Consider the following 230,122-nt stretch of genomic DNA (forward strand, 5'->3'; position numbering starts at 1 on the left):
GACCCTCCTCCTTGAGTGGTTAACCACTCACACTTGACGCCTAAGAAAGAGCGGGGCTGTGTGCCCCGCCGACAAGTCCAGCCGTCCGGCTGTGCCGGGCGTCAGTAGTGCGTGATGCCCGCGGACAGCGTTCGGATCCAGGGCGCGTCCACCTCGTCGGCCCGCATGGAGACGATGAGGTGGCACAGCATGCCGAGCGCGAAGAACTGCTGGACCTGCTCCTCGGTGCCGCCGGAGGCGCCGCGGACGTACTCCACCAGTCGGGCGTAGCCCTGCTGGACCGCCTCACGTACAGCCGGCTCGGAGACGGCGGCAGCCTGGGCGTGCAGCTGGATCAGCATCAGGTCGTTGTCGCTGATCAGTAGCGCGTACGAGTCACCCATGGCGGCCAGCACCACCTCGGCGGAACTGCCCTTGGCCTCGGCCGCCGCCCGCTCCAGACTGGCCCGAACCAGTACGAAGCAGTGCTCGACCACCGCGGTGAACAGCAGCTCCTTGCTCGGGAACAAGCGGTAGACGTACGCCTGCGAGATGCCGGCCGCCTTCGCCACCTCGGTCGTGGTGGTGCCCCAGTAGCCGCGCGCCGCGAAGGCGCCGATGGCGGTGCGCAGCACCGTCTCGCGGCGCTCCTCGGCGGTGGACAGCTTGCGGGGTCGTTCGCTCTTCATGTGAGTACTCAACCACTCACACTTTTGGGAGTCAAGCCTTGCGTCGGTAATCTGCTGTCGACGGCGTGGGCGGCGGAAGAACCGCGGGCGGTCGAGCGCACGTGATCAGTCGCGGCGGATCAGTTCAGGCGCCCAACAGACCGCCCCGAATTGCCGAAACGAAGCAGGACCAGCCGCCGGCCGGGAAGACGAGCACGGGGCCGTGCGGAACCTTGCTGTCCCGTACCGGAACGACGGTGGCGAAGTCGTCGGAGACCTCGAGGCACGCCCCACCGTCCTGGTTGCTGTAGCTGCTCTTGCGCCAGGAAGCGGCAGTCAGGTCGATGGATCGCACGTTGCTTCCTCCAACATCCGCAGGATGAACTTGCGCGACTCAGACGGGGTGAGTGCCAGGTCACGCACCGCATCGTACGTCTTCTGCAAACGCACAACCGGGCCTGATTCCTCGATGAGTTCGCCCCGGTATCCGTTCTCGGTATACGCGACGGTCCTGCCCTCCGGAAGGAGCAGGTACCACATGTCGGCGCTCATGAGACCGTGCAACCCTGCGCTCTGCAGAAGCACATGGACCGTCACATTGGGGCGCTCCGCTGCTTCGCCCAGGTGCTCCAACTGCCCCCGCCACTCCCTCGCATCCCGCAACGGAGTCCGCAGTGCCGCCTCCGACAGGATCGTCCGGAACGGCGGCGCATCCTCCCCCGCCAACAACTCCCGCCGCCCCATCCGCGCCTCGACCTGCTGCTCAAGTTCCTTCCCCTTGAGCCCGCCCGCAGCCAGCACCTCCCGCGCATACCCCGGCGTCTGCAACAACCCCGGCAGGACGCTCACCGCAAAGTGCCACAGGCTCACCGCCTCCGCCTCCAGCGCCATGTACCGCCGGTACCGCTCGCGGAACTGCGTATGGTCTCCGGCGGCCAGCTCCCACAGCGCCAGCAACAGCCCCGGCGTCCCGTAGTGCTGGTCGAGGGCCTGGACGACCTCCGGGCTGCCGAGCGTCTCGCCCTTCTCCATCTTGCCGAACAACGACCAGTCCCAGCCCAGCCGTTCACCGAGCGCCCGCAGGCTCGTGCCGCTCCCGGCGCGTAGCATCCGCAACTCCTCGGCGAAACGCTGGCGTGGCTCCTGACTGCGGCCGGTGACCACACGTCGCTGCGGCATTCGGCCGTCTCCCCTCCGAGCGGCTGGCCCGTGGTCGATGCGAAAGGCGTGGGGCCGGCTCCGTATGACGGGGAAGCGCAGCTCACCCACAGCCCGGTCGGTCGGCCACCCTTGGCCGCATTCTCGTAACACTCGGACTTAGCAGCGTAATTCACCCTGCGTAGCCGGGGTGTGAAATCGGGCAGGTCCACACGGACAGGCACTCCGATGCCTCCCACCGCGCGAGCGGGCACGCTGTCCGTGCTCGTCGAGAGACCGCACGCCGGGCTGCAGAACCAGGACCGGCAGGGATCGGTCAGACGCACGGCCGTGCACTGGCGCGAGCTCTGTCCGGAGGCCGAGAGCGGGCTGGTCATGCTGCCGTACGACATCGCCGCCCTCTGCCCCGCCTCCGACGGCTCGCCGACGGTGTGGAAGGTGTGGAACGACCTCCGTGCCACGGGGAAGCACAGGCCCATCCACGGCGTGGCCGTCCGCATCCGGGCGCATTCTCGTAACGCCCGGACTACGCAGCGCAATTCGTCCAGTGCAGCCGGGTGACGGATTCCGCAGGACCGAACCGACGAGGATGCCGATGCCCCCCACGCCCCGACACCCGGACCACGTGACGACGCCCCACCCCGCCACCGCCCGGCATCACCCGCCGACCACCGCCCCGAAGATCCAGGAAGCCCTCGATGCCCGCGATGCCCTCGCCAACGCCCTTTCCCAGGCCGGCATCCAGCTTCCCGCGATGGACATCCGCACCCCCTGGGCGGACGACCGCAAAGCCGAAGCCCGGTACGCGCTCGTCCATCTCGGCGTGTGCTCGGCCCCTGTCGCGCTCATGCTCGCGGACGTGATCACGAAGGGGATCGCCGGGTGACGGAGGACGCCTACCGAATCCCCTCCGTCGGTGCGACCGTCCACGACACCGCCCGCGACCGTGTCGGACGGGTCATGGGCCACATCGGCCCGTACGTCCGACTCCGCCCGCTCGTCGGTGGCGTCGAATGGGACGCCGACCCTAACCACCTCCGCCCTCTCGCCCCGTCCGAGGTGCTGAGCGCCCTGGTCGCCGAAGCGAACGCCCGCAGCAGACAGCAGAGATGACCGGACGGTGACACGGCAAGTGACGGTGCCTCAGCCGTCCGAGCCCGACCCCCGGCACCGGATGTCCGCACAGATCGGCCGGATGGGGGGCACGGCGGGAGTCCTCGCGGTACCTACGGGGCAGTTCTCCGACCCCGGCTCGTTGTCAGTGGTGACCGCTACTTTGGAATCACTGGAGATCGGCCGTGTCGGCTGACCCGGGCCTTTGGGGAGGGGTGTGCTGTGTCCGCTGCGCAGGCACGACAGGCGGGGATCACGACGTATCTGGAGCTGTCTCAGGAGAGCGGCGGTGCGCACAAGTTCTACGAGGTGACCGTCGAGGAGCTGACCGTCGCCGTACGGTACGGGCGCATCGGTGTGGACGGGCAGCGCCAGATCTCCACCTTCGCGACCGCCGAGAAGGCGAAGGCAGCGGCAGCGAAGAAGATAGCCGAGAAGGTGCGCAAGGGGTACGCGCCCGCCGTCCAAGGGCAGCGCGCGGCACGCCCTGTGACGCGCCGTCAGGTGACATCGGCTCCGTCCACGGCGCGGGCGACGGCCCCGGTGCTGTGGCGGTTCCGTACCGGAGCCTCGGCGTTCGGCATCCATGTGGACGAGGACCGCTGCTGGGTCGGCAACCAGCACGGCAACGTCTACAACCTGAGCCACTCCGGCGAGGTGCTGGCCCACTACTCGCTGCCCGACGGTGTGAAGTGCCTGGTGGCGGACGACTTCTGGATCTACGCGGGCTGTGACGACGGCCGCGTGTACGACCTCTCCTCGAAGGTGCCGTTCGCGGCCTACGAGATAGCGGCCGACGTGGACATCTTCTGGCTGGACATCCACGCGGGCGTGCTGAACGTCTCCGACCGCAACGGCGGACTGACGGTCATCGACCACGAGGACGAACTCCAGTGGTCGCGCAACTCGTCCGGGGACAACGCCTGGATGGTCCGGGCCGACGACGATGCCGGCTACCACGGGCACAGTCGGGGAGTGACGGCGTACGCGGCGGACGGCACCGGCCAGCTCTGGCACACCGCCACCAGTGGCAATGTGCTCTTCGGATGGCAGGAGGCGGACGCGGTCTACGCGGGGACGGGGCGGCGGGTGGTCCAGCGGCTCGACAAGTCCACCGGGCGGATCGAAGCCACCTATCAGTGCGACGCCGCCGTGTACTCGTGCGCCACGTCCCCCGGCGGCCGGTATGTCTTCGCGGGCGACTCCTCTTCCTCCGTCTACTGCTTCACGGCCGACGGCACCCGGTTGTGGAAGCTCGGCACCGGTGGCGGCTCGGCGCTCTCGATGCAGTACCACGACGAGCGGCTGTACATCGTCTCCACGGACGGCTCGCTGGCGTGCATCGACGCGACCGAGGCCGCGATCAACGCCGCCCAGTCAGGAAGAGTCCCCGTCGCCGCGGACGTGAAGCTGGCGGCTGCCCTGCCGACGTACGCCCCGTTGACCGCGGCCGCCTCCGTCGCCACGGTCAGCGCCGTTCCGGCGGCGGGGAGCGGTGTGGTCGTCGAGTGCATCCAGGAAGGAGGTCGCGTGCGGGTCCATGTGGTTTCCGACGGCTATGAGCCGAGCTGGAACGTCCAGTTCCCGCGAGCGATACGCCAGCCCGGCACCCGCTATGTGGTGGACGCGCTGCATTCCTCGTCGGGCGGCTTCTACCGGGTGCTCGGGGAGATCAAGCGTCTGGTGTGACGGGTGGAGTAGTCGAACGGCGCTGCCGTGGTGCGGTGGTGCGTGGTGCGGTGCGCGGTGGTGGCACTGGGCTTCTCGTGGCGGCCCGCCGTGCCGCGAGCTGCTGGGTCCTTTTCTGAGACCCTCGTATGCTGGGCGGGTGAGGCGGACTTCTTTTGCGAACTGGCCCTGTTCCATCGCGCGCACGATGGATCTGCTCGGCGACTGGTGGACGCCGCTGGTGCTGCGGGAGGCGTTCTACGGGATCAAGCGGTTCGACGCGTTCCAGCAGGAGCTGGGCATCGCGCGCAACACGCTGACCGACCGGCTCCGTCGGCTGGTCGACGAGGGGCTCATGGAGAAGCGGGCCTATCAGACGGACCCGGTGCGGTACGACTACGTGCTCACGGAGATGGGCCGTGACTTCTTCGGGGTCCTGGCCGCCATGAACAGCTGGGGCAACCGCTGGCTCAGCGGTGAGCAGGGGCCGCCGGTCGTCTTCCAACACGACCGCTGCGGGCGCGAGAGCGACGCCGCGGTGGTGTGCGCCGACTGCGGCGAGCCGATGACCGCCGAGGACACCCATCCACGGCTCGGCCCCGGCTACCCGCCCCACCTTGCCGAGCGCCCGGACATCCGGAAGCGCTTCACCGCCTGAGCGCGGGCGCGACTGCGGCTTCCGCATCCGCTTCGGGTTCGGCTGCGGATCCCGCTGCCGCTTCCGCTTCCGCTTCGGCTTTCGCTTCGGCTTTCGCTTCGGCTTTCGCTTCGGCTTTCGCTCCCGGCCTGTGTGCCGGGAGCGTTTTCCTTGACAGGTCAGTCTATCTACGCAACTCTCAAGGTCAGAGCCCTATGACGGGTGCGTTCCCTGGCAGACGAGAGGAAGGCCGGCGACTCATGGAGTGGACGGGCGCGCGGTACGCGGACCAGCCGACGGTCGATGTGCGGGTACGGGTCGACGCTCCACCCCGGCGGGTGTGGGAGCTGGTCTCCGACATCCAGCTGATGCCGGAGCTGAGCGCGGAGCTCCAGTCGGTCGAGTGGCTCGACGGCGCGACACGGCCGGCGGTCGGTGCCCGGTTCGTGGGCCGCAGCAGGCACGAGTCGCTGGGGGAGTGGGAGACCACCTCGTACGTGGTGGAGTGCGAGCCGTGCCGGGCGTTCGCCTGGGCGGTGGCGGACCCCGAACTCCCCAGCGCCGTCTGGCGGTTCGGCCTGGAGGAGGCGGGCGGCGGCACCGAACTGACGCAGTGGATGCGGATGGGGCCCGGCCGTTCGGGGCTCTCCTTCGCGATCGACCGGATGCCGGAGAAGGAGCAGAAGATCGTGTTCGTACGGCTGAGGGAGTTCGAGCGGAGCATGACGGACACCGTCGCGGCGATCAGGAAGCTGGCCGAGAGCGCGGAAGGGGCGGGTGCGTGATGCGTACCTCCACGACGATCGAGGCGTCGGCGGGCGACTGGCGGGAGACCGTCGACTTCGTGGTCGAGGCCGAGAAGCTGGGGATGGACATCTGCTGGGTGGCGGAGGCCTGGGGCTCCGAAGCCCCCTCGCCGCTGGGCTACTTGGCGGCGCGGACCGAGCGGATGCTGCTCGGCTCCGGGATCATCCAGCTCGGGACCCGCACCCCGGCGGCCATCGCCCGGGCCGCGATCACGCTCTCCAACATCTCCGGCGGCCGCTTTCTCCTCGGCCTCGGTCCGTCCGGCCCCCAGGTGATCGAGGGACTGCACGGCGTGCCGTTCGCGCGCCCGTTGTCCCGGATGCGGGAGACCGTGGAGATCGTCCGCGAGGCGGTCGCGGGGGAGAAACTCTCGTACGAGGGAAGGGAGTTCACGATTCCGCTGCCGGGCGGCGAGGCACGGCCCATGCGGATGTCCATGCGCGCCGAGCACGACCTGCCCGTCTACCTCGCCACGCTCTCGCCGAAGATGCTGCGGCTGACGGGGGAGGTCGCGGACGGCTGGCTGGGTACCAGTTTCGTGCCCGAGGGTGCCAAGGAGGCGTACTTCGACCACCTGGACGCGGGTCTCGCGGCGGCGGGCCGAAGCCGCGCCGACCTCGACGTCTGTCAAGGTGCCGAAGTGGCCTTCGCCGAGGACGAGGACGCGCTGCGCGCCATGGTCGCGGGCCGGAAGAAGGAACTCGCCTTCAGTCTGGGCGGGATGGGCTCCGCCACCACCAACTTCTACAACGCCGCGTACAGCAGGCAGGGCTGGGCGGAGATCGCCGCCGAGATCCATGAGCGCTGGCAGGCCGGCGACCGGGACGGCGCCGCGGGACTCGTGACCGACGAGATGGTCCTCGGCACCACCCTGATCGGCACCGAGGACATGGTCCGCGAACGGCTCCGCGTCTGGCGCGCGGCCGGCGTCGACACGGTTCGCCTCTACCCCGCGGGCGAGACCCTCGACGAGCGGCTCACGACACTGGGTCGGGCGCTGGAGCTCGTGTCCGACCAGAAGTCCGTGACCGCGGCGGAGTCGGTCACCGCGGCGGAGCCGGTTCCGGCGACCGGTGATGCGGTGGCGTCGACCGGGGGCCACTGAGCCGCGGTGCCGGCTCGGCCGACGGCGTGAGACCCGGGCATGTTGCCCATCAGGCCCGCGGGCGTGTGTCCGCGGGCCTTCGCCTGTCCGGGGCTCGAGGCGTGGGCAGGCTCGGGGACCCGGCTGCCGACCCGTGTGGCCGATCGGCCGGGCGGCAGTCGACCGCCACTCGATCGGCCGAGCTCCCGTGGCGGGAGAGGGGGCGGTGGGCGGACGCTCGAACTCCCCGATGCTTTCCGCACCGGGACGGCCAGCGGCCGACAGCACATCGAGGTGGTCGAGCATGAGCCAGGACTCATCGAAGCCTCCGAGCCCCCCGCCCGGCGGTGGCACGGGAGCCCAGCCGAGCGGTGGTGACATGCCGCTGTGGGGAGACCAGTGGTCCGGAGCCGCGCCCGCCGCCGGAGGTCTCGGGCCGCCGCCCGCGGGCAACAGTGGCTGGACGTCCGGTGGTGTCACCTTCGCGGGCGTCCTCATGCTGGTGAACGGCGCCCTCAACATCCTCCAGGGCATCTCCGCGATAGCCAAGGACGATGTGTACGCGCGCGTGAACGACTACGTCTACCGCATCAACCTCACCGGCTGGGGCTGGATCCTGCTGATCATCGGCGCGGTCACTGCCGTCGTCGGCTGGGGAATCCTCAAGGACCTCGGGTGGGCCCGTGTCACCGGCATCGTGCTGGCCTCGCTGAGCATGCTGTTCCAGTTCATGTTCCTGCCGTACGCGCCGATCTGGTCGGTCATCATGATCGCCATCGACGTCTTCGTGATCTGGGCGCTCGCCTCGTACCGGCCCGATGCCCGGCAGCCGCGCTGACGCACCCCTCCCATTCCGTCGCCGAGCGAGCGCCGCCGAGAAGAGGGCTGTCGTATGTCGTCGAACCCCACGCACTGCACCGAACGGAACGAGACGCGCCATGGATGACGTGATCGACCGGACCCGGGCCGGTCAGCGGTACCGCGGGCCCGCGGTCCCTCCGGCCTGCGGCAGCGCGGGCACGATCAGTGCTCCGGAGACGTCGTGAACGGCGGCGCGGTGAGCGGTGGCGGCGACGCACAGGAGATCGCCGAGCTGCGGGCACGGGTCGCCGAACTGGAGCAGGAGCGGCCCAAGGTCGAGCATCACCGCGTCCGCTCGTTCTTCGCGGTCGTGCTGATCCTCCTCGCGGCCTTGCTCACCCCGCTGAGCGCCGTGTCGGCCTGGACGAGCGATCTGGTCGGGGACACCGATCGGTACGTGGCCACCATGAAGCCGCTCGCCTCCGACCCGGACGTCCAGGACGCCGTCGCGAACCGGGTGACCAAAGCGGTGATGCAACACGTCGATGTCCAGACACTGCTCGAGTCGGTGGCCCCCGCCGACCGGCCCCGGCTGACCAAGGCCCTGGGGCCGCTGAGCGGTCCGATCACCAGCGGCCTCACCGACTTCGTGCACAGCGTGGCGCTGAAGTTCGTCAGCAGCGACGCGTTCGCCACCCTGTGGGTCGACCTGAACAGGAAGGCCCACGCCGCCGTCGACAAGGCGTTGACCGGAAAGGGCGGCGGAGCGGTGAAGCTCACCAATGACGCCGTGGTCATCGACCTCGCCCCCGTCATCGACCAGGTCAAGCAGTCGCTCGTCGACAGGGGACTCGCTGTCGCCGCGAAGATCCCCGAGGTGCACACCAACTTCACGGTGATGACCTCCAAGTCCATCGGCAAGGCCAAGAAGCTCTACCGGCTGCTCGAGATCGTCGGGTTCTGGCTGCCGGTGCTGACCCTCCTGCTGGCGGCCGGCGGTGTGCTGCTCGCCGTACGCAGGCGCCGTGCCCTCGTCACGGCGGCGCTGGCCGTGGCAGTCGGGGCCGCCGTCCTCGGTATCGCGCTCTGGATCTTCCGGGAGATCTATCTCGACGGTCTGCCGTCGGACGTCTCCCAGCCTGCCGCCGAGTCGGTCTTCGACACCCTGGTGCGGTACCTGCGGACGACGGTACGCATGGTGATCACCCTCGGGATCATCGTGGCACTCGCGGCCTGGCTGACCGGCAGCGGGCGGGCGGCCTCGCGAGTCCTGGCCGCCTGGACCGGCGGCATCGGCGCCGTGCGCACGGCGACGGGGTTCGACCTGGGAGCGGTCGGAGCGTGGGTGCACCGGGTCAAGAAGTGGCTGAACTGGACCGTGGTCGTGGTCGCCGCCGTCATCCTGCTGGTCTGGAACTACCCCACGGCCGCCGTCACCATCTGGATCGCCGTACTGGCCCTGCTGGCCCTGGCCGTGGTCGAGTTCCTCGACGACGACGGCACCCCGCACCTGACCGGCTCGATCGACGGACCGGAGGCCGGACCTACCGCCAAGAGTCCGGCCTGACGGACTAGTTACCGCGGCCCACTGCTGCCCCGCTGTTGCCCCCGCTGCTGCCCCCGCTGTTGCAGTCACCCCCTCGGCCCCCCGGCTGACCGGGGTCGGCGCGACGGCGGGGGCGTCGGCCTCACCCGGCCCGACCGGTACGCGATGACCACGAGTTGGGCGCGGTCGCGGGCGTCGAATGCCACGTTCGTCGGCGGACGCCGGATCGATGCGCGACCGGGAGGCACCTGACAGATCGCCAACCTCGGGTTATGCTCCCCGCGATGATGACTCCCGCTGAAAACAGAATGGGGGACCCGTCCGCGCAAGGTGAGTGCTGATGCTCACTACAACCGCGTACGAGGATTCCCTTCTCTCCTTCTGGCCGCGCGTGCGTGACTTCGCCGTGCCGCCCACCATGATCGAGACTGCGACCGCCCGCCGCCGTTCCGGGGACTGGGCGGGGGCCTGCACCGCCGCAGGCATCGACATCGACCTCGATCTGCGTTCTCTGGCCCGCACGCACGGTCGTGATGTCGCGGCCCAAGTGCGTGCCGATCTACGCCATTTGGCTCCCGACCTGCTGCGCTGGCACATGCCAAGGGTCGCTCCCGACGGGCTGCTGCGCGCCGGCCTCACCATCACGCTGGCTCGGTACGACCGTGCCGGGCGGGACGGCGTACACCCGGTGCACCTCGTGGTCCGCACCCCGCCGGCCTGGGCGGACGGTGGCCAGCGGATCAGCCTCGCTCTGTGGGACGGCTCCAACGGCCCGGACGACGGCGGACGCGGGTCCGCCTTCGACGCCTGCGCCCGCCGCCATCCGCACCCCCGTCCCAGCCGTCGGCACCGCCTCGACCTGCACCGCCACTTGTGGGACGCGCGCAGGACCGATGAGCTGCGCGTCCGCTCCGGCGCCGACCGGCCGCCGGGCGACGCCCGTTCGGTGCACCCGGATTCCCTGGGGCCGGTGCCTCAGGGCCTGGGCTGCGCCGTCGACCGGTGGGCGGCCGAGGCGGCGATTCTGCTCCATGACGAGGTACGGACGACCGGCATCGGCACCGTCACCGTGCGGCTCGGGTCCCGGCAACGGCTGCTCCTGGACATGGTGGCCGACCCGGCAGGCGTCGGGCCGCCCACCCTGCGGATCGCCCCGGCACCCGCCGAAGGCGGCGTCTGCGGGCTGCCGGTCCTGCCCGACGCCGCGACCTGGGTGCTGCCCGACCTGGCCCTGATCCGCGCCGGCGCGATCGAGACCGGACGGCTGCATCCACTGGTCGCCTCGGCGCTGGTACCGGAACACACCCCAGCGGTGGCCACCGGGACCGCGGACCCGGCGGGAGAGCCGCGCCTCGTGGAGTGCCGGGGAGCCCGGCACCGGATCGGCCTGGTCGACGGCGTCCTGGCACCACTGGATCACGACCCGGCCGAGATCCGCCGGGAGGAGCTACTGGTCGCATTGACCGGTACGCCGCTTCCCTGCCTGCGGGCCATCGACGAGGCGCACCGGCAACCGCACTGCCTCTCCGGCGTCCGGGAACGCCTGCACCACGGCGACACCGCCGGTGCGCTGGCCGTCGTCGAAGGGCTGCTCGGCCCCGACGCGGTGCTGCGCAGCGGCGCCCTGCAGGACGAACTCCAGGCGGCCGCTCTGCGACGCCTCACGTACGGACTGTTCAGGGCAGGCCTGGCCGGTCCCGCACCAGGCCGCATCCTTCCCGGGCTCGACCGCCCCCGGAACCACCGCTCCCGCCCGCGTCATACGACCGGCCGCTGACCGCTCACTGACAGACAGGTGACCGCCCCGGCGGTCCCGTACCCCTGCGCCCACGCGGCCCACCCACGAACCCAAAGGTGATCAAACATGCCCACATGCACCCAGCTTGCCGAGACCGAGACCGAGACCGAGACCGAGACCGAGACCGAGGCCGGGAAGACCGAGAGCGAGGCCCTCGTCGACCCGGCCCACGCCACCCAACTAGGCATCGCCGACGCGCTGTTGACCCTTCTCCGCGACACCGGCACCGAACCGCGTCCGGACAGTCAACTGGAGGCCCTGACCCTCGCCGTCGCCGCCGACCTGCCCGTACTTCTGTGGGGTGAGCCGGGCATCGGGAAGACCGCGGCTCTGACCCAGCTCGCCGAGACCCTGGATCTGCCGCTGACCACGGTGATCGCCAGCGTCCACGAGCCGTCCGACTTCTCGGGGTTGCCCATCCTCGGTGACGATCCCGCCGAACAGGGCGTTCCCATGGCCCCTCCGGACTGGGCGGTGCGGCTCGTACGCGCCGGCCGGGGGCTGCTGTTCCTGGACGAACTGTCCACCGCACCCCCGGCAGTTCAGGCCGCCCTGCTGCGTCTGGTCCTCGAAAGGCGGATCGGCACCCTCCAACTGCCGCCCGGGGTACGGATCGTGGCCGCCGCGAACCCGCGTTCCTCCGCGGCCGACGGCTGGGAACTGAGCCCGCCGCTCGCCAACCGGTTCGTCCATCTTCAGTGGGTCCACGATCACGAGGTCGTCGTGCGCGGCCTCGGCGGCACCTGGCCGCGGGCGACCCTGCCGCGGCTCGACCCGCGGAAACTGCCGGAGGCCGTCGACTTCGCCCGCCGCGCGGTGTGCGGACTCCTCGCCGCCCGCCCCGGACTCGTCCACCGGCTGCCCAGCAGCGAGACCCGCCGGGGCGGTGCCTGGCCCTCACCCCGGAGCTGGGAGATGACCCTGAACCTGATCGCCTTCGCGACCGCCGCCGGCTCCTCCCGTGAGGTGCTCTCCCTGCTGGTCAGAGGCGCGGTGGGGGACGGTCCGGGACTGGAACTGCTGGCGAGCCTGGACCGGATGGACCTGCCCGACCCCGAGACACTGCTCGCCGACCCGGCGGGCGCCGACCTGCCCGAGCGGGGGGATCTGCGCCAGGCCGTCCTCGACGGCGTGGTGGCCGCAGTCCGCAAGCGTCCCGAGAAGGCACGCTGGGACGCGGCCTGGGCGCTGCTGGTCCGGGCGCTGGACACCGGAGCCCCGGACCTGGTGGTCGTTCCCGCGACCACCCTCGCGACGCTGCGCCAGGAGGACTGGGACGTCCCGGCGTCCATCGAGCGGCTGGCCGGAGCGGTGACCCTGTCCCGGCGGGCGGACGACGCGGCGGCCCGCGCCGCTGTCGCCACGAAGGCGGGCCGATGACGGCGGAAGCGCCGGGGGCCCTGGACCTCGAAAAGCTCTTCGCCGCCCGCCTGCACGCCGCGCGGGTCCGGCCCTACCTGGCGACGGCGCTGTTCGCACTGCACAGCGTCGAGTCGCGGTGGGTGCCCACGATGGCCGTCGACCGGCACTGGCGGTGCTACGTCTCGCCGGGGTTCGTGGACCGGACGCCTGTCGAGGACCTGGCCGGCGTCTGGGTGCACGAGGTGTCGCACCTGCTGCGCGACCACCACGGCCGCAGCGAGCGGGTCGCCCGCGAGCGCGGACTCACGGGCCCGGGCGAACGGCTGCGGATGAACATCGCCGCGGACTGCGAGATCAACGACGACGCGTTCGGCGAAGGGCTCGTCCGGCCCGAGGGCGCCGTCACACCGGAACTCCTGCACCTGCCCAGCGGGGAGCTCATGGAGGACTATCTCCGCCAGTTCCGGCTCGGGCCGCGCACACAGAGCCTGGCGTGGCTGGACTGCGGCAGTGGGGCCGACGGACGCGAGCGGGAATGGGACCTCGGGCCGGACGGCGCGCACGGCCTCAGCGCGCAGGAACGCGACGCGGTCCGGTTCCGGGTCGCGCAGGGCATCAAGGCCCGCCCCGGCAAGAGTCCGCGGGGATGGCAGAGGTGGGCGGAGGAGGCCTTCCATCAGCCGCAGCCCTGGCGGGAGTTGCTGGGGGCCGCGGTCCGTTCCGCGGCCTCGGGGACAGGCGTGGGCGAGGACTACACCTACGGCCGGCCGTCGCGGCGCGCGGCCGGCGTGCCCGGAGTCGTCCTGCCCAGCCTGCGCCGCCGACCGCCGCGGGTCACGGTGGTCATCGACACCTCCGGGTCGGTCAGCGACGCGGAACTGGGCAGCGCGCTCCTGGAGGTCTCCGCCATCTCCCGTGCCGTGGGCGGCCGTCGCGACCTGATCACCGTGGTGTCGTGCGACGCGGCGGCCCGGGTGGCGCACCCGCTGTGCCGTGCCGAGGGCATTCCGCTGATGGGCGGCGGTGGTACGGACCTGCGCTCGGGATTCGCCGCCGCGCTGCGGGCACGGCCGCGCCCCGACGTCGTCGTGGTCCTGACCGACGGGCAGACCCCGTGGCCGGAATCGCGACCGCCGTGCCGGACGGTCGTGGGTCTCTTCTCCCGCCAGGAGTCGGACGACTCATGGGACGAGGACGATCCCGACTACGTGCCGGACACACCCCCCGCCTGGGCGCGCGTCGTCGAGATCGGGTCGGCTCCGGCGGTCCGGTGAACTCCTCGGGCGGGGTGGTGCGGACAGGCCCGGACGGTACGGTGGCACGGCGAACCCGGCCGATACGGCAGGTCGGTCGGGGGAGTCCTAGACGCTGTACCCCCCGTCAACCCCCAGCGCCTGCCCGGTGATGAAGCCCGCGCGGTCCGAGGCCAGGAACGCGACGGCCTCGGCGATGTCCGTCGCGGTGCCGAAGCGGCGCAGCGGGATGTTGCGGCGGGTGATCTCCAGGGCGGCGTCGTCGAGTTCGCCGGAGCTGATCAGACGGGCGGCGATGCCGTCGGTCAGCATGCCGGGACCGACGCAGTTGACGCGGACGCCGTAGCGCCCCTCTTCTGCGGCCAGGGCGCGGGCGACCGCCTCGACCGCCCCCTTGGTGCCCGAGGAGAGCCCGTCGCGGACGGGGAACCGGCGGGTGGCCACGGTGGTGACCGCGACGACACTGCCCCGGCTCTCCCGCAGCAGGGGCAGCGCGGGGTGCACCAGATTGAAGAACGCCCCGGCGTCCGCGTCGAGTTGGGCCCGGTACCGGCTCGGTGTGACCTTGCTCAGATGCATCATCGGCACATGCGGGCCCGCCGCGTACACGAGGGTGTGCAGGCCGCCGAGTGCCGCGGCGGCCTCGGAGACGGCGGCGGCGACGGCCCGCTCGTCGGTCAAGTCCAGGCGAAGGGCCATGACATGGCGGTCGTCCTGGTCCGTCAACTCCTCCGCGACCTCCCCGGCGAGCGAGTCGGCGGCTGCCCGGCTGGAGCGATACGTGAACGCCACGTCGCTGCCCCGCGCGGCGAGCATCCGTACGATCGCCGCGCCGATACCCCCGGTGCCGCCCGCGACGAACGCGACCCCCTTCCGATGCGAGAAGTCCGCTCGATGCGAGAAGTCCGACGTCTTCGACATCACAGTCCCAGGGATGTGGCGATGATGACCTTCATGACCTCACCAGCTCGGCGTAGAGTCCCACCGCCCAACAGCCCGAGCGAACCGAGCTGTTCGAGGAGTCAGCGGGGAATCCCTCCAGGGCGAACGGTAAGGGGCAGTCCGTCGGACGGGAAGGGGCAGTCGGTTGGACGGTAAGGGGCAGCCGGGCGGACGGGAAGGGAAACGCGGGCCGGAGTGCTCAGGGACGGGCTACCGCCAAGTGGACGTCCGTGCTCGACAGCGTCATCGGTGACGCCGAGACGGCTCGCAGACGCATGCGCACGCCGGACCACGGAAGGAGGAACCGCCCGTCGGGGGGCCGGAGTTCGAACCGGGCGAAGGCATGGCCGGCCAGCGTGGCCGGACCGGACGCCACCGACCAATAGCGGCTCATGCCCTGGCCCGTGGTCAGGGTGAAGTGCGGACTAAGGGCCGTGGCACCGAGGTTGGTGACGCCGACCGTCAGTCCGGTCACCGCGTGAGCGGCGCGGCGCGCGTCGACGACCCGCATGCGCAGCGGTGGCGACCCGGTGGCCGCCACGCTCACCGCCACCGCCGTCGGGGCCAGCAGCAGCGCGACCGCGGCCACCCGGGCCCCACGGCCGCGCGGACCGCGCAGGAAGGCGGGGCGAGGCTGCCACGCGGTGGTGAACGACTGCCAGGGAGCGGTGATCGCGGCGGCCACCCACAACGGCGTCATCATCAGGTAGTAGCCGTCCTGAGAACGGGTCGCCACATAGAAGGCGCACCAGGGCAGCACGGTCGCCGCCGGCCCCAACCGCCGTACGAACAGCACGAACAGCGCCAGCAGCCCGGCCAGCAGGAGCAGGCTCGCGTGCGCGTACCAGGCGAGTCGGTCGCTGCCGTCGGTGAGGTACAGCGAGATGCCGACCAGACCCTGTCCGTGGATGTCCGCGTCCTGGGTGAGGGGCAGCGCGATCCCGGAGAGCCAGGCGCGCGGCTCGCTGACGACGAAGTACGCGTTGATCAGCAGCCACGTCGTGGCCGCCACGGCGAGGATCCGCCCCACGGCGACCGCCGCCGCCCGTCCGCCCGACTCCCCGCGGCGCAGCGCGTAGACCCCGGCCAGCAGGAACGGCGCAAGGAACCAAGGGAGTTGCTGCGCCGCGCAGGCCGCGCCCAGGCAGACCGCCCGGACCACGTCGCCCCGGCCGCCGCCGCCCGTCCGAGGCCGGCCCATGACCACCGGGACGAGCAGGGCGCAGGCGAGGATCGCCGGATAGCCGAGCCGCGCGTACGTCGGCAGCAGACCGAAGCCGAGACAGACCAGCGTCGCGGCGGAACGCCACGGCACCGGCAGCATCCGCCACATGACGACCGTGCCCGCGATCAGGGCGCCGGTGGCGACCATCGTCGCGGCGGCCGAACCGTGTCCGATCCACAGCAGCGGCGCGGTGAGCATCGGCGCGAGCGGCGGATAGCCGTACGTGTAGTCGTAACCGCCGTTCATCGTCGGGGTGAGGGCGACGCCGTGGCCGAAGAGCAGGGGCCACGGCCGGCCGTAGACCTGATGACCGGCGAGGAACTCGTGGGCGGCCCGGGTGGTGAGGACCGACTCGTCACTGCCGTGGTGGTTCATGGCCAGCCCGCACACGACGAGGGTCACCGCGGTCACGAGGACGCACAGGTCGAGCCGCGCCAGCGAGCGGCCCCGGCGCACCACCAGGGCCAGGACGCCCGTCCCCAGGATCGAGGCGTAGCAGAGCGAGACGACGGTGGCGACGACGAGCCGGTGGCTCGCCGCCTGCGTCCACACCGGGCGCGTACCGATGAAGAGGCCGATGTCGGCGAGCAGGGTGAGAACGCGGTGCCACTGCTCGGGCGTGCCGTCCGGGTTCCACCGCGCGGCCGGTCCGTCCGGGTTCCACCGCGCGGCCGGCCCGTCGGGCGTGGCCTTGGAAGCGGTCCGCCGACGGGTGGGCGACGGCTCGATTTCTGCCGAGTACACGGCCCAGGACGCTAATTCCCGCCGGTGAGCGGCGTGCGACGGGACGTGAAGAGTCGGGTGTGAGGCGAGTAAGAGCACGTCCGCCGCCCGTCCGGCGCGTCAGGCGTTGGACAGCGCCACCTCGGTGGACTTGATGAGCGCCACGACCGGGCTGCCCGCCGAGAGGCCGAGTTCCTTGACTGCGTCCTTGGTGATCGCGGAGGTCAGCTCGCCGCCCGCGATGCGCATCTTGACGCGGGCCATGGCGCCGCCGGAGGCGACCTCGGTGACGGTGCCCGGCAGCTGGTTGCGGATGCTCACCCCGTCGACCGGAGCGGTCGCCAGGGACACCTCCGTCGACTTGATCAGGGCTCGTACGGTGGAGCCGGACGACAGGGCGAGCTCGTGTACGGCCTCCAGGGTGACGGCCGCGGTGATCTCCTGTCCGGCGTCGAGCCGGACCTTCACGGTCGCCATCACCTCACCCGGGGTGACGGATGTGACGGTGCCGGGGAGCTGATTGCGGATGCTCAGGCTCATGGGGAGGCCTCGATTTGCTGTGCGGCGTGATGGATATGGACGGTTACGCGTAGCTTGCCGCACGCGTCGTCTTCCCGTCCGTGTCGCGGACCGTGTCGCTGTTGGGCCGAACGGGTGACCATGCGTAAGAATTGCCCGGTGCAGACAACGATTGCGAGCCAGGACGGGGTGGATCGATGAACGGCCACGACGTCACCGATGAACAGTGGGAAGGGCTCGCCCAGGTCGTTCCGTTGCGCGGCCGGGACGCCTGGCCCTCGGCGGTCCGCCACCGGTCGATACCCGAGGCCGAGACCGAGACGCGGCGCCGCTTCGTGGTCCTGCGGGTCAATGTGTTCGCGGACGCCCGCGACGTCGCCGAGACGCTGATGTCCGGCATCCCCGTCCTCCTCGACCTGACCGGCGCGGAGACCGAGGTCGCCAAGCGGGTCCTGGACTTCAGTACGGGCGTGGTCTTCGGCCTCGCGAGCGGCATGCACCGGGTGGACCGGAACGTGTTCCTGCTGACGCCGCCGGGGACCGAGGTGCGTGGGCTGATGGAGGGAGTGGGCGTTCCCGGACTCTGACCCCCGCGCCCCCGCGCCCCCGCGCCTCCGCGACGAGAGGGTGCCGTGCAGGCCGTCCGGCGGCGTCCACGGCCGCGGGATCGGACGGTCCCGTCCCCCGATCGTAGGAAGGTCGCCCGGGTGTAACGGTTCGCCGCGTGGTGGAGGCCTACCGTCCGCATATGACCCTGTCCTCGCCGGAAGCTCCCACGGCGGCGGAGGTGCGACCCGGCCGTCCGGGCGTCACCGAGCTGCGGCTCGCCGCCTTCGCCACCCACCGCCGCGTCCGGGTCCCGCTCGGACCGCTCACCCTCGTCACCGGCCCCAGCGGCAGCGGCAAGACGGCGGCCCTGCGGGCCTACGAGGCGCTGGCGCGGCTCGGTGCCGGTGCGGGGATTCGGGAGGTGTTCCCGGACCCGGTCACCTGCGTGCCCGAGCGATCCCGGCCCGACGCCCAGCGCCGCCGCGGCTTCCGTATCGGCTGCACGGTGGACGGCCCCGAAGGCCCGGTCCGCCTCGATGTCGCCGTCCAGGCGGAACCCGAACTGCGCATCGTGGGCGAGCGGTTGTCGGCGGGCGGGCGGACCCTGCTGGAGACGGCACTGCGCGACCCGGGCCGCCCGTCCGTCCAGGCGGCCTGGCACACCGGGGGCTCCACCGCCGTGACCCGGGTACCGCTCCCCGACGACCTCCTCGGCACCGCGCTGCTGCCCCTGCGCGTCGCGGGCCGCACCGCCGGCGAGCGCCAAGTCCTCGCCGCCGCCGAGCAGATGGTGCTCGCGCTGCGCTCCGTCTACGTCTGCGACCCGAGCCCGGACTCCATGCGGACCCCCGCCCCGCTCGGCTCCGGGCGGCTCCTGCGGGACTGCGGCAACCTCGCCGAAGTGCTGTGGCGCACGCGGTCGGAGTGCGGCCACCGCCACGCCCACCTGGTCACCGCGGCCCGTGCCGGCTGCGCGGGCCCGGTCACCGACGTGCTGGCCGAAGTGCTCGGTGGCGGCACCGTCCGCGCGCTCCTCGACCGCGGCGACGGCGTCCGTACGCCGCTGGAGCTGCTCGGGGACGGCGAGTTGAGGTATCTGGCGCTGGCCCTGGTCCTGCTCACCGGGCCGGGCGTCCTGGAGGTCGATCCGGCGGGAGAGGTCCCGGCCGCGTTCCAGTCGCTGACGGTCCTTGCCGACGGCCTCGACCGAGGGCTGGACGCCCGGCAGACCGGGGAACTGGTGCGGCTGGCGGCGCGGATGTGCGAGCGGGGGCACATCCGGCTGGTGGGCACGGTGAGCGACGGGGCTCACGAGGCCGGGGCGGCCGGGGCCACGGTGGTAGACCTGACGCCGTGAGTGAACTGGACGTAGAGACGCTGCAGCGCAGACTGGCCGACTTCGCGGCCGCGCGGAACTGGCAGCCGTACCACACCCCCAAGAACCTGGTCGCCGCGCTGAGCGTGGAGGCGTCCGAACTCGTGGAGATCTTCCAGTGGTTGACACCGGAGGAGTCGGCCCGCGTCATGGACGACACGGACACGGCGCACCGTGTCACCGACGAGGTCGCGGACGTCCTCGCGTATCTGCTCCAGTTCTGCGAGGTGCTGGGCATCGACCCGCTCGCGGCCCTCGCCGCGAAGATCGACCGGAACGAGCGGAGGTTCCCCGCCCCGGAGAGTCCCTGACGTGGCTTGCCGGCCCCGGAGAGTCCCTGACGTGGCTTCCCCGCGCCGGAGCACCCCCGACGCGGCTCGCCGGCACCGGAGCACCCCGACGGGCCCCCCGGTAGCCGAGAACCCTCTCGCGGGGCGACCGTCACGAGGCACGAGAAGAGGAATCTGCCACTCTCCGTAGCTATCGCCTGTTTCCGATGCGATTCCGTGTCCACAGATTTCGGGCTTCCTCTGGCTTTTCGTCTCAAGGGACTTCACTCTGGGTAGTGAACAAGGGAGTTCGGGCGGACGTGCGAGAGCGCGTCGGACAGACGGGGGCAGCGCATGGAAGCGGTGCGGCTCATCGTGGCGAACAGACGTGCCCTGGCGGAGAGCGGCGACACCCCGGAGGTGATGGCGGAAGCGTGGCAGGCGCATTCCCTCGCACAGGCGATCGGCAGTCGCCTCGCCGTGTCCGGACCCCCTGAACTGCGTGGTGAGGCCCTCGGTCTGACCGAACTGGCGGGCCGCGGCTGCGGAGTGCTCGGCAACCACGCCCTCGGAGTCGGTGCCTTACGCGCCGCCCAGCTCACCGAGTTGGGCGACGCGCGCGAGGCGCTGCTCTGCCTCGGCGGCCTCCTGGGCGAGGTCGGCATCGCCCTGGTCGGCATCGCCTGTGCGGCGGACGACGAGGGGACGTACTGGCAGTGCATGGAGGCGATCGACGCGGCGGACGAGTCCCGGGACCGCGTCCTGGAGATGCTGAGACGACTCGCGGTGCGGGACGAGAAGGGTGTGGTGGAGCGGGATTCGGCTGCGGGATAGGAGAGCGGGCCCTGCTGTCGAACCTGCGGCGTCACCACCGTCCGACCGGGCTCGGCCCCGGTGAGCGAGCCGGCCGGAACCTGTCCCCGGCGCCCGGCTGTTCAGCCGAGCTGCGGTGCCACCTCGGAGGCGATCAGCTCCAGTTGGTCCAGGTCGTCGAGGTCGAGCATCTGGAGGTACATCCGCTGCGAACCGACCGCCTGATACTGGGCGATCCGCTCGACGACCTCCGCGGGAGAGCCCGCGAGCCCGTTCGCCTTCAGCTCGTCGACATCGCGCCCGATGGCGTCCGCCCGGCGCTTCACCTCGCTGTCGGTCCGGCCGACGCAGGCCACCAGGGCATTGGAGTAGACGAGTTCGTCCGTCTCGCGCCCGGTCTGCCGCAGAGCCGCCCGCACCCGGCCGAACTGCTGCTCCGTGTCCGCGACTCCGGCAAAAGGGATATTGAACTCGTCGGCGTAGCGCGCCGCGAGCGCCGGGGTCCGCCTGGCCCCGTGGCCGCCGATCAGGACCGGCACCTTCGCCTGCGTCGGCTTGGGCAGCGCGGGTGAGTCCTTGAGCTGGTAAAACGTTCCGTCGAATGTGAACCGCTCGCCGACCGGCGTGCCCCACAGTCCGGTGACGACGGCGAGTTGCTCCTCCAGCCGGCCGAACTTCTCTTTCGGGAACGGAATGCCGTACGCCGTGTGCTCGGCCTCGTACCATCCGGCCCCCAGGCCGAGTTCCACACGGCCGCCCGACATCTGGTCGACCTGCGCGACCTGAATGGCGAGGACGCCGGGGAGGCGAAAGGTTCCGGCAGTCATCAGGGTGCCCAGGCGGATACGGCTCGTCTCGCGGGCGAGGCCGGCCAGGGTGATCCAGGCGTCGGTGGGACCGGGGAGTCCGTCGACGGACCCCATGTGCACATAGTGATCAGAGCGGAAGAAGGCTCCGTAATGGAGGTCTTCGGCGGCCTTGGCGACGCGGAGCAGCGTCTCGTAGGTCGCGCCTTGCTGCGGTTCTGTGAACACTCGAAGATCCATGTATCCATCATGCAGCGGTCACAACACACGCCCCGTGACGAACCGCTGTCACGCCTTTCCCGATCGGGAAGCGGCTCCGCCGACGCGACCCGCGGCGGGCTGCCGCTACCCGGCGAGCTGCGGGTACAGGGCGCTCAGCTCGCCCGAGAGACCGGCCTTGACCTGGCGGGTGATCGCGTCGGCGAGGACTTCGTGGGCGTCCGTCTCGATGCCGTCGAGGGCCTGCTCGGCGACGCTCTGCGCGGAGACCTTGGAGACGTCGAGGCCCGCGGTCAGCTCGGTGTCGACGTAGCCGACGTGCAGCCCGGTGACCTTGATGCCGCGCGGCTGGAGCTCCAGTCGCAGGGCGTTGCTCTGGGACCACAGGGCGGCCTTGGCGGCGCTGTACCCGTCCGTCCCGGGCACCGTGACCCACGACAGCACCGAGTGGACGGTCAGGATGTGCCCGTCGCCGTTGCGCTCCAGGGTCGGGACGAACGCCCGGGTGGTGAGCAGCGGCCCGAAGAAGTTGACGTCGAACTCGCGCCGTATGTCCTCGACGGGGGAGTCGAGGAACGACGTGGAGGCCGTCGCGCCCGCGTTGTTGATCAGCAGCGTGACGTCCTGGGCCTGTGCGGCGGCCGCCGCGACCGATGCCGGGTCGGTGACCTCCATCGCCAGCGGCACCGCGTCGGGGTGGGAGACGGTCCGCGGGTCGCGGGCCGTCGCGTAGACCTTCTTGGCGCCCCGCTCGTAGAGGGCGTCCACGAAGGCCTTGCCGATGCCGCGGCTGCCGCCCGTCACGAGCGCCACCGAACCTTCGATGCTGGTCATGAGCTTCTCCTCTTGAGGACCGCCTGGAAACCGATCGGTTTCCTTTGCTGTCCGCACTGTAAACCGATCGGTTTCCATGATGCAAGCGGAGACCGTAGGCTGGGCTCATGACACAGGCGATATCGACCGCGACCGCCGGCTCCCCGACCCGCGACCGACTGCTCGACGCCGCGGCCGAGCTCTTCTACCGCGAGGGCGTCGGCGTCGGCGTCGAGGCGCTGTGCCGGGTGGCCGGGGTGTCCAAGCGCTCGATGTACCAGCTCTTCGACAGCAAGGACGCGGTGCTCGCGGCGAGCCTGGAACGCGGCGCACCCGCCTACCAGGCGTTCCTGCTGCCCTCCGCGGACGATGACCGGCCGCCGCGTGCACGCGTCCTGCACGTCTTCGAGCGACTTGAGGAGCTCGCCGCCGGCCCCGACTTCTACGGCTGCCCCTTCGTGGCCGTGACCGCGGAGCTGAAGGCGCCGGATCACCCCGCGAGCCTCGTGGCCCGCCGCTGCAAGGACGCGCTCACCGCGTTCTTCCGGGAGGAGGCGGAGCACGGCGGAGCCGGGGACCCCACGCTGCTCGCCCGCCAGCTGACCGTCGCCTTCGACGGTTCGAGCGTCCGGGCCGTCATGGAGGGCCAGGGCCTCGACGGCCTCGCCGTCGCGACCGCCGCCGGCCTGCTCGACAGCGCGGGCCTGACCACGGACGGCGATGCCCCGCACCGGGGGCCGGAACCCACCGGCTGACCCGGCCGCCCGCCCTCCGCGGACGGCGAAAAACCCAGGGCCCACCTGGGGTGTTCGCTGTACGTTGTGAGGGCGCGCCGCGGACAGGCGTCGCCCCTGCGGTCGACCGCGGCGCGGCGTGGCCACGGCTGCGAAGGCCGGGGCGGAGCCGGGAGCGGCGACGGCCGAGGCACGCTCGCCCACGCTGTGGCTCATCGGCGTCCGGCCAGTGCGCATCCCTGTGCGCCGGCCGGGCAACCCGGTGGGCTCCGCAGCTCAGAAGACGTTTCGAGGCAGACCCACTGTGTTCCTGACGATCAGTACCACCGGCACCCCAGAGCGCCCCGCGACCGATCTCGGCTATCTGCTGCACAAGCATCCCGACAAAGCGCAGACGTTCTCGACGTCGTACGGCACTGCGCACGTGCTGTACCCCGAGGCGACCGCCGAGCGGTGCACGGCCGCGCTGCTGCTCGAAGTCGACGCGGTGGCGCTGGTCCGGCGGGGCAAGGGCAAGGGCCGCGGCGGCGCCCCCGACGCGGCCCTCGCACAGTACGTCAACGACCGCCCGTACGCCGCCTCCTCGCTGCTCGCCGTGGCGCTGAGCGCCGTCTTCTCGAGCGCGATGAAGGGCCAGTGCACCGCCCGACCCGAGCTGCCCGCCGAGACCAGGCCGCTGCGCGTCGAGGTGCCCGCGCTGCCCGCGCGCGGCGGCGCCGACCTCGTCCGCGGTCTCTTCGAGCCGCTGGGCTGGACGGTGGCGGCCGACGCCGTGCCGCTGGACGAGCGGTTCCCCGAGTGGGGCGACTCCCGTTACGTACGCCTGGAACTGGCGGCGGAGGGCCTGACGCTCGCCGAGGCCCTGCGCCACCTCTACGTCCTGCTTCCGGTGCTCGACGACGCCAAGCACTACTGGGTGGCGCCCGACGAGGTCGACAAGCTGCTGCGAGCCGGCGAGGGCTGGCTGCCGGGCCACCCCGAGCACAAGCTGATCACCAGCCGCTATCTCTCCCGGCGTTGGTCGCTGACCCGGGAGGCCATGGAGCGGCTCGAACTCGTCCGGCTCGCCGAGGCCGACGACACCGAGGTCGAGGAGATCGACAACGCCGTCGACGAGGAGACCGACACCGAGGAGAAGCCGGTGCCGCTCGCCGTGCTGCGCCGGGAGGCGATCCTCGCCGCGCTGCACGCGTCCGGCGCGAGCCGCGTCCTCGACCTCGGCTGCGGACAGGGCCAGTTGGTGCAGGCGCTGCTCAAGGACACCCGGTTCACCGAGATCGTCGGTGTCGACGTGTCGATGCGGGCGCTCACCATCGCCTCGCGCCGGCTCAAGCTGGACCGCATGGGCGAGCGGCAGGCCGCGCGCGTCCAGCTCGTCCAGGGCTCGCTCGCCTATACCGACCGCCGGCTCAAGGGGTACGACGCCGCCGTGCTCAGCGAGGTCATCGAGCACCTCGACCTGCCCCGGCTGCCCGCCCTGGAGTACGCGGTGTTCGGCTCCGCCCGCCCGCGGACCGTCCTCGTGACCACCCCGAACGTCGAGTACAACGTGCGCTGGGAGACCTTGCCCGCCGGGCACTCCCGGCACGGCGACCACCGCTTCGAGTGGACCCGCGAGGAGTTCCGTACGTGGGCCCGCGAGGTGGCCGGACGACACGGCTACGACGTGGAGTTCACCCCGGTCGGCCTCGACGACCCCGAGGTCGGCCCACCGACCCAGATGGCCGTCTTCACCCTGGCCACAGCAGACACGACCGCGAAGGAGGAGAAGGCGGCATGAGCGACGAGACCTACAAGGGGCGCATACTGCCCGTCACCGACCTCTCCCTCGTGGTGCTGATCGGCGCGTCGGGTTCCGGCAAGTCGACCTTCGCCCACCGGCACTTCAAGCCGACGGAGATCATCTCCAGCGACTTCTGCCGGGGCCTGGTCGCCGACGACGAGAACGACCAGAGCGCCAGCGGCGACGCCTTCGACGTGCTGCACTACATCGCGGGCAAGCGGCTCGCGGCCGGCCGCCGGACCGTCGTCGACGCGACCAACGTCCAGGAGGAGAGCCGCCGCGGGCTGATCGAACTCGCCAGGAAGTACGACGTGCTGCCCATCGCCGTCGTGCTCGACGTGCCCGAGGAGGTCTGCGCCGAACGCAACGCGGCGCGCACCGACCGCGCCGACATGCCGCGCCGCGTCATCCAGCGCCACACCCGCGAACTGCGGCGCTCGCTGCGCCGCTTGGAGCGCGAGGGGTTCCGCAAGGTGCACGTCCTGCGCGGTGTGGAGGACATCGAGAACGCGTCGGTGGTGACCGAGAAGCGGTTCAACGACCTGACCCACCTCACCGGCCCGTTCGACATCGTCGGCGACATCCACGGCTGCGCCTCGGAGCTCGAGACCCTGCTCGGCAAGCTCGGCTACGTCGACGGCGTGCACCCCGAGGGCCGCACGGCCGTCTTCGTCGGCGACCTCGTCGACCGCGGCCCGGACTCGCCCGGCGTGCTGCGCCGGGTGATGTCGATGGTCGGCTCGGGCAACGCCCTGTGCGTGCCCGGCAACCACGAGAACAAGCTCGGCCGCTACCTCAAGGGCCGCAACGTCCAGCACAGCCACGGACTCGCCGAGACCATCGAGCAGTTGGACCGGGAGAGCGACGAATTCCGGGCCACGGTACGGGAGTTCGTCGACGGACTGGTCAGCCACTACGTCCTCGACGGCGGGCGGCTCGTCGTCTGCCACGCCGGCCTGCCCGAGAAGTACCACGGCCGCACCTCGGGCCGGGTGCGCTCGCACGCGCTGTACGGCGACACGACGGGCGAGACCGACGAGTTCGGGCTGCCCGTGCGCTACCCGTGGGCGGAGGACTACCGGGGCCGCGCGGCGGTGGTGTACGGGCACACCCCGGTGCCCACGGCCACCTGGCTCAACAACACCATCTGCCTGGACACCGGTGCCGTGTTCGGCGGCAAGCTCAGCGCCCTGCGCTGGCCGGAGCGCGAGCTCGTCGACGTACCCGCCGAGCGGGTCTGGTACGAGCCGACCAAGCCGCTGGCCACCGAGGCGCCGGGCGGTCACGAGGGCCGTCCGCTGGACCTGGCGGACGTGCACGGCCGCCGGGTCGTCGAGACCCGGCACGCCGGCCGGGTGGCCGTCCGCGAGGAGAACGCGGCGGCGGCCCTGGAGGTCATGAGCCGCTTCGCGGTGGACCCCCGGCTGCTCCCGTACCTCCCGCCGACCATGGCACCGACCGCGACCTCGCACGTCGAGGGCTATCTGGAGCACCCCGCCGAGGCCTTCGCCCAGTACCGGGAGGACGGGGTCGAGCGGGTCGTGTGCGAGGAGAAGCACATGGGATCGCGGGCGGTCGCCCTGGTCTGCCGGGACGCGGGCGCGGCGCGCGAGCGGTTCGGCGTCGACGGTCCCACGGGGTCGCTGTACACGCGTACCGGCCGCCCCTTCTTCGACGACGCCACTGTCACCGAGGAGATCCTCCAGCGGCTGCGGGAGGCCATGACCGCCGCGGGACTCTGGGAGGAGCTCGACACCGACTGGGTGCTGCTCGACGCCGAGTTGATGCCGTGGTCGCTGAAGGCGTCCGGGCTGCTGCGCAGTCAGTACGCCGCTGTCGGCGCCGCGTCCGGGGCGGTGTTCCCGGGAGTGCTGGCTGCGCTCGAAGGGGCGGCGGCGCGCGGAGTCGATGTGGCGGACCTGCTGACGCGTCAGCGTGAACGGGCCGCGGACGCCGGGGCGTTCACGGAGGCCTATCGCCGCTACTGCTGGACGACGGACGGCCTCGACGGTGCCCGCCTCGCACCGTTCCAGATCCTGGCCGTCCAGGGCCGGAGCCTCGCCGCGCTGCCGCACGACGAGCAACTCGCCCTGATCGACCGGCTCGTGGAGCACGACGGGACCGGGCTGCTGCACACCACCCGGCGGCTCTTCGTCGACACCGGTGACCCGGAGTCGGTGCGGGCCGGTGTCGACTGGTGGCTGGAGATGACCGGCCGCGGCGGCGAGGGCATGGTCGTGAAGCCGGTCGGCGCGGTGGTGCGCGGCGGTCACGGGCGACTCGTGCAGCCCGGCATCAAGTGCCGGGGGCGCGAGTACCTGCGGATCATCTACGGCCCGGAGTACACCCGCCCGGAGAACCTCACCCGGCTCCGCGGCCGCTTCCTCAACCACAAGCGGTCCCTCGCCATCCGCGAGTACGCCCTGGGCCTCGAAGCCCTGGACCGCCTCGCCGAGGGCGAGCCCCTGTGGCGCGTCCACGAGGCGGTGTTCGGAACCCTCTCCCTGGAATCCGAACCGGTCGACCCCCGCCTGTAGCGGGGAAGCCCCCACAAGGGGCACGGCAAACGCCGCGCCCGACCCCCACCGGGCCGGGGTGAAGGGGAAACCCTTGGGCGCCGTGTGGCCCGGGCCGAGCCGGGACGCCCCGTAAGGGGCGCGGGGAACGGCGCGATCAGCCCCCACCGGGCCGCGGTGAAGGGGAGACCCTTGGGTTGTGCCCAGGCGGGGGCGCCGTGTGGCCCGGGCCCAGCCGGGACGCCCCGTAAGGGGTGCGGGGAACTGCGCGATCAGCCCCCACCGGCCCCGCAGCCGAACAACCCCCGGCAGGGGGCGGCGACGGTCCCGCCCGGGCCAGCGGGACCCCGGTCGGCTCAGCGGGACCCCGGTCGGGCCAGCGGGACCCCGGCCGGGACCGGCGACGCCCGGTCCGGGGCCACGGGGCCCGGCGGGGGCCGGCGACGGCTGGGGCTGGGGGCCGCCAGGCCCCTCAGCCCACCAGCCGGAGCCGAACCCCAGCCACCCCCACCCGCACGGTCTGCCCCCACATCAACTCCACAGCGTCCCCCTCCATCCCGTCCCCGAACACGATGAGCCGGTCCGACTCCACGGTGAGGGACAGCCGGCCGGACGCGGTGAGCTCGCCGGCCACGAGCGACGTGCCCGTGGCCGGCGAGGGCCAGGCCTCGCGGACGAACCAGAGCAGGCGTTCGTCCGTGGGCCCCGGCAGCGGCAGCCCCCCGCCCCGCTCCTGCCACACCGAGCGGAGCCAGCCGCTGGCCCCCGTCCCGGTCCCCACCAGCACCCCGGAGGACGCCTGGGGCTCGACGGCACCCCCGTACTCGTCGAGCCCCAGCCGATAGCGGGCCGTCTGATGACCCGCGGCTCCCAGGTAGATCTCGTTGAGGGCGACCAGCCGCTGGGTGTCGTCCGCGACCGCCTCGACCATGGTCAGCTCGTCGGCGGAGCCTCCGTGCGCCGAGGCGAGCAGCGCACCCGCGTCCCCGGGCCGGTGCCGCACCAGCACACCGGGATTGCGCCCGGGGTCGGCGTCGATCCCCACCACCGGCTGGCCCGCGAGGTACTTGGCGACGTTCGCGACCAGCCCGTCCTGTCCGACGACGACCACGACGTCCTCCGGCGCGAACAGGAAGCGGTCCAAGTCGGCCCGTTCCACCCGTGCCTGACGCCAGGTCAGTGGAACGGTCGCCACCACCTCGGCGAGGGCCGCGCGGGCCCGCCGGTGCCGCTCGGCCACCTCCGCGATGTCCCGGCCGCGCGAGGACAGGAAGAACGCCGCCTGCCCGTGCGTGCCGTGCCGGGCCACCAACTCCTCGTACTCGGTGGTCCGATGGACGAGGACGACCCGGGGCGCGAGGCTCACGCCGGTTCCCCGCCGTTGCCCAGCTTGGCGAGCAGTCCGGTCAGGACGTCGGGCGAGACAGTGAGGTTCTCGATCCGCGGCAGGTTCTCCGCGAGCCGGGTCCCGGTCAGCGCGTGCAGCGTGGCGACATCGACGTCGCCGTGGACCCGCAGCCACGCGGCCTGCGCCTCGGCCCGCGCCGCACCGACCTCGCGCTCCGCCTGCGCCTCGGCCCCGGCGAGCCGCACCTTACGGGTGGCCTCCGCCTCCGCGAGCCGCAGCGACCGCGTGGCCTCCGCCTCGGCCAGCCGGACCGTGCGGGCCGCCTCCGCGCCGGCGCGCACCGCGTCCGCCGCCGCGAGCTCCTCGGCCTCGCGGCGCGCGTTCGTACCGCGCTGGTCGACCAACTGCTCCTCGCGCCGGGCGAGTTCGATCTGACTGGCGAGTTCGTTCTCGGCGATGGCGCGCTCTCGCTCGACGGCGACCGCCCGGCGTTCGTACGTCGCCTTGTCCGCGTCCTGCTGGATCTGCTCGCGGGCGGGGGTGCGGAGCGCCCGCTCCACCTCGGGCTCCGGGCGCAGCGCGACGACCCGCGCCGCGACGACCTCGATGCCGGTCGCGGGCAGCCGGGGTTCGGCGTCGAGGCCGCCCGCGATCCGCTCCCGTACCGCCGCGTCGACCAGGGCGGACGCCAGTGACGTACGGGCCAGGACGTCGAGCGCGTGCTGCTGGGCCGTCTCGGTCAGCAGCGATCCGAGCTGCTCCAGCGGGGTGCCGCGCCAGGAGCCCGTGTCGGGGTCGATGGAGAAGTCCAGGCGGGAGGCCGCGAGCGCGGGGTCGCTGATGCGGTAGGTGACGGTCGCCTGCACCGCGACGTCCTGGAAGTCGGACGTACGGGCATGGAAGGTCATCGCCAGCTCGCGGTCGTCGACCGGAACCTCGGAGAGGGCCGCGGTCAGTGAGCGGTACCAGAAGCTGAGTCCGGGACCGTCGTGCATCAGGCGTCCCGACCGGTGGTGCCGGACATGGGCGGTGGGCGCCCCGCGCAGATGGCGCCAGCCAAGACGTCGTGTGATGTCGGCCATGAGTACCCCCTCGGCGCCGGGCGATCCCGGCGGCTCCTCGTCACTTACTGCCCCGCGTTGTCGTCAGTGGGACGATAACGGCTGGGCGCAGTTATCGTCAAGAGGACGAAATGAATGCGGTGCGGCTCGGGCGATCCGCGGGTGAACACGCGTCCGGATGGTCAGGATGGAGACATGGGATTCCATGTCGACTCCGAGGCCGGCCGGCTGCGCCGCGTCATCCTGCACCGGCCCGATCTCGAGCTCAAAAGGCTCACCCCCAGCAACAAGGACGCTCTGCTCTTCGACGACGTGCTGTGGGTGCGCCGGGCGCGCGCGGAACACGACGGGTTCGCCGATGTGCTGCGCGACCGTGGGGTCACCGTCCATCTCTTCGGGGACCTGCTCGCCGAGACCGTGGCGATCCCGGCGGCCAGGTCGCTCGTCCTGGACCGGGTCTTCGACGAGAAGGAGTACGGGCCGCTCGCCACCGACCACCTCCGGGCCGCCTTCGAGACCCTGCCCGCGCAGGAGCTGGCGTCCGTGCTCGTCGGGGGCATGACCAAGCGCGAGTTCCTGGACGCGCACGCGGAACCCACCTCCGTGCGCTTCCATGTCATGGACCTCGACGACTTCCTCCTGCGGCCGCTGCCCAACCATCTCTTCACCCGTGACACCTCCGCCTGGATCTACGACGGGGTCTCCATCAACGCCATGCGCTGGCCGGCCCGGCAGCGCGAGACCGTGCACTTCGAGGCCATCTACCGGCACCATCCGCTGTTCCGTGAGGAGGGCTTCAACGTCTGGTCGGAGGGGCAGGCGGACTATCCGTCCACCATCGAGGGCGGCGACGTGCTCGTCATCGGCAACGGCGCCGTGCTCATCGGCATGAGCGAGCGGACGACACCCCAGGCCGTCGAGATGCTCGCGCACAAGCTGTTCGCGGCGGGCTCGGCGAGCACCATCGTGGCGCTCGACATGCCCAAGCGGCGGGCGCTCATGCACCTCGACACCGTGATGACGATGGTCGACGGCGACATCTTCACGCAGTACGCCGGGCTCGGCATGCTTCGCTCGTACACTATCGAGCCGGGCGCGGGGGACAAGGAGCTGAAGGTCACCGACCATCCCCCGGAGCACATGCACCGCGCCATCGCCGCGGCGCTCGGCCTCAGTGAGATCCGTGTCCTGACCGCCACGCAGGACGTGCACGCGGCCGAGCGGGAGCAGTGGGACGACGGCTGCAACGTGCTCGCCGTCGAGCCGGGCGTCGTCATCGCCTACGAGCGGAACTCCACCACCAACACGCATCTGCGCAAGCAGGGAATCGAGGTCATCGAGATCCCGGGCAGTGAGCTCGGGCGGGGAAGGGGCGGCCCGCGCTGCATGAGCTGCCCCGTCGAAAGGGACCCGGTATAGCGGGAGTCGAACGAAGGACCGCATATTAATGTCGGACGTCGTATAGAATTCCAGACGTCCGTCCCGTCCTCGTCCCCCGTCATCCCTGGAGCGCCCCCATGGCGACAGTCCCGACCGCCCTCGCCGGCCGCCACTTCCTCAAGGAGCTGGACTTCACCGAGGAAGAGTTCCGCGGTCTGGTCGAGCTGGCCGCCGGGCTCAAGGCGGCCAAGAGGGCCGGGGCGGAGACCCGTCACCTGGTGGGCAGGAGCATCGCGCTGATCTTCGAGAAGACCTCGACGCGCACGCGCTGCGCCTTCGAGGTGGCGGCGGCGGACCAGGGTGCCTCGACCACCTATCTGGACCCGTCCGGCTCGCAGATCGGCCACAAGGAGTCCGTGAAGGACACCGCCCGGGTCCTCGGCCGGATGTTCGACGCCATCGAGTACCGCGGAGACAGCCAGGCCGCGGTGGAGGAACTGGCCGCCTACGCCGGAGTGCCGGTCTACAACGGACTCACCGACGACTGGCACCCCACCCAGATGCTGGCCGACGTCCTCACGATGACCGAGCACTGCGCCAAGCCGATCGGCGAGATCGTCTTCGCCTATATGGGCGACGCCCGTTTCAACATGGGCAACTCGTACCTGGTCACCGGCGCGCTGCTCGGCATGGACGTGCGGATAGTCGCCCCGCAGGCCTACTGGCCCGCCGACGAGATCGTCGCCCAGGCCCGCGAACTCGCCGAGAAGAACGGCGGCCGCATCACCCTCACCGAGCACATCGCCGACGGGGTGCGGGGCGCCGACTTCGTCGCCACCGACGTCTGGGTCTCCATGGGAGAGCCCAAAGGGGTGTGGGCCGAGCGCATCGGCGCCCTCTCCCCGTACGCCGTGACCATGGACGTGCTGCGCGCGACCGGCAACCCGGACGTCAAGTTCCTGCACTGCCTGCCGGCCTTCCACGATCTCGGGACCAAGGTCGGCCGGGAGATCCACGCGACCTACGGCCTCGACTCGCTGGAGGTCACCGACGAGGTCTTCGAATCGGCGCACTCCGTCGTCTTCGACCAGGCCGAGAACCGGCTGCACACGATCAAGGCGATCCTGGTCGCCACGCTGGCCTGACTTCTCCGTACGATGTCCGGCGGCCCCGGAGCCATCCCTTCCGGGGTCGCCGCGCGACCTTCCCCCGAACTCTCGGCCTCGGTACTGCGCCGTCGCCCTGGCCGCGATCGGCGCCATCGGCGGGGACAAGGTCGGTGGCAGGCCCGCCGCGCTGTCCTATGTCGTCAACGAGGTCACCGGTTCCACCGTGGGCGGCGGAGTGATCGCCTTCGGCGCGGTCGTCGCCATCGCCTCGGTCGTTCTCGCGGTGATGTACGGCCAGACCCGCATCCTGATGTCGATGTCCCGCGACGGCCTGGTCCCGCGCGTCTTCGAGAAGGTCTCGCCGAGGACCTCGACGCCGGTCGCCGGCACGCTGATCGTCGCGATCGTCTTCGCGCTCCCCGCTGCCTTCGCGTCCCTGGACTCCGTGGTCAACCTGTGCACCATCGGCACACTCGCCGTGATGGCGGCGGTCAACATCGCGGTGATCGCGCTGCGCCGCCGCGAGCCCGGCCTCTCCCGCACCTTCCGGGTGCCGCTCTACCCCGTGGTGCCGCTGCTCGGCGTGGGCTTCTGCCTCTATCTGATGTACGAGACCGGCTGGACGACCTGGCTCCAGTTCGCCGCCTTCCTCGTGGCCGGATCCCTGGTGTACGTCCTCTACGGGCGCCGCCACTCCCGGCTGGCCCGGACCGGTGACCGCGCCGGAGCCGACGCGGAGGCCGCTACAGCACCGGACGCCGCTGAGCGGGAACCACAGGCAGTCTGAACCAGACCGCCTTGCCGGAGTCGGTCGGGCGGTGCCCGCAGGACGAGCTGAGGGCGCGGAGCAGCAGCAGGCCGCGCCCGTGCTCCTGCCAGGGGTCGGGCTCGCCCGGCGGATGCGGGAGCGTGAGATCGACGGGCGGCACCGGGTCGGGGTCGTGGACCTCGACCCGGCAGCCGGTCGGCATCAGCTCCACGACCAGCTCTATGGGCCCGTCGCCCGCAGTGTGCTCGACGGCGTTGGCGACCAGCTCCGCCGTGAGCAGCTCGGCGGTGTCGCTGTCGGCCGCGTGTTCCCGCTCGGCGAGTGCCGTGCGGACCAGAGCGCGGGCGACGGGCACGGCCGCGACGGTGTGCGGCAGCGCGATGCGCCAGGAGGCGGGTGCTGGGGTGTCGTGCAAGTCGGGTCCGTTCGTGGAGCAGGCGATCCTGCTTTCAACCTTAGGAATGGTACGGCGACACCGGGCGAACGCGCTCGGCGGGCTTTCTCGGGACATCATCCGGTCTGTCCCCATGGCGTCGGCGGCTCCTTTCGGGACGTTCGGTCCGATACGGGGCTGTGTACCCAGGCGAACGGGCCGCGTCCCCCGTGTGCTCCCGCCGTTACACGGCTATCGATGATCCGTGACGCGGTGACGGACCGGGGTCGCTCCGCGGGGTGTGACCGTTGTCTCGCGTCGCGGCTGTCACGGCACCTTGCGACACTCGCTGCGCGTCACCGCACACCGTCGTTCCGTGGTCGCCACGACCGCCCTATCGCGCACTCATGACGACGGTCACAGATGAGTGATAACTTCGTTGAACAGCCACAGAGCGTCGCCCCCGCCCGAGGAGGCCGCACGTCATGAGTCCCTTCACCGGCTCCGCCACCCGCACCCCCGACTGGCAGCATCTGAGGTACGAGCTCACCGACGGCGTCGCCACGGTCACCCTGGCCCGCCCCGAGAAACTCAACGCGCTCACCTTCGGCGCCTACGCCGACCTGCGCGACCTGCTCGCCGAGCTGTCCCGCGAGCGGTCCGTCCGCGCCCTGGTGCTCGCCGGAGAGGGCCGCGGATTCTGTTCCGGCGGCGACGTCGACGAGATCATCGGCGCGACCCTCGCCATGGACACCGCCCAGCTCCTCGACTTCAACCGGATGACCGGGCAGGTCGTCCGGGCCGTACGCGAATGCCCGTTCCCGGTGATCGCGGCGGTGCACGGGGTGGCGGCGGGCGCCGGCGCCGTGCTGGCGCTGGCCGCCGACTTCCGGGTGGCCGACCCGAGCGCCCGCTTCGCCTTCCTCTTCACCCGCGTCGGGCTGTCCGGCGGGGACATGGGCGCGGCCTATCTGCTGCCCCGCGTGGTCGGACTCGGTCACGCGACCCGGCTGCTGATGCTCGGCGAACCGGTGCGGGCGCCCGAGGCCGAGCGCATCGGCCTGATCAGCGAGCTCACCGAAGAGGGGCACGCCGACGAGGGCGCGCAGGCACTGGCCCGCCGTCTCGCCGAGGGCCCGGCCCTGGCGTACGCCCAGACCAAGGCGCTGCTCACCGCCGAACTGGACATGCCGCTCGCCGCCTCCGTCGAACTGGACGCCGCGACCCAGGCCCTGCTGATGAACGGCGAGGACTACGCGGAGTTCCACGCGGCCTTCACGGAGAAGCGGGCCCCGAAGTGGCGGGGGAGGTGAGCACGGGATGCGCGTGGACACAGGCGGCGAGGACCGCGAAGGCCGTGCCGGGGCCGGGAGTGATGGCCGTGCGGGAGCAGGGACTGACGGGCGTGCGGGAGCAGGGACTGACGAGCATGCGGGAGCAGGGGCTGACGGGCGTGCCGGCGCAGGGAGTGACGGGCGTACGCGGGCCGGGCGTGCGGGTGGCGGTGCGATGCGCGTCGCGGTGATCGGCGGCGGGCCCGGCGGACTCTATGCCGCCGCCCTCCTCAAACGCCTCGACCCGGCCCGCGAGATCACCGTCTGGGAACGCAACGCGCCCGACGACACCTTCGGTTTCGGCGTCGTCCTGTCCGACGAGACCCTCGGCGGCATCGAGCACGCCGACCCCGTCGTGTACGCGGCGCTCCAGGCCGAGTTCGTCCGCTGGGACGACATCGACATCGTGCACCGCGGGGTGCGCCACACCTCCGGCGGCCACGGCTTCGCCGCGCTCGGCAGGCGCCGACTCCTGGAGATCCTGCACGAACGCTGCCGATCGCTGGGCGTCGACCTGCGCTTCACGGCCGAGGCCCCGCCCGTCGACACTCTGATGACGGCGTACGACCTCGTCGTCGCCGCCGACGGCGTGCACAGCCTCACCCGCGCGGCGTACGCGGAGGTGTTCCGGCCGTCCGTGGAGGAACACCGCTGCCGCTACATCTGGCTCGCCGCCGACTTCGCCTTCGACGCCTTCCGCTTCGAGATCGCCGAGACCGAACACGGCGTCATGCAACTGCACGCGTACCCGTACGCGGCCGACGCCTCCACCGTCATCGTCGAGATGCGCGAAGAGGTCTGGCGGGCCGCGGGGTTCGCGGACCTCGACGAACAGGAGTCCGTCGAGCGGTGCGGCAAGATCTTCGCGGCCACGCTCGGCGGACGCCCGCTGCGCGCCAACAGGTCGGCGTGGACGAGATTCCGGACGATCGTCAACGACCGCTGGTCGCACGGCAATCTGGTGCTCCTCGGCGACGCCGCCCACACCGCCCACTTCTCCATCGGGTCCGGCACCAAACTCGCCGTCGAGGACGCCCTCGCGCTGGCCGCCTGTCTGGAGGAGCGGCCGTCGCCGGCGGAGGCGCTGGCGGCCTACGAGGAGGAGCGGCGCTCCGTCGTCGCCTCCACCCAGCGGGCCGCCCGCGCCAGCCTGGAGTGGTTCGAGAACCTCGACCGCTATCTCGGCCAGCCCACCCGGCAGTTCGCGTTCAACCTCCTCACCCGCAGCCGCCGTGTCACCCACGACAACCTGCGGCTGCGCGACCCGCACTTCGTGGCCGCGGTCGAGCGGGAGTTCCGCTGCCCGCCCGGCACCCCGCCGATGTTCACCCCGTTCCGGCTGCGCGGCCTGACCCTGCGCAACCGTGTCGTCGTCTCGCCGATGGACATGTACTCGGCCGTGGACGGCGTCCCCGGCGACTTCCATCTCGTCCATCTGGGCGCGCGGGCTCTCGGCGGCGCCGGACTGGTGATGACCGAGATGGTGTGCGTCAGCGCGGAGGGCCGCATCACGCCCGGCTGCGCGGGCCTCTACACCGCCCGACAGGCCGAATCCTGGCGGCGGATCGTCGACTTCACGCACGGGCAGGCGCCGGGCACCGCGATCGGCCTCCAACTCGGCCACGCCGGCCGGAAGGGCTCGACCCGGCTGATGTGGGAGGGCATCGACGAGCCCCTGCCGGACGGCAACTGGCCGCTCGTGGCCGCCTCCCCCCTCCCGTACAAGCCGGACAGCCAGACACCCCGCGAGCTGTCGCGCGCCCAGCTCACCGATCTGCGCGAGCAGTTCACCGCGGCCGCCTGCCGTGCCGCCCGCTGCGGCTTCGACCTCCTCGAACTGCACTGCGCCCACGGCTACTTGCTCTCCGGGTTCCTGTCGCCACTGACCAACCGGCGCACCGACGCGTACGGCGGATCACTGGAGAAGCGGCTGCGCTTCCCGCTCGAAGTGTTCGACGCGGTACGGGCCGTGTGGCCGCTCGAGCGGCCGATGACGGTGCGCATCTCCGCCACCGACTGGGCCGAGGGCGGCACCACCGGGGACGAGGCGGTGGCGATCGCGCGGGCCTTCGCGGCGCACGGCGCCGACGCGGTGGACGTGTCGACCGGCCAGGTGGTGGCGGACGAGCACCCCGAGTACGGCCGCTCGTACCAGACGCCGTACGCCGACCGGATCCGCCACGAGACCGGGCTCCCGGTGATCGCGGTCGGCGCGATCTCCTCCTGGGACGACGTCAACTCCCTGATCCTGGCGGGGCGGACCGACCTGTGCGCGCTCGCGCGTCCGCACCTGTACGACCCGCACTGGACACTGCACGCGGCGGCCGAACAGGGCTACGAGGGGCCGGGTGTCGGCTGGCCGATGCCCTACCGCGCGGGCAGCCGACGCCCGCAGACCGGCCGCACCGACGCCCCCAAGCCCCGCCTCACACTGGGCACTTGAGGACAGCCAGGTCAGTCAGGACCGAGGTCATCCGCCGTCGGGGTACCCGGACCAGGGGGGTACCCCGGCGAACTCCGCTCCCGCGTCCCGCAGTCGCTCGTGCAGGGCCCGGAAGACGGTGACCGAGCGGGCGCCCGGCCAGTCCCCGGGGAGCAGCGCGGCGGGCAGCCCCGGGTCGGTGTACGGGAGATGGCGCCAGGAGTCGAGGGCGAGCAGATAGTCGCGGTAGGCCGCCTCGGGCGAGGTGTCCGCGCGTCCCTCCCAGGTGTGCAGCACACGCGCGTGCCGGCCGAGGAACGCCTCGTGCTCCTTGGCGATCCCGGCCAGGTCCCACCAGCGCGCCACCGCGTCGGCCGTCGCGGCGAACCCCAGATGCTCGCCGCGGAACAGCTCCACGTACGGATCGAGGCGCAGCCGCTCCAGGGTGTGCCGGGTCTCCTCGTACAGCCGCGCGGGGGCGAGCCACACTCCGGGCGCGGCCGTGCCGAAGCCGAGACCGGCGAGCCGCGAGCGCAGGAGATGCCGCTTCTGCCGCTCGGACTCGGGTACGGAGAAGACGGCGAGCACCCAGCCGTCGTCTTCGGGAGGCGCCGACGCGTAAATCCGTCGGTCGCCGTCGTCGAGCAGCTGGCGCGCGTCCGGCGACAGCGCGTATCCCGCGGCGCCCGCCGCGGTGCGCGCGGGCTCCAGGAGCCCGCGGCGCTTGAGCCGGGAGACCGACGACCGCACCGAGGGCGCGTCCACGCCGACCGCGGCGAGGAGCCGGATCAACTCGGCCACCGGCACCGGGCCGGGCATGAAACGGCCGTACGCGCCGTAGAAGGTGACGATGAGGGACCGGGGGGCGTGCTGCTCTGACACGTTGATCACTCTAGTGCGCGAAGATCACTTGGGGCTGCCGCCTGTGGACAAGTCGTCCTCGGGCGCGGGCAAGTCGTCGTCGGGCGTGGACAGGACGTTCTCGGGCGCGGGCAAGCAGCTCTCGGGCGCGGCTGGTGACGGGATGTCGGCACCGGCCTCCTCACGCAGTCTGAACCGCTGGAGTTTGCCCGTGGCGGTGCGTGGCAGCGCGTCCAGGAAGACGATCTCGCGGGGGCATTTGTACGGCGCCAGCTCGGACTTGAGGAAGGCGCGCAGCGCCTCGGCGTCCCGGTGGGCGCCCTCCTTGAGCACCGCGTAGGCCACCACGACCTGCCCCCGTGCCTCGTCGGCCCGTCCGACGACCGCCGTCTCGACCACGTCCGGGTGCCGCAGCAGAGCGTCCTCGACCTCGGGCCCCGCGATGTTGTACCCCGCCGAGATGATCATGTCGTCGGCGCGGGCCACATAGCGGAAGTAGCCGTCCTGGTCGCGCACATAGGTGTCGCCGGTGATGTTCCAGCCGCCGCGTACGTACTCGCGCTGGCGCGGGTCGGCGAGATAGCGGCAGCCGACCGGGCCGCGCACGGCGAGCAGACCGGGTTCGCCGTCCGGCACGGGCGTTCCGTCGGTGTCGACCACGCGCGCGTGCCACCCCGGCACCGGCAGGCCCGTCGTGCCGGGGCGGATGTGCCCGTCGGCGGCGGAGATGAAGATGTGCAGCAGCTCGGTGGCGCCGATGCCGTTGATGATGCGCAGCCCGGTGCGCCCGTGCCAGTCCCGCCAGGTCGCCGCGGGCAGGTTCTCGCCCGCGGACACACAGCGCCGCAGTGACCCGATGTCGTGGTCGTCCAGCTCCGCCAGCATCGCCCGGTAGGCGGTCGGCGCCGTGAACAGCACGGAGACGCGGTGCTGGGTGATCGCGGGCAGCAGTTGCTTGGGTCCCGCCTGTTCGAGCAGCAGGGAGCAGGCGCCGGCGCGCAGGGGGAAGACGACGAGACCGCCGAGCCCGAAGGTGAATCCCAAGGGAGGACTGCCCGCGAAGACATCGTCCTCATGTGGCTGCAACACATGCTTCGAGAACGTGTCCGCTATCGCCAACACATCGCGGTGGAAGTGCATACAGCCCTTGGGCCGTCCGGTCGTGCCCGAGGTGAACGCGATCAGCGCCACGTCGTCGGCGGCGGTGTCCACCGCTTCGAAGGGCTCGTCCGGCGCGCCGGTGATCCGCAGCAGCAGATCGTCGGACGCGTCACCGCCGTACGTCGTGACCCGCAGCCCGGGGATCTCCGCCTTGACCAGGTCGTCGACCGCGCGGATGTCGCACAGGGCGTGCGTCACCCGCGCGATGTCGCACATCGTGCTCAGTTCGTGCGACCGCTGCTGCGCGAGCACCGTGACGGCGACCGCGCCCGCCTTCAGCACCGCCAGCCAGCAGGCGGCCAGCCACGGTGTGGTGGGGCCGCGCAGCAGTACCCGGTTGCCCGGGACGACGCCCAGCTCGCCGATGAGCACATGGGCGATGCGGTCGACACGGGCGCGCAGCTGTCCGTACGTCCACGGGTCACCGGACGGCGTACGGAACACCGGGCGCTCGGGGTCGGTGTCTGCGAGGAGTTCGGCGGCGCAGTTCAGCCGAACGGGGTAGCGGAGGCCGGGCAGGTCGAAATGGAGTTCGGGCCACTGCTCCGGGGGCGGGAGATGGTCGCGCGGAAAAGTGTCGACGTGGGCCGAGAGTGCCGGCCTCAAGGTGTCCGCGGGATCCGCTTGATCCACGGGATCCACAGGGTCCATGGAGGGTTCGCCCCCTTGCCTTGGTGGGCGTCGTGGTGGGCTCGCACAAGGAGCGTATCGTGTTGGTGACGACAGTCAACAGTTCGCGATAACGTGGGTGGCGTCCGATGGGGAGAGGGGACGGGCAATGACCGCATTCTCGCTCGATCCGGGGCAGACCGCCTGGTGTGCCGAGCTGCGCACGCTGGCCGCGGACCGACTGCGCCCACTGGCAGACAAGGGCGAGCCCGGTCATGTCAACCGACCGCTCGTTGCCGAACTCGGCCGACTCGGCCTGCTCTCCCGCCTGTTCACCTCCGGCGCTCTGGACCTCTGCCTGATGCGCGAGTCCCTGGCACAGGTCTGCACCGAGGCCGAGACGGCGCTGGCCCTTCAGGGGCTCGGCGCCCATCCGGTCCACGCGTACGGCACCGCGGCCCAGCGCGAGTACTGGCTGCCGCGGGTCGCGGACGGCGGCGCCGTGGCCGCCTTCGCGCTGAGCGAGCCCGGCGCGGGCTCGGACGCGGCCGCGCTGGCGCTCCGGGCGGACGCAGACGGCTCCGGCGGCTGGCGGCTCACCGGCGAGAAGTGCTGGATCTCCAACGCCCCCGAGGCCGACTTCTACACCGTCTTCGCGCGGACCGCGCCCGACGCCGGAGCCCGCGGCGTCACCGCCTTCCTCGTCCCCGCCGACCGGCCCGGACTCACCGGCACCCCGCTCGACATGCTCTCCCCGCACCCCATCGGCGCCCTCGCCTTCGACGCCGTACCCGTCACGGCGGACGACGTCCTCGGCGAACCCGACCACGGGTTCCGCGTCGCCATGCACACCCTCAACCTCTTCCGGCCGAGCGTGGGCGCGTTCGCGGTCGGCATGGCACAGGCCGCGCTGGACGCGACCCTCGCCCACACGACGCGGCGCGTGGCGTTCGGCGGCCCGCTGAAGGACCTGCAGACCGTGGCCCACCAGGTCGCCGACATGGCACTGCGCACCGAGGCGGCCCGCCTGATGGTGTACGCGGCCGCGGCGGCGTACGACGAGGGGGCCACGGACGTACCCCGGAGGGCGGCGATGGCGAAACTGCTCGCGACCGAGACGGCCCAGCACGTCGTCGACGCGGCCGTCCAGCTGCACGGCGCCCGTGCCCTGCAGCGCGGCCACCTCCTCGAACACCTCTACCGCGAGGTGCGTGCGCCGCGTATCTACGAGGGGGCCAGCGAGGTCCAACGGGCGGTCATCGCCAAGGAGTTGTACCGGATGGCCGAACAGCAGACACAGGAAACGGGGTCCGCATGACCGCCGAACAGACACAGGAAACGGGGTCCGCATGACCGCCGAGCGCGTCAACCCGCCCGAGCTCTCCCCGCCGACCGGCTTCTCGCACGCCGTCGTCGCCACCGGCTCCCGTGTCGTCTTCCTGGCCGGACAGACCGCGCTCGACGTGGACGGCAAGGTGGTGGGGGAGACCCTGCCCCTGCAGTTCGAGCGGGCACTGACCAATCTGCTCACCGCGCTGGGCGCGGCGGGCGGCGAGCCGGCCGACCTCGCCCGGGTCACGGTCTACGCCACGGACGTCGCCGACTACCGCGCTCACGCTCCCGAACTCGGGCGCATCTGGCGCCGGTTGGCGGGCCGCGACTACCCGGCGATGGCCGTCATCGGCGCCGCCCGCCTCTGGGACGAGCAGGCGCTGGTCGAACTCGACGGCTTCGCCGTGCTGGCGTAGGGCCGCGGGGCGAGGCGGCGAGCGGGGATCAGGCCGCGACGGCCAGTTGGCCGGCGAACACCCGGTGCGGAGCGATCACGCTGCCGTCGGGAAGCAGTTCGCCACTGTCGTCGAAGACGATCGCGCCGTTGCACAGGAGGTTCCAGCCCTGCTCGGGATGGGCCGAAACGATGTGCGGGGCGGCGATGTCCGCGGACGGGCACGAAGACCGGTGTGAGCACATGGCGCACCTCCACGTCGGATGCGAAGAGTGTCGGCGGCGTTGTCGTCGCCCTCGCATGAATAGACCATGCGCTCGCGGCGAACTCATCGGAACAGCCGGTCGTGAAGCGTGACAACACGAGGACAACTCTCGGACGTCCCCAAGACGGACGGTGCCAACTCGCCACCAAAGGGGTGATGATCACCGGCCTCGGGGCCTCGGACCGGTACCTGTTGAGCGCCCTTTCCCGGCCCCGTTCCAGGAGGTACCCCATGTTCGTCCGCCAGGCCATCGGCGCGGCCGCCGCTGCCGCCCTGCTCCTGCTTCTCGCCCCGTCCGCCGTCGCCCGGTCCGCCCCGTACGACGAGGTGACCGTCGACCCCACCGCCACGGTCGCCGCCGACGGCACCATCACCCTCTCCGGCACCTACCGCTGCACGGGCGCCGTCGGGTCCGTGTTCGTGTCCTCCTCGGTGTCCCAGGGCGATCCCCGGGTCCGCCACGGCATCGGCGGCTCCTCGGCGCTCTGCGACGGCGCGGAGCACCGCTGGGCCAACTCGGAGAAGCGCGCACCCGGCACCCTCGTTCCGGGCGCGGCGCACGTCGAGGCCACGGTCATTGAGCTGAGCGGCAGCGGCCTCCCGCTGCCCACGTTCCACGCGAGCAAGGAGCAGGACATCACCGTCGCGCTGAGCTGAAAAGAGCGAAGGGCCGCCGACTGAGCGGGTCGGCGGCCCCTGGGCCGGGCAGAGACCGGCGGTCGCCGGCCGGTGCCCGGCATGGTCCGGAGATGATGCGACGACGTTTCCTCGAAGGTCGCTCAGATGTCCCGGATCAGATGGATCTGGAGATGGGCCGGCACCTCCTTGTCGATCCTGACCAGGAATTTCTTGAACTCCGCCGCCCGGTGCCTGCGGTGCAGTGCGCTGATCACCTCGCCGGTGGCGATATCGAACGCGGCGAACAAAGTGGTCAGACCGTTGCGCACATAGTCATGGGTCCGGCGCTCGGGCATGCCGGGCATCATCGGCAGCACCGGCTGCGAGCGATCCAGGGCCTGGATCTGGGACTTCTCGTCCACCGACAACACCACCGCACCTTCGGGCGGGTTGAAATACAGCCCCACCACGTCGTAGACCTTCTCCACGAACAGCGGGTCCGTCGACAACTTGAACGTGTCGCTCAGGTGTGGCTTGAGCTGGAACCTGCGCCAGATCCGGCCCACGGCCGACTTCGACAGGCCACTGCGGTCGGCCATGGACGCACGAGACCAGTGAGTGGCGTTCTTCGGAATCTCCTCCAGCGTGCTGACCACCACCGCCTCCACCTGATCAACACTGATGGTGGGCGGCCGGCCCGGCCTCGGTTCGTCCACCAGCCCGTCCAGCCGGGCGGCCAGAAACCGGCGACGCCACTTGCGGACCGTGTCCGCCGCGATGCCCAATTCCCGCGCCACCACGACAATCGGTGGCCTATCAACACCGTCACATGCCAACACGATGCGGGCGCGCAAGGCCACTGCCTGCGCAGATGACGCCCTGCGGGCCCAACGCTCCAACACCACACGCTCATCAGGAGACAACAACAACGGTTCCAACTTCGGACCGCGACGTGGCACCGGAACATCCGCAGAAGCACTCATAGACGAATTAACGACGAATCCCTGGCGCGGGACAGCCCTTAGCACGAGAGAAACGCCCATAGGGGCCTGACTGCGCGCTCCGGGACTCAACCGACGCTGAATACCGCATCACGCTCGGCACACTGAGCGTCGCCGAAGACATAGGCCAATTCGCGCGCGATGCCAGGCTGTTCGTCCGCGAGTGTCCACTAGTGAGGCAATCGGGCCAGCCCTGCCAAGGCTGCCGCGTCCCGAGGCCGCAACGGCACCTGCGACGCCGTGGTGCACGACTTCATGTACCAGGGACGAAACAAACATCCCGGCGCTGGCCCGAGCCCGGACCAGGGGGCGCGCCTCGAGTCGCCTGCTGCCTGATCGCCCACCGACCACTCGGCTTATTGTGTCGGCCTTGTTAGGGTGCGTTCCGCAGAACCGAAGTGCAGGTACCGGTCACAGGCGTCAACGCTCGGCTGCGGGCTTGGATTTGAAGCCGCGGTCGATGGTCCGGACAGAGGGCACGCGAACTGTCGTCCAACCGCTCACGGTGCGCAGTTGGACAAGCGGCGGAGGACGGCATGAGCCTCTCGGATAGTGGTCGGGCACTGTGGAGCCTGGTGTATCCGGCGCGTCGGCGCATTGTTGGACGCGGTGGGGTGCGACTACAGTCCGAAGCGCTTGCCGGGACCATTGTGCAGCATTGATCTTTCGTTTCTGAGCCGCCACTTCATCACTTTTCGTGAACGCTTCCGGAGAGTGCTTCTGGATTTCGTGCCGGAGGAGATCCAGTTCCGGGTGCCAGGGTCTAAACTCGCCTGCCGAGGTGGGGTGACCTTCGCGTGCAATACGATTGTGCGGCCATTTCATTCACCCCTCCTCGCAGACCGCGAGAAAACATGGGCTCCGTGCTGCAAATTTCATTTTCTCGGTATATTCAGCAGATATCGCCGATGCTCTATTTACGGCTGAATATCCTTACGTGGACTCAGATTTAGGCTGTCCTGTGACCGGCTTGGACACCCTTGCCTGCATTCATGGGACCGTGTCAGTGTTCTTGCGCAAGGTAAATATTCACCGAACGAATGGAGGGGCTATGTCTCCCACCGTTGCGGTCCTTGAAGAGAAACTCGACATATCGGTCGAGGACCTCATGGAGGCGCTGAGCGACGAGGCCAAGGCCGAGGAACTCATTGCCGCTCAGGGCTGGACTCGGGAAGACCTGCTTGAGCGGGCCGAGGCCCTTACGCGGTCACTCTCTGCGGACATCTCGACGCTCAACATGGTCTGAAGGGGCATCTAGGTCCTTCTGCGGACTGTGATGCACCTGGCCTTCGCGGAGGCACGTTTCGTGTTTCCGCGAAGGCGGCCTCAAGGGCACCCGCATCAGACTGTGCGGTACGGGCACAGGCCCGTCTCAAGCCCCGATGGATCTGCGCTGAAGAGGAGAACTGACGCTCATGTCACTCTTGAAAACCGAACCGGCGGTTGGGCTGCCGAGGGTCCGAGAAGCCTTTCACCGGTACATCGGATCCGTTCTCGGATTCACATTGAGCGGCGTGACACTCCAGAACAGCCGGGGCGAGACGCTGCAACCGTCCGCCTACCGCTTGCGGTGCCGCGACCCGCATTCTGCGCCTGCCTACGGACTCGGGGAGAGCGTGCCCCTTACCGGGCTGCATCGCGTGCCCGAGGATCTGATCGGCGAATCGTTGACGGCACTGCTGGACCTGACCATCCCCGAGAATGCCAAGGTGCCTCTCTTCGCGGCCGAGTGGGTCACTGTCGACGGTGCCACTGGCGGATCCTGGGACCACGCCCCGGATCTCTCCGGCGACTTCGCCTTTTCGTACCCCTTGCCGCCGGCGGAGGAAAAGGACGGTCAGCGCAGTTATCTTGTCTCGCTTCTGGAGATCGTCCTGGACGAGGTCGATCTCCTGGTGGACGGTGAATTCGTCAACCCGTCGGCGCTATTGACCGGATCTGGCTATTTCCCCCTCAGGGTGCGGCCCCTGGCGCAGCCTCACCCGCTGGCTGAGCGTACCGAGAACGCCAAGACTGCCATCAGGAGGCAGCCGCTCTTCTCCGTGTCACAGACCGAGCCCACCATTCCGATCCTGGCCAGACATTGGTCGCTTCTCGCGCCGCTGCTGCGTATCTCCAAGAACGGCGAGCACACGGAGCCGGAGGGCTTCCGCCTGCGCCGCACCGGGGACTGGGTCGTGCCGTCCCATGGGCATCCGTCAGAGGTCTACGAGCACCTGGCCCGCGTATGCAACGTGGCGTGTTCCTTCTGCTACCTCTTCGGCAATCCGGACACGCTGGCCATCGCACGGGCTAAGAAGAGCATCGCCCGCGACGAACTCGACACGCGTATCGCCTACTACAGGCCGCAGGAACGTCGGGCCCTGTTCTCCGCCCAGTGGGAACTGAACGAGTTCCTCGTCGACCCTCGGCTGCCGGAGGTGATGAAGACCCTTCGGGAGACGACGGATCGTCCCTTCTTTTTCACCACGAACGGAAATCCGCTGACGCCACGCATCGTGGAGCAGTTGGCGGAGGTCAAGCCGGTCCACTTCGTGGTGTCGACAAACACGGTCGACGAGCCATTGCGACAGGAGGTGATGAAGGAGCGGCCCAACCGCACCTGGACGGCGCTGCATTGTCTGCAAGAACTGCGCAAGCATGAGATCCCCTTCGGCGTGAGCTTGGTCGCGACGCCCGATTTTCCGTTGGAGGACCTGACCCGGACGATCGAGACCGTCTCGGAGCTCGACCCCAATTTCATCCGGGTCAACGAGCCGGGCTTCACCCGCGACCACCCTTCCCCAATGGATTTCGATACGGACATCCTTTGGGGCAGCGTCATCGAATGGGCACAGTCCATGCGGGAGAAGACCCACGTGCCGATCATCGCGATTCCCAGCGCCTACGAGGAGAACTTCTTCTACGACGACCCGCTGGCGGCCCGCGTCATCGGCACCATCCCCGGCTCGCCCGCAGCCGCATGTGGGCTGCGGCCCGGAGATGTCATCGTCGGCGTCGGCTACCTGCGCCCCACCACGAGGTCGGAGGTGGTGAGCTCCCTGATGCTGGTCAAAGGGTTGGTCAAGCTGCGTATTCGGCGGGCCGGCCAGTCACTGGACCTGATGCTGGACACCGAGCTCCCGCCGACGTATCCCTACACGGGTCCCTACATCGGAAAGTACCTCGTGCCGCACGGCGTGGTGACGGCTCCCTCGATCAGCAGCGGCGACGCTCGCGGGATCGCCCAGCAGATCGAGGATGTCGGGTCGCGGTACAGCTGGCTCGTGACCTCATCGCTCATGCTCCCCGCCGCTCGGGCCTTCATCGAGCGCTCTGTCGCCGACCATGCCGACTGCATCGACTTCGTCGTCGCCACCAACGACTATCTCGGAGGCAACATCAGGGTCATGGACATGTGCACGGTGGGTGACATCCATGCGGCACTCGTCCGGCACCAGGAGAAAACGGGGCGTACACCTGACCTCATTCTCGTGCCCGCTACCGGATTCAACGCACACGGCCGGGATCTCGTCGGCAGGCACTGGGGCGACCTCGAACGCGCGTGGAATATCCCGGTGCGCCTGCTCGGCCACACGACCCAGTTCGTCTTCTGATGGGGGCCTCCATGGGCAAGACCGTTCTCGTGAGGCCGCCGGTCGACGTCCTGCACAAGTTCAGCAAGCCGGTTGAGTGTCTGGGTATCGCCTACTGCGCGGGTGCGCTGCGACACCACGGCGTCGACGTCACGATGCTCGACGGCATGCTCTACGACTGGAGCGAGGAGGAGACCGTACGCCGCATTCTGGACGAGCAGCCAGACGTCGTCGGCTTCACGGTCATCCTCAACCATTTCCCCGAGCGGACCGCGCGCGTGTGTCTGATGCTGCGCGAAGCCGGATACGGGGGCCACATCGTCGTCGGTGGGCACGCCGCGTCCTTCATCCCGCGCCGCGTCCTGGACGCCAACCCCGCCGTCGACGCAGTGGTGGCGGGTGAGGGAGAGGGGCCCATCGTCGGTTACGCGCAGGCGGTCCGGAACGGCGACGACCCCCGTACGGTTCCTGGTGTGTACGCCCGGTGGGACGACGGCGTCCGGTGGAAGCCCGCGCCGCGGGTACACAACCTCGATACTCTCGCACCGCCGGCTCGCGACCTCACGCAGGAGATCATCGACCTCGACGGGCTCGTCTGTGTCTCCACCAGCAGGGGCTGCTACGCGCGCTGCACTTTCTGCAGCATTCCGCGTTTCTACGGCCTCGAACGCGACCGGCCGCTGGCCAACGGAGGATGGCTGGCGCGGTCGGTCGCACACACAGTGGCGGAGATCGCCGCCCTCCACGAACGCTTCGGGCTGATCGAACTCCTCGTCGTCGACGACGAGTTCTTCGGCGGTACAGAAGCCGGACACGAACGTGCCCTCATGATCGGACAAGAACTGGAGGAGCTGAAGCTGCCTGTCGGCTTCGCCATGTCCTGCCGAGCCGAGAATGTGGACGAACGGGTACTGACCGCACTGGCCCGCGGCGGTCTCAAGCACGTCTTCGTCGGTCTGGAGACAGGCGACGACGAGACGCTGCGCCTGTACGGCAAGGGCCAATCAGTACGCCAGAACCTTGAAGCGGTACGCGTCATCAAATCCCTCGGACTGTCATTCCAGCCGGGTTTCATGATGTTCAACCACCGGACCACCCTGACCGAGGTGGGAGCGAACCTGGACTTCCTCCGGAGCATCGACGAACTGAAACCGGTCACCGTGAACAGTGCCGTCGATCCGCACTTCGGGACACCGCTCAACCGGGTCATCGAACACGACGGCGCGCTGCGCGACCACGGAGCCACACTGTCGTCCGAGTACCTGGATCCCCGGACGGCCATCGCCAAGCGAGTCACCGAGCTGACGGCAGCTCGCTTCGCACCGTTCATGGAGGTCATCGCCGGACTGCAGTCATCAGTCACCTATGAGTGGCGCCGCACGGTGCCGGGCCGCAGGCCCGAAGTGAAGCGGTCGATCGACCGCTTCGAAGAGCTGTGCAACGAGACGTTCGTCCGCGTCGTCGAGCAGGCCGTCGAGGACCTGTCCGGGGCCGACGCGCCGACGGCGGCGGAGGCCATCGCGGATACCAACCGCAGACTGGACGAGGTCCAGTCCCGGATGACGCTGGCCAGGGCGCTGCTGCTCGCCGGCGTGGCCAAGGCTGAGGGGTCGGTCCGCTACTACACGCAGAACGACCTCATCACGATGGGTCAGGAACGGCACCAGAAGGCGACGGTATGAACGCGATCGCAACTCTCCTCGACCGCGTCGACGCAGGCAGGCCGCTGCTGCCGCAGATGGAGGCGGCCCTGGGGGCGGACATCGACTGGCGTGCCGCGACAGCCGAGCACACGGCGTCTCTCGGCGTCGAGGATCTGGTCCGTCTGGCCCGGCACGACGCTGAGACGCCGGACGTCGATCCCCGCGTTCTGACCGTGGCCGAACGCGACGGCGTGGGGCTCGTCCGGATCAACCTGTTCAGCCGGGAGCGGTTCGACAGACTCTGGCGCGGCGGCACTCTCAGCCCGCACTACCACCGGCGCTCCTTCGCCACACGCATCATCAAGGGCTCGTACCACCATCTACGGTTCGACAACGCCGGATCCCAGGACACACCCCGGCTCACCTGCACCTCAAGGGAAGTGCTGAGAGAGGGATCGGGTTACGGGATCGAATGGCGGGACTACCACTTCGTGATGTTCCCCTCCGACGGCACGGTGACGATCAACGCGCATCTCCCGCCTGCGGTACCCGCGAAGGTGACTGGGCTACCGCTGTCCGTCCGGACGCTGACCCAGTTGCGCGATGACCTTCTGGGCGCGCTCGCCGCCGAGCCGACGGTGCCGGCCTGATGCCCGCGCGGACGGCGTCCGACAGCCTCGTCCTCGGCACCTGGGGCCTCTCGGGCCGGGGACGTCTCCCCATCGACCGTTCCTATGGTGAAGTCGCCGACGACGTGGCCTACGAGACGATGGACCGGGCGTGGGAAGCGGGCCTGAGGATCATCGACACGGCCCCGGGCTACGGCGCCGGCGAGGGTCTGCGGAGGGTGGGCCAGTGGCAGCGCACCCGTGGGCGGTGGTGGCGCAACGTCGCCAAACCCGGTCGGCCACTCACCGGGCGGGGGCCGGTGAGCGACCTGAGCCTTCCGGGGCTGGTCGCCGAGATCGAGTACGGTGCGGCGTTCGCGGGACGTCCGGGCTACATCCTGGTGAAGGACCCCGACATCCGCTCCATCAGCGACGGTTCCCTGGCTGAGACGCTCCGCTCGCTGGAGAACCGGTTCCCTGCTGCCACGGTGGGGGTGGCCAGCCATTTCCCGGAGGCCCTGGCCGAGTTCGCGGAGCGCTGCCATCCGCCCGGCGCACGGATCGCCCAGATCGAACTCAACGCGGTGAACCACCGCGTCGCCTGCCCGGCGGCCGGACGCCTGGACGCGCGGGGCTGGGAGGTGTGGGCGATGCAGCCGCTGGCCTATGGCTTCCTGGCTCACCCCGACTTCGTGCCGATACCAGGAACGGACTGGAGATCCCACCTCCCGGCCGAAACCCAGGCTGTCATGCGGGCCGCCGCGCACGGCTTCGCGCGCGCCGTGCACTCGGTGCGGGAGCCGGGGTCCCCGCCCACAGCGAGGACGACTGCGCCGGCGGCCTGGGCGATCGCGTTCTGTCTCAGCGTTCCGTCCGTCACGCGCATCGTCATCGGTCCTAAGAACGCCGCTCAGTTGGAGGCGGCACTTCATGCCTTGGACCTGGTCTCGAAACCAGACCTGGCGGAACGCCTTCGTACCTGGGCGACGGGTGCGCCGAATGGCAGCGCCGGTTCGGAGAGCTGATCCAGATCGACAAGGAGCGTCATCCATTGCATGCGTACCAGCGGAGTTGGGAGAAGGACGGGTTCTTCCTGATTCCCGAGCTCTTGGGGAAAGAAGAACTGGTAGATGTTCTGGCAGAGTTGGGTGGTATATACCCTTCGGGTGCCGAGTATGCGGCAACACGGAAGGAGTCCCGCCCGCGCACCCCGTCAAGAGCGCCGCATGAATCTCAAGGGCGTCGCAAACTATTCACGCAAAATCCGGAGCAGTTCGCGGGACAGATCGACTTCCCTTGGGCCGGGCAGACACTCAACCGGCTGACCGTCCATCCTCGGATAACGGAAGTCGCCGCCACTCTGCTCGGTTCTCGCGACCTGCGTCTCTACCAAGCCCAGTTGTGGGCGAAATACACAGGTGCGACGGATTACGAACAACCCCATCATCTCGACTACTCTTCGCATACGTTGCTGGTGCCCAAGAAGAAGTCTCGCCCTCGACAAGTCGAGATGTTCCTGTACTTGACGGATGTGACGGAGGGGTGTGCGCCAACACGTCTCGTACCGAGGGGCCTCACCCGGGAAATGCCCCCCGTGCCCTATCGCGTGTGGCGAGGTACTCATCCGGAGCTGTACAAGGCGGAGGTCTCCTTTCCCGGCCGAGCGGGCAGCCTCCTCGTCTATGCGCCGGATATCTGGCATCGAGCGGTGAATATGACAGAGCCCGAGGGTGAACGGATCTGGATGAACCTCTCCTACAAGGTGGCTGGTACCGACTGGCTCGGGCTGCAGAGTTTCCAACGCATCGCCATGGTGCCGTCCTGGCAGCGCTTCGTCGCTGGCTCCACACCGCCTGAGCTCGAACTCTTCGGTTTCCCGCCGCCCGGCCATGAAGCCTACGACGAGGACGTCATTGAGGGTTTGAGCCGTCGATACCCGGGACTGGACATCAGCCCATGGCATGCCGCGTTGAACGCCTGAGAGCCACGAGGTCCGGCGTCTGGACACGGTCTCCCTTGATTGGATAGGACGCCTTCTCTAAGCTTCAAGCATGCCTGCAATCGAAGCAGTTGACCTATGTCGGACTTACATTTCCAGGAATGGTCTACTGCGGCCCCGTCGACATTCCGTCGATGCCGTTCGAGGAGTCTCCCTGGAGGTTGCGAACGGCGAGCTTTTCGGGTTGCTCGGTCCAAACGGTGCTGGCAAGACGACCACGATCAAAATGCTCAACACCCTGCTTCTGCCCACTTCCGGAACGGCTCGTGTACTCGGATACGATGTCACCCGGGATCCTGTCGCGGTACGACGCAGGATCGGCTACGTATTCGGCGGTGACAGAGGTCTTTACGACCGACTTTCCGCCCTGGACAACCTGCGCTACTTCGCCGAGATCTACCATGTTGACCCGCGTGAACAACGCAGCCGTATCGCCGAGCTCCTGGAAGTCGTCGGCCTCACCGGTCGAGAGAACGAGCGTGTCGAAGGGTTCTCGCGAGGGATGCGCCAACGCCTTCACATCGCCCGGGGCCTGCTTCACCGGCCCGATGTTCTGTTTCTGGACGAGCCCTCTATCGGCGTGGACCCGGTTGCCGCGCGCGATCTGCGGCGCACCATTCTGGCGCTCAAGGAAAGCGGGACCACTGTGTTGCTGACGACGCATTACATGGCCGAGGCCGACGAACTCTGCGACCGGATGGCAGTGATTGCCGCAGGCACCATCCAAGCGGTCGGCACGCCGGCGGAACTCAAGGCGGGAGTGACGGACCGGAACATACTGGAAGTCGAGGCGTACGGTGCGGGCGAGAACCACGTGACGAGGATCCGCCGATTGCCCGGCGTACGGGCGGTACAGGTGGAGGATCGCGGCACGGCCCAGACCATCGTGGTGCAGAGCCGTCAGGGCACCGATCAGCACGGCGCCGTGCTGGCGGCGCTCGACGGACTTCGGATCGGCCGCGTCACTGACCGGGAACCGAGCCTAGAGGACGCGTACGTGGCCATCGTGGAGGGCGTCGCGGACTCCGCCGGCACGACGGAGGAGCGCGTGGCCGTGCCGAGCGGCCGCCAAGCAGGACACGGGAGTTGACGTGAGCGTCCCGGCACGACGGATACCCCGCTTGCTCGCTGTCGGGGTACGGACACACGTCACCTACATGTCGCGCTCGGCGCTCGAAGTGGCCTTCGCCGTCCTGTTGCCGATCGTCTACGCCACCCTCGCCACCTACCTCTTCCGGGCCAGTGGCCACCCCGAGCGTCTCCTGGAAGCCGCTGTGGGAGCAGGACTGATGGGCATCTGGACCTCGGTACTCTTCGGGTCCGGCGCCGCAGTGCAGAATCAGCGCTGGTTGGGCACCCTGGAAATGCTTGTGGCCGCACCCACGCCGCTGGCCTTGATCCTTCTGCCGGTCACCGTGGCAACCGCGATCATCGGTACTTATGCCATGGCGGCGACAGTGCTGTGGGGGGTGCTGCTGTTTTCGGTTCCGCTGGATTTCGCCCATCCCGTTCTGCTCCTTGTGGCACTGCCGGGATGCGTGTTGTCGATGGGCATGATGGGACTTCTGCTGGCAAGCACCTTCGTGCTGCTCCGCCACGCGCACGCGTTGACGAACGCCCTTGAGGCGCCGGTCTGGCTGCTATCGGGGGTTCTGACCCCCATGAGCGTGCTTCCGGGGTGGACGGCTCCGATTTCGATGATCCTTCCGACCACTTGGGGAGCCAGGGCGTTGAGGGCCGCGACGTCAGGGGGAGATGTGCTCGGTCCGCTCACCGCTGGTCTCGGACTCGGGGTGCTGTACACCGCGGTGGCCGTCGCTGTGCTCGGCCTGGTCGAGCGGCGGGCGCGTCAGGCCGCCACGCTGGCACTCAGCTGAAGGAGCTCCCACGTTGCGTGCGTTCATCAATTCCGTCCGTCTGCTGGTAATCGGCGGGGCCATCTCCTACCGGGCGTTGTTCGTAGGCGCGACGCCGTCGATGTTCGTCGGCACACTGCTGGCCGGTCCGCTGCTGCAGCTGCTCTTCTTCGTCTACCTGGGGCGCCAGCTGGGAGTGGCCGACGACACTTTCTACCTTCTGGGCAACGCTGTACTCGCTGTCTCCAACGCCTGTGTCCTCGGAGGCACCATGGCGGTGGCGAACGAGCGACGCTACGGAACTCTGGGAGTCGTGCTGCTGAGCCCGCGCAGCCGAGTCCTCCTCTGGATCGGGCGTGCCCTGCCCTACGCCGCCAACGGTCTGTTCGTCACCGTCTTCGTACTCACCGGCGGAGCGCTGCTGCTGGGACTGAGTATCCCGCTGGGCGCCGTTCCCGGCCTCTTGCTCGCATTGACGTCCGCCGCCCTGTCGGGCTCGGCATTCGGCCTGGTCCTGGGGGCCCTCGGGCTTCGCTTCCGAGACGTGTTCATTGTGTCGAACGTCGCTGCTGCGGTGCTCTTGTTGGTCACGGGCGCCAACATTCCTCGCGATGTCCTGCCGGCCTGGATGGTCATCGTGGGCGATGTGCTTCCTCTCACGCACGCGGCCGCCGCGGCACGCGCCTTCGTCACCGACACAGGCTTGGGGAAGGCCGAGGGCCTGCGGGAGGTCGCTGCGGAGTGCGCGGTCGCGCTCGGCCATCTTCTGATCGCGGTATTGCTACTGCGCTACTTCGAACGCGAGAGCCGTGCTCGCGCCACGCTGGACACGATGTAGAAATCCCTGGAAAAGAAAGAAGAAATAAGGTGATCCCATGATTATCGGTGACCTGACTTCTGGGCGTGTCGGTATTTCCGCCCTGACGGTGGATTGCGAGAGTCAAGACCTTGTCCAAGAGGTCACGAAAAGGGTCATGGAATTCGGCGTGGCCGTGGTGCCGGGCTGGCTGGCCGGGGATGAGCTGAGCGACCTCCAGGACGAATTCGAGGGTGCCTTCGCCGCCGCCAAGGGTACTGAGCTGGAGACCCTGACACCCGAGGGCAAGGACATATCCCAGCGCTACGGCCAGAGCCGCACCGGGCTGCACCTCAAGTACAACCACGGGGACGAACTCAAGCAGGCCCTACCCCGGACCCACGAGATATTCACCCAGGAGTGGATGGCCTCCGTGGCGTCCTCTTATCTGGGCCTGCCGTGCACTCTCAACCGGCACCTCATCCTGACGGACGATTTCAAGCCGGACAAGGAGATCACGTGGTACCACTTCGACGAGATCGGCGCGCTCAAATTCTTGGTGTACCTGGATGACGTGGATCGCGACAACGGTCCCTTCCAGGCGATCCCCGGCACTACTTCGGCGACCAGTCGCCTCCGGGAGAGCGAGTGGTTGACGTTCGACGACTTCAGGAAGATCCGGATCGACGTCTTCAACCAGCACTCCGAGGAGCTCTTCCACACGCTCTACGGACAGTACAAGTCCTTCCTCCTTTCCCGTGCCCTCACCTTCCAGGCGCCCGCCGGTTCGCTGCTCGTCTTCGACACCGACACCATCCATCGGGCCGGCCCTCTAGCCGAGGGCCGACGGCGCCGGGTCGTCCGCGGCAGCTCCTACCGGGGGTACTGGCCGTGATCCGTAGGGTTCACAAGAGGGCCGGGTGACGAGACGATGCGCACCTCCTCCTCGATCGCCGATCTGTCACCCCTGTGGTCGGCTGCCACGCAGCGGGCGGCCTCGTTGTTCTGTACGCCACAGTGGTTGGAATGCAATGAACCGACGGACACCAGCGGCCTGCACTACGCCGTCACCTCCGACAATGACGGTGCGTTGGCAGTGCGGCGTCTGGAACGCGGCGGGTTCCCGGCAAACGACCCGCTTGCCTTCCTCGGCGCCGAACCTCCCGCCGATTCCGTCGACCGGCAACGGGTATCGACGCTCCTTGGCGCTGTACGACCCCTTCTGGCCGACCTGGCGCCCACGGCTGCGGCGATCCTTCCCGGCGCCTATGCGCCTGGGATCGTCGCCTCAGACACTGCACCGGTCGTCTCGTCCCTGATCGATGAACTGGAGAGGACGGCGGAGCGCTGGGGCTGTCCGACGAGTGCCGTCATGCATGTCCCAGCATCCGCCTGCCGGCTGCGCGAGACGCTTGAGGGGCGGGGCTACGTCGGCGTCACTTCGCTGGCCCAGTCAGTGCTGCCCGTACAAGGAGACTCGTTCGACGACTTCCTCACCCGGCTTCCCAGAAAGCGCCGGACGAACGTGCGCCGGGAGCGGCGCACGTTCGCCGAGAGCGACATGGCGGTGAGACGAGCCGACATCGGGGAGTTCTCGACGGAGCATGCGGCGCTGCACGCCCGGCAGTTGCGTCGCTACGGCCATGACATGAACGCCGATCAGCTGGTCGAGCTGATTCGGCGCAGTGCCCGGTTCTTCGGGGACTGGGCGGTGTTCCTGGTCGCAGAACGCGGACAGCGTGTCGAGGCATTCAGCCTCAGCTATGCGTTCGGAGGCCAGCTGCACCCCAAGATGTCCGGATTCTCGGAGTACGCGGACAAGTACTTCGCCTACTTCAATCTGAACTACTACGAGCTCATCGAGGTCGCGCAGGCGGCGGGATTCCGGGAACTGGTGCTCGGCCCGGGCACGTACGAGGCCAAGTTGTACCGAGGCTGCGTTGTCGAACCACGCACGACATACGTACGGGTGACACATCCCGGCGCTGGACAGATCGTCTCCGAACTGGCCGGCATCGCCGACCGGACCGGCAGAGCCGCCCTGGACCGGATCATCTCAACGGCCGCTTGCTGAGGCCGGGCCGTCCATTCCACCCCCTGCAGAAGGTGAAGAACTCCATGCCCACTACACGGCGCACTGTGGTCTTCGTCGGGTTCTCCGGCGACTGGACCCGCTTCCTCGGTCGGATGGACCCGGACGAGCTCATCATCTTCATCGAGGAACCCGACGTTGTCCGCAAGCGCAAGGTACGCGACCAGCTCGCCTCCCTCGACTGCACCTGGCAGCTGATTGAGTGGGAGCACCAGCGCCCCGGGAGCGCGGATGCGTTCCTCGCGGAGTTCGGCGACCTGCGTGCCGTGGCGGTGGTACCGGCGCTGGAGTACGCCGTGCCGTTCGCTGCCCGGCTCGCCGAACGCTACGGATTGCCGGGAGCGGGGCTGGGAGCGGCGCTTGTCCTTCGGGACAAGAGCGCACTCCGAAGGGTGTCGGCGGCGGCCGGCGTTGCCAACCCGGTGTCATGGGAGGTTCGCACCCTCGACGAGGTGCGGAGCTTCGTCACGGAACACGGTCTGCCGGCCATCCTCAAGCCCGCCGACCTCCAGGCATCCATAGGCACCTACGTTCTGACCTCCGAGTCCGAAATACCCGCCGCATGGGAGCAGGTCCAGGACCATTCGGACGGCAGTGACTTCCTGCCCGATCGGCCGACTCCGTCACGCATGCTGATGGAGACTTTCGTCAGCGGAACCGAGTTCAGCGTGGAGCTGTTGGTGAGCGACGGGGAGTGCCTGTTCGGCAATGTTACGGGGAAGCAGCTCTTTCCCGGCCCGTATCCTGTGGAATCCGGGCATACCGTCCCCGCGGACATTCCCGGCGACACCTGCGCCCGGCTCCTTCTCGACACTCAACGGCTGGTCGACGCGCTGGGTTTCCGCACGGGGTTCATCCACGCAGAGTGGATCGTGTCGGACGGTGTCCCCCACCTCGTGGAGGCCGCGGGTCGGCTGGCGGGCGACATGATCATGCCGTTGATCAACCACGCGTACGAGACGGACATGATCGCCGCCTTCCTCGACGTGATGCGAGGTGCTCCGGTCTCGGTTCCGCTGCCGAACCAGCCCCGGTTGCGCACTGCGGTTCAGTTCGTCGCCGTGGACGCGGGGGTCATCGAGGAAGTCGCCGGTGTCGAGGAGGCCCGTGCGGTCGACGGTGTGATGGAAGCGTTCATTTTCGCCGCGCAGGGGGATGAGGTGCGCGAGCTGCGCAACTCCTTCAACCGCGTGGCCTTCGCCTCAGCGGCCGCGGCCACTACCGGCGAGGCAGTGGACGCCGTACAGGCAGCGACGGATCGCATGGTCATCAAGACCGTGCCTGTGAAAACAGTGTGAGACGCGAGGTCGGACTACGGGGGAGGAGATTTCGTCGCGCGCCTCGCGGGCGCTTCTCGTTCGTGTCCAACAGTACGGCGCCGCAAGGCTGTTCGGCGGAGTGGGGGAGGAACGGTACGACTAGGCTTGTCCGTCATGAAGTCCAATGGATCCGAGCCTGCCGGGGCGAAGGCGTTCTACGTCACCACCCCCATTTATTACGTCAACGACGCTCCTCACCTGGGTCACGCCTATACAACCGTCGCAGGTGACGTGCTGGCCCGCTGGCACCGTCAGCGCGGCGAGCAGGTGTGGTATCTCACTGGCACGGACGAGCACGGTCAGAAGATCATGCGCACCGCGAACGCGAACGGGGTCTCCCCGCAGGAATGGTGCGACAGACTCGTGGAGGGGGCTTGGAAGCCGCTCTGGGAGCACCTCGAGATCGCGAACGACGACTTCATCCGCACGACGCAGAAGCGGCACACGGACCGCGTCCAGGAGTTCGTCCAGGATCTCTACGACAAGGGGGAGATCTACCAGGGCGGCTACGAAGGCCCGTACTGCGTGGGTTGCGAGGAGTACAAGCTTCCCGGTGACCTGATCGACGGCCAGGGCGAGTACGGGGGGCAGAAGGTCTGCCCGATCCACAAGAAGCCGGTAGAGATCCTCAAGGAGGAGAACTACTTCTTCAAGCTGAGCGAGTACGGGGACAAGCTGCTCGCCCACTACGAGGCCAATCCCGGCTTCATCCAGCCCGAGTCCGCGCGCAACGAGGTGGTGAACTTCGTCCGCCAGGGCCTGCAGGACCTGTCGATCTCCCGGTCGACCTTCGACTGGGGCATCCCGATTCCCTGGGACGACAAGCACGTCATCTACGTCTGGGTCGACGCGCTGCTCAACTACGCCACGGCGGTCGGCTACAACGAGAACCCGGAGAAGTTCGAGTCGACGTTCCCGGCTGACGTCCACCTGGTCGGCAAGGACATCCTCCGCTTCCACGCAATCATCTGGCCTGCGATGCTGATGGCCAACGGTTTGCCGCTGCCCGGCAAGATCGCCGCGAACGGCTGGTTGATGGTCGGCGGCGAGAAGATGAGCAAATCGAACTTGACGGGCATCAAGCCCCAGGATCTGACCTCACACTTCGGCGTCGATGCGTACCGCTGGTACTTCCTGCGCGCCATCGCCTTCGGCCAGGATGGCTCCTTCTCCTGGGAGGACTTCACGGCCCGCTACACGAGCGAGCTGGCGAACGACTACGGCAACCTTGCGTCCCGCGTGGCTGCCATGGTCGGCAAGTACTTCGAAGGCTCCCTGCCGGAAGCATCGACGGCGGGCGAGGCCGAGAAGGCGGTTCAGAACGGTCTGGCCACGACGGTCGCCGAGGCCGACCGGAGGATCGGCGAGGAGCTGGACTTCCAGGGCGGCATCCTGACGATCTTCGACTTCATCAAGCAGGTCAACGGCTACATCACGGAGCAGGAGCCGTGGAAAGTCGCCAAGGACACCTCCAAGGAGGGTCAGGCACGCCTGGCGACGATCCTGTACACCGCTGCGGAGTCGCTCCGGGCGGTCGCGGTGCTCCTGCACCCGATCATGCCGGACACCTCCGAGAAGCTCTGGGACTCCCTGGGGGCCGAGACGTCCCTGGGTGCCCTCGCCGATCAGACAGTCCAGGAGACTGGAACTTGGGGCAGGCTGCCCGCCGGCTCCACGGTCACGAAGGGCGCGGTCCTCTTCCCCCGCCTGGAGGAGCCGGCAAAGGCGTGAGACCGGTTGGGTGTCCGCCGTCGTTCAACGGCGGACACCCGCGTACGAAGACACCCCGTGTGCAGGTACTGCATGCCCCGTTTACACGCCACCGCTGAGGTCGCGTAGCTCCTCTGCCAGGAGTTGCCAGCTACGCGAGTAGCCTTGCGCAAGTTTTGCCATGGCAGTCATGCAATGCGGGGGCAAGCTGGCAGCGATGCTCTCCCTGTTCCTGGCAAATGCGGCGCTGGCATCGAGCAGGCGGAGCATGGACCGTCCGACATCGTTCAGACGCAGGGAAGGGTCTCGTCGCAGCATCTCCAGAACGGTCCCGAGTTCGGCGACAGGAACGCTGCCTGACGGGGAAGGAGACGCCGCCGGCCGGCGCGCTGGGCGCCGCTGCTCGGACGGGCGCCGCAGGGGGAGACCTTCGTGCAAGGTCGGGCTCTCTCCGCGCGCCAGACGGTCTCGCACGTCGGCGACGGTGGTGGGGGAGATTCCGACTTCCTTTGCTATCTGCCGCAGTGAGCTCGTTGGGTTCTGCATGAGGAACTCGGCTGCCAGCATGCGTCCCTGTGAGGCGTCCAGCGGGCGCGTGCGACCGTCACGACCCACTCGTTTGCCTCCCATCGCGTCGCTGAAGAGGTCGCGACGGATGTCCGCGGCCTTCTTCGGTGACAGGCCGGCTATTGATGCGACTGACCTGTCGGACCAGTCCGGATGACGCGTGAGAATGCGCAACGCTGCCGTCGTACGCTCTTCGAGTGAAAGCGGCAGACCGTGGGCGACGTTCAGGGCCACGGCCAGCAACTGGCTGTCTTCTGCACTGCCTTCGAAGTAGCGAACGTCAATGTGCGTCCGCCCCCGCATCTGTGCGGCTAGAAGACGGTGGATTCCATCAATCACCGTCATCGAGTCGTGGTGCACGAGGATGGGTGGCAAAGGCCCGTCGAACTCGGCGAGTGTGCGCGTGTAGTCAGGGCTTTCGATGGTGCTGCGCGGTGACCCGGCGATCGTGAGCTCCTGCAGCGCTACGGTCTCGACCGGGGCCATCTGCAGCTTGTCGCGGAGCCTGAGCAGGTAGTCGGAGTCGTACTGTGTGGATGACGCTGTCATGGCAGACCCTCGAAGTCGGCTCGGATCCGGCTTCCTACTGCCATCCCGAGTCGCTGTTCGGGGAAGCCGAGGGGCCGACGGTCTGCCATCCCGAGTCCGCCTCGATCGATCGCGGGGGCATCGGTGCGGAGACGCTGAGCAGGCTCGCCCCGCTGACGCCGAGCACCCCTGCGACGGCCACCGCTGCTCCCAGAAGCTTGATGCGACGCATCTCTGTCTCTCCCCAAGGCATTTGATTTCACTGACGGGGCCGGCCGGTGACTGAAGTCTTGCGGTCCGTCAGCGGAGGAGAGAAGAGGATCCCGGGCGAGCAAAGCGGCCATGGCCGCCTGAGGACAGACCTGGTGCCGGTGATCTCGTTCGCCGGTATGCCGCCTATCCGTCGAAAACCATGATGAGAGGTACCTCGGCGCAGACCAAATCCCAGTTATCAAGCCATGGTTCAGAGACCACGGCATGCCGCCAAACCTGCCGCGCGGACGTCTCTGCCTGATCCAACGTGGCCTCCCGAATGTAGAGACCGATGACGGGGTGGGGCCGAGCCAAAGGATGGACGACCACGTGCACGACCCCAGGGTGCGTCGTGCTGCCGGCGATCGCTGCCGCGCTGAGCGTGGGCAGGAGCATGTCGGGGTCACGGGGTGCGAGGTGAATATGGACTAGATAGGTCATTTTGGCCATCAGGGATATGGGAGGCGACTGGCAGAAATTTGGCAGATTCGTGAAAATTTGCACGTCTGGTGAGCTCTAAATAGCTCCTAAAATAATTTCTGCTAGGAGTGGACAATTCTCTCTTTGTGGAGCAGATCGCCCAAAGTCGCTTGGATATGCTCGCCGTAGCAGCTGATGGCGAGTGGAGCGAAGCGTCCGGGGGAGTCATGCTCAATCGACTAGGAATTAATTCAGCCGCAGAAGCGGTGTATCGAGTCATGCTGGCTCACCCGCAGGAGGATGCCGTTGATTGGGCAGCCCGCCTGGACATGCCTGAGTCGGCTCTACGTGACGCGCTTGACCAACTGAGCAAGCGCGCGCTCGTTCGCCCTTCGGTAGAGGGCCAGAGCCGGGTGCGCGCAGTCAATCCCCTGCTCGGACTGGAGGCATTGCTGGCGCGACAACAAGCCGAACTGGCGGCGCAACAGCAAAGGGTCGAGGCGAGTAGAGCCACCATTGCGGAGGCGATCGCCAGGTACGGGCAGGAATATGCCGTCGGCTCTGGCGGCGGTATGCAGTACATCGAAGGCGTCGATGCCATCAGGGAGCATCTTGAATTACTCAACAGAAAAGTCCGGGATGAGTTCTTGACGTTCGCGCCTGGGGGAGCCCAGACCGCCGCCAACATGGTTGCATCCCGCCCGCTCAATCGTCGACTGCTCGAACGGGGGGTCAGGATGAGAACGGTCTACCTCGACAGTATCCGACGTGATCCGCCGACCCTGGCGCACGCGGAGTGGCTCGAAAGCCTAGGTGCGCAGATCCGTACGGCTCCCACGTTGCCCAATCGCGTCATCATCATCGATCGGCGGACTGCCCTGGTCGCAGCGGATAGCGGGAACACGGGAACCGGAGCCGTTGCCATCGAGAATTCCGGGACGGTTACCCTTATGTGCGCGCTCTTCGAAAGCGTATGGCAGTCGGCGGAACCGTTGGGCGTTCGCCCGAGGCCGGGTCCCGACGGGCTCACGAAACAGCAGGGCGAGGTTTTGCGCTTGATGGCGCGAGGGAGCACCGACGAGGCGATAGCGAAAAGCCTCGGCATTTCGGCACGCACGGTGCGCAGGATCGCTGCCGGACTCCTCGATCACCTCGAGGCGCGGAGTCGCTTCCAGGCCGGTGCCCATGCTGTTCAACGTGGGTATCTCCCCGCCGTGCCGGAGTGACGGGGTTTCCGTCGTTCAACTGCTCATGGTGTGCGGTTGGACGGTAGTCAGCCGTCGATCAGGGCTGGTTCAGAACTCTCCCATTCACTTGCTGGAAGCATGGTTGTCTGTCAGCATCAGCCCTGGGGGACTGGAAACCTCTTTCCGGATTCTTCATTCAATTTCTCATTTGAAATATCTGAGAAAGCTTGCCTCGCTGCAGCGAGGGAATGGCGTCTTCACTGAGGCGAGGATATGATCATCGGAGAACGCTCTTCTGGGCGCGTCGGTATCTCGGACCTGACAATCGGTGGTGCGAGTGACGACTTGGCAGAGGAAATCGTCGGAATGGTAAACAGTTTCGGTGTAGCCTTTGTGCCGGGATGGCTTACGGGTGGTGCGCTGGCCTCGCTGCAGGAAGAGTTCGACAAAGCCTTTGCCGCTGTAGCAGGTCATGAAATCGAGCCGCTCACATCCACCGGAAAGGATATATCCAAACGCTACGGTCAAACACGTACTGGCCTGCATCTTAAATATCATCACGGAGAAGACCTGGGGAAGGTGCTTCCCCGGGCGTGCGAGATCTTCACGCAGGAGTGGATGGCATGCGTCACGGCTCTCTATCTCGGCAAGCCCTGCACATTGAACCGACATCTCGTTCTCTGCGATGACTTCAAACCGAATGATGAGATTATGCCATATCATTACGATGAGATGGGCACGCTCAAATTTCTCGTCTATTTGGACGACGTCGACAGAGAGAACGGCGCATTTCACGCGATTCCCGGAACCACGCAGAGCACCCGCCGACTGAGGGAGAGTGACTGGCTGAGGTTGGACGATGTCGAGAAGATTCGGGTCGATGTCTTCGACTCGCTTTCCCAGGATACTTTCTATGCGGTCTACGGGCAGCGCAAGTCATTCCTTCTTTCCCGTGCCATTGCATTTGAGGCACCCGCAGGATCTCTGCTCGTCTTTGACACCGACACCGTTCATCGAGCTGGCACCCTCGTTGAAGGAAGGAGACGCAGAGTCGTCCGGAGCAGTTCTTACCGGGGCTACTGGCCGTGACCCATCGCAACGAGTTCGCGCGCCATCCTCGCCACCGAGCCCCTGGCCGAGGCGGAACAGCGGCCGCGGGGTCTGCGGTCTGAAGAACCGGCCTGCTGACGACGTCAGGCGGGTGCCCACCCCGCCTCACCTCGTCGCCGAGCTCCGCGAACACCTGGCCACCTTCGGCGCGGCGGACGACGGGCGACTCGTCTTCGACAAGAAGGGTTCGGTTCAGGGGCATTGCGTGATTGGGATTGGTCCGGTTCGCCCGTCTCGCGGGTGACGTGGCGTCATGTCCGTTGTGCGGCAAAGGAGCCCCGGAGAGCAGAGCAGGCACGGTGCTGGTGATCATGTGGTTGTCGAGACCCATGAGAACCGAGCGAGACCGTGCCTGCCCGAACATCATCGCCCATCCCTTCCGCGCTGGAGCAACTGGGCTCCCAGACTGATTCCCTCACCTCAAGCGATGTCGCTGACCTGCGGCGTTTCCTGATCCTGGTCACCGATCCCCGCGATGCGCGGGGACTGCGGTATCCGGCGGTCGCGTTGCTGTGCGCGGCCGTCTCGGCCGTGCTGACCGGGGCCCGCTCGCTCATCGCGATCAGCGAATGGATCACGGATGCCCCGCAGTATGCGCTGGGTGTCCTTGGCTTCGCGGCCGATCCACTCACCGGTCCGACGTCGTAGGGGGCCCGGTGTTTGTTCTTGGCGCCGGGTGGCCGTCCGGGGCCGGTTCCTCGGGGTTTGGGAACACGGGTCGGGCAGGCGAGGTGAACGCGGATGTTCCGAAACCCTCGGCGGACCCGGGCCGGGGTGAGCCGGTCGGAGGTGGCGGGTTTCTCCCAGGGCCGGCGGAGGTCTGCAGCGAGGGGCCGCGCAAGTCGGAGCTGAGTGTGGGCGACGATCAGGATCCAGGTCCAACAATCCGCGGTGTCGGGAGTGCGGAGTTTCGGGGTGGTCCAGCCCAGGGTCTGTTTCGCGAAGCGGAAGGTGTACTCCAGGTCGAAGCGGCGGAGAAATGCCTGCCAGAAACGGTCCACGTCGTCAGGGGTGGCGCTGGTTCTGGAGGACCATAACCACACCGGCGGGGCACCCCGGTCCGTCGACAGGTGCTGGACCTTCAGCCGAATCAACGCGCCCTCGACCAGGGGCAGTTCGCCGTCGTGGTCGGGCCAGGAGGAGCGGTGGGTGAGCCTGGGGTGCACCCGGTCCCACGCGTGGGTTTCGGCCTTGCCGTAGTTGCTGGTGTCAGTGATCGCGGGCTCGGGCCAGGTCTCCGGCTTGGTGAAACGGAATTCCGGGCCGTGCTTGGGCGGCCGGCCGTTGACGCCGTGCATCCTCGGCGGCTTCGGCAGGCGCATGACGCGGTCGGAGCGGACCCTGCCGACCATCTCGACCGGCAGGTCGCGCAAAACCCAGGCCAGACGGGTGACGTCGTAGCCGGCGTCGCTGACGATCACGATGGCCGGGTCCCCGGCTTGCCACTGGCCTGCGGCGACGAACCGTTCAACCACTCCTCGGAGCTGGGCGGCGGTGACCGCGGTCGCATCGTCCGCCGGGCCGAGCCGAACCGTGTCCAAGAATCGCGGTCCAAGAGATGGCACCCGGCTCCACCACGGCCACGAAGGAGTAGGGCCAGCCCGGAATGAACTGCGATGCTGTCTTCGCGCGGCCGTAGACGTGGCAAAACAGCCGCTCTGCTGAACATGGCGCATCCGAGCGGAGCCATGGTGACACGTCGACCGCCAGGACCAGGCGCCCGCCCTCGAAACGCGGCAGCGGCAGCCCGGCCAGCACCGTCTGGAACGTCGCCCCGCCAATGAAGGCTTGGCGCAACCTGTCGCGGCCGATGAGCTTGATGCGGGTGTGCCTGCTGGCGAAGTCGATGGCTGGCTGCGTGAAGCCACCGTTCGTGACAACGTAGGCGGAATCTGCGCCGTGCTCTTCGAAGGCCGTGCCGTTGACCTCGTAGGGCGTCGGCGCCCCCACGTTCCTCCCGACCGTGGTGTGTTTGCACTGCACCGCGATTCGATGGCGATTCTCCTGACCGTCCTCCTCCCATAGTTCGTCGTAGATCAGGTCCACCGCCGCATCGCCTGGGCCTCCGCCTTTCCGGATCTCGTCGTGTACGTCGCGGTACAGCAGATACGCGGTGAAGGTCTCAAAGCTCCACCGGCCCACGGGTGGTAGCTGGTCGACGATCTCGAACTTCGTACCGTAAGTCCGGTAGACCGCCTCCCACTTCTCCGGGGTCTTGCAATCCTCGGGGAGCGCGATTCCCCGCTCCCAGTACCGCTGGCGCATCTCCGACTACGTCCCCGACCACTGCTTCCCCTCATGCTCGCTGCACTTCAGGGGGAGCGTACCGATGGGGTCTGACAGGACATCTGCTGCTTCCGGGGCCAGCGGAGCAGGAGCGAGCCACATGCAGATCGGTGCCCGGGGATACGGAGGCTCTGTCTCGTAATGCGTAGGTCTCGCTACCTGGCGTGTACCCACTGCACTCGTACCCAGGCGGCCTCAAGATCGCCGGGTCGGTCCTGAAGTCGGCCCGTACCCAACCGCAATCGGCGAAGTGCCTCGGGGGACATCCCGGGGACTTTTCGCGGACTTTCAAGCCTGTCCCAGGGACGTTCCGGGGACTTTCCCCCGCGTAAGCAGGGAAGGCCCTGACAGCGCTGAAAGACACAAACGCGCTGGTCAGAGCCTGTTACCTCAACACTCGATGATGTTCACCGCGAGCCCGCCCCGGGCCGTCTCCTTGTACTTGACGGACATGTCCGCGCAGGTGTCCTTCATGGTCTTGATGACCTTGCTGGCCTCGACGTACGCGTCCGCTCTCCCATTCCGTTGGCAGGCCCGACGACGGCAGCACGCGTTTCACTGCTCGTCTCGTCGCGCTCCCGGGCAGGGGTGTCGCGGATGCTGTCGGCGGGCGCCTCGGTCAGCAGGTCGCCGACCCGGACGTGGGGGGCAGCCGGATGATCGAAGGAGCGCCGGTGCGCGTGGAGGTCCGGGCTGGAACTGGCCGTAGCGGTGTAGTGCGATTGATGCGCGTGCGCGGCGAGGACTGAACTCCGGATCTCAGAAACGCCAGTGGCGCCGTCGGTGCGGACATTGCGAGGCCCTTTGGCGAGCACTCTCCGTGAAGACTGACGGATACTCAGATATCTCTGAAGCATCGTCACCAATTTAAGATCATCTTGCACGCGCGTTGCCCAAGGTGATGAAAAACAGCGATGATCAATGGAGGATCCCGCACGTGTGTAACAGCAGGTCAGCAGGCATTTAGGAGTGTTGTGCCCCTCATCTCCTAGGGGCACGACACTCCGTCGATCAGATGTCCCGGAAGATCTCGATCTGCGCGCCGATCGAGTTCAGACGCTCGGCGAGGTCCTCGTAGCCGCGGTTGATGACGTACACGTTCCGCAGCACCGAGGTGCCGTCGGCCGCCATCATCGCGAGCAGGACGACCACGGCGGGCCGCAGCGCGGGCGGGCACATCATCTCGGCGGCGCGCCAGCGGGTCGGGCCCTCGACGAGGACCCGGTGCGGGTCGAGGAGCTGGAGCCGGCCGCCGAGGCGGTTGAGGTCCGTCAGGTAGATCGCCCGGTTGTCGTAGACCCAGTCGTGGATCAGCGTCTTGCCCTGCGCGGAGGCCGCGATGGCAGCGAAGAACGGGACGTTGTCGATGTTCAGGCCAGGGAACGGCATCGGGTGGATCTTGTCGATGGGCGCCTCCAGCTTGGAGGGCCGGACGGTCAGGTCCACCAGCCGCGTACGGCCGTTGTCCGCGAAGTACTCGGGCGTGCGGTCGTGGTCGAGGCCCATCTCCTCCAGAACCGCGAGCTCGATCTCCAGGAACTCGATCGGCACCCGGCGGACCGTCAGCTCCGACTCGGTGACCACGGCGGCGGCGAGCAGGCTCATCGCCTCGACCGGGTCCTCGGAGGGCGAGTAGTCCACGTCGACGTCGATGTTCGGCACGCCGTGCACGGTGAGCGTGGTCGTGCCGATGCCCTCGACCCGTACGCCCAGGGCCTCCAGGAAGAAGCACAGGTCCTGGACCATGTAGTTGGAGGACGCGTTGCGGATGACCGTGACGCCGTCGTGGCGGGCGGCGGCGAGCAGCGCGTTCTCGGTGACCGTGTCCCCGCGCTCGGTCAGCACGATCGGCCGTCCGGGCGTGACCGACCTGTCGACCCGGGCGTGGTAGAGCCCCTCGGTCGCGGCGATGTCGAGGCCGAACCGGCGCAGCGCGATCATGTGCGGCTCGATGGTCCGGGTGCCCAGGTCGCAACCGCCCGCGTACGGCAGCTTGAAGGCGTCCAGGCGGTGCAGCAGCGGGCCGAGGAACATGATGATGGACCGCGTGCGGATGGCGGCCTCGGCGTCGATCGACGCCATGTCCAGCTCACTCGGCGGCACGATCTCCAGGTCGACCCCGTCGTTGATCCACCGGGTGCGGACACCGATCGAACCGAGGACCTCCAGAAGGCGGTACACCTCTTCGATCCGGGCCACCCGGCGCAGCACGGTGCGCCCCTTGTTCAGGAGCGTCGCGCACAGCAGTGCGACACAGGCGTTCTTGCTGGTCTTGACGTCGATCGAGCCGGACAGACGACGCCCGCCGACGACGCGTAGATGCATCGGACCCGCATAGCCGAGAGAGACGATCTCGCTGTCCAGGGCCTCACCGATTCGGGCGATCATCTCAAGGCTGATGTTTTGGTTGCCGCGCTCGATGCGATTGACGGCGCTCTGACTGGTGCCGAGCGCCTCGGCAAGCTGCGACTGTGTCCAGCCCCGGTGTTGCCGGGCGTCACGGATGAGCTTGCCGATACGTACGAGGTAGTCGTCTGCCATGGCGCGACCGTATATCGGATGTGAGATAAAGAAAAATGGAGCGCGGCCTTCCGAGTGGCCGGGTCCACCGGGCAGCGTTCGAGGGGGAGTTCGGGTGCCCCGGGCCGGCACGGCGGCGACGCTCGCGGCGTGCCGAGGGGGCCGCCGGTCGGCGTCGCCGCCGATGAGTGCCGTGAAGAAGTGCTTCCGTGACGGTTCGTCGGGTATGGTCCTTTTGTTGCTCTTGGGTCATTTTGCCTTGCGGGTCGTCTTGCGCCAGCCGAACGGCCCCGGCAGGTCCATCGACGTCGTCCTGCGTCCGGTGCTGCTGTGCGTGCGCTTCGGCCCGTTCTTTCCGCCCGAGGTGATGGACCATGACTTGCGGTTGATGTTGAGCCGCAGTCCCGGAAGGATGCGGAAGCTCTTGCGGAAGGTGAGCGGCATGAGTGCCCCCCTTGCGTCGGTTGCGCCGGGGCGTTCCCGGCCAACACCGGGTACCCCGTAACGGCTCCGATGTGCCTGTCCTCGGCTTCGGGCGCCAACTTTCGCCCTGAGGGGACGAGTTGGCGCTCCGGGGCGGCGTCGGATTCCGTCCTTGGGGGCTTGGGGGCTTGGGGGCTTGGGGGCTTGGGGGCTTGGGGCCCAGGCGGGGCCAGGAGAGCGTGAGACGAGCATCGAACCGTCCGGGTTGTCCTGCGTCCGTACAGCGCACCGCGGACCGTCGAAGGGCCGAAGCCGCAGGTCGCGTCAGCTCCCCCGAAGAGCCGCGCCCTTCAGAAGAGCCGCGCTCTTCAGTGTCCGGCGATCCGGGCGGCGGACGCGACGGTGTTGCCGGTCACGGCGCCGGTCGCACCGTCGAGGGTCACCAGGTGTCGGACGCCGTCGGTGCCCAGCACCTCGACCTCCCAGCCGCTTCCACCGCCCTGCTGCACCACCACGCGCAGCGCGTCCGGCTTGCCACCGGGGACCGCCTTGCCGGCCGCCTCGATCGCCTTGGCAGCCGACACCGCCGGTACCGGCGCGGGTGCGAGACCGCTGTCACCGTTCTCGCTGTCCTGACCGTCCTCGGTGTTCTGACGCGTCCTGGACTCGTCGTTCTTGAAGCCGCTCTCGCCTCGGCCCTCTCCGCGGGTGCGACGCTCGCCGCCGTCGCCGCCCTTCCAGCCGGGCACTGCCTCGATGTGCATGTGGTCGCCGTTTTCGCCGCGGTCGTGGTCGGCGACCACGGCGGCGCCGGCCACGGCTCCGCCCAGCAGGACGGCCCCGACGCCGAGTGCCAGCCAGCGGCTCCGCCCCAGCTGAGGCAGGCGCGGGAGGCGCTTCCCGGACGACTTGGTCGGCGTGGACTCGGACTGCTCCGGCGGGACGGGCTGGGACATGCTGGGGCTCCTGATCGCCTCGGCCGGCCCGATGCCGGCTCCTGCGGTCAGCTTGTAGCACCGTTGCTGAAGCCAGGCTGAAGGCAGCTGAAGGCGTCTTCAGCCACCGCCCGGGCGGCATGCGAGGCTGTACTCCGTGCGCGTACTGGTGGTCGAGGACGAGAGGCGGCTCGCCGCCGCCCTGCAGCGAGGCCTCACGGCCGAGGGATTCACCGTCGATGTCGCCCACGACGGGAACCAGGGGCTGTGGCTCGCCCTGGAGCAGAGCTATGACGTGATCGTGCTCGACATCATGCTGCCCGGCCTCAACGGCTACCGGGTCTGCGCCAGGCTGCGCGCGGTCGGGAGCGAGACGCCGATCCTGATGCTCACCGCCAAGGACGGCGAGTACGACGAGGCCGAGGCGCTGGACACCGGTGCCGACGACTTCCTGTCCAAGCCGTTCTCCTACGTCGTCCTGGTCGCCCGGCTCCGCGCACTCCACCGCCGCACCGGCCGTCGGCTCCCTCCGACCCTGGAGCTCGGCGACCTGGTGATCGACCCGGCCCGCCGAACGTGCAGCCGCGGCGGCAACGAGATACGGCTCACCACGCGGGAGTTCGCCATCCTGGAGTACCTCGCGAGGCGCGCGGGCGAAGTGGTGACGAAGCGCGAGATCCTCCAACACGTCTGGGACTCCGCCTTCGAGGCGGACCTCAATCTCGTCGAGGTCCACGTCAGCGCCGTCCGCCGCAAGATCGACGCCCCGTTCGGCCGGTCCGCCCTGGAGACCGTCCGAGGTGCCGGATACCGGCTGGCGGTCAACGGTGGCTAGGCGATTCTTCCCCCGTCCCGACGAGATCCTGGGCTTGACCAGGCGCCTGCGCCCCACCGTGGTGAGGCTCGCGCGACGCCTGTGGCCGGGATCGGTGCGAGCCCGGGCGACGCTCGGGGCGACCGCGGTCGTCGCCCTCGCCCTGACCGCGGCCTCCTTCGCGCTCCTGGGCACCCTGCACGCCAACCTCCAGCGCAGCGCCAAGGAGGCCGCCACCGAGCAGGCGGACACGGTGGGGCGGCTGGCCGCCCAGGGCAGGCTCCCGGACCTGCTGCCCGTCGCCCCGGGTGCCGACTTCATCCAGGTCGTGGACGCAGACGGCCGCGTCGTGGCCGCCAGCCAGAACCTCACCGGCCGTCCGCCCATCGGCCATCTCCGCCCGGACGAGGGCGCGTTGCGCGCCACCTGGTCCGGCGAGCCGTTCCACGACGAACACCGCCAGCGGATCGTCGCCGTCACCGCCACAACCCCCGGCAGCAGCACGGTCACCGTGTACGCGGGCACCTCACTGCGGGACGCGGACCAGGCGGACGAGATCACCTCCGTCGCTCTGGGCATCGGCGCCCCGCTGTTGCTGGCCACAGTCGCCCTGGTCACCTGGTGGGTGACCGGCCGGGCGCTGCGTCCGGTGGAAGCCATCCGGTCCGAGGTCGCCGAGATCACCGGGCACGCTCTGCACCGCCGAGTCCCGGTCCCGGACTCTCGGGACGAAGTCGCCCGCCTCGCCCGCACCATGAACGTCACCCTCGACCGCCTGGAGGACGCGGTCGTCCGCCAGCGCCGTTTCATCGCCGACGCCTCGCACGAACTGCGCAGCCCCATCACCGTCCTGCGGACCCAGCTGGAGGTCGCCCTCGCCCACCCGGACCCGGAGCTGTGGCCGGACCTGGTCAGCGAGGTCCTGGAGGACACCATTCGGCTCCAGGACCTTGCGGCCGACCTGCTGTTCCTGGCCCGGCTGGACGCGGCCGAGCCCGTCGAGAGCGGTCCGCTGGACCTGGCCGATCTGTGCCGGACGACCCTCGCCGCACGCCACGGCGACCGGATCCGGATCGACGCCAGGCTGGAAGAAGGCGTCACCATCGAGGGCAACCGCAGCCGGCTCACCAGACTCCTCACCAACCTGCTCGACAACGCCCAGCGCCATGCCGGCCAGCACATCGAGCTGGCCGTGCACACCGACCGGGCCGCTCACACGGCCGTGCTGGAGGTGAGCGACGACGGACCCGGCATTCCGGATGCCGACCGCGACCGCATCTTCGAGCGCTTCACGCGCCTCGACGACGCCCGCAGCCGTGACCTCGGCGGTGCGGGCCTCGGCCTGGCCATCGCCCGTGACATCGCGGGCCACCACCACGGCACCCTCACCGCCGAGCCCCACCCGCACGGCGCCCGTATCGTCACCCGTCTCCCGCTCTCACCCCAGGCCCCTGAAGTGCCGTAGCACCGCCGCGGTGTGCGGGAACGGCGAGCGCTTCTTGACGGCCGGCGCGGTATCGGTGGACCGCTTCGGTCCACCCGGGTGCCGCACCACCACGCCCGCCAGGTCGGCCGTGATCGGCAGGTTCCCGGGACCGCGCGGGGTTGTGGCCGACGCGGGGGCATCGTGCCGCGACCGGACAGCAACCCCGATCGGACAAGTGGCGCCGATGGGGCAAGTAACTCCGATCGGACAAGCGACACCGGCCGGACATGAGGGCGCCCGGACATGACCTGCCCGCCCCCATGCATTAGAGTTATCTCGACATCGAGATATCTGCCGAGGCGTACCGCAGTCGCACTGCGTCGTCCATCTGATGGTAAGGGCTACCTAACTTAGCCTTACCTTAGCGGATCGGCCATGACGTCGTGGCGGCAGGATGCGGTGGGAACGCGCACATCAATGAAGGAGACTGTCGTGTCGGCGAACAGCTTCGACGCCCGCAGCACGCTGCAGGTGGGCGACGAGTCGTACGAGATCTTCCGGCTGGACAAGGTGGAAGGCTCGGCTCGCCTTCCGTACAGCCTGAAGGTGCTGCTGGAGAACCTGCTCCGGACCGAGGACGGCGCGAACATCACCGCCGACCACATCCGGTCCATCGGCAACTGGGACTCCCAGGCGCAGCCGAGCCAGGAGATCCAGTTCACGCCCGCCCGCGTGATCATGCAGGACTTCACCGGCGTGCCTTGCGTCGTCGACCTCGCCACCATGCGTGAGGCCGTCAAGGAGCTCGGCGGCGACCCGGCCAAGGTCAACCCGCTCTCCCCGGCCGAGCTGGTCATCGACCACTCCGTCATCGCCGACAAGTTCGGCACCAGCGACGCGTTCGCGCAGAACGTCGAGCTGGAGTACGGCCGCAACAAGGAGCGCTACCAGTTCCTGCGCTGGGGCCAGACCGCGTTCGACGACTTCAAGGTCGTCCCGCCGGGCACCGGCATCGTCCACCAGGTGAACATCGAGCACCTGGCGCGCACGGTCATGGTTCGCAACGGCCAGGCGTACCCCGACACCCTGGTCGGCACCGACTCGCACACCACGATGGTCAACGGCCTGGGCGTCCTCGGCTGGGGCGTCGGCGGCATCGAGGCCGAGGCCGCGATGCTCGGCCAGCCGGTCTCCATGCTCATCCCGCGTGTCGTCGGCTTCAAACTGACCGGTGAGCTCACCCCGGGCACGACCGCCACCGACCTGGTGCTCACGATCACCGAGATGCTGCGCAAGCACGGCGTCGTCGGCAAGTTCGTCGAGTTCTACGGCGAGGGCGTCGCCGCCACCTCGCTGGCCAACCGCGCCACCATCGGCAACATGTCGCCGGAGTTCGGCTCCACCGCCGCGATCTTCCCGATCGACGGCGAGACCATCAAGTACCTCAAGCTCACCGGCCGCTCCGAGCAGCAGCTCGCGCTCGTCGAGGCGTACGCCAAGGAGCAGGGCCTCTGGCTCGACCCGGCCGCCGAGCCCGACTTCTCCGAGAAGCTGGAGCTCGACCTCTCCACGGTCGTCCCCTCGATCGCCGGCCCGAAGCGCCCGCAGGACCGCATCGTCCTCGCGAACGCCGCCGTGCAGTTCACGAGCGACGTGCGCAACTACGTCGCCGACGACGACGAGGCGGGCAAGGAGTCCTTCCCGGCCTCCGACTCCCCGGCCTCCGCCAACGGCGTGCCGACCAACCCGGTCACGGTCACGGCCCCCGACGGCTCGACCTACGAGATCGACCACGGTGCGGTGACGGTCGCGGCCATCACCTCCTGCACCAACACCTCGAACCCGTACGTCATGGTCGCCGCCGCGCTCGTCGCGAAGAAGGCCGTGGAGAAGGGCCTGACCCGCAAGCCGTGGGTCAAGACCACCCTCGCCCCGGGCTCCAAGGTCGTCACCGACTACTTCGACAAGGCGGGGCTCACCCCCTACCTCGACAAGGTCGGCTTCAACCTCGTCGGCTACGGCTGCACCACCTGCATCGGCAACTCCGGCCCGCTGCCGGAGGAGGTCTCCAAGGCCGTCAACGACCACGACCTCGCCGTCACCTCGGTCCTCTCCGGCAACCGGAACTTCGAGGGCCGCATCAACCCCGACGTCAAGATGAACTACCTGGCCTCCCCGCCGCTGGTCGTCGCCTACGCCCTCGCGGGCTCCATGAAGGTGGACATCACCCGCGACGCGCTCGGCACCGACACCGAGGGCAAGCCGGTCTTCCTGGCCGACATCTGGCCCTCCGAGGCCGAGGTCAACGACGTCGTGGCGAACGCCATCGGCGAGGACATGTTCAACAAGTCCTACCAGGACGTCTTCGCGGGCGACGCCCAGTGGCAGGCGCTGCCGATCCCCGAGGGCAACACCTTCGAGTGGGACCCGCAGTCGACGTACGTCCGCAAGCCCCCTTACTTCGAGGGCATGACGATGGAGACCACCCCGGTCTCGGACATCGCCGGCGCACGCGTCCTCGCCAAGCTCGGCGACTCGGTCACCACCGACCACATCTCCCCGGCCGGTGCCATCAAGGCCGACACCCCCGGAGGCAAGTACCTCACGGAGCACGGTGTCGAGCGTCGTGACTTCAACAGCTACGGCTCGCGCCGCGGCAACCACGAGGTCATGATCCGCGGTACGTTCGCCAACATCCGCCTGCGCAACCAGATCGCGCCGGGCACCGAGGGCGGCTACACCCGCGACTTCACGAAGGAAGGCGCCCCCGTCTCCTTCATCTACGACGCCTCGCGCAACTACATCGAGCAGGGCATCCCGCTGGTCATCCTGGCGGGCAAGGAGTACGGCTCCGGCTCGTCCCGCGACTGGGCCGCCAAGGGCACCGCGCTCCTCGGCGTCAAGGCCGTCATCGCCGAGTCGTACGAGCGCATCCACCGCTCGAACCTCATCGGCATGGGTGTCCTGCCGCTCCAGTTCCCGGAGGGCGCCACGGCCGAGTCCCTCGGTCTGACCGGCGAGGAGACCTTCTCCTTCACCGGCGTCGAGGAGCTCAACAACGGCACCACCCCGCGCACGGTGAAGGTCACCACCGACACCGGCGTCGAGTTCGACGCGGTCGTCCGCATCGACACCCCCGGCGAGGCGGACTACTACCGCAACGGCGGCATCATGCAGTACGTGCTGCGCAACCTGATCCGCAACTAAGCGGTCCGGTAACGCAGTTGTAGGGCAGATGTAAGACAGCTCGCAGGCAGTCGAGGGCCGCATCCCCGGTGACGGGGGTGCGGCCCTTCGCCGTCGCCCCCCGAAGTCGCTTTCAGGACATCGGCGGTGCTCAGGCTTGCTCCAACTCCACTCCAACTCGTGAACGCGAACGGCTCACGGGCCCGTCCGCGGAACCGGGGCGCGACCTCCAACGGGTGCCCGCGATGCGCGAGGCGTTTACAGGGGTTCCCGTGCGCGCTACGTTCCGAATGAGGTGGGAGCGCTCCCATAGGGCGGACCGGAACCCGCCCCCGGAGCCGCTCCCGCCTCACCCTGATCCCGCACGGTCCCGTGAAGGAGTGGATTGTCATGCACTTAACAAGACCCCATTTAGCGGGCCCGCGATCAGCGAGCCCGCGACGGCCGCTCTCCCGAACCCGGCTCTCCGGCCGCTACCGCCCAGCCCCCTTCCTCGTCCTACTCGCCCTGCTCGCCGCGCTTCCGGCCCTCGCCCTGATCGTCGTGACCGGCGGCCGGGCGGAGGCGCACGGCACCCCCATGAAGCCCGGCAGCCGCACGTTCCTGTGCTGGCAGGACGGACTGACCGACACCGGTGAGATCAAACCCGTGAACCCGGCCTGCAGGGCGGCCCAACAGGTCAGCGGGACCACGCCGTTCTACAACTGGTTCTCGGTGCTGCGCTCGGACGGCGCGGGGCGCACCCGCGGCTTCGTCCCGGACGGTCAGCTGTGCAGCGGCGGCAACCCCAACTTCACGGGCTTCGATCTGCCGCGCTCCGACTGGCCGTTGACCCATCTGACCTCGGGCGCGACCGTCGACTTCGCGTACAACGCCTGGGCTGCTCACCCCGGTTGGTTCTACGTCTACATCACCAAGGACGGCTTCGACCCGACCCGGACGCTCACCTGGGACGCCATGGAGAACCAGCCGTTCCTCACCGTCGACCACCCACCGCTCAACGGCACCCCGGGTACGGTCCAGGCCAACTACTCCTGGAGCGGCCGGCTGCCGGCGGGCAAGTCCGGCCGTCACATCGTCTACATGGTCTGGCAACGCTCGGACAGCGCGGAGACCTTCTACTCCTGCTCCGACGTCGTCTTCGACGGCGGCAACGGCGAGGTCACCGGTATCCATGATCCCGGCAACCCGACCGAGCCCCCGCCCGGCGCGTGCTCCGCGACCCGGCGCACCACCAACAGCTGGTCCGGCGGCTACCAGGCCGAGGTGACCGTCACCAACACCGGCGACGTCCCGATGCTCGGCTGGATGGTCGACTGGACGCTGCCGGGCGGTCAGTCGGTCGCCAGCCTGTGGAACGGCAACGCGACCTACAGCGCACAGGACGTGATGGTGCACAACGCCGACTGGAACGGCTCGCTGAGTCCGGGCGGCAGTACGACGTTCGGATACGTCGTCGCAGGCTCGGGCGGCGATCCGTCAACAGCCCTGCCCTGTCAGGTCGGTTGAACAAGCGACGCTCGGGGCGGACCGGGTGGGTGGGTTCGGACCCGCCCGGTCCGCGAGCCCGGGCGGGTCGGGGGAGGCCCTGCCCGGGATGGTGCGGCTTGTGGCGACCGTGGTGTGCGACAACGTTGTCGAACGGTCTGTGCACGACTCTATCGCCTCAACGGACAACGATGTCAAGCCAGTTGACGCGGTGACCCGGCGCGGGCCGCGCCATCGGCCGGGGTGCAGGGGGTGCAGGGGGTGCAGGGGGTGCAGGGGGTGCCGGGGTGTCAAGGTGCCGGCCGTGTCCCCCGTGGTGCCATTGGAGTGGGTGGCGGGCGCGTCCCGGCGGCGCAGGCGGTCTTCCGTGGTACCCGTGGCGCACGTTACTGTCCCTGCGGCTTGTGCGACCTGTGGTGCGCGACCCGTCCGAAGGAGGAGGGGCCGCGTCATGCGTTTCCGTCCGTCATCCGTCCTGTTGGCCGTCGCCCTGACGGTCGCCGGCGCCACTCCGGCGCTCGCTGCACCCCCGTCCGGCCCGCCGGAACTCGTCCAGGACCCCACCACGTACGTCGACCCGCTCATCGGCACCAAGAACGGCGGCAATGTCTTCCCGGGCGCCGTCGCCCCCTTCGGGATGCTCTCGTGGAGCCCGGAGAACACCCGCGGGGACGCCACCCGCACGGCCGCGCCCGGTGGCTACCAGTACGACGCCACGCGCGTCCGGGGCTTCAGCCTCACCCACATGTCCGGAACGGGATGCGCGGGCGGCAGCGGCGACATTCCCTTCTTCCCGTACGCCGGTGAGGTCACCTCGTCCCCGGCGAGCGACACCAAGGACGCCGTCTACGCGGCCGACTTCGCCCACTCCGACGAGAAGGCCGAGCCCGGCCACTACCAGGTCGGACTCGCCTCCGGAGTCACCGCCGACCTCACCGCGACCGCGCGCACCGGCTCGGGCCGCTTCACCTTCCCGGCCGACAAGCCCGCCTCGCTGCTGATCCGCACCGCCAACTCCGAGATCGGGTCGACCGACTCGACCGTGCGGATCGACCCCGGTACCCGCACGGTCTCCGGCTCGGTCACCTCCGGGAACTTCTGCGGCTACCTCGACCCCGAGGGCCAACGCGCCTACTACACGCTGTACTTCACCGCCCGCTTCGACCGCGACTTCAAGGCCACCGGCACCTGGCGGGACGACAAGCTGAGCCCGGGAGCCACCGACGCGAGCGGCGGCACCGGAGGCTTCGAGCAGGGCGGCCGACCCGTCGCGGGCAAGGGGGCGGGCGGCTATGTGGAGTTCGAACCCGGCACCGACCCGGTGAACGTCAAGGTCGGTATCTCGTACGTCAGTCAGGACGGCGCCGCCGCCAACCTCGACGCCGAGAACCCGCCGTCCCGCTCCTTCGACTCGGTGCGCCGCGCCGCCCACCGTGCCTGGCGCGAGCGGCTCGGCGCGATCGGCGTCGGCGGCGGCACCGACACCGACCGCACCACCTTCTACACCGCGCTCTACCACGCCCTCCTGCACCCGAACGTCATCAGTGACGCCGACCGCAGATACCGGGGCCCCGACGACAAGGTGCACACCGTGAGCCGGGGCCACGCGGCGCAGTACGGCACCTTCTCCGGCTGGGACGTCTACCGCTCCCAGGTCCAGCTGCTGACCCTGCTCAACCCGGACACCGGCTCCGACATCGCGCAGTCACTGCTCGAACTCGCCCGGCAGAACGGGGGAGTCTGGGACCGCTGGCTGCACGGCGCGAGCGGGACGCACGTCATGAACGGCGACCCGTCACCGGCGGCTCTCGCGGGCATCCGCGCCTTCGGCGGCACGGACTTCGACATGCGCGGCGCGCTCGCCTCCCTGGTGAAGGCGGCGACCGTACCGACCGAGCAGGACCTCTCCGCGGCGGGCAAGCCCGTACTCTCGGTCGGTCAGCGGCCCTCGCTCGACAAGTACCTCGAACACCACTACATGCCGTCCGTGTCCAACGCCTGGGGCGGCGCGGCCGAGACCCTGGAGATGTCCGGCGCGGACTTCGCGATCTCCCAACTGGCCTCGGCGGCTGGGGAGAAGAAGACCGCCATCGACTTCGCGGAGCGCTCCCAGTGGTGGCAGAACAACTTCAACATCGCGGCCGACCCCGGCGGCGGCTACATCGCCAACCGCAAGGCCGACGGGAGCTGGGTCACCGGCTTCACCCCGGCGACCGGCAACGGCTTCGTGGAGGGCACGGCAGCCCAGTACACCTGGATGGTGCAGCACGACCCGGCGGGCCTCTTCGCCGCCATGGGCGGGCGCGCCAAGGCCCTCGACCGCCTCGACACCTTCTTCCACAACGCCGACGGCAGCTGGGCGTTCACCGGCAGCGGCGGCGACAAGTCCGAGCTGGACAACGAGCCCTCGGTCAACGTGCCCTACCTGTACGACTACGCGGGCGCGCCCTACAAGGCGCAGGAGACCGTCCGTGCGGCGATGGGCAAGCTGTGGTCGACGCAGCCGGGCGGCATCCCCGGCAACGACGACCTCGGTGAGATGTCGTCCTGGTACGTCTTCTCCGCGCTCGGCATGTACCCGCAAGTGCCCTCCCGCGGCGAACTCACCCTGTCCTCACCGCTGTTCCCGAGGATCGAGATCGAGCGTCCGGGCGGCGACGACATCGAGATCCGGGCCCGGGGCGCGGCCGCGGACGCCCCGTACGTCCAGTCGCTGCGCGTCGACGGCCGTGCGAGCGAACGGCCGTGGCTCCCGGCCTCCTTCGTCCGCGACGGCGGCACGCTCGACTACACGCTGTCCGGCACGCCCGACAAGAGCTGGGGCAGTGCCGAGACGGCCGCGCCGCCGTCCTTCCGCAAGGGTGAGCAGCCGTATCAGATCGGTGTGGGCCCGACCGCGGCGACGCTCGCGCCCGGCGGCAGCACCGCGCTCGACATCCGAGCCCTCGCCCTCGGCGGCGGCGCCGGCCCCGAGGTCCGCTTCCACGTGGACGTGCCCGACGGGGTGACGGCGACGCCCGCCGAGGGCACGGTGACCGACGGCGCCCAGCGGATCACCCTGACCGCCGCTGACGACGCCAGACAGGGGTTCTACGACGTCAAGGTCGCCGTCACATCGGCCGACACGTCGTACGCGCAGCCGGTGGCCCTGACGGTCGCGGCCCCGGGGTCCCTCCTCGCCGCCTACAACAACACCGGTGTCTCCGACGACAGCGGTGACCACGACGAGGCCGACTACGACGGCGGCGGCTGGAGCTACTCCCGCCAGGCCCTCGCCGCCGTGGGCCTGACCCCGGGCAGCCAGGGCACGGTGGACGGTCTCACCTACACCTGGCCCGACTCGCCGTCCGGCCGCCCCGACAACGCCTCGGCGACCGCGCAGAGCATCGAACTGACCGAGCCCGCAGGCCGGTTGTCCTTCATCGGCAGCGCGGTGAACGGCAACCAGCAGACCAGGGCGACCGTCACCTACACCGACGGCGGCACCGATTCCGTCGACCTGTCCTTCACCGACTGGACCGTCGGCGGCGGGGGCGGCACCGTCCAGTACGGCAACGAGACCGTCGCCAAGGCCGCCTACCGCAACGTCGCCGGCGCCGACAAGGACCTGGTCGCCACCTACGTCTTCGCCACCAAGCCCTTCCAGGCCCCGGCCGGCAAGACCGTCAAGAGCGTCAAGCTCCCGGACAACGCGGACCTGCACGTCTTCACCCTGGCGGTCAGCCCGTGAGCCCGTGCGGGTAAGTCCACGGGGCCGGTGGGCCCGTGAGCCGATCCACCCATGAACGCGGGGCGGGCCCGGAGTCTCCTCCGGGCCCGCCCCTTTCCCTTCAGGTGTGGCTCAGGCCAGCAGTTCCACCTCCGCGAGGGTCGACTCGCCGTCGAGGACGAGGCGGTAGCGGGTGTACGAGCCCGGGTCCGCGACCGTGAACGCCCGGGTCTGCCTGTCCCAGGGGAAGGACTCACCGGAGCGCTTGTCGAGGTCCTTCCACGTCGTTCCGTCCGAGGAACCCTGGAGGGTCCAGCCGGCCGGAGCCTTCGCGTGGTCCGAGGAGGTCAGCGTGTACTGGACTCCCTCGGTGGCGGCGCCGACCGGCAGGTCCACCGAAGTGACCGCGGTGTCCGTCGCCGAGGTGTTGTCGAACAGCGCGCCGTCCCCCTTCAGGGTGTCCGCGCGCGGAGACGGCACCTTGTCGTCCTCGGTGACCGACACCGGCGCCGCGTTCTTGCCGGTGCCCCACGAGGACGGCTTGGCGCCCATGTCGAACTCCAGCACCCCGCCGCGGGAGATGAGCGAGTGGGGGAGCGAAGTCGACTTCCACTGCTTGCCGTTGAACCGCACGCCCTGCACGTACACGTTCTTCGCGCTGTTCCGCGGTGCCTTGATCACCAGATCGTGGCCGTTCTCCAGGTGGACCGTGGCCTTGGTGAACAGCGGTGAGCCGATGGCGTATTCGCCGCTTCCCATCACCAGCGGGTAGAAGCCGAGCGAGGAGAAGAGGTACCAGGCCGACTGCTCGCCGTTGTCCTCGTCACCGTGGTAGCCCTGCCCGATCTCGCTGCCGGCGTAGAGACGGGAGAGGACCTCGCGGACGTTCTTCTGGGTCTTCCAGGGCTGTCCGGCCGCGTCGTACATGTAGTTCACGTGGTGGGCCACCTGGTTGGAGTGCCCGTACATGCCCATCCGTACGTCCCGGGCCTCGGTCATCTCATGGATGACCCCGCCGTAGGAGCCCACGATGTCCGGCGAGGCCGTCTCGGGGGTCCCGAAGTACGTGTCGAGCTTCTCCGCGAGCGCGCCCCGGCCGCCGTACAGGTTCGCCAGTCCCCGCGAGTCCTGCGGCGCGGTGAACGCGTACCCCCAGCCGTTGGTCTCCGTGTAGTCGTAGCCCCACACACGCGGGTCGTACTTCGCGGAGTCGACCCGCCAGTCGCCCTTCGCGTCCCGGCCCTGGAAGAAGCCGGCCTTGGAGTCGAAGAGGTTCACATAGTCCTGGGCGCGGTTGAGGAAGTAGTCCGACTCCTCCTTGTAGTGCTTCTTGCCCGTCTTCTTGTAGAGCGCCCGGCCCATCTCGGCGATGCCGTAGTCGTTGACGTAGCCCTCCATGGCCCACGAGAGGCCCTCGCCCGTGGAGGTGCTCGTGTAGCCGAGGAAGGGAGAGGTGGTCATGCCCTTGCGGCCGACACCGGAGGTCGGCGGGACGACCGTCGCGTTCTTCAGCGCCGCGTCGTACGCCGACTCGGCGTCGAAGCCGACGCCCTTGACGTACGCGTCCGCGAACGCCACGTCCGACGAGGTGCCGGTCATCAGGTCCGCGTACCCGGGCGAGGACCAGCGCGAGGTCCAGCCGCCGTCCTTGTACTGCTGCACGAACCCGTCGACCATCTCACCTGCCTGACCGGGTGTCAGGAAGGAGTACGCCGGCCAGGTCGTCCGGTAGGTGTCCCAGAAGCCGTTGTTGACGTACACCTTGCCGTCGACGATCTTCGCGCCGGTGTGAGTGGGAGTGTCCGGACCCGGCATCGGGGAGAACGGAGAGGCGTACTGGTACTTCGACCCCACCTTCTCGAAACCGGAGTTGGGGTACAGGTACAGCCGGTACATGCTGGAGTAGAGCGTCGTCAGCTGGTCCGGCGTCGCGCCCTGCACCTCGACCTTGCCGAGCAGCCGGTCCCACTGCCGCTGCGCTCCGGCCTTGACCTCCCCGAACGACGTGCCGTCCGGGATCTCCTGGCGCAGGTTGTCCTTGGCCTGGTCGAGGCTGATGAGCGAGGTGGCCAGGCGCAGCGTGACGGTGTGGTCGGAGCCGGGCTTGAACTTCAGATAGCCCTTGACGCCGCTGGAGCTGCCATCGGTCACCGGCGCGTCGAACACCCCGTAGACGAAGAGCCGCGTGGCGCCGGTCGACAGGCCGGACTTCACGTCCGAGTAGCCGGTGACCACACCCGCCGAGGTGTCCAGCGTCAGCCCCGCCTGCTCGGTCACGTTGTCGAAGATCACGCTCGCGTCGTCACCGGGATAGGTGAAGCGCAGGGCCGCCGCGTGATCCGTCGGCGCCATCTCCGCCTTGAGGCCGTTCTCGAAGGTCACGCCGTAGTAGTACGGCCGCGCGGTTTCGTTCTCGTGCCGGAAGGCCAGTTCGCGGGCCGCCCGGCCGGTCTCCGGGGTGCCGGACGCGGCCGACGGCATCACCTGGAAGGTCTGCCGGTCACCCATCCAGGGGCTCGGCTCATGGCTCGCGCTGAACGCCTCGATGGTGGGCAGGTTTTCGGCGTTGTTTGCACGAGCGTAGTCGTACAGCCAGCTCAGGGAGCCCGCGTTGGTCACCGGTGTCCAGAAGTTGAAGCCGTGCGGGACGGCCGTCGCCGGGAAGTTGTTGCCGCGGGAGAAGCCGCCGCTGGAGTTGGTGCCGCGGGTGGTGAGCGCGTAGTCGGACAGATGCGCCTTGGGCTTCTGCGGAGCGGCCGTCTTCAGCGAGACGTCGTCCAGCCAGCCGCGGAACTTCGCGGGGCCCTTCGGCGAGTCGTAGGCGACCAGGATCCGGTCGACGGTCTTCCCGGCCGCGACGGAACCGATCCGCGAGCTCACGTTGTTCCACTGGTTGACGTAGAGCACCTTGGAATCGCCCTGACCCTGCGGAGTCAGCGCGAATCCGTGCTGGTCCGTGGCGTTCAGCCCGCTCAGTGAGGTGCCGTCCGTGAAGACCAGGTCCACGGACACGTTCGTGGCGTCGTAGTCCCGGTCGCCGTCCGCCATCGAGGGGAAGATCCGGTACGAGAGTTCGGTGTCGCGCCCGACGGCGACGTCGACGTCGAAGACCTTGTTGTACGAGTACGCCCGGCCGTCGCCCTTGTGGGTACCGGCGTAGCGCAGGGCCCGCTTGCCGGTGAAGCCCGCGCCGGCCTTCGCGGTCGGTGAGCCGCTCGGCCCCCGGTCCACCAGCGAGAGCATGTCCTTGGGCGTCGGGTCGTCGCTCTTGCCCGTCGAGAACTGGACATCGGCGAGCTGGAGGATGTCGCCGCCGTTGTTCTTGGTCACATCGAGCCGGAAGTGCTGGTACTCGACAGGGCCTTCGATGTCGTACGACTTCGTCTGGAACCGCTCGCCGAAGGACTCGCCGGAACGGGTGTCGAGGGTCTTCCAGTCCTTGCCGTCGGTGGAGCCCTGGAGGGTCCAGTCCGCGGGGTCGCGCTCGTCGTGGTCGTTTGCGGAAGTGAGCGCGTACGTGACCACCTTGACCGGCGCGTCCAGGTCGAACTCCGCCCAGCCGGTGGGCTCGAACGTCAGCCACTTGCTGCTCGACTCGCCGTCGACGAGGTTCTCCTTGACCTCGCCCGCGCCGGTGTTCTCGCCGCTGGCGCGCACGTCGGTGACATGGTCGGTCACATTGCCGGGGATGCCGGTGCTGTAGCCGCCGTCGACACCGGAGGACCTTTTCGTCCCGTCGGAAGCCGTATCCACCGTGTTGAGCCAGTCCGGAGCCGGATCGCCCGATTCGAACGAGGAGCTGAAATCCCGGTCGGCGGCCGCCGCTTGGGCGGGCAGGGCGACCGCCACGCCCTGCGAGGCCGCCACCAGGGACAGTGCCGCCACTCCCAGTGCCGTCGGGGAAAGCCATCCGGTCCGACTCGTCGAACTCCGTCTGTACCGAGCTCTGTGCTGCATGCGCGAGCACCCTCCCTGCACCTGGACAACGTTGTCAAATTCGATGCGCAAGGACCATTTGGGATCCAAGTTGTCAGTGCTGTCAAGGGTGTTGGGTGTGGCATCCGGGGTGAATGCCGTGTGACGAACCGTGCATTGCGTTCATTGCGGGAGGTTGGCCCTGTGTGGATCTTCGCCGGGGTGATCCGGGGCTGCCCCATATTTCCGGGAGGTCTCAACTCGGAAAAGACCGACGGGCAAACCTGCATTCGATCTTGCTCCGCTGGCGGGAAGTGGACTATACCTGTCGCGTCTGGCCTGTCGATCGACTGGCGCTGGACAGGCAGGACCCAGGGGGGAATTTCGCGGGACGGCAGACCATGGTCCATACACCTACTGCCGATTCGTCCCACTGAATCCCCCACGCACGACCCCAGCTTGACCTAACCGCGGTGCCGGGGAGGATCCGGTTCACCGCCTGAGTCCTGGAGAAGGCGAGGACTTGAGCATGGGATCCACTTCCGCCGAGAACAGCAGCCCCGAGGGTGTCGGCCGCCGTGACCTCATCAAGAGGTCGGCCGCACTCGGTCTGATCACCGTCCCGACGATGAGCTTCCTGTCCGCCTGTGCGAGCGGCGGCGGCGATGAGGACAAGTCCGGCGACAAGGGCACCGGCAAGACCAGCAAGGACAACCCCTTCGGCGTGAAGAAGGGCGGCGGCAAGCTCGACGTCGTCGTCTTCAAGGGCGGCTACGGCGACGACTACGCCAAGGCGTGGGAAGCGGCCTTCGACAAGAAGTGGGGCAGCAAGAGCGCCCACACCGGCACGCAGGAGATCACCGGCAAGCTCCAGCCGCGCTTCAACGGCGGCAACCCGCCGGACATCGTCGACGACTCGGGCGCCCAGCAGATCAAGCTGGACGTGCTCTACAAGAGCGGCCAACTCCTCGACCTGGCCGCGGTCCTGGACGCGCCGTCCATCGACGACCCGAGCAAGAAGGTCCGCGACACCCTGATCCCGGGCACGCTCGACCCGGGCCTGCAGGGCGGCAAGGTCGTCTCGCTGAACTACATCTACACGGTGTGGGGTCTGTGGTACTCCGGCAAGCTCTTCAAGGAGAAGGGCTGGGAGGTCCCGAAGACCTGGGACGACTTCCTCGCCATCTGCAAGGACGCCAAGTCGCAGGGCATCGGTGGCCTCGCCCACCAGGGCAAGTACCCGTACTACATCAACGTCGCCATCATGGACCTGATCGCCAAGAAGGGCGGTCTGGACGCCATGAAGGCGATCGACAACCTCGACCCCAAGGCGTTCGTCGGGTCCGACGCCGCCCAGGCGGCCGTCGAGGCGATCTACGAGATCGTGGAAAAGGGCTACTTGATGCCCGGCACCAACGGCCTCACCCACACCGAGTCGCAGACCCGCTGGAACCAGTACAAGGCCGCCTTCATCACCTGCGGCTCGTGGCTGGAGAACGAGCAGCTCAAGCAGACCCCGGCCGACTTCGACATGAAGTTCATGCCGATGCCCAACCTGCCTGGCAGCGCGCTGCCGTTCGAGGCGATCCGGGCCGGCTCGGGCGAGCCGTTCATCATCCCGGCGAAGGCCGCGAACCTGCCCGAGGCCAAGGAGTTCATGCGCTCCATGCTCTCCAAGGAGTGGTCGACGCTCTTCGCGCAGAAGGCCAACTCGCTCACCATCCTCAAGGACGGTGTGTCCGACGGCGTGGAGCTGCGTCCCGGTACGCAGTCCACCGTCGACGCGTCGAAGGCGGCGGGCGACAATACCTTCAACTACCTGTACCCCAACTGGTACAGCGAGATGGGCACCGCCATCGAGACGGCGTCCAACGAGCTGATGTCCAAGCGCATCCAGCCGAAGGAATGGCTGAAGCGGGCCCAGGCGGCGGTCGACAAGGCGGCAAAGGACCCGGAGTCCAAGAAGAACCACCGCGACTGATCACGCAAACCCGGAACACCAGGGTCACGCACACCCGGCACACCAGGGGCAGGATGCCATGCGAAAAGGGCAGTACCGGTTCGTCGCGGGGTTTCTCCTCGCACCTTTGGCGCTGTATCTGATCTTCGTGATCTGGCCTTACCTACAGACCATCGGTTACTCCTTCACCGACTGGAAGGGTCAGTCGCAGACGTTCAGTTTCGTCGGCCTGGACAATTACAAGGCGTTGTTCCAGGACGACGTATTCCTCGGAGCGATCTGGCACAACATCCTGTTCCTGGTGTTCATCCCGGTGATCACCATCCTGCTCGCCCTCTTCTTCGCCTTCATGGTGAACGCGGGCGGGCGGGGTGGCGCCGGTGGCGTACAGGGCGTCGCCGGCTCCGGCTTCTACAAGATCGTGTACTTCTTCCCGCAGGTGCTGTCGCTCGCGATCGTGGCGGTGCTCTTCGGGGCCCTCTACCGCAGTGACAGCGGCGGTCTGCTCAACGGCCTGCTGATCAAGGTCGGCCTGGTCGACGCGAACAGTCCCGTCGAGTGGATGAACGAGCCCAACCTGGTGCTCTGGTGCCTGATGGCGGTCGTCGTCTGGCACGGCGTCGGCTTCTACCTGGTGCTGTTCTCCGCCGCCATGCAGTCCATCCCGCGGGACATCTACGAGGCCGCGCTGCTGGACGGCGCGAGCCGCACCCACACCTTCTTCCGGGTCACCCTGCCCCTGCTGTGGGACACGGTGCAGACCGCCTGGGTCTATCTCGGCATCATCGCGATGGACATGTTCGTGCTCGTCTCGACCACGACCCAGGGCACCGGCTACGGCGGCGGGCCCGACCACCACAGCGAGGTCATGGCGAACGTCATGATGCGCAACTTCCTCTACTACGGAAAGAGCGGCTACGCCTGTGCCATGGGCGTCATCATGCTCCTTCTCACCCTGATCCTGTCCGTGGTCACGCTGCGCGCCACCCGCCGCGAGCGCATCGAGTTCTGAGCGGGAGACACGACTATGAGCGCACCCATCACGGAGCCGGCGAAGGTCGACGGCGCCGGAGTACCCCCGCAGCGAACCGCCAGGAAGGCCCCGCCACGGCCGGGTGACAAGCGCACCGAGGGCCTGGCCCTCAACGTCTTCTCGCACGGCTTCCTGGCCCTGTGGGCGGTCCTGATCATCCTGCCGCTGCTGTGGCTGGTCCTGAGCTCCTTCAAGACCGACGCGCAGATCGGCGGCTCGGCCCTCGGCTGGCCCTCGCACTGGCAGCTCGACGTCTTCAGCCGGGCCTGGAACAAGGGCATCGGCGACTACTTCACCAACACCCTGATCGTGCTGGTGTTCTCCGTCCCGCTGACCATGCTCCTGGGCTCGATGGCGGCGTACGTACTGGCCCGCTACGAGTTCCCGGGCAACAGGGTCGTGTACTTCTTCTTCGTCGGCGGGGCCATGTTCCCCGTCTTCCTCGCCCTGGTGCCGCTGTTCTTCATGGTCAAGCGGCTGGACATGCTGAACACGTACCAAGGTCTGATCCTGGTGTACGTCGCCTACTCGCTGCCGTTCACCGTGTTCTTCATGCACGCCTTCTTCCGGACACTGCCCACGGCGGTCTTCGAGGCGGCCGTGCTCGACGGGGCCTCGCACACCCGGGCGTTCTTCCAGGTCATGCTGCCGATGGCCAAGCCCGGACTGCTCAGCGTCGGCATCTTCAACGTCCTGGGCCAGTGGAACCAGTACATCCTGCCCTCGGTGCTGATGCAGCCGCAGAGCAGTTCCGACCCGGAACGATACGTTCTGACCCAGGGCCTCATCCAGCTTCAACAACAGCAGGGGTACGCCACCGATCTTCCCGTCCTCTTCGCGGGCGTGACGATCGCGATGATCCCCATGCTCATCGTCTACCTGTCCTTCCAGCGGCAGGTCCAGGCGGGCCTCACCTCGGCGACTCTCAAGTAGCGCTTCGTCCCGTTCCTCACCTGCGCCACCCCCGCCCCGGGGGTGGCGTACGTGTGTCCGGGTGATGGCGAAAATCGAACGTGAATGGGCGGACCCGATTTTCGTCAAGGACTTGACGGCGGTAACCCGTTCAGCGGAGCTTGGAGTTCACAACTTGTAAGTGACCGGGGTCCCGTTGACGTGACCCAGATCACACGGGCGGCATCGGGGCCGCCCGGCTGAGGGCAGGAGTGGATGAGTCGATGGAGACTCCGGGGTCGCAGTCGTCGCTGCACCGAGCCAATCTGGAGCGCGTCGTGAGAGCGGTGCGCCTCGCCGGATCGCTCACGCAGGCGGAGATCGCGAGGACGACGGGCCTATCGGCCGCGACCGTTTCCAATATCGTCCGTGAACTCAAGGACGGCGGAACGGTCGAGGTCACGCCCACTTCGGCCGGCGGCCGCAGGGCACGCAGCGTGTCCTTGAGCGGCGACGCCGGCATCGTCATCGGCGTCGACTTCGGGCATACGCATTTGCGCGTCGCGGTCGGGAATCTGGCCCATCAGGTGCTGGCGGAGGAGTCCGAGCCGCTGGACGTGGACGCCTCCGCCGCGCAGGGCTTCGACCGGGCCGAAGAGCTGGTCGGTCGCCTGATCGCGGCAACGGGGGTCGACCCATCCAAGATCGCGGGTGTGGGCCTCGGCGTGCCGGGCCCGATCGACGTGGAGTCGGGGACCCTGGGGTCCACCTCGATCCTGCCGGGCTGGACCGGCGCGAGGCCCGCCGAGGAGCTGCGGGGGCGGCTCGGCGTGCCCGTCTACGTGGACAACGACGCCAATCTGGGCGCCCTCGGCGAGATGGTCTGGGGGAGCGGGCGCGGGGTCCGGGATCTCGCGTACATCAAGGTCGCCAGCGGTGTCGGCGCGGGCCTGGTGATAGAAGGCAAGATCTACCGCGGTCCGGGTGGCACAGCGGGAGAAATCGGGCATATTACACTTGATGAATCCGGCCCCGTCTGCCGTTGCGGCAACCGCGGCTGTCTGGAGACCTTTGCGGCGGCGCGCTATGTGCTGCCGCTCCTCCAGTCCAGTCACGGTACCGATCTGACCATGGAGGGCGTGGTCAGGCTGGCGCGGGACGGAGATCCGGGCTGCCGTCGGGTGATCGCCGACGTCGGCCGCCATATCGGCAGTGGAGTCGCGAACCTCTGCAATTTGCTGAACCCGAGCCGGGTGGTCCTCGGCGGCGATCTCGCCGAGGCCGGCGAGCTCGTTCTCGGGCCCATCAGGGAGTCTGTCGGCCGCTACGCGATCCCCAGCGCCGCACGTCAACTCTCGGTGTTGCCAGGGGCCCTCGGCGGCCGTGCGGAGGTGCTCGGAGCGCTCGCTCTCGCGCTCAGCGAGATGGGTGATTCGACCCTTTTGGACGGTTCGTTGGCCGCCGTTACCCCTGCCTTCACTTAGAGAACGCATGGCACCGTTGCCATCTCGTTAAGTATTTACTTCTTGACGTCGCACGGGTGGCCGAGTTGACTCCAAACCACCTCGGCCGCAACGACGCGGCCTCGTCAGGGAGGTTTCAAAGTGAACACGCAGATGCGTCGTGCCGCCGTTGCTGTTGCCGCTGGTGCAATGGCCGTTTCTCTCGCCGCTTGTGGCAGCGCCAAGGAGTCGGGTGGCAGCAGCGACAGCTCCGCCTCCGCCAAGAAGGGCGACGCGATCAAGGTCGGTCTGCTCCTTCCGGAGAACCAGACGGCTCGCTACGAGAAGTTCGACAAGCCGCTGATCGAGAAGAAGGTCAAGGAGCTCACGAACGGCAAGGGCGAGGTCGTCTACGCCAACGCCAAGCAGGACGCGAGCACGCAGAACCAGCAGGTCGACACGATGATCACCAACAAGGTGGACGTGCTGATCGTTGACGCTGTGGACGCCGCCGCGATCAAGAGCTCGGTCCAGAAGGCCAAGGACGCCGGCATCCCGGTCGTGGCCTACGACCGCCTCGCGCAGGGCCCGATCTCGGGCTACACCTCGTTCGACAACAAGACTGTCGGCAAGACGCAGGGTGAGGCGCTCCTCACCGCCCTTGGCTCCAAGGCCAAGGACGGCAAGATCGTCATGATGAACGGTTCGGTCACCGACCCGAACGCCGCTCAGTTCAAGGCCGGCGCCCACGAGGTGCTCGACGGCAAGGTGAACGTCGGCAAGGAGTACGACACCAAGGAGTGGAAGCCGGAGAACGCCAACGCCAACATGGAGGCGGCGATCTCGGCTCTCGGCAAGAAGAACATCATCGGTGTCTACTCCGCGAACGACGGCATGGCCGGCGGTATCATCACCGCGCTGAAGGCCGCCGGCATCAAGGTCCCGGTCACGGGCCAGGACGCCGAGCTCGCCGGTGTGCAGCGCATCCTCGCGGGTGAGCAGTTCATGAGCGTCTACAAGCCGTACGCCCCGGAGGCCGACGCCGCCGCGGAGCTGGCCGTCGCGCTCGCCCAGGGCAAGTCGCTCGACTCGGTCGCCAAGGACAAGGTCGACAGCCCGACCGACAAGCAGATCCCGTCCCTCCTGGTCCCCGTCACCTCGCTGACCAAGGACAACATCAAGGACACTGTCGTCAAGGACGGCCTGTACACCGTCAACGACATCTGCACCCCGGCGTACGCCGCCGCCTGCAAGAAGGCCGGCCTGCAGTAGCCAAACCGCGAGTCGTCGACGCGTACGGGAATTCGATCCTGGATTCCCGTACGTGACTCGTGTGATCCAAAGCTCCTCCGGTGCCCCGCATCCAACAGCCCCGCAAGCTAAGCGGGGCACCGGACGGAACATCCTCCACACTTCTGCACAACCTCCCGCCGGGTCAGGCGGCGAAGGAGATGGTTAACGTGTCCGCTACGCCTGTTCTGGCGTTGCGCGGGGTCTCCAAGCGATTCGGTGCCGTCCAGGCGCTCACCGATGTAGAGCTTGAAGTCCACGCCGGTGAAGTGGTCGCCCTGGTGGGCGACAACGGCGCCGGAAAGTCCACGCTGGTCAAGACGATTGCCGGCGTGCACCCCATCGATGAGGGCGTCATCGAGTGGGACGGCAATTCCGTCCAGATCAACCGCCCGCACGATGCCCAGAACCTGGGCATCGCGACGGTCTACCAGGACCTCGCGCTCTGCGACAACATCGATGTCGTCGGGAACCTCTACCTGGGTCGCGAGCTCAAGAAGCGCGGTGTCCTGGACGAGGTCGAGATGGAGCGCCGCTCCCGCGAGCTGCTGGACACGCTGTCGATCCGCATCCCCAGCGTCCGCATCCCGATCGCCTCGCTCTCCGGCGGTCAGCGCCAGACCGTGGCGATCGCCCGTTCGATGCTCGGTGAGCCCAAGCTCGTCATCCTCGACGAGCCCACCGCGGCCCTCGGCGTCGAACAGACCGCCCAGGTTCTCGACCTGGTCGAGCGGCTGCGCGAGCGGGGTCACGCCGTGATCCTCATCAGCCACAACATGGCTGACGTGAAGGCTGTGGCCGACAAGGTCGCCGTTCTGCGTCTCGGACGCAACAACGGCATCTTCGAGGTCAAGTCGACCTCCCAGGAAGAGATCATTTCCGCCATTACGGGTGCCACGGAGAACGCCGTGACCCGTCGTGCGGCGCGCAGCGGGGAGGCTCAGAAGTGAGCATCGACAAGACTTCTGAGACCGGGGACCACATCGTGGAGAACCCCGAGGCGGCCGCCCACGCGGTCACCGCCGTCGACCCGCGCCTGCTCGTCCGCGAGCAGGGCTTCGGCGGTTACGTCAGCGAGTTCAAGCGCAAGATGAAGTCCGGCGACCTGGGTTCCATCCCGGTCGTCATCGGCCTGATCATCATCTGGGCGATCTTCGCGAGCCTGAACTCGAACTTCCTCACCGCGGGCAACCTCTCCGACATCTCCGTCGCCATGGTCGGCACGGGCATGATCGCGGTCGGCATCGTCTTCGTGCTGCTGCTCGGTGAGATCGACCTGTCGGTCGGTTCGCTCTCCGGTCTGGCCGGCGCCACGTTCGCCGTGCTCAGCGTCACCCACGGCATGAACGAGTGGCTGGCGTTCATCCTGGCCATCCTCACCGGCACGGTCGCCGGTGCGGTCCAGGGCTTCGTCTTCGCGCGTATCGGTGTGCCGGCCTTCGCCGTCACCCTGGCGGGTCTGCTGTTCTGGAACGGCTTGATGCTCCAGATCCTCGGCAGCAACGGCACCATCAACCTGGACAGCGAGGGCCTCGTCGCCAAGCTGACCAGCTACTACTTCACCGATGTGGCCGCCGCCTACGTGCTCGCGATCGTCGTGACCGCCGGGTTCTTCTTCAGCTCCTACCTCGGCAACAAGCGCCGCGAGGCGGCCGGCGTGCCGTCGCGCCCGCTGAGCGAGACCATCGCGCGCACGGTGCTGCTGGGCATCCTCAGCTTCGCGGTGGGGATCATGTACAACCAGTACAAGGGCCTGCCGCTCGCCGTGGTGATCTTCCTCGCGGTCCTGATGGTCACGGACTTCGTGCTGCGCCGCACCACCTTCGGCCGGAAGATCTTCGCGCTCGGTGGCAGCGTCGAGGCCTCCCGTCGTGCCGGTATCAACGTCGAGCTGATCCGGATCTCGGTCTTCTCGATCTCCGGTACCTTCGCCGCGGTCGGCGGCCTGTTCCTCGCCTCGAAGATCGCCTCCGCCAACCAGGGCGCGGGCGCCGGTGACCTGCTGATGAACGCCATCGCGGCGGCCGTCATCGGTGGCACCAGCCTCTTCGGTGGCCGTGGCCGCACCTGGAACGCCCTCCTCGGTGTGCTGGTGATCGTCTCGATCCAGTACGGCCTGGCCCTGCAGGGCATCGCCTCGCCGGTCCAGTACATGATCACCGGTGGTGTGCTTCTCGCCACGGTCGTCATCGACGCCGTCACCCGCAGGACCCAGAAGTCCGCGGGTCGCGCGTAGGGTTCCCACCCTCACAGGCACTGTGCCCGGCGCCAATGGCGGCGCCGGGCACAGTCACGTCCGGACATAGAACGCGCGTTCCCGTCCGGTTGGGCCGATCGTGTGGCGTACAACGCCAGGCCCGGCCCGCGCCCGAAAAGGCGGAACATTAGACTCGACCAAGCCCGGCAACAGCTCTACTGCAAGGAGGCACGGGTGCCGCTGCTGACCCGCATCAGGGGACCGCGCGATCTGGACCGGCTCAGCCTGGAGCAGCTGGACCAGCTGGCCGGCGAGATCAGGACCTTCCTCGTCGACGCGGTCTCCAAGACCGGCGGCCACCTCGGCCCCAACCTCGGTGTCGTGGAACTGACCATCGCCCTGCACCGCGTCTTCGAGTCGCCGAAGGACAGGGTGCTGTGGGACACGGGCCACCAGTCCTACGTCCACAAGCTGCTCACCGGCCGCCAGGACTTCTCCCGGCTGAAGATGAAGGGCGGCCTGTCCGGCTACCCCTCGCAGGCCGAGTCCGAGCACGACATCATCGAGAACTCGCACGCCTCCACGGTCCTCGGCTGGGCCGACGGTCTGTCGAAGGCCAACGAGGTCCTCGGCAGGAACGACCACGTGGTCGCCGTCATCGGTGACGGCGCTCTCACCGGCGGTATGGCCTGGGAGGCGCTGAACAACATCGCCGACGCCAAGGACCGTCCGCTGATCATCGTCGTCAACGACAACGAGCGTTCGTACGCGCCGACCATCGGCGGCCTCGCGAACCATCTGGCGACCCTGCGCACCACCGACGGCTACGAGCGCTTCCTGGCCCGCGGCAAGGACCTCCTGGAGCGCACCCCGGTCGTCGGCAAGCCTCTCTACGAGACCCTGCACGGCGCGAAGAAGGGCCTGAAGGACTTCATCGCCCCGCAGGGCATGTTCGAGGACCTCGGCCTGAAGTACGTCGGCCCGATCGACGGCCACGACATCGAGGCCCTGGAGTCGGCCCTCGCCCGCGCGAAGCGCTTCGGCGGCCCGGTCATCGTGCACTGCCTCACCGAGAAGGGCCGCGGCTACCAGCCCGCCCTCCAGGACGAGGCGGACCGCTTCCACGCCGTCGGCAAGATCCACCCGGACACGGGCCTGCCGATCGCCTCCTCCGGCGCCGACTGGACCTCCGTCTTCGGCGAGGAGATGGTCGAGCTCGGCAAGGAGCGCGAGGACATCGTCGCGATCACCGCCGCGATGCTCCAGCCGGTCGGCCTCGACCGGTTCGCCAAGGCCTTCCCCAAACGGGTGTACGACGTCGGAATCGCCGAGCAGCACGCCGCCGTCTCGGCAGCGGGCCTCGCCACCGGCGGACTGCACCCCGTCTTCGCCGTCTACGCGACCTTCCTCAACCGCGCCTTCGACCAGGTCCTGATGGACGTGGCCCTGCACAAGTGCGGCGTCACCTTCGTCCTGGACCGCGCGGGCGTCACCGGCACCGACGGCGCCTCGCACAACGGCATGTGGGACATGTCCATCCTCCAGGTCGTCCCGGGCCTCAGGCTCGCCGCGCCGCGCGACGCCGACCAGGTCCGCGCCCAGCTGCGCGAGGCCGTCGACGTGAAGGACGCGCCCACCGTGGTGCGCTTCTCCAAGGGCGCGGTCGGCCCGGCCGTCCCCGCCGTCGGCCGGATCGGCGGCATGGACGTCCTGCGCGAGCCCGGCACCGACGCGCCCGACGTACTGCTGGTCTCCGTCGGAGCGCTCGCCCCGATGTGCCTGGAGATCGCCTCTCTCCTCGACCGGCAGGGCATCTCCACCACCGTCGTCGACCCGCGCTGGGTCAAGCCGGTCGACGAGGCCATGGCCCCGCTCGCCGAGCAGCACCGCGTGGTCGTCACCGTCGAGGACAACTCCCGTGTCGGCGGTGTCGGGTCGGCGATCGCGCAGGCCCTGCGCGACGCGGGCGTCGACGTCCCGCTGCGCGACTTCGGCATCCCGCCGCGCTTCCTCGACCACGCCTCCCGCGCCGAGGTCATGGCGGAGATCGGCCTGACCGCGCCGGACATCGCCCGGCAGGTCACCGGCCTCGTCGCCAAGCTCGACGGCCGCTACGAGCACACTTCCGTGCAGTCCGTGGACGCGGTGGAGCCCGCACGCGACTGACGCGGCCACGCTGGGCCGATGGGCCGGTTTCAGCACCCTGTACGGGTGGTGAAACCGGCCCATCTGCGTGAACCGGGCCGCGTCGGGGGATACGTGCTACCTGCCCTCTCGATCATGTCGAGGACGACAAGCGTGGGAGGTACATCCGTGAGCAACACCCTCTTCAGGACGAAGAAGGTCGAACAATCGATCTTGGACACTGAGGAGCCGGAGCACGCACTCAAGAAGTCGCTGTCCGCTCTGGACCTCACTGTCTTCGGTGTCGGTGTCATCATCGGCACCGGCATCTTCGTCCTCACCGGCAAAGTGGCCAAGGAGAACGCGGGGCCGGGGGTCTCGCTGGCCTTCGTCGCCGCGGGTGTCGCCTGCGCGCTGGCGGCCCTGTGCTACGCGGAGTTCGCCTCCACGGTCCCGGTCGCGGGATCCGCGTACACGTTCTCCTACGCCTCTCTGGGCGAGCTGCCCGCCTGGATCATCGGCTGGGACCTGGTCCTGGAGTTCGCGCTCGGCACGGCGGTGGTGGCCGTCGGCTGGTCGGGCTATGTGCGCTCGCTGATGGACAACGCGGGCTGGCACATGCCCGAGTCGCTCAGCGGGCGCGAGGGGGCCACCGGGTTCGGTTTCGACATCCTCGCCTCAGCACTGGTGCTGGTGCTCACCGCCATCCTCGTCATCGGCGTGAAGCTCTCCGCCCGGATCACCACACTGGTCGTCGCGATCAAGGTCACCGTCGTCCTGATCGTGATCATCGCGGGCGCCTTCTTCATCGAGGGCGACAACTACGATCCGTTCATCCCCAAGGCGCAGGCCGTGGAGGCGGGCAGCGGCATCAAGACCCCGCTGATCCAGCTGATGTTCGGCTGGGCGCCGACCAACTTCGGCGTGATGGGCATCTTCACCGCGGCCTCCGTCGTGTTCTTCGCCTTCATCGGCTTCGACGTGGTCGCCACGGCCGCCGAGGAGACGAAGAACCCGCAGCGGGACATGCCGCGCGGCATCCTCGGCTCGCTGATCATCTGCACCACGCTCTACGTCCTCGTCTCGATCGTGGTCACGGGCATGCAGAAGTACACCGAGCTGTCCGTCGACGCCCCGCTCGCCGACGCGTTCAAGGCCACCGGGCACCCCTGGTACGCGGGCGTCATCAGCTTCGGCGCCGCCGTCGGACTGACCACGGTCTGCATGATTCTGCTGCTCGGCCAGACCCGTGTCTTCTTCGCGATGAGCCGCGACGGACTGCTTCCGCGGTTCTTCTCCCGCGTACACCCGAAGTTCCGCACCCCGCACCGCCCGACCATCCTGCTCGGTGTCATCATCGCGATCCTCGCGGGCTTCACCAGCCTCAGCGAGCTGGCCGAACTGGTCAACATCGGCACGCTCTTCGCCTTCATCGTGGTCGCCGTCGGAGTCGTCGTCCTCCGCCACACCCGCCCCGACCTGCCCCGCGCCTTCCGCACCCCGCTGGTGCCGTGGGTGCCGATCCTGTCGGTGCTCGCGACGCTGTGGCTGATGCTGAACCTGCCCGCGGAGACCTGGCTGCGGTTCGCGATCTGGATGGTGATCGGCATCGTCGTCTACTTCCTGTACGGGCGCTCGCACAGCCGCCTCGGCCGGCACGAGGAGACGACGTTGAGCGAGGTCCAGCACCCGCCCGGTGGCACCGCCGAGTAGTCGACCCGCTCTGTCCTCGGGCCCCGTACGTCCTCCCTCCGGTGGGGACTGCGGGGTCTTGCGGTGTGCTCGTACGCCCGTTGCACGGCCGCGGCGACATGGCGCGAGGACCGGTGCCACGGGAGAGTCAGCCCCGGACCGGGACCGGATCCCGTCACGGCGCCGCGTGCCGGCCGCCGGGTGCACGGGGGCGAGGACGGTGGACGCGTGCGCGGGGGCAGGACCGTGGTCGGGCGGTGCGGGGGCGGGGAGCGTGGTCGGGCGGTGCGGTACGTGCGGACCGGAGGTCAGGGCCGAGGGCGTACGGTGCGCGGCCCCGTGACCTCCGCGCCCAGTTCGACGACCCGGCGGCGCAGTTCGCGGTCGGCCGTGACGACCAGGAGGGGCCGCCCCCGCGCCTCGGCCACCAGCGCCACCACGCGGTCGTCACCGCTGCCCGGCGCCTCGTCGACACGGACCCCGGGGACGGAGTCCACCCCGCGCGCCGCGCCCTCCACCACCAGGACGATCTCCAGCGGGCCGGGATGTCCGGGCAGGCCCCGCTCGGCGAAGTCCGCCAACCGGTCCCTGAGCCGCTCGGCCGCGCCACGGCGGTCACGCCACCAGCCGTCGGGCACGGACCCCACCACGTTGGCGCCGTCCACGATGAGCAGGGTCGTCATGTCCTCACCCTGCCAGAGCGCCCTCGGCCCAGAGGCGCGTGACGACGGAGACGGCCTCGGCCACCCGGGCAGCCTTCCGGACGTCCGACCGCGGCCCCGGGGCGAACTCCACATGGAGGAACGGAACCCCCTTCTCGGCGGCCCAGCGCCCCTGCACGTTGTCCCGCCCGGCGAGCGGGCAGGAGCGGGCCCAGGCCCGGCACACGGCGAAGTCCTTCGTGCCGAGCGCGTCGGCGAGCCGGCGGCCCGCGGGGCGGCCCGCCGTTCCGGCACCCGCCGAGGCGATCACGTCGTAGCGCGGGGCGGACTCCTGGGCGAAGCCGTGCAGTTGGACGCCGGCCACACGGCGCCGGACGAGTTCGGCGCAGACCGCGTGGAAGACCGTGTCGCGGCGGTGCGCAACGTCCGCGGCATCCCCCTCGCCCGATTTGCGATGTGCTCCAGCAACGACCAGGAGACCGCCGGGTGCGCCTCTCAGGACGCGTACGCCCAGCAGTTCCGTGTGCTGGTCCGCGACCGGATGGGGCACCTGTACCGACCATCGGACGGGGTGGCCGAGGTCGATGAAGACGCGGCCCCAGCCGCGCGGCGCGGGCCCCTGGTCGACGCGGTCGTACACCTCTGCGAATCGTCGGCCGGTCGCGCTGTCGACCAGAGTGCGCACGGCGAAGTCGACCTCCGCGAGCCGCTGTTCGGCCTGTTCCCGATGGTTGTCGAGGAGGAGGCCCACGCCGTCGGCGACGGTCTGCCGCTCGGTGCGGGAGGGGGGCCGGAAGGCGCCGTCGGGTGCGAACCGGTCGGTGTACGCCGTGACGGAGCGGGCCAGGTCGACGGACGGCGGACCGTCCCCGGGGTGCCCGGAGGCCGACTCCCCGCCGGTGTCGTGGATGCCGCGCACGACCACCGTTCCCCAGCAGGCGAGAGTGGTGATGAGCAAGAGAAGTGTTGCGATCGTTATCGTTCTGGAGCGGTTTGCCCTCATGGTTGTATCAAGATATCTCGGTGACCAGTCGCCGTAACCGCCGCACCTTGCCCACCCTCCTGGCCCCGCTCGCCCTCGTCGCCGCCCTGTCGGGGTGCGGCCTCGTCGGAGGAGGCGGGGACTCCGACTCCACGTCGAAGGGGGGAGGACGCTCCTTCACCGTAGCCGCGGCCGGCGACATTCTGATCCATCCTCAGCTCATCGAGCAGGCGACGGCGGACGCCAAGGAGACCGGCCGGGGGGTCGACGGCCTGGACTTCAGTCCGCTCATGGCCGGGATCAAGCCGGTGATCAAAAAGGCGGACCTGGGGATCTGCCACATGGAACCGGTGATGGGCAAGCCGAAGGGCCCCTTCGAGACCTACCCCAACTTCCTCATACCGCCGCAGATAGCCGGGACCATCAAGGACATCGGCTACGACACCTGCTCGACCGCCTCCAACCACTCGATCGACCACGGCTACGACGGCGTGAAGCGCACCCTGGACACCCTGGACTCCGCGGGCCTCAAGCACACGGGTTCCTTCCGTACCGAGAAGGACGCGCTCACCCCGCTGATCATGGACGTCAAGGGTGTGAAGGTCGCGCAGATCTCCTTCGCCTTCGGCTTCAACGCCCACGAGCTGCCCAAGGACAAGCCGTGGCTGGTCAACCAGAACGACCTGGGCCGGATCAGGACGGCCGAGAAGCGGGCCCGCTCGGCCGGCGCCGAGGTCGTGATCCTCTCCATCCACTGGGGCCGTGAGCACCACCCCAACCCGTCGACCCCGCAGCTCAAGTTCGCCCGGCAGCTCGCACGGGAGACCGGCATCGACCTGGTCATCGGGCACCACGCGCACGTCGTGCAGCCGATGGAGAAGGTCGACGGCACCTGGATCGCGTACGGCCTCGGCAACCAGGTCGCGCGCCACGACGTGCCGACGGGACTCACCGAGGAGGGCGTGATCGGCTGGTTCACCTTCACCGAGCGCGGCGGCAAATGGGACGTCGAGGCCCGCTACGAGCCGACCCTGGTGGAGATTCCGCCGGACCCCGAGGCGACCGCGGACGGCACCCCGGCCGAGCCGGCGAAGGGCGGCGTCGAGAACTACCGGCTGGTGGACGTCGCGGCGGAGCTCAAGCGCGACGACCTGAGCGACCAGGAGCGGTCCCGTCTCCGGCTGGCCTTCGAGCGGACCGAGGGCACCATGCTCAATCGCGGCGCGGCGAAGGACGGCCTCAAGCCCCTCACGGAACTGCCGGGCTGAGTCCTTCCCCGGCGCGAGGATGCGTGCCCGGCCCGCCTCGGGCCGGGCGCTGCCCGTGCCGCGGGCCGCGAGCCGACGCTCGGGTCCGCCCGTGCCGACGGCGGCAGCCCCGGGGGACCTGGTCCGGGTCCCGAGTCCGCGCCGCCGGAGCGGTGGGGAAATCGATCCGAACCGGAACCGATCAGTCCTGCCCGAACATGTCCACCCGAAACGTGATGTTGCTCAGATCACTTTGAATCCGTGCAACTTCCCGTCGCCTTCGCCGGTCTGACACGCGCAGAGACTCAGTTTTCCCTTCTGTGCCTCTGCGCCTTTGTGTCACGCCCGCACCCGCAAGCAGGCCGCTTCCGTGCTCGTCTGCCCGTACAACCGCTTGAGAGGACCAGTCCGTTGGCGCCATCGCCCCCGGCGCGGCAGCACCGTGCTCGCCGCAGAGCTGATATGTCGCTGCTCGGCGGCATACGGCCGCCCATAGCGGTCCTGTCAGCGCTCCTCCTCTCGCTCGCGGCCGTCACGGCGCTGGTGCTCGGTCCGGCCGGTGACAGCAGCCTGCCGAAGGCCGTCCAGACGTCGCAGCAGCACTTCGCGGAGGACGGCGCGATCGCCATGCGCGCCTCCATCGACGAGTCGGTGACCGACCTCGACCGCTCCGCCGCGTTGTTCAGCGCGGGCGCGCCGGTCTCCGGCGACACCGTGCTCGACAAACTGGGCAACACGTACCAGAAGTGGATGGGTACGGCGGTCATCGAGATCCGGTCGGGCAAGCTCGTCGCGACCCGCGGCGAGACCGTCCCGCTGACCTCCCTCGACCGGTCCACGCTCAGCGACGAGGGCGGGCTCGCGCCCCGCATGGTGCGCCTGGAGAACGGCGAGGTCCGGCTGCTGTCCTTCGCGCTGCTGTCCTGGCCGGGCAAGCCCCAGCTGCTTCTCGTCGCCTCCAACAGCCTCAAGTTCCCCGGCATCAGCCTCGGCCAGTTCCGCTCCATCGCGGTCGTGGACCGTACCGGGGCGATCCTCAGCAGCGACGGCATCCCCGAGCCCGAGCAGGTCCTCACCGACCTCCAGCGCGAAGAGGTCGCCGCGTCGAACAAGCAGCTCAAGTCCTTCGCGAAGAAGGCGGCGAGCAAGGCCGGGGAGCACCCGCTCAGCACCAAGGAGCCCGGTGCCGGCGGTTACCTGGGCGTGAGCGGCAGCCTGCTCGGCGGCACCTTCCTCAGCGACCGGTCCGTCGCAGGGTACGCCACGCTCTCCGCGCCGCAGCCCGGCGAGACCACCACCGCGACCGCCCTCGGCCTCACCGTGGTCGCCATGGTGAAGGTCGCCGAGGACCCCACCCGGTCCACCTCACCCGTCTTCGGCCTGATAGCGGGCGGCGCCCTCCTGATCATCGGCGGCATCGCCGTCGCCGTGCTGCTCGGCACGGTGCAGCGGCCGCTCATCCGGCTCTTCCTGGAGTCGCGCCGCCTCACCCGCGGCGACCTGGCGCGCCCGGTGAGCGTCCCCGGCTACGGCGAGGCCCGCCGGATCGGCACGGCCCTGGAACGACTGCGCGGCCAGCTGCTCGGCGAAGACGCGGAGCGGAACGAGGCCGCGCCCCGCCCGCGCGGCCCGCGCCGCATCGGAACCCGCGCCCTGCTCGCCGTCTGCGCTGTCCTGCTGCTCGCCTGGTCGGCCCCGCTGCTGCTCATCCTCAACCGTGCCGACGGCACCGTCGTCGTACCGCAGCAGCTCGTGAACGACCAGCGCGAGCGCACCGACACCCTCACCGACCGGGTGCGCCGGGCGCTCAACGAGGGCGAGGCCGACCTCCAGTCCGTGGCCACGCTGATCGGCGACCGCACCACCCCGGACGACATGACCAAGGTGCTGGACCGCACGCTCAACCAGCACCTGCGCTACCAGTCGCTCTACGTCGTCGACGCCTCCGGCGACGTGGTCGCCCAGGTCGGCGACAAGCCCCGCGAGGCGCGGCCCAAGCCCGCCACCGCCGACCCCATCCAGCTGCTCGGCCAGGGAGGCAAGAAGCCGCTCGTGGTCGGCACCGCCGAGATCCCCGGCCGCGACGGGTCCGCGCTGGTCGGTGAGTTCCGGCTCGACTTCCTCAACTCGGTGCTCAAGAGGCCGGGCCTCGGCGTCGTACGCCTCGTCGACGACCAGGGCAAGGTCATCGCGGGCAACACCGGCTACCTCGCCTTCCAGTCGCTGCCCAACCAGCGCCTGAAGGACCTGGTCTTCGCGTCCGGGCAGAAGGTCGGCAAGTCGGCGCACGCCGCCGGTGTCCTCTACCGCGAGGGCGGCGTGCAGATCGCCGCCGCGGCTCCCTTCGTGGGAGGCGGCCCGGCCAAGCAGCTCGGCTGGACCGTCGTCAGCTGGCAGCCCGCGGACCGGCTCGCCATCCCCGAGTACGACGTGCAGCACCGCACGGTGCTCGCCGGACTGCTGGGCGCCGCCGCCGCGGCCGCCTGCCTCGGCTGGATGCACATCGTGGTGGCCCGGCCGTTGCGCGCGCTGGCCGGCCAGGCCGAGGCGCTGGCCGACGGCGACCGCAAGACCGTCCTCTTCCCGCGCAACCACGACGAGGTCGGCGCGGTCACCCGCTCCCTGGAACTCGTCCGCCAGCAGCTACAGGAACAGCGCAAACAGCAGCCGTCCCCGCGCCGGAGCGCACCCGGCACCGCGCACCAGCAGCACGTAAGGAACTGATCAGCCGTGCTCTTCCTCTTCACCGTCCTGGTGGTGTGCTGCGCGATCCTGCTGGTGGCGGGCATCGTCGAACAGCGACGGCACTTCACCAACCTGGACAACATTCCCACCCGGGTGCTGGTCAACGGCATCCGCGGCAAGTCGTCCATCACCCGGCTGTGCGCGGGCGCGCTGCGCGGCGGCGGGCTGACCACGGTCGCCAAGACCACCGGTACGGCGGCCCGGTTCATCCACCCCGACGCCACCGAGGAGCCGGTCTACCGCAAGTTCGGCATCGCCAACGTCGTCGAGCAGATCGGCATCGTCCGGCGCGCGGCCGCGTACAACCCGGACGCCCTGGTCATCGAGTGCATGGCCGTCATGCCGGCCCTCCAGGAGATCAACCAGTCCAAGCTGATCCGCTCCACGATCGGCGTTCTGTGCAACGTCCGTGAGGACCACCTCGCCGAAATGGGCCCCACCCTCGACGACGTGGCCCGCTCGCTCTCCCGGTCCATGCCGGAGGGCGGCATCTGTGTCACCGCCGAGCAGGAGCGCTTCGCGATCCTCCAGGAGGAGGCCGACTCCCGCGACTGCAAGCTGATCTACGCCGACCCGGAAACGGTCACGGACGAGGAGCTGCGCGGCTTCAGCTGGTTCACCTTCAAGGAGAACGTGGCGATCGCGCTCACCGTCGCCGAACTCCTCGGCGTGGAGCGGGAGACGGCGCTCCAGGGCATGTACGACGCGCCCCCGGACCCCGGTGTCCTCTCCGTCGAGCGGTATGTCACCGAGGACGGCAAGAAGCTCCGCTTCGCCAATGTCTTCGCGGCCAACGACCCCGAGTCGACGCTGATGAACATCAACCAGCTGCTCGATCTCGGCGCCATTCACCGTCCGCTCAACGTGGTCATCAACTGCCGTCCCGACCGCGTCGAGCGCAACGGGCAGATGGGCGAGATCATCCCCGAGCTGGACCCCGAGAGGGTGTTCGTGATCGGCCACCCGGCCAAGAGCGCCATCGACGCGATGCCCGCGGAGTACCGCTCCCGCGCGGTCGACCTCGGCGGCGACCGCCGCGACCCCGAGGAGTTCATGCGGCAGCTGCTCGGCGAGCTCGGCGCGGAGAGCTCGCTGGTGGCCATCGGCAACATCCACGGCCAGGGCGAGCACCTGCTGGAGCACCTCGCCGAACTCCCCGCGGACGACAGCGCGGACGACGGCGCGGACGAGAACGCCGCAGGTGACGCCGAGCGCGCCGGCCTGCCCGGCGACACGGCCGACCAGCCGCGTGTGCCGACGGCCGTGCGCGAGCACGTCGAGACCGTGCAGCTGTACGCGCCGCGGATCGACCCGTACCAGCCGTACTCGGAGGCGTACGAGACGCGGTACGCAGCCCACACCAACGTCCCCGCACAGCGCACCGCGGACCACCCGTACCCCCAGCAGGGCCGGCCGCAGCCGACGCCCGAGCAGCAGGGCCGTCCGCGCGGGGGCCGCTCCCAGCAGGGCCGGCCGCAGGCCGGGCATCAGCAGCAGGTTCAGCCTCAGCAGGGTCACCCGCAGGCGACGCACGACCAACAAGGTGGGTCTCACCAAAGCCGGCCGCAGGTGGCGCACCCGCAGATGGACCCGCTGGGTGCGTCCGCGCCGGAGGGTCGGTCGCGGCGGGCGCGCCCCGAATACCCGCAGCAACCACAGCAGCACCAAGTGGAACAGCCGCACCAGCCGGAGTACCCGCACCAGCAGCATCAGGCGGAGCACCCGCACCAGAGCCACCAGCCGGAGCAGGCGTATCGGCCCGAGCAGGCCCGTGAGCCATGGCCGGACGTGTCGCAGGGACCCGCCGACACGCGGCCCCAGCCGCCCGGGTTCGGTGAACAGCCCGGATCCCGTGGCCTGTTCGAACCCCGCGTACCTCCCACAGACCCCGACGCCGACCCCCAGCGGTGGCGCAGCCCAGGAGAGCCCCGTTGATCCCCTCCGTCCTCACCCCCGAGATCGCCGCGATCGGCATCGGCCTGGGCCTGATGTTCTCGCTGATCTGCTACCTCACCACCAACCTCTCGCCCGGCGGCATGATCACCCCGGGCTGGCTGGCGCTCACCCTCATCGAGGACCTGCAGCGCGCAGCGCTCGTCCTCGGCGTGACGGTTCTGACGTACGTCACCACCCTGCTGCTCCAGCGCTTCGTGATCCTCTACGGCAAGCGGCTGTTCGCGGCGGTCGTGCTGACCGGCGTACTGATCCAGGCGTCCGTGATCATCGTGCTCCAGATGGAGTTCCCGCTGCTGTACGCCAATCAGACCCTGGGTTTCATCGTCCCCGGTCTCGTCGGCTACCAGCTGGTGCGCCAGCCCAAGGGGGCCACGCTGCTGTCCACCGGCTCGGTCACGCTCGCCACCTATGTCGTGCTGACCGCCGGAATCCTTCTCGGCGCCATGCCGTCCGCCTGAGCCCGCCTCTCTCTTCGGAACCTCTGGAGCCGTCACCATGCCGAAGCGCAAAGGCCGTCCCGTCCTCCACGCGGCCACGGTCCTCGCGCTGCTCGCGGGCAGCGCCTACTTCACCTTCGAACTCCGCAAGGACGAGGAGGCGAAGGTCCCGGCCGTGCAGGCCGTCACCGACAAGCCAGACCTGGAGAACTCGGGCAAGGCCACCGGTAAGCAGACCTGGGAGCGCCTGAACAATCCGACCCGCTCCGTGCTGCGCGGCGAGAACGGCGACATCCTCGCCACCTTCACGGACGGCGCCCGCACCGCGACCCTCCGGGGCCCCTCCCGCACCTTCACCGAGCCGGCCAACACCCAGTCCCGTGTGGTGACGCAGGACTGGGTGCGCCTGATGCCGGAGGCCTGGCGCAAGGGTGCCGAGAAGGAGAAGTGGTTCAAGGACTGGTTCAAGGAGTTCTACGGCAGCGAGGCCGACGACATCTTCGCGATCGCCTTCCAGTACGTCGACGGCGCACCGGTGAAGAAGGACGACGAGGGCGTCCCGTACGCGGGCGACGCGGTCTTCGGCCCCTTCAAGGAGGGCGGCGTCGACCGCCTCGAACAGAACGACTTCTACGACTACCTCGGCATCAACTACACCTTCCGCGACGGCACCTCGATGGTGGCGCGCAAGGAGCGTTACCGCGCCCTGGACTGCTCCGGGTTCATGCGCATGATCTGGGGCTACCGGGCCCGCTATCCGCTGATGGCGACGAATCTCTCCGGCGACGGACTGCCGCGCAGCGCCGACGGCATGGCCCGATCGAAGATCGGCGTCGACATCCTGAAGCTCTCCGGGCCGTCCCCTTGGTACACGCGCCCCAAGAACATCGACGTGGTCCAGCCCGGTGACCTCCTCTTCTTCAAGATGGACCACCGCACCGGCAACCACCTGGACCACGTCGCCCTGTACCTGGGCGTGGACACCGACGGCCACCGCGTCTTCGTCTCCAGTCGCAAGGAGGTCAACGGACCGACCATGGGTGACAAGGGCGGTGCCTCCCGGATCGACGGCAACGGCTTCTACGCCGGGCTGCTGCGCAGCGCCAAGCGACTGTGAGCGATTGACCGGTGCGGGGGCGGGCCTCGGCGAGCGGCGCGCCCCCGATTAAGGTGAACCGGTGAACGTCGACTGGCTCATACGTGGCCGCGACGGCAGGCTCAGTGCGTACCTGCTGTCGGAGGCCGCCGTCCGCTGCCGGGCGGAGCGCGGACCCGGTGGCCCTTGGGACCCTCCGCGCACCATGGGCGGTGCCCAACGCCTGCACTCCGTTCTGGCCCTGGGCCAGGGCCCCGACCGCTATACGCACCTGGTCTCCTGGCGTCCGACGGTCCGCGACCAGTCGGGTCTCGTCCACTCGACCCACTACCGGCCGGATCTCGCCGCCCTCGACTGGCACCCGATAGGTCACCCCGACCGCACCGGGGACCGGACCGGCAACCCCGCCGTCGCGGTCGACGCGGAGGGGCGCGCCCATGTCTTCGTACGCAACAAGGGCGGCGGAGTGAGCATGGTCGGCCAGAAGCAGAAGGGCGGCTGGGGGCCCTGGCGCGACCTCAAGGGACATGACGTCCATGGGGACTTGGCGGCCGTGACCGGGGACTCCGGCCGTGTCGAGCTGTACGCGGCCGTCCCGGGCGGCGTTATGCACTGGCGCCAGGAGGAGGCGGGCGGGATACCCGCCCTGGACGAGGCGCTGGAGGCACCGGTCCGCCCGGGCACCCTGCGCGCGATCGCGACCTCGGCGGACTCCACCACACTCTTCTTCACCGACGACTCGGGCGATGTGTGCGTCTGGCGCCCCGGCACCAAGCCCGTGGCCCTGCTGGCTTCGGCCGGCCCGGGTCCGGTCTGCGTCATCCGCGTCGAACTCGACGGCCACGACTGCACGTTGCTCGCCCAGCGCTCGGCGAGCGGACGGGTGGCCTTCGCCGCCTATCCGACCGAGGACGAGTCGGCGGGTGCGTGGTGGACGGAGTCGGGGCCGGAACTCCCCGCCGACGCCCTGGTGTCGCTGGCGGAGGACGAGGAGGGCCGTGTCGTCGCCGCGACTCTCTCCCCGAGTACCGGCGAGCTCCTGGTCACCCGTCGCAAGGACGAGCCGGGAATCGCCCTGGAGGCGTGGCGCCCGGTCTGACGCCGTCGGCCCGGGGCAGGCCGCGGCCAGTTCATGACCTGGCCGCGGCCTGCCCCGGGCTCAGCCCTTCCGGCGGCAAGTCCGCGGCGTAGAAGGGGAGTACGGCGGTGGGCGGTGCCGACCGCTGGGCGTACGCAGGCAGTTGGTCCGGATGTGAAGCCGAAAGAGGGCCCCCGCCAGAAGCGGAGGCCCTCTTTCGCGTGTGCCGTAAGGCCGTTACGCGGGAACGGAAGCCACGCCGGGCTCCAGGAACCGCTTCCCGGTCACCCGCTCGGAGACACCCTCACGGTCCAGGTACGGCGTGATGCCGCCCAGGTGGAAGGGCCAGCCCGCGCCGGTGATCAGGCACAGGTCGATGTCCTGGGCCTCGGCGACGACGCCCTCGTCGAGCATGAGCCCGATCTCCTGGGCGACCGCGTCGAGGACCCGGGCGCGCACCTGCTCCTCCGTCAGGACGACGTCGCCCTGCTTGAGGAGAGCCGCGACCTCGGGGTCCAGCTCCGGCTTGAAGCCGTTCTCGGCGGAGTAGACGTAGAAGCCGCGCTTGCCCGCCTTGACGACGGCCGCGAGGTTCGGGGAGACCGTGAAGCGGTCCGGGAAGGCCCGGTTGAGGGTCTCCGAGACGTGCAGGCCGATCGCGGGGCCGACCAGTTCGAGGAGGACCAGCGGGGACATCGGCAGGCCGAGCGGCTCGATCGCCTTCTCTGCGACCTCGACCGAGGTGCCCTCGTCGATGACGTTCTGGATCTCGCCCATGAAGCGGGTCAGGATGCGGTTCACGACGAACGCCGGGGCGTCCTTGGTGAGAACCGCGGTCTTCTTCAGCTTCTTGGCGACGGCGAACGCCGTGGCGAGCGAGGCGTCGTCCGTCTGCTCGCCGCGCACGATCTCCAGGAGCGGGAGGATCGCGACGGGGTTGAAGAAGTGGAAGCCCACGACCCGCTCGGGGTTCTTCAGCTTCGACGCCATCTCGGTGACCGACAGCGAGGAGGTGTTGGTGGCGAGGATCGCGTGCGCCGGGGCGACCGCCTCGACCTCCGCGAACACCTGCTGCTTGACGCCGATCTCCTCGAACACGGCCTCGATGATGAAGTCCGCGTCGGAGAAGCCCTCGGCCTTGTCCAGCACACCGGAGACCAGGGCCTTCAGGCGGTTGGCCTTGTCCTGGTTCACGCGGCCCTTGAGCAGCAGCTTGTCGATCTCGGCGTGGACGTAGCCCACACCCTTGTCGACGCGCTCCTGGTCGATGTCCGTGAGGACGACCGGGACCTCCAGGCGGCGCAGGAAGAGCAGGGCGAGCTGCGAGGCCATCAGGCCCGCGCCCACGACGCCCACCTTGGTGACCGGACGCGCGAGGGACTTGTCCGGCGCACCCGCCGGACGCTTGCCGCGCTTCTGGACCAGGTTGAAGGCGTAGATACCGGAGCGCAGTTCGCCACCCATGATCAGGTCGGCGAGCGCCACGTCCTCGGCGTCGTAGCCCTTCTGCAGGTCGCCGTCCTTGGCCGCGGCGATGATGTCCAGCGCGCGGTAGGCGGCCGGGGCGGCCCCGTGCACCTTGCTGTCGGCGATGGACCGGCCGCGCTCGACGGCCTGGTCCCAGGCCTCGCCGCGGTCGATCTCCGGGCGCTCGACGGCGATGTCGCCCTTGAGGACGGAGGCCGTCCACAGCAGCGACTGCTCCAGGAAGTCCGCACCCTCGAAGAGCGCGTCGGCGATGCCGAGGTCGTAGACCTGCCCGCCCTTGAGCTGCTTGTTCTGGTTGAGCGAGTTCTCGATGATCACCGAGACGGCCTTGTCCGCACCGATCAGGTTCGGCAGGATCGTGCAGCCGCCCCAGCCGGGCACCAGACCGAGGAAGACCTCGGGGAGCGAGAACGCCGGCAGAGCCGCGGAGACGGTCCGGTACGAGCAGTGCAGACCGACCTCGACGCCACCGCCCATCGCCGCGCCGTTGTAGTACGCGAAGGTCGGGACCGCGAGGCCCGACAGTCGCTTGAAGACCTCGTGGCCGCCCTTGCCGATGGCGAGCGCGTCCTCGTGCTTCTTGAGCAGCTCGACACCCTTGAGGTCGGCGCCGACCGCGAAGATGAACGGCTTGCCGGTGACACCGATACCGACGATCTCGCCGGCCGCGGCCTCCTTCTCGACCTGGTCGATGGCGGCGTCGAGCTTCGCCAGCGACGCGGGGCCGAAGGTGGTCGGCTTGGTGTGGTCGAAGCCGTTGTCCAGGGTGATGAGCGCGAAGCGCCCGGCACCGAACGGCAGGTCGAGGTGGCGTACGTTCGCGGACGTCACTACCTCGTCGGGGAACAGCTCGGCTGCGCCCTTCAGGAGTTCAGCGGTGGTCACTTGTCGCCTCCGGCGTCCTTGTGGTGCGGGTTCTCCCAGATCACCGTGGCGCCCATGCCGAAGCCGACGCACATGGTGGTGAGGCCGTAACGGACCTCCGGCTGCTCCTCGAACTGGCGGGCCAGCTGCGTCATCAGACGCACGCCGGAGGAGGCCAGCGGGTGGCCGTACGCGATGGCGCCGCCGTACTGGTTGACGCGCGCGTCGTCGTCGGCGATGCCGTAGTGCTCCAGGAAGGCGAGCACCTGAACGGCGAAGGCCTCGTTGATCTCGAAGAGGTTGATGTCCTCGATCGAGAGGCCGGCCTTGGCGAGGGCCTTCTCGGTGGCCGGGATCGGGCCGTAGCCCATGACCTCCGGCTCGACGCCCGCGAAGGCGTACGAGACGAGGCGCATCTTGACCGGCAGGCCGTTCTCGCGGGCGAAGTCCTCGGAGGCGAGGATCGACGCGGTCGCACCGTCGTTCAGACCGGCGGCGTTACCGGCGGTGACACGGCCGTGGACGCGGAACGGGGTCTTCAGGCCGGACAGGTTCTCCAGCGTGGTGCCCGGACGCATCGGCTCGTCGGCGGTGACCAGGCCCCAGCCGGTCTCACCGACCTCCGCGTTGGTGTTGCGCACCGAGATCGGCACCAGGTCCTGCTGGATCTTGCCGTTGGCGTACGCCTTGGCGGCCTTCTCCTGCGAGCGCACGGCGTACTCGTCGGCGCGCAGCTTGGTGATGGTGGGGTAGCGGTCGTGCAGGTTCTCGGCGGTCATGCCCATGAACAGGGCGGACTCGTCGACCAGCTTCTCGCTGACGAACCGCGGGTTCGGGTCCACGCCCTCGCCCATGGGGTGGCGCCCCATGTGCTCGACACCGCCGGCGATGACGGCGTCGTACGCACCGAAGGCGATGGAGCCCGCGGTGGCGGTGACGGCGGTCAGCGCGCCCGCGCACATGCGGTCGATGGAGTAGCCGGGGACCGACTGGGGGAGCCCGGCGAGGATGCCGGCCGTGCGGCCCAGGGTCAGACCCTGGTCACCGATCTGCGTGGTCGCGGCGATGGCGACCTCGTCGATCTTCTTGGGGTCAAGACCGGGGTTGCGGCGCAGCAGCTCCCGGATGGCCTTCACGACGAGGTCGTCGGCGCGGGTCTCGTGGTAGATGCCCTTCGGGCCCGCCTTGCCGAACGGGGTGCGGACGCCGTCTACGAAGACGACGTCCCTGACGGTACGAGGCACGATGGCTCTCCTCCAGATGCGGGATGGCACTGCTGCGCGGACACACGCCTGAGCGCGCGCTCAGCACCCATGCTACTTACGAGTAACCAACCTGCCCAGTCCCGAGGCCGGGAGCGGCGAAGGTCACATCCCCAAGGTCTACGCGTTCTCGGCCCGGCCCGCCGTGTACCGGCGCCGGGACCGGCGCGCCGCCCCGGGTCCGCCACGCCGACGGCCGTGACGGACGGCCCGTGTGCTGCCGCCCGGCCTGCGGCGACGGCGTTTCGGGGCGGCCGGACGTCCACTGTGGCGGGCAGCCGCCAGGGGGCGGTGCGGCCGGGCGGCCCACGATCTTGGCGTGATCTCGTCGTCCCGACGACGCGCCGATTCCGCTTCAAGGACCCGTTCGGAGCACACGGTGCGTACGGGGGAGGCGATCGAGGCGGACGGGGCCGCGTGATCGGGCCCGCCCCCAGCGCTGTGTCACCTCTTTTGTGCCCGTGCCCTACAGTCGCCGGCCGACGACCGCTTCCCGTGGGGGTGGCCGGGCGGACAGCTCCCGGGCGGCCTTCCGGATGACCGGGCCACGGGCGGCCTTTCGGATGACCGGGCCGAGGCGCCCATCCGGGCGAGCACGTCCTGGGCGGCCTCCGGACGACCGGGACTGGCGCGGCCTGCTGGGCGGACGAGGTGCCAGACCCAGATCACCTGCTGGGCGGGCAGGTTCTGACCGTGTCCGAGGGGCCGTCCGGACGAGCAGGTCCTGCGCGGCCCGCTGGGGACAGGTTCCAGGGCGCCCGCCGCGCGGACAGACGGCCCCGACCGTTCCTAGGCGGTCTTCAGGGACAGCGCCGTCACCAGCACCGGCGTGACCAGTTCGACCTGCCAGGGCCGTGCCCCGCAGCCGGTGAGCGCCGCGCCGACGGACTCCGCGTCCGGCGTCGCGGGCGGCTCCCAGCACACGCGGCGCACGGTGTCCGGGGTGATCAGGTTCTCCTGCGGCATGTTCAGCTGCTCGGCCAGCGCCGACACGGCTGCCCGCGCGGCGGAGAGCCGGGCGGCGGCGGCCGGGTCCTTGTCGGCCCAGGCCCGCGGCGGGGGAGGTCCGGTCACCGTCTGCCCCGGCTGCGGCAGCTCGGCGTCCGGCAGCGCCTTCGCCCGGTCTACCGCGGCCTGCCACTGCTCCAGCTGGCGCCGGCCCATACGGTGCCCGAAGCCGTTCAGCGCGGCCAGGGCGTGCATGTTGGCGGGCACGGCCAGGGCTGCCTCGACGATCGCCGCGTCCCCGAGCACCTTGCCCGGCGAGATGTCCCGGCGCTGCGCGACCCGGTCCCGGGTCTCCCACAGCTCCCGGACGACGGCCATCTGCCGACGGCGGCGCACCTTGTGCATCCCGGACGTACGGCGCCAGGGGTCCTTGCGCGGCGGCGCGGGTTCGGCCTGTGCGATCGCGTCGAACTCCTGCCGGGCCCATTCGAGCTTGCCCTGCCGGTCGAGTTCCTTCTCCAGGGCGTCGCGCAGGTCGACGAGGAGCTCCACGTCGAGCGCGGCGTAGCGCAGCCAGGGCTCGGGCAGCGGGCGCGTCGACCAGTCGACGGCGGAGTGCCCCTTCTCCAGGACGAAGCCGAGAACGCCCTCGACCATCGCGCCCAGGCCCACCCGGGGGAACCCGGCCAGACGCCCGGCCAGCTCGGTGTCGAAGAGGCTGGTGGGGATCATGCCTATCTCGCGGAGACAGGGCAGGTCCTGGGTGGCGGCGTGCAGGACCCACTCGGCACCGGAGATCGCCTCGCCGAGACCCGACAGGTCGGGGCAGGCGACGGGGTCGATCAGCGCGCTGCCGGCGCCTTCGCGGCGCAGCTGCACCAGATAGGCGCGCTGGCCGTACCGGTAGCCGGACGCGCGTTCGGCGTCGACGGCCACGGGGCCGGATCCGGCGGCGAAGGCGGCGATCACCTCGGCGAGCGAGGCGTCGTCGGCGATCACGGGCGGAATGCCTTCTCGGGGCTCGAGCAAAGGGGTCGGCGCCGATTCGACGTCGTCCGGAGGGCCGCCTCCGGTGGTTCGCAGTGAGCTGTCTGCTGCGGTCTCTTGGGCGTCGGTCACCTGTCAAGGGTATCTGTGTATGGACAACGCCCGCCGACGGAACGTTCCGTCGACGGGCGTCGGATGGTCGTAAACCAGTCAGGCAGGCGAAAGATCCGGTTCACGTACCAGGGTGGGGGCCGGGGCAGGGGAGGGCGGGGTGGTGCCGGGGAGGGGTCAGTGGATGATTCCGGTCCGCAGGGCCACCGCGACCATTCCGGCGCGGTCGCCCGTGCCGAGCTTGCGGGCGATGCGGGCGAGGTGGCTCTTGACGGTGAGCGCGGACAGGCCCATGGAGACGCCGATGGCCTTGTTCGACTGGCCCTCCGCGACCAGTCGAAGGACCTCGACCTCACGGCCGGACAGTTCGCGGTAGCCGCCCGGGTGGCTCGGGGCACCCGGGGGGCGGCGGTGCATACGGGCGGCGGCCGAGCCGATGGGCGCGGCGCCGGGCCGGGTGGGGAGCCCGACGTTCGTACGGGTGCCGGTGACGACGTAGCCCTTGACGCCGCCCGCGAGGGCGTTGCGCACGGCGCCGATGTCGTCGGCTGCGGAGAGGGCGAGGCCGTTGGGCCAGCCCGCGGCTCGGGTTTCGGAGAGGAGGGTGAGGCCGGAACCATCCGGCAGGTGGACGTCGGCGACACAGATGTCGCGCGGGTTGCCGATTCGGGGACGGGCCTCCGCGACGGACGACGCCTCGATGACGTCGCGCACTCCGAGCGCCCACAGATGGCGGGTGACGGTGGAGCGGACCCGGGGGTCGGCCACGACCACCATGGCGGTCGGCTTGTTCGGGCGGTAGGCGACCAGGCTTGCGGGCTGCTCGAGGAGAACGGACACCAGGCCTCCTGGGGTGCGGGACGGGGACCGGCTCTGGGGGTCGAGCCAGGACGAACCGTGCTTTCAAGGTCACAGACGTCTTCGGCATCAAACCCATCGACCTTTAGAGAATGATCACGATGTGGTGAGTAATAATCTGTGCAATTCGGACATGCGGTCGATCATCCGAAGATCGAACCGAGTCGTTCCGCGTCGATACGCGGCCGAAAGTGGTCGTATCGACAATCGGCCGGTAAGGAAACGGAAAGGGCGCGCGCGTCGGCGCGCGCCCTCTCGGCGGTCAGCGGGACTGTGGTCCCCGGCGCTGCGGCAGGGTGACGACCGAGGCGTCACCCGGAGTCACCGGCGGCAGTCCGGCGATCTGGCACAGCAGATCGCACCAGCCCGCGAGGTGCGCGGCGGTGTCGGGGACGCCGCCGAGGCCCTCCCGGGGTGTCCACGACGCGCGGATCTCGATCTGCGAGGCGGCCGGGCGCTCGGCGAGCCCGCCGAAATACTGGGAGCTCGCGCGCGTGACAGTGCCGCTCGCCTCGCCGTACGAGAGCCCGCGGGCCTGGAGCGCGCCGGTCAGCCATGACCAGCAGACCTCGGGGAGCAGCGGGTCGGCGGCCATCTCCGGCTCCAGCTCCGCGCGGACCAGCGTCACCAGACGGAAGGAGCCCTGCCACGCGTCGTGCCCGGCCGGGTCGTGCAGCAGGACGAGGCGGCCGTCGGCCAGATCCTCGTCGTCGGCGACGACCGCGGCCTCCAGCGCGTACGAGTACGGAGCCAGGCGCTGCGGTGGTCGCGTCGGGTCGATCTCGATGTCCGGCCGCAGCCGCGCGGCCCTCAGTGCGTCGACGGCAGCCCGGAAGGGCAACGGGGCCGTCTCCGCCGCATTCCTGTCCTCCTCCTTCGCGTCGTCCATTCCGCCAGCGCCGTCCGACAGTCGTCCCTGAGCCGCAGCCATGCGGGGAAGATTAAGGGGAACGGAGCCCGCGCGCAGGGAGAGACACCCGTGCGTGGGACCCCTGTCCGGATCGCGGTGCGCGAACACGGCTGTCCAGGGGAGCCGTCCCGGGCGCCGGAACCGGGGCGGCGGGCGCACCCGGGCCCGGGACGGGGATGTCCGTGAGCCGTGGGAGACTTTCCGTCGTGAGCGCCAACCACAGCCCCGCCGGGCAGCAGCCGACAGCCACGTACGAGTCCGCCTTCCTCAAGGCGTGCAGGCGCGAGCCCGTGCCGCACACGCCCGTGTGGTTCATGCGCCAGGCCGGTCGCTCACTGCCCGAGTACCTCAAGGTGCGCGAGGGCATCCCCATGCTGGAGTCCTGCATGCGGCCCGACCTGGTCGCCGAGATCACGCTCCAGCCGGTCCGCCGGCACAACGTGGACGCGGCGATCTACTTCAGCGACATCGTCGTCCCGCTGAAGGCCATCGGCGTCGACCTGGACATCAAGCCGGGCGTCGGCCCGGTCGTCCAGAACCCGATCCGCACCCGCGCCGACCTGGCCCAGCTGCGCGATCTGACCCCCGAGGACGTCTGGTACGTCACCGAGGCCATCGGGCTACTGACGGCCGAACTCGGCGAGACCCCCCTCATCGGTTTCGCGGGGGCGCCTTTCACCCTCGCGAGCTACCTCGTCGAGGGCGGTCCGTCCAAGAACCACGAGCACACCAAGGCGCTCATGTACGGCGACCCGCAGTTGTGGGCCGACCTGCTCGACCGTCTCGCCGAGATCACCTCGGCCTTCCTGAAGGTGCAGATCGAGGCGGGCGCGAGCGCCGTCCAGCTCTTCGACTCCTGGGTCGGCGCGCTGGCACCCGCCGACTACCGCCGCTCGGTGATGCCCGCGTCCACCAAGGTCTTCGACGCCGTCGCCTCGTACGGCGTGCCGCGCATCCACTTCGGCGTCGGCACCGGTGAGCTGCTCGGCCTCATGGGCGAGGCCGGCGCCGACGTCGTCGGTGTCGACTGGCGCGTCCCGCTCGACGAGGCCGCCCGCCGTGTCGGCCCCGGCAAGGCGCTCCAGGGCAACCTCGACCCCGCGGTCCTGTTCGCCCCCACCGAGGCCGTCGAGGCGAAGACCCGCGAGGTGCTCGACGCCGCCGCCGGTCTGGAGGGCCATGTCTTCAACCTCGGCCACGGCGTCCTGCCCAGCATGGACCCGGACTCCCTGACCCGCCTCGTCGAGTACGTCCACACGCAGACGGCCCGCTAGTTCGGCGGACCCTCGCCGGCTCACCAGCTGTGCCGCGCCTGTCTGCCGAACAGCAGGCGGCGCGGTTCGGGCGGGGGCGGGGTGCCGGGGCGCAGCGGCCAGGCCAGGAGCATGCCGGCGAGGAAACCGACGACGTGCGCCGCGTAGGCCACGGTGCCCGCGGCGGGCACGGCGGCGCCGGACGAGTACGCCGCCTGGAGCACGAACCAGAAGCCCAGCACGAGCCACGCGGGCAGCCGGAGCGGCAGGAACACCAGGAACGGGACGAGGACCCAGACCCTGGCCTTCGGATACAGCACCAGATACGCGCCGAGGACCCCGGCGATCGCCCCCGAGGCGCCGATCAGCGGGTCGCCCGAGTCGGCGTTCACCAGCGCGAAGCCGTATGCCGCCGCGAAGCCGCAGGCCACGTAGAACAGCGTGAACCGCACATGTCCGAGCCGGTCCTCGATGTTGTTGCCGAAGATCAGCAGGAAGAGCATGTTGCCCAGCAGGTGCAGCCAACTCCCGTGCAGGAACATCGCCGTGACCACCGACAGCGGCGGCGACTTGTCGTAGCCCGGCGGGCCCACCACACAGCCCGCCCCGTGCGGCCCGGCACCGACCGCGCCGGTCGGCACCAGCCGGGGCATCTGATGATGGATCAGTTCCTGCGGTACGGCCGCGTAGTGGTCCATGAACGCGCGCAGATGGCACAGCTGCGACAGCGCGCTGTCCCCGGCCACCGATCCGGCGAGGCCGGGGGTGTAGAGGAACACGAGGACATTGGCGGCGATCAGCGCGTACGTCACATAGGGCGTGCGCCGCACCGGGTTCACGTCATGGACGGGAATGACCACAAGGAAGTACTGCCCCCGATGCGCGGGGTGAATCCGCGCTCCAGCGGGCCCGGGGTGCCGTGCGACCGGTGCGGTGGCCGGCGCGGTCTCCCACTGAACACATGTGCCACCGCAGCCGTATGTCTCCTCGACCGCCCGCGCCGCGGTGATGCCGCCACGCGGGAACGACGCGACGATGTGACGACGTGAGGACACAGGCGATGAACGACCGGACAACTCCTCCGATGCATGCCCTTCCCGACGGTGAGGCGGAGATCGCCCTGGTGCTGCACCTCCCGTGGGAGGACGTCGCCTCGCTCGGCCAGGAGGCGGGACGGCTCGCGGCCCGGCTGCAGCGGCCGGTGACGCTGGACGAGGCCGTCAGCCACCGCCTGCGGTCCTCCCGGTCGGCCGCGCACGCGAAGCCGGCCCAGGCACCGCCCGCGGTAACGGCACCGGCCTCGGTCTCCTCGCTGCCGGCCCGGCCGCCCGCGGAGCAGGCCCGGCAGGCGATCGACCGGATCAACGGGACCGCCGGACACGAGTCCGCGTAGCGGCGCGGCGCCGCCGCGGGCCGTCGACCTGGCGTCGACCGTGCCCGCCCGGCACGGCAGCCGACGTGCCGTCCCGCCCGTCCCGCACCCGGCCCGCGTCCGTCACGGGGCGCCGTGCCGCACCTTCGCCACCGCTTTGCGGGCCGCCACCAGGACGGGGTCCCAGACCGGGGAGAAGGGCGGCGCGTAGCCGAGATCCAGGGTCGTCATCTGCTCCACCGTCATGCCCGCGGTCAGCGCCACCGCCGCGATGTCCACGCGCTTCGCCGCACCCTCCCGGCCGACGATCTGCACGCCGAGCAGCCGCCCCGTGCGGCGCTCCGCGAGCATCTTCACCGTCATGAGGGCGGCGTTCGGGTAGTAGCCCGCACGGCTCGTCGACTCGATGGTGACGGTCTCGAACTGCAGCCCCGCCCGGCGCGCGTCCTTCTCGCGCAGCCCGGTGCGCGCGATCTCCAGATCGCAGACCTTGCTCACCGCCGTCCCGACGACACCGGGGAACGTGGCGTACCCGCCGGCCACGTTGGAGCCGATGACCTGCCCGTGCTTGTTCGCGTGGGTGCCCAGCGCTATGTGCCGTTCGCGCCCGGAGACCAGGTCGAGCACCTCGACGCAGTCGCCGCCCGCCCAGATGTTCTCGTGCCCCCGCACCCGCATCGCCAGGTCGGTGAGCAGCCCGCCGTGCTCGCCGAGCGGCAGCCCCGCCGCCCGGGCGAGCGTCGTCTCGGGACGTACGCCGATGCCGAGCACCACCACGTCCGCCGGGTAGATGGCGTCCTCCGTGACGACCGCGCGGACCCGCCCTCCCCCATCGCCGGTGAGGAACGAGGTGACCGCGGCGTCGTCGACCATGGTGATCCCGAGGCCCTCCATGGCGGTGTGCACCAGCCGGCCCATGTCCGGGTCGAGCGTGGACATGGGTTCCTTGCCGCGGTTGACGACCGTCACCTGGTACCCGCGATTGATGAGCGCCTCGGCCATCTCCACGCCGATGTAGCCCGCGCCGACGACCACCGCGCGACGGCCCTCGGTCGCCGCCAGCGTGTCGAGCAGGGCCTGTCCGTCGTCCAGGGTCTGCACACCGTGCACGCCCGGCGCGTCGGCGCCCGGCAGGTCGGGGCGGATCGGACGCGCGCCGGTCGCGATCACGAGTCTGTCGTACGACGTCCACGCCTCGGCCCCGGTGTCCAGCTCCCGGGAGCGCACCCGGGCGCCCGAGACGTCGATCTCGGTGACCTCCGTACGCATCCGCAGGTCGATGGCGCGCTTTCGGTGTTCCTCGGGGGTCCGCGCGATCAGCCGGTCGCGTTCGGAGACGTCGCCGCCCACCCAGTACGGGATGCCGCACGCCGAGTACGACGTGAAGTGGCCCCGCTCGAACGCCACGATCTCCAACTCGTCCGGACCGCGCAGCCGACGCGCCTGTGACGCGGCGGACATGCCCGCCGCGTCACCGCCGATGACGACCAGTCGTTCCCGGGCCCCGCCACTACCGCTCGTACGGCTCATGCTCATACGAACACGCTACGGGGGCCCGGCATTTCAGTCCTCCTCACCGCCCTTCGGCGCGGCCGCGGTCCCCGACGAAGGGTCGGTGGCCGGCGCGGTAGCCGGCTCGGAAGCAGGGCGGGAGGCCGGAACCGGGGCCGTCCTCGGACTCGTGGCAGCAGGCGAGGAGGGGCCCGAAGCCGGGGCCGCGGACGAACCCGAAGGCACCGCCGGTGAGGCACCCGAAGGCACCGCGGTGGCCGGACCCGAAGCCCCCGCCGGGGCCGGGCGGCGGCGCAGCCGGGGACTCAGCAGACGCATCCACACCAGGACGATCAGGGCCAGGGCCGCCGCGAAGGGGAGCAGCGCCCCGACCGCCAGGGCCAGCCAGCGCACCATCGTGACCAGCACGTCCCAGCCGCCCTGGAGCGCGTCGAGGAATCCCGGGTCCTCGTCCTTCTTCTCGGCCTTCTTCACCGGGGTCTCGGACAGCGAGAGCGTGATCGTGGCCAGGCTCGTGCGGTCCTTCAGCGACGCCTGCTGGGCGAGCAGTGCCTCCAGGTCGGCCTCCCGGCTGCTCAACTCCCCTTCCAGGGCGACGACATCACTGAGCTTGGTCGCCTTGTCCATCAGTTCGCGGACCCGGGTCACGCTGGCGCGCTGCGACTTGACGCGGCTCTCCACGTCCACGACCTGATCGGTGACGTCCTCGGCCTTGGCCGTCCGCGCGACGACCTTGCCGGCGCCCTCCAGATCGGCGAGCACCTCGTCGTACCGCTCGGTGGGCACCCGCAGGATGACGCGGGTGCGCTCGTGGCCCCTGCCGTCACGGGTGGTGGTCTCGTTGCCGACGTAGCCGCCGGCGTTCTCGGCCGTGGTCCGGGCGTCGTCCAGAGCCCGGGGCACCTCCTTGACCACCACGGTCAGGGAAGCGGTGCGGATGATGCGGTTCACCGTCACCTTGGGCGGGGCGGCCTTGCGTCCGCCCGAGCCGTCGCTCCCGGCCGCACCCGAGTCCGCCCTCTCCGCGGGGCCGGCCTTCGCGTTCCCGGCGTCCTGCGCGAACCCCTTGTCGCTGCTGCTGCCCGCCGAGTCATCGGCGGCGCCGCATCCCGCCAGCGCGAGCGCGGTGACGAGGAACATCCCGGCCAGGACCCGGGCCGTGCGGACCGGGCGTACAGGCGATGCGGGTGAGACGGACGAGACAGGTGGCACGGGTCGTGCCGGACGTCCGGAACTGCGTGTGAGCATGCGGGCCTACCCCCAGGGTGGTGACGACTGACGGTCCTTCGACGCCGGACCGGCACGGGACGTTGGCGGGATCCGGTCCCGATGCGGTCACGGTCCGGACTCGCGCCGGACACCGGGCTCCCCTCCGGAGCCGCCGACAGGGTCTGAGAAGGTGGAGTCATGCGCGAAGAGGACACTTCTACGGGTTCGGGACACGTCGTGGTGGTCGGTGGAGGGATCGCGGGACTGGCCGCCGCCCACCGCCTGCTGGGGCGAGGCGCACGCGTCACCGTCCTGGAGGCGTCCGACCGCCTGGGCGGCAAACTGCTGCCCGGCGAGATCGCGGGCACCCGCGTGGACCTCGGAGCCGAGTCGATGCTGGCGCGCCGCCCGGAGGCCGTGGACCTCGCCCGCGAGGCCGGACTCGGCGACCGCCTCCAGGCGCCCGCCACCGCGACGGCCTCCCTGTGGAACCGCGGCGTCCTGCGCCCCATGCCCAAGGGCCACGTCATGGGCGTCCCCGGCAGTGCGTCCGCCGTCGCCGGCGTCCTCTCCGAAGAGGGCCTGCGCCGCATCGAGCGCGACGCCGACCTGCCCCGCACGGAGGTCGGCGACGACATCGCCGTCGGCGAGTACGTGGCGGCACGCCTGGGCCGCGAGGTCGTCGACCGGCTCGTCGAACCCCTCCTCGGCGGTGTGTACGCGGGCGACGCCTACCGCATCTCCCTGCGCCTCGCCGTCCCCCAGCTCTACGCCGCCGCCCGCACGCACACGTCCCTCACCGAGGCCGTCCGCGAGATCCAGGCCAAGGCGGCCGCCGCCGGACAGACCGGCCCGGTGTTCATGGGCATCGACGGCGGAGTGGGCCAACTGCCGCTCGCCGTCGCGGAGTCGGTGACGGCACGCGGGGGCGAGATCCGCACCGGGACGCCGGTGACCGAGCTGCGCAGGACCGCGGCCACCGGGCCCGGCACCGCCGAGGGACCCCGCGCGGCCTGGCGTGTCGTCGCCGGAGGCCGTGTCCTGCACGCCGACGCGGTCGTCCTCGCGCTGCCCGCCCCGGCCGCCGCCGAGCTGCTGCGGGCCGAGGCCCCCGCCGCCGCGGCCGAGCTGGCCGCCGTGGAGTACGCGTCGATGGCCCTGGTGACCCTCGCCTACCGCGGCGACGACATCACCCTCCCCGAGGGAAGCGGATTCCTGGTGCCGCCGGTTGACGGGCACACCATCAAGGCGTCCACGTTCGCCTCCCGCAAATGGGGCTGGATCGCCGACCAGGACCCCGGCCTGACGGTGCTGCGCACTTCCGTCGGGCGGTACGGCGAGACGGAGGTGCTCGGCCGGGCCGACGCCGACCTCGTCCAGGTGTCCCGGCACGATCTGCGCGAGGCGATCGGGATCGAGGCCGCCCCGGTGGCGACCCGGGTGACGCGCTGGGACGACGGACTGCCCCAGTACCCCGTCGGTCACCACGCGCGCGTGGCCCGCGTCCGCGACCACGTCGGCAAACTGCCGGGCCTCGCGGTGTGCGGCGCGGCGTACGACGGAGTCGGCATCCCCGCCTGCATCGCGTCCGCGTACGCCGCCGTCGACGGGCTCGGCGGCGACACCGGCACCCTGGACACGCTGCGGGCCCACCCGGTGCAGAGCCTGCACGGCGGCGCGGGAGAATAGCCCCATGAGTGACGACGCCCCCACCACCGAGTCCGGCAGGGTCCCGAACAAGGGCAAGCTGGCCAAGGACCTCAACGAGGCCATCCGCTACACCCTGTGGTCCGTCTTCCGGCTGAAGGACGTACTGCCCGAGGACCGCACCGGTTACGCCGACGAGGTCCAGGAGCTGTTCGACCAGCTCGCCGCGAAGGATGTCACCGTCCGCGGCACCTACGACGTGTCGGGGCTGCGCGCCGACGCCGACCTCATGATCTGGTGGCACGCCGAGACCAGCGACCAGCTCCAGGAGGCGTACAACCTCTTCCGGCGCACCCGGCTGGGCCGCACTCTGGAGCCGGTCTGGTCGAACATGGCGCTGCACCGGCCCGCCGAGTTCAACCGCTCGCACATCCCGGCGTTCCTCGCCGACGAGACGCCCCGCGACTACGTCAGCGTCTACCCGTTCGTGCGTTCCTACGACTGGTACCTGCTGGCCGACGAGGACCGCCGCCGCATGCTCGCCGACCACGGCAAGATGGCCCGCGGTTACCCCGACGTGCGCGCGAACACGGTCGCCTCGTTCTCGCTCGGCGACTACGAGTGGATCCTTGCCTTCGAGGCCGACGAGCTCCATCGCATCGTGGACCTCATGCGCCACCTGCGCGCCTCCGAGGCCCGGATGCACGTCCGCGAAGAGGTCCCGTTCTACACCGGCCGCCGCAAGGACATCGCCGAACTGGTCGCAGGCCTCGCCTGACCGGCCCGGCAGAAGGCGGGCGCCCCTCCGGGGGACGCCCGCCTTTCACGTTGTCGGCCCGCCCGTCAGGGCACCTGCCGGACCGTCTTCACGGCCCCGGAGCGAGCGGAGCCCTTCGACGACGCCGTGCCCTTCGCGCGCTGCGCATCCTTCGCGCCCTTCGCATCCTTCGCGCCCCGGGTGTCCCGCGCACGGTCGTCCGGTGCCTGCGGCTTCGGCTCCTTGTGCGGTGCGCACGCCGCGCTCCGCTCGGGGAGCCGGCCCTCCAGCAGGTAGGCCTCCAGATAGCCGTTGACGCACTTGTTGGGGCCGCCGCCGATCCCGTGCGTACCGGCGCCGTTCTCGGTCACCAGCACCGAGCCCCACAGCCGTCGCTGCAGCTCCTTGGCACCCTCGTACGGCGTCGCCGCGTCCCGCTCGGCAGCCAGGATCAGCGTCGGCGGCAGCTCCCCGGGCAGCGTCCGTACGTCGAGCGGCTTCTGCCGCGGCGCGGACCAGTACGCGCACGGCAGGTTCATCCACACGTTGTCCCAGGTCTCGAACGGCGCGACCTGCGCGAGGCGGGTGTTGTCGCGGTCCCAGGTGCGCCAGTCGGTCGGCCAGGAAGCGTCGTTGCACTCCACGGCCGTGTAGACCGCGCTGCCGTTCTCCTGCTCGGCGGCAGCCTCCGGATGCGGTCCCGCCACCTGGATCAGCGGCTTCGGGTCACCCTTGAGATAGGCGGACAGCGCCAGCGCGCGCTGCGGCCAGTAGTCGTCGTAGTACCCGGCCTGCAGGAACGCGCCCTGCAACTGCGCGGGCCCCACCTTGCCGCCCGCGGGCGAGGCGGCGAGCCGCGCCCGCGCCTTCTCGTAGGAACGCAGCACCTCCTCGGGCGTGCGGCCCAGTCCGTACACATCGTCGTGCCGGGCCATCCACGCGCGGTAGTCCGCCCAGCGGACCTCGAACGCGGCCGACTGGTCGAGGTTGTTCCGGTACCAGACCTTCTCGGGGTCCGGGTTCACCGCCGAGTCGAAGACCATCCGGCGGACGTGCGAGGGGAACAGCGTCGCGTACAGGGAGCCGAAGTACGTTCCGTACGAGGCACCCATGAACGTCAGCTTCCGCTCGCCGAGCGCGGCGCGCAGCACGTCCAGATCGCGGGCGTTGTTGAGCGAGGTGTAGTGACGCAGGGCGGTGCCCGAACGCTGGGCGCAGCCACGGGCGTACGCCTTCGCCTCCGCGATCCGCTCCTTCTTGTACGCCTCCGAGGGGAACGTCGGTGACTGCGAGGGTGCCTTCAGCAGGCGTTTCGGGTCCCGGCAGGACAGCGGCGCGGAGCGGTCGACGCCGCGCGGGGCGGAGCCGACGAGGTCGTACGCGGCCCCGATCGGCTTCCACTCGGGGAGGAAGCCGATCAGCGGGAAGTACATGCCGGAGGCGCCGGGACCGCCGGGGTTGTAGACGAGGGCGCCCTGGCGCGGCACCTTCCGCTTCGAGTTCCGGGGGTCCTTGCCGGTGGCCTTGACGCGGCTGACGGTCAGTTTGATCCGCTTGCCGTCGGGGAGGGCGTAGTCGAGGGGCACCGTGACCGTGCCGCACTGGAGGGTGCCCGGCAGATGCTCCTCCTTGGCGCACTTGCCGAAGCGGATGCCCGCGGCCGCGGCGCGCTGGGCGGCGACGGCCGTGCCGCGCGTCTCGGCGGAGCCGGCCGGGCCGGGCCAGGCCGGTGTGCCGCCCGCCGGGGCGGCGACGAGGCCGGTCAGGAGCAAGGACCCTGCGGTTCCGTGGAGGACGGCAGCTCTCATTCGCGAATCCCTTCAGCGCACAGCAGCGACAGAAAGGATGTTTCGTTCGGCGGTTGGCGAAGTAAAGCACCGTTCGCCGGTGTCGGCGCCAATGACCCCGATGCGCCCCACGGCGCGCCCGTCAGCCCCCTTCGCGAGCCCCCTGCCGCCAGGCGTCGCGGTCCCGGTGCGTCAGGGCCGCCCGTACGTCCGGCTCACCGATCGCGCGGATCCCGCGAACGGCGACGGACGTGAGGTACGTACGGTCGTCGCCGGACTCGTCGGAGTGCCGGGCGAGGGTGCCGAGCAGCCGCTGCCCGGCCGGGGAGGCCCAGCGGGTGTAGGGGTGCACCTCGATCCGGGCGATGGCGAGACAGCTCACCGTCAGAATGAGCGGAAGCATGAACCAGACGGCCACCGGGACCTCGCTCCCGGTGCTCTGCGCCGGGAGCAGCAGGGCCGCGACGGCCAGCGCGAGGACCGCGGCCGCGGCGGCCTGGACCTGGCGGACGGCCTCCGCGACGGTGGTGCGGGCGCCGTCGGGGACGGCGAGGCCCGCCGCGACCAGATGGTCCGCGAGCCGGCGTACCGAGTCCGCGGCGGCCGCGGTCGCCCGCACCGGCGCTATCCGGGACTGGCCCTCCGGGCCGATGGCTCCGATGACCGAGCGCTCCATGTCGTCGCGCCCGCGCGGGTCCACCACCGTCGCCCAGCCGGTGTGCGCGAGCAGCAGCCGCTGCTGCCGGGCCATCGACACCAGGGTCAGATCGGCCACCCGGGCGGGGCCGCCGGACAGGAACGCCGCCTCGTACAGCGTGAGATCGTGCCCGCGCGCCGCGTCCGCGTCGACCGTCGCGGCGCGAAGGGCCGCCAGGCAGAGCCGGGTGCAGGAGATACCGGCCGCTGCCCAGGCCAGGAGCAGGAGAAGGACCCAGAACATGGCATTTTTCTATGCGAAGGGACCGGTCCGGCGCCATGCTTTATTCACTATGTGGGACGGAGCGTTGCCGGTATGTGACGTTCCGCTCGGCGGGCGGTGCCGGGTGTCGGAGACTTCGCGGACGAACCTCAGGGAGTCGACGTCGGGTTGGGGCGCGCCGCGGCCGGCGGGAGCGGGTAGCCAGGGGACGGGCTCACCGGGACCGGCGACTGCGGGGACCGGGTCGGGCCGGGCGGCGCGGGGGAGCTGGTGAGCGGCGGCGGGCTCGCCGTCGCCGCGTCCTCGGCGAGCGCGTCGAAGTCGACGTAACCGGTCGCTTCCAGGACCTTGATGTGGTCGAGCACGGTGGTGTTCGCGTCGTCGGCGAGATCGCGCACGAGCGAGTTGCGCGTGTTCGCGCGGACCTGGGCCACCACGGAGAAGACCTTGCCGTGCGCCTTGCGCAGGATGTTCGCGAAGTCCCGGTCGTACTCCGTGCCGTGCGCCGCGTTCAGCGTGTCCAGCCACTGGCGCTGCTGCGGATTGGGCTGGTTGGGCAGCTCCAGGCCGAGCCGCGCGGCGACGTTGCGGACCCGGGAGTCCAGGAACGTGTGTCCCTCGATGAGGTGCTGGCCCGCCGTCCGTACGGCCTGGGTGGTGCCGCGCTCCTGGGCCTGCTGGCCCGCGGGCAGCTCCCAGAGCCCGGCCAGCCGGACCTTGGTGACGAACTCCCGGTCCAGGGCCGACAGCGGACCGAACCGGGTCGGCACGGTCTGTGCGTTCAGGGTGTCCAGGCCGGTGCCGGCGCGGTCCGCGTACGACCAGATCGGAAAGGCCAGCGCGATCAGGGTCGCCAGGAGGGCGGTGGTGACGAGCCCTGTGCCACTGACCAATCCGGTGCGGTTGATGGATCGCATGGTGCCTCCTGTTGCGACACCGCACGCTAATGCGCTTCGGGTGCGGGTTGGCATGCTACTGCGGGCGCTACGCCAACTTCCGTACGGGAGGAATGGGTTGAGCGGAGGGTGGAAGGCACCGGTTGCGGTAGTTCGGGCGCACGTCAGACCACCGCGAAACCGAAGAAAACGGACGCACACATCACCTTCACAGGGAGCGGTGTTACTCCGAGCACACTCTGCGGACGGGGCGCGCCGGGAGGGTGTGGTCAAGGCGGCGCGCGGCGGCCGGCGCGGGCGTGGGGACCGGCCGGCCGCGGGTTCAGCGGCGCAGGAGTGCCCTGCGGGTGGCGCGGGCCAGCCGGGCCGCGGGACGCCACGACAGCGGGGCCGGACCCGATCGCTCCAGCCACCAGTCGCGCAGCCGCCGCGTCTCCGCGCCCTCCGGGAGTCCGGCGAGCAGCAGGTGTTCGGCGAAGTCCAGGGCGTCGCGCCGGTACCCGTCGGTCATCGGATGTCCGTGCGCGTACGCGAGGAACGCCGGCCGGTAGCCGGCCGCCAGGATCTCCGGCAGCTCCGGAGCCACCTTCGCCACGACGTCCGCGCGCTTGGCGGCGAGGGCGCGCGCCTGCACCCCGAGCCGAACGCGGTCGAAGCCCTCGGGCACGGGGGTCCCCGCGACGAGCGCGGACAACAGGGCGGTCTGCGCGAGCGCCAGCCGCTGACGGGCTGCCTCCTCGACGTCCGGGCCGGAGTGTGCGGTGGCCGCGCCGCCCAGCGGCACGGCCGCGCCCCGCCCGGCCGCTCCGGTCGCGGTTCCCGCCCTCTCCACGGTCTCCCGGATCGCCGTCAGCTCGCGCTCCAGCTCGGCCGGTTCGGGGAAGTTCTCGTCCCGTTCGAGGAGGACCCCCGGCGGGGTCACCCGGGACGCCAGGTCGGCGAGGATGTCGAGAACGGGCCGGGGAACGGGATGGGCGTGGCTGTCGTGCCAGACGCCGTCCCGTTCGAAGCCGCCGGCGACATGGACGTAGGCGATGGCCTCGACAGGGAGTTCGGCGAGGGCCTTGGCGGGGTCCTCACCCCGGTTGACGTGGTTCGTGTGGAGGTTGGCCACATCGATGAGCAGCCGGACGCCGGTGCGGTCGACCAGGTCGTAGAGGAACTGTCCCTCGGTCATCTCCTCGCCGGGCCAGGAGATCAGCGCGGCGATGTTCTCCACCGCGAGGGGCACGGGCAGCGCGGCCTGCGCCACCCGGATGTTCTCGCACAGGACGTCCAGCGCGTCCCGGGTGCGCGGAACCGGCAGCAGATGCCCGGCCTCCAGCAGCGGTGACGCGGTGAGCGGGCCGCCCGCCCGTACGAACGCGATGTGTTCCGTGACGAGCGGTGAGCCCAGCGCCTCGGCGCGTTCGGCGAGCGCGGCGATCCGGGACTCGTCGGGGCGGTCGGCGCCGCCGAGGCCCAGGGAGACCCCGTGCGGAACCACCGTGACCCCCCGCTCGCGCAGCCGCAGCAGCGACTCGGGGACATGGCCGGGGCACACGTTCTCCGCCACGGCCTCGACCCAGTCGATGCCGGGCATGCGCTCCACGGCCTCGGCGATCTCCGGCCGCCATCCGATTCCCGTACCCAGCCGCATCGGCTGCCCCATGTCCCCTCCTCCGTCGCGGCCTCGACCGGGCCTGGCTGTGTGTCGTCTCCCCACGACGGCCCGCGTTCCGGCGTGACGGAGTCATGGCCCCGGGATCCGGGGCCGAACCCACCGGAGCGGACGTTCAGAGCAACATTTGAGGTTCCGTGCCGGCTACTGGAGCACCTTGTCCGGGTCCGACGGCTCCGGCCGGGCAGTGTTCACCGTGCCGGGCGGCTGCGCCGACGGGCTCGACGAGACATCGACACCGTCGCCCGGCTGGACCGGCGGGGCGGAGGCCACCGGCGAGCCGATGGTCGGCGGCGGGGGACCGGTGGGGCTGGCGGTCGACGCCGCGGCCGTGTCGTTGGCGATGGCGTCGAAGTCGACCTCTCCCGTCTTCTCCAGCACGGTGATGTGGTCGAGGACGGTCAGGTTGGCGTCACTGGCCAGCTGCCGCACCAGCGTGTTGCGCGTGGCGTTGCGGACGGCGCCGATCGCCGGAAAGATCTTGCCGTGCGCGGCGCGCAGCAGATTCGCGAACTTCCTCTCGTACTCCTTGCCCGTCGCCGCGCTCAGCTCCTGGAGCCAGCCCTGCTGCTGCTCGTTCGGCTGGTTCGGCAGCTCGACGTTGAGCTGGGCCGCGATGATCCGTACCCGCTTGTCGAGGTCCGTGTGCCCGACGATCAGGTGGTCGCCGGCCTCCTTGATGGCTTTGGTGGGCGCCCGCTCGATGGCCTGCTGTCCGGCGGGCAGTTCCCACAGCCCGGCCAGCCGCACCCGGACGATCAGATCGCGGTCCGAGGCGGACAGCGGCCCCCACTGGGTGTTCACCGTCCCCGCGGCGAGGTTCGCCTGGCCCGTGCCCGAGCGGTCGGCGTACGACCAGACGGGGAACGCGAGCGCTCCGAGGGTGGCGACGAGCGCCGCGATCACGAGGGCGCTGCCGTTGATACGCCGCAAAGGTGCCTCCCGGGGCAAACCAATTGGTCGTTGAAGACCAACTCTTGGCCAGTGCTTGGTGGTACGTACGGGACGGCTGTGCTGTTCAATCGATGGCGCGGAGGAGTCGGGATCATCGGACGGAGGGTGCGGAACGCGACGCGGCCGGATGGGCGGAGCTCCCGGTCCGGGGCCGGTCCACAACCGCTAGCGTGCCGAGGGCCATTCGTCCGGGTCGCGGCCCAGCAGTCGCAGCGTCTCGACCAGGGGATCCGCCCCGGAGGGCACCTCCAGGGCGGGCGCGAACGCGAAGCCCGGCCCCCTGAGCGCGGGGTCGGCCGGGACCCGGCGGGCGACGGCCGACGCCGCTTCGAGGACGGAGCCGGACAGTTCGAGGCCGACGCCGAGCGACGCGGCCACGTCCCACGCGTGCACCACATGGTCGATGAAGTGGAAACCGACGGCGATACGGCCGGGGAAGCGCCCTTTGAGTTCCGGCAGGTCGAACTCCCGCTCCGTGACGCCCGGTTCGGCGAACGCGGCGAGCAACGTCGTCACCGCCGCCCGGTACGTCCGCGCCGGGTCGCGTGGATGCGCCGCCGACTCCCGCCAGTGCGCGGCCTCTTGACCCGCGCCGCGCGCCGCCGCCGCGAATCCGTGGTGCTGTGCGGTCATGTGCGCCACCAGTCGACGCAGCGACCACCCGGCGCACGGTGTGTCCCGGTCCCAGTCCGCGGGCCCTGCCGAGGCGACGACCCTGAGCGATTCCTGTACGGCGATCCGGTCGAGCTCGACGATGTCCGCTTCGGTGGTGCTCATGGAGAAGTCCTCCTGGCTGTCCGCTGTCGAGGTGTCCCGCGGCCGCGGCCCACCTCGGAGCCTCGGCCGGGTTCCGGTCGTCCCGAGCATAAAACTGAGCGAACGGTCGTGCTACTTGTTTTCCTCGGCCGTCACTGCGTCAGTTCCCTTGGGGATCAGGAGAGTTCGGGTGCGCGGGACGGATCCGTCGCCGCCGCGAGCAGTCGCGAGGTGATCGCGACGCGGGCCCTGCGGTAGGCGGTCGTTTCGTCATGCAGGACGGAGACGGCGTTGGCCGTCTCCATCAACGCGACGAGCTCGAAGGCGAGTTGGGCGGCATCCGTGTCGGACCGGAGCTCGCCGAGGTCACGTGCCTCGATGACGGTGTGTTCGACGTGGTCCGCCCAGGCCCGCTGGGCCTGGGCCACCGCGTCGTGGACGGGGCCGGGCCGGGCGTCGAACTCGGCGACGACCTCGTAGAAGAAGCAGCCCCCGGGGAAGACCCGGCTCCGCGAGTACTCCAGCCAGAGTTCGCACAGCCGCAGGACGCGGGTGATGCCGGCCGGGGTCTCGGCGGCGGGTCGGTTCACCCGCTCGATGTGGATGCGGGAGGCCTCGCGCACCGTGGCCAGTTGAAGCTCCTGCTTGGAGCCGAAGAGGGCGAAGACGCCGCTCTTGCTGAGCCGGAGCTCGGTGGCCAGGCGTCCGACGGACAGCGCCTCGAGTCCTTCGACCGAGGCGATGTCGACCGTGCGACGGAGGACCGACTGCCGTGTGCGGTTCCCGCGTTCGACCCTGCCGTCCAGCCGGGTCCCTGCCATCTGGACCTCCCACCCTCCCGTATGTGGGCCAAGCGTAGCCCGACGGGCGCGGGCGCCGCCGGGCCGTGTCAGACGGCGAAGAGCAGACCGGCGCTGACCAGGACGAGCGCGGCGGTGGCGAAGTGGATGCCGAAGGCGACGGCCTTCGTGCCGCCGTGGCGCAGCACTATCAGGGTGTCTCCGAGCGGCACCAGGGCCACGGTCAGCATGAACCAGGCCTCGGCGGTGGCGCCGGCGAAGGCCAGCAGGGCCAGCCCCATGACGCCGAGAGCGGCGTCGCGCAGCCCCTTGATCTCCAGATAGGCGGCGTCACCGTCCGGCTTGGCCGGGACGCCGTAACCGGTGGCGGCCGCCCGCGGCTGCACGAGGAACCGGGCGCCGATGAACAGGACGAGGAGGTCGAGCACGATGGCCAGGCCGTAGGCCGAGGGAGTGAGCATGTCGGATCTCCTTGCTAGCAGTGCTAGTGATGAGTGCGAAGCTAGCATAGCGTCGACATAAATACTAGCGGTGCTAGAATCACGGTCATGTCGATCCAGACGCGCCGCGAGCGCGAACGAGCGGAGCGCGAGCAGCTGATCGTGGCGGCCGCCAGTGAACTGGCCGAGAGCGAGGGCTGGGACGCGAGGCGCCGCCCGCGCTGCGGGACGCCTTCGGTGAGCTGCGCGAGGTCATCGTGCCGCTCGCCGGGGACGACGACCCGGGCATCCTCACCGAGACCTTCTGGAGCGGTCTGCACGGACTCGTCACCTGATGCGCAGTGGACGTCTGCCCCGCGCGGGACACGACCGGCGGCTGTCCCTGCTGATCGGCCACTTCGCGGCGGCCAGCTGAACGGGAGGCTTCAGCCGGCCCGCTGGACGAGGGCGCGGTCGGCCCGCCGGGTGAGAGGCGCGGGTCGGCGGGAGGGACTTCCCGGTGTCCTTCGTTCGGGGACTGGTATCGCCAACTTCCGTTTCCCTAATATGTATTGTCGGTCGAGCCAGTCCAGTTGGCGCGGCACGGATCTGGGGGAAAGATGCAGTCTGACCAGCAGCTGTCCACGTCGATCGATGCCACGGTGCCCACGGCCGCACGCATGTACGACTACTACCTCGGCGGCAAGGACAATTACGCCGCCGACCGGGCGGCCTGCGAAGAGTTGGACAAGGTCGTGCCCAGCACGCGCGCGCTGGCGCTGAACAACCGGCGCTTCCTTCAGCGGGTGGTCAGGACACTGGCGGACGGATACGGAATCCGGCAGTTCCTCGACCACGGATCCGGCCTGCCCACCCAGAACAACGTGCACCAGGTCGCCCAGGCGATCGACGAGGCCTCCCGGGTGGTCTACGTCGACGTCGACCCGATGGTGCTGGTGCACGGCCGGGCCCTGCTGGACCAGAACGACCGTACGGCCGTCATCCACGCCGACCTGCGGGAGTCCGAGGCGATCTTCGCCCACCCCGACACCCAGCGGCTGATCGACCTCTCGCAGCCGGTGGCCGTGCTGTTCAACTCGGTGTTCCACTGCATCCCGGACAGCGAGACCGACGGACCGCTCCCCGTGATCCGCCGCGTCGCCGAACGGCTGGCACCCGGCAGCTTCATGGTGATGTGCCAGCTGGTCAGCGAGGACGCCGAGGTCCGGGACTTCGTCACCGACTTCATGGACACCGCGACGCAGGGCCACTGGGGTCGGGTACGCCAGGAGAAGGATGTGGCGGAGTTCTTCGAGGGGATGGACATCCTCGATCCCGGACTCGTGGAGGTGTCCACCTGGCGGCCGGACACCGAAGTGGTGGCGCGTCAACTCACGCAGGAATGGATCGAGTTCGGCGGGGTCGGTCGCATCCGCTAGAGCGGCCCGCCCCGACGGGCACGTGCGTGCGCGTGCCCCGCTCGACTCCCGGCGGACGCGACACGGTGCGCTGCCCCGTCAGTGCGACGGGCTGTAGCGCTGTTCCACCGTTTCGCGCAGCAGCGCCAAGGACGCGCGGGGGCTGAGGGCCTCGTCGGCGAGCCGGTCCAGTACCACCCGGTACTCCTCCGTCTCGTCGCGGTCCTCCAGGAAGTTGGCGCTCCTGATGTGCTCCAGGTAGACGATGTCGGGGAGTTCGACGCCACCGAAGCGCAGATAGGTCACGGGGATGGCCGGCGCCGAGGCGTTCGTGACGTCCAACGGCACGATCTGCACGATCACATGGGGACGCTGGGCCATCTCGACGAGGTGCTCCAGCTGAGCGCGCATCACCTCACGGCTGCCCAGGACACGCAGCAGTACGGACTCGTCGACAACGGCCCACAGGTGAGGGGCGTCCGCACGGTTCAACAGCTCCCGCCGGCGCATGCGCAGCTCCACCCGGCGCTGCACCTCGCCGGCCGGCGCCGTCGGAAGACCGCGTTCCACCACGGCCCGGGTGTAGTCGGGAGTCTGCAGCAGGCCCGGAACGTACTGGATCTCGAAGGTACGGATGGTGGTGGCCGCCTCCTGGAGTCCGACCAGCCGGTCGAACCACTCGGGCATCAACCGCTTGTCGTAGCGCTGCCACCATCCCGGCTCACCGGCGCGCTTCAGGAGTCTCAGCAGGACCGACGCCTCGTAGGCATCGGTTTCGTACAGCTCGAGCAGCGCGCGGACGTCGCCCTCCGTGGGCGGCCGACGGCCCTTGCCCGCCTCGATGCGCGAGAGTTTCGCCGCGCTGAACCCCAGGGACCGCGCCGCCTGTTCCTGGGAGAGGCCGGCGTCCTCGCGGGCACCGGCCAGCTGAACGCCGACCAGCATCTTCAGCAGAGTGGGGGCGGGCTCCTCCCGGCTCAGATACGGTTCGAGACGGGAGACGCGGGGTGACTCGACGGACATCCTGACTCCCAGTCGACCGGCAGAAGACAGCCAAAATTATCGCACTGCGCCGGACTCTGCCGCATGCGGAGACAGAAGTGGACAACTAACCGTCCGCTTCAACGGAGTTCGGAGAAACAGGGGCCGCCTCACAGCAGATGGTCGAACTCCCCGTCCTTCGCGCCGGCCAGGAAAGCCGCCACCTCCGCAGAGGTGTAGACGAGGGCCGGACCGTCGGGGTCACGGGAGTTGCGCACCGCGATGCCTCCGTCGCCCAGAGCGGCCACCTCGACGCAGTTGCCTTCGGCGTTGCTGTGCCCGCTCTTGATCCAGCAGGCGCCCAGCGAGCTCGCCCGCACTCCGTTCGGCACTGATGGCACCACGCACTCTCCTTGCTGACGTTCCACCACGTGTGCATCGGCCGCCCGGTCGCGGGCCGTGGCCGGACCTCACGCAGCCCCTGCCTCCCTCCGTCTTCGTGCAATTTCTCGTGCAATTGCACGAAGACGCTGTCAGCGTGGATAATAGCCGTGGCGTCAACCTCGTTACCAGCACCTTGTGCTGACGCCGCATCAGGGGAGTTCCTTCGGGAGCGTGATCGTCCGGGCCGGATCGACGGCCTGCGCACACACCCCCTGGCCTTGTCCGACGCCTTCGGAGGGAGCGGAAATGGCAACACCACTCAGGAACCTGGAACACGTGTCGTGGGACGAGATCAAGGACTCCAAGGGGTCGGCGGAAGCCATCCCGTTCCTGCTCACCACCGTCGCCCGGGGTGACACGGCCACGGCGAGGACCGCACTCCAGGACCTGAGGGAACGAATCTGCCAGTTCGGATTCGTGGTGGAGCAGGCTACGGCCGCCACCGTCCCCTTCCTCTGGGAGCTCGCCGAACTTCCCCAGGTCACCTGCCGCGTGCAGGTCATCCAACTGCTGAAGGACATCGCGGACGCCCGGCAGTGGGAGCGGACGGCCGCCGCCTACCCGAAACTCCTCAACCGCCGCGAGAACTGGGTGGGCTGGGAGCGCGAGGCGCGCCAAGCCGTACGCGCCCACCGCGGCACCCTCCAGCACCTGCTCGCCGAGCCCGACACCGAACTCGTCCGGGCCACGACGGAACTCGCCTCCACGCTGTCCGACTGACGGCGCGGACCCGAGGGCCGGGCGGCGGTGCGCACCCCCGCCGCTTCCACCCACCGCACTCCCATGCACCCTGGCGCACTTCTCTGCGCCCGCGGTGCACTCCACTGCGCCCTCGGCGCACGTCGGCGGTCGGGGGGGAGCCCCCCGGTCTCAGCCCGCCGAGTGCTGCGCGCGTTCCGTCAAGGCGCTGACGCGGTCGTGTCCCTCGACGGCGACCGTGAGCCCGGGCGCGATCTCCGTGAACCCCGCGTCACGGACCAGCGGCCCACCGAAGGTGGTGAGTTCACGCCAGCGGGCCGGATCCGCGGTGCGCACGGACAGGGCGAAGTCCGCGTCACGCCACGCGGCCCGCTCCTTCTCCGACAGCTCCCACCAGGCCAGTTGGGCGCCATGGCCCGTCTGCGCCATCGTCTTGCCGGCCGACATGTCCAGCTCCGGGTTGAGCCACAGCACGGGCGCCGTCGGATCGGCCGGCGCCGGCGGCTCCGGATCGTCGAGGTCCGTACCGGACACCTGGAGCCGCGCCAGATCCTTGGGCCAGCCGTCCAACGGCACCGGCGGGAAGACGCGCACCTCGACGGACCTCCCGGTCACCGTGATGCCGGGCAGCGCCTCGGCCCGCCGCCACTCGGCTCCCCGCGCCCGCCGTACGACCTTGCGGATCCGGGCGTCCTGCCAGTCCCGCATCGCCTGCGCCCACTCGCCGTCCCCGAGCGAACGCTCGTCGCTCAGGATGGTGAGCACGGCCCGGGCCGCGGTCTCCAGCGCGTCGGTGCGCGCCGGGGGAGCGGCCTTCTCGATGTGCACCACCAGCGGCAGCACGAACTGCGGTGCCTCGTCGCGCGAGGTGGGATCGGAACGGAACGGGCTGTCGTCGGCGGGGGTCGGGTCGCTGCTCACGCCCACCAGTCTGCCAGGCGGAAGATCCGTTCAGGACGGACGGTGCTCGCGGGGGCCTCCCCGGCCGGTGCCGCCTTGACACCGCCCGGACACCGCCCGCCTGAGCGGTGCCGGCCCGCGGTGCCGGCCCGCGGTGCCACGCTGCGCTTCCGCCACCCCAGGCCGTCTCGCCGGTCAGCCCGAACACGCGGTGCGCTGTGCCTCCTGCCACTCGCACACGGGGCACAGCGTGATCCCCTTGTGCGACTCCGGGTACTCGGTGGGCTCACGGCACAGCACACACTCCGCGTACGGGGTCCCGCCGTCGCTCGCCGTACCGAGGGCGTGGACAGGTTCCCCGGCCGGCCGGTCCGCGCCGATCGCGCGGTCGTCGTCGCTCATGCCGCCAGCTTACGAGCGGTGGTCGGCCGGGGAGTACGAGGAGCGGGCGGGCCACGGGATGCTCGGCGCCGTCCGCCCGCGGCGCCGATCGGCTCGGACGCGGCGTCGCCATCAGCCCGCCGATTGTCGAAACGCTCACCGGCCGCCGCCCGTGCCCCGTGATCCGAGAGCCGTCGCCTCCCGTGCTCCTCGCACTGCCCGCCGTGTGCTCAGGCGGCCGGCTCGAACAGCTCGCGGGCACGGGATTATCCGGCGCGCTCCTCCGGCTCGTCCGTCTCCCCGGACCCGTCCGCATGCCCGGCATCGTCCAGACCCCGGGGCCCGTCCGGTTCCCCGGGCTCCCTCGGCGTCCCGGGCTGATCCAGAATTGCGAACGTGTCCGGGATGCCGAGCCCGTCCGTGTCCGCGAACGCCTCCGGGAGGCCGAGCGCCTCCGGTACTCCGGCGATCCGGTCCGAGGCGGCGGGAGGCTCGGCGGGCTCGACCGCCGGCTGCCGCTCCACCTCGGAAGGCGCCTTCGGCTGCCGTTCCGTCACGACGGGCGCCTGTCCCGACTGGGCCCGCTCCAGGAAGCGCAGCAGCTCCACCGGGAAGGGCAGGACGAGCGTGGAGTTCTTCTCGGCCGCGACGGCCACCACGGTCTGCAGCAGGCGCAGTTGGAGCGCGGCCGGCTGTTCCGACATCACCTCGGCGGCCTGGGCCAGCTTCTTGGACGCCTGCAACTCCGCGTCCGCGTTGATGATCCGGGCCCTGCGCTCACGGTCGGCCTCGGCCTGCCGGGCCATGGACCGCTTCATCGTCTCCGGCAGCGACACGTCCTTGATCTCGACCCGGTCGATCTGCACGCCCCAGCCGATCGCCGGGCTGTCGATCATCAACTCCATCCCCTGGTTGAGCAGTTCGCGGTTGGACAGCAGGTCGTCCAGGTCGCTCTTGCCGATGATCGAGCGCAGCGAGGTCTGCGCCATCTGGGAGACCGCGAAGCGGTAGTCCTCGACCTTGATGACCGCGTCGGCCGCGTCCACCACCCGGAAGTAGACGACCGCGTCCACCCGGACCGTCACGTTGTCCCGCGTGATGCCCTCCTGGGCCGGCACGGACAGGGTCACGATCTGCATGTTGACCTTGCGCAGCCGGTCCACGAAGGGCACGACCATGGTGAAGCCGGGGGGGCGGACCTCCCCCGCGAGCCGCCCGAGGCGGAGGACGACGCCGCGTTCGTACTGCTTGACGACCCTCGCACCAGCCGCGACATAGACCACACCGGCGGAAGCGGTCACCGCGATCGCCGCGATGAGTTCCTGGATCATCAGGACCACCTTCCGGGCCGCCCGATTTACCTGACATTTCCACTTTACGTCGCGGGAGTGCGGTCCTTGCCGGGCCTGCCCGCGGGGAAGAGGGCGGGCGGGGCGCCAGGAAGGGCGTTCGGTGGAGTGCCTGGAACCGGGCCCCGTGGAGGGTGGGCGCGGTTGGTGCCGCCCCGCTCTTCGCGGGGAGGATTTGCGAGGAGGACGGATCCTAGGATCCCGCGCCCTCCACGAGTCCCTTCGCGTCGCGGGCGAGGGCGGTCAGCCGGGAGATCGCGCGGAAGTACTTCTTGCGGTAGCCGCCGTTCAGCATCTCCTCGCTGAACAGCCGGTCGAAGGGCATTCCGGAGGCGAGGACCGGCACCTCGCGGTCGTACAGCCGGTCCGCGAGCACCACGAGCCGCAGCGCCGTCGACTGGTCCGGGACGGGCTGGACGTCGGTGAGGCAGACCGCCCGGATCCCGTCGGTCAGCGCGCCGTACCGGCTTGGGTGGACGCGGGCGAGATGGTCGAGCAGGTGCGGGAAGTCGTCCAGGGACGCGCCCGGGGTGGCGTACGCGGCCTTGGTGACCTGCTCGTCGGAGAACGGGGACGGCGCCTCCGGCAGTCCGCGGTGGCGGTAGTCCTCACCGTCGATGCGCAGCGGGCGGAAGTGCGCGGACAGGCCCTGGATCTCCCGCAGGAAGTCGGCGGAAGCGAACCGGCCCTCGCCGAGCTTGCCCGGAAGCGTGTTCGAGGTGGCCGCGAGCGCGACGCCCGCGTCGACCAGCTTGCCGAGCAGCGTGGAGACGAGGACGGTGTCGCCCGGGTCGTCCAGTTCGAACTCGTCGATGCACAGGAGCCGGTGCTCGGAGAGGGTCTGCACGGTCTTCTGGAAGCCGAGCGCGCCGACCAGGTTCGTCAGCTCCACGAAGGTGCCGAACGCCTTGAGCGCGGGCTCCGCCGGGGTCGCGTGCCACATGGAGGCGAGGAGATGGGTCTTGCCGACGCCGTAGCCGCCGTCCAGGTAGACGCCCCGGGGGCCGGCCGGAACCTTCGGGGCCTTGCCGAAGCCGAACAGCCTCCGCTTGGGGGCGCCGATGGCGTGCGCCCCGCCGAGCCCTCCGGCGAAGCCTTCTAGGATGCCTACGGCCTCGATCTGGCTGGGCTGGTTCGGGTCCGGGATGTACGTCGCGAAGCGAACCGAGTCGAAGCGTGGCGGCGGCACCATCTCGGCGACGAGCCGGTCGGCGGGGACGTGCGGCTCGCGGGCGCACAGGGACGAGGGGGCCGCTTCGGCTATCGGGTCGATCCCGAAGGCGGTGGTGGTGGACGACACGGTTCCCCACTCTATGCGCCGTGCCACACTGCACGTCATGCGACGCCTGTTCCCTGTGACGTACGAAACAGCAGCCCAGGCCTCCGTCGAGGCCCCCGAGACGGATGTGACGGAGCGCGAGTGGGAGCTCGGGGAACTGGCGGAGGCGTACGCCTACCCCGAGGTCCGCGAGCCCTGGCTGCGGGCCAACATGGTGTCCACGCTGGACGGCGCCGCCCAGCACGACGGGCGCTCGCAGCCCATCTCCAGCGCCACCGACATGCGGATCTTCGGCGTCCTCAGGGGGCTCGCCGACGTGGTGGTCGTCGGAGCGGAAACGGTCCGGCAGGAGGGCTACCGGCCGGCACGCGCGCGTGAGGCCTTCGCGGAGCTCCGGAAGGCCGCCGGGCAGGGCCCCGCGCCCGCGATCGCGGTGGTCACGGCGAGCCTCGACCTGGACTTCTCGCTGCCGCTCTTCACCTCGCCCCTGGTGCCCACGCTGGTGCTGACGGGCGCGGCGGCCGCCCCCGACCGGATCGCGGAGGCCGAGCGGGCGGGCGTACAGGTGGTGATCGCCGGGGACGGCATGGGCATCGACCCCGCCCGCGCCGTACGGGCCCTGGGCGACCTCGGGCACACCAGGCTGCTGACCGAGGGCGGGCCCCGGCTGCTGGGCCAGCTGATCGCGGCCGGCGTCCTGGACGAGCTGTGTCTGACGCTGGCCCCGATGCTCTCCGCGGGCGACGCCCAGCGGATCGCCGGAGGGCCCTCCATTCCGGTCCCGCGCCAGTTCGAACTGGCGTCTTTGCTGGAAGAGGCCGGGTTCCTGTACAGCCGATACCGTCGGCCCTGACGACCTGACGGAGTAACAGGTTCCGTTTATCGATCGCCGGGCACATTAAATCGCGCAGTCCCCGTGGTGTCACGGGGCAGGATGGTTTCCGCAGGGGGCCGGGACGGCCCACGGACGAGAAGGGCGCCTGTCGTGTTCACAAGCGTATTGATGATCGAGAAGGCCCTGACGTCCGCCGACGTGGAGTTCGTCACCACCTTGCACGGTGACGAGGCGGTCGCCTTCCACGTGCTGCTCCAGCCCCGGGGCGACCAGGCGGACCGGCTGCTGCGGGCCATCGACGACGTCGCGCTCGGCGAGATCGACGAGGCGACCCGCGAGGGCGAGACACCGGAGGGCGAGGCCGCCGCCAGCCAGGGCGAGCGGGCGCTGGAGGTGTCGCTGGTGGCCCTGCGCACGTCCGGCAACGAGGCCGAGGGACGGCTCATCGAGGACCACCCGCTCGACGCGCTGAAGGGCCTGGTCGACGAGGTGAAGGCCGATGAGGTCATCGTGCTCACCGACCCTCACTACGTGGAGGAGTTCTTCCACCGTGACTGGGCCTCCCGGGCCCGCCACAAGGTGGGCGTGCCGGTGCTGAAGCTGTTCTCGCACAGCAAGGCGTGAGACACCTGCCGGGGCCGGGGCCGGGGCCGGCAGGTGGCGCGGTCCTGAGTCCTGAGTCGTGAGTCCTGGGGGCGCGCCGGTCATGGAGTCGCGGTCTGTCGGCGCACATCCCCGGGCGCCGACAACTGGTACGCCCCCTGCCGCGCCGCGAACGGCACGGCTTCGGGTCGGCCCCGGGCGGTCGGGGCGCGTCCGCCGGTGTCCCTTGTGAGGCGCTGTCCGCCGCACCCAATAGGCTGGGCGTGCGTTCCCTTCGGGAGAGCGCACCCACCTTCGTACCGGATCTTGGGGAGATACACGCATGGCACCCGGCCTTCCTACCGCGATGGACCGACCGCACTTCATCGGCATCGGCGGCGCCGGGATGTCGGGCATCGCGAAGATCCTCGCGCAGCGCGGAGCCCAGGTGGCGGGCAGCGACGCGAAGGAGTCCGCCACCGCCGAGGCCCTGCGCGCGCTGGGCGCCACGGTGCACATCGGGCACGCTGCCGGTCATCTCGCCTCTGACGCCACCTGCGTCGTGGTCTCCTCCGCGATCCGGGCGGACAACCCGGAGCTCGCCCGCGCGGCCGAGCTCGGCATCCCGGTGGTCCACCGCTCGGACGCCCTCGCCCGGCTGATGGACGGCCTGCGCCCGATCGCGGTCGCGGGCACCCACGGCAAGACGACCACGACGTCGATGCTGGCCGTGTCCCTGTCGTCGCTGGGCCTGTCCCCGTCGTACGCCATCGGCGGTGACCTCGACGCCCCCGGTTCGAACGCGCTGCACGGCGAGGGCGAGATCTTCGTCGCCGAGGCCGACGAGTCGGACCGCAGCTTCCACAAGTACGCGCCCGAGGTCGCGATCATCCTCAACGTCGAGCTCGACCACCACGCCAACTACGCGTCCATGGAAGAGATCTACGAGTCCTTCGAGACGTTCGTGGGCCGCGTCACCGAGGGCGGCACGCTGGTGATCTCGGCGGACCACGAGGGTGCCCGCGAGCTGACGCGCCGGGTCTCGGGCCGTGACGTGCGCGTGGTGACGTACGGCGACGCCGCCGACGCGGACGTCCGGGTGCTCTCCGTGGTCCCGCACGGTCTGACGAGCGAGGTGACGGTCCTGCTGGACGGTGCCGAGCTGACCTTCACGGTCTCCGTCCCCGGCCGCCACTACGCGCACAACGCGGTGGCGGCACTGTCAGCGGGTGTGGCCCTGGGCATCCCGGCCGCCGAGCTGGCCCCCGCGCTCGCCTCCTACACCGGCGTGAAGCGCCGCCTCCAGCTGAAGGGCGAGGCGGCCGGCGTCCAGGTCATCGACTCCTACGCGCACCACCCGACCGAGATGACGGCCGACCTGGAGGCCATGCGGGCCGGGGCCTCGGGCCGCATCCTCGTGGTCTTCCAGCCGCACCTGTTCTCCCGTACCCAGGAGCTGGGCAAGGAGATGGGCGAGGCCCTGTCGCTGGCGGACGCCTCGGTCGTCCTGGACATCTACCCGGCCCGCGAGGACCCGATCCCGGGTGTCACCAGCGAGCTGATCCTCCAGGCCGCCCGGGCGGCGGGCGCGGAGGTGACCCCGGTCCACGACAAGGCCGAGGTGCCGTCCGTCGTCGCGGGAATGACGAAGCCCGGTGATCTCGTTCTCACCATGGGCGCGGGCGACGTGACGGATCTCGGACCGGAGATCCTCGCCCGGCTGTCCGAGTAGCCGTGGCTCCCAGTGAGCCTTCTTGAACGTGAGGGGTTGAGCTTCATGTCGTACGACATCGAAAAGCCGGACGAGAAGTGGCGCGCGGAGCTGACCCCGGCCGAGTACACGGTGCTGCGCAAGGCGGGCACCGAGCCCGCCTTCACCGGTGAGTACACCGACACCAAGACGACGGGCGTCTACTCCTGTCGCGCCTGCGGCGCCGAACTCTTCACCTCCACGGAGAAGTTCGAGTCGCACTGCGGCTGGCCGTCCTTCTACGACCCGAAGGACACCGACGCCGTCGAGCTGATCGAGGACCGGTCGCACGGCATGGCACGGACCGAGGTGCGGTGTGCCCGCTGCGGATCACACCTCGGTCACGTGTTCGAGGGTGAGGGGTATGCGACCCCGACGGATCAGCGGTACTGCATCAACAGCATTTCGCTGCGGCTGACGCCCGACGAGGGCTGAGCGGGGTCGCAGCCGGAGCCTGAGCCGGAGTCGGCGCGGGTCCGGATTCGGAGCGCGGGTTCGGGTCCCCGGAGGACTCGAACCCCCGCTCCGGGCGGCTTCCGCGTCCGTGCTCCGGCAGCGACGCGACCGGGGACGCGGTCAGGTCCGGGGGATCGGCTCCCGGGACGACGCGGTGCCCAGCGCCGCACGGTTCCCCGGCTCCTGCCCCAGCTCCTCGTACACCCACGGCGGATCCCGTGGCGCCCGATTGCGGGTGCGGGTGTTGAGCAGGGAGCGGACCTCTCGCCGGGCTTCGCCTTTGGCGAGTCGCCCTGCCTGATGGCGTGTCAGGACCTCGTGGACCCTGGCCAGTTCGTTGTCCTCGGTGATCTCCGCCTCCGCCGTGCGGCGCTCACCGGTCTCGTTTCCCGCGGGGGGTCCGGTGTCGGGGTCGTCGTGGAAGAGGCGGGTCGCCGCGTGGCGTACGAGCACTTCGCAGCGCAGGAGGCCGGGTGCGCCCGAGGCGACACCCAGAGCCAGGCGTTCGGCGCGGGCGAGGACCCGGACGGCCTGTTCGTGCGCTTCCTGCGCCGCGTACAGCGAGCTCGCGTCGATGAGGGCTTCCAGAGCTCTGGGGTGGGTCTTGCCGCGCAGCCACAGATCGGCGGCGAGCTGCTGCAAATGGACCGCGGTGGCCGTGTCTTCGAGGCTCTGGGCGTTGAATGCGGCGTTGGCGTAGTCGTTGGCTGCGTTGCCGAGGTTGCCGATTTCTTCCCACAGTGTCGCCGCGCGGCGGTAGAGGTCGAGCGCCACTCTGGTGTTTCCCGCGTCGTCCTCGGCGAGCCCGCGTTCGTTGCACGCCATGGCACGGTACTCGGCGCTGCCCCACTGGTCCGCCAGTTCCGTGGCGGTCCTGCCCCACCGGAGCGCGAGCTCGGAACCGTCCATCCGGCGGGCGATACGGCAGTTGTTGATCGCGACCGGGACAGCGGAGGCCGAATGGCTCGCCGAGGTGAGCGTCGTGACCGCCCGTTCGCCCGCGGTCAGCGACTCGGCCCAGGCCTCCTCGTCCCACAGGATGAGGCTGAGCTTGAACTCGGCATCGGCGACGCACTGGTGGAGGCCGTACTCCCGCGCGATGTCGGCGGCCTGGCGCGCGGCGTCCGCGGCGGGGCCGGAGGCGCCGGCCCCGCGCAGCGTGTCGGCGTTGAGGAGACAGGCCTTGACCGCGTCCTCGGGCCGGCCCTGCCGCAGATGCAGGGCGATGCGCTCGTCGTTGACACCGATGACGGCGTCGAGTTCACCGCGCGCTGTGTACAGGACGTGCAGACCGATCGCCAGATCCGTCGCGAGATCCAGCCACCCCTTTTCCTGCGCGAGCCGTTGGGCCGCGTGGAAGCGGGTGGGGTCGAGCTCGCCCGACAGCTGGGCCCCTCGCACCTGGTCGGTGATCTCGGTCAGCCGTGCGCAGAGATACGACACGGAGGCGTGCTGGAACTCGCTCACGGTCTCGGGTGGTTCGTCTGTCGCCAGCCGTTCCATGCCGAAGAGCCGGACGAGGTCGAACAGGCGGAAGGTGGCCAGCAGTTGCCCGGCGGGCATGCGGACGAGGTCCTGCAGGGCGAGGCTGCGGTCCACCAGGCGGTTCAGCAGCAGTTCCTGGCGCAGTGCGGGTGCCTGGAGACAGTGGCCCAGTTCCGCCCCGGTGAGGGCCGATCCGGGTACGGCGGTGATCAAGCGGAGGACTCGGCGTGCGGCCGGGTCGAGGGCGTCGTGGCTGAGCCGGATCGCCAGGCGGACGGCCCGGTCGCCGTAGTCCAGGACGTCCAGCCGTTCTGATTCCGCCTCCATCAGCTGGACGAGGTAGGAGGGCGTGGGTCCGGTGGGGTGCGTCATGCGGGCCCCGGCGATGCGCAGCGCCATGGGCACGTCGTCGCAGAGATGGGCCAGCCGGTGCAGGGCGTCCCCCGCCTGGTCGTCGGAGGTGCCGAAGTCCCGTCCCTCCGCGCACCGGGTGAGCACCTCCACCGATGCGTCCCGGTCCAACGGTCCGACCTGGAAGACGAGTCCGGGATCGGCATAGTCCTGGGCACGGTCCCGCGAGGTCACGATGAGTCCGCATCCGGGCGGTGCCTTGACGAGGGGCCGTACGTGGGCGGCGTCGCGGGCGTTGTCCAGGACGAGCAGGACACGCCGATCGTGCAGCTGCGCGCGGAAGGACGCGAGAGCCCGGGCGTCGTCCATCATCTCCGAGCCGACATCGAGGCCCAGGGCCTCGTTGACGATCCGCACCACCGTACGGGCGTCAGGGCGGGCTTCCGCGTCCGGGATCAGCCCTTGAAGGTCCACGTAGAACACTCCGCCCGGGAAGGCGGGGGTGAGCGCGCGGGCGGCTTCGACGGCCACGACGGAGGTGCCTACACCCGGCTGCCCGCACAGGAAGGCGGTCGCCGCCCCGTGCCGAGTCATACGCCGGTCGACAGCGCCGGTGATCCTGCCCACGAGTTCCTCGCGGCCGGTCACGTACGGGTCCGCGGGTGGCAGGCCGGACATCTGGACGGCGACGGCGGCGAGTTCGGGGCGGCCCGGGGTGGGCCCGACTCCGAACGGCGTCCGGCGGGGGCCGTCCTCCTGTTGGCCACCGCTGCCCTCGCCCGTGCTGTCCGTCACCGGGCGACGAGCGCTGAGGAGTACGGCCTGCACCGACGAGGAGCGGATCGGGGGTAGTTGGTTCCGCAGCGCGTGCAGGAAGCCGGACAGCGGGATCGTGTCCCCGTCGTCCAGGGCCTCAAGCAGAAAGCGGCGGCACATGGGGGAGAGCTCCGCGAAGAAGCCGCCCTCCAACTCCTCGCACAGGACCCGGCGGAGGCTACCGAGGAGGGCGAGCGCCGCGTGGCCGGACAACTCTTGGTCCGGAGGGGTGCCGGGGAGCGGTTCCGTCCATCGGCGCACCGCCTCCTCGTGGTCGTCAAGGCGCGGGAGGAGCACTCTGGGTTCCAGGCCGCGCAGGCGGAGTCTGCGCCGCAGGCCGTCGGCCTCCCGCCGACCCCAGCCTCCGCCGCAGGCGCGCGAGACGATCGACTCCACAGCGTCGGCCAACCTGCCGGTTCCGCGGCACGAGTCGTCGAGCGCGGTCAGGACGATGGCGGCTTCCCGGGCCGCTTCGGCGGGACCGACGATGTCCGCCGCGACGGGGCCGCCGACGGACTCCAGGGCGGAGCCGCGTGCGGACAACACCGTTCCCACCTCGTTGTCCCAGGTGTCGAGCACCAGCCGCCGTTGTACGCCGACCTGGGCGGAGCCCTCCAGCAGGCGGGTGAGATCCTCGGTCCTGGCGACCCAGACCGAGTCACGCAGCCAGTGGTCGGCGCTGTTGTAGCGCGCCGACACCACGCCGAGCAGGAGTCCGTCGGGCAGGCGGACCACCGGGGCGCCGCTCATGCCGGGCAGCACCGAATCGGACGACAGCCTTCCCAGCGGCACACCGTCTCGTACCGTCCAGCCCTGCCACGTCCCCGTGGCGTGCAGGAACGTGTAGCTGTGCCCCGGGTCGTCCACCTCTGGGACGCCGTTGACCATCACCTTGGTGAGGAGTTCCACGTCGTCGGTCGGTGCCCAGTCGACCACCGACTCCTCGAGGGGTTCTCCGCGGGACAGCACGGCCAGGTCGCATACGGGGTCGACCGCCAGGACCTTCGAACGAGCCGAGGGCATCGAGCCGTTGAGCGCGTCGGTCGTCACCTCGGAGCCCACGTCTGCGCATCCGAGGTTCGCCAGAACGTGCCAGGCCGTGATCAGGACGCCGGGCGCCACCTGGAAGCACGTGCCCGTCGGAGAGCTGTCCTCGGCCAGAACTCGCCCGAGGCTCCTCGAGACTCGGGAATGACCGAGCGAACCGCTCATCCGACCCCTTCCTGGGACACGGCCCGCAGCGCGTCAGGCCCGTGGCTCCGGAGTCGGTGCCTGGTACGTCATCCGCACCACCAGAGAGGCTTCTCCAGAAGCGCCTGCCACGATGACGTTCCCCTGCGCCGAGAACTTCAGCCCGAACTCGACCTCGACCTGATCGGGCCGCACCACCTGGTCCCGGAGCCGCCCGACCGCCTGCGCCGTGGAGGTGGCGATCTCCACCACCGCGTCCCGCGCGAGCTCGAAGGAGTCCACGACCTGCCGGCCCGCGTCGCCCAATCGCGACGTGGGTTCGGAACCGGGCACGGGCACGGTTTCCACCAGCAGCTCGACGTCACCCACCCGTACGGGGAGCAATCGGGTTGTCATACGCACAACCTGCCATGCCATCGCATTCCTTGTCCCCGGAACACGCGGATCCCCGTTCAACAGGGGCGCAAGGGACAGGGGGCACGGCGGCGTCAGGAGGTCGGCGTCCAGGAGGTCCTGGGACCCCATCAGGTCCGGGCGAGCGGCTCCTGGGACGGCACGGTGCCCAGCGCCGACGATCGGCACGAACCAGACGACGACGGCCTGGACGCCGGACTAGGGGGCGGCGCCCGGGGTGATCGCTCGCGCGTTGCGCCGGGCGCGGCCGAACCAGACCAGGAAGAGCACGACGGTCGCCGTCATCAGATACGCGAACACCACTGGCGTGAGCCCCGACCTCTCCGAGGACACGTCCGTGGCGTCCACGTGGTGAGTTCTGACGGCCATGGCGCGGAACACGTCCGCGACGGTTGTCACGGCTATCGCGCCCTGCGCGCAACGGGCGAGGAGCCAGAGTGTCCTGGCGGCGGGACCGGTCAAGGTGGGGACCGGTTCTTCTCGGGCGGCACGCACCGTGGTGGCGCGGCGGGGACAGCGGTGCATCGGATCGTAGGACCGGGTGCCTGGTTCTCGTACCGCCGACTTCGATCACTCGCTCGCGCACGGGGCCGACGAGCCTCGTTCCAACGCCGTTCGAGCGCTCCCGCTGTCCCGCCCGGGCCCGCGCCCCGGCCTCACAGCACCTTGCGGTGGACCAGGGCGGAGAGGACGAGGGCGCCCGGGAGCAGCGGGATCCAGACCGTCAGGACGCGGTAGCCGATGACCGTGGCCGTCGACAGGCCCATCGGGGCGCCCAGCGCGACCATGGTGAACACCAGGGCCGCGTCCACCGGGCCGATTCCGCCTGGCGCGGGCACGGCACCGACGGCGGTACTCGCGATCAACAGGGCGAACACCACCTGCGCCCACGACAGCGGCAGCCCGAGCGAGAAGCCGACCGACGCGATCACACTCCCCTGGAGCACCGGGGCGGCGGCCGACCCGCCCCAGAGGGCGAGTACGCGGCTGGGCCGGGTGTGCAGGGTCCGTACATCGGTCAGCGCGGTGCGAAGGAAGTCCAGGGCCGGGCGGCGCAGCGGGCGGACGATCGCCAGGAGCAGGAAGGCTGTCGTGAGACCGAGCGCAACGCTTCCCGCGGCCAGGAGCAGTGTCCAGCGGTCCGGGGTGAGTCCGCCCAGTCGGAGGGTGTCGTCGAAGGCCACCAGGAACACGATGAGCACCGGCATCTTCGCCACCGGCTTGACCAGCGAGTACAGGGCGAGCGAGGCGGTTGCGCGAGCCAGGGGTATACCGCGGCCCTGAAGGAAGCGCAGAGTGACCGCGTGGGCGCCGATGCTCGCGGGCAGCACGTGGTTGGCGGCGCCGGCGGCGAACTGCGACGCCAACAGCGGGCCGGGCGGCAGCCTTTCCGGCAGGGCGCCCTGCCGGACACACGCGGCGGCCACCCAGCCCAGACCGGTGAAGAACACCGCGGCCAGTAGCCACCAGGGGTCGGCGGCACCCAGCCGGGCGGCGCCGTCGCGCATCGCTCGCCAGTCCAGTGCCGCCCAGGTCCCGATCAGCACAAGCGGGAGCAGCACCAGGGTCAGCCGGGTAAGGCGCGTGAGTGCTGTGAGACCGGTGAAGGAAGGGGGACGGGTGAGGGAAGAGGAGGGGGTGGAAGGGGAGTTGGCGGCGAATGGTGACTCACAGGGTGCGGGTGTGGAGACCCCTGTGAGGGCGGGGAGGGGCGTGGGGGTGGGGACGGGTGTGGGCGTGGGGAGGTTGTCGAGCGGGATCAGGGACACGGCGCACGTCGTCCTTCCGCGTCACGCCCGCGTACGGACGGACGGATCCAAGGCGTTGCAACGGGGACTGGGAGAAACGTTCCCGTTCGGTGTGACGCCACGGTGTCCGGGAGTGGAAGGGGGACCAGCGTGTGGGCGAAACGGCCGGAGGCGCCGCCCCGGGTGACGAACGGCTGAGGGGGCCGGAACGCGGGGGCGTGGACGGACGCCCGTACGGGCTCCCCGGGGTGGCCGGGACGGCCGGGGGCGGTGGGGGAGCCCGTACGGATGGTGGGACCGTGGGTCAGATGCGGTCGAGGATGCTCCGCAGGCGCTTCACCTCGGCGGACTGGCCGGTGACGATGTCGCCGGCCAGCTTCTTCGCTTCGGTGTTCTTCCCGCCGCTGCGTTCGGTCTTCGCCATGGTGATCGCGCCGTTGTGATGGTCGATCATCATCCGGGCGAACATCGTGTCGAACTCCCGGCCCTTCATGGCCTTGAGTTCCGTCATGTCCTTGTCGGACATCATGCCGTCGCCGCCCATGTCCATCCCGTCCATCCCGTCCATCCCGTCCGTCCCGTGCGTGGAGCCCTCGGCGGTGGGCTTGTTCCAGGACTTCAGCCAGCCCGTCATGGTGTTGATCTCGGGGTCCTGCGCCTGCTCGATCTTGCCGGCGAGGTCCTTGATCGCGGCGTCGGCGGCGCGGCCGTCGGCCAGCTCGGCCATCTCCACGGCCTGCCGGTGGTGCGGGATCATCATCTGCGCGAACGTGACGTCCGCGTCGTTGAAGCCACCGGACCCGGCTGCCTCGGGGGTGGCCGTCGCCGACTTCTTGCCGCTGCCGTGGTTCATGCCGCTCATGCCCTCGTCGTCACCGTCGCTGCCGCAGGCGGAGAGCAACAGGGCTCCCACGGCCACGACTCCGACGGCCACGACACGGTGGCGGACGGGCGTACGGCGGGTGGGCATCGAACGGGCGGGCAGGGCGGGCAGGTCGTGCTCCGCGGGCGCGGTCTGGGAGGTGTCCAGGGCATGCGTGAGGGTGGTCCGCCGGAATGCGGTCATGGTCGATTCACCTTTGTGTCGGTCGTTCTACGGCTGTTTCGGCGTACGCGTCGTCGCGGGGCCGCGCGTCGAGCGCGCCCGCGAAGGCGTTCGGCCTACTGCCGCAGGACCGTCAACCGGATCAGATCGGGGCCGCGTGGCGGAGGGTTCGGCCGCAGCGCGACCGGGGCGTCGGCGAGGAGGTCCGCCCACCGGTCGGGCCGGCGCGTGAGTGCGGTCCGCAGGAGCGCGGCGAGCACCCACACGCCGAGCAGCACCGCCATGCACAGCGACATCATGTCCATCGCCATGGCGGGCTCGTGGGGGCACGACGGGTGCCCGCAGTCCTCGGCGTGGCCGCGCTCGCGCGACGACGTCGCCGCTCCCATCGGATCGTGGCCGGAGGACGGGACCCGGGACGCGTGCGACGCCGTGTCCGTCCCGTGTCCGGACGACCCGTCGGGATGACCCAGGGTGTGCATCACGAACACACCCAGCGCGAGCACCACGATCAGCAGCAAGTGCCCGAAGGCCCCCGCCACTCGCTCGTATCGGCTCACCCGCACCCGGTCCGCTCCGTCCACCCGTGATCGCTCCGGTCCGTTCCGTTCACGCCCGACGGTACCGAACGCGGCCGCCGGTGTGGCGGAGGGGGTGCCGCCGTGGCGCCCTGCATTGACGATCCGTCATGACCGTTCCGTACGGTGTCGGCGATTCGGCGAGTCGCCGTCCGTGACACGCGCACACACCTGATCCTGACCTGACGTGCGGCCCCGGACGCTCCGGCAGGGGGCTGCGCACCCACGCCGCTCCCGTGCCGCCCCGGAACCTACGGAGAACCATGGACGCCGACAGCAATAGCCCCGCGGACGACGGCAACGACGATGCCAGGCGCGCCGGCGGTGATGACGCCACGGGTACCGGCGGCCGCGGCGGCACCGACGCCGGCCAGGGTGACCGTGTCAGTGCCCCCGCGCAGGCGCGTGCCGCCACGCTCCTGCGCCGTCCGCTGCTGTGGCTCGTGCCCACCGTGCTGACGGGGCTGCTCGCCCTGCTGCTGTCGCTCCTCTACATGGGCGGCATCGTCAATCCGAACCGGAACCTGCACGACCTGCCGATCGGCCTGGTCAACGCGGACACGGGCAAGCCGCCCCCGGGGCAGCGCCAGAACGTGGGCACCCAGGTCACCGCGGCCGTCGTCGCCGGCGACACCTCCGGCGCGGTCGACTGGCGCAGGCTCACCCGCGCGCAGGCCCAGGACGAACTCTCCTCGGGCAAGATCTACGGTGCCCTGGTCGTCCCCAGTGACTTCACCGACTCCGTCGCCGCGCTGACCACCGCGAACGCCACGGTCCGGCCCACCATGCTGGTGCTGACCAACCCCGGTATGGGCAGCCTCGGTTCGTCCCTCGCGAGCCGGATCACCACGACGGCCGCCCAGCAGGCATCCACGACCATCGGCAAGGAACTGACGGCATCCCCAGTGACCGCGAAGGCGGACCCCACCACGCGGCTCCTCCTGGCCGACCCCGTCCAGGTCGTCACCCGGGTCGGGCACCCCATCGGCCAACACAGCGGTCTCGGGCTGAGCGCGTTCTACTACACCCTGCTCCTGGTCCTGGCCGGGTTCCTCGGCGCCAACCTCATCAATACCGGCGTCGACACGGCCCTCGGCTATGCCGACAACGAGATCGGCCCCTGGCACACCCGCCGCCCCACCGTGCCGATCAATCGCACCCAGACCCTGCTGGTGAAGATGGTCATGACCGCCGGGATCACCCTGCTCACGGTCTCCCTGATCATGCTGGCCACCGTCGCGATCCTCGGCATGGACGCCACCCATCTGCCGCTGCTGTGGATCTACTCCTACTGTGCGAGCCTCGCCGTCGGACTGGGCGTCCAGGCGATCAACGCGGCGTTCGGCGGGATCGGGCAGCTCGTGTCCATGTTCGTGTTCATCGTGCTGGGACTGCCGTCCTCGGGCGCCACCGTCCCGCTCCAGGCAGTCCCCGGGTTCTACCGCTTCCTGTCCGTCTTCGAGCCCATGCGCCAGCTCAGCGACGGGGTGCGCGCCATCCTCTTCTTCGACGCGCGGGCCGACGCCGGTCTCGACCGCGCCTGGCTCATGATCGCCATCGGTTCCTTGCTCGCCCTCCTCTTCGGCTTCGCGATGACCCGCTACTACGACCGCAAGGGTCTGACCCGCCTGACCCCGCAGCCCGCCCACCTCACCTCCCCCGCCTGAGGGGCACGCCCCCGCCACGCCCCGTCCCGCCGTCGAACCGACGGTTCATCCCCGACCCTGAGCGCGCTGACCCGGCGACTCGACTCAGGTCATGTGCCGCAGCAGAGCGGCGACCGCCGGTGGGGTGTCGCCGCGGGGGTGGACCATCATGATCTTCCAGTGCGGTGCATGCCGGGCGAAGGTGTGGGTGCTGAGGTCGGGGAACTGCGCGGCGATCGAGGCGGGCATGACGCAGACGCCCAGGTCGCCCCGGACCAGTTCGGCCGCGGCGACGATGTCGTTGACCTCGAAGGTCGTCTCCCGATCCACGGCGGCGGCACGGAACGCCCGGTCCACGAAGAGGCGGATCGCCCAGCCCGGTGTGAAGTCCACCAGCGGCAGCCGGGCGGTCTCGGCGAGCGTGATCGTGCCGTCGTCCGGGCCGGTTCCGGTGAGCGCCCGCCCCGGCGCGGACACCAGCACCATCTCCTCATGGGACAGCACCCGGGTCACCAGACCCCGCTGCCGCTGCCGGTCGAGCGCGACCACGGCCAGGTCGACGGTGCCCTCGCGCAGCGCCTGCCGGAGGTCGGTCTCGGACACCTGCCGCAACCGCACCACCACGTCCGGATGCTCGGCGCGCAGCGCGGCCAGCGGCCGGTGGAGGTCGGCCCAGACGCCCTGCGTCGTGCCGATCGTGATCCGGCCCCGCAACTGTCCCCGGACCAGGTCGACCGTCGCCCGCGCCCGTTCCGCCGCCCGCAGCGCGGCGCGCGCCGCCGGGACGAAGGCCTCGCCGGCCGGGGTCAGGAACACCTGGTGCGTGGTGCGGTCGAAGAGGGGGGTGCCCAGCTCCCGTTCCAGCGCGCGGACGGCGCTCGACACAGCGGACTGCACCACGTGCAGTCGCTGGGCCGCCGCGGTGAAACCGCCCTCCTCGGCCACCGCGACCACGACCTCCATCTGCCGCAGATCCATCTCCACTCCCGAAGCAGCAGCCCGTCTCCGACCGAGATCCCGTCCTCCTCCGATTGTCGCAGGCCGTGATCGTCCGCGAGGGTGCCGACGTGGTGCGCGCGAGGCCCCGACGCGCTGCCACTGGAACGGCCGGGGGTCGGTGCCCTAGGGCCTGTCCGGCGGATCAGGTCGGAGGAGACCTGCGGCGCCTGATCAGGACCCGCGTCTCCGGCATGATCCGCCGGACAGGCCCTAAGCCCCACGGACGCCGTTGCGCATTTCTCGCGGACTCACCCCGAAGCGCTGGCGGAACGCGGTGCTCAGGGCGCTCGCCGACGAGAACCCCGAGGCGTAGGCCAGATCCGTGATGGTCAGGTGCTCGCAGTCGCCGCACTGGAGGCGTTCTCGGACCAGGCGCAGACGCTCCTCGCGGATCAGGTCGCGGGGGGTGGTGCCCGCGTGCTGCAGGGCCAGTTGGATCTGGCGCAGCGACCAGCCGAGGGCGCGGGCCATGGACGTACCGGTGAGGCCGGGGTCGGCGGCGTGCTCGCGGACGTGGCGGCGGACCACCGTCTCCACGTCGGTCAGGTGGCCGGCGCCGTCGGGGCGGTCGTCGCCGGTGGCGAGCATGCACAGCAACTCGACCACGCGGTCGGACACGGCGTTGAACTGGGAGTCGGTGAGATCCTCGCGCTCTGCGTACAGGCCCTCCAGCATGGAGCCGACGACGCGGCCGAGGCCCCTGCTCAGGTCGAGGCCGGTGGCCAGCGGCGACCTGCGGTTCAGCGGACCGTCCACCTCGCGCGCCGGGATCGTGAAGACGTACGCCTGGGTGGAGGCGTCCTGGAGGCATTCGAAGGGCGACCCGAACGAGACGAGCGTGCCCGTCCCCGGGGTCAGCCGTGCCTCGTGGCCGTCCTGGCGCAGGACGATCTCCCCGGTCAGCGGTAGCAGTAACCGGTAGTCCTCATCCGGGTCCTCGCGGACCTGACGAGCGGTCCTGCTGTACGCGATCTCGTCCGACCTGAATCTGACGAGCTGATACGTCTCCGTGCGCTGACGGACCGTCTCACCGAGGAAGTTGTCGACGCGGCTGTACCGGTAGCCCATCCGGGACTGGTACGACCCGATGTGCTCGCTCCAGAAGTCGGCCCGCTCCCACGGTTCCACCGCGCCCGTCGACCGGGTCTCGACCAGGTAGCTTCCCGTGGGCAACGGCACCATCAACTCCTGTGTGGGTCAAGGCAGTTACACGGTGTCAGCCTAGTGCACACAGTCGGTGCGCATGACGGCAACTTCCTTGCGCGCCGTGGCAAGCGCGGGAGGCGAGGCGCGGCTACCGTCATGCGCCGCGCCCCCTCGCGCCCCACCCCTCACTTTTCTTGCTTCCGCCCCAGCAGCGCGTCTCTGCATATGAGGACTTGAGGACCATGACCGAACGGATACCGGAGGCCGCGTCCTGGTGCCTGGCCACCGGCCTGCTCGCCGTCACCGTGCTGCTGTTGCGCCAGCGCGGGATCACCGCACGGCAGCGCCGACGGGCCGCCGCGCTCGCGGACGACCTGAGGGCCCGCGACGAGGAGCTGCGCCGCCTGGCCGCGGTCCGCCTCCCCGCCCTGGAGGGCGCCCCGCACCAGCACGCCCCCACGGGTGCTGCCGCCGCGGGCCTGCTCGACGCCCGGCTGGCCGACACGGACTTCGCGAAGCATCTCGACAGCGTCCTCGAACGCTTCTCGGAAGCCGTGGAACACGCGCAGGAGCGTGCCGACCGGTCCGCGAAGGCCGCGCTCAAGGCGTCGATGCGTTCGATCCAGGCCCTGGCCAACGAGCAACAGGTGTCCATCGCGGAGATGCAGGACCGGCACGACCACCCCGACGTCCTGCGCGACCTTCTCGAAATCGACCACACCAACGCCCAGTTCGGCCGCCGCGCCCAGGCGATCGCCGTCCTGTGCGGCTCCTGGCCGGGACGCCAGCGCAGCACCTCCGCGCTGATCGAGGTGGTGCGCGGCGCGACCTCCCGTGTCCGCGACTACCGGCGCGTCCGCGTCAACGGTCAGGTGGACCTCGCCGTCGAGAGCCGAGCGGTCGAACCGGTGGTCCTCGCCGTCGCCGAACTGCTCGACAACGCGGCACGTCACTCGCAGCCCAACACCACGGTCGAGGTCACCGTCCAGTCGGCGCACAACGGCGCGTGCGTGGTGATTGACGACGCCGGCGTCGGTATGGACGGCCAGGCGACCGAGCGGGCCGCCGCGCTGCTGACCGGCCGCGACGCGGTGGACGTGACCCGGCTCGACGATCCGCCGCAGTTCGGCTTCGCCGTCATCGGCGTACTCGCCGAACGGTACGGGTTCGGCGTCTCGGTCGACACGCGGTCCCCGTACGGCGGTGTCCGCGCCGTGGTGTTCCTGCCGGCGGCGCTGCTCACCCACGTGGCCCCGGTGCCGGAGGTTGTCCCGCGGGCCGAGCCCTCCCGTACCACCGGGCGGTCCGTGGAGCAGGCGGCGGAATCCGTGGCACCCGCGCGTCCCACCCGTCGGGCGGCCGAGCCCATGGAGACGACGACGGCCGGTGGCCTGCCGAAGCGGCGCCGTCGTGGCCCGCAGCAGGCGCCCCTCGCCGAACGACCCGCCGCCGTGCCCGCCGTGCCCGCCGAGGACGTCAGCGCGCGGTCGGCCGAGGAGAACGCCCGGCGCATGGGCGCGTTCGCCCGCGGCACCCGCTGCGGCCGCGCGGCCCGGGACACCACCGGAACACCGGAGGACCCGGACACCACCGGAACGCCGGAGCATGCAGACACTCCCGACGCCCTGGGAACGCCGGACCACGCGGCCACCCCCGACGCCCCCGGAAAGCCGGACCTCACGGAAGCACCCCCTGCCCCCGGAGCTCCGGACCTCCCCGGCGCACCCGGTGGTCCCGGAACGTCCTACGCCCCCGAACCACTCGATGCCCCCGGAAAGCCGGGCGCTCTCGCGCCGACGGACGTCCTTGGGGCGTCGTACGCAACCCCCCACGCGAACGAAGGGAACACACAGGGATGACCGCGCCCACGACCAACGAGCTGGGGTGGATGCTCGACGAGGTCCTGAAGGTGCCCGAAGCGCGGCACGCGATCCTGCTGTCCGCCGACGGCATGCTCCGCGCCCACTCCGCCGACATCGGCCGGGACGACGCCGAACGGCTGGCCGCGGGCCTGTCCGGAGTGCAGTCGATCAGCCGCAGCACCGCCGAGTTCTGCGGCAGCCCGAACACACCGTGGCGGCAGACCCTGATCGAGTTCGCGCACGGATACGTCTTCCTCGTCGCCGCGGGCGAGGGCGCCCATCTCGCGGTGTCCACGACCGAGGACGTCGACATGGAGGCGGTCACCTACCGCATGCACAAACTGGTCGACCGGCTCGGCAAGGAGCTGACCAGCCCGGCCCGGCAGGACACCGGCAGCCCGGCATGACACCGCCCAGGCGCCGTGCGGGGGAGCGGCTGGTGCGGTCGTACGTCGTCACCGACGGCCGTTCCCAGCCGTCGCGCAACACCCTCGACCTCGTCACGCTGCTGATCGCCGCCGTCGGCCCGGCGCTCACCGGACTGAGCCCCGAGAAGCGGCGGCTGATGGAGCTGTGCCGGCCCGGGGCGCTGTCGGTGGCCGAGGTGGCAGGCCATCTGGAGCTGCCGGTCAGCGTCACGAAGGTGCTGGTCGCCGACCTGATGGACAGCGGTCACCTCGTCACCCGCACGCCGATCCCCTCCGCCGGGCCTTCCGACACCAGCATTCTCCAGGAGGTGCTCGATGCACTCCGCTCCCGCCTCTGAAACCATGTATCTGCCCGAGGGCGTGCGGACCGCCGTCAAGCTGCTGGTCGTGGGCCACTTCGCGGTCGGCAAGACCACGTTCGTCAGCACGCTGTCCGAGATACGGCCCCTGCGCACCGAAGAGGTCATGACCCAAGCAGGCGCGCTCGTCGACGACTTGGCCGCCGCGCGGGACAAGACCACCACCACCGTCGCCCTCGACTTCGGCCGTCTCACCCTCAACGACACCGTCGTGCTGTACCTGTTCGGCACCCCGGGGCAGCAGCGCTTCACCGAGCTGTGGCAGGACATGACGCGCGGGGCGCTCGGCGCGCTCGTACTCGCCGACGCCCGGCGCCTGGACCGGTCCTTCGATGTCATGGGCGCACTGGAGGAGTTGGAGCTGCCGTACGGGGTCGCCCTGAACGACTTCGACGACGCGCCGGGACACGGGCTCGACGAGGTGCGCGAGGCCCTCGACCTGCTGCCCTCCACCCCGCTCGTCCGCTGCGACGCCCGCGACCGGGTCTCCTCCACCGAGGCGCTGATCGCCCTCGTCTCCCACCTGCTGACCCGCACCGGCGAACTGGAGCACGCGTGAGTGCCGTTCCGCCCCCCGGCTGCCCGGCCCACCAGTCCCTGTACGGACCGGAGTTCGCCGCCGACCCCGCCGCGGTCTACCGGCGGCTGCGCGAGGCCGGACCGACCGCTCCCGTCGAACTCGCGCCCGGCGTCCGGGCCACCCTCGTCACCGGGTACGAGGCCGCCCTGCACGTCCTGCGCAGTCCGGAGACGTTCTCCAAGGACCCGCGCCACTGGACGGACCTGGCCGACGGCACCGTCCCGACGGACAGCCCGGTCGTCCCGATGATGATGTACCGGCCCAACGCCCTGTTCACCGACGGCGAGGAGCACCGCCGGCTGCGCGGCGCCATCACCGACAGCCTCGCCCGCGTCGAGCCCAGCACCCTGCGCGGCTATGTCGAGCGCAGCGCCGGCACACTGATCGACCGGTTCGCGCCGCTCGGCACGGCGGATCTGCTCGGCGAATACGCCCAGGTCCTGCCGCTGCTCGTCTTCAACCACCTCTTCGGCTGCCCCGTCGGCCACGGCGTCCGGCTGGTCGAGGGCATGTCCGGGATCTTCGACGGGGTGGACGCCGAGGAGGCGAACGAACTGCTCACCACCACCCTGCTCGACCTGGTCGCGCTGAAGCGGTGGCGGCCCGGGCCGGACATGACCTCCTGGCTGATGGAGCACCCGGCCGCGCTCACCGACGAGGAGATGATCCACGCCCTCGTCGTGCTGATGGGCGCCGGCACCGAGCCGCAGCAGAACCTCATCGCGAACAGTCTGCGGCTGCTGCTGTCGGACGACCGCTTCGCGGGCGACCTGTCCGGCGGCACGCTGCCGGTCGAGGACGCCCTCGACGAGGTGCTCTGGACCGACCCGCCGATCGCCAACTACGCCGTGCACTACCCGCGGCACGACGTCGTGTACGAGGGAACGCTGTTGCGTGCGGGTGATCCGCTGGTGGTGAGTCTCGCCGCCGCGAACACCGATCCCGCCCTGACGAGTGATCAGCGCACGGGTAACCGCGCCCACTTGGCGTGGAGCGCGGGCCCGCACACCTGCCCGGCGCGGAGTCCGGCGCGGCTGATCGCCGCCGTCGCGGTCGAGAAGCTCCTCGACCGGATCCCCGACCTCGAACTGATGGTTCCCGTCGAGAAGCTGGAGTGGCGTCCCGGACCGTTCCACCGCGCGCTCGCCGCGCTGCCGGTGAGCTTCCCGCCGGCCTCGGCGGCCGGACGGCCCGAGGGCGAACGGCAGGCGTCGGCCGCGACCTTCCCGGCGCCCGCCCCCGAGCCTGCGGCCCCCGCGCCCGATCGCCCGAGGAGCGGCTGGGCGCGGTCGGCGGCCTGGTGGCGCGGAGAGTGATCCGAACCGGCTGCTCGGACAGGCCCTAGGAGATGCGGACGGGAAAGGAGCGGTGGCCGTTGGAGATGAAGGAGTCCACCGGCCGCAACTCCTCCTCCGGGACCGCGAGTCGTAGCCCGGGAAACCGCTCGAACAGAGCGGGGAGCGCGATCCGGGCCTCCAGGCGGCCCAGCGGGGCGCCCAGGCAGTGGTGCACACCGTGGCCGAAGGCGAGGTGTTCCTTGTCGGCGCGGGTGACGTCGAACTGATCGGCGTCCTTCCCGTGGCGTTCGGGATCACGTCCGGCGGCGGCGTACGCCGCGAGGATCGCCTCGCCCCGGGCGATCACGGTCCCCTCGGGTCCGCCGAGCTCGGAGAGGTCGATGTCCTCCACGGCGTACCGCAGCGGCAGGTTCGCGATCGGCGCATCAGCGCGCAGGGTCTCCTCGACCACGTCGTCCCAGGTGGCGCGGCCCTCCCGGACGTGCGCGAGCTGTTCGGGTCGGCTGAGCAGCGCGTGTACGGCGTTGTCGATGAGGTTGACCGTCGTCTCGTGACCGGCGCTGACCATCAGGACCAGGGTGTCCAGCAGTTCCTGCTCACTGAGCGGGGTGCCGTCCTCCTCGTCGCGGGCCGCGATGAGCCCGGAGGTCAGATCGTCGCCGGGCGACTCCCGCTTGGCGGCGACGAGTTCGGCCAGGAGGACGTACATCCGCTCGTAGGCGGCCGTCATCTCGCCCGGGTCGGCGGAGGTGTCGAAGACGCGGTCGACCAACTGCCGCAGCTCGGGGCCCCGTTCCTCGGCCAGGCCGAACAGATCGCTGATCACCTGCATCGGCAGCGGGTAGCAGAGTTCCTCGCGCAGGTCGACGACCTGGAAGCCGCGCCCGGCCTTCTCCACGCGGTCAAGGAGCTGCCGGGTGATTTCCTCGATGCGCGGCTGGAGCGCGGCTGTCCGGCGAGCGGTGAAGGCCCTGGAGACCAGGGTGCGCAGGCGTTTGTGCTCACCGCCGTACGCGGTGAACATGTTCTGCACGGCCACCCAGGTGAACAGCGGCCACTGCGGGGTGATCGCGCCGCTCGCGAGCAGGGGCCAGTGCTGCCGGGCGTCCTTGGACACCCGGGAATCGGTGAGCAGCCGTTTCAGCAGCTCTTGACCGCTCACCGCCCAGGCCTCCACGCCGCCCGGAAGCTCCACCCGGGCCAGTGGTCCGCTCTCGCGGATCCGCGCGGCCTCCCCGTGGATGTCGCGTCCGGTCGCGTCGATCACTGAAGGACGTGCGTTTCCCATCAGGAGCCTCCCGGCGGTCGAACCCCGATTCGGTACACGCATCGTCACGCTACGCGAGGACGCCGGGTCCCGTCGGACCGGCCCGGCGTCGGATGCGTACCGTGCCAACTTCCCTGCGCGTACAGGCAAGTCGGCGAGGTGAGGGGTCCTGTCCCGTGCCGGGCCGTCCGCCTCAGGCGTGCTCGCGACGCAGCAGCCGGCGGCGCGGCTCCTGGTCGGGGAGCCAGCCGAAGGTGAGGCAGCTGCCGACGGCTCCGAGGAGGAGGCCGACGAGGAATCCGCCGAGGTTGGAGGTGAGCCAGGTGCCCAGGGACAGCAGGATGCCCAGCAGGGAGTAGAAAAGGCGGTGGGCCGGGTTGAAGAGGATCAGCAGGCCGCACAGCAGCATCATGGTGGGGAGCAGATAGCCCGCCAGGCCCTGCATCCCGATGTGCATGACGACCTTCAGCGACGCCTTCTCGGTGAGGAGGATCTCCGCTCCCCCCAGGGCGAGCAGCAGCCCGCCCCAGAAGGGGCGCCTCGCACGCCAGTGCCGGAAACCGGCCCTCAGGTCCCGTGAGGTGTCCGTGCGGGCGTCGGGGCTCATCAGCAACCCTGCTCGCTGAAGCGCAGCTTGAGGCCGGGAAGCTTGAACACCGCCGCCGTCGTCGCGTAGTTGGTCTGGCGCAGGTTCGCGATGCGCACGGTGTCGGCCTGCTGGCTGAACACGCCCTTGGGTCCCTGGACCCCGGCCTTGTCGAGGGTGCTGGCGTCGTTGCCGATCTCGATGTTGTCGAAGGAGGCGTCGCCGGACAGTTCAGTGGAGTCGGTGGTCAGATGGCTCGCCTGCACCTTGTTCGCCCCGCTGCCCGCCGTGATGAGCAGGTTCGTGCCGCCCAGGTCGACGCTCTGGCACAGGTGGTCGAGGGTCGCGTTCCTGATCGCCGAGGTGACGATGAGGACCTGGCCGCCCGTGTCGCCGGCGTTCGGGCTGTCCTCCGCCATGTTGTCGAGGCCGCCGAACTGCTCGAAGCCGGTGCCGTTCAGCTCGGTCGCGGTGACCGTGAACGGCATGCCGGAGATGGCGAACTGGACGCCCAGGGCGCCCTGGGCCGTGAGGATCATCAACCCCGCGGCGACTGCCGTGGCGGGTACCGCCATCACGGCGGCGCGGCGCAGACGGACCCGTCCGCGTCTGTCCTGCCCGTCGGCGGCTGAACCGCTTTCCGGGGTCTCGGGCGTGGAACCGTTGGACGCCGTGGCGTCCGAGGACGAGGCCATGTCTGCTCCCTGGGCACGTTCGATGCGGGTTGGGCTCCAGTGGCGCGTTGTCCTGGCGCGGACAGCGGCTGCGGCGTACGCCTCCTCGCGCCTCCCGGCGGTTGCAAGGGCTTTCTCGTTACGCAGCAGTAGCCGTCGAGGAAGTTACCGGGGGTTACATGCACGGGTCAAGGGACGTGTGGGAAAACCGTGCCAGTTGTGTCCCACCTGTGAACACGCGTCGACGGCAGGCTCGTCTTGGCGCTCAACTTCCGTACTGCGCCTTGACGTTGACCATCCATCAGGTCTAGAACTCTCCCTGTTTCCCCCCCGGATCCGTGGCGCCGGATCCGTCGGTCGGCGCGCCCGTCACCTCCCGGACCCCGTTCTGCGTTCCGCACGGGGCGGTCATGGCGCGTTCGGAGCGGTCGAGGCGCGTACGCCGAAGCGGCGCGCCCCCTCGGCCACTCCCGTTTTCACGGTTTCGCGGTTTCGCGGCACCGGCACGGTCGCCTTCCCCTCCGGGCCGTGCCGGTCGCCCGGCTGTCGCTGCCGGTCCGCGGCGCACGGAGAAGGCGTCACGGACCGGCGGCGGTCTCTCCTCGCGCTGTTTCCGCACCTCGCGCCGGCGTCTCGAACCCGCCGTCGCGCGTCGGCGTTCCACCCCGCACACCCGCGCCACCTTCTCGACCCGCACCCCCGCGCCCCGGCGCGGTCAGGCACCCACACCCCCATCGGAGAAGAGGCACCCCCCATGCGTACTCGATCCCTGCTCGCCCTCGTCGGCGTCGTCGCGGCCCTTTCGGCGTCCGCCGCCGTCCCCGCCTCCGCGGACGACGTCCCGGTGCTCACCACCGGCAGCGCCGGAGGAACCGCCGTCGCCGTCGGCGACGTCCTCACCGCCTCGCTCGCGAGCGGCACCAAGGCCACGCTCTACTCCAGCAGCACCGGTACGAGCGGCGTCTCCTGCTCCGCGTCGACGTTCACCGCGACCGCCACCGACAACCCGGCGGCCCCCGGCACGGCCGCCGAGTCGCTCACCGGACAGACCTTCGACAGCAGCTCGTGCAGCAGCAACGTCGTCGGTGTCCTCGGCGTCACCGGCATCACGGTCGACAACCTGCCGTACACCACCGCGGTGGGCTCCGACGGAACCGTCACCGTCACGCCGGCCGCCGACTCCACCATCCAGACCACGGTCAAGCTGCGCACCCTGCTGGGCACCCTGACCTGCGTCTACCGGGCGCCGAGCCTGTCCGGCACGGCGAGCAACGCCGACAACAGCATCACCTTCGCCAACCAGCAGTTCACCAAGTTCTCGGGCTCGTCGCTGTGCTTCAGCAACGGCTACTTCACCGCGAAGTACGCCCCCGTGACCGACACCAGCCAGCCGGACAGCCCGGCGGTCTACGTCAACTGACGCCCACCGGGCACGGATTCAGCCCCGGCGTCGCAGCGCGAAGGCGATGCCGGCGGTGAGCAGCAGCGCCGCCGCCGCTCCCCCGGCGACCAGGGGGAGGGCGGGGCCGCCGCCCGATGTGCTGTCGGCGGCGGGCCTCAGATGATCGGGACCCGTCTCCCCGGTGGATGAACCGACCGCCGGGGAAGGCGAGTCGGCGGCCGGGGACGTCGGCGCGGGGCTGGGCGGCGAGGTCGCCAACCTGGTCGACCCGGAGGTGTCCTTGGTGCTCTTGCCACCGGAAGCGCTCCCGGTGCTCCCCGAGGTCCCGGAGCTCCGGGTCGCCTTCGGTGCCGAGCCCCCGGCCGGGAACACCACGTCCGAGCACGAGTAGTACGTGTCCGTCGTGCTGGAGTTCTGCCAGATCGTGAACAGCATCTGGCGGCCGGTGCGGTCGGACGGCAGCGTCGCCTTGACGCGGTAGGCGCCGTCGACCACCGCCGGGTCGGTGGCCGTCGCGAACGGCTTCTCCGGCAGATCGGACCACTTCAGGGGGCGCGTCGGGCTGTAACCCTGCTTCGTCAGGAAGAGCTTGAAGGTCCCCGTGTGCGGGATCGTCGTACTGTACTTGAGGGTGAGGCCCGCGCCGGGTGTCAGACGCGTCGACGGAAAGTCGGCGCGGGCCAGGTCGAGGCCCTTGTAGGCGGACAGCCCCCCGCTGCACAGCTTTCCGTCCGGGATCACCGAGCGGTCCCGGCCGTTGACGCCCGCCACCCGCAGGTTGTCCCACGCGGTGAACGGCGCGCCGTTCGCGGAGATCGCCGCCTGGCAGGCCGCGGTCCGGACCAGACCGCCGCCCTCGGGCGAGCACGCGGCCACCCGGCTGACCGGAGACGTCGGCGCGCCGTGCGCCGACGCGGTGCCCGCGGCCCACGTCGTGAGCAGCAGCGGAGCCGCCAGGGCGACAGCGGCCGCGGTGGCGGAGCGGTAGGCGGTCATCCGGAGGTCTCCTCGTGCGTCGGCGAAGCGGCATGCCACCGCGCGCGACCGGGACGGGGCCTCGTACGGGGCACCGTCAAGTACGGGGCCACAGCGCCGTATGTTCAGATCCGCAATCCGCGCGAAACGGGTCCACCCCGGCGAACCGTGGGCGGGCAAGGGCCGATCAGCCGCCTGATCGAGGGTTTTCCCGCTATCCCTCCCACCTGCCGCCTGCCTATCGTTCAGCGCGACCGCCGACGGCAGCTGTGAGCCTCATGTCCAGGACACGGCCGCGCAGACACCGCGACGGTCGACAGCTCGACGCCGCCGACCAGGCCGACCGCTGGGCTCTACGGGGGGAGGGGTCGCCCGGCGCGCACCCGCGTCGGACGGCCCCTTTCGCACAGCCGGTACGGTGAGCGGCATGCCTGAGCCCGCCGCAGCAGCCCGCTCCGCCGCCGGTCCCGACGACGCGCCGGTGGTCGTCAGCGCGGTGCGGGGCTCGTTCCCCTGGAGCGTGCTGGCCGAACGGCATCCGGCGCTCATCCGCAAGGTGCGGGACGCCTTCCCGTACGGCCCAGAACAGCGCGACGCGCTCGACGCCCTGCTCAGGAACTGCACCGAGGGAGTTATCGAACCGCTCGCGGCGCCGGCCGCGGACCGCGGCCGGTGGGATGCCTGGGGCGGCCGGGAGCACTACGGCCGGTCCTGGTTCGACGTGCCCTTCCTCTGGTCCGAAAGCTACTTCTACCGCCGACTCCTCGAAGCCGTCGGCTACTTCACGCCCGGCCCGTGGCAGGGCATCGACCCCTTCCGCCCCTTCAAGCTCGCCGAACTGGACACCCCGGAGGCCGACGAGGAACTCGCCGCGCTGGACGACCTCGCCCGGCAGCCCGTCGAGGAGCAGGAGGAGGCGCTGCTGCACGGCTCCCTGTGGGGCAACCGGGCCGACCTCGGCTTCCGGCTGGCCGGAGCGCAGGAGGGGACGGCGGCCGAATCCCAGCTCGTGGCGAACGACGCAGACGTGCTGCGATCGCTCTTCGCCGGCGGCACGCTCTGCCTGGTCGCGGACAACGCGGGCCGGGAACTCATCCCCGACCTGCTCCTCGTCGACCACCTGCTCCGCCACGGCCGGGTGAAGCGGACCGCCCTGCACGTGAAGCCGTACCCGTACTACGTCTCCGACGCCACCACCGCGGACGTGGTCGACGCCGTGCGCCGCCTGACCGCCGCGAAGGGAGCGGCGGGCGAGGCCGGGAACCGCCTCTGGGCGGCCCTGGCCGAAGGCCGTCTCACCGTACGGACCCACCCCTTCGCCTGTGCCCCGCTGCCGTACGCCGACCTGCCCGACGACCTCCGGCGGGAGTTCGCCGCGGCCGACGTGACCCTGCTGAAGGGCGACCTCAACTACCGCCGCCTCATCGGCGACCGCCTCTACCCCGCCACCACCCCCTTCGCGACCGCCACCTCCTACTTCCCCGGCTCGGTGGCGGCGCTGCGGACCCTCAAGTCCGATGTCGTCGTCGGACTCACCGCCACCGTCGAGGCGGCCCTCGACACCGCCGAGGACCGCCGCTGGCGCACCGGCGGTACCCACGCGCTGATCCAGGCGAGGCGCTAGCGACGAGACGCTCCGCTCCGGAGCCCGGTCAAGTCACGTGCAGGGGAAGGGACTTGATGCCGTTGATGAAGTTGGAGACGAGACGTCCGGGCGGCCCGGCCGTGTGCAGCGAGGGCACCACCCGCACGATCTCCTCGTAGAGCACCCGCAGCTGGAGCCGGGCGAAGTGGGCACCCAGGCAGACGTGCGGGCCGTCGCCGAAGGAGACGTGGGGGTTCGGAGCCCGGGACAGGTCGAGCCGGTGGGGGTCGGCGAAGGCGCGCTCGTCATGGTTGGCCGAGGCGTGGAAGACGACCACCTTGTCACCCGCCCGCAGACGCCGGCCGGCCAGCTCCGTGTCCACGGCCGCGGTCCGGCGGAAGGTGAGCACGGGAGGGTGCACACGCAGCAACTCCTCGACGGCCGTGCCGAGTCGATGGCGGCCCGAACGCAGTCCGTCGTACGCCTCCGGATGCTCCGCCAGCGCCAGCAGGCCCCCGGGAGCCGCGCCGCGCACGGTGTCGTTGCCCGCGACCGTGAGAAGGAAGAAGAACATCTCCAGTTCGGCCGGGGCGAGTTCGGGATCGGCGGCGAGGGTGGTCATCACGTCGTCGGCGGGGTGGTTCCGCTTGAACACGGCCAGCTCCCGCGCGTACGCGAACATGTCCCGCAGCATCGCCGGGGAGCGCGGATCGACCGGTTTCCCCGTCGGGCCGAGGACCGCGGGACCCGCCTCGTCGGGGTCCTGGTAGCCGATCACCCGCCGCGTCCAGTGCAGCAGCAGACCCCTGTCGCACTCCGGCACGCCGAGCAGATCGGCGAGATTGAGCAGGGCGTAGTCGTCGGTGACGGCGGCGACGAGATCGCGGGTGCCGTCGCCCTCCCGGGCCTCCCGCACCGCCCGCCCGAGCAGCGTCCGGGCGCGTTCGCGCGCCACCGACGCGAAGTGGTCGACACGGCGCGGGGTGAACGCCCGGCTCACCAGACGCCTCAACCGGCCCTGGTCCGGCGGATCCTGATTGAGCATCATGCTCCGGATGAACGGCAGGTCGGCCGGGTCGGGATCACGGATCTGGGTCGCACCGAGGAACGAGGAGTACGTCGCCGAGTCCTTGAGCACCCGGACCACGTCCGCGTGCCGGGTCACCGCCCAGAACCCGGGCCCGGCCGGCCAGCCCAGCACCTCGGACTCCTCCTGCCAGGCCACGGGATGGTGATCGCGCAGGACGCGGTACGCGGCGTGGGGCACCCCGTCGGCGTACCGCCGCGGGTCGAAGACATCCGGCACGGGAGGCGCGCCCGGCCCCGGCGCGGCCCTCACGACCGCGAGCTCCCGCCGCGCCTCCCGCCGGGACCGGGATCCGGCGGCACCTCCGTGGACAGTGGTGGGCCGGCGGACGGGCCGTGCCCGGCGCACACCGCGCGGGCACCGTCGTCCCGCACAGCACGGGGAAGCGCGAGGAAGGTCATGCGACCACGGTGGCGGGCGGACACCGGGTCGGCAAGGGGGCGGGCACGGGCCCCGACCGGACGGAAGCGCCGCCATGCGCGGCTTTCGCCCCGATTCACGCGATGGTGTGATCATGTCCTGGCCTGCGGGTGTCCGCGCGGGGCCATGGGTAGGGCCCGGCCATGACGCAGCCGTTCGAACTCCCGCACTTCTACATGCCGTACACCGCCCGGCTGAACCCGCACCTGGACGAGGCCCGGGCCCACTCGGTCGACTGGGCCCGCGGAATGGGCATGCTCGAAGGCTCGGGCATCTGGGAGCGGTCCGACCTCGACGCCCATGACTACGGCCTGTTGTGCGCGTACACCCATCCCGACTGCGACGGGCCGGCCCTCTCCCTCATCACCGACTGGTACGTGTGGGTCTTCTTCTTCGACGACCACTTCCTGGAGACCTTCAAACGCACCCAGGACCGCGCCGGCGGCAAGGCCTACCTGGACCGGCTGCCCCTCTTCATGCCGCTCGACCTGTCGACTTCCGTACCCGAGCCGGAGAATCCCGTCGAGGCGGGGCTCGCCGATTTGTGGGCGCGCACCGTGCCCTCGATGTCCACCCAGTGGCGGCAGCGGTTCGCGGTCTCCACGGAGCATCTGCTCAACGAGTCGATGTGGGAGCTGTCCAACATCAACGAGGGGCGGATCGCCAACCCCGTCGAGTACATCGAGATGCGCCGCAAGGTGGGCGGCGCCCCCTGGTCGGCGGGGCTCGTCGAGTACGCGACCGCCGAAGTGCCCGCGTCCGTCGCCGGGGCGAGGCCGCTGCGCGTCCTGATGGAGACGTTCTCCGACGGTGTCCACCTGCGCAACGACCTCTTCTCCTACCAGCGGGAGGTCGAGGACGAGGGCGAACTCAGCAACGGCATCCTCGTCCTGGAGACGTTCTTCGGCTGCACGACCCAGGAAGCCGCCGAGACCGTCAACGACATCCTCACCTCACGGCTCCACCAGTTCGAGCACACGGCGCTCACCGAGGTGCCCGCACTGGCTGTGGAAAAGGGGCTCACCCTCGCGGAGGCCGGCGCCGTCGCCGCGTACACGCAGGGCCTCCAGGACTGGCAGTCCGGCGGCCACGAATGGCACATGCGCTCCAGCCGTTACATGAACAAGGGAGCCGTCGAGGAGGTGCGCCCCTTCGCCATGGGCGGGTTCGGGACGTCCGCCGCGGACGTCGGGGCGCTGCTCTCCGCGGCCGGCGCGGAGCGGCTGCGTGCGTACACCCACGTCCCGTTCCAGAAGGTCGGACCCTCTCGGCTTCCCGACTTCCACATGCCGTTCGAGGTCACCGTCAGCCCGCACCTCGCGGGCGCCAGGGACCGCCTCGTCTCCTGGATGCACGCCACGGGAATGCTCCAGGAGGGCGTCTGGGACGAGGACAGACTCATCGCCTACGACCTGCCGCTCTGCGCGGCGGGCATCCACCCGGACGCGACACCCGAGGCGCTCGACCTCGGCTCGCAGTGGCTGGCCTGGGGCACCTACGGCGACGACTGCTACCCGCTGCTCTTCGGCAACCGCCGTGACCTGGCCGCCGCCAGGATGACCACCGCGCGCCTCTCGGCCTGTATGCCCGTCGACGGCGAGGAGGTCCCCGTCCCGGTCAACGGCATGGAACGCGGCCTGATCGACCTGTGGCGGCGCACCACCGCGGAGATGACCCCGGACGCGCGGAGTACCCTGCGCGCGGCGGTGGACGTGATGACGGAGAGCTGGCTGTGGGAGCTGTCCAACCAGATCCAGAACCGCATCCCGGACCCGGTCGACTACCTGGAGATGCGCCGGGCCACCTTCGGCTCCGAGCTCACCATGGGCCTGTGCCGTCTCGGCCACGGCCCCGCGGTCCCGCCGGAGGTCTACCGCAGCGGACCCGTCCGGTCGCTGGAGAACGCGGCCATGGACTACGCGATGCTCCTGAACGACGTCTTCTCGTACCAGAAGGAGATCGAGTACGAGGGGGAGGTCCACAACGGCATCCTCGTCGTGCAGAACTTCTTCGGCTGTGACTACCCGACCGCGCTCGGCGTCATCCATGACCTGATGACCCAGCGCATGGAGCAGTTCCAGCATGTCGCCGCCCATGAACTGCCCATCCTGTACGAGGACTTCAAGCTCTCGGAGGAAGTGCGCGAGATCATGCGGGGCTACGTGGTGGAGCTGCAGAACTGGCTGGCCGGCATCCTGAAGTGGCATCAGGACTGCCGCCGTTACGGCGCGGCGGATCTGGCCCGGCGCGCCCACGGCTTCGTACCGGACCAGGCGCCCGCGCTGCCGTTCGCCTGGCGAGCGGAGCCCGCCTCGCTCTGACACGGGACGGGCGGAGCCCGCCCCGGTCCGACTCGGGACGCCGGCCGAGCGCTCGGGCGGGTCCGCCCGCGGGCGTGAGGCCGGCGTGGGCCATCGCGGGCTCACGCCCACCGTCACGGCGGACGCCCTTCTCGAACGCGGCCGACAGTCTCACTCGTTAGGGAATCGTCGCGCGCCGGAGCGTGGGGTAGTGCATGAGCCGAAGGCGGTCCGTAGAACATCTGCCGGAGGCGACCCATGGAACAGACCGCGTTGCGTCCCAAGCCGATGCCCGGTCAGGATCCGGGTGGCGGCGGCGCCCGTCCGTCGGGCGATGCCCGTCCGCCCGGCGCGACCCGGCGCCCGCACGCCGCGCGGCGCCGCGGCAGGCGGCTGATCACGCTGCTGTTCAGTCTGTTCGTCGGGTCGGTCCTTGTCCTGTCCGGCGTGGGACTCGGCACGGTGGGCGCGACGGTGATCGGCATGAGCAGACTGACGGACCTTCGGAAGCAGACCGCTGCGGCCGGTCAGGCACGGCAGCCCTCCGCCGGCTCCGGCGTCCCGCGGCCCGGCGGTTCCGGAGCGCCGGAGCCCGGTGGCTCCACGACGGCGTCCGGCAGCGGCGGCCCGATCCCGTCGAGGCAGTCCGAGCGGGAATCCGTACGGGCGACCCTCGGGGTCGAGGCCGTCGACGCCCCCGGAGGCGGGGGCGCGCTGGTCGTCGGGGTGCACCTCCCCGGTCCCGGCTACACCGCGGGCCTGGTGCGCGGCGATGTCCTGCTCACCTTCGACGGGACCGAGGTCGCCTCGGCCGCCGCCCTCGCCCGCGCCGTGGCGGACGCCCGGCCGGGCAGCGAGGTCACCCTCGGCGTGCGTCACGCGAGCGGAGTCCGGCGGGAACTGTCCGCGGTCCCGGGCATCGTGACCTGAAGCGAGCGGGCGGGACGGCGGCTCCGGTGGCGCGCGGGGTACAGCCGGGGCCCTTAAGGAGGCTGGTCGACTGTTCGAGCCCCGTACGGGTGCGGATCCCGGTCCCGGCGGGCGCAGGGGAAAAGGGCTGGCCAACCGTGTCGCGGCCCGCCACGATGGCCGCATGCTGAGCACCCTCGTCGCCTTCCTCGGCGCCTGCACCCTGATCGCGGCCTCGCCCGGCCCGAGCACCGTGCTGATCATCAAACGGTCGCTGCGCAGCAGGCGGTCCGGCTTCCTGACCGTGCTCGGCAACGAGACGGGCGTCTTCGTGTGGGGCGCCGTCGCCGCCTTCGGCCTCACCGCGCTGCTCGCCGCCTCCGAGATGGCGTACGACGTCATGCGGATCGTCGGTGCGGTCGTGCTCGTCGGCTTCGGCGTCCAGACGCTGTGGCAGGCGCGCCGCCCCGAGGGGGCCGTCGACGGCGGCTGGGAGGGCGCGGAGAAGAGCGGCTGGGCGTCCTACCGGGGCGGGCTGCTGCTCAACCTCGCCAACCCGAAGGCGGCCGTCTTCGCGATGTCCTTCCTGCCGCAGTTCGTGCCCGAGGGCGCCCCGCACCTGCCCGCCATGCTCGGCCTCGCCGCGCTCTGGGCCGTCTACGAGGTCGGCTACTACAGCCTGTACGTGTGGTTCGTCGGCCGGATGAAGGCCGTGCTGTCCCGGACGGGAGTACGCCGGCGCCTGGAGCAGGTCTCCGGAGGCGTCCTGCTCCTCCTGGGCGCCCGCCTCGCCCTGGAGAGCTGACCAGGAACAGGCGTGACCGGCTCGCGCACACCCCACCGGAGAGGCAGGATGCTGCCGTAGCCCCCTGGGGAACTCCGCACGCACGGAGGCATGGATGACCGCCGCCACACCCGAGCCCTTCACCACCGGCGACTACGAGGCCCGTATGCGGCGTGCCGCCGACACCGCGGCCGACGCCGGGCTCGACGGCGTCCTGGTCGCGCCGGGGCCCGACCTGGTGTGGCTGACCGGGTACCGCCCGGTGGAGACCGAGCGGCTCACCCTGCTCGTGCTGCGCGCAGGACACGACCCGGCCCTCGTCGTGCCGACCCTGGAGGCGCCCGACGCGGCCAAATCGGCCGGCGCGCCCGTGCTGACCCTCCACGACTGGACCGACGGCACGGACCCCTACGCGGTGGCCGCGCCCCTCCTGGACCGCGCCGGCCGCTTCGGCATCAGCGACAACGGCTGGGCCCTGCATCTGCTCGGCCTCCAGAAGCGGCTGCCCGACAGCCGCTACACCGCGCTCACCGAGGCCCTGCCGATGCTCAGGGCCGTCAAGGACGCGGCGGAACTGGACCGGCTCGCGGCCGCCGGAGCCGCCGCGGACGAGGCGTTCGAGGAGATCCGGAAGGTCCCCTTCGCGGGCCGCAGGGAGTCGGAGGTCTCCGGCGACCTCGCCGACCTGCTGCGCCGGTTCGGACACTCCCAGGTCGACTTCACCATCGTCGCCTCCGGCCCCAACGGAGCCAACCCGCACCACGAGGCCGACGAGCGCGTCATCGAGCACGGCGACATGGTGGTCCTGGACTTCGGCGGCCTCAAGGAGGGCTACGGCTCCGACACCTCCCGCACGGTCCACGTCGGCGAGCCGGACGACGAGGAACGCAAGGTGCACGACATCGTGCGCGAGGCCCAGGAGGCCGGCTTCCGCGCCGTGCGGCCCGGAGTCGCCTGTCAGGACATCGACCGCGCGGCGCGCGCCGTCATCACGGACGCCGGGTACGGCGAGTACTTCATCCACCGCACCGGGCACGGCATCGGCGTCACCACCCACGAACCGCCCTACATGGTCGAGGGCGAGGAACAGCCCCTGGTCCCCGGCATGTGCTTCTCCGTGGAGCCGGGCATCTATCTGCCGGGCCGCTTCGGGGTCCGCATCGAGGACATCGTCACGGTGACCGAGGACGGCGGCCGCCGCCTGAACAACACAACCCGCGAGATGGTGATCGTCGACTGACGCGTGCGCCCACCGACCGCGCGGCAACCGCTTCGCCCCCGCACCCGGACGACAAGGGCGCGACCATGACCCAGACACCCGCACCGACCCAGCCACCGACCCCGGACATCGTCCGCCGACTGGTCCGTTCGCTGCTCGCCGACCACGACGCGGCGCCGGGCCCGGGACCGGACGTGCGGCCCGTCGGCGAAGAGGGCGAGCACTTCACCTGGTGGGTGGGCCGACGCCATGTGCTCCGGCTCGCCCGGGACCGCGACGCCTCACTGCGCCAACGCCGTGAACTGCGGCTGCGCGACCTGATCCGCCCGCTCATCGGGGTCGCCGTCCCGGTGAGCGTCGCGCGGGGCGAATGGGCGAGCGGACTGCACTACACCCTCGACACCCTGGTGCCCGGCGTCTCCGGCGAGGAACAGGACGTCTCGGCCCTCGGCGAGGCCGACCTGGCGGGGCTGCTGACCGGGCTGCGCGAGGTTCCCGTGCGCCAGGCCGAGACACTCGGCGTGCCACGCATCCCGCCGCGTTCCCTGGAGACCTTGCGGTCCGCCGCCCTGCGCGCCGCCGAGCGGCTCCCCGTCGAGGAGTTCGACCCCGCGGGGTTCGCCCAGCTCGCCGCGCCCGCCGCCGTCCAGCTCGGCGCACAGACCGGAGCGGCGTTCCTCGTGCACCACGCCCTCAAGGGCGAACACCTCGTGGTCAGCCCCGACGGTCGGGTACGGGGCGTCCTCGACTGGACCGACGCGGCGATCGGCGATCCGGCCGAGGACATCGCCGGGCTCGCCGTCGCCGTCGGCGCCCCCGCGGCCGTACGCGCCGCCACGCTCGCCGGCTACAGCGCCCGCCCCTGCCTGCGCGGCCTGTGGCTCTCCCGCTGCGACACCGTCATCCGGCTCGCCGACCGCCTCCGTGGCCGCGACGGCACTCCCGTCCCGCTCCTGGAGGCCCAACTGCGGCGTGCCTGGGAATCGATCCTGCTGGAGCGGGTCACGGACCTGCGGGACGGACCGGACGAGGCGCCCTGAGGACGAGTGCGGGCGCCCGTCCTCCCCGTGCGGGGGACGTGCGGGGGAAGGGGGTCCTCACCCCTGCGTCAGCACCACGCACGACTCGCCCGGCACGTTCAGCACCCCGTCCGGGCCCGGTGCCTCGACCGGGTCCCAGGCCGCGAGGACGCGCGCGTGGCGGATGCCGAGGGGAATCGCTGCGGGGTCCTTGGCGAGGTTCACGGCGATCCGGACGTCCCCGCGCCGGACGGCGAGCCAGCGGGCCGCCTGATCGTGCGCGACCCTGACCGCCGCGAGATCGGGGTCCGAGAGGTCGGCCTGGCGCCGGCGCAGGGCGATCAGCTCGCGGTACCAGGCCAGCACACGCGCGTGCCGGTCCGTTTCGGGCTCCGACCAGTCGAGACAGGAGCGGTCCCGGGTCGCCGGGTCCTGTGGGTCCGGCACGTCCTCCTCGGCCCAGCCGTGCGCCGCGAACTCCCGCCGCCTGCCCCGCCGTACGGCCTCCGCGAGCTCGGGGTCGGTGTGGTCGGTGAAGAACTGCCAGGGCGTGCCGGCGCCCCACTCCTCGCCCATGAAGAGCATCGGCGTGAACGGCGCGGTGAGCGTCAGCGCGGCGGCGCAGGCCAGCAGCCCGGGGGAGAGGGAGGCCGAGAGCCGGTCCCCCTGGGCGCGGTTGCCGATCTGGTCGTGGGTCTGCGTGTAGCCGAGCAGCCGCTGCGCCGAGACGCGCGCCCGGTCGAGCGGGCGGCCGTGATGCCGCCCGCGGAAGCTGGAGTACGTGCCGTTGTGGAAGTAGCCCGACGTCAGCGTCTTGCTCAGCGCCGCGAGCGGGGCGTGCGCGAAGTCCGCGTAGTAGCCCTGTGCCTCACCGGTCAGCGTGGTGTGCAGCGCGTGGTGGAAATCGTCGTTCCACTGGGCGTGCAGCCCGAGCCCGCCCTCCGCGCGGGAGGTGATGAGCCGCGGGTCGTTGAGGTCCGATTCGGCGATCAGGAAGAGCGGCCGGCCCAGGTCGACGGCGAGCGCGTCCACGGCCGACGACAACTCCTCCAGGAAGTGCAGCGCACGGGTGTCCCGCAGCGCGTGCACCGCGTCCAGGCGCAGTCCGTCGAGCCGGTAGTCGCGCAGCCAGGCCAGCGCGCTGCCCACGAGGTACGCGCGCACCTCGTCCGAGCCGGGCGCGTCGAGGTTCACGGCGGAGCCCCAGGGCGTCTGATGGGTGTCCGTGAAATACGGTCCGAACGCGGGCAGATGGTTGCCGGACGGGCCGAGGTGGTTGTGCACGACATCGAGGACGACTCCCAGGCCGAGTTCGTGCGCCCGGTCGACAAAGCGCTTCAGCGCCTCGGGGCCGCCGTACGGCTCGTGCACGGCCCACAGGGAGACCCCCTCGTACCCCCAGCCGTGCCGGCCCGGGAACGGGCACAGCGGCATCAACTCGACGTGCGTGACGCCCAGTTCCGCCAGATGTCCGAGCCGGTCCGCCGCCGCGTCCAGCGTGCCCTCGGGCGTGTACGTGCCCACGTGCAGCTCGTACAGGACCGCGCCCGGCAGTGCGCGCCCGGACCACTCGGCACGCCACGCGTACCGTCCCTGGTCGACCACCGCGCTCAGTCCGTCCGGGCCGTCCGGCTGCCGGCGCGAGCGCGGATCGGGCAGGACGGGGCCGTCGTCCACCGCGAACCCGTACCGCGTCCCTTCCCGCGCGTCCGCGTCGCCCGTCCACCATCCGGCACGCTCGGGATCGCGGTCCAACGTGCTCGTGACACCCGCGCAATGGAGTGTCATCCGGTCGGCCTGCGGTGCCCACACATCGAAGCGCACAGACAGTTCCCCCTTGTCGGCTCGCCGTGACATAGCCCGTCCATGGTGCTTCACGGGAGATCAATTCGCTTTCGGATCCACCCTTTTGCCGCGTGTTCGTCGCTCTTTGGTCGCGCGAACGGCTCCACTCGGCCCTCCGTGCCGGTTCGGGCTCTTCTGGACACCCCGTCGTTACTGCCCGACAATCACCATCGTGACGTCGTCCTTCGAGTTCCACACGTACCCCGCGCGGCTGTCCGACGCGGAGCGCGACCGGGCGCTCAAGTCCCTCCGTGACGGTGCCGCCCTCGGCCGTCTCTCGCACGACACGTTCATCCGCCGTATGGAGCTGGCCCTGTCCGCCCGCCGGTCCGAGGAACTCGCCGTGCTCATCGCGGACCTGCCCACCGAGCGCCGCTGGTCGAAGGTCGTGTTCGACACCGTGGAGGCCGTCTCCGGCTTCACGGTACGGCTGCGCAGGGCCTGGCAGGCCGAGCGACTGCCCAAGCTGCAGCTGCCCAACCCCGGCAGCCCCTACCCGCTGCGCATCGGCCGCGACCCGGCCAGCGGACTGCGCCTCAACCACGAGACGGTGTCCCGGGTGCACGCCGAACTGAGCCGGCAGAGCGGCGTGTGGGTGCTGCGCGACCTCGGCTCGACCAACGGCACCACGGTCAACGGACGGCGGGTCATCGGCGTGTCCGTCGTGCAGGACGGCGACCAGGTCGGCTTCGGCCGGATGATGTTCCGTCTCGCCTCGGACTGAACCGCGGCGCCGAGGAGAGTTTCCGCCGAGTCCCGGCGTGCCCGGTGATCGGCCCCCGGACCGGCGTTCACCCGCCCATCTCCGCAACATCCCTCGCGTCCCACGGTGTTGACGTACCCCTGGAGTCGTGACTGACTGTGCGTACACCATGCACATCAGGTGAACCGACGGCACCGTACGAGTGGAGGTGTGCTCTGCCGCCACTCCGCCGCTACCCGACCGTGGACGAACTCGGCGTCCGCGCCGCCGCGCTCGTCGCCCGGCGCCCCGACGACGCCCGGCTGCGCCGCGTGGGCACCTCCCGGGCGGGCGCGCCCCTGTGGCTCCTGTCCGTCGGACACGGCAGCCGCCAGGCCCTCGTCGTCGCCGGCCCGCACGCCAACGAACCCGTGGGCGGCGCCACGGTCCTGCGGCTGGCCGAACGGGCGCTCGCCGACCCCCGGCTGACCGAGGACGCGGACGCCACCTGGAACCTGCTGCTCTGCCTCGACCCCGACGGCTCCCGCCGCAACGAGGCCTGGCTCCGCGGCCCGTACACGCTCGGCCACTACTTCCGGCACTTCTTCCGGCCCGGCTTCCTGGAACAGCCCGAATGGCTGCCCGAAGGCGCGGACGGCGCCGTCCTGCCGGAGACCCGCGTCCTGCTCGGCCTCCAGGACGAGCTGAGACCGTTCCTCCAGTGCTCCCTGCACGGCGTCGACGTCGGCGGCGCCTTCGTCGAGCTGACCCGCGACCTGCCCGGCCTCGCCGAGCGCGTCGCGCACAGCGCGGCCCGCCTCGGCATCCCGCGCGAACTCGGCCCGTACGACACCCTGTACTGGCCGACGCTCGGCCCCGCCGTCTACCGCGTCCCGCCGCCGCGCAGGGGAGACCTGGCCGCCGCGATCACGGAGGCCGCGGTCGACTCCACCTGGTTCCACCCGCAGCGGCACGGCACGGTGACGGCGATCGTCGAGGCACCCATGTGGGGAGTCGGCGCCGTCGAGGACCCGGCGCGCCCCGCCGACCCCGACGCGGTGCTCCGCTCCGTCAGCCGCACGCTGCGCCACGACACCGGGCTCCTGGCGGGCATTCTGGCCCGCGTGCGGCCCGGTCTCGGCACCTCGCCGGACGTGACCCGGCTCCTCGCGCCCGTCGACGACTATTTACTGGTCGGCCCCGGCCTCGCCGACTCCTGGGATCCCGACGTGCGGGACGCCGGGGCTCGCGCCCTGCCGCCGCTCGACACCGCCCGGCTCACGGCCCTGCGCCTCGCCGGTCGCCGGGTCGCCCTGCGGACGGCCGGGCTGCTGCACCAGCTGGTCACCTCCGCCGGGCACGATCCGTGCGACGCGCTGCCCGAGCTCGACCGGCTGATCGACGCGTGGTGCGCCGACTACCGCGACGGCTGCGGGGCACGCTGGATTCCGGTCGCACGCCAGGTCGAGTACCAGGCGCGTGTGGTGCTCGCCGCGTTCGAACTCGCCGGGCGCCGCGCGGGTGCGCGCTCCCGTTCGAGTGACTCCGGCTGGAGTGCCCAGGCCTCGGTGCCGATGCACCAGGAATGACGAAAACCCTTCCAGCGGTCCGCGTCGGCCTGCTCGTCTCGGTCGCGCTCCTCACGGCGGGCGCGCCCCCGGCCGCCCGGGCGGCACCCCACGAGGCGCGGTCCGGCAACTGGCTCCGCCTCGGCGTCACCCGGGGCGACGCCCGCTCCGGTGACACCCGCGGCGTCCTGCTGCTCTGCGACCCGCCCCAGGGCCACGCCCACGCGGTGAAGGCGTGCGAGGAACTCGGCGCCGCCGGGGGCGACATCGACCGCATCCCGCCCCGGCCCGGCGCCGTGTGCCCGATGATCTACGCACCGGTGGCCGCGTCGGCGTACGGCGAGTGGGACGGCCACCGGGTCGACTACACGCACCGGTTCTCGAACACCTGCGTGCTGGGAGCCGAGACGGGCGCGGTGTTCGACCTGTCGAGCTGAGTCAGGCGGCGGTGTCGCGCGCGTGGCGGGCGGCCGCCATCACCGTACGGGCCTGATGTTCGACCTGGTTCTCCAGCGGCACCCAGCGTGCCCGGAAGCGCTCGGCGAAGGCGTCGCTCCATCCGGCGACCAGCTGTTCGAGGCGGGGCGCCTCGCGGTCGTCGACCTCCTGGAGCACGCGCAGCAGCATCGAGGCGGCCCGCAGCGGGATCCGCCGGCCGAACGCGTCGACACTTCCCACGTACGCCATCGTCGTGTCCACCGGGGGCGCCTGAGACCAGTCCGCGGCGAGGCCCGGCACCAGATCCAGCGCCCACTTCGCGGCCCGCAACAAGGGCCCGTCGGGTCCCGACAGCCGCGGCAGGGCCCGCCCGAGCACCGCCTCCACCTGGAACGCGTCGGTCCGCAACCGGTGTGCCAGGCGCCGCATCGCCGCCGCCGGGGCCGGGTGCGGCGCCGGATCGTCCACCAGATCGCTGGCCCACATCGGCACCTCCACGACGGCCGTCAGACCGCCGTACCGGTGGGCGTGGTACCAGGTGCTGTGCCGGGCGTCGTCCGGCATGCTCGGGTACGCCGTGTCCGAGCCGGGCGCCGGCATCACGTGCACCCCGGGGCCTGAGGCGGGCCAGCCCGCGGCGTCCGACGCGGCCGTCTCGACCGGGATGTGCAGCTCCGCCGCGGACTTGGCGAACGGCTCCGCGAGGCCCGGGATGTCCTTGGTCAACTGCACCCAGCTGCCGCCCAGATCGGTTCCGTGCAGCGTCACCTGGAGGTAGGGCCGCAGTTCGTCGATGACCCCCGTCAGCGCGCGGGTCTCCGGCGGCAGCCGGTCGGGCGGCAGGACGGAGGGCGACCACTCCGGCTGCTCGGGTCCGGCCGGACGGAAGAAGCCGAGGTGGTAATCGAGCAGCGTGCGCGGCGCGGGCGTCACATGGAGGATCGCCCCGTCGGGGTCCGCGCACAGCAGAAAGTGCCAGGACGTGTCCCTTCGCAACTCCCGCTGCCGCAGCACGCGTTCGGCCAAGGACAGCAGTGTCGAACCGCCCGTCGGTTCGTTGGCGTGGGCCCCCGCCACGACGAGGACCGCGCGCCGGGCGTGGCCGACGGACAGCAGGTGGAGGGGCCTGCCCGCGCGGGAGGCGCCCACTTGCCTCAGGACGCACAGGTCGGGTCGGTGGGCCGCCAACGCCCAGGCGGACGAGACGATTTCGGTCACACTGGGGTAGCGCAACTCCGGCAGGTGACTCACCCCCGACTTGTCCGCCCTGCGTCGCTTTTGGCAGTACTCCACGGTCTCGGGGAACTGTCAAGGACGCGGCGCCGCGCCTCCGAGGGGCGCGAGCTGGCATTTACCCGTGGCAAAGGGCCGACGCGAGTGCCCGAGCTTCCCGGGCGGTGCGGGCCGCGTCCCGCGGGCCTGCGGAGAATCGGGGCGGAGGCTCGGGACGGCGGCCCGGGAGGCGCCGACCGGCGCACGCGCGCGACACGCGCGGGCACGCCGGGGCGAGGCACACGATTCACCCGTACGGGTGTACGGAACTGCGGTCCGGGGCGTGCGGTGGTCGACTCGGACCACCAGCGCGCGGGTCCGGCGCGCAGACCCGAGGTGGTGGCCCGCGTTGCTGTGTCCTCACGGCCTTCCCGGCGAAGGCGGCCCGGCGCCGATCCCCGCCGGCCCACCGGCCACGAGCCCGACCCCGTCGGTGCCGGGCGCGCCGGCCGCGTTCCTTGCGGGCGCCGCGCCGGCCCCGTTCGCGCCCCCGTGCGCCTCGCCGGTGACCCTGTTCGCGCCCCCGCGTTCCTCGTCCGCGGCGCCGTACGTGGCCCCGCGCGTGCCGTCCGCGCGGGCGACCGCGCCGCCGAGCCTGCTCGATCCGGGCACCGAGCACGATCCCCACCCGCTCTACCGCACCCTGCGCGGACACTTCCCCCTGGTGTACGACGAGCCGTTCGGCGCCTGGCTGATCAGCAGGTACGCCGATGTGCGCGCCGCACTCCAGGACCCGCGGCTCGTCGCACCGTCACCCGGACCCGCGCCGGCCCACGGGGAGGACAGCACGCACGGTACGCACCGGGCCCTCGTGTCCCCGGCGCTCCGGGGCCACGCGCTGGCCGCCCTGGCCTCGGGCGTCGAGCGCACCGCGTACGTCCTCGCCCGCCGTCTGGCGGCCCGTCAGGAGGCCGACCTGGTCGCCGAGTTCTGCCAGTGGCTGCCCGTCGCCGCGGCCGTCGCCGCCCTCGGACTGCCGTACGAGGACACCGCGCGCGTGCACGCCTGGTGCCGTACGGGACTCGACCACCTCGGCGGTCGGCGCCCCGGACTCGACGCCTTCCTGCGCCCCCACATCGTCCGCCGCCGCGCCCACCCCGGTGACGATCTGCTGTCCGCGCTGTGCACGGCCCGGCCCGACGGGCGTCCCCTTCCGGACGAGGCCGTGACGGCCCTGGCCGGGACGGTGCTGGGCGCGGCCGGCGAGACGACCGCACGCGCGCTCGCGTCGTTCCTCGCCAACCTCCTCGACCATCCGGGCCAGTTGGACCTGATCCGCGCCCGTCCCGAGCTGACGGGCGGCGCCTGGGCCGAGTCGCTGCGCCGCGATCCGCCGCTGCACGTCGTGCCGCGCCGGGCCCTCGAACCGATCGGCCCGATACCCGAGGGCGCCACCGTGGCGTGTCTGCTCGGCGCCGCGGGCCGCGACCCGGCGCGGTTCACGGACCCGGACCGCTTCGACGCCTTCCGCGCCGACCCCGGTGAGCTCGCGTACGGTTCGGGACAGCACTTCTGCCTGGGCGCCCCGCTGGCCCGGCTGACGGCGGAACACGGTCTGCGCGCCCTGCTGACCGTCCTGCCGGACCTCCGCAGGGCGCCGGGACCCCGGCCCCCCGCGGAGGGTCTGATCAGCCGCTCTCCCCGGACCCTGCCGGTGTGCCTGCGCTGACGCGCTCCAGCAGCACGACGGGCGACCTCCCGAACAGGTCCGCCACGCGTGCGTGCCCCGTGAACTCCCGGTCCGGCGAGTCCGGGAGGAGCACGTCGGCCCACCGTCCGTCGGGGAGCGCGAGGCGGGTGTCGCGCCAGCCGCCGGCCTCTTCCAGCCCCAGCGACAGCCGGGTGACGGCCGTGATCACCTCTCCCGACCGCACGAACGCCACACAGTGCGCGGCTCCCGGCCCCCCGGCCTGCAGCGGCGCGTACGTCGCCGCGTCCCCGAAGACGTCGGGCCGCCGGGCGCGCAGCCGCAGCGCGGCGGCCGTGAGCGCCACCTTTTCCGCGGCCATGTCCCGTGGCGCGAACGCCCCCCGGTTGTCCGGGTCCACCAGCGCCCGGTACTCGTCCTCGGTGCCCTGGTACACGTCCGGCACCCCGGGCATCGTCAGATGGACCAGTGCGGCCCCCAGGACGTTGGCCCGCACATGCGGCGCCAAGGAGGCCCGGAGAGCGGCCACGCGCCGTCCAGGGACCCCGCAGGGCCCGTCGGTGACGAACGCCGCCACCGCATCCTCGTACGCGGGATCCCGTTCGGTCCAGGCGGTGTGTGTTCCGGCCTCCCTGATGTGCTTCAGCAAGGCGTCCCGGACCCGCTCCGCGTAAGCCTCGCCGCCTCCTTCACCCTCGCTCTCACGCTCGCCCCCACCCTGTCCGGGGGTGGGGCCGAGGCCGAACACCGTCTGCCACGCGGCCCACGCCACCTGCGGGTCGGGCATCCCCGCCCCGTCGTGGGTCACCTCTGCCAGGACATCGGACCAGCGGTCCGGGCACTGGGTGAGGACGGAGACGGCGGCGCGCACGTCGGCGCTGCGTTTCGTGTCGTGGGTCGACAGGACGGTTCCGGTTGCGGGCCAGTCGCGCTGCACGCGCGCGCAGTAGGCGTGGAAGTCCTCCGGGGACACCGCCGGCCTGCCCGGGTCGCCGCCCACCTCGTTCGCGGACAGCAGGGGCACATAGCGGTAGAACGCCGTGTCCTCCACGGACTTGGCCCGCAGCGCCGACGAGGTCTGCGCGAACCGGGCGCGGAACTCGGCCGCCCCGGGCCCGTCGCCGCCCCGCCCGAGCACCAGGTCCCGTACGACGTCCACGGCATGGGCCTCCTCGGGCACCCTGAACGCCGCCCTGGCCTCGTCGGCGGCCCGCTCGGTCACCACCAGGGACGCGTCCGTGGACGGATAGGGCCGGTACACCTCCAGCCGGACCAGCAGCTCCCGCAGCGCGGCGCCCAGGGCCCAGGGGGCGTGATCGCGCAGCGCGGGGTCGGGGGACGCGGCGCACAGTCCGCTCACCACGCGGGTGAGGCGCTCGACCTCGGTGGCCAGCTCGTGCGTGACCACCTTGTACGCCGCCCGGCGCACCGTGCTCGCCCAGTGGCCGCCCCGGTCGGCCCGCGGGACCGCGAACCGCCGGTAGCGGCCGAGGAGCTGACTCGCGCCCGCCGCGTCCGTGAAGAGACCGTCGACGTGCCGCAGCGCGTCATAGCCGGTGGTGCCCGCCACGGGCCACGCGGGCGGGAGGGGCTCACCGTCCGCGAGGATCTTCTCGACCACCGTCCAGCGGCCTCCGGTCGCCTCGTGCAGCCGGCGCAGATACGCGTCGGGGTCCGCCAGCCCGTCCGGGTGGTCGACGCGCAGCCCCTCGATCACGCCCGCGTCGAGAAGTTCCAGGATCTTCGCGTGGGTCGCCGCGAACACCTCCGGGTCCTCGACCCGCACGCCGATGAGCTCCGAGATGCTGAAGAATCGGCGGTAGTTGAGCTCGGTGCGGGCCAGCCGCCACCATGCCGGGCGGTACCACTGGGCGTCGAGGAGCTGGGGAAGCGGCAGCTTCTCGGTGCCCGCGCGCAGCGGGAAGACGTGGTCGTAGTAGCGCAGTATGTCGCCGTCGACCTTCAGGTGGCCGATCTCGGCGCCGAGGCGGTCCCCGAGCACCGGGAGCAGGATCCGCCCGTCCTGGGCGTCCCAGTCGATGTCGAACCAGCGCGCGTACGGCGACCCGGGGCCCTCGCGCAGCACCTCCCACAGGGCGTGGTTGTGGCGCGGGGCCATCGCCATGTGGTTCGGCACGATGTCCACGACGAGGCCGAGGCCGTGTTCCCGCGCGGTGCGCGCCAGGGAGCGCAGCCCCTCCTCACCGCCCAGTTCGGCCCGCACGCGCGCGTGGTCCACCACGTCGTAGCCGTGCGTGGATCCGGGGACGGCCTCCAGGACGGGGGACAGGTGCAGGTGGGAGACGCCGAGCGAGGCCAGGTACGGCACCGCCGCCTCGGCACTCGTGAAGGGGAACTCCGGCTGGAGCTGCAGCCGGTAGGTGGCGGTCGGCACGACGGGACCGACCGGGCCGGGGACGACCGGGTCCGCGATCGCCGGTTCGGGACGCTCAGGTGTCATGGGGACTTACGTACCCGCCCGGCCGGATTTCCTGTCATCGGCGCACGCATATGCGCCCGCACGGCGTCCCGGTCCGGCGGCACGACCGACTTCGGCGCCCCGCCGGAACGCTGTCCCGCCGGAACGCTGTCCCGCCGCCCCGCCGGGTCGTGCCGTCCTGCCGACGGCGCGCCCGACGACGTAGGACGGAAGGGAACGGAGGCTCCGTCCCCGCCACGCGCGCGTGCCCCATGACGGAAGCCCACGCGCGCGTGACGCGAGACAGGGCCGCTCTAGGCGGGCCGCTGCAGCACCGTCATGCTCCGGTCGACCAGGGTCAGCCGGTCCCCGGCCTCGACCTTCGCGCCCGTACCGGGGGCGACTCCCTCCGGGCGGGACGTGTCGACGACGACCTGCCACTGACGGCCGTGGTCGACCGGTACGACGAAGTCCAGGGACTTCGGCGAGGCGTTGAACAGCAGCAGGAAGGAGTCGTCGGCGATGCGCTCTCCGCGGGGTCCCGGCTCGGAGATCGCGTTGCCGTTGAGGAACACGGACAGCGCCCTGGCCTGCGCGGAACCCCAGTCGCGCTGGGTCATCTCCTGGCCCTCCGGGGTGAACCAGGCGATGTCGGAGAGCTCGTCGTGGGTGCCCTGGACGGGCCGCCCGTGGAAGAAGCGCCGCCGCCGGAACACGGGATGGTCCCTGCGCAGCCACACCATCGCGCGGGTGAAGTCGAGGAGTTCGGAGCCGTCCTCGGGCCACGGCACCCAGGCCAGCTCGCTGTCCTGGCAGTACGCGTTGTTGTTGCCGCCCTGGGAGCGCGCGAACTCGTCCCCGTGGCTGAGCATGGGCACGCCCTGGGAGAGCATCAGGGTGGCGATGAAATTGCGTTGCTGACGGCCCCGCAGCGCCAGCACGGTCTCGTCCTCCGTCTCGCCCTCGGCGCCGCAGTTCCAGGAGCGGTTGTGGCTCTCGCCGTCGCGGTTGTCCTCCCCGTTGGCCTGGTTGTGCTTGTTGTTGTACGACACGAGGTCGTGCAGCGTGAAGCCGTCGTGGCAGGTCACGAAGTTGATGGAGGCGAGCGGGCGACGACCGTCGTCCTGGTACAGGTCGGACGAGCCGGTCAGCCGGGAGGCGAACTCGGCCAGCGTGCGCGGCTCACCGCGCCACATGTCCCGCACGGTGTCGCGGTACTTGCCGTTCCACTCGGTCCACAGGGGCGGGAAGTTGCCCACCTGGTAGCCGCCCTCGCCGACGTCCCAGGGTTCGGCGATCAGCTTCACCTGGGAGACCACCGGGTCCTGCTGGACGAGGTCGAAGAACGACGACAGCCGGTCCACCTCGTGGAACTGCCGGGCCAGGGTGGCCGCGAGGTCGAAGCGGAAGCCGTCCACGTGCATCTCGGTGACCCAGTAGCGCAGCGAGTCCATGATCAGCTGGAGCACGTGCGGGGACCGCATGAGGAGGGAGTTGCCGGTGCCCGTGGTGTCCATGTAGTAGCGGGGGTCGTCCGCCAGGCGGTAGTACGAGGCGTTGTCGAGGCCCCTGAAGGACAGGGTCGGACCCAGGTGGTTGCCCTCGGCCGTGTGGTTGTAGACCACGTCGAGGATGACCTCGATGCCGGCCTCGTGCAGTGCCCGGACGGCCGACTTGAACTCCAGTACCTGCTGCCCACGGTCGCCCCAGGAGGCGTACGCGTTGTGCGGGGCGAAGAAGCCGATCGTGTTGTAGCCCCAGTAGTTGTTGAGGCTCATGTCGACCAGACGGTGATCGTTCACGAACTGGTGTACGGGCATCAGTTCCAGCGCGGTGACGCCCAGTTTCGTCAGGTGTTCGATGATCGCCGGGTGCGCGAGTGCGGCGTAGGTGCCGCGCAGCTCGTCGGGGAGCGCCGGATGCAGCATCGTGAGGCCCTTCACGTGGGCCTCGTAGAGCACCGTGTGGTGGTACTCGGTGCGGGGGCGCCGGTCGTCGCCCCAGTCGAAGTACGGGTTGACCACGACCGACGACATGGTGTGCGGCGCCGAGTCGAGGTCGTTGCGCTTGTCGGGTGACCCGAACGGATAGCCGTACACCTCCTCGCCCCAGGTGACGGAGCCGGCGATCGCACGCGCGTACGGGTCGAGGAGCAGCTTCGCGGAATTGGCGCGCTGCCCGCGCCCGGGTGCGTACCGCCCGTGCACCCGGAAGCCGTACCGCTGTCCGGGCATGATGCCGGGCAGGTACGCGTGCCGGACGAACGCGTCGGTCTCGCGCAGTTCCACGGCCGTCTCCGAGCCGTCGTCGTGCAGCAGACACAGTTCAATACGGTCGGCGGCCTCCGAGAAGACCGCGAAATTGGTGCCGGCACCGTCGTACGTGGCACCGAGTGGATACGCCTCTCCAGGCCAGACCTGCATGGATATGACTCTTCCAGTAGTGCCGTGCCCCTGGGGGCGAGTCCGAGCCGAGTCTCTCCGAAAGTAATGGAACCTCCAATGACTTACATCCCTCTTACCCCGTGACCAGGCATACCTCGTATGCCGAACCAGTGGGACTCAAGCGACTCCTGAAGGCATAGGGGGAGTAGGGGGAAATGTGCGCAAGATAGTGCACCGCCATCTGGGCAAGATGGTGGCGGGTGCGGCCATTGCGGTGGCCGGGACGGCCGTGATGGTCGGTATCACCCTTCCGGGGACGGCGGGGGCCGACGAGTCGGACGGGGGCCTGGGGGCCGGCACCACCGCGCAGGAGCAGGCGGCACAGCAGGGGCAGGGCGGAGCCGTGCGGCCCGGGGTCGTCGAGCGGGCTCCCGCCGAGGGCGAGAAGGGCAAGGGCCGTGACCCGCTGACCGACGACGAGATGAAGCGCGTCGAACAGATCGCGGTGAACCGGCAGCTCTTCAACTCCAGCGAGAACGTCGAGGGCGCGCGCGGTCCGCAGCGCATCGGCGTCGACCTCGCCGAACCCGAGTCGGCCGAACTGGACGACCCGAACGCGCCGCGCCGCGCCGACGTCACGTTCTACGACTACAAGAACGACACGCTCGTCACCAAGACCGTCAACCTCGACACCGGGAAGATCGAGAAGACGGGCACCCAGCACGACGTGCAGCCGCCGATCAGCCGCGACGAGATGACCGAGGCGGCGAAACTGCTGATCGCCGACCCGCTCGGCGCCGGTCTGAAGGCGGACTTCAAGGACGCCACCGGCAAGGAACTCGCCTCGCCCGACCAGCTGATGCTCAACAGCATGGTCTACCGCGCGTCGCCCGGCGCCCAGCCCGCCGTCCTCGACGCCTGCGGCGAGCACCGGTGCGTACGGCTCTTCCCGAAGGTCAAGAACGGGCCCTGGATCGACAGCCGTGACCTGGTGATCGACCTGAGCGCCCGCAAGGTCGGCAAGCTCGGCTGAGCGCCGCCTTCCTCTCCTTCCCACCTTCACCGCTTTCCGCAAGGAGTCATTTCTTCATGCGCGTCAACAGAAACAACCGTGCCCGCAGCCGGGCGGCGGCGGGCCTCTCGGTGCTCGCCCTGGCCGCCGGCGCGACGACGGCCGCGGGACCGGCCGTCGCCCAGCCGAAGGCCGCCCCGGCCCCCGCCGCCGACTGCAGCGCGGCGTACCGGATCGAGCAGAAGCTCGCCACCGGCACCACCTGGCGGATGTGCTGGCACTACGAGAGCGAGGCGGGGCTCGTCCTGGAGAACATCTCCTACCAGCCCCCCGGCGAGGCCAGCCCGATCAAGGTCCTCAGCAGCGCCAAGCTCGCCCAGATCGACGTCCCCTACGACGACGGCTCGGTCGAGTACAGCGACCTGACGGGCGCGGGCTTCGGCCAGGGCCTGGTCGACATGGTCCCCGCCGAATGCCCCGGCGGCGCCATCAAGACGGTCAAGGTCCCCGACGCCTGGGATCCGCAGCACGCGAACGTCAAGGGCCTGTGCACCACGACCCGTTCACGCGGTCACGCCTACCGGATGGAGGCGGAGACCGGGAACAAGGTCTTCCAGAAGCAGGGCAAGGACCTGCTCGTCTACACCGTCAACAAGGTCGGCTGGTACGAGTACATCACCGAGTGGCGGTTCCAGGACGACGGCACCCTCAACATGAACGTCGGCGCCACGGGCAGCCTCTCGCCCTTCGACTACGACGCGGGCGACGGCCGCGGCTGGCCGCTGGGCAAGGGCGCGAAGGACTACGCCACCAGCCACAGCCACAACGTCTTCTGGCGGCTCAACTTCGGCCTGGACGGCTCGTCCAAGGCCAAGGTCGAGCAGTACGACTCCACGGTCAGCCCGCCCGCCCGCGGCGCCCAGGCGCCGAGCAACAAGACCAACGTCACCAAGGTCACCAAGGAACTCGCGGGCGACGCCAAGAACATGCGCTGGTGGCGCGTCGTCAGCAACTCCGGCAAGAACAAGGACAATCACGCACGCTCGTACGAGATCGTCCCGGGCGCGACCACCAAGTACCTCGGCCGTCCCTTCACCAAGCACGACGTCTACTTCACCGAGTACAACAAGTGCGAGCAGTTCGCCAGCGACAACCTGCGCAACTGCGGTGCCGGACACGGTAAATCCGTCGACAAGTGGGTCGGCGGGCAGACGCTCACGCACCCCGTGGTCTGGGTCAACGTGGGCTTCCACCACATCGCTCGCGACGAGGACCAGCAGCCGATGCCGGTCCACTGGCAGGGCTTCTCCATCGCCCCGCGTGATGTCACCGCTATGAATCCGCTCACTCCGCCGGAGCTGGCGAACCAGAACGGGCATGTAGAACCAAGGTAGTTGGGAAACGACCTGTGCATCGGGCTGCACCGCTCGCCGCTCCCGGAGTACCCTTCCTTGATCGTTGATTGGGGCCTGGCCCCTGGGGAGTGCTCGGGGGAGCGGAAGGCGGTGCGTGGGTGGGCTCGGGAGGGCTGGAGTTGCCTCCTGGTGACGAGGGTCACGAGGGGAACTCCACAGATGTCCCACCCGGCGCGGTGTCCCTGGCACGGCCGATGGAAATGGGATCCATTGGACCGGAACTGGACTGGGGCGCCGACGCCTGGCGCGAGGTGCGTACGCGCGCCCAGCGAGCCGGGCGCGCCTACATCTGGCTGAACCTGGTCGAACAGCGGCTGCGCGCGGTCGTGGCCGCTGTTCTCCGTCCCATCTACGAACCCGTCCATGGCGACGACTGGGTGGTCGCCGCCGCGGGACCGGCCGGCCAGGAGTGGGTGCAGCGCGCGGTCGCCGTGCGCGAAGTCAGCCGCCGCAAGGGGTACTTGCTCGACCCGGCCGACGACAACGTGCTCAGCTTCCTCACGTTGCCCCAGCTGCGCGAGCTGATGGTGCAGCACTGGCCGTGCTTCGAGCCCTACTTCGACGAGCGCAGGGACGTCGAACTCGCCCTGGACGAGCTGGAAGTGACCCGGAACGTCGTGTCGCGCAACCGCGCTCTGTCCGAGGCCGTGCTGGGCCAGGCCGAGCGGGCCGCGGCGAAGCTCCTGGAGATCCTCGGCGCCGGCAGCGACGTGCCCTCCGCGCGACGGCTGCCCGTGGACGCCGTCGAGGAGCTCGTGGGCGACCGGTACGCGGACGTCGTCGGTGTGCACTCCGACCGCGTACGGCTGCTGCGCCAGTTCCCCGCCGAGGACCTCTTCGGCGGAGCCCGCCGGCTCGACGCGATCGGCATCGGCCTGAACCTGCTGGTGCAGAACTTCTCCGGGCGCCGACTGGTCCGCCTCGCCGAGTCCGGTTGCCGGGCGCGGCTGCTGTTCCTGAACCCCGCGTCCAGCGCGGTCAAGCGACGCGAGCGCGAACTCGGCATCAAGCGTGGCGAGTTGAGCCGCGCGGTCGAGATGAACATCCTGCACATGCGGCGGGTCCGGTCCAGGCTGCGCGACCCGGACGCCTTCGAGATCCAGGTCTACGACGAGACGCCCCGCTTCACCGCCTACCTCGTGGACGGCGACGGCTCGGACGGCGTAGCGGTCGTGCAGTCGTATCTGCGCCGGACCCGCGGCATGGAGGCGCCGGTCCTGGTGCTGCGCGGCGGAAGTCGCTTGGTCAAACCGGATGAAACCGGCGAAGAGGGGCTTTTCCCCACCTATCGCGAGGAGTTCGAGGCGGCTTGGGCCGATTCGCGGCCCGTGTCCTGAAGGCCGTTCCCTCCGGCCGGGCGGAACGCGGTCCTCGGATTGTCAGTGGCTCATGGGATCGTGGAGACCACTGGGGGAAAGCACCACGAAGAAGGGGGGCCGCCCATGGGCTGGCACCGGGAGCTGCTGATCGGCTTCGACCTGGAGACGACCGGGACCGATCCGCGCGAGGCGCGCATCGTCACGGGGGCCGTGATCGAGGTCAAGGACGGGGAGCTGAGAGGGCGCCGCGAGTGGCTGGCCGATCCGGGTGTGGAGATCCCGGTCGACGCTGTGGCGGTGCACGGGATCACCAATGAGCGGGCGGCCGCCGAGGGCCGGCCCGCCGACGAGGTCGCCGACGCGATCGCGGGCGTCCTCGTCTCCTACTGGCGGACCGGCGTCCCGGTCGTCGCGTACAACGCGGCCTTCGACCTCACGCTGCTCTCCGCCGAACTGCGGCGGTACGGCCTGCCGTCGCTGCGCGAGCGACTCGGTGACATCGATCCGGCCCCGGTCATCGACCCGTACACGATCGACCGCTCCGTGGACCGCTACCGCCGGGGCAAGCGCAACCTCGAAGCGGTCTGCACCGAGTACGGCGTCGTCCTGGACTCCGCCCACGACGCCTCGGCCGACGCCCTCGCCGCGGCCCGGCTCGCCTGCGCGATAGCCGGCCGCCACCCCAAGGTCGCGGCCCTCGGCCCCGCCGAGCTGCACCGCCGCCAGATCGACTGGTACGCGGAATGGGCGACCGACTTCCAGGCCTTCCTGCGCCGCAAGGGCGACACGGACGCCGTGGTGGACGGCACCTGGCCCTTGCGGGACCTGGCGGACGACAGGGTCTGACCCGACCGCGGGCACGCCACCACCGGACACGGTGCCGGGGTCACGGAGCCCTGCGGGCGTCAGGTCAGAACGGGTACCAGCGCACCGTTTCGTCGCCGTCCCGCAGCGATGCCACCCGGCGTTCGAACTCTGCCAGTGCCTTGGGGTTGGCCGGCGCGTGCTGGGCGACCCAGGCGCAACTGGCGGTCTCGCGGGCGCCCCGGAGGACGGAGCAGCCCTTCCATGCGCGGACGTCCCAGCCGTAGGTCGCGGTGAAGGAGTCGTACGCCTCGGCGGGAAGCCCGTAGCGGTCGCGGGAGAGCGCCATGACCACCAGGTCGTGCTCGCGCAGATCGGCGGAGAAGGTCTCCAGGTCGACCAGGACCGGACCGTCCGGGCCGACGTGGACGTTGCGGGGCAGCGCGTCGCCGTGGATCGGGCCGGGCGGCAGATGCGGGGTGAGCGCGGCGGCGGCCGTGGCGAAGCCGTCGCGCCGCTCCCGCAGGTACGCCGCGTCCCCGGGGTCGATCGCGTCGCCCGCCAGACGCAGCCAGCGCTCCACGCCGCCGAGAAGTTCGCGGGGCGGCAGGGCGAAGGACGGGGAGGGCAGCGCGTGCACCACCCGCAGGAGTTCGGCCAGATCGCCCGGCTCGGCGGGGCGGACGGGATCCGGCAGCCGGTGCCACACCGTCACGGGGTGTCCCTCGACCAGCAGCGGCTCGGGGTCCGCGGCCCGCACGGCGGGGACGCCCGACTCGGCGAGCCACGCGGCGATGTCCAGTTCCCGGCGTGCGCGGTCGAGGAGCTCGGCATCGCGACCCACCTTGACGACCAGGTCGGCGGCGGCGAACACCGCGTTCTCGCCGAGGGCGAGGAGCGTCGCGTCCCGCGCCGGCCCCGGCAGTACCTTCGCCGCGGCCAGTACGTCCCGCGCCCGTGCCTCGTCCATCGCTCGCCTCCGTGTCCTCGCGCGCCGCCCGCGCGGCCCTCGCGTACGCCGTCGGGCTGACGCCGTCCGTCGGCCAGTGTCGCATTCCCACAGGTCGGACCCGTTGCGTCGTGTCCTAGCCATTCGGCGTCGCCCGGCACGTCGCGATGCCGGAACCGGGGACAGAGGCCACCGGAATGTCACCGTCCACGCGCCCTCTGATGCCCTTCCGTCACGGTTGTACTCGGACGGTGAAATCCTTGCGCCCTTTGGATAACGGTCGGGTCATTGCATAACGCTCGGATAACGCAGTGCCCGCCGGAAAATCCCATGGACTCGTGTGCTGATGGGACCGTTACCCCCTTGAAAAGGTTGCACAGGGCGGATCTTGTAACTCCAGTAAGAGAATTCCTAACGTGTGGTTAATTCCAGTCGAACGCCAGGAAGTTGACCCATGCGACTCATACGTCGAGACATCCCGCACCTCGCCGAGGTACGGCGCATCACGGAGAAGAAGCGCGACGCGTGGTGGACCGTGCTGCTCGTCGACCCGGTCGCCACACCGCTGGTCCGGCAGCTCGCCATGCGGACGAGGATCACGCCGAACCAGATCACCTGGGGCGCTTTCCTGCTCGGTCTGGTCTCGGCGGCCTGCTTCGCGCTCGGCGACTGGCGCTGGCTCGTCGCGGGTGCGGTCATCTACCACGTGAGCTTCATCTTCGACTGCATGGACGGCAAGCTCGCCCGTCTGACCGGTCAGGGTTCGGTGTTCGGCGCCTGGCTGGACTTCGTCTTCGACCGCATTCGGGTGGCCGTGTGCGCGGTGGCGCTGATGGCCGGGCAGTACCAGCGCAGCGGGGAGACGCTGTACATCTGGCTGGCCCTCGCCGTCGTCGGACTCGACACCCTGCGGTACATCAACTCCCTGGAGATCTTCAAGATTCGGCACTCGATGCGGAAGCAGATCAAATCCCGGCTGCGGGAGGCGCGCCGCGCCGAGAACCAGGCCGAACTGGCCTTCATGGAGGACCTGCTGCGCGACAATCCCGAGGCCGACATCGAGCAGGACATGCAGAAGGCCGAGGCAGTCGTCGGGGCGGAGACCGCGGAGACCGCGGAGACCGCGGAAGGCGCGGAGGGCGCGACGGCCGCTCCATCGCCCCAGGTCATCGATCTGCAGCGGGAGTTCCGCCACCGTTTTCCGGCCTACCTGCGGATGCGCTCCTGGCTGTTGCGGCACCGGATTCGCCCCCACCTGGTCAGCGGTATCGAATTCCAGATGGGTGTCTTCATCATCGGTCCGCTTCTCGACGCCGTCGTGGAGGCGACCGTTGTCTCCGGCGTGCTGATTCTCGTCTTCGAACTCGCCATCATCTACAAACTTCTGCTGTCCACCCGGGACTTCACGCGCACGATCGACTCGTTCGAGCGCGACGCGGTGGCCAAGGCCGCCTGAGCCCCTCTCCCGGCGGACAGCACGGTGGCCGGGGCGCACGCAACCCGGCCACGTACGAGGCTCGCCGAACGGGCGGGGGTCACACCAGGCCGGGACGCGGTCCCGCCAGTACGCTCGGCCGGGACACGAACGCGGCCTCGGGGCCGAAGCGGGCGTCGAGGGCGTCCGCGAGGTCGTTCAGCGCGGTGGCGCAGTCGCCGTTGAACGAGGAGCCGTGCATCACGGCCAGCGTGGCGGGCCGCAGCTCCGCGAGCGAGCGCAGGGTGGTCGTCATCGCGGTCAGGCAGGAGATCTGGCGGAACAACTCCTCTGCCTCCAGGCAGGGTTCGACGAGACCGTCGGCGGTGACGGCGGGCCCGTTCCCGAGCTGGGTGAACAGGTCGCCGCAGAAGAGGGTGCGGGTGTGCTCCTCGAAGAGCAGCCTCGCCTCCCAATTGTGCGGCACGTGCGGGGTGTTGATGTTCCGTACGATCCGCCGCACCTCGGGGCCGCCGATGTCGAGACGCTCGCCCTCGTCCATCGGCCGCGGCGGCCGGGACACCAGGTCGTTGAGCGTGACCAGGCAGCCCAGGGTGTTGTGGGCGACCTCGGCCTGCTGGGCCGCGGCCAGGAACTCGTTCACCGCGCCGCACTCGTCGGCCTCGACATGCCCGAAGGTGATCCAGCGCAGCCGGTCCACCGGCATCACGCGCGCGATCGCCTCGGAGACCGGCGGGAACAGGGCGCGCATGCCGGTGTGGAAGAGCAGGGGTTCCTCCGCCGCCACCAGGAACTGGTTGAAGGTGAAGCCCGCCGGCGGGGCGATCTCGGGGACGTGGGTCGAGACCCGGTAGATGCCGTCGGCGATCTCGTCGAGACGCGTCTGCACGGTGAGCCGTCCCTTCTTGGCGGAGGGGCCCCGCTTTCCGTACTACCCGATCCGCCGGTGGGCCGCGACCGCAGGCGTCTATCAACTGGACGAGACGTATCGTCTTGCGGCAACGTGGAGGTGCACCCGTGGGTGCCGCAGCTGTCGGTCCTCCGGCAGGCCGACGCGTTCGTCACCCCCGCGGGCGCGGGCGGCAGCCAGGAGGGACTGGCCACCGGCACCCCGATGGTGGCCGTACCGCAGGCGGTCGACCAGTTCGGCAACGCCGACATGCTCCAGTCGCTCGGCGTCGCCCGCCACCTCCCCATGGAGGAGGCCACCCCGGCCACCCTGCGCGAGGCCGTCCTCGCGATGGCCGACGATCCCGACGTCGCGCGCCGGCTGCGGGAGATCCGCGAGCGCATGGCGGAGGAGGGGGGCACCCGGCGGGCGGCCGACCTCATCGAGGCGGAGCTGCCCTCACGGGCCCGCGCCACGGGCGAAGGGCCCGCCGGCCCCCTCCTGGAAGAGGGGACCGACAGGCCCTGAAGCTGCGCGGTCGGTCCGGCCCGCTGTGCGGGTGGCCGACTACACCCCGGCCCGCTCGCCCTCCGGAACCGGCTGCGCGACGGCCTCGGGTGCCTCGTCGTGCGTCATGTCGGGCATCCGGTTCAGCCACTTCGGCAGGTACCAGTTGCGCTCGCCGAGCAGTGCCATCACCGCGGGGAGCAGCACACCCCGGATGACCGTCGCGTCGATGAGCACCGCGGCCGCCAGACCCACACCCATCTGCTTCATGGACTGCATGGACAGCGTCCCGAAGATCGCGAACACGGCGACCATGATGACGGCGGCGCTGGTGACGACACCGGCCGTGGTGACCACTCCGTGCCGGATCGCGTCCTTCGTGCTGCGGCCGCGCAGTCGCGCCTCACGGATCCGGGAGACCACGAACACGTGGTAGTCCATCGAGAGCCCGAACAGGATCACGAAGAGGAACAGCGGCAGCCAGGCGACGATGGCGCCGACGCCCTCCGCGCCCACCAGGGACGCGCCCCAGCCGTGCTGGAAGACCGCGACCAGGATGCCGTAGGCGGCCGCCACCGAGAGGAGGTTGAGCACGATCGAGGTGATCGCGATCGTCAGCGAGCGGAAGGAGAGCAGCATCAGGAGGAAGGCGAAGACGACCACGAAGGCGAAGACCGGGGTCACCGAGCCGACCAGCTGGTCGTTGAAGTCATGTGATCCCGCGACCTGTCCGGTGATCGGCGCCTGCAGACCGTCGACCTTGCCGAGCGTCTCCGGGCGTACCTTTTCGCGCAGCAGCTCCAGACTCTTCTCCGCCTTGTCCTGGTCGGAGCCGCCGACCAGCGGGACGTAGACGAAGGCGACGTTGTGCTCCGCGTGCACCTTGATGTCGACCGGACCGCGCGAGGCACCCGAACTGATGGCCGCGGCACGGAAGTCGGTGAGCGCGGCCTTCACATCGGCGGCATTGATGTCCCGTGCCTTGACGATCACCTCGGCCGGCTCGGAGCCGCCGGGGAAGGCGTCGTTGACCCGGTTGTACGTGCCCACGATCGCCAGCGAGTCGCCGAACTCCTTGTCCAGGGTGAGCTGTTGGGTCTTCATGCCGAGTGCCGGAGCGGCGATGGCGAGCAGCGCGCCCGTCGCGACGACCAGGGAGATCGCGGGCCTGGCGAGGACGACGCGCAGGACGGCGCTCCAGAACCGGCTGCCCTCGTCGGCCGGGCGGCGGTTGTTCCGGCCGCCGTTCGCGCCGCGCCGCTTGGCCCGGTGCAGGAACGGGATACGGCCCTTCTCGACGCGCCCGCCGAGCAGGGAGAGCAGCGCGGGCAGCACGGTGACGGAGCCGACCATGGCGACGGCGACGACCATCAGGGAGGCCAGGCCCATCGCCTCGAACTCGGCGAGCCCGGTGAAGAGCATGCCCGCCATCGCCACGCACACGGTGACACCGGAGACGATGATGGCGCGGCCACTGGTCGCGGCGGCGATCCGCAGCGCGGTGTCGGCGTCACGCCCCGCCTCGCGCTCCTCGCGCTCACGCCGCAGATAGAACAGGCAGTAGTCGACGCCGACGGCCAGGCCCACCAGCAGCATCACGGAGTTGGCCGTGTCGCTCATCGGCATGAGGTGGCTGACGACGCCCATCAGGCCCATCGTCGCCATGATGGCGGTGACCGCGAGCGCCACCGGCAGCAGCGCCGCCACCAGCGCGCCGAACGCGATCAGTAGGATGCCGAGCGCCACGGGCACGGCGGAGAGTTCGGCCTTCTGGAAGTCGTCGCCGAACGCGTCGTCGTACTGCTTCATCATGCTGGCGCCGCCGATCTCCTCGATCCGCAGCCCGGCGTGGTCCTTCTGCACCCCCTTGACGGCGTTCAGCACGGGCTCCACGCGCTCGCCCGCCGTCTCGGAGTCGCCGCGCATGTCGAACTGCACGAGCGCGCTGCGGCCGTCCTTCGAGATGGTCTTGGTGTCGTACGGCGATGTCACGTCCGTGACCTTGCCGGTGGCGTCGACAGCCTCGACGACCGCGGCGACCGCGCTCCTGAACTCGGCGTCCGTGGCCTTGACGCCCGTGTCCTTCGCCTGGATCAGGACCGTCTCACTGGCCGGCTCCTTGATGTCGGCGTCCTCGATGATCTTGGCGGCGGTGTGCGTCTCGCCCTTGAGCTGGTCGCTCTCCTTGACGTCGACGCGGCCCGCCGCGGAGCCGAGGCCCATCGCCAGGACGACGAACAGCACCCAGATTCCGACGGCCGCCCATCGGTGCCGGGCGCTCCAGCCGCCTGCTCGCGCGGCGATGCCCCGCACCCGCGTGTCTCGGTTCCCCATGACGGGCCAGCCCCTTTGTGCACGGTGTCAGCCCCCTGCCGCCACCTTTGTATTGAAGGTATGGGCCGGATAAGAGCGTCACGTCGTGCTGTCCGGTGAACCCCCGGCACCCCGGCTCCTCCCCTCGGACCCCGGGGTCTCCGCACTGGGGAGGACAGAAGCCCCTTACACGTAACGGCACTTCTCGGGGGCACCGCTCAGGGACGGGCAGGTCATGGCCCGCTCGGTCCAACGAGCGGCCCCCGTGGAACGCGGTCGTCGCGCCCACCCCCGCAGGGTGCGGCGGCCGTTTTATGGTGTGCGGATGACGACGACGTACGCGGCGCTGTTGCGCGGCATCAATGTGGGCGGTGCGAAGAAGGTGCCGATGGCCGAGCTGCGCACTCTGATGGAAGGACTCGGGTACGGCGACGTCCGCACGTATCTCCAGAGCGGGAACGCGGTGTTCAGCAGCGGCCGCGGCGACGAGGAGTCCCTCGCCGAGGGGCTCTCCGAGGCCATCGAGAAGCACTTCGGCTTCGGCGTCGGCGTGCTCGTCCGGGACCACGGCTATCTGAAGGCCGTCCGGGAGGCGTGCCCGTTCCCGGCCGCCGAACTGGAGGCCAAGCAGTTGCACATCACGTACTTCTCGGAGCCCGTCGACGCCGGGCGTTTCGCCTCCGTCGAGCCCGCGGCCTTCCTCCCCGAGGAGTTCCGCCTCGGCGACCGCGTGCTCTACCTGTACGCACCCGACGGTCTCGGCCGCTCCAAACTCGCGGAGGCCCTGGCGAAGCCCAGGCTCCTCAAGGGCGTCCTCGCCACCTCGCGGAACTGGAACACCGTCGTCAAGCTGGAGGAACTGACCGGTGTCTGAGCGCAATGCCGCCGTCGAGGCCGCCATCGAGGGCGAACTGCGCCTGCTCGACCCGGCGGTCCGCCGCTCGCCCGACCTCGTCGGCGCGCTGCTGCACCCCGACTTCTACGAGTTCGGTCTGTCCGGACGCATCTGGGACCGCGCCTCGATCCTGGCGGCGCTGGCCGCGGAGACGGAGACCGGGAGCCGCAGCACGACCTCGCGCATGAAGGGCGTCCAGCTCGCCGCCGACCTGGTCCATCTGACGTTCGACACCGACAACAACGGTCGTCGGGCGCACCGGAGTTCCCTGTGGCGGCTCACCGGGAACGCATGGCTGCTGTACTTCCACCAGGGCACCCCCTTCGGCCCCGTCGTAGCGTGACTTTCGTATGCCCGCACCGGAAGTCCATGCCCCGCCCCCGGCTGCCCCGGGGTCGAGGTCAACCCACGCCCTCCCGGGCCGTGCGCCCGACGGTGACCCAGTACCCGGTGACGAACAGCAGCCCGGCCGTACCGAACACCGTGAAGACCCAGGGTGTAGGGCGTCTGTGTCTGGCTCCCCGCCACCTTCGTCGAACCCGGTGTCGTCGCGGCGGCCGGCACCCCGCTCAACGACCTGCTCCAGCGGCTGGCCAACACCTTCGCGCGCGAACGCCGGGCGGCGGGGTCGATGCCGGTGACGGAACTCGTACGTCTCGCCGACGAGGCTGTCGCGTTTGTTCAAGAGGAGCGGGCCCCGTGTCCCTAGCGTGGAACCCATGAACGATCCGTACAAGAACGCGTATCCGCACATGGTCGAATGCGCCGCCGAGGCCGCCCGCGTGGCCCGCGGTGTCACGGCGGAGCGGCTGTCCGAGCCCTCGCACTGCACGGACTGGGACGTCCGCACCCTGGTCAACCACTGGGTCCTCTACACCTCGCACGGACTGGAGCACCGGGCCCTGCGAAGGCAGCTCCCCGACGAGCTGACCGCGCGCGACTTCACGGCCGCACCCGGCTGGGCCGAGGCCTACGCCGAACAGCTCGACCGCGCGGTCGCAGCCTGGGACGACCCCGCCGTGTGGGACGGCGAGGTCGACCTCGGGATGGCGAAGATGCCCGCGGCGGACATCGCCTCGATGGTCGTCAAGGAGATGGCGGTGCACGGCTGGGACGTCGCCGCGGCCACCGGCCAGCGGTTCCGTGTCTCGGACGGCGCCGCCCGGTTCGTCCTGGACGTGGTCGACACCCATGCCGAGCTCTACCGCCAGTACGACGGCTTCGCCGACCCGGTGGACGTGCCCGACGACGCGCCCGTGTTCGAGCGCGCCCTCGCCCACAGCGGCCGCGATCCGCGCTGGTCCACGGCGTAAGGTCCCCGGGCCGGCGCCCCCGGAGACACGGGTCGCGCGGGTGGGCGGAGCGTGGACCAGCACCTCGCCAGTCGCCCGTCCGGAGCAGGCGGAGACGCCGGCCCCGCGACAATTGGACCAAGAATTGTGAGAGCAATTGGACCGGGATTCTGCGCCAATGCGTGACTAGCCTCGACGGTATGACGACCACCTCGCCCACCCGCGTCGACTTCTGGTTCGACCCCGCCTGCCCCTTCACCTGGATCACCTCACGCTGGATGCTGGAGGTCGAACGGCGGCGGCCGCTCGACCTCCGCTTCCACGCGATGAGCCTGTACCTGCACAACACCGGCAACGAACTGCCGGACTGGTACCGGGAACTGGTGGACAAGTCCATCGGTCCGGTACGGGTCGCGGTGGCCGCCGCCGAGCGGCACGGCGAGAAGGTGCTGCGCGATCTCTACACCGCCTTCGGCACCCGCATCCATCTGCGCGGGGTGAAGGACTTCGACGCCGTGGTCGCCGAGTCGCTCGCCGAGCTCGGACTCCCGGCCGAACTGGCCGACGCGGCCCACGACTCCTCGTACGACGAGGCGGTGCGCCGCAGCCACGACGCCGGAACCGAGCGGGACTCCGCCGGCTATGTGGGGACTCCCACCCTCCACGTCGAAGGAACGGTGTGGTTCGGCCCTGTGCTCCGGACCGTCCCGCGCGGCGAGAAGGCCGTCGAACTCTTCGACAGCTTCCGCGTCCTCGCCGCCCACCCCGACTTCTTCGAGCTCAAGCGGACCCGCACGGGCGGGCTCTCGTTCGACTGATCCCGCCCCTGGGACCGGAGGCGGAACCGGGGGTCAGGCGCCGAGCGCGGCCAGGGCCGGCATCCGCGCCTCGTCGTAGCGGTCCAGCAGGACCCGCGCGACCTCCGGCGCGGGACCGAGGACATCGGAGAGGACGTCGGCCCCGGCGGCACCCCGGGCGATCCGGTCCGGCAGAAAGCCCGGGGCCAGGACGTACGGGGCGACGGCGACGCGCTCGCAGCCGAGGGCGCGGAGTTCGCGGACGGCGTCCTCGGTGCGGGGGAATCCCGCGGGAAAAGTGGCGGAGGCGAACGCAGGCCGCACGGCGCACCAACCGGTGTGCCGCCACTCCCGCGCGATTTCTGCGATCACTGCGATCGCCTCCGGGTCGGTGGACCCCGCCGAGGCCAGCACGACCCCGGTCGAGGACTTGTCGGCGGGCGTCAGCCCGGCCTCGTACAGACGGCGTTCGAGCGCGGCCGTCAGCAGCGGGGACGGGCCGAGCACCTCCGCCTGTCGGACGCGCAGCCGCGACGGTGCCTCCCGCAGCACCGCCGGGATGTCCGACTTGGCGTGGAAGGCGCGGGTCAGCAGCAGCGGCAGGGCCACCACATCGCGAACGCCGTCGGCCGCCAGGGAGTTCAGCACCCCTTGCACGGACGGGATGTTGAAGTCGAGGAACCCGGTCTCCACACGCAGGCCGGGCCGCTGGGCGCGCACCCTTCGTACCAGGGCATGCACCGTCGCGGCGTGCCGCGGGTCGCGGCTGCCGTGGGCGATGACGACGAGGACGGGGCGCTCCGGCCTGCTCATGACGGGGTCAGCCCTTCACCAGGAGTCCGCGGCTGCGCAGTACCCGCCGCTCCACCGGGCTGAAGATGAGCAGGTCGATGGCGATACCGACGAACAGGATGAGGAAGATGGCGAGGAAGACCATCGGCATGGAGCTGGCGTTGCGGCCGTTCTCCAGCAGCTGGCCGAGGCCCACGCCGAGGTCGGGGGAGGAGGCGATGATCTCCGCGGCCATCAGCGAGCGCCAGGAGAACGCCCAGCCCTGCTTCAGGCCGGCCAGATAGCCGGGCAGCGCGGCCGGCATCACGATGTGCCAGGTCCCGCGCAGGCCCGTCGCACCCATCGTGCGGCCCGCCCGCAGGAACAGGGGCGGCACCTGGTCCACACCCGACACCAGCCCGTTGGCGATCGACGGGACCGCGCCGAGCAGGATCACCGCGTACATCATCGAGTTGTTCAGGCCCAGCCAGATCACGGCCGGCGGCACCCACGCCACCGACGGCAGGGACTGCAGGCCCGAAAGGATCGGGCCGATCGCGGCGCGCACGAACTTCACCCGGGCCACCAGCAGGCCCAGCGGGGTCCCGATCACCAGGGCGAACAGGAAGCCGAGCAGACCGCGCGAGACGCTGGTCCAGATGTAGTCGAGCAGCGTGCCCTCGAGCCAGGCGTTCTGGACCTCGCTCCAGACGTCGGACGGCGAGGGCAGCTTGGTCGGGTCATCGACGATCTTGAACGTGATCAGTGCCTGCCAGGCCACCAGGACCACCGCGAACGCGACGAGCGGCGGCAGCACCTTCTGCCGGAACGTCGTGCCGAAGGACTTGCGGCCGGCGACGGAGGACTCCAGCGCGTCGAGACCCGCCTCCAGACCGCCCAGCCCGTCGTTGTCCTTGACGGCGGCGTCGGCCTTCGACTCAGTGCTGGCCATGGCGGCGGATCTCCCCACGCAGTTCTTCGGTGATCTCGATGGACAGTTCCGCCACGGGGGCGTCCTCGATGCGGCGCGGCTGCGGAATGTCCACCGTCCACTCGCGGGCGATGCGCCCCGGGCGCGAGGACAGCAGGACCACGCGCTGCGCCAGCCGCACCGCCTCGCGGACGTTGTGCGTGACGAACAGGACCGACAGGCCCGTCTCGCGCCAGATCCGGGTCAGCTCGTCGTGCAGCACATCCCGCGTGATCGCGTCCAGCGCCGCGAACGGCTCGTCCATCAGCAGGATCTGGCTGTCCTGCGCGAGCGCCCGGGCCAGCGCCACGCGCTGGCGCATACCGCCGGACAGCTCGTGCACCCGCTTGCCGTACGCGCCCTTCAGGCGGACGAGTTCGAGCAGTTCCTCGGCCCGGTCGTGCCGCTCGGCCTTCGGAACTCCCCTGAGTTTGAGGGCGAGTTCGATGTTCTTGCCCGCGGTCAGCCACGGGAAGAGGGCGTGCTCCTGGAACATCAGAGCCGGGCGCCCGTTGGTCGTGATGCCTCCGGCGGAGGGCTTGTCGAGCCCTGCCACCAGGTTCAGCAGTGTGGACTTGCCGCACCCCGAGGCCCCCAGGAGGGTGACGAACTCGCCCGGAGCGACATCGAGCGTGATGTCGTCGAGGACGAGCTGGGGCCCCGCCGGTCCGGTGAAGGACTTCGAGACGTGCTCGATGCGGGCGGCGTACTCCGTCGTGTCGGCGCCGTCGGCGGCCTTGGCGAGCGTCGTTGCCATGGTCGTCACCTCCTGGGAACTCGGTTGGATCCGGACTTACTTGACGCCGAGACCGGCGTCGTCGACCGCGCTCTCGCCCGCGGTGGCGAGGATCTTGTTCAGGAGCGTGAGGTCATAGATCCCGGTCAGGTTCGGCTTCTCCAGGAGACCGGCCTTCACCGCGTGGTCCGCCTCGGTGTTCAGCGTCGAGGCCAGCGGGTCGTTGGTGATCTGGATGGACTTCCAGGCCGGGTCGAGGACCTCGGCCGGCAGCGCCTTGCCCGAGTCGGCTTCCAGCTGCTTGTTCGCCGAGGCCTTCGCGTCGTCCGGGTTGGCGTTGATCCACTTGTTGGTCTCGACCGAGCCCTTCAGGACCGCCTCGACGACCTTCGGGTGCTCCTTGAGGAACTTCTGCGACACGATGATGTTCGTGATCACGAACTTCTTGTCGGGCCACAGGTCCGACTCGTCGAGCAGCACCTTGCCGCCCTCGGCGACCAGCTTGGACGCGGTCGGCTCCGGCACCCAGGCGCCGTCGATGGAGCCGGACTTGTAGGCGTCCGGAGTGATCTTGTTGTCGGTGCGGACGACCGACACATCACCCTTGCCGCTCTGCGCGTCGACCTTCCAGCCCTGCTCCGCGGCCCAGTTGAGGAACGCGACGTCCTGCGTGTTGCCGAGCTGCGGCGTCGCGATCTTCTTGCCCTTGACGTCCTTCAGGGACTTGATCTTCTCGGGGTTGACCACGAGCTTGACGCCGCCCGAGGCCGAACCGCCGATGATCCGCAGGCTCTTGCCCTCGGACTTCGTGAAGCCGTTGATCGACGGCGAGGGGCCGATCCAGCCGATGTCGATGGAGCCCGAGTTGAGCGCCTCGATCTCGGAGGGACCCGCGTTGAAGACCTGGTACTTGGCGGCGGTGGCGCCGAGCTCCTTCTGGAAGAAGCCCTTCTGGTTGCCGACCAGCGCGGTGGCGTGCGTGAGGTTGCCGAAGTAGCCGATCTTCACGGAGTCGAGTCCGTCGATCTTCTTCGACCCGGCGGCCACCTTGGCCGCGGAGTTGTCGTCCTTCGCCTCGGAGCCGTAGCTGCAGGCGGCGAGAGCGAGCAGCGGGAGAGCGGTGGCGAGGGCTATGCCGCGGCCCAGGAGCTTCGAGCGAGTGGAGCGGATGGCAGGCACGGGAGGGGTTCCTCTCGTTGGCCCGGCGGTCACGCCTTCTCAGGTCGTGGCCGGGAAGTCGGCAGGTCTTCGTTTGCGCAAGCGGTGGGGGGTGAGGGCGCGCAGGCAGTGCGCGTACGTCATCGCGCACATCGCGCCACTCCGCCCTGCCCGCTGCCGAGGGCGCCGCTGCCGACGCGGCCGCCCTCTTTGGCGAACGTGGAGTAGATGTCGATGGGGTTCATGTCAGAAGTCCCAACCGTCGTCGTCGGACTCGTCCTTGACCGGCTGCGGAGCGGCGAAGGACTCGCCGACCATGCCCGCGGTCAGCGTGGTGCCGTCGGCCGGGTCGATCAGGATGAACGCGCCGGTGCGCCGGGAGTCGGCGTACGCGTCGAGCGGGAGCGGCTCCGCGGTGCGGATCTTGACCCGGCCGATGTCGTTGGCGACCAGCCGGCCGGGGTGCGGGTGCAGCGAGAGGTCGTCCAGGGTCAGCCGGGACGGGATGTCCTTGACGATCGCCTTGACCGTGCGGGTGCCGTGCTTGAGCAGTACCCGGTGGCCGACGGTGAGCGGCTCGTCGGCCACATGGCAGACGGTCGCCTCGACGTCCTGCGTCGTCGGGGGCGCGTCCTTGCTCGGCACGAGCAGATCACCGCGCGAGATGTCGACGTCGTCCTCCAGCAGGAGGGTCACCGACTGCGGGGTCCACGCGATGTCGACCGGCTTTCCCAGCAGGTCGATCCCGGCGACCTTCGAGGTGCGCCCGGACGGCAGCACGGTGACGCTCTCGCCGACGCGGAAGGAGCCGGCCGCGATCTGGCCGGCGTAGCCGCGGTAGTCCGGGTGCTCGGGGGTCTGCGGGCGGATCACGTACTGCACCGGCAGCCGCGCGTGGCAGTGCGCCAGGTCATGGCTGACCGGGACCGTCTCCAGGTGTTCGAGGACGGTCGGGCCGCCGTACCAGTCCATGTTCGCGGAGGCGTCCACGACGTTGTCACCGGCGAGCGCGGAGATCGGGATCGCGGTGATCTCGGGGACGCCCAGCTCGGAGGCGTACGCCGTGAACTCCTCGGCGATCGCCGCGAACACGGACTCCTTGTACTCGACGAGGTCCATCTTGTTGACGGCGAGGACCACGTGCGGCACGCGCAGCAGCGCGGCGACGGCTGCGTGCCGGCGGGTCTGCTCGATGACGCCGTTGCGGGCGTCGACGAGCACGACCGCCAGGTCGGCGGTGGAGGCGCCGGTGACCATGTTGCGGGTGTACTGCACATGGCCGGGGGTGTCGGCGAGGATGAACCGGCGGCGTGCGGTGGCGAAGTAGCGGTAGGCGACGTCGATGGTGATGCCCTGCTCACGCTCGGCCCGCAGACCGTCGGTGAGCAGCGCGAGGTCCGGGGCGTCCTGCCCGCGGCTCGCCGAGACACGCTCGACGGCCTCCAACTGGTCCGTGAGGATCGACTTGGAGTCGTGCAGCAGGCGTCCGACGAGCGTGGACTTGCCGTCGTCGACGGAACCGGCGGTCGCGAAGCGCAGCAGGGTCGTCGCCGACAACTGCTCGACCGACAGGGGCTCGGTGGGTTCGGTGGTGCTGGTCATGTCTAGAAGTACCCCTCGCGCTTGCGGTCTTCCATCGCGGCCTCGGACACCTTGTCGTCGGCGCGGGTGGCGCCGCGCTCCGTAAGGCGGGAGGCGGCGATCTCGGCGATGACGGCGTCCAGGGTGGTCGCGTCGGAGTCGACCGCACCGGTGCAGGACATGTCGCCCACTGTCCGGTAGCGCACCTGTCGTTTCTCTACAGTCTCACTCGCGCGCGGCCCGCCCCATTCGCCGGCGGTCAGCCACATGCCGCCGCGCTGGAACACCTCACGCTCGTGCGCGAAGTAGATGTCGGGGAGTTCGATGTCCTCGCGGGCGATGTACTGCCAGACGTCCAGCTCGGTCCAGTTGGAGAGCGGGAACACGCGGACGTGCTCGCCGGGCGCGTGGCGGCCGTTGTAGAGCTGCCAGAGCTCGGGGCGCTGGCGGCGCGGGTCCCACTGGGAGAACTCGTCCCGCAGCGAGAACACCCGCTCCTTCGCGCGGGCCTTCTCCTCGTCGCGGCGCCCGCCGCCGAAGACGGCGTCGAAACGCTCGCTCTGGATCTTCTCGGTGAGCGGGAGGGTCTGGAGCGGGTTGCGGATGCCGTCGGGGCGCTCGCGCAGCACTCCGCGGTCGATGTAGTCCTGCACGGAGGCGACATGGAGCCGCAGGCCGTGCTGTTCCACGGCCCGGTCGCGGTAGCCGAGGACCTCGGGGAAGTTGTGTCCGGTGTCGACGTGGAGCAGGGTGAAGGGGATCGCGGCGGGCGCGAAGGCCTTCAGCGCCAGGTGCAGCATGACGATGGAGTCCTTGCCGCCGGAGAAGAGGATCACCGGCCGCTCGAACTCGCCCGCGACCTCGCGGAAGATGTGCACGGCCTCGGACTCCAGCGCGTCCAGGTGCGACAGCGCGTACGGGCTGGACTCCGTCTCCTCGGAGACACTGGCGACGGTCGTCATGCGAGACCCCTCTCGGTGAGCAGCGCATGCAGCGCGGCAGCGGACTCCTGCACGGTCTGGGTGTGCGACTCGATCCGCAGGTCGGGCGACTCGGGAGCCTCGTACGGGTCGTCGACGCCGGTCAGTCCCGAGATCTCGCCCGCGGCCTGCTTGGCGTAGAGCCCCTTCACATCGCGTACGGAGCAGACCTCCACCGGGGTCGCCACGTGCACCTCCAGGTAGGGGGTGCCCCCGGCCTGGTGGCGCCCCCGCACCGCCTCGCGGCTGTCCGCGTAGGGCGCGATCACCGGGACGAGCGCCTTGACGCCGTTGCGCGAGAGCAGTTCGGCGAGGTAGCCGATCCGCCGCACGTTCGTGTCGCGGTCCGCGCGGGAGAAGCCGAGCCCCGAGGAGAGGAACTCGCGGATCTCGTCGCCGTCGAGCACCTCGACCCGGTGGCCCTCCTCTCGCAGCCGGCCGGCCAGCTCGTACGCGATGGTGGTCTTGCCGGCGCTCGGCAGACCCGTGAGCCAGACGGTGGCTCCGGTCGTCACTTGCTGCTCCTGAGAGTTCGTGGGGTCCGCGGCGGGCGCGGTCGTTCTCGTGGTGGTCGTCATCCGTGCAGCCCGCACTCGGTCTTCCCGCGGCCCGCCCAGCGGCCCGCGCGCGCGTCCTCGCCCTCCAGCACCCGACGGGTGCAGGGCGCGCAGCCGACGGAGGCGTAACCGTCCATCAGCAGCGGGTTGGTCAGGACCCCGTGCTCGGCGACGTAGGCGTCGACGTCGTCCTGCGTCCAGCGGGCGATCGGGGAGATCTTGACCTTCCGCCGCTTCTCGTCCCAGCCGACGACCGGGGTGTCCGCCCGGGTCGGGGACTCGTCGCGGCGCAGCCCGGTCGCCCAGGCGTCGTACGCGGTCAGGCCCTCTTCGAGCGGCTCGACCTTGCGCAGGGCGCAGCACAGGTCCGGGTCGCGGTCGTGCAGCCTCGGCCCGTACTCGGCGTCCTGCTCGGCGACCGTCCGACGCGGGGTGAGGGTGATGAGGTTGACGTCCATCACGGCCTCGACCGCGTCACGGGTGCCGATGGTCTCCGGGAAGTGGTAGCCCGTGTCGAGGAACACCACGTCCACGCCGGGCAGTACACGGGAGGCGAGGTGGGCGACGACCGCGTCCTCCATGGACGAGGTCACGCAGAACTTCTCGCCGAAGGTGTCGGCCGCCCAGCGCAGGATCTCCAGCGCGGACGCGTCCTCCAGGTCCCGGCCCGCCCGCTCGGCCAGGCTCTTCAAGTCCTCGCCCGTACGCTCTTCCTGAATGGTCGTCATATCTCCGCCCCTCCACGCTCTTCCTGCCGAACGCCTCGGGACAGCAGCCCGAGGAACTTCAGCTGAAAGGCTCGGTTGCACGCCGCGCATTCCCACGCGCCGTGGCCCTCTTCGCTGGGTCGCAGATCCTCGTCCCCGCAATAGGGGCAGTAGAACGGCGCGGCACGCTCACTCATGACAGGGACTCCTCGGAGGCACGCGAGGCCCAGGTGGCGAAGCGCTCGCCGTCCTCGCGCTCCACCTGGAAACGCTTGAGGACGCGCTCGATGTAGTCGGGCAGTTCGTCCGAAGTGACCTTCAGACCACGGACCTTGCGGCCGAATCCGGCCTCCAGGCCGAGCGCGCCGCCCAGGTGCACCTGGTATCCCTCGACCTGCTCGCCGTTCTCGTCGAGGACCAGCTGGCCCTTGAGGCCGATGTCCGCGACCTGGATGCGGGCGCAGGCGTTCGGGCAGCCGTTGATGTTGATGGTGATCGGCTCGTCGAACTCAGGGATGCGGCGCTCGAGTTCGTCGATCAGGGAAGCACCGCGTGCCTTGGTCTCGACGATCGCGAGCTTGCAGTACTCGATGCCGGTGCAGGCCATCGTGCCGCGCCGGAAAGTGGAGGGGCGAGCGGTCAGGTCGAGAGCCTCCAGGCCCTCGACGAGCGAGTCGATCCGCGTCTCGTCCACGTCGAGCACGATCATCTTCTGCTCGACGGTGGTACGCAGCCGGCCCGAGCCGTGCGCCTCGGCCAGTTCGGCGATCTTCGTCAGGGTCGCGCCGTCCACGCGGCCGACGCGCGGGGCGAAGCCGACGTAGTACCGGCCGTCCTGCTGACGGTGCACACCCACGTGGTCGCGCCAGCGGGCGACCGGCTGGTCGGGGGCGGGGCCGTCGACCAGCTTGCGCTTCAGGTACTCGTCCTCCAGGACCTGGCGGAACTTCTCCACGCCCCAGTCGGCGACCAGGAACTTCAGGCGGGCGCGGGTGCGCAGCCGCCGGTAGCCGTAGTCGCGGAAGATCGAGAGGACGCCGATGTGGACGTCCGCGACCTCGTCGAGGGGGACCCAGGCGCCGAGGCGCTGGCCGATCTTCGGGTTGGTGGAGAGGCCGCCGCCGACCCAGAGGTCGAAGCCGGGGCCGTGCTCCGGGTGGTTCACGCCGACGAAGGCGACGTCGTTGATCTCGTGCGCCACGTCGAGCAGCGGCGAACCGGAGATCGCGGTCTTGAACTTGCGGGGCAGGTTCGAGAAGTCCTTGTTGCCGATGACCCGGCGGTGGATCTCCTCGATGGCCGGGGTGCCGTCGATGATCTCGTCCTCGGCGATGCCGGCGACGGGCGAGCCGAGGATGACGCGGGGCGTGTCACCGCAGGCCTCGGTCGTGGACAGGCCCACGGCCTCCAGGCGGTCCCAGATCTCCGGGACGTCCTCGATGCGGATCCAGTGGTACTGGACGTTCTGCCGGTCGGTGAGGTCGGCGGTGCCGCGCGCGAACTCCTGCGAGATCTCGCCGATGACGCGCAGCTGCTCGGTGGTCAGCCGGCCGCCGTCGATCCGGACGCGCAGCATGAAGAACTTGTCGTCCAGCTCCTCCGGCTCCAGGATCGCGGTCTTGCCGCCGTCGATCCCGGGCTTGCGCTGGGTGTAGAGACCCCACCAACGCATCCGGCCGCGCAGGTCGTTGGGGTCGATCGAGTCGAAGCCCCGCTTGGAGTAGACCGTCTCAATGCGTGTCCGCACATTGAGACCGTCGTCGTCCTTCTTGAACTGCTCGTTCCCGTTGAGCGGCGTGAAGTGACCTACGGCCCACTGACCCTCGCCGCGGTGACGGCTCACCTTGCGGCGGGGCGCGGCAGCAGGATTCTCGGGGGTGGCGGCCATGGCTGATACGTCCTTCGAGACTGCGGGACAGGTCTGACTGCGGCTCTGACCTGCGCAAACGGGTGCATACGGAAGAATGGGCGCAGCACTGCGCAAGGTTCTTGCAAAGGGAGAGACTCGGCGCTGCTGGGCTGGTCAGCTCGCCGGACAGATGGCGCTGGACATGCGGCCGAGGTCGACGTGCCGCCGACTCACCAAGGCAATTCCAGTTCCAGACATGACGGAAGCGTGTCACGGGGATCTCCGGGCAGTCCACCGTCATCCACCATGTGGACACCCTTGTCCCGAATCGCGAGACAAGGGTGTTGTCGATCACATGACCGGACCTCCCGCGGTGCCGCGGGGAGGGCCGGGCTGCCGCGGTCGCCGCGGCTCGGAGCTGGTCAGACGGTGCCGGCCCCCGGCCACGGACCCGGGGTGGCGACGTCCGCCTCCTCCTCGACCTTGGTGTCGAAGAGCTTGAAGCCGCGGCGCAGATAGTTGTCCATCGCGTGCTCCCCGTCCTTGCTGCACGTATGCAGCCAGACGCGCTTCGTCTCGGCCCGTCCCGGCCAGCGCCCGGCCAGGTCCCAGGCGCGCGCGACACCGTACGAGAGGAGGTGTCCCCCGATCCGGCGTCCGCGGAACGCGGGGATGAGTCCGAAGTAGACGACCTCCACGACCCCGTCGTCCTGCGCACCGAGTTCGACATAGCCCGCGGGCGTGCCCCGCTCGTAGGCGACCCAGGTCTCCACGCCCGGCTCGGCGAGGGCTTCCTGCCACTGCGCGTACGTCCACGCGAGCCGGTCCGTCCAGCGGATGTCCCCGCCGACCGAGGCGTAGAGGAAGCGGCTGAACTCGGGCGAGGGGACCTCGGCGCGGACGATCCGCAGGTCCCCGTCGGGCGCGCTCGCGGGGAGCAGGTCGGTCGGGGCCGTCTGCTCCAGGGACCAGGTGGTCACAGTGACGTTGCTCATGACCGCCAGGGAACCACGACGCCAGGCGGCCCTCCAAAAGCGCCCCCGAAGGCCCTGCCGACCACTCCGGCGACGAAGACCGCGCCGCTGTCCGAGCGACCGGTGCCGGAGACCGTTCCGCTATCCCAGCGAGCCGTCGACGGATGACAGCGGTACCGCGTAGAGCGCTCGCTGGGCCGGTGTGTCGGTGAGGGTCCACAGTTCGCCGGTCTGCTGCCAGTAGGAGAACGACCCGGAGCCGAGGCTCCAGCAGGCGTGCGACTGGTCCGCCGTGCACGTGGCCGCCTCGGCCCCGTCTCCGGTCTGCCGCCACAGGGAGCCGTGCTGGGTACGGCTGTCGGACGGCCGCCCGACGTACCACCGCGCCTCGCGCGCGTCGGCGGACCGGTGGGAGAGGACACCGGACACCCCGGCGGCCTTGGTCGTGTAGGCCTCGGCCGCGTCCACGTGACCCTGGGCGTCGGCGAGCAGTCCCGTGCGGTACGCGGCGGTGCTGTACGCGTACCGCCAGATACGGGTCCGCTCCGTGCGGTCGCCCGCGGCCTCCGCCGCGACCAGGCTGTCCGGGGAGGTCGAACGGTCCAGGGAGAGCGAGCCGAAGCAGGGGACCGCGCGGTCGCGGCCGCGCGTACACGCGCCGCCCTCCGGGTCGTACGAGCCGATGGCGGGGAGCACGTACCGGTAACCGGCGGCGGAATAGCCGTCGCCCACCCGGCCCACGGCACCGCTGTCGACATCGGCTCGCAGCAGCCGGTGCAGGTCGAAGACGAGGAGGCCTTCTCCGTGCGCCGCGGTGACGATCAGCTTGTCCTGGTACCAGACCATGCCGCCGAGGCCCGAGTGGACCGCCGAGAAGTCCTTGCCGCCGGCGCGCGGGGCGACCAGCAGGACCCAGCGGTAGCGGAGGGCGTCCGGATCGGTCGCGTCGACGAAGGCGATCTTGGCCAGGCCCTCCTCCCGGGTCGGCGCGGCCGCCTGCCCGTCGCGGTGCGTCCAGCCGGCCAGGATCACCTGGTGCGTGTCCCAGCGTCCGTCGTCGTAGGCGTCACCGGACGTGGTCACGGAACGCGGTTTCCACTGCCCGGTGCGCGCGTCGGCGTCGTCCCAGCAGTACGCGCGCGTGGCCGTCGGCTCGACCGGCAGCGCGGCCCGCTCGTCCGTCGTGCAGTCGGCGGTGTTCCGCATCGCGTGGTCGGTGTCGCCCAGGACTCCGTCGACACCGACGTTGCCGCCCATGTTCCCGCTGAGTGTGTCCAGCGCGTCCCGGGAGGTGAGGTTCTCGTGGAGGCGCAGCTGCTGCGCCGCGGAGGTGGAGCGGAGCGCGGTGAGTCCGCCCGGGTTGTTGCTGCCGGTGGCCTGCGAGGTGCTGATCAGGGTGGCGGCCGCCGTGAGCGCGAGCGCGGTTCCGGCGAGGGTGGCGCGCAGCGCCTGTCCTCTTCTTCGACGACGGTGCCTGCCGCGCTGCTTCATGCGTCCTCCCGAGTAGGCCAACTGCCTCCCCCGCCGAGGGCGTTGACGGAGAGACGGGTGGGGTGGCCTGTGAGGGGATGCTACGGCAGAGACCCCCCGGCCAGGACAAAGACGGCCGAAGACGCTCACGAAATACGCCTGCTTCGCCCCTTCCCGTGCTCAGGACGGTGCCGGCTCACCCGACGCGCGTGCTCCGAGGACCGTCGGCGCCGTCGAGTGCGGCAGCAGGTCCCGGGGGTCGTCCGGCAGCAGCACCTGGACCTCCACCTCCTCGCGGAAGCGGTACGGCCGGTGGTCGAGGAGCCCGATCAGCCGGCGGCGTACGCGGGAGAGTTCGGCGCGGACCGTGACCGTGCGGGTCGGATCGCCGAAGAGGTCGACGGCGAGCTGGGCCGCGCTGCGTCCCTGCCGGTGCACGGCGAGGACGTAGAGCAGCTCCGCGTGGCGCGGGCTCAGATCCTGGGCCCAACTGCCCGCCGTGCCCGAGACGGTGACATGGGCCCGCCGGGGATCGCCGAGGTCGAGGACCACCCGGCCGGCGCTCCCCGTGTCGTCGGTGGCGGTGACGCGCAGCAGCCAGCCGCCGGGCATCGGTTCGGCGACGCACATCCCGAGGGAGGGCAGCCAGGCCGGGCCCGCGCCGAAGGGGTCGGGCAGCGGGACCCGGTCGACGGGCGGCATCCCGGTGACGGCGGCCAGCCAGCCATGGGTGTCCACCACGAGCGCGGGACCGCCCAGCCGGCACAGCAGGGGAGCGGCCACCGCGCGCAGCCGTTCGATGGCCGTCAGATGTCTGCTCCGCAGTTCGTTTTCGGCCAGTCTGGACACCGCGTCGACCAGGGCGAGCGTGGCCGGATGGAAGGTGCTGTCCGGGCCGCTCACGTCGATGATCCCGAGCAGCCGCCCGTCACGCGGGTCGTGGACGGGCGCGGCGGCGCACGTCCAGTCGTGCAGGGTGCGCACGAAGTGCTCGGCGGAGTGCACCTGGACGGGGGTGCCGGCGGAGAGAGCCGTTCCGATGGCGTTGGTGCCGGTGGTGTCCTCGCTCCAGGCGGCGCCTTCCTCCAGGCAGATGGCGTCGGCCCGGCGCAGCACGCCCGGGTTGCCCTCGCGCCACAGCACCCGGCCCTCGGGGTCGGTGACCACCATGATCTGGAGGGAGGCGTCGGCGACCGCCCCGAGTCCGCCGTGCAGGGTCGGCATCACGTCGGCGAGCGCGCTCGCTGTCCGCCGGTGTTCGAGTTCGTCCGTCTGTAACAGGATGCTGTCCGTTCCCTGTTCGGGATCGACGCCGAAACGTTTCGCTCGCTGCCAGGACTGGCCGATCACCGGACGCGGGGCGATCGGGCCACGTTCGCCCTTGACCGACGCGGCCCAGGTCTCCTTGAGGTGCCCGGCCGTTTCGGACGCGTCCGACGGTGCGAAACGGGCGAGGTTGAACGATGTGATCTTCACAGGGCACTCCCGAAACCAGGACCTCGTACGGGCCGCGACACCGCCGTCATCCCACATCGTGCCTGCTCTCGGCCGGGTCCGCCCGGCCTTCGCGCAAGGTGCACCAAGGAATGCAACGGTCTGCAACTCTCGCCAACGGTCGCAAGGTTCCTTGAAACTGACAACGACGCCGCCCGTGCGGCGTCCGAGCTCCTGAACGGGGCCAGAGGCGGGGGTGGTGCCGTGTCGGCGCAGCACCACCCCCGCGTCAGCGCCTCCGTCAGGACACCGGCCGGGCGCGCTCCACCACCGTGGCCAGATCCAGACTGTGCGGCAGAGTGCCGAACGCCGTACCCCAGTCACCGCCCAGGCGCGAGGCGCAGAACGCGTCGGCGACCTCCGGGGGCGCGTACCGGACGAGCAGCGATCCCTGGAGCACCAGCGCGATCCGCTCGACCAGACGGCGGGCACGGGCCTCGATGCCGTCCAGGTCGGCGAGTTCGGCCAGCAGGTTCTTGATGGCCCCGTCCAGCCGGTGGTCGGCGCCGCGGGCCTGGCCCACCTCCCGCAGATACGCGTCCAGAGCCCCCGGCTCCCGCTGCAGCGCGCGCAGGACGTCCAGCGCCTGCACATTGCCGGCGCCCTCCCAGATGGAGTTGAGCGGCGACTCCCGCAACAGCCGCGGCATGCCCGACTCCTCGACGTAGCCGTTGCCGCCCAGACACTCCAGCGCCTCCACCGCGACCGGCGTACACCGCTTGGTCACCCAGTACTTGGCGGCCGGCACCGCGAGCCGCAGGAAAGCCCGCTCCTGCTCGCTCCCGTCGTCGTACGCCGCGGCCAGCCGCATCGCCAGCGTGGTCGCCGCCTCCGACTCCAGCGCCAGATCGGCCAGGACGTTGCGCATCAGCGGCTTGTCGAGGAGCCGGCCGCCGAACGCCTCGCGGTAGGTGGAGTGGTGGATCGCCTGCGCGACGGCCTGCCGCATCAGCGAGGCCGAGCCGAGCACACAGTCCAGCCGGGTCGCCGCGACCATCTCGATGATGGTCCGCACCCCGCGCCCCTCGTCGCCCACCCGGCGCGCCCAGGTCCCGTCGAACTCGACCTCGCTCGACGCGTTGGACCGGTTGCCGAGCTTGTCCTTGAGCCGCTGGATACGGAAGACGTTGCGGGTGCCGTCCGCCAGGACGCGCGGCACCAGGAAGCAGGTCAGTCCGCCCGGGGCCTGCGCCAGCACCAGGAAACCGTCCGACATCGGCGCCGAGCAGAACCACTTGTGCCCGGTGAGCTCGTACGTACCGTCCTCGGCGAGCGGCCGTGCCTCGGTCGTATTGGCGCGTACGTCGCTGCCGCCCTGCTTCTCCGTCATGCCCATACCGAAGAGCACGCCGGCTTTCCGATCGGCGGGCCGCAGTTCCTGGTCGTAGATCGTGGACGTCAGCCGCGGCTCCCACTCGGCGGCGAGCGCCGGGTCGGTGCGCAGCGCGGGCACCGCCGCGTGGGTCATCGACAGCGGGCAGCCGTTGCCCGCCTCGGCCTGCGTCCAGATCACGAAGCCCGCGGCGCGCCGGAGGTGTCCGCCGGGGCGGCTCCAGGCCGCGGTCAGTCCCGCCGACACGCCCTTGCCGAGGAGTCGGTGCCAGGACGGGTGGAAGTCGACCTCGTCGATCCGGTTGCCGTAGCGGTCGTGGGTGCGCAGCTTCGGCGGGTTCTCGTTGGCCAGCGCACCCCACTCCTGTACCTGGGCGGAACCGGAAGTCCGGCCGAGCGCCGAAAGCTCCTCGCGCGCCTCGTCGAGTAGCTGAGGATCGAGATGCCGGTCGACCGCCTCGACGAGGGCCCGGTCGGCGGCGAATACGTCATATCCGACCAGGGGCGGGGCCTGGTTGGTCACGGTGTGGGTGCTGGCTGCCATACCGCTACCGTAAGGACGTGCACCAGGCAAAAGAAACACCTGAACGGCCTCGCTCGGGCCGCTTCCACCGCGCTCGCGCGCTCTACCGGAACGTTTCCAAGCGCAGGACCGCCTGGCTGCTGCTCAAGGACACCGTCAACTCGTGCATGGAGTACCGGATCCTGGGACTGGCGGCCGAGGCCGCCTTCTTCACACTGCTGTCCGTGCCGCCGCTGCTGCTGAGCATGATCGGACTGCTCGGGTACGTGGACGACTGGACCGGCGCCGCCACCATCGCCAGCCTGGAGTCCAACATCCTGGAGGCGTCCCGCACGGTGCTGACCGAGAAGGGCGTGCACCAGATCGCCGAGCCGATCCTGCACGACGTGATGAAGGGCGGCCGGCCCGACATCATCTCCCTCGGCTTCCTGTTCGCCCTGTGGTCTGGTTCGCGGGCGGTGAACGTCTTCGTCGACACCATCACCGTGATGTACGGCCTCGACGGCACCCGGGGCATCGTGAAGACCCGGGTCATGTCGTTCCTGCTGTTCATCGTGGCCCTGCTGATCGGCTCCGTCGCGCTCCCGCTGATGGTGGCGGGCCCGGACGCGGTGGTGAACGTCGTGCCGTGGTCGACGACCGTCGTCCAGGTCCTGTACTGGCCGGTCGTCATCGTCCTGTCGGTCGTCTTCCTCACGACCCTCTACCACGTGTCCGTCCCCGTACGTTCCCCCTGGGTGGAGGACGTGCCGGGCGCTCTGGTCGCCCTCGCCATGTGGGTGCTCGGCAGCTTCCTGCTCCGCATCTATCTGACCAACACCGTCGAGGGCCCCACCATCTACGGCTCGCTCGCCGCCCCCGTCGCCGTCCTGCTGTGGATCGGTGTGTCCGCCTTCGCCGTCCTGGTCGGCGCGGCCGTCAACGCCGCCATCGACCGGGTCTGGCCGGCCGCCGCCACCTCCGCGGCCCGTGCCGCCAACGAGCGGCTGCGCGAGGTCCAGGCCGCGGAGTTCGTGGCCCGCGCCGCCGCCCACCGTTCCTACGACGCCGATCCCGACGACCCCGACATGCCGTCCGAGTTCCCGGAACGCTGGTCGCGCTTCCTGCCCCCGGAGGACGTGACGTCCCGGCTGCGCACGCACGCCAGGAACACCCACCACACCCCCCGGGCGGAGAAGAACGGCGAGGAGCACCCTCCACGGGAGTGAACTCCAGAGGCGGGAGCTCCACCGTGTGAGCCCCACCGAAGTGAACCCGGGCCCGGCCGTCCCTCCCCGCGCCCGTCCTTCACCCGCCCGTCCCTCACTCGGCCTTCCACACCCCGGCCGCCGCGGCCTCCCGCGCGAAGTCCGTGAAATCCCGCGGCGCACGGCCGAGGATCTCCTGGACGCCGTCCGAGAGGTGGGCGTTACGGCCGTCGAGGAGGCTCTCGAAGAGCTCGACGAGGAACTCGACCTCCTCGGCCGGCACCCCGAACCCGGCCAGGGTGTCGCCGTACTGCCGCGCCGTCACCGGGGTGTACGCCAGCTCCTCGCCCGTGGCCCGCGAGATCTCCGCGACCGCCTCCCGGAAGGTCAGCAGCCGGGGCCCCGTGATCGCCAGCTCCTGGCCGGTGTACCGGTCGCGCCCGGTCAGCGCGGCCACCACGACGTCCGCGATGTCCCGTACGTCGATGAACGGCTCCCGCACCTCACCGGCCGGGAAGACCAGCTCACCGTGGCGCAGCCCCTCGACCAGCGGGCCCTCGCTGAAGTTCTGCGTGAACCACGAGGCTCGTACGATCGTCCAGTCCGCGCCGGACGTCCTGAGCGCCTCCTCGGTCGGCCGTGCCCGGTCCTCGCCCCGCGACGACAGCAGCACCAGCCGCCGTACGCCGAGCCCCACCGCCTCCCGGGCCAGGGCCCCGACCGCCTCCGTGGCGGCCGGGGAGCCGACGTCCGTCGGATACACCAGGTACGCCGCGTCGGCGCCCCGCAGCACCCCGGCCCACGTCGAGGCGTCCTCCCAGTCGAAGCCCTCGCCGCGCGATCCGGCCCGGACCGTCAGTCCCGCCGCCCGCGCGGCCTGCGCGACCCGGCTCCCGGTCCGCCCCGTGGCCCCTGTCACCAGCACCGTCATGTTCCGCTCGTTGTCTGCCATGCGTCCCAGTCAACTGCCGTCCCCGGCAAGGAACCATCGCCGAACGGCTCATTCCCATAAGCGGACGTCCACGGCCTTCCGGACCGCCGTCTACGCTGGCGGCATGGACGCTCCTCCACGCTCGAACACGCTCACGCGGGGGGACCCTCTCGCAGGCCTGCTGGAGGGTCCACGCGCGCGTGGCGCCTTCATGATCCGTGCGTCTTTCGACCCGCCGTGGTGCGTACGTATCGAGGACCGCGCCCCCCTGACGATCATGCTGGTGGTTCGCGGCGACGCCTGGGTCGTACCGGACCGGGGCGAGCGGCTGCGGCTGCGGGCCGGTGACGTCGCCATCGCGCGCGGCCCCGACCCCTACCTCTGCGCCGACGACCCCGGCACCCCGCCACAGGCCGTGATCCTGCCGGGCGGCGAGTGCACCTACCCGGACGGGCGCTCGCTCAAGGGCCACTGGGACCTCGGGGTGCGCAGCTGGGGCGACCGGCTCGACGGCTCCACGGTGCTGCTGATCGGGACGTACATGATGCGGGGCGAGGTCAACGGCAGACTGCTCGACGCGCTGCCGCCGCTGCTCTCGCTCCCCTCCGACGTGTGGGAGTGCCCGCTGACACCGATCCTCGCCGAGGAGATGGTGCGCGACGAGCCCGGCCAGGAGGTCGTCCTGGACCGCCTCCTCGACCTCCTGATGATCACCGCCCTGCGCGCCTGGTTCTCCCGCCCCGAGGCCGCGGCGCCCGCCTGGTACCAGGCCCTCGCGGACCCGGTCGTGGGCGGCGTGCTCCGACTCCTCCAGGACGACCCGGCCCACCCCTGGACGGTCGCCGCGCTCGCCGCCAAGGCCGGTGTCTCGCGCGCCGCCCTGGCCAGGCGCTTCGGCGAACTCGTCGGGGAGCCTCCGATGACGTATCTGACCGGCTGGCGCCTCGCCCTGGCCGCCGACCGGCTCCGCGAGGGCGGCGACACCCTGGAGACGATCGCCCGCCACGTCGGCTACGGCAGCGCCTTCGCCCTGTCCAGCGCCTTCAAACGGCTGTACGGCGTCAGCCCGCAGGAGTACCGGGCACGCGCGGCGTAGCCTGGCGTGCATGTACGCGGAACGGGCGTCCCGGCTGCCGGGCGCGGTCGTGTGGAGCCGCGTCCTGGCCGGTCCGGCGCCAGGTCCCGTGCCCGTGCCCGGTGACGAGCACGGCCGGGGCGGGGCAGGAGAAGACGCCGGGGCCGAGTCCGGGAGCGTCCGGAGCGCCGTGCTTCCCGACGGCTGCATGGATCTGCTCTGGACCGAGGGGCGGTTGCTCGTCGCCGGTCCTGACACGCGGCCCTACGTTCCGGACGGGGTACCCGGCGGCTGGGTGGGCGTTCGCTTCTTCCCCGGCACGGCGCCCGCCTACCTGGGCGTACCCGCGAACGAACTCCGGGACCAGCGCGTGGAGTTGACCGACCTGTGGCCCGCCTCCGAGGTGCGCCGCCTCGCCGCTCGGATCGACGCGGCCGCCGACCCCGTGGACGCGCTCGAAGAGGTCGCGCTGCTCCGGGCGGCCGACGCCGAGCCCCCCGATCCGCTGCTCCGGGAGGTGGTGGCCGCCCTGGACGCGGGCCGCCCGGTCGCCGAGACGGCCGACGAACTGGGCCTGGGCGCACGACAGTTGCACCGCCGCTCGCTCGTGGCGTTCGGCTACGGACCCAAGACCCTGGCCCGCGTGCTGCGCCTGCAACGGGCGCTCGCCCTCGCCCGCGACGGCGTGCCCTTCGCCGAGACCGCCCTCCGGGCCGGGTTCGCGGACCAGGCCCATCTCGCGCGGGACGTGCGGGAGTTGGCGGGAACGACGCTCGGCGAACTGGTCGGTCACCGGTAGGGAACCGGACTACTGTGCCGGGGCCGGATCCCCGGGCAGCCGGGCGAACAGGTCGACGCCGTTGCCGTCCGGGTCGTGCACGACGGCGTACCGCATGCCCCAGAAGGCGTCCCAGGGCTTGAGCTCGCCGTGATGGCCGGCTCCGACGAGCCCCTCGTACACGGAGTCGACCTCGGCGGGGCTGTCGCAGAGGAAGGCCAGCGACACCCTGCCGCCGCCGCTCGGGGGCCGCCACCCGGCGTGGAACGACCGGATGGTCGCCTCCGTGTCCAGCGCGAGGCGCAGCCCGCCGGGCAGCTCGGCCTCGACATGCGGCTCGTTCTCGGCACCCTCGGGGAAGTCGAGCCCGAGCCGGCGGTAGAAGGCGAGCGAGGCGGCCATGTCGGAGACCGCCAGGCCGATCACATCGAATCGTGGAGTCATACGGCCACCGTAGGCGGGCGCCGGCCGACCGGTCTTGAACGAAACGGACACCGCCGCGGCGATCGCCCTAGGCTCCGGTCATGGCCTTCCGTGTTCTTGTGTACACCCGTACCGCCGACTACCGGCACGACTCCATTCCGGCCGCCGTCGCCGCCGTACGCGCTCTGGGTGACGCGCACGGGTTCGCCGTCGACGCCACCGAGGACCCCGCCGTCTTCGAGGCGCCCCTCTCCCCGTACGCGGCGATCGTCTTTCTGTCGACGAGCGGCGAGGTGCTGACGCCGGCGGGCCGCGACCGGCTCACGGCGTACGTCGAGGGCGGCGGCGGGTTCGTCGGGGTGCACGCCGCCGCCTGCACCGAGTACGAGTGGCCCCACTACGGCGAGCTCCTCGGCGCCCGCTTCGACCGGCACCCGGACCTCCAGCCGGGCAGGGCCGTCGTCGAGGACCACGGACATCCGGCCACTCGACACCTGCCGCCCGTCTGGGAGTTCACGGACGAGTGGTACGACTTCCGCTCCAGCCCGCGCGGTTCGGTACGCGTGCTCGCCTCCGCCGACGAATCCTCCTACGAGGGCGGGGGAATGGGCGACGACCACCCTCTCGTGTGGTGCCGGGAACAGGGCGCGGGCCGGGTCTTCTACACCGCCCTCGGACACGCCGCTCGGGCCTACGAGGACCTGGACTTCCGAGGGCATCTGCTCGGCGGCATCGTCTGGGCGGCGCGGGAGCCCTCGGCCGACGCCGCCCCGGCGGGCTGACCCGCGCCGCGCGGCGCCATCGGCCGAACGGGGACGTCCGCAGGAATACCGGGAAGTGATGTGGTGCTCTGATCCTTACTACTCGCGACGGTGAGGAGCTGGTCCCGGATGGCGGTGGACGCGGTGGATCCCGTGGCGGAGACGAAGGACCCGGTGGTCGCCACTCCGTACGGAGCGGTGCGCGGCCGGTACGAGCACGGGATCGCGGTCTTCCGGGGCATCCCGTACGCCGCCCCGCCCTTCGGCGCCCATCGCTTCCGCCCGCCCGTGCCGCCCGAGCCCTGGGACGGAGTACGGGACGCCGGCGCCTTCGGACCGACGCCGCCGAAGCCGCCGTACTCCGAGGCCTTCGCCCGGCTCCTCGCCGACCCCGTCGTACCCGGCGACGACTGCCTCAACCTGAACGTGTGGACCCCGGAGCCCGACCCCGGGGCCCGGCTCCCCGTCATGGTGTGGATCCACGGTGGCGCCCTGACCCGCGGTTCCTCGGCCGTCCCGGTCTACGACGGGCGCGCCTTCGCACGCGACGGCGTGGTCTTCGTGTCCCTCAACTACCGCCTGGGTGTGGAGGGTTACGGTCTCTTCCCGGACGCCCCCGCCAACCCCGGACTGCGCGACCAGCTCGCCGCGCTGGAGTGGGTACGGGCGTCCGTCGGCCGGTTCGGCGGCGACCCCGACCGGGTGACCGTGTTCGGCGAGTCCGCCGGAGCCATCAGCATCGGCGCCCTGCTCGCGAGCCCGCGCGCCCAGGGCCTGTTCCACCGGGCGATCCTGCAGAGCGGGCCGCCCGAGGCGAGCGACCGCGACAAGGTGCGCCGGATGGTGCGCAGGATGGCCACCCGGCTGAAGATCCCCGCGACGGCGGAGGCGTTCGCCGCCGTCGACCGCGACCTGCTCCTGCGCACCCAGGCCGACGTGGGCAGACTCAGCAGCCCGGTGCTGGGCGGCCCCGCCTTCGGCATCGTCGTCGACGGCGACCTCGTGCCCCGCGACCCGCTGGAGGCCCTCGTCGAGGGCGCCGCGCCGGACGTCGGCCTCCTCCTCGGCTGGACCCGTGACGAGTACCTGCTGTGGCTCGTACCCGGCGGGCTCCTGGAACGCGTCGACCGGCTCGGCCCGGTCGCCCTGGCCGGTGCGATGGCCCGCTGCCACTGCGGCCACGAGGTCCCCCGCGGCTACCGTGCCATCCATCCGGAAGCGGGCACCGCCGATCTCGTCGGCCAGATGATCACCGACCATCTCCTGCGGGTCCCGCTGCACCGCCTCGCCGACGCGCGGAGCGGCCGGCCCACCGCGTCCCTCGACGCGGACGTCCCCGGCGAGGACCGCGCCTTTGCCCACGTCTACGAGTTCGCCTGGCCGTCCAACGTGCCCGACCTCGGTGCCTGCCACGCCCTGGAGCTGGGCTTCGTCTTCGACACCGCCGGGGTACCGGAGTCGGCGAAGCTCGCGGGCGAGGGCGCCCCGCAGGAGCTGGCGGACGCCATGCACGGTGCCTGGGTGCGGTTCGCGGTCGACGGCGACCCGGGGTGGGCCGCCTGGGACGCCTCGCACCCCGTCCGGATCTTCGGCGCCGGTGACCCGCACACCGTGCGCGGCCCGCGCGACCGCGAACTCGCCGTGTGGGACGCCGAATCGGCCAGGGCCGCGGCCGGACCCGCGGACGGAGCCGCGGGCAAGCCCGGCGATCAGTCCGGCGACAGGTCCGCGGTCCACCCGGCGGCCGACCCCGTGGACGGCACGCCCCCTTCGCGCCCTCCCGTCGACGCGTCCGCACGCATCGCGACTCCGCTGTCGCCCGTACGCCGCTTCCGCCGCTCAGGCGGCGCCGGCCGGACGTGAGGGGACGGCGGCGGGCGCCGACCTGGCTCGGCGGGGGCTGGTGCCGTACGGGATTCGCGGTCGGCGGCGGCGGGCAGTGACGGCGCGCGCCGCCCGGACTCGGGCGGGTCTTCCGGCCGGTTCCCGGGCCGGGAGCGGGGTGCCGCGGGATCGCCGCGCCGGCCGGACGTGATGGCCTCCTCCTCCCGGCGCGGCCCGGGACGGCGGACAGGAACTACACGGCCCGCAGCGCCGCCGTGATCCCCGCGATCGCCTCCGGGCCCACCCGGCAGCACCCGCCGATCAGCCGGGCCCCCGCCCGCTCCCACCCGCCGACCTGCGCGGCCGTGAACGTGGAGCTGCCGGTCCAGGCGCGGGCCCGGGCGTCCCAGGCCTCGCCGCTGTTCGGATAGACCACGACCGGCTTTCCGGTCACGCGCGCGGCCGTGGCGACCGCCGCGTCGACGTCCTCGGGGACGCAGCAGTTGACCCCGACCGCGATGACCTCGTCGGCCTCGGCGGCCAGGGCGAAGGCCTCCTCCAGCGGCTGCCCGGCCCGCGTACGGTCACCGGCGACGCTGTACGACAGCCACGCCGGCACGCCGAGCCCGCGCACCCCCCGCAGCAGCGCCCGCGCCTCGTCCGTGTCCGGGACCGTCTCCAGGGCCAGCACGTCGGGCGCGGCGGCGGCCAGGACCTCCAGGCGCGGCCGGTGGAACCGCTCCAGCTCCGCGACGCTCAGCCCGTACCGCCCCCGGTACTCCGAGCCGTCCGCGAGCATCGCCCCGTACGGGCCCACCGACGCGGCGACCCACAGTGGCCGCGCGACACCCTTCGTACACGCGCGCCGGGCGGCCTCGCGGGCCAGCCCGACGCTCAGGCCGAGCAGTTCGGCCGCCCGCTCGTGCGGGATGCCGCGCCGGGCGAAGCCCTCGAACGTCGCCTGGTAGCTGGAGGTGATCGCCACGTCCGCGCCGGCCTCGTAGTAGGCGAGATGCGCCTCGACGATCGCCTCGGGCCGCTCCGCGAGCAGCCGAGCCGACCACAGCGTGTCACTCAGGTCGTGTCCGGCCGATTCGAGCTGGTTGGACATGCCTCCGTCGAGCACGACCGTGCCCGAGGAGAGCGCGGCGGCGAGGGTGAGGGGGGTGTCGCTGGTCATGGCACGACGCTAGTCGATACGGGGTGCCGTGCCGGGACCGGTCCATCCACTGAGCTACCGTCCCGGTGGGTGAGACGGACGGTCCTGTCGGTGCGCGAGGCTCGATCCGAACGCTCCGGACCGCCGAACGCCCGGGCCCTGGCAGGATCCGTTGCCATGGAATTCTCCGAAGTGGTCCGTCGCCGTCGCATGATCCACCACTCCTCCGACAAGCCGCCGACAGGCCGCTGACCCCCGAGGCGGTGGAGAGAATCCTCGCCTCCGCGTTGCGGGCCCGTCGGCCGGCTTCTCCCAGGGCTGGGCGTTCCTGGCACTGACCGACGCCGCCGACCGCGCCCGGTTCTGGCCGTTCGTCCCCACCCGCAGCGAGCAGACGCCGACCATGCGGGACGCCCCGCTGGTCGTCGTGCCGCTGGCACACAAAGCGGCCTGTCTGGAGCGCTACGCCGAACCCGACAAGGGCTGGGAGGAGGACCGCGCCGAGGCCCGCTGGCCCGCCCAGTACTGGTACATCGACACGGGGATAGCCGCGCTCATGATGCTGCTCAGCGCGGTCGACGTAGGACTCGACGCCTGCTTCTTCGGGATCATGCCCGAGCATCTGGAGCCCTTCCGCACCGAGTTCGGGGTCCCCGAGGAGTACGCGCCGATCGGCGGCATCACGGTCGGCTACCGGGCGGACGACGTGCCCCCGCAGGGCTCCCGTATCGACGAACGCCGACGCGGAGTGGACGAGGTCGTCCACCGGGGCCACTGGGGCCTGCACAGCTGACGCGGCGACGGCGGGTCCCTAGCCTGGGGGCATGCTGCGTGACGTGTTCGACGAGGACGCCGAGCTCTACGACCGCGCCCGCCCCGGCTACCCGCCCGCCCTGGTCGAGGCCCTGATCACCTGCGCGGGGCGCTCCCCGGCCGGGCACGTCCTGGAGGTGGGCCCGGGAACGGGACAGCTGACCGTGCCGCTGGCCCGGGCCGGACTGCGGATCACCGCGGTCGAACTCGGTCCCTCGCTGGCGGCGGTGACCCGGCGCAATCTGCGGCCGTTCCCGGACGCCCGCGTCGAGGTCGCCGCGTTCGAGGAGTGGAGCCCCCCGCCCGGCCGGCGCTTCGAGCTGGCGGTCTGCGCCACCGCCTTCCACTGGATCGACCCCGCCGTACGCGTGCCCGCGATGACCGCCGCCCTCGCCCCGGGCGGTACTTTCGCCCTGGTCACCACCCACCACGTGGCGGGTGGTTCCGCGGCCTTCTTCGAACGGGCCCAGCGCTGCTACGAACGCTGGGACCCCGACACCCCGCCCGACCTGCGCCTGTCGGAGGAGACCACGGTGACCTCCGACATCACCGAACTCGCCGATTCCGAGCGGCTCGGGCCCGTCGAGATCCAGCGCTTCCCGCAGGAGATCACCTATACGACCGCGGCCTATCTGGACGTCCTGCGCACCTACTCCAACCACCGGGCCCTGCCCGCGCCCGCGCTCAGCGGCCTCCTCGACTGCATCACCGAGCTGATCGAGAACCGGCACGGCGGCACCATCACCAAGCGCTACCTGCACGAGCTGATCACGGCCCGACGCATGGCTCCCTCTCGGTAGCGCCGGCCCGCTAGGGCCCCTCCCTGGGCGCGTGGCTCCCGGCGCGTGACTCCCTCCCGGGAGGGCCCCTCCGATGAGGCCTTCTGCCTGGGCTCCCGTTCCTGCGGGGCCCGGCAACACGGGAGGGACCGGTCTGCCCGACCGTCACCGGCGTCTCGTACGGGGGTCTCGCCCCGGCGTCTCACGCCTCGAACGCCGTGTCCCGTGCCGTCTTCTCCCAGGTCGCGATCTCCGCGCGCTGCGCGTCCATGTGACCGAGGACGGCGTCCACCCCGTCGCTGCCGAGCGGCAGTCGCAGCGGAGTGCGGTCGTCCGCGAGGGCAGCCAGAACCGCGGCCACGCCCTTCGCGGGGTCGCCGGGCTGGCCGCCGTCACCGGCGGCCACCGCCTGCCGGGTAGGGCCGACCGTGTCCGCGTAGTCGGCGATCTCCTCGCTCGTGCCGGCCGCGCCCATCAGGTTCGTACGGAACGCGCCCGGCTCCACGATCAGCACCTTGATGCCGAGCGGTGCCACCTCGGCGGCCAGCGCGTCGGAGAAACCCTCCAGCGCGAATTTCGTGCCGCAGTACGCGGAGAAGCCCGGATACGTCATCTGCCCGCCCATGCTGCTCATCTGGACGATCGCCCCCGAGCGCCTCTCCCGCATGTGCGGCAGCACAGCCCGCACCAGCGCGGCGGGCCCGAAGAAGTGCAGATCGAAGAGGGACCGCAGTTCCGCGTCCGTGGTCTCCTCGGCGGCGCCGACATGGGTGCGGCCCGCGTTGTTGACCAGCACGTCGATCCGCCCGTGCCGCTCGACGACATCGGCCACGACGGAATCGATGCCCGCTGGGTCCGTCACGTCGAGGGCCAGCGCCTCCACCTGATCGGGGTGAGCCGCCACCAGATCGGCCAGCGCCTCGGGCCTGCGGGCCGTGGCCACCACGACGTCGCCCTGCCCGACGGCCGCCTCGGTGAACGCCCGGCCGAAACCACTGCCCGCACCCGTGACCAGCCACACCTTGCTCATGTCCGACTCCCTGGTCGTTCCTTCGTACGGTGTCTGCCGTACGGTGCCCGCTTCCGATGGGTCGAGCCTCGCCCCGTGCCCGCTCGCGCGTCCAAGACCCTTCGTGATAACCCATGGTTATGGGCATGGACGTTCACGGGCGGGACCTGCGCTACTTCGTCGCCGTCGCCGAGGACCTGCACTTCACACGCGCCGCCGAGCGCCTCTTCGTCTCCCAGCCCGCCCTCAGCAAACAGATCCGCATGCTGGAAAGGCAGTTGGGCGCGGAGTTGTTCGAACGGGACCACCAGGGCGTGCGGTTGACCGCCGTCGGCGCGGCCCTGCTGCCGCACGCGCGCCGGGTGCTCGCCGAGTGGGCCGCCGCATCCGAGGCCGTGGAGCACGCCAAGGCCGAACAACGGGCGACCCTGGTCGTCGGTATGAGCACCAGCCCGGGGCGCGGGGGCCTGCTGCCCGCCATCAGGTCCCGGTTCGGCGAAGCGTGCCCGGAGGCCAGGATCGAACTGCGGCAGGTGAGCTGGACCGACTCCAGCGCCGGACTCGCGGACGGTTCGGTGGACGTCGCGTTCGTGTGGCTGCCGATGCCGGACGAGGAGCGCTACGCGTGGGTGGTGGTCGCCGAGGAGCCGCGCCATGTCGCTTTGCCGGACACGCATCCCCTCGCGGACCGCGAGAAGATCGACTTCGCCGACCTCCTCGACGAACCGTTCATCGCCATCCCCGAGTCCGCCGGAGTGCTGCGCGCGTACTGGCTCGCCCTCGACGACCGTGCCGGGCGCCCGCCGCGGATCGGCGCCGAGGCCGCGAACGCCGACGAGACGTACGAGGCCCTGGTGGACGGCCGGGGCGTCTGCCTGCTCGCGGCGGGGAACGCGCCGCTGCTCACCCGGGGCGGTGTCGTGACCCGCCCGGTGCTGGGCATCGCACCGAGCAGACTCGCGCTCGCCTGGCGCGTGGACGACCGACGCCCACTGGTCCGTTCGTACGCCGAAGCGAGCCGTCTCGCATCGGGGCATCACCGCGGCCGCCCCACGAACCCCACCCCGAAGGACCGGTCCCGTCCACCCCGTTGACCTCGCCGTAGTACGCGCTTACTTTTTCGGCGGCAACGTTCGTAATCGCAGATAATGTTCGGCATACCGGACGGACGGTCACCGCATGAGCCGCATGAACCGCATGAGCCGCACGATCCGCACGAGCAGTCACCGCACGAGTCCCACCACCCGTTTCGCCCGCTCCGCCCGCACCACCGGGACAGAGCGCCACCCCCTCAGACGCGTGTACGCCCTTCTCGTCGCCCTCTGTCTCGCGGTCGCCGGGGGACTCCTCGCCGCCGGGCCCGCACAGGCGGCGGCCCAGACCATCACCAACGGCACCCAGTTCACGGACACTTCGGGCGCCGCGGTGCACGCGCACGGCGGCGGGGTCATCAAAGTGGGCAACTACTACTACTGGTTCGGCGAGGACCGCAACGCCGACAACACCTTCAAGTACGTCGACGCCTACCGCTCCACCGACCTGAAGAACTGGGAGTTCCGCAACCACGTCCTGACCCAGTCCAGCGCCGCCGAGCTGGGCACGGCCTACATCGAGCGGCCCAAGGTCATGTACAACGCGTCCACCGGGAAGTTCGTCATGTGGATGCACAAAGAGAACGGCGTCGACTACAGCGAGGCGCGCGCCGCCGTCGCCGTCTCGAACACCGTGGACGGCGCCTACACCTACCAGGGCAGCTTCCAGCCGCTCGGCCAGTACATGTCCCGTGACATCACGACCTTCGTCGACACCGACGGCACCGGCTACATGGTCTCCGCCGCCCGCGAGAACTACGACCTCCAGATCTACCGGCTCACCGCCGACTACACCGGCATCGCGGCCCTGGTCGCCGACCCGTGGCACGGAGGACACCGCGAGGCACCCGCGCTGTTCAAGCGCGGCGGCGTCTACTTCATGCTGACATCGGCCGCCACCGGCTGGAACGCCAACCAGCAGCAGTACGCCACCGCCACCTCGCTAGCCGGCCCCTGGACCGCGATGACCAACGTCGGCGACTCCACGGCGTACGGCTCGCAGACCGCGTACGTCCTTCCCGTACAAGGGACTTCGGGCACCTCCTACCTCTATATGGGTGACCGCTGGGGCAACTCCTTCGGCGGCACCGTCAACGACTCCCGGTACGTCTGGCTGCCGGTCGCCTTCCCGACGACGACCACGATGTCCCTGTCCTGGTCCCCGGAGATCACCGTCGACACGGCCACCGGGTCCATCGGCGGAACGACCGCCGCCTACGAGACCCTGACGGCCCGTCACTCCGCCAAATGCGCGGACGTGCCCAACCAGTCACTGTGGCAAGGAGTCGCGCTCGCCCAGTACGCCTGCAACGGCGGGGCGAACCAGAAGTTCTGGTTCAAGTCCCTCGGCAGCGGCTACTACGAGCTGATGGGCCGGGGCAGTTCCCTGTGCCTGACCGAGAACGCCACCGGCGTCACCCAGGAGAACTGCTCCGGCGCCACCACCCAGCAGTGGTCGGTGACAGCTTCCGGCAGCTACGTGCTCCTGAAGGCCAGGGCGTCCGGCGAGTGCCTGGACGTATCCGGCGCGTCCACCGCCAACTCCGCGGCCCTCATCACGTACACCTGCAACGCGGGCACCAACCAGCAGTGGACACGCGGAACATGAGCCGCTGAATCACCGACACCGGCTTCAGGCCAACAGGTCCAGCGCGTCGATCGATGTGCCGGCGCTGAGATACGACGTCGTTCCCGAACCGCTCACCACGTCGATCTTCAGCACGTTGTACTGGCTGGTGTCGGTGAGCCAGGCACTGGCCGGGACGCTGTATGTGAACGTGTTGTTGTTGCCGCGGTACGAACCGACCGTCAGGGAACGGGTGCTCGGCTGGGTGGGTGGTGAAGGGATCGACGACACCCAGCTGTTGACCGTGACCCGCGGCCGGCCGTTCGCGTACGCGGTGGTCACCCCGATCCGCAGGGTGTGCGCGGCGGCGGCCTGTGCGGCCGTCAGCTTGAAGTGGACGAGCAGTCCGCTGTTGACGTCCTTCCAGATGTACGCCGGGAAGGACGCGGTCTCGCTGCCGCTGCCGATGACCACGTTGCCGGTCCACGCGGCCGCCCGGACGTCGGACGGATGCGCGTACGTCATCAGGTCCGCGTTCTTGAACCCGGCGGGCGTGCCGTCCCAGGCGCCGATCCGCCAGATCGCGGTCGCGTTGGCTGGGTCGTTCGAGGAGGCGATGGCGATGGTGTTCAGCGTGGTCGTGACACCGGTCGTGACCGTCACCGAGGTGGTGTGGACGGCGAGTTCGCCCTTGAAGACCGTGAGCGTGTACGTCCCCGGCAGGACGCCCCCGATCGAGAACCAGCCGTCCGAGGACCGCGCCGAACCCCAGTACTGGGCGGCCGAGTCGGCGAGCCCGACGGTGTACGCGTACGCGGTGTCGCGTCCCGAGATTCCGACGCCCGCCACCCGGCCCCGCCCGCTCGCCGCGACGTACCCGGAGATGCCGAGCGAGTCCGCCCACGCGGTCGTCAGGGTGCCCGGATACAGCGACGAGGACGGTGTGCCGCCGTCCGTGAAGGCGATGACGTACGGACCCTGGAGGCCGAAGCGTTCGGCCTCGGTCTGGTTCTCGCCGTAGTACAGGATCTCGTACAGGCCGCCGCCGTCCGTGCTCTGGTGGCGCAGCAGGGATCGGTAGAACGGGCCGCCGGACGCCCTCTCGTGGTTGGAGCGCACGATGTACAGGCCGACACTTCCGGTGGTCCAGCCGATCGCGGAGTAGTCGATGACGGGGCGCTTCGCGTAGTGCTTCGAGCGGGTCTGGCCGTCCGACTTCGCGAACACGTCCGCGGACTCGATGACGGTGGGCGCGTAAGCGTAGGAATCGGGCTCGTCGTTGAGGAACAGGCCCGCTTTGACGCGCACGATGTAGCGGGTGGCGCTGACGGAGGTGTCGGCCTTGTTGGTCCACAGGTAGATGTTGTTCTCGCCGCTGCGGGCCGCGTAGTAGTGCTTGAGCGTGCCGTGGGCGACGGAGACCAGGATCGTCGTACCAAACTGCGCGATCGTCACAGTGGAGGCGCCGAGGCCTGACTCGACGTGCGAGTTCTTGCCGCCGTAGCCCTGGTACTCGGTGCCCCGGTAGACCAGCGAGGTCAGGTCACCGTTGGTCTTGCTCACCTTGAGGACGAGGTTCGCGCCGGTGTCGACGACGTAGTTCGAGCCGTCGTCGCTCCAGCCGAAGGCCGCGGCGGACGCGGCGGTGGCCAGCGGCCCGGCGAGGGCCGCGGTGCCGACGGCGGCCGCGCCGCCGAGCACGAAGGCGCGGCGTCGGACCGGTCGTTGCAGGGGTCCGGACATGGGGGTGCCTCCTTCGGGAGGTGGGGGGTGGGTGCTGTGGGAGAGAGGTGGGGGCTGGCGGTGGGGGTTGGGGGGGATGTGGGGGAGCGGGGTGAGGGTGTTTCGCAGAGTGGCAGTCGAACCGCCTTCGCGAAAGGGCTTTCGCTCGGCGGAAGTTGGCAGTCGTGTGAAATTCGGCCGCAGACTAGAAAGCGCTTGCAGGGAGAGGTAACGTCCTGCCGCCAGATCCTGTCGCTCTGCTGTCCCGTCGTTCCGTCGTCCTGTCGCTCTGCCGTCCCGTCGTTCCGTCGTCCTGCCGTCCTGCCGTCCTGTTGGAGGAGCCGCACATGAGACGTCTCACCATCGCCGTGCCGCTGCTGGCGGTGGCCGCCGTCGGTGCGCTGTCGGCCGGTCCGGCCCAGGCCCGCGCGGGGCGGCCAGGCCTCGGCGCGGAGAACTGCACCGCGACCGCCTGCCACTTCGACGTGCCGCCGGGCACGTACGACGTCACGGTGCTGCTCGGCGGCGACACCGCGGCCAGTACGTCCATCAGCGGCGAGACCCGACGCTCCCTGCTCCCCGAGACCGCCACCGAGGCGGGCCGGCCCGTGGCGCGCGGCTTCACCGTGAACGTGCGTACCCCCGAGGGCGAGCCGACCGGCCCCGTGGGGACTCCGGGGCTTGACCTCGTCATCGGCGGTTCGGCGCCCGCGCCGGCCGGCATCCGGGTGACCCCGGCCGTGCCCCGCGCGCTCCGCTCCGCTCGGCCGGGGGACCGCCGCACGCACACCCGGCAGATCTTCCTGGTCGGCGACTCGACCGTCTGCGACCAGCCCGGCGAGCCGTACTCGGGCTGGGGCCAGCAACTGCCGCAGTACCTCCGCAAGGGCCTCTCCGTCGCCAACTACGCGGATTCCGGGGAGAGTACGGTCACCTACCTCGCCACTCCGGAGCTCTTCCCGACCGTCCAGCCGCTGATCCGCGAGCGCGACCTGGTGCTCATCCAGCTCGCCCACAACGACAAGACGACCGACGAGACGACGTACCGTACGAACCTCGAGACACTGGTCGCGGGCGTGCGCGCCCGTGGTGGCGAGCCCGTCCTCGTCACGCCGATCGTCCGCCGCTGGTTCAACGCGGACGGCACCCTGAACAACGGCACGGCGCTGCTCGTGAACGGGCTGGGCGTGGACCATCCGGCCGTCATCCGCTCGGTCGCCGCCGCCGAGGACGTGCCGCTCATCGACCTCACGGCCAGGACCAAGGCGCTCGTCGAATCCCTCGGCGTCGAGGGCTCCAAGGCGATTTATCTCTACAACGAGAAACGGGACAACACCCATACCTCCGTGCACGGTGCCACGGTGTACGCGGCCCTGGTCCGCGACGAACTCCTCGCCCTGCGTCTGGTGCCGAAGGCTCTGGTGCGGGTGGGATGAGCCCTGGGGCGTCCCGTCCGGAACCGGGGCGCCCCAGGTACTACCCGACCCAGCCGCCGAACCAGGAAGCGCCATCGATGCCTCCCGAGGACCGCACCCTCAGCCCGTACACCGGCTACACCCGCGCCCATTGGGAAGCGGCCGCCGATGCCCTGCTCGCGGCGGCCGCGCCGTACGCCACCGACGACGGAGCCCTCTACCACTTCCCCGGAGAGCACACGAGCTCGTCCGGCAGGCTCTCCGACGGCCTGGAGGGCTACGCCCGTACGCTGTTGCTGGCCGGCTTCCGCCGTGACGAGAAGGTCCTCGAGCGCTACGCGGAAGGGCTCGCGGCCGGAACGGCGGGCGTCTGGCCCCGCGTCGAGGACCGCAGCCAGCCCCTCGTCGAGGCCGCGTCGATCGCGCTCGCGCTGCGGCTGACCCGGCCGCTGCTGTGGGACCGCCTGGACGACCGGGTGCGGCAGCGGGCCGCCGAGTGGCTCGGGGACGCGTTGACGGCCGAACCCTGGGCCTGCAACTGGGAGTTGTTCCCGGTGACGGTCGGCGGCCTCCTCCAGGAGGTCGGATACGAGCCCGAGGCGTCACGCGCCGCGATCGACCGCGGCCTGGAGCGCATCGAGCAGTGGTACCTCGGCGACGGCTGGTACACCGACGGCCACGGGCGCAAGTTCGACTACTACAACGGCTGGGCGATGCACCTCTATCCGGTGCTGCACGCGTGGCTGGCGGACGACACCCGGCTGCTCGACCTGTACGCAGGCCGCCTGGAGGCCCATCTCGCCGACTACGCGCGCCTGTTCGGCGGCGACGGCGCGCCGATGCTCCAAGGACGGTCGCTCACCTACCGGTTCGCGACAACCGCACCCCTGTGGCTCGGCGCGCTCACCGGCCGTACGCCCCTGTCCCCGGGCGGGACCCGCCGCCTCGCCTCCGGCGCGCTGCGCTACTTCCTCGACCGGGGCGCGGTGGACGACAACGGCCTGCTCACCCTCGGCTGGCGCGGTCCCGACGAGGCGTTCCTGCAGCACTACTCCGGCCCCGCCTCGCCGTACTGGGCAAGCAAGGCCTTCGTCGGACTGCTGCTGCCCCCCGACCACGAGGTCTGGACGGCCGGGGAGGAACCGGGTCCGGCGGAGAGCGCCGACGCCGTCACTCCGGTTGGACCGCCCAACTGGCTTCTCCAGTCGACGAGTTCGGACGGTCTGGTCCGCCTCCACAACCACGGGAGCGAGGACGTCCGCTACGACCCCTACTACACGCGGCTCGCCTACTCGACGGTGACGGCGCCTTCGCCGTCGTACGACAACAGCGTGATCGTCGGTGCCGACGCGAGCCGTACGGAGATCGAGCCGCTGGGCGTCGGGGCAGGCTGGGCCGCGTCCCGGCACACCGTGTCGGACGGCGTCGGGGTCGCCTGCCTCGTGGTCGCGCGGGGTGCCGTGGAGGTGCGGGCCCATCTGGTGGCGGGCGCGGCTCCCGGGACGCAGGTACGGGTCACGGGCTGGGCCGTGCGGGACGGCGCGCGCTCCGAAGTCCTGCCCGTGCACGGCCTGTCGGGAGCGGGGGACGGCGT

194 protein-coding genes and 8 pseudogenes (1 of these 202 running past the window's edge) are annotated in these 230,122 nt (G+C 70.5%); 113 read left to right on the plus strand and 89 right to left on the minus strand.

The features are described from left to right. Nucleotides 1-101: 101 nt before the first annotated feature. The 3 genes from ABZX90_RS00705 to ABZX90_RS00715 form a co-directional block, all read right to left on the minus strand. Nucleotides 102-668 (minus strand): TetR/AcrR family transcriptional regulator, encoded by a 567-nt coding sequence (locus ABZX90_RS00705; RefSeq protein WP_351121413.1) that lies wholly within the window; start codon nucleotides 666-668, stop codon nucleotides 102-104. Between the two features lie 124 nt (nucleotides 669-792). Beyond that, complete coding sequence (locus ABZX90_RS00710; RefSeq protein WP_355200575.1) at nucleotides 793-1,002, minus strand: DUF397 domain-containing protein; 210 nt, start codon at nucleotides 1,000-1,002, stop codon at nucleotides 793-795. Beyond that, on the minus strand, nucleotides 984-1,826 hold the full coding sequence (locus ABZX90_RS00715; RefSeq protein WP_355200577.1) for a helix-turn-helix transcriptional regulator: 843 nt from the start codon (nucleotides 1,824-1,826) through the stop codon (nucleotides 984-986). Before ABZX90_RS00715 ends, ABZX90_RS00710 begins: the two co-directional genes overlap by 19 nt. A gap of 207 nt (nucleotides 1,827-2,033) precedes the next feature. Here ABZX90_RS00715 and ABZX90_RS00720 point away from each other — a divergent pair, with 207 nt between their 5' ends. From ABZX90_RS00720 to ABZX90_RS00775, 12 genes are all read left to right on the plus strand, one after another. Next, nucleotides 2,034-2,366, plus strand: a complete 333-nt coding sequence (locus ABZX90_RS00720) for a hypothetical protein (protein WP_355200579.1) — start codon at nucleotides 2,034-2,036, stop codon at nucleotides 2,364-2,366. Nucleotides 2,367-2,400: 34 nt separating this feature from the next. Continuing rightward, on the plus strand, nucleotides 2,401-2,691 hold the full coding sequence (locus ABZX90_RS00725) for a hypothetical protein (RefSeq protein ID WP_355200580.1): 291 nt from the start codon (nucleotides 2,401-2,403) through the stop codon (nucleotides 2,689-2,691). Next, nucleotides 2,688-2,918, plus strand: coding sequence for a hypothetical protein (locus ABZX90_RS00730; RefSeq protein ID WP_355200582.1), 231 nt, complete (start codon nucleotides 2,688-2,690; stop codon nucleotides 2,916-2,918). The genes ABZX90_RS00725 and ABZX90_RS00730 overlap by 4 nt, the downstream gene beginning before the upstream one ends. Before the next feature lie 222 nt (nucleotides 2,919-3,140). Beyond that, nucleotides 3,141-4,607, plus strand: coding sequence for a WGR domain-containing protein (locus ABZX90_RS00735; protein WP_355200584.1), 1,467 nt, complete (start codon nucleotides 3,141-3,143; stop codon nucleotides 4,605-4,607). A gap of 139 nt (nucleotides 4,608-4,746) precedes the next feature. Beyond that, nucleotides 4,747-5,244, plus strand: coding sequence for a helix-turn-helix domain-containing protein (locus ABZX90_RS00740; protein ID WP_355200586.1), 498 nt, complete (start codon nucleotides 4,747-4,749; stop codon nucleotides 5,242-5,244). Nucleotides 5,245-5,483: 239 nt separating this feature from the next. Beyond that, nucleotides 5,484-6,008 (plus strand): SRPBCC family protein, encoded by a 525-nt coding sequence (locus ABZX90_RS00745; protein ID WP_351121398.1) that lies wholly within the window; start codon nucleotides 5,484-5,486, stop codon nucleotides 6,006-6,008. Next, nucleotides 6,008-7,135: an LLM class flavin-dependent oxidoreductase gene (locus ABZX90_RS00750; protein WP_355200588.1), complete on the plus strand. Its 1,128-nt coding sequence runs from the start codon at nucleotides 6,008-6,010 to the stop codon at nucleotides 7,133-7,135. Before ABZX90_RS00745 ends, ABZX90_RS00750 begins: the two co-directional genes overlap by 1 nt. A gap of 283 nt (nucleotides 7,136-7,418) precedes the next feature. Then, on the plus strand, nucleotides 7,419-7,952 hold the full coding sequence (locus ABZX90_RS00755) for a hypothetical protein (RefSeq protein WP_351121394.1): 534 nt from the start codon (nucleotides 7,419-7,421) through the stop codon (nucleotides 7,950-7,952). A gap of 204 nt (nucleotides 7,953-8,156) precedes the next feature. Next, the gene (locus tag ABZX90_RS00760) at nucleotides 8,157-9,482 is read left to right on the plus strand and encodes a hypothetical protein (protein ID WP_355200589.1); all 1,326 of its coding nucleotides are present in this window, start codon (nucleotides 8,157-8,159) and stop codon (nucleotides 9,480-9,482) included. A 319-nt stretch (nucleotides 9,483-9,801) separates the two neighbouring features. Then, complete coding sequence (locus ABZX90_RS00765; RefSeq protein WP_355200591.1) at nucleotides 9,802-11,238, plus strand: hypothetical protein; 1,437 nt, start codon at nucleotides 9,802-9,804, stop codon at nucleotides 11,236-11,238. Between the two features lie 87 nt (nucleotides 11,239-11,325). Continuing rightward, the gene (locus ABZX90_RS00770) at nucleotides 11,326-12,639 is read left to right on the plus strand and encodes a MoxR family ATPase (RefSeq protein ID WP_355200593.1); all 1,314 of its coding nucleotides are present in this window, start codon (nucleotides 11,326-11,328) and stop codon (nucleotides 12,637-12,639) included. After that, nucleotides 12,636-13,895 (plus strand): VWA-like domain-containing protein, encoded by a 1,260-nt coding sequence (locus ABZX90_RS00775; protein ID WP_355200595.1) that lies wholly within the window; start codon nucleotides 12,636-12,638, stop codon nucleotides 13,893-13,895. The genes ABZX90_RS00770 and ABZX90_RS00775 overlap by 4 nt, the downstream gene beginning before the upstream one ends. Before the next feature lie 87 nt (nucleotides 13,896-13,982). Here ABZX90_RS00775 and ABZX90_RS00780 read toward each other — a convergent pair whose 3' ends face one another. From ABZX90_RS00780 to ABZX90_RS00790, 3 genes are all read right to left on the minus strand, one after another. Further along, a complete protein-coding gene (locus ABZX90_RS00780; protein ID WP_351121386.1) occupies nucleotides 13,983-14,795 on the minus strand; it encodes an SDR family oxidoreductase in 813 nt (270 codons plus the stop codon). Nucleotides 14,796-15,015: 220 nt separating this feature from the next. Further along, on the minus strand, nucleotides 15,016-16,632 hold the full coding sequence (locus ABZX90_RS00785; protein WP_355200862.1) for a hypothetical protein: 1,617 nt from the start codon (nucleotides 16,630-16,632) through the stop codon (nucleotides 15,016-15,018). Between the two features lie 252 nt (nucleotides 16,633-16,884). Further along, nucleotides 16,885-17,304: a TOBE domain-containing protein gene (locus ABZX90_RS00790; RefSeq protein ID WP_351121384.1), complete on the minus strand. Its 420-nt coding sequence runs from the start codon at nucleotides 17,302-17,304 to the stop codon at nucleotides 16,885-16,887. 176 nt (nucleotides 17,305-17,480) lie between these two features. Here ABZX90_RS00790 and ABZX90_RS00795 point away from each other — a divergent pair, with 176 nt between their 5' ends. The 4 genes from ABZX90_RS00795 to ABZX90_RS00810 all read left to right on the plus strand — a co-directional run bounded on the left by ABZX90_RS00795 (nucleotide 17,481) and on the right by ABZX90_RS00810 (nucleotide 20,310). After that, nucleotides 17,481-17,870 carry a cell division protein SepF gene (locus ABZX90_RS00795; protein ID WP_103548191.1) on the plus strand — a complete coding sequence of 130 codons (390 nt, stop codon included), beginning with the start codon at nucleotides 17,481-17,483 and terminating at the stop codon, nucleotides 17,868-17,870. Between the two features lie 161 nt (nucleotides 17,871-18,031). Beyond that, nucleotides 18,032-19,189, plus strand: a complete 1,158-nt coding sequence (locus tag ABZX90_RS00800) for an ATP-binding protein (RefSeq protein WP_351121382.1) — start codon at nucleotides 18,032-18,034, stop codon at nucleotides 19,187-19,189. Beyond that, entirely contained in the window at nucleotides 19,186-19,518 is a 333-nt protein-coding gene (locus ABZX90_RS00805) for a nucleotide pyrophosphohydrolase (protein ID WP_351121380.1), read from the plus strand. The genes ABZX90_RS00800 and ABZX90_RS00805 overlap by 4 nt, the downstream gene beginning before the upstream one ends. A gap of 312 nt (nucleotides 19,519-19,830) precedes the next feature. Continuing rightward, nucleotides 19,831-20,310, plus strand: a complete 480-nt coding sequence (locus ABZX90_RS00810) for a DUF6099 family protein (protein ID WP_351121378.1) — start codon at nucleotides 19,831-19,833, stop codon at nucleotides 20,308-20,310. A 101-nt stretch (nucleotides 20,311-20,411) separates the two neighbouring features. Here the strand turns inward: ABZX90_RS00810 and ABZX90_RS00815 are convergent, their stop codons facing one another. Both ABZX90_RS00815 and ABZX90_RS00820 read right to left on the minus strand, forming a co-directional pair. Then, entirely contained in the window at nucleotides 20,412-21,335 is a 924-nt protein-coding gene (locus ABZX90_RS00815; RefSeq protein WP_351121377.1) for an LLM class F420-dependent oxidoreductase, read from the minus strand. Between the two features lie 105 nt (nucleotides 21,336-21,440). Beyond that, a complete protein-coding gene (locus ABZX90_RS00820) occupies nucleotides 21,441-22,148 on the minus strand; it encodes an SDR family oxidoreductase (RefSeq protein ID WP_351121375.1) in 708 nt (235 codons plus the stop codon). A 107-nt stretch (nucleotides 22,149-22,255) separates the two neighbouring features. Between ABZX90_RS00820 and ABZX90_RS00825 the strand changes: the two genes are divergently transcribed. From ABZX90_RS00825 to ABZX90_RS00835, 3 genes are all read left to right on the plus strand, one after another. Next, complete coding sequence (locus ABZX90_RS00825; RefSeq protein WP_355200598.1) at nucleotides 22,256-22,882, plus strand: TetR/AcrR family transcriptional regulator; 627 nt, start codon at nucleotides 22,256-22,258, stop codon at nucleotides 22,880-22,882. 283 nt (nucleotides 22,883-23,165) lie between these two features. After that, nucleotides 23,166-24,641, plus strand: a complete 1,476-nt coding sequence (locus ABZX90_RS00830) for a 3' terminal RNA ribose 2'-O-methyltransferase Hen1 (RefSeq protein ID WP_355200600.1) — start codon at nucleotides 23,166-23,168, stop codon at nucleotides 24,639-24,641. Continuing rightward, a complete protein-coding gene (locus ABZX90_RS00835; RefSeq protein WP_355200602.1) occupies nucleotides 24,638-27,181 on the plus strand; it encodes a polynucleotide kinase-phosphatase in 2,544 nt (847 codons plus the stop codon). The genes ABZX90_RS00830 and ABZX90_RS00835 overlap by 4 nt, the downstream gene beginning before the upstream one ends. Before the next feature lie 451 nt (nucleotides 27,182-27,632). Here the strand turns inward: ABZX90_RS00835 and ABZX90_RS00840 are convergent, their stop codons facing one another. Further along, on the minus strand, nucleotides 27,633-28,526 hold the full coding sequence (locus tag ABZX90_RS00840) for a hypothetical protein (protein ID WP_351121369.1): 894 nt from the start codon (nucleotides 28,524-28,526) through the stop codon (nucleotides 27,633-27,635). Beyond that, nucleotides 28,523-29,590, minus strand: a complete 1,068-nt coding sequence (locus tag ABZX90_RS00845) for an SPFH domain-containing protein (RefSeq protein ID WP_355200604.1) — start codon at nucleotides 29,588-29,590, stop codon at nucleotides 28,523-28,525. Before ABZX90_RS00845 ends, ABZX90_RS00840 begins: the two co-directional genes overlap by 4 nt. 174 nt (nucleotides 29,591-29,764) lie before the next feature. Here ABZX90_RS00845 and ABZX90_RS00850 point away from each other — a divergent pair, with 174 nt between their 5' ends. The 3 genes and pseudogenes from ABZX90_RS00850 to ABZX90_RS00860 all read left to right on the plus strand — a co-directional run. Further along, entirely contained in the window at nucleotides 29,765-30,988 is a 1,224-nt protein-coding gene (locus tag ABZX90_RS00850) for an arginine deiminase (RefSeq protein WP_351121366.1), read from the plus strand. Between the two features lie 98 nt (nucleotides 30,989-31,086). Further along, nucleotides 31,087-32,094, plus strand: a complete 1,008-nt coding sequence (gene argF, locus ABZX90_RS00855; RefSeq protein WP_351121364.1) for an ornithine carbamoyltransferase — start codon at nucleotides 31,087-31,089, stop codon at nucleotides 32,092-32,094. An 82-nt stretch (nucleotides 32,095-32,176) separates the two neighbouring features. Beyond that, a pseudogene (locus ABZX90_RS00860) lies at nucleotides 32,177-32,845 on the plus strand (APC family permease); the annotation flags it as partial. Here ABZX90_RS00860 and ABZX90_RS00865 read toward each other — a convergent pair. After that, nucleotides 32,802-33,269, minus strand: coding sequence for an ATP-binding protein (locus ABZX90_RS00865; protein WP_355200864.1), 468 nt, complete (start codon nucleotides 33,267-33,269; stop codon nucleotides 32,802-32,804). The pseudogene ABZX90_RS00860 and the gene ABZX90_RS00865 sit on opposite strands and share 44 nt — an antisense overlap. A gap of 416 nt (nucleotides 33,270-33,685) precedes the next feature. On the opposite strand from ABZX90_RS00865, the gene ABZX90_RS00870 reads away from it, so the two are divergent. Then, nucleotides 33,686-34,513: an enoyl-CoA hydratase family protein gene (locus ABZX90_RS00870; RefSeq protein WP_355200605.1), complete on the plus strand. Its 828-nt coding sequence runs from the start codon at nucleotides 33,686-33,688 to the stop codon at nucleotides 34,511-34,513. A 196-nt stretch (nucleotides 34,514-34,709) separates the two neighbouring features. Further along, the gene (locus ABZX90_RS00875) at nucleotides 34,710-36,977 is read left to right on the plus strand and encodes a bifunctional salicylyl-CoA 5-hydroxylase/oxidoreductase (protein ID WP_355200607.1); all 2,268 of its coding nucleotides are present in this window, start codon (nucleotides 34,710-34,712) and stop codon (nucleotides 36,975-36,977) included. Nucleotides 36,978-37,004: 27 nt separating this feature from the next. Here ABZX90_RS00875 and ABZX90_RS00880 read toward each other — a convergent pair whose 3' ends face one another. After that, nucleotides 37,005-37,847: a PaaX family transcriptional regulator C-terminal domain-containing protein gene (locus ABZX90_RS00880; protein ID WP_355200608.1), complete on the minus strand. Its 843-nt coding sequence runs from the start codon at nucleotides 37,845-37,847 to the stop codon at nucleotides 37,005-37,007. 15 nt (nucleotides 37,848-37,862) lie between these two features. Further along, nucleotides 37,863-39,629 carry an AMP-binding protein gene (locus ABZX90_RS00885; RefSeq protein ID WP_355200610.1) on the minus strand — a complete coding sequence of 589 codons (1,767 nt, stop codon included), beginning with the start codon at nucleotides 39,627-39,629 and terminating at the stop codon, nucleotides 37,863-37,865. A gap of 127 nt (nucleotides 39,630-39,756) precedes the next feature. On the opposite strand from ABZX90_RS00885, the gene ABZX90_RS00890 reads away from it, so the two are divergent. Both ABZX90_RS00890 and ABZX90_RS00895 read left to right on the plus strand, forming a co-directional pair. Continuing rightward, nucleotides 39,757-40,905, plus strand: a complete 1,149-nt coding sequence (locus ABZX90_RS00890) for an acyl-CoA dehydrogenase family protein (protein ID WP_355200612.1) — start codon at nucleotides 39,757-39,759, stop codon at nucleotides 40,903-40,905. Between the two features lie 31 nt (nucleotides 40,906-40,936). Next, nucleotides 40,937-41,335, plus strand: coding sequence for a RidA family protein (locus ABZX90_RS00895; RefSeq protein WP_351121352.1), 399 nt, complete (start codon nucleotides 40,937-40,939; stop codon nucleotides 41,333-41,335). Between the two features lie 28 nt (nucleotides 41,336-41,363). Here ABZX90_RS00895 and ABZX90_RS00900 read toward each other — a convergent pair whose 3' ends face one another. Continuing rightward, nucleotides 41,364-41,558, minus strand: a complete 195-nt coding sequence (locus ABZX90_RS00900) for a DUF5999 family protein (protein ID WP_351121350.1) — start codon at nucleotides 41,556-41,558, stop codon at nucleotides 41,364-41,366. Between the two features lie 251 nt (nucleotides 41,559-41,809). Between ABZX90_RS00900 and ABZX90_RS00905 the strand changes: the two genes are divergently transcribed. Next, complete coding sequence (locus ABZX90_RS00905; RefSeq protein WP_351121349.1) at nucleotides 41,810-42,235, plus strand: DUF6299 family protein; 426 nt, start codon at nucleotides 41,810-41,812, stop codon at nucleotides 42,233-42,235. 125 nt (nucleotides 42,236-42,360) lie between these two features. Here ABZX90_RS00905 and ABZX90_RS00910 read toward each other — a convergent pair. Next, nucleotides 42,361-43,155: pseudogene (locus tag ABZX90_RS00910) on the minus strand (IS630 family transposase); the annotation flags it as partial. Nucleotides 43,156-44,248: 1,093 nt separating this feature from the next. Here ABZX90_RS00910 and ABZX90_RS00915 point away from each other — a divergent pair. The 13 genes from ABZX90_RS00915 to metG all read left to right on the plus strand — a co-directional run bounded on the left by ABZX90_RS00915 (nucleotide 44,249) and on the right by metG (nucleotide 58,816). After that, a complete protein-coding gene (locus ABZX90_RS00915) occupies nucleotides 44,249-44,443 on the plus strand; it encodes a hypothetical protein (protein ID WP_351121347.1) in 195 nt (64 codons plus the stop codon). Nucleotides 44,444-44,711: 268 nt separating this feature from the next. Further along, nucleotides 44,712-46,793: a radical SAM protein gene (locus ABZX90_RS00920; protein WP_351121345.1), complete on the plus strand. Its 2,082-nt coding sequence runs from the start codon at nucleotides 44,712-44,714 to the stop codon at nucleotides 46,791-46,793. 11 nt (nucleotides 46,794-46,804) lie between these two features. Beyond that, on the plus strand, nucleotides 46,805-48,454 hold the full coding sequence (locus ABZX90_RS00925; RefSeq protein ID WP_351121343.1) for a radical SAM protein: 1,650 nt from the start codon (nucleotides 46,805-46,807) through the stop codon (nucleotides 48,452-48,454). Continuing rightward, nucleotides 48,451-49,065 (plus strand): hypothetical protein, encoded by a 615-nt coding sequence (locus ABZX90_RS00930; RefSeq protein ID WP_351121342.1) that lies wholly within the window; start codon nucleotides 48,451-48,453, stop codon nucleotides 49,063-49,065. Before ABZX90_RS00925 ends, ABZX90_RS00930 begins: the two co-directional genes overlap by 4 nt. Continuing rightward, nucleotides 49,065-50,048 carry an aldo/keto reductase gene (locus tag ABZX90_RS00935; RefSeq protein WP_351121340.1) on the plus strand — a complete coding sequence of 328 codons (984 nt, stop codon included), beginning with the start codon at nucleotides 49,065-49,067 and terminating at the stop codon, nucleotides 50,046-50,048. Before ABZX90_RS00930 ends, ABZX90_RS00935 begins: the two co-directional genes overlap by 1 nt. Nucleotides 50,049-50,074: 26 nt before the next feature. Next, entirely contained in the window at nucleotides 50,075-51,004 is a 930-nt protein-coding gene (locus ABZX90_RS00940) for a phytanoyl-CoA dioxygenase family protein (RefSeq protein ID WP_351121339.1), read from the plus strand. A 70-nt stretch (nucleotides 51,005-51,074) separates the two neighbouring features. Then, a complete protein-coding gene (locus ABZX90_RS00945; protein ID WP_351121337.1) occupies nucleotides 51,075-52,112 on the plus strand; it encodes an ABC transporter ATP-binding protein in 1,038 nt (345 codons plus the stop codon). Nucleotide 52,113: 1 nt separating this feature from the next. After that, a complete protein-coding gene (locus tag ABZX90_RS00950; protein ID WP_351121336.1) occupies nucleotides 52,114-52,899 on the plus strand; it encodes an ABC transporter permease in 786 nt (261 codons plus the stop codon). A 13-nt stretch (nucleotides 52,900-52,912) separates the two neighbouring features. Further along, nucleotides 52,913-53,716: an ABC transporter permease gene (locus tag ABZX90_RS00955; protein ID WP_351121334.1), complete on the plus strand. Its 804-nt coding sequence runs from the start codon at nucleotides 52,913-52,915 to the stop codon at nucleotides 53,714-53,716. Between the two features lie 136 nt (nucleotides 53,717-53,852). Next, complete coding sequence (locus ABZX90_RS00960) at nucleotides 53,853-54,569, plus strand: phytanoyl-CoA dioxygenase family protein (protein ID WP_351121332.1); 717 nt, start codon at nucleotides 53,853-53,855, stop codon at nucleotides 54,567-54,569. 36 nt (nucleotides 54,570-54,605) lie between these two features. Next, nucleotides 54,606-55,748, plus strand: coding sequence for a GNAT family N-acetyltransferase (locus tag ABZX90_RS00965; protein ID WP_351121330.1), 1,143 nt, complete (start codon nucleotides 54,606-54,608; stop codon nucleotides 55,746-55,748). A 44-nt stretch (nucleotides 55,749-55,792) separates the two neighbouring features. After that, nucleotides 55,793-57,064, plus strand: coding sequence for an ATP-grasp domain-containing protein (locus ABZX90_RS00970; RefSeq protein WP_355200618.1), 1,272 nt, complete (start codon nucleotides 55,793-55,795; stop codon nucleotides 57,062-57,064). Nucleotides 57,065-57,199: 135 nt separating this feature from the next. After that, on the plus strand, nucleotides 57,200-58,816 hold the full coding sequence (gene metG / locus ABZX90_RS00975; protein ID WP_355200620.1) for a methionine--tRNA ligase: 1,617 nt from the start codon (nucleotides 57,200-57,202) through the stop codon (nucleotides 58,814-58,816). A gap of 81 nt (nucleotides 58,817-58,897) precedes the next feature. On the opposite strand, the gene ABZX90_RS00980 is transcribed toward metG, so the two are convergent. The 3 genes from ABZX90_RS00980 to ABZX90_RS00990 form a co-directional block, all read right to left on the minus strand. Continuing rightward, nucleotides 58,898-59,911 (minus strand): winged helix-turn-helix transcriptional regulator, encoded by a 1,014-nt coding sequence (locus ABZX90_RS00980; RefSeq protein WP_351121324.1) that lies wholly within the window; start codon nucleotides 59,909-59,911, stop codon nucleotides 58,898-58,900. A gap of 34 nt (nucleotides 59,912-59,945) precedes the next feature. Beyond that, nucleotides 59,946-60,122, minus strand: coding sequence for a hypothetical protein (locus ABZX90_RS00985; protein ID WP_351121322.1), 177 nt, complete (start codon nucleotides 60,120-60,122; stop codon nucleotides 59,946-59,948). A 164-nt stretch (nucleotides 60,123-60,286) separates the two neighbouring features. Continuing rightward, nucleotides 60,287-60,592, minus strand: a complete 306-nt coding sequence (locus tag ABZX90_RS00990; protein ID WP_351121320.1) for a hypothetical protein — start codon at nucleotides 60,590-60,592, stop codon at nucleotides 60,287-60,289. 116 nt (nucleotides 60,593-60,708) lie between these two features. Between ABZX90_RS00990 and ABZX90_RS00995 the strand changes: the two genes are divergently transcribed. The 4 genes and pseudogenes from ABZX90_RS00995 to ABZX90_RS01010 all read left to right on the plus strand — a co-directional run bounded on the left by ABZX90_RS00995 (nucleotide 60,709) and on the right by ABZX90_RS01010 (nucleotide 63,507). Then, nucleotides 60,709-61,788 carry a helix-turn-helix transcriptional regulator gene (locus ABZX90_RS00995; protein ID WP_351121318.1) on the plus strand — a complete coding sequence of 360 codons (1,080 nt, stop codon included), beginning with the start codon at nucleotides 60,709-60,711 and terminating at the stop codon, nucleotides 61,786-61,788. A gap of 234 nt (nucleotides 61,789-62,022) precedes the next feature. After that, the gene (locus ABZX90_RS01000; protein WP_351121316.1) at nucleotides 62,023-62,838 is read left to right on the plus strand and encodes a phytanoyl-CoA dioxygenase family protein; all 816 of its coding nucleotides are present in this window, start codon (nucleotides 62,023-62,025) and stop codon (nucleotides 62,836-62,838) included. A gap of 76 nt (nucleotides 62,839-62,914) precedes the next feature. Further along, nucleotides 62,915-63,052: pseudogene (locus ABZX90_RS01005) on the plus strand (site-specific integrase); the annotation flags it as partial. 155 nt (nucleotides 63,053-63,207) lie between these two features. After that, nucleotides 63,208-63,507, plus strand: coding sequence for a transposase family protein (locus ABZX90_RS01010; RefSeq protein ID WP_351121709.1), 300 nt, complete (start codon nucleotides 63,208-63,210; stop codon nucleotides 63,505-63,507). Here ABZX90_RS01010 and ABZX90_RS01015 read toward each other — a convergent pair. The 6 genes and pseudogenes from ABZX90_RS01015 to ABZX90_RS01040 form a co-directional block, all read right to left on the minus strand. Continuing rightward, nucleotides 63,495-64,617, minus strand: a pseudogene (locus ABZX90_RS01015) (NF041680 family putative transposase); the annotation flags it as partial. The gene ABZX90_RS01010 and the pseudogene ABZX90_RS01015 sit on opposite strands and share 13 nt — an antisense overlap. A 42-nt stretch (nucleotides 64,618-64,659) precedes the next feature. Next, nucleotides 64,660-65,124, minus strand: a pseudogene (locus ABZX90_RS01020) (restriction endonuclease); the annotation flags it as partial. Nucleotides 65,125-65,535: 411 nt separating this feature from the next. Then, nucleotides 65,536-65,652 (minus strand): annotated as a pseudogene (locus ABZX90_RS01025) (hypothetical protein); the annotation flags it as partial. A gap of 504 nt (nucleotides 65,653-66,156) precedes the next feature. Then, nucleotides 66,157-67,686 carry a UDP-N-acetylglucosamine 1-carboxyvinyltransferase gene (locus ABZX90_RS01030; RefSeq protein WP_351121314.1) on the minus strand — a complete coding sequence of 510 codons (1,530 nt, stop codon included), beginning with the start codon at nucleotides 67,684-67,686 and terminating at the stop codon, nucleotides 66,157-66,159. A gap of 228 nt (nucleotides 67,687-67,914) precedes the next feature. Then, nucleotides 67,915-68,109: a DUF4236 domain-containing protein gene (locus ABZX90_RS01035; RefSeq protein ID WP_266763518.1), complete on the minus strand. Its 195-nt coding sequence runs from the start codon at nucleotides 68,107-68,109 to the stop codon at nucleotides 67,915-67,917. Nucleotides 68,110-68,456: 347 nt separating this feature from the next. Beyond that, complete coding sequence (locus ABZX90_RS01040; RefSeq protein ID WP_355200624.1) at nucleotides 68,457-69,044, minus strand: PepSY domain-containing protein; 588 nt, start codon at nucleotides 69,042-69,044, stop codon at nucleotides 68,457-68,459. Nucleotides 69,045-69,180: 136 nt separating this feature from the next. On the opposite strand from ABZX90_RS01040, the gene ABZX90_RS01045 reads away from it, so the two are divergent. From ABZX90_RS01045 to ABZX90_RS01065, 5 genes are all read left to right on the plus strand, one after another. Next, nucleotides 69,181-69,858, plus strand: coding sequence for a response regulator transcription factor (locus ABZX90_RS01045; protein WP_351121310.1), 678 nt, complete (start codon nucleotides 69,181-69,183; stop codon nucleotides 69,856-69,858). A gap of 34 nt (nucleotides 69,859-69,892) precedes the next feature. Further along, nucleotides 69,893-71,302 (plus strand): ATP-binding protein, encoded by a 1,410-nt coding sequence (locus ABZX90_RS01050; protein WP_355200626.1) that lies wholly within the window; start codon nucleotides 69,893-69,895, stop codon nucleotides 71,300-71,302. 453 nt (nucleotides 71,303-71,755) lie between these two features. Then, nucleotides 71,756-74,470 (plus strand): aconitate hydratase AcnA, encoded by a 2,715-nt coding sequence (gene acnA, locus ABZX90_RS01055; protein ID WP_351121307.1) that lies wholly within the window; start codon nucleotides 71,756-71,758, stop codon nucleotides 74,468-74,470. Between the two features lie 369 nt (nucleotides 74,471-74,839). Continuing rightward, on the plus strand, nucleotides 74,840-75,958 hold the full coding sequence (locus ABZX90_RS01060) for a lytic polysaccharide monooxygenase (protein WP_355200628.1): 1,119 nt from the start codon (nucleotides 74,840-74,842) through the stop codon (nucleotides 75,956-75,958). A gap of 430 nt (nucleotides 75,959-76,388) precedes the next feature. Then, complete coding sequence (locus ABZX90_RS01065) at nucleotides 76,389-79,667, plus strand: GH92 family glycosyl hydrolase (RefSeq protein ID WP_355200630.1); 3,279 nt, start codon at nucleotides 76,389-76,391, stop codon at nucleotides 79,665-79,667. Between the two features lie 111 nt (nucleotides 79,668-79,778). On the opposite strand, the gene ABZX90_RS01070 is transcribed toward ABZX90_RS01065, so the two are convergent. Then, nucleotides 79,779-83,516, minus strand: a complete 3,738-nt coding sequence (locus ABZX90_RS01070; RefSeq protein ID WP_355200866.1) for a GH92 family glycosyl hydrolase — start codon at nucleotides 83,514-83,516, stop codon at nucleotides 79,779-79,781. A 574-nt stretch (nucleotides 83,517-84,090) separates the two neighbouring features. Between ABZX90_RS01070 and ngcE the strand changes: the two genes are divergently transcribed. The 9 genes from ngcE to ABZX90_RS01115 all read left to right on the plus strand — a co-directional run bounded on the left by ngcE (nucleotide 84,091) and on the right by ABZX90_RS01115 (nucleotide 96,211). Continuing rightward, nucleotides 84,091-85,542, plus strand: coding sequence for an N-acetylglucosamine/diacetylchitobiose ABC transporter substrate-binding protein (gene ngcE, locus ABZX90_RS01075; protein ID WP_351121301.1), 1,452 nt, complete (start codon nucleotides 84,091-84,093; stop codon nucleotides 85,540-85,542). A gap of 58 nt (nucleotides 85,543-85,600) precedes the next feature. Beyond that, nucleotides 85,601-86,533: a sugar ABC transporter permease gene (locus ABZX90_RS01080; protein WP_351121299.1), complete on the plus strand. Its 933-nt coding sequence runs from the start codon at nucleotides 85,601-85,603 to the stop codon at nucleotides 86,531-86,533. 15 nt (nucleotides 86,534-86,548) lie between these two features. Then, the gene (locus ABZX90_RS01085; protein WP_351121297.1) at nucleotides 86,549-87,487 is read left to right on the plus strand and encodes a carbohydrate ABC transporter permease; all 939 of its coding nucleotides are present in this window, start codon (nucleotides 86,549-86,551) and stop codon (nucleotides 87,485-87,487) included. 242 nt (nucleotides 87,488-87,729) lie between these two features. After that, nucleotides 87,730-88,929 (plus strand): ROK family transcriptional regulator, encoded by a 1,200-nt coding sequence (locus ABZX90_RS01090; RefSeq protein ID WP_351121295.1) that lies wholly within the window; start codon nucleotides 87,730-87,732, stop codon nucleotides 88,927-88,929. Between the two features lie 132 nt (nucleotides 88,930-89,061). Then, nucleotides 89,062-90,159 carry a substrate-binding domain-containing protein gene (locus tag ABZX90_RS01095; RefSeq protein ID WP_351121704.1) on the plus strand — a complete coding sequence of 366 codons (1,098 nt, stop codon included), beginning with the start codon at nucleotides 89,062-89,064 and terminating at the stop codon, nucleotides 90,157-90,159. A gap of 179 nt (nucleotides 90,160-90,338) precedes the next feature. Continuing rightward, a complete protein-coding gene (locus tag ABZX90_RS01100; RefSeq protein WP_351121293.1) occupies nucleotides 90,339-91,127 on the plus strand; it encodes an ATP-binding cassette domain-containing protein in 789 nt (262 codons plus the stop codon). Then, a complete protein-coding gene (locus ABZX90_RS01105; protein WP_351121291.1) occupies nucleotides 91,124-92,413 on the plus strand; it encodes a sugar ABC transporter permease in 1,290 nt (429 codons plus the stop codon). The genes ABZX90_RS01100 and ABZX90_RS01105 overlap by 4 nt, the downstream gene beginning before the upstream one ends. 195 nt (nucleotides 92,414-92,608) lie before the next feature. Continuing rightward, nucleotides 92,609-94,540, plus strand: coding sequence for a 1-deoxy-D-xylulose-5-phosphate synthase (gene dxs / locus ABZX90_RS01110; protein ID WP_355200634.1), 1,932 nt, complete (start codon nucleotides 92,609-92,611; stop codon nucleotides 94,538-94,540). Nucleotides 94,541-94,687: 147 nt separating this feature from the next. After that, nucleotides 94,688-96,211, plus strand: coding sequence for an amino acid permease (locus tag ABZX90_RS01115; protein ID WP_351121287.1), 1,524 nt, complete (start codon nucleotides 94,688-94,690; stop codon nucleotides 96,209-96,211). A gap of 287 nt (nucleotides 96,212-96,498) precedes the next feature. On the opposite strand, the gene ABZX90_RS01120 is transcribed toward ABZX90_RS01115, so the two are convergent. Both ABZX90_RS01120 and ABZX90_RS01125 read right to left on the minus strand, forming a co-directional pair. After that, the gene (locus ABZX90_RS01120) at nucleotides 96,499-96,873 is read right to left on the minus strand and encodes an NTP pyrophosphohydrolase (protein ID WP_355200636.1); all 375 of its coding nucleotides are present in this window, start codon (nucleotides 96,871-96,873) and stop codon (nucleotides 96,499-96,501) included. A 4-nt stretch (nucleotides 96,874-96,877) separates the two neighbouring features. Next, nucleotides 96,878-97,810: a hypothetical protein gene (locus ABZX90_RS01125; protein ID WP_355200638.1), complete on the minus strand. Its 933-nt coding sequence runs from the start codon at nucleotides 97,808-97,810 to the stop codon at nucleotides 96,878-96,880. A gap of 65 nt (nucleotides 97,811-97,875) precedes the next feature. Between ABZX90_RS01125 and ABZX90_RS01130 the strand changes: the two genes are divergently transcribed. From ABZX90_RS01130 to ABZX90_RS01155, 6 genes are all read left to right on the plus strand, one after another. Then, nucleotides 97,876-99,102 carry a CapA family protein gene (locus ABZX90_RS01130; RefSeq protein ID WP_355200640.1) on the plus strand — a complete coding sequence of 409 codons (1,227 nt, stop codon included), beginning with the start codon at nucleotides 97,876-97,878 and terminating at the stop codon, nucleotides 99,100-99,102. A gap of 441 nt (nucleotides 99,103-99,543) precedes the next feature. Then, complete coding sequence (locus tag ABZX90_RS01135) at nucleotides 99,544-101,805, plus strand: HAMP domain-containing protein (protein WP_351121277.1); 2,262 nt, start codon at nucleotides 99,544-99,546, stop codon at nucleotides 101,803-101,805. Between the two features lie 6 nt (nucleotides 101,806-101,811). Further along, nucleotides 101,812-103,761: a poly-gamma-glutamate synthase PgsB gene (gene pgsB / locus ABZX90_RS01140; protein ID WP_355200643.1), complete on the plus strand. Its 1,950-nt coding sequence runs from the start codon at nucleotides 101,812-101,814 to the stop codon at nucleotides 103,759-103,761. After that, nucleotides 103,758-104,240, plus strand: a complete 483-nt coding sequence (locus ABZX90_RS01145; protein ID WP_266763537.1) for a poly-gamma-glutamate biosynthesis protein PgsC/CapC — start codon at nucleotides 103,758-103,760, stop codon at nucleotides 104,238-104,240. The genes pgsB and ABZX90_RS01145 overlap by 4 nt, the downstream gene beginning before the upstream one ends. A 37-nt stretch (nucleotides 104,241-104,277) precedes the next feature. Further along, nucleotides 104,278-105,336 (plus strand): NlpC/P60 family protein, encoded by a 1,059-nt coding sequence (locus tag ABZX90_RS01150; RefSeq protein ID WP_351121273.1) that lies wholly within the window; start codon nucleotides 104,278-104,280, stop codon nucleotides 105,334-105,336. Nucleotides 105,337-105,397: 61 nt separating this feature from the next. After that, nucleotides 105,398-106,414: a hypothetical protein gene (locus ABZX90_RS01155; RefSeq protein ID WP_355200645.1), complete on the plus strand. Its 1,017-nt coding sequence runs from the start codon at nucleotides 105,398-105,400 to the stop codon at nucleotides 106,412-106,414. A gap of 216 nt (nucleotides 106,415-106,630) precedes the next feature. On the opposite strand, the gene ABZX90_RS01160 is transcribed toward ABZX90_RS01155, so the two are convergent. From ABZX90_RS01160 to ABZX90_RS01180, 5 genes are all read right to left on the minus strand, one after another. Beyond that, nucleotides 106,631-108,766: a 3-hydroxyacyl-CoA dehydrogenase NAD-binding domain-containing protein gene (locus ABZX90_RS01160; protein WP_355200647.1), complete on the minus strand. Its 2,136-nt coding sequence runs from the start codon at nucleotides 108,764-108,766 to the stop codon at nucleotides 106,631-106,633. Then, complete coding sequence (locus ABZX90_RS01165; RefSeq protein WP_351130466.1) at nucleotides 108,763-109,989, minus strand: acetyl-CoA C-acyltransferase; 1,227 nt, start codon at nucleotides 109,987-109,989, stop codon at nucleotides 108,763-108,765. The genes ABZX90_RS01160 and ABZX90_RS01165 overlap by 4 nt, the downstream gene beginning before the upstream one ends. 807 nt (nucleotides 109,990-110,796) lie before the next feature. Further along, complete coding sequence (locus ABZX90_RS01170) at nucleotides 110,797-112,074, minus strand: ribonuclease D (protein WP_351130465.1); 1,278 nt, start codon at nucleotides 112,072-112,074, stop codon at nucleotides 110,797-110,799. Between the two features lie 156 nt (nucleotides 112,075-112,230). Next, nucleotides 112,231-112,893, minus strand: coding sequence for a response regulator transcription factor (locus ABZX90_RS01175; RefSeq protein WP_019073943.1), 663 nt, complete (start codon nucleotides 112,891-112,893; stop codon nucleotides 112,231-112,233). A 280-nt stretch (nucleotides 112,894-113,173) separates the two neighbouring features. Next, the gene (locus ABZX90_RS01180) at nucleotides 113,174-113,842 is read right to left on the minus strand and encodes a DUF3000 domain-containing protein (protein ID WP_351130464.1); all 669 of its coding nucleotides are present in this window, start codon (nucleotides 113,840-113,842) and stop codon (nucleotides 113,174-113,176) included. 185 nt (nucleotides 113,843-114,027) lie between these two features. Between ABZX90_RS01180 and hemE the strand changes: the two genes are divergently transcribed. Continuing rightward, nucleotides 114,028-115,095 (plus strand): uroporphyrinogen decarboxylase, encoded by a 1,068-nt coding sequence (hemE, locus tag ABZX90_RS01185; protein ID WP_351130463.1) that lies wholly within the window; start codon nucleotides 114,028-114,030, stop codon nucleotides 115,093-115,095. 20 nt (nucleotides 115,096-115,115) lie between these two features. Here the strand turns inward: hemE and ABZX90_RS01190 are convergent, their stop codons facing one another. Beyond that, nucleotides 115,116-115,934 (minus strand): rhomboid family intramembrane serine protease, encoded by an 819-nt coding sequence (locus ABZX90_RS01190; RefSeq protein ID WP_355200649.1) that lies wholly within the window; start codon nucleotides 115,932-115,934, stop codon nucleotides 115,116-115,118. 200 nt (nucleotides 115,935-116,134) lie between these two features. On the opposite strand from ABZX90_RS01190, the gene ABZX90_RS01195 reads away from it, so the two are divergent. Further along, a complete protein-coding gene (locus ABZX90_RS01195; RefSeq protein WP_351130462.1) occupies nucleotides 116,135-116,467 on the plus strand; it encodes a hypothetical protein in 333 nt (110 codons plus the stop codon). 102 nt (nucleotides 116,468-116,569) lie between these two features. Here the strand turns inward: ABZX90_RS01195 and ABZX90_RS01200 are convergent, their stop codons facing one another. Then, nucleotides 116,570-117,982: an FAD-dependent oxidoreductase gene (locus tag ABZX90_RS01200; RefSeq protein ID WP_355200651.1), complete on the minus strand. Its 1,413-nt coding sequence runs from the start codon at nucleotides 117,980-117,982 to the stop codon at nucleotides 116,570-116,572. A 27-nt stretch (nucleotides 117,983-118,009) separates the two neighbouring features. Then, the gene (locus tag ABZX90_RS01205) at nucleotides 118,010-119,098 is read right to left on the minus strand and encodes a DUF4349 domain-containing protein (RefSeq protein ID WP_355200653.1); all 1,089 of its coding nucleotides are present in this window, start codon (nucleotides 119,096-119,098) and stop codon (nucleotides 118,010-118,012) included. A gap of 267 nt (nucleotides 119,099-119,365) precedes the next feature. Between ABZX90_RS01205 and hemG the strand changes: the two genes are divergently transcribed. Further along, nucleotides 119,366-120,856 (plus strand): protoporphyrinogen oxidase, encoded by a 1,491-nt coding sequence (hemG, locus tag ABZX90_RS01210; RefSeq protein WP_351130457.1) that lies wholly within the window; start codon nucleotides 119,366-119,368, stop codon nucleotides 120,854-120,856. A 4-nt stretch (nucleotides 120,857-120,860) separates the two neighbouring features. Continuing rightward, nucleotides 120,861-121,592 carry a hydrogen peroxide-dependent heme synthase gene (gene hemQ / locus ABZX90_RS01215; protein WP_355200655.1) on the plus strand — a complete coding sequence of 244 codons (732 nt, stop codon included), beginning with the start codon at nucleotides 120,861-120,863 and terminating at the stop codon, nucleotides 121,590-121,592. A 65-nt stretch (nucleotides 121,593-121,657) separates the two neighbouring features. On the opposite strand, the gene ABZX90_RS01220 is transcribed toward hemQ, so the two are convergent. The 8 genes from ABZX90_RS01220 to ABZX90_RS01255 form a co-directional block, all read right to left on the minus strand. Continuing rightward, nucleotides 121,658-123,379 (minus strand): alpha/beta hydrolase, encoded by a 1,722-nt coding sequence (locus tag ABZX90_RS01220; RefSeq protein ID WP_355200657.1) that lies wholly within the window; start codon nucleotides 123,377-123,379, stop codon nucleotides 121,658-121,660. Nucleotides 123,380-123,500: 121 nt separating this feature from the next. Further along, nucleotides 123,501-124,298, minus strand: a complete 798-nt coding sequence (locus tag ABZX90_RS01225; RefSeq protein WP_351130453.1) for a TIGR04222 domain-containing membrane protein — start codon at nucleotides 124,296-124,298, stop codon at nucleotides 123,501-123,503. A gap of 128 nt (nucleotides 124,299-124,426) precedes the next feature. After that, on the minus strand, nucleotides 124,427-125,194 hold the full coding sequence (locus tag ABZX90_RS01230) for a DUF4142 domain-containing protein (protein ID WP_355200659.1): 768 nt from the start codon (nucleotides 125,192-125,194) through the stop codon (nucleotides 124,427-124,429). Between the two features lie 301 nt (nucleotides 125,195-125,495). Then, complete coding sequence (locus tag ABZX90_RS01235) at nucleotides 125,496-126,824, minus strand: DUF692 domain-containing protein (RefSeq protein WP_355200661.1); 1,329 nt, start codon at nucleotides 126,822-126,824, stop codon at nucleotides 125,496-125,498. A 153-nt stretch (nucleotides 126,825-126,977) separates the two neighbouring features. Further along, nucleotides 126,978-127,766, minus strand: a complete 789-nt coding sequence (locus ABZX90_RS01240) for a DUF4142 domain-containing protein (RefSeq protein WP_351130448.1) — start codon at nucleotides 127,764-127,766, stop codon at nucleotides 126,978-126,980. A 186-nt stretch (nucleotides 127,767-127,952) separates the two neighbouring features. After that, the gene (locus tag ABZX90_RS01245) at nucleotides 127,953-128,564 is read right to left on the minus strand and encodes a TIGR03086 family metal-binding protein (RefSeq protein ID WP_355200663.1); all 612 of its coding nucleotides are present in this window, start codon (nucleotides 128,562-128,564) and stop codon (nucleotides 127,953-127,955) included. 155 nt (nucleotides 128,565-128,719) lie between these two features. Beyond that, nucleotides 128,720-129,364 (minus strand): TetR/AcrR family transcriptional regulator, encoded by a 645-nt coding sequence (locus ABZX90_RS01250; RefSeq protein WP_355200665.1) that lies wholly within the window; start codon nucleotides 129,362-129,364, stop codon nucleotides 128,720-128,722. A 68-nt stretch (nucleotides 129,365-129,432) separates the two neighbouring features. Continuing rightward, the gene (locus tag ABZX90_RS01255) at nucleotides 129,433-129,804 is read right to left on the minus strand and encodes a DUF4267 domain-containing protein (protein ID WP_351130444.1); all 372 of its coding nucleotides are present in this window, start codon (nucleotides 129,802-129,804) and stop codon (nucleotides 129,433-129,435) included. Between the two features lie 87 nt (nucleotides 129,805-129,891). Between ABZX90_RS01255 and ABZX90_RS01260 the strand changes: the two are divergent. Next, nucleotides 129,892-130,198, plus strand: a pseudogene (locus ABZX90_RS01260) (hypothetical protein). Between the two features lie 184 nt (nucleotides 130,199-130,382). Beyond that, on the plus strand, nucleotides 130,383-131,201 hold the full coding sequence (locus tag ABZX90_RS01265) for an SAM-dependent methyltransferase (RefSeq protein WP_355200667.1): 819 nt from the start codon (nucleotides 130,383-130,385) through the stop codon (nucleotides 131,199-131,201). Nucleotides 131,202-131,279: 78 nt separating this feature from the next. Here ABZX90_RS01265 and ABZX90_RS01270 read toward each other — a convergent pair whose 3' ends face one another. Both ABZX90_RS01270 and ABZX90_RS01275 read right to left on the minus strand, forming a co-directional pair. After that, nucleotides 131,280-132,203 (minus strand): helix-turn-helix transcriptional regulator, encoded by a 924-nt coding sequence (locus tag ABZX90_RS01270; RefSeq protein ID WP_351130442.1) that lies wholly within the window; start codon nucleotides 132,201-132,203, stop codon nucleotides 131,280-131,282. Between the two features lie 128 nt (nucleotides 132,204-132,331). Beyond that, complete coding sequence (locus ABZX90_RS01275; RefSeq protein WP_351130475.1) at nucleotides 132,332-132,562, minus strand: DUF397 domain-containing protein; 231 nt, start codon at nucleotides 132,560-132,562, stop codon at nucleotides 132,332-132,334. A gap of 289 nt (nucleotides 132,563-132,851) precedes the next feature. On the opposite strand from ABZX90_RS01275, the gene ABZX90_RS01280 reads away from it, so the two are divergent. Next, a complete protein-coding gene (locus ABZX90_RS01280) occupies nucleotides 132,852-133,325 on the plus strand; it encodes a hypothetical protein (RefSeq protein ID WP_351130441.1) in 474 nt (157 codons plus the stop codon). A 150-nt stretch (nucleotides 133,326-133,475) separates the two neighbouring features. On the opposite strand, the gene ABZX90_RS01285 is transcribed toward ABZX90_RS01280, so the two are convergent. The 4 genes from ABZX90_RS01285 to zapE all read right to left on the minus strand — a co-directional run bounded on the left by ABZX90_RS01285 (nucleotide 133,476) and on the right by zapE (nucleotide 137,234). Next, on the minus strand, nucleotides 133,476-134,225 hold the full coding sequence (locus tag ABZX90_RS01285) for a peptidyl-tRNA hydrolase (protein WP_355200670.1): 750 nt from the start codon (nucleotides 134,223-134,225) through the stop codon (nucleotides 133,476-133,478). Between the two features lie 174 nt (nucleotides 134,226-134,399). Continuing rightward, nucleotides 134,400-134,606, minus strand: a complete 207-nt coding sequence (locus tag ABZX90_RS01290; RefSeq protein WP_355200672.1) for a hypothetical protein — start codon at nucleotides 134,604-134,606, stop codon at nucleotides 134,400-134,402. 245 nt (nucleotides 134,607-134,851) lie between these two features. Beyond that, nucleotides 134,852-135,916 carry a slipin family protein gene (locus ABZX90_RS01295; protein ID WP_355200674.1) on the minus strand — a complete coding sequence of 355 codons (1,065 nt, stop codon included), beginning with the start codon at nucleotides 135,914-135,916 and terminating at the stop codon, nucleotides 134,852-134,854. Nucleotides 135,917-136,127: 211 nt separating this feature from the next. Then, nucleotides 136,128-137,234 carry a cell division protein ZapE gene (gene zapE / locus ABZX90_RS01300; protein ID WP_355200676.1) on the minus strand — a complete coding sequence of 369 codons (1,107 nt, stop codon included), beginning with the start codon at nucleotides 137,232-137,234 and terminating at the stop codon, nucleotides 136,128-136,130. A gap of 37 nt (nucleotides 137,235-137,271) precedes the next feature. Between zapE and ABZX90_RS01305 the strand changes: the two genes are divergently transcribed. The 4 genes from ABZX90_RS01305 (at nucleotide 137,272) to msrB (ending at nucleotide 140,815) form a co-directional block, all read left to right on the plus strand. After that, entirely contained in the window at nucleotides 137,272-138,066 is a 795-nt protein-coding gene (locus ABZX90_RS01305; RefSeq protein WP_351130436.1) for a pyrimidine reductase family protein, read from the plus strand. Between the two features lie 150 nt (nucleotides 138,067-138,216). After that, on the plus strand, nucleotides 138,217-138,672 hold the full coding sequence (locus ABZX90_RS01310; protein WP_351130434.1) for an indole-3-glycerol phosphate synthase: 456 nt from the start codon (nucleotides 138,217-138,219) through the stop codon (nucleotides 138,670-138,672). Nucleotides 138,673-138,973: 301 nt separating this feature from the next. After that, a complete protein-coding gene (gene murC, locus ABZX90_RS01315) occupies nucleotides 138,974-140,362 on the plus strand; it encodes a UDP-N-acetylmuramate--L-alanine ligase (RefSeq protein ID WP_355200678.1) in 1,389 nt (462 codons plus the stop codon). A gap of 45 nt (nucleotides 140,363-140,407) precedes the next feature. After that, entirely contained in the window at nucleotides 140,408-140,815 is a 408-nt protein-coding gene (msrB, locus tag ABZX90_RS01320; protein WP_351130431.1) for a peptide-methionine (R)-S-oxide reductase MsrB, read from the plus strand. Nucleotides 140,816-140,956: 141 nt separating this feature from the next. On the opposite strand, the gene ABZX90_RS01325 is transcribed toward msrB, so the two are convergent. From ABZX90_RS01325 to ABZX90_RS01350, 6 genes are all read right to left on the minus strand, one after another. Continuing rightward, nucleotides 140,957-144,700 carry a trypsin-like peptidase domain-containing protein gene (locus ABZX90_RS01325; RefSeq protein WP_355200680.1) on the minus strand — a complete coding sequence of 1,248 codons (3,744 nt, stop codon included), beginning with the start codon at nucleotides 144,698-144,700 and terminating at the stop codon, nucleotides 140,957-140,959. Nucleotides 144,701-144,733: 33 nt separating this feature from the next. Continuing rightward, a complete protein-coding gene (locus ABZX90_RS01330) occupies nucleotides 144,734-145,075 on the minus strand; it encodes a CU044_2847 family protein (RefSeq protein WP_351130429.1) in 342 nt (113 codons plus the stop codon). 216 nt (nucleotides 145,076-145,291) lie between these two features. Then, a complete protein-coding gene (locus tag ABZX90_RS01335; protein ID WP_351130427.1) occupies nucleotides 145,292-145,555 on the minus strand; it encodes a hypothetical protein in 264 nt (87 codons plus the stop codon). Between the two features lie 194 nt (nucleotides 145,556-145,749). Beyond that, a complete protein-coding gene (locus ABZX90_RS01340; protein ID WP_355200683.1) occupies nucleotides 145,750-146,862 on the minus strand; it encodes a lysylphosphatidylglycerol synthase transmembrane domain-containing protein in 1,113 nt (370 codons plus the stop codon). A gap of 283 nt (nucleotides 146,863-147,145) precedes the next feature. Continuing rightward, nucleotides 147,146-147,811: a DUF305 domain-containing protein gene (locus tag ABZX90_RS01345; RefSeq protein WP_355200869.1), complete on the minus strand. Its 666-nt coding sequence runs from the start codon at nucleotides 147,809-147,811 to the stop codon at nucleotides 147,146-147,148. 191 nt (nucleotides 147,812-148,002) lie between these two features. Beyond that, on the minus strand, nucleotides 148,003-148,452 hold the full coding sequence (locus tag ABZX90_RS01350) for a DUF6153 family protein (protein ID WP_355200685.1): 450 nt from the start codon (nucleotides 148,450-148,452) through the stop codon (nucleotides 148,003-148,005). Between the two features lie 275 nt (nucleotides 148,453-148,727). Here ABZX90_RS01350 and ABZX90_RS01355 point away from each other — a divergent pair, with 275 nt between their 5' ends. Next, nucleotides 148,728-150,131, plus strand: a complete 1,404-nt coding sequence (locus tag ABZX90_RS01355; protein WP_351130424.1) for a DUF3533 domain-containing protein — start codon at nucleotides 148,728-148,730, stop codon at nucleotides 150,129-150,131. Nucleotides 150,132-150,215: 84 nt separating this feature from the next. Here the strand turns inward: ABZX90_RS01355 and ABZX90_RS01360 are convergent, their stop codons facing one another. Next, complete coding sequence (locus ABZX90_RS01360; RefSeq protein ID WP_351130423.1) at nucleotides 150,216-151,088, minus strand: LysR family transcriptional regulator; 873 nt, start codon at nucleotides 151,086-151,088, stop codon at nucleotides 150,216-150,218. Between the two features lie 231 nt (nucleotides 151,089-151,319). Beyond that, nucleotides 151,320-152,282, minus strand: a complete 963-nt coding sequence (locus ABZX90_RS01365; RefSeq protein ID WP_355200871.1) for an AraC family transcriptional regulator — start codon at nucleotides 152,280-152,282, stop codon at nucleotides 151,320-151,322. Between the two features lie 215 nt (nucleotides 152,283-152,497). On the opposite strand from ABZX90_RS01365, the gene ABZX90_RS01370 reads away from it, so the two are divergent. Genes ABZX90_RS01370 through ABZX90_RS01390 form a run of 5 tightly spaced genes read left to right on the plus strand, consistent with a single transcriptional unit; the run spans nucleotide 152,498 to nucleotide 156,800 of the window. Then, complete coding sequence (locus ABZX90_RS01370; RefSeq protein ID WP_355200687.1) at nucleotides 152,498-154,114, plus strand: ATP-binding protein; 1,617 nt, start codon at nucleotides 152,498-152,500, stop codon at nucleotides 154,112-154,114. Continuing rightward, nucleotides 154,111-154,524, plus strand: a complete 414-nt coding sequence (locus tag ABZX90_RS01375) for a roadblock/LC7 domain-containing protein (protein ID WP_355200689.1) — start codon at nucleotides 154,111-154,113, stop codon at nucleotides 154,522-154,524. Before ABZX90_RS01370 ends, ABZX90_RS01375 begins: the two co-directional genes overlap by 4 nt. Then, nucleotides 154,521-154,883, plus strand: coding sequence for a DUF742 domain-containing protein (locus ABZX90_RS01380; RefSeq protein WP_351130419.1), 363 nt, complete (start codon nucleotides 154,521-154,523; stop codon nucleotides 154,881-154,883). Before ABZX90_RS01375 ends, ABZX90_RS01380 begins: the two co-directional genes overlap by 4 nt. Further along, nucleotides 154,861-155,463, plus strand: coding sequence for an ATP/GTP-binding protein (locus ABZX90_RS01385; RefSeq protein ID WP_351130418.1), 603 nt, complete (start codon nucleotides 154,861-154,863; stop codon nucleotides 155,461-155,463). The genes ABZX90_RS01380 and ABZX90_RS01385 overlap by 23 nt, the downstream gene beginning before the upstream one ends. Then, nucleotides 155,460-156,800 (plus strand): cytochrome P450, encoded by a 1,341-nt coding sequence (locus ABZX90_RS01390; protein ID WP_355200692.1) that lies wholly within the window; start codon nucleotides 155,460-155,462, stop codon nucleotides 156,798-156,800. The genes ABZX90_RS01385 and ABZX90_RS01390 overlap by 4 nt, the downstream gene beginning before the upstream one ends. A 25-nt stretch (nucleotides 156,801-156,825) precedes the next feature. On the opposite strand, the gene ABZX90_RS01395 is transcribed toward ABZX90_RS01390, so the two are convergent. From ABZX90_RS01395 to ABZX90_RS01405, 3 genes are all read right to left on the minus strand, one after another. Next, nucleotides 156,826-158,070, minus strand: a complete 1,245-nt coding sequence (locus ABZX90_RS01395; protein ID WP_355200694.1) for a cytochrome P450 — start codon at nucleotides 158,068-158,070, stop codon at nucleotides 156,826-156,828. A 172-nt stretch (nucleotides 158,071-158,242) separates the two neighbouring features. Next, nucleotides 158,243-158,656 carry a DUF6114 domain-containing protein gene (locus ABZX90_RS01400; protein WP_351130413.1) on the minus strand — a complete coding sequence of 138 codons (414 nt, stop codon included), beginning with the start codon at nucleotides 158,654-158,656 and terminating at the stop codon, nucleotides 158,243-158,245. Beyond that, nucleotides 158,656-159,330 (minus strand): DUF6230 family protein, encoded by a 675-nt coding sequence (locus tag ABZX90_RS01405; RefSeq protein WP_355200696.1) that lies wholly within the window; start codon nucleotides 159,328-159,330, stop codon nucleotides 158,656-158,658. Before ABZX90_RS01405 ends, ABZX90_RS01400 begins: the two co-directional genes overlap by 1 nt. A 733-nt stretch (nucleotides 159,331-160,063) precedes the next feature. Between ABZX90_RS01405 and ABZX90_RS01410 the strand changes: the two genes are divergently transcribed. Beyond that, nucleotides 160,064-160,729 (plus strand): Tat pathway signal sequence domain protein, encoded by a 666-nt coding sequence (locus ABZX90_RS01410; protein ID WP_351130410.1) that lies wholly within the window; start codon nucleotides 160,064-160,066, stop codon nucleotides 160,727-160,729. An 18-nt stretch (nucleotides 160,730-160,747) separates the two neighbouring features. Here the strand turns inward: ABZX90_RS01410 and ABZX90_RS01415 are convergent, their stop codons facing one another. After that, nucleotides 160,748-161,707 (minus strand): lytic polysaccharide monooxygenase, encoded by a 960-nt coding sequence (locus ABZX90_RS01415; RefSeq protein ID WP_355200698.1) that lies wholly within the window; start codon nucleotides 161,705-161,707, stop codon nucleotides 160,748-160,750. Between the two features lie 406 nt (nucleotides 161,708-162,113). Between ABZX90_RS01415 and ABZX90_RS01420 the strand changes: the two genes are divergently transcribed. Further along, the gene (locus tag ABZX90_RS01420) at nucleotides 162,114-163,310 is read left to right on the plus strand and encodes a damage-control phosphatase ARMT1 family protein (protein WP_355200700.1); all 1,197 of its coding nucleotides are present in this window, start codon (nucleotides 162,114-162,116) and stop codon (nucleotides 163,308-163,310) included. A gap of 28 nt (nucleotides 163,311-163,338) precedes the next feature. On the opposite strand, the gene ABZX90_RS01425 is transcribed toward ABZX90_RS01420, so the two are convergent. Beyond that, nucleotides 163,339-164,610, minus strand: coding sequence for a cytochrome P450 (locus tag ABZX90_RS01425; protein WP_355200702.1), 1,272 nt, complete (start codon nucleotides 164,608-164,610; stop codon nucleotides 163,339-163,341). A gap of 311 nt (nucleotides 164,611-164,921) precedes the next feature. On the opposite strand from ABZX90_RS01425, the gene cyc2 reads away from it, so the two are divergent. From cyc2 to ABZX90_RS01450, 5 genes are all read left to right on the plus strand, one after another. After that, nucleotides 164,922-167,099 (plus strand): germacradienol/geosmin synthase Cyc2, encoded by a 2,178-nt coding sequence (cyc2, locus tag ABZX90_RS01430; protein ID WP_355200704.1) that lies wholly within the window; start codon nucleotides 164,922-164,924, stop codon nucleotides 167,097-167,099. A 237-nt stretch (nucleotides 167,100-167,336) separates the two neighbouring features. Beyond that, the gene (locus ABZX90_RS01435; protein ID WP_355200706.1) at nucleotides 167,337-168,008 is read left to right on the plus strand and encodes a PDZ domain-containing protein; all 672 of its coding nucleotides are present in this window, start codon (nucleotides 167,337-167,339) and stop codon (nucleotides 168,006-168,008) included. A gap of 163 nt (nucleotides 168,009-168,171) precedes the next feature. Beyond that, nucleotides 168,172-168,792, plus strand: coding sequence for a LysE family translocator (locus tag ABZX90_RS01440; RefSeq protein ID WP_351130403.1), 621 nt, complete (start codon nucleotides 168,172-168,174; stop codon nucleotides 168,790-168,792). Nucleotides 168,793-168,886: 94 nt separating this feature from the next. Then, complete coding sequence (locus ABZX90_RS01445; protein WP_351130401.1) at nucleotides 168,887-170,011, plus strand: aminopeptidase P family protein; 1,125 nt, start codon at nucleotides 168,887-168,889, stop codon at nucleotides 170,009-170,011. Between the two features lie 65 nt (nucleotides 170,012-170,076). After that, nucleotides 170,077-171,030 (plus strand): aminoglycoside phosphotransferase family protein, encoded by a 954-nt coding sequence (locus ABZX90_RS01450; RefSeq protein ID WP_355200709.1) that lies wholly within the window; start codon nucleotides 170,077-170,079, stop codon nucleotides 171,028-171,030. A 57-nt stretch (nucleotides 171,031-171,087) separates the two neighbouring features. Here the strand turns inward: ABZX90_RS01450 and treZ are convergent, their stop codons facing one another. Beyond that, nucleotides 171,088-172,833 carry a malto-oligosyltrehalose trehalohydrolase gene (gene treZ / locus ABZX90_RS01455; protein ID WP_355200873.1) on the minus strand — a complete coding sequence of 582 codons (1,746 nt, stop codon included), beginning with the start codon at nucleotides 172,831-172,833 and terminating at the stop codon, nucleotides 171,088-171,090. Between the two features lie 193 nt (nucleotides 172,834-173,026). Between treZ and ABZX90_RS01460 the strand changes: the two genes are divergently transcribed. The 3 genes from ABZX90_RS01460 (at nucleotide 173,027) to ABZX90_RS01470 (ending at nucleotide 175,541) form a co-directional block, all read left to right on the plus strand. Beyond that, nucleotides 173,027-173,578 carry a DUF1707 and FHA domain-containing protein gene (locus ABZX90_RS01460; protein WP_351130396.1) on the plus strand — a complete coding sequence of 184 codons (552 nt, stop codon included), beginning with the start codon at nucleotides 173,027-173,029 and terminating at the stop codon, nucleotides 173,576-173,578. A 221-nt stretch (nucleotides 173,579-173,799) separates the two neighbouring features. Beyond that, complete coding sequence (locus ABZX90_RS01465; RefSeq protein ID WP_355200711.1) at nucleotides 173,800-175,125, plus strand: M14 family zinc carboxypeptidase; 1,326 nt, start codon at nucleotides 173,800-173,802, stop codon at nucleotides 175,123-175,125. Then, entirely contained in the window at nucleotides 175,122-175,541 is a 420-nt protein-coding gene (locus ABZX90_RS01470) for an SSI family serine proteinase inhibitor (RefSeq protein ID WP_355200713.1), read from the plus strand. The genes ABZX90_RS01465 and ABZX90_RS01470 overlap by 4 nt, the downstream gene beginning before the upstream one ends. A gap of 1 nt (nucleotide 175,542) precedes the next feature. Here the strand turns inward: ABZX90_RS01470 and ABZX90_RS01475 are convergent, their stop codons facing one another. Continuing rightward, the gene (locus tag ABZX90_RS01475; RefSeq protein WP_355200715.1) at nucleotides 175,543-176,793 is read right to left on the minus strand and encodes a M14 family zinc carboxypeptidase; all 1,251 of its coding nucleotides are present in this window, start codon (nucleotides 176,791-176,793) and stop codon (nucleotides 175,543-175,545) included. 526 nt (nucleotides 176,794-177,319) lie between these two features. Here ABZX90_RS01475 and ABZX90_RS01480 point away from each other — a divergent pair. Then, on the plus strand, nucleotides 177,320-178,483 hold the full coding sequence (locus ABZX90_RS01480) for a cytochrome P450 (RefSeq protein WP_355200716.1): 1,164 nt from the start codon (nucleotides 177,320-177,322) through the stop codon (nucleotides 178,481-178,483). Here the strand turns inward: ABZX90_RS01480 and treY are convergent. Beyond that, a complete protein-coding gene (treY, locus tag ABZX90_RS01485; protein WP_355200718.1) occupies nucleotides 178,443-180,923 on the minus strand; it encodes a malto-oligosyltrehalose synthase in 2,481 nt (826 codons plus the stop codon). The genes ABZX90_RS01480 and treY overlap by 41 nt on opposite strands. 272 nt (nucleotides 180,924-181,195) lie before the next feature. Then, nucleotides 181,196-183,304, minus strand: a complete 2,109-nt coding sequence (gene glgX, locus ABZX90_RS01490; RefSeq protein WP_351130389.1) for a glycogen debranching protein GlgX — start codon at nucleotides 183,302-183,304, stop codon at nucleotides 181,196-181,198. A 178-nt stretch (nucleotides 183,305-183,482) separates the two neighbouring features. Between glgX and ABZX90_RS01495 the strand changes: the two genes are divergently transcribed. The 4 genes from ABZX90_RS01495 to ABZX90_RS01510 all read left to right on the plus strand — a co-directional run bounded on the left by ABZX90_RS01495 (nucleotide 183,483) and on the right by ABZX90_RS01510 (nucleotide 187,857). Beyond that, nucleotides 183,483-184,298, plus strand: coding sequence for a Tat pathway signal sequence domain protein (locus tag ABZX90_RS01495; RefSeq protein WP_351130388.1), 816 nt, complete (start codon nucleotides 183,483-183,485; stop codon nucleotides 184,296-184,298). Between the two features lie 56 nt (nucleotides 184,299-184,354). Beyond that, the gene (locus tag ABZX90_RS01500; RefSeq protein ID WP_351130387.1) at nucleotides 184,355-185,671 is read left to right on the plus strand and encodes a copper amine oxidase; all 1,317 of its coding nucleotides are present in this window, start codon (nucleotides 184,355-184,357) and stop codon (nucleotides 185,669-185,671) included. Nucleotides 185,672-185,790: 119 nt separating this feature from the next. Then, a complete protein-coding gene (locus ABZX90_RS01505; protein WP_351130386.1) occupies nucleotides 185,791-187,029 on the plus strand; it encodes an SAV2148 family HEPN domain-containing protein in 1,239 nt (412 codons plus the stop codon). A gap of 105 nt (nucleotides 187,030-187,134) precedes the next feature. Further along, nucleotides 187,135-187,857 (plus strand): 3'-5' exonuclease, encoded by a 723-nt coding sequence (locus ABZX90_RS01510; protein ID WP_355200721.1) that lies wholly within the window; start codon nucleotides 187,135-187,137, stop codon nucleotides 187,855-187,857. Between the two features lie 64 nt (nucleotides 187,858-187,921). On the opposite strand, the gene ABZX90_RS01515 is transcribed toward ABZX90_RS01510, so the two are convergent. Continuing rightward, a complete protein-coding gene (locus ABZX90_RS01515; RefSeq protein WP_351130382.1) occupies nucleotides 187,922-188,785 on the minus strand; it encodes an aminoglycoside phosphotransferase family protein in 864 nt (287 codons plus the stop codon). Between the two features lie 433 nt (nucleotides 188,786-189,218). Here ABZX90_RS01515 and ABZX90_RS01520 point away from each other — a divergent pair, with 433 nt between their 5' ends. Beyond that, on the plus strand, nucleotides 189,219-190,220 hold the full coding sequence (locus tag ABZX90_RS01520; protein WP_355200723.1) for a CDP-alcohol phosphatidyltransferase family protein: 1,002 nt from the start codon (nucleotides 189,219-189,221) through the stop codon (nucleotides 190,218-190,220). A 79-nt stretch (nucleotides 190,221-190,299) separates the two neighbouring features. Here ABZX90_RS01520 and ABZX90_RS01525 read toward each other — a convergent pair whose 3' ends face one another. Continuing rightward, nucleotides 190,300-191,088 (minus strand): MBL fold metallo-hydrolase, encoded by a 789-nt coding sequence (locus ABZX90_RS01525; RefSeq protein WP_355200725.1) that lies wholly within the window; start codon nucleotides 191,086-191,088, stop codon nucleotides 190,300-190,302. Nucleotides 191,089-191,199: 111 nt separating this feature from the next. Between ABZX90_RS01525 and ABZX90_RS01530 the strand changes: the two are divergent. Continuing rightward, nucleotides 191,200-191,616, plus strand: a pseudogene (locus ABZX90_RS01530) (nucleotide disphospho-sugar-binding domain-containing protein); the annotation flags it as partial. Between the two features lie 39 nt (nucleotides 191,617-191,655). Here ABZX90_RS01530 and ABZX90_RS01535 read toward each other — a convergent pair. Continuing rightward, on the minus strand, nucleotides 191,656-193,929 hold the full coding sequence (locus tag ABZX90_RS01535; protein ID WP_351130377.1) for an MMPL family transporter: 2,274 nt from the start codon (nucleotides 193,927-193,929) through the stop codon (nucleotides 191,656-191,658). Between the two features lie 304 nt (nucleotides 193,930-194,233). Here ABZX90_RS01535 and ABZX90_RS01540 point away from each other — a divergent pair, with 304 nt between their 5' ends. The 4 genes from ABZX90_RS01540 (at nucleotide 194,234) to ABZX90_RS01555 (ending at nucleotide 196,913) form a co-directional block, all read left to right on the plus strand. Then, nucleotides 194,234-194,782 carry a DUF1697 domain-containing protein gene (locus ABZX90_RS01540; protein WP_355200727.1) on the plus strand — a complete coding sequence of 183 codons (549 nt, stop codon included), beginning with the start codon at nucleotides 194,234-194,236 and terminating at the stop codon, nucleotides 194,780-194,782. Further along, a complete protein-coding gene (locus tag ABZX90_RS01545) occupies nucleotides 194,775-195,146 on the plus strand; it encodes a nuclear transport factor 2 family protein (protein WP_351130374.1) in 372 nt (123 codons plus the stop codon). Before ABZX90_RS01540 ends, ABZX90_RS01545 begins: the two co-directional genes overlap by 8 nt. A 376-nt stretch (nucleotides 195,147-195,522) precedes the next feature. After that, the gene (locus tag ABZX90_RS01550) at nucleotides 195,523-196,116 is read left to right on the plus strand and encodes a TIGR03086 family metal-binding protein (protein WP_355200729.1); all 594 of its coding nucleotides are present in this window, start codon (nucleotides 195,523-195,525) and stop codon (nucleotides 196,114-196,116) included. Nucleotides 196,117-196,295: 179 nt separating this feature from the next. After that, nucleotides 196,296-196,913: a DsbA family protein gene (locus ABZX90_RS01555; RefSeq protein WP_355200731.1), complete on the plus strand. Its 618-nt coding sequence runs from the start codon at nucleotides 196,296-196,298 to the stop codon at nucleotides 196,911-196,913. 33 nt (nucleotides 196,914-196,946) lie between these two features. On the opposite strand, the gene ABZX90_RS01560 is transcribed toward ABZX90_RS01555, so the two are convergent. From ABZX90_RS01560 to ABZX90_RS01630, 15 genes are all read right to left on the minus strand, one after another. Beyond that, nucleotides 196,947-197,705 carry a sirohydrochlorin chelatase gene (locus ABZX90_RS01560; protein ID WP_355200733.1) on the minus strand — a complete coding sequence of 253 codons (759 nt, stop codon included), beginning with the start codon at nucleotides 197,703-197,705 and terminating at the stop codon, nucleotides 196,947-196,949. 7 nt (nucleotides 197,706-197,712) lie between these two features. Continuing rightward, complete coding sequence (locus ABZX90_RS01565; RefSeq protein ID WP_351130371.1) at nucleotides 197,713-198,615, minus strand: ABC transporter permease; 903 nt, start codon at nucleotides 198,613-198,615, stop codon at nucleotides 197,713-197,715. Further along, complete coding sequence (locus ABZX90_RS01570) at nucleotides 198,602-199,390, minus strand: ABC transporter ATP-binding protein (protein ID WP_351130370.1); 789 nt, start codon at nucleotides 199,388-199,390, stop codon at nucleotides 198,602-198,604. Before ABZX90_RS01570 ends, ABZX90_RS01565 begins: the two co-directional genes overlap by 14 nt. 36 nt (nucleotides 199,391-199,426) lie before the next feature. Next, nucleotides 199,427-200,539 (minus strand): aliphatic sulfonate ABC transporter substrate-binding protein, encoded by a 1,113-nt coding sequence (locus tag ABZX90_RS01575; RefSeq protein ID WP_355200875.1) that lies wholly within the window; start codon nucleotides 200,537-200,539, stop codon nucleotides 199,427-199,429. 234 nt (nucleotides 200,540-200,773) lie between these two features. Beyond that, on the minus strand, nucleotides 200,774-202,129 hold the full coding sequence (locus ABZX90_RS01580) for a GTP-binding protein (protein WP_355200735.1): 1,356 nt from the start codon (nucleotides 202,127-202,129) through the stop codon (nucleotides 200,774-200,776). A gap of 2 nt (nucleotides 202,130-202,131) precedes the next feature. Beyond that, a complete protein-coding gene (cysD, locus tag ABZX90_RS01585) occupies nucleotides 202,132-203,070 on the minus strand; it encodes a sulfate adenylyltransferase subunit CysD (protein WP_355200737.1) in 939 nt (312 codons plus the stop codon). Continuing rightward, entirely contained in the window at nucleotides 203,067-203,666 is a 600-nt protein-coding gene (gene cysC, locus ABZX90_RS01590) for an adenylyl-sulfate kinase (RefSeq protein ID WP_355200739.1), read from the minus strand. The genes cysD and cysC overlap by 4 nt, the downstream gene beginning before the upstream one ends. Next, a complete protein-coding gene (locus ABZX90_RS01595) occupies nucleotides 203,663-204,373 on the minus strand; it encodes a phosphoadenylyl-sulfate reductase (RefSeq protein WP_355200741.1) in 711 nt (236 codons plus the stop codon). Before ABZX90_RS01595 ends, cysC begins: the two co-directional genes overlap by 4 nt. Then, nucleotides 204,370-204,549: a hypothetical protein gene (locus ABZX90_RS01600; protein ID WP_351126679.1), complete on the minus strand. Its 180-nt coding sequence runs from the start codon at nucleotides 204,547-204,549 to the stop codon at nucleotides 204,370-204,372. Before ABZX90_RS01600 ends, ABZX90_RS01595 begins: the two co-directional genes overlap by 4 nt. Beyond that, complete coding sequence (locus tag ABZX90_RS01605; protein ID WP_355200744.1) at nucleotides 204,546-206,240, minus strand: nitrite/sulfite reductase; 1,695 nt, start codon at nucleotides 206,238-206,240, stop codon at nucleotides 204,546-204,548. The genes ABZX90_RS01600 and ABZX90_RS01605 overlap by 4 nt, the downstream gene beginning before the upstream one ends. Nucleotides 206,241-206,375: 135 nt before the next feature. Next, entirely contained in the window at nucleotides 206,376-206,459 is an 84-nt protein-coding gene (locus ABZX90_RS01610; protein ID WP_309486338.1) for a putative leader peptide, read from the minus strand. 164 nt (nucleotides 206,460-206,623) lie between these two features. Next, on the minus strand, nucleotides 206,624-207,196 hold the full coding sequence (locus ABZX90_RS01615) for a GNAT family N-acetyltransferase (RefSeq protein WP_351126682.1): 573 nt from the start codon (nucleotides 207,194-207,196) through the stop codon (nucleotides 206,624-206,626). Between the two features lie 120 nt (nucleotides 207,197-207,316). Next, nucleotides 207,317-208,666: a hypothetical protein gene (locus ABZX90_RS01620; RefSeq protein WP_355200746.1), complete on the minus strand. Its 1,350-nt coding sequence runs from the start codon at nucleotides 208,664-208,666 to the stop codon at nucleotides 207,317-207,319. Nucleotides 208,667-208,825: 159 nt separating this feature from the next. After that, the gene (locus ABZX90_RS01625; RefSeq protein ID WP_355200748.1) at nucleotides 208,826-210,121 is read right to left on the minus strand and encodes a GAF domain-containing protein; all 1,296 of its coding nucleotides are present in this window, start codon (nucleotides 210,119-210,121) and stop codon (nucleotides 208,826-208,828) included. A 259-nt stretch (nucleotides 210,122-210,380) separates the two neighbouring features. Then, nucleotides 210,381-212,015 carry an acyl-CoA dehydrogenase family protein gene (locus ABZX90_RS01630; RefSeq protein WP_355200750.1) on the minus strand — a complete coding sequence of 545 codons (1,635 nt, stop codon included), beginning with the start codon at nucleotides 212,013-212,015 and terminating at the stop codon, nucleotides 210,381-210,383. Nucleotides 212,016-212,032: 17 nt separating this feature from the next. Here ABZX90_RS01630 and ABZX90_RS01635 point away from each other — a divergent pair, with 17 nt between their 5' ends. Continuing rightward, nucleotides 212,033-213,202 (plus strand): YihY/virulence factor BrkB family protein, encoded by a 1,170-nt coding sequence (locus ABZX90_RS01635; RefSeq protein ID WP_351126689.1) that lies wholly within the window; start codon nucleotides 212,033-212,035, stop codon nucleotides 213,200-213,202. A gap of 94 nt (nucleotides 213,203-213,296) precedes the next feature. Here the strand turns inward: ABZX90_RS01635 and ABZX90_RS01640 are convergent, their stop codons facing one another. Further along, on the minus strand, nucleotides 213,297-214,133 hold the full coding sequence (locus tag ABZX90_RS01640; RefSeq protein WP_355200752.1) for an NAD(P)H-binding protein: 837 nt from the start codon (nucleotides 214,131-214,133) through the stop codon (nucleotides 213,297-213,299). Nucleotides 214,134-214,236: 103 nt separating this feature from the next. On the opposite strand from ABZX90_RS01640, the gene ABZX90_RS01645 reads away from it, so the two are divergent. Together ABZX90_RS01645 and ABZX90_RS01650 are read left to right on the plus strand one after the other, a co-directional pair. Next, entirely contained in the window at nucleotides 214,237-215,208 is a 972-nt protein-coding gene (locus ABZX90_RS01645; RefSeq protein WP_351126693.1) for an AraC family transcriptional regulator, read from the plus strand. Nucleotides 215,209-215,218: 10 nt separating this feature from the next. Continuing rightward, nucleotides 215,219-215,986: a helix-turn-helix transcriptional regulator gene (locus tag ABZX90_RS01650; RefSeq protein WP_351126695.1), complete on the plus strand. Its 768-nt coding sequence runs from the start codon at nucleotides 215,219-215,221 to the stop codon at nucleotides 215,984-215,986. Between the two features lie 9 nt (nucleotides 215,987-215,995). On the opposite strand, the gene ABZX90_RS01655 is transcribed toward ABZX90_RS01650, so the two are convergent. Next, nucleotides 215,996-216,409, minus strand: coding sequence for a VOC family protein (locus ABZX90_RS01655; RefSeq protein ID WP_351126696.1), 414 nt, complete (start codon nucleotides 216,407-216,409; stop codon nucleotides 215,996-215,998). 80 nt (nucleotides 216,410-216,489) lie between these two features. On the opposite strand from ABZX90_RS01655, the gene ABZX90_RS01660 reads away from it, so the two are divergent. Together ABZX90_RS01660 and ABZX90_RS01665 are read left to right on the plus strand one after the other, a co-directional pair. Further along, on the plus strand, nucleotides 216,490-217,170 hold the full coding sequence (locus tag ABZX90_RS01660; RefSeq protein WP_351126698.1) for a ThuA domain-containing protein: 681 nt from the start codon (nucleotides 216,490-216,492) through the stop codon (nucleotides 217,168-217,170). A 108-nt stretch (nucleotides 217,171-217,278) separates the two neighbouring features. Next, nucleotides 217,279-219,012, plus strand: coding sequence for a carboxylesterase family protein (locus ABZX90_RS01665; RefSeq protein ID WP_351126700.1), 1,734 nt, complete (start codon nucleotides 217,279-217,281; stop codon nucleotides 219,010-219,012). 214 nt (nucleotides 219,013-219,226) lie between these two features. Here ABZX90_RS01665 and mmuM read toward each other — a convergent pair whose 3' ends face one another. Then, entirely contained in the window at nucleotides 219,227-220,153 is a 927-nt protein-coding gene (mmuM, locus tag ABZX90_RS01670) for a homocysteine S-methyltransferase (protein ID WP_351126702.1), read from the minus strand. A 313-nt stretch (nucleotides 220,154-220,466) separates the two neighbouring features. Here mmuM and ABZX90_RS01675 point away from each other — a divergent pair, with 313 nt between their 5' ends. After that, nucleotides 220,467-220,925, plus strand: coding sequence for a nitroreductase family protein (locus ABZX90_RS01675; RefSeq protein WP_355200877.1), 459 nt, complete (start codon nucleotides 220,467-220,469; stop codon nucleotides 220,923-220,925). A gap of 31 nt (nucleotides 220,926-220,956) precedes the next feature. Further along, a complete protein-coding gene (locus tag ABZX90_RS01680; RefSeq protein WP_355200756.1) occupies nucleotides 220,957-221,745 on the plus strand; it encodes a class I SAM-dependent methyltransferase in 789 nt (262 codons plus the stop codon). A gap of 181 nt (nucleotides 221,746-221,926) precedes the next feature. On the opposite strand, the gene ABZX90_RS01685 is transcribed toward ABZX90_RS01680, so the two are convergent. Further along, nucleotides 221,927-222,754, minus strand: a complete 828-nt coding sequence (locus ABZX90_RS01685) for an oxidoreductase (RefSeq protein ID WP_355200758.1) — start codon at nucleotides 222,752-222,754, stop codon at nucleotides 221,927-221,929. A gap of 119 nt (nucleotides 222,755-222,873) precedes the next feature. Between ABZX90_RS01685 and ABZX90_RS01690 the strand changes: the two genes are divergently transcribed. Then, nucleotides 222,874-223,827: a LysR family transcriptional regulator gene (locus tag ABZX90_RS01690; protein WP_355200760.1), complete on the plus strand. Its 954-nt coding sequence runs from the start codon at nucleotides 222,874-222,876 to the stop codon at nucleotides 223,825-223,827. A gap of 85 nt (nucleotides 223,828-223,912) precedes the next feature. After that, nucleotides 223,913-225,433 carry an RICIN domain-containing protein gene (locus tag ABZX90_RS01695; RefSeq protein WP_355200762.1) on the plus strand — a complete coding sequence of 507 codons (1,521 nt, stop codon included), beginning with the start codon at nucleotides 223,913-223,915 and terminating at the stop codon, nucleotides 225,431-225,433. A 24-nt stretch (nucleotides 225,434-225,457) separates the two neighbouring features. Here ABZX90_RS01695 and ABZX90_RS01700 read toward each other — a convergent pair whose 3' ends face one another. Further along, the gene (locus ABZX90_RS01700; protein ID WP_355200764.1) at nucleotides 225,458-227,134 is read right to left on the minus strand and encodes a rhamnogalacturonan lyase B N-terminal domain-containing protein; all 1,677 of its coding nucleotides are present in this window, start codon (nucleotides 227,132-227,134) and stop codon (nucleotides 225,458-225,460) included. A 326-nt stretch (nucleotides 227,135-227,460) separates the two neighbouring features. On the opposite strand from ABZX90_RS01700, the gene ABZX90_RS01705 reads away from it, so the two are divergent. Both ABZX90_RS01705 and ABZX90_RS01710 read left to right on the plus strand, forming a co-directional pair. After that, nucleotides 227,461-228,549, plus strand: coding sequence for a GDSL-type esterase/lipase family protein (locus tag ABZX90_RS01705; RefSeq protein WP_355200766.1), 1,089 nt, complete (start codon nucleotides 227,461-227,463; stop codon nucleotides 228,547-228,549). Nucleotides 228,550-228,626: 77 nt separating this feature from the next. After that, a protein-coding gene (locus ABZX90_RS01710; RefSeq protein ID WP_355200768.1) for a DUF2264 domain-containing protein crosses the window boundary here: on the plus strand, nucleotides 228,627-230,122 show its 5' portion. Its footprint extends 241 nt past the window's final position; 1,496 of the gene's 1,737 nt are visible here — the first part of the coding sequence; the start codon lies at nucleotides 228,627-228,629; its stop codon lies off the right edge, out of view.

The sequence above is a fragment of the Streptomyces sp. NPDC002935 genome, assembly GCF_040611295.1.
Classification (GTDB): domain Bacteria; phylum Actinomycetota; class Actinomycetes; order Streptomycetales; family Streptomycetaceae; genus Streptomyces.

Bases quoted from the DNA above. Each gene is read 5' to 3' on its own strand.
- ABZX90_RS00705 (WP_351121413.1), bottom strand. From the start codon at position 668: ATGAAGAGCGAACGACCCCGCAAGCTGTCCACCGCCGAGGAGCGCCGC.
- ABZX90_RS00715 (WP_355200577.1), bottom strand. From the start codon at position 1,826: ATGCCGCAGCGACGTGTGGTCACCGGCCGCAGTCAGGAGCCACGCCAG.
- ABZX90_RS00720 (WP_355200579.1), top strand. From the start codon at position 2,034: ATGCCTCCCACCGCGCGAGCGGGCACGCTGTCCGTGCTCGTCGAGAGA.
- ABZX90_RS00725 (WP_355200580.1), top strand. From the start codon at position 2,401: ATGCCCCCCACGCCCCGACACCCGGACCACGTGACGACGCCCCACCCC.
- ABZX90_RS00745 (WP_351121398.1), top strand. From the start codon at position 5,484: ATGGAGTGGACGGGCGCGCGGTACGCGGACCAGCCGACGGTCGATGTG.
- ABZX90_RS00750 (WP_355200588.1), top strand. From the start codon at position 6,008: ATGCGTACCTCCACGACGATCGAGGCGTCGGCGGGCGACTGGCGGGAG.
- ABZX90_RS00755 (WP_351121394.1), top strand. From the start codon at position 7,419: ATGAGCCAGGACTCATCGAAGCCTCCGAGCCCCCCGCCCGGCGGTGGC.
- ABZX90_RS00765 (WP_355200591.1), top strand. From the start codon at position 9,802: ATGCTCACTACAACCGCGTACGAGGATTCCCTTCTCTCCTTCTGGCCG.
- ABZX90_RS00770 (WP_355200593.1), top strand. From the start codon at position 11,326: ATGCCCACATGCACCCAGCTTGCCGAGACCGAGACCGAGACCGAGACC.
- ABZX90_RS00775 (WP_355200595.1), top strand. From the start codon at position 12,636: ATGACGGCGGAAGCGCCGGGGGCCCTGGACCTCGAAAAGCTCTTCGCC.
- ABZX90_RS00780 (WP_351121386.1), bottom strand. From the start codon at position 14,795: ATGTCGAAGACGTCGGACTTCTCGCATCGAGCGGACTTCTCGCATCGG.
- ABZX90_RS00790 (WP_351121384.1), bottom strand. From the start codon at position 17,304: ATGAGCCTGAGCATCCGCAATCAGCTCCCCGGCACCGTCACATCCGTC.
- ABZX90_RS00795 (WP_103548191.1), top strand. From the start codon at position 17,481: ATGAACGGCCACGACGTCACCGATGAACAGTGGGAAGGGCTCGCCCAG.
- ABZX90_RS00800 (WP_351121382.1), top strand. From the start codon at position 18,032: ATGACCCTGTCCTCGCCGGAAGCTCCCACGGCGGCGGAGGTGCGACCC.
- ABZX90_RS00810 (WP_351121378.1), top strand. From the start codon at position 19,831: ATGGAAGCGGTGCGGCTCATCGTGGCGAACAGACGTGCCCTGGCGGAG.
- ABZX90_RS00815 (WP_351121377.1), bottom strand. From the start codon at position 21,335: ATGGATCTTCGAGTGTTCACAGAACCGCAGCAAGGCGCGACCTACGAG.
- ABZX90_RS00820 (WP_351121375.1), bottom strand. From the start codon at position 22,148: ATGACCAGCATCGAAGGTTCGGTGGCGCTCGTGACGGGCGGCAGCCGC.
- ABZX90_RS00825 (WP_355200598.1), top strand. From the start codon at position 22,256: ATGACACAGGCGATATCGACCGCGACCGCCGGCTCCCCGACCCGCGAC.
- ABZX90_RS00835 (WP_355200602.1), top strand. From the start codon at position 24,638: ATGAGCGACGAGACCTACAAGGGGCGCATACTGCCCGTCACCGACCTC.
- ABZX90_RS00845 (WP_355200604.1), bottom strand. From the start codon at position 29,590: ATGGCCGACATCACACGACGTCTTGGCTGGCGCCATCTGCGCGGGGCG.
- ABZX90_RS00850 (WP_351121366.1), top strand. From the start codon at position 29,765: ATGGGATTCCATGTCGACTCCGAGGCCGGCCGGCTGCGCCGCGTCATC.
- argF (WP_351121364.1), top strand. From the start codon at position 31,087: ATGGCGACAGTCCCGACCGCCCTCGCCGGCCGCCACTTCCTCAAGGAG.
- ABZX90_RS00870 (WP_355200605.1), top strand. From the start codon at position 33,686: ATGAGTCCCTTCACCGGCTCCGCCACCCGCACCCCCGACTGGCAGCAT.
- ABZX90_RS00875 (WP_355200607.1), top strand. From the start codon at position 34,710: ATGCGCGTCGCGGTGATCGGCGGCGGGCCCGGCGGACTCTATGCCGCC.
- ABZX90_RS00885 (WP_355200610.1), bottom strand. From the start codon at position 39,629: ATGGACCCTGTGGATCCCGTGGATCAAGCGGATCCCGCGGACACCTTG.
- ABZX90_RS00890 (WP_355200612.1), top strand. From the start codon at position 39,757: ATGACCGCATTCTCGCTCGATCCGGGGCAGACCGCCTGGTGTGCCGAG.
- ABZX90_RS00895 (WP_351121352.1), top strand. From the start codon at position 40,937: ATGACCGCCGAGCGCGTCAACCCGCCCGAGCTCTCCCCGCCGACCGGC.
- ABZX90_RS00900 (WP_351121350.1), bottom strand. From the start codon at position 41,558: ATGTGCTCACACCGGTCTTCGTGCCCGTCCGCGGACATCGCCGCCCCG.
- ABZX90_RS00905 (WP_351121349.1), top strand. From the start codon at position 41,810: ATGTTCGTCCGCCAGGCCATCGGCGCGGCCGCCGCTGCCGCCCTGCTC.
- ABZX90_RS00915 (WP_351121347.1), top strand. From the start codon at position 44,249: ATGTCTCCCACCGTTGCGGTCCTTGAAGAGAAACTCGACATATCGGTC.
- ABZX90_RS00925 (WP_351121343.1), top strand. From the start codon at position 46,805: ATGGGCAAGACCGTTCTCGTGAGGCCGCCGGTCGACGTCCTGCACAAG.
- ABZX90_RS00930 (WP_351121342.1), top strand. From the start codon at position 48,451: ATGAACGCGATCGCAACTCTCCTCGACCGCGTCGACGCAGGCAGGCCG.
- ABZX90_RS00935 (WP_351121340.1), top strand. From the start codon at position 49,065: ATGCCCGCGCGGACGGCGTCCGACAGCCTCGTCCTCGGCACCTGGGGC.
- ABZX90_RS00945 (WP_351121337.1), top strand. From the start codon at position 51,075: ATGCCTGCAATCGAAGCAGTTGACCTATGTCGGACTTACATTTCCAGG.
- ABZX90_RS00960 (WP_351121332.1), top strand. From the start codon at position 53,853: ATGGAATTCGGCGTGGCCGTGGTGCCGGGCTGGCTGGCCGGGGATGAG.
- ABZX90_RS00965 (WP_351121330.1), top strand. From the start codon at position 54,606: ATGCGCACCTCCTCCTCGATCGCCGATCTGTCACCCCTGTGGTCGGCT.
- ABZX90_RS00970 (WP_355200618.1), top strand. From the start codon at position 55,793: ATGCCCACTACACGGCGCACTGTGGTCTTCGTCGGGTTCTCCGGCGAC.
- metG (WP_355200620.1), top strand. From the start codon at position 57,200: ATGAAGTCCAATGGATCCGAGCCTGCCGGGGCGAAGGCGTTCTACGTC.
- ABZX90_RS00980 (WP_351121324.1), bottom strand. From the start codon at position 59,911: ATGACAGCGTCATCCACACAGTACGACTCCGACTACCTGCTCAGGCTC.
- ABZX90_RS00985 (WP_351121322.1), bottom strand. From the start codon at position 60,122: ATGCGTCGCATCAAGCTTCTGGGAGCAGCGGTGGCCGTCGCAGGGGTG.
- ABZX90_RS00990 (WP_351121320.1), bottom strand. From the start codon at position 60,592: ATGGCCAAAATGACCTATCTAGTCCATATTCACCTCGCACCCCGTGAC.
- ABZX90_RS01000 (WP_351121316.1), top strand. From the start codon at position 62,023: ATGATCATCGGAGAACGCTCTTCTGGGCGCGTCGGTATCTCGGACCTG.
- ABZX90_RS01030 (WP_351121314.1), bottom strand. From the start codon at position 67,686: ATGGCAGACGACTACCTCGTACGTATCGGCAAGCTCATCCGTGACGCC.
- ABZX90_RS01035 (WP_266763518.1), bottom strand. From the start codon at position 68,109: ATGCCGCTCACCTTCCGCAAGAGCTTCCGCATCCTTCCGGGACTGCGG.
- ABZX90_RS01040 (WP_355200624.1), bottom strand. From the start codon at position 69,044: ATGTCCCAGCCCGTCCCGCCGGAGCAGTCCGAGTCCACGCCGACCAAG.
- ABZX90_RS01060 (WP_355200628.1), top strand. From the start codon at position 74,840: ATGCACTTAACAAGACCCCATTTAGCGGGCCCGCGATCAGCGAGCCCG.
- ABZX90_RS01065 (WP_355200630.1), top strand. From the start codon at position 76,389: ATGCGTTTCCGTCCGTCATCCGTCCTGTTGGCCGTCGCCCTGACGGTC.
- ngcE (WP_351121301.1), top strand. From the start codon at position 84,091: ATGGGATCCACTTCCGCCGAGAACAGCAGCCCCGAGGGTGTCGGCCGC.
- ABZX90_RS01080 (WP_351121299.1), top strand. From the start codon at position 85,601: ATGCGAAAAGGGCAGTACCGGTTCGTCGCGGGGTTTCTCCTCGCACCT.
- ABZX90_RS01085 (WP_351121297.1), top strand. From the start codon at position 86,549: ATGAGCGCACCCATCACGGAGCCGGCGAAGGTCGACGGCGCCGGAGTA.
- ABZX90_RS01090 (WP_351121295.1), top strand. From the start codon at position 87,730: ATGGAGACTCCGGGGTCGCAGTCGTCGCTGCACCGAGCCAATCTGGAG.
- ABZX90_RS01095 (WP_351121704.1), top strand. From the start codon at position 89,062: ATGCGTCGTGCCGCCGTTGCTGTTGCCGCTGGTGCAATGGCCGTTTCT.
- ABZX90_RS01100 (WP_351121293.1), top strand. From the start codon at position 90,339: ATGGTTAACGTGTCCGCTACGCCTGTTCTGGCGTTGCGCGGGGTCTCC.
- ABZX90_RS01120 (WP_355200636.1), bottom strand. From the start codon at position 96,873: ATGACGACCCTGCTCATCGTGGACGGCGCCAACGTGGTGGGGTCCGTG.
- ABZX90_RS01135 (WP_351121277.1), top strand. From the start codon at position 99,544: ATGTCGCTGCTCGGCGGCATACGGCCGCCCATAGCGGTCCTGTCAGCG.
- ABZX90_RS01150 (WP_351121273.1), top strand. From the start codon at position 104,278: ATGCCGAAGCGCAAAGGCCGTCCCGTCCTCCACGCGGCCACGGTCCTC.
- ABZX90_RS01180 (WP_351130464.1), bottom strand. From the start codon at position 113,842: ATGGCTGCGGCTCAGGGACGACTGTCGGACGGCGCTGGCGGAATGGAC.
- ABZX90_RS01195 (WP_351130462.1), top strand. From the start codon at position 116,135: ATGAACGACCGGACAACTCCTCCGATGCATGCCCTTCCCGACGGTGAG.
- ABZX90_RS01200 (WP_355200651.1), bottom strand. From the start codon at position 117,982: ATGAGCATGAGCCGTACGAGCGGTAGTGGCGGGGCCCGGGAACGACTG.
- ABZX90_RS01205 (WP_355200653.1), bottom strand. From the start codon at position 119,098: ATGTTCCTCGTCACCGCGCTCGCGCTGGCGGGATGCGGCGCCGCCGAT.
- hemG (WP_351130457.1), top strand. From the start codon at position 119,366: ATGCGCGAAGAGGACACTTCTACGGGTTCGGGACACGTCGTGGTGGTC.
- hemQ (WP_355200655.1), top strand. From the start codon at position 120,861: ATGAGTGACGACGCCCCCACCACCGAGTCCGGCAGGGTCCCGAACAAG.
- ABZX90_RS01220 (WP_355200657.1), bottom strand. From the start codon at position 123,379: ATGAGAGCTGCCGTCCTCCACGGAACCGCAGGGTCCTTGCTCCTGACC.
- ABZX90_RS01225 (WP_351130453.1), bottom strand. From the start codon at position 124,298: ATGTTCTGGGTCCTTCTCCTGCTCCTGGCCTGGGCAGCGGCCGGTATC.
- ABZX90_RS01230 (WP_355200659.1), bottom strand. From the start codon at position 125,194: ATGCGATCCATCAACCGCACCGGATTGGTCAGTGGCACAGGGCTCGTC.
- ABZX90_RS01235 (WP_355200661.1), bottom strand. From the start codon at position 126,824: ATGGGGCAGCCGATGCGGCTGGGTACGGGAATCGGATGGCGGCCGGAG.
- ABZX90_RS01245 (WP_355200663.1), bottom strand. From the start codon at position 128,564: ATGAGCACCACCGAAGCGGACATCGTCGAGCTCGACCGGATCGCCGTA.
- ABZX90_RS01250 (WP_355200665.1), bottom strand. From the start codon at position 129,364: ATGGCAGGGACCCGGCTGGACGGCAGGGTCGAACGCGGGAACCGCACA.
- ABZX90_RS01255 (WP_351130444.1), bottom strand. From the start codon at position 129,804: ATGCTCACTCCCTCGGCCTACGGCCTGGCCATCGTGCTCGACCTCCTC.
- ABZX90_RS01265 (WP_355200667.1), top strand. From the start codon at position 130,383: ATGCAGTCTGACCAGCAGCTGTCCACGTCGATCGATGCCACGGTGCCC.
- ABZX90_RS01270 (WP_351130442.1), bottom strand. From the start codon at position 132,203: ATGTCCGTCGAGTCACCCCGCGTCTCCCGTCTCGAACCGTATCTGAGC.
- ABZX90_RS01280 (WP_351130441.1), top strand. From the start codon at position 132,852: ATGGCAACACCACTCAGGAACCTGGAACACGTGTCGTGGGACGAGATC.
- ABZX90_RS01290 (WP_355200672.1), bottom strand. From the start codon at position 134,606: ATGAGCGACGACGACCGCGCGATCGGCGCGGACCGGCCGGCCGGGGAA.
- ABZX90_RS01295 (WP_355200674.1), bottom strand. From the start codon at position 135,916: ATGATCCAGGAACTCATCGCGGCGATCGCGGTGACCGCTTCCGCCGGT.
- ABZX90_RS01305 (WP_351130436.1), top strand. From the start codon at position 137,272: ATGCGACGCCTGTTCCCTGTGACGTACGAAACAGCAGCCCAGGCCTCC.
- ABZX90_RS01310 (WP_351130434.1), top strand. From the start codon at position 138,217: ATGATCGAGAAGGCCCTGACGTCCGCCGACGTGGAGTTCGTCACCACC.
- murC (WP_355200678.1), top strand. From the start codon at position 138,974: ATGGCACCCGGCCTTCCTACCGCGATGGACCGACCGCACTTCATCGGC.
- msrB (WP_351130431.1), top strand. From the start codon at position 140,408: ATGTCGTACGACATCGAAAAGCCGGACGAGAAGTGGCGCGCGGAGCTG.
- ABZX90_RS01325 (WP_355200680.1), bottom strand. From the start codon at position 144,700: ATGAGCGGTTCGCTCGGTCATTCCCGAGTCTCGAGGAGCCTCGGGCGA.
- ABZX90_RS01330 (WP_351130429.1), bottom strand. From the start codon at position 145,075: ATGACAACCCGATTGCTCCCCGTACGGGTGGGTGACGTCGAGCTGCTG.
- ABZX90_RS01345 (WP_355200869.1), bottom strand. From the start codon at position 147,811: ATGCCCACCCGCCGTACGCCCGTCCGCCACCGTGTCGTGGCCGTCGGA.
- ABZX90_RS01355 (WP_351130424.1), top strand. From the start codon at position 148,728: ATGGACGCCGACAGCAATAGCCCCGCGGACGACGGCAACGACGATGCC.
- ABZX90_RS01360 (WP_351130423.1), bottom strand. From the start codon at position 151,088: ATGGATCTGCGGCAGATGGAGGTCGTGGTCGCGGTGGCCGAGGAGGGC.
- ABZX90_RS01370 (WP_355200687.1), top strand. From the start codon at position 152,498: ATGACCGAACGGATACCGGAGGCCGCGTCCTGGTGCCTGGCCACCGGC.
- ABZX90_RS01375 (WP_355200689.1), top strand. From the start codon at position 154,111: ATGACCGCGCCCACGACCAACGAGCTGGGGTGGATGCTCGACGAGGTC.
- ABZX90_RS01380 (WP_351130419.1), top strand. From the start codon at position 154,521: ATGACACCGCCCAGGCGCCGTGCGGGGGAGCGGCTGGTGCGGTCGTAC.
- ABZX90_RS01385 (WP_351130418.1), top strand. From the start codon at position 154,861: ATGCACTCCGCTCCCGCCTCTGAAACCATGTATCTGCCCGAGGGCGTG.
- ABZX90_RS01395 (WP_355200694.1), bottom strand. From the start codon at position 158,070: ATGGGAAACGCACGTCCTTCAGTGATCGACGCGACCGGACGCGACATC.
- ABZX90_RS01400 (WP_351130413.1), bottom strand. From the start codon at position 158,656: ATGAGCCCCGACGCCCGCACGGACACCTCACGGGACCTGAGGGCCGGT.
- ABZX90_RS01405 (WP_355200696.1), bottom strand. From the start codon at position 159,330: ATGGCCTCGTCCTCGGACGCCACGGCGTCCAACGGTTCCACGCCCGAG.
- ABZX90_RS01410 (WP_351130410.1), top strand. From the start codon at position 160,064: ATGCGTACTCGATCCCTGCTCGCCCTCGTCGGCGTCGTCGCGGCCCTT.
- ABZX90_RS01415 (WP_355200698.1), bottom strand. From the start codon at position 161,707: ATGACCGCCTACCGCTCCGCCACCGCGGCCGCTGTCGCCCTGGCGGCT.
- ABZX90_RS01420 (WP_355200700.1), top strand. From the start codon at position 162,114: ATGCCTGAGCCCGCCGCAGCAGCCCGCTCCGCCGCCGGTCCCGACGAC.
- cyc2 (WP_355200704.1), top strand. From the start codon at position 164,922: ATGACGCAGCCGTTCGAACTCCCGCACTTCTACATGCCGTACACCGCC.
- ABZX90_RS01435 (WP_355200706.1), top strand. From the start codon at position 167,337: ATGGAACAGACCGCGTTGCGTCCCAAGCCGATGCCCGGTCAGGATCCG.
- ABZX90_RS01440 (WP_351130403.1), top strand. From the start codon at position 168,172: ATGCTGAGCACCCTCGTCGCCTTCCTCGGCGCCTGCACCCTGATCGCG.
- ABZX90_RS01445 (WP_351130401.1), top strand. From the start codon at position 168,887: ATGACCGCCGCCACACCCGAGCCCTTCACCACCGGCGACTACGAGGCC.
- ABZX90_RS01450 (WP_355200709.1), top strand. From the start codon at position 170,077: ATGACCCAGACACCCGCACCGACCCAGCCACCGACCCCGGACATCGTC.
- ABZX90_RS01470 (WP_355200713.1), top strand. From the start codon at position 175,122: ATGACGAAAACCCTTCCAGCGGTCCGCGTCGGCCTGCTCGTCTCGGTC.
- treY (WP_355200718.1), bottom strand. From the start codon at position 180,923: ATGACACCTGAGCGTCCCGAACCGGCGATCGCGGACCCGGTCGTCCCC.
- glgX (WP_351130389.1), bottom strand. From the start codon at position 183,304: ATGCAGGTCTGGCCTGGAGAGGCGTATCCACTCGGTGCCACGTACGAC.
- ABZX90_RS01500 (WP_351130387.1), top strand. From the start codon at position 184,355: ATGCGCGTCAACAGAAACAACCGTGCCCGCAGCCGGGCGGCGGCGGGC.
- ABZX90_RS01510 (WP_355200721.1), top strand. From the start codon at position 187,135: ATGGGCTGGCACCGGGAGCTGCTGATCGGCTTCGACCTGGAGACGACC.
- ABZX90_RS01515 (WP_351130382.1), bottom strand. From the start codon at position 188,785: ATGGACGAGGCACGGGCGCGGGACGTACTGGCCGCGGCGAAGGTACTG.
- ABZX90_RS01520 (WP_355200723.1), top strand. From the start codon at position 189,219: ATGCGACTCATACGTCGAGACATCCCGCACCTCGCCGAGGTACGGCGC.
- ABZX90_RS01535 (WP_351130377.1), bottom strand. From the start codon at position 193,929: ATGGGGAACCGAGACACGCGGGTGCGGGGCATCGCCGCGCGAGCAGGC.
- ABZX90_RS01540 (WP_355200727.1), top strand. From the start codon at position 194,234: ATGACGACGACGTACGCGGCGCTGTTGCGCGGCATCAATGTGGGCGGT.
- ABZX90_RS01550 (WP_355200729.1), top strand. From the start codon at position 195,523: ATGAACGATCCGTACAAGAACGCGTATCCGCACATGGTCGAATGCGCC.
- ABZX90_RS01555 (WP_355200731.1), top strand. From the start codon at position 196,296: ATGACGACCACCTCGCCCACCCGCGTCGACTTCTGGTTCGACCCCGCC.
- ABZX90_RS01560 (WP_355200733.1), bottom strand. From the start codon at position 197,705: ATGAGCAGGCCGGAGCGCCCCGTCCTCGTCGTCATCGCCCACGGCAGC.
- ABZX90_RS01565 (WP_351130371.1), bottom strand. From the start codon at position 198,615: ATGGCCAGCACTGAGTCGAAGGCCGACGCCGCCGTCAAGGACAACGAC.
- ABZX90_RS01570 (WP_351130370.1), bottom strand. From the start codon at position 199,390: ATGGCAACGACGCTCGCCAAGGCCGCCGACGGCGCCGACACGACGGAG.
- ABZX90_RS01580 (WP_355200735.1), bottom strand. From the start codon at position 202,129: ATGACCAGCACCACCGAACCCACCGAGCCCCTGTCGGTCGAGCAGTTG.
- cysD (WP_355200737.1), bottom strand. From the start codon at position 203,070: ATGACGACCGTCGCCAGTGTCTCCGAGGAGACGGAGTCCAGCCCGTAC.
- cysC (WP_355200739.1), bottom strand. From the start codon at position 203,666: ATGACGACCACCACGAGAACGACCGCGCCCGCCGCGGACCCCACGAAC.
- ABZX90_RS01595 (WP_355200741.1), bottom strand. From the start codon at position 204,373: ATGACGACCATTCAGGAAGAGCGTACGGGCGAGGACTTGAAGAGCCTG.
- ABZX90_RS01600 (WP_351126679.1), bottom strand. From the start codon at position 204,549: ATGAGTGAGCGTGCCGCGCCGTTCTACTGCCCCTATTGCGGGGACGAG.
- ABZX90_RS01605 (WP_355200744.1), bottom strand. From the start codon at position 206,240: ATGGCCGCCACCCCCGAGAATCCTGCTGCCGCGCCCCGCCGCAAGGTG.
- ABZX90_RS01610 (WP_309486338.1), bottom strand. From the start codon at position 206,459: ATGTCTGGAACTGGAATTGCCTTGGTGAGTCGGCGGCACGTCGACCTC.
- ABZX90_RS01615 (WP_351126682.1), bottom strand. From the start codon at position 207,196: ATGAGCAACGTCACTGTGACCACCTGGTCCCTGGAGCAGACGGCCCCG.
- ABZX90_RS01620 (WP_355200746.1), bottom strand. From the start codon at position 208,666: ATGAAGCAGCGCGGCAGGCACCGTCGTCGAAGAAGAGGACAGGCGCTG.
- ABZX90_RS01630 (WP_355200750.1), bottom strand. From the start codon at position 212,015: ATGGCAGCCAGCACCCACACCGTGACCAACCAGGCCCCGCCCCTGGTC.
- ABZX90_RS01640 (WP_355200752.1), bottom strand. From the start codon at position 214,133: ATGGCAGACAACGAGCGGAACATGACGGTGCTGGTGACAGGGGCCACG.
- ABZX90_RS01645 (WP_351126693.1), top strand. From the start codon at position 214,237: ATGGACGCTCCTCCACGCTCGAACACGCTCACGCGGGGGGACCCTCTC.
- ABZX90_RS01650 (WP_351126695.1), top strand. From the start codon at position 215,219: ATGTACGCGGAACGGGCGTCCCGGCTGCCGGGCGCGGTCGTGTGGAGC.
- ABZX90_RS01655 (WP_351126696.1), bottom strand. From the start codon at position 216,409: ATGACTCCACGATTCGATGTGATCGGCCTGGCGGTCTCCGACATGGCC.
- ABZX90_RS01660 (WP_351126698.1), top strand. From the start codon at position 216,490: ATGGCCTTCCGTGTTCTTGTGTACACCCGTACCGCCGACTACCGGCAC.
- ABZX90_RS01665 (WP_351126700.1), top strand. From the start codon at position 217,279: ATGGCGGTGGACGCGGTGGATCCCGTGGCGGAGACGAAGGACCCGGTG.
- mmuM (WP_351126702.1), bottom strand. From the start codon at position 220,153: ATGACCAGCGACACCCCCCTCACCCTCGCCGCCGCGCTCTCCTCGGGC.
- ABZX90_RS01680 (WP_355200756.1), top strand. From the start codon at position 220,957: ATGCTGCGTGACGTGTTCGACGAGGACGCCGAGCTCTACGACCGCGCC.
- ABZX90_RS01685 (WP_355200758.1), bottom strand. From the start codon at position 222,754: ATGAGCAAGGTGTGGCTGGTCACGGGTGCGGGCAGTGGTTTCGGCCGG.
- ABZX90_RS01690 (WP_355200760.1), top strand. From the start codon at position 222,874: ATGGGCATGGACGTTCACGGGCGGGACCTGCGCTACTTCGTCGCCGTC.
- ABZX90_RS01695 (WP_355200762.1), top strand. From the start codon at position 223,913: ATGAGCCGCATGAACCGCATGAGCCGCACGATCCGCACGAGCAGTCAC.
- ABZX90_RS01700 (WP_355200764.1), bottom strand. From the start codon at position 227,134: ATGTCCGGACCCCTGCAACGACCGGTCCGACGCCGCGCCTTCGTGCTC.
- ABZX90_RS01705 (WP_355200766.1), top strand. From the start codon at position 227,461: ATGAGACGTCTCACCATCGCCGTGCCGCTGCTGGCGGTGGCCGCCGTC.